Genomic DNA, 195,106 nt, shown 5'->3' with positions numbered 1-195,106 from the left:
ATTCCTGACGCAGGAAATGCATCGACTGCACCACCCTCTTCGCGAACAAGTTCGCTCCTACAAAAGCTCGCGGATAACCTGTAGGAGCGAACTTTTTCGCGAAAGCGCTATTCCTGACGCAGAAAATGCATCGACTGCACCGCCCTCTTCGCGAACAAGTTCGCTCCTACAAAAGCTCGCGGATGCCCCCTGTAGGAGCGAACTTGTTCGCGAAAGCGCTATTCCTGACGCAGGAAATGCATCGACTGCACCGCCCCCTTCGCGAACTTGTTCGCGGCTACAAGGCCATCGGAACATCAGCGTGCCTCGCCCACTGTCCACATCAGGCCGCTGGCTCTGGCGCGCTCGTCGCACAGGCCGAGCACCACGCGGCGCTCGTCGTTGCTCATGCGGCTCCAGCGGGTGATTTCGGTGACAGTTCGCTGGCAACCGGTGCAGATATCCTGCTCATCCAGTGCACAAATACTCACACACGGGGAACGGACCGGTTTTTCGATCGGGGTATCAGTGCTCATCAATCTTCCTGCACTACCAGGTCACGGGCGTAACGCTGGGCATTGTGTACGTAATGGGCTGCGCTGGCTTCCAGCATCTTCTTCTGCACATCGGTGAGCTCGCGCACCACTTTACCCGGCGATCCCATGACCAGCGAGCCATCAGGAATGACCTTGTTTTCTCCGATCAGCGAATTGGCGCCGATGATGCAGTACTTCCCGATCTTCGCCCCGTTGAGGATGACCGCATTGATGCCGATCAGGCTGTAATCGTCAACGCTGCAGCCATGCAGCATGGCGTTGTGGCCGATGGTCACGCCCTTGCCGATACTCAGCGGCGACCCCATGTCGGTGTGCATCACCGTACCGTCCTGCACATTGCTGTTTTCACCGATGTGAATCAGCTCGTTGTCGCCACGCAATACCGCGTTGAACCACACACTCGCACCCGCCTCTAGCCTGACATTGCCGATCAGCGTTGCATTGGGAGCCACCCAGCTCTGCGGATCGGTCTGAACACGGGATTCTCCCAGGCGAAATTTCATGCAGCCTCCTCGGGCGGGTCGTACTCATGGGGACGAACTATAAACAGTGACGCTTCAGATACCGGTGGCTCAGATTGTCGAACGTTCGGGCGGATGATGCAGGCTGATCCTGGTGTCGTACAGCACATTGACCAGCTCGACGATCATGATCGCGGTAAGCCCCCAGATCTTGTACTCGCCATAACGGTAACTGGGCACGTACCAGCTGCGGCCTTCGTAATCGATACGGTGCGTGTGCTCGCGCGTGTCCTGACGAAAGAATTCCAGCGGTACGCTGAAGACTGCAGCGATCTCGGCGTCGTTGGGCTGGTATTCGACGAAGTCAGGTATCACCCCTACATAAGGCGTGACCTTGATACCGTGCTTGGAGATCAGCGGACTTAACGGCCCGATCACCTCAACCAGCCCGGGAGGCAGGCCGATCTCCTCCTCGGCTTCGCGCAGCGCAGTGAAAATCAGATCAGGGTCGCCCGGGTCGCGACGGCCACCCGGAAACGCCACTTCACCGCCATGCGTCGACAGGCCACTGGCGCGCAGGGTCAGAATCAGCTCGGGTTGCTCGCTGCGGGTAATCGGCACCAGAACAGCCGCCTCGGGGAACTTTCGATCCGAGTCGAGGGTTTCTGGCGTGTGACTGACTACACGGCGAAGTAGCTCATCCAGCATGGGAAATCTCGATCTGTTGCCTGTCTGGCATCATGCACCAAAGCAACGCTGCGCCCAAGCCCTTGCAGGACAACTCCTGTCACACAGAGGGTTGCCGAGCCGCCGCACGACAGGCCAAGATAGCGACTGCGTTCACTATCGACTGATCCCATGAAATTTTGCAGCCAGTGCGGCAACCCTGTTATCCAGCGCATTCCCGAAGGCGACAGCCGTTTGCGCTATGTCTGCGAGCATTGCCACACCGTTCATTACCAGAACCCGAACATCGTGGCGGGCTGTCTGGTGACGCTGGGCGGCAAAGTGCTGCTGTGCCGCAGGGCGATAGAGCCGCGCCTGGGTTTCTGGACGTTGCCGGCCGGCTTCATGGAGAACGGCGAAACCATCGAACAGGCTGCACGGCGCGAAACCATGGAGGAAGCGTGCGCCACTCTGAGCGAACTGCATCTGTACACCTTGATCGACGTACCGCATATCAATCAGGTGCATGTGTTCTATCGTGGGGAGATGGCGAATGAGGCATTCGCCGCAGGCATCGAGAGCCTGGAAGTGCAGTTATTCGACGAAGCAGACATTCCGTGGTCGGACCTGGCTTTCATGACGGTCGGGCGTACCCTAGAATACTTCTTTGCGGATCGGCGTCGGCAGGCCTACCCGGTTCATACCAGCGCCCTTCCCCCGTCACGTCCGTTGCTGGACACCTGAACGCCAGGGTCGCACACAACATCGGCGCTTTTGTCAAAGAAGTATCTTCAGGGAAATCGTAATGCGCTGGTTGCTCGCACTCTTTTGCATGTCGTTCATGCCGCTTTCGCAGGCCGCGTTTACTCAAACCATCGTGCCCAAGGGCAGCGAACAGAAAATCATCAATAACAAGGTCATCAATACCGAGAGTATCGCCAGCAAGCCGATCGACAAGGTGCTGGTGCTCAAGTCAGCGCGCCAATTGCAGCTGATCAGCGGTGGCGAGGCTTTGAAGACCTACCGAATCTCGCTGGGCAAGAACCCCAAGGGCACCAAGCTGCAGGAAGGCGACCAACGCACGCCGGAGGGTTTCTACTGGATCGACTGGCGTAAACCCAGCAATAACTACAACCTGTCGATGCACATTTCCTACCCGAATGTTTCGGACTCGGCACGCGCACGTTCCGAGGGCGTGAAACCGGGCAGCATGATCATGCTGCATGGCACACCGGTGGATGAAGAGTATCCGGAATGGTATTTCCACACGCTGGACTGGACCAACGGCTGCATTGCGCTGAAGAACAACGACATGCGGGAAATATGGGATCTGGTGAAAGACGGGACGATGATCGAAATTCGACCTTAATGTGCGGCGTTGCGCATTCGCGAGCAAGCTCGCTCCCACGAGACTCAAGATGATTATCGTCCCCACGCTCCAGCGTGGTGACGCATTTCCGGACGCTGCGCGTCCAGCCCTGGAGGCTCCTCAGAACTCTGCCAGCCGCCATACTTCGTAAGCAGGCGTTTCGTAGGGATGGCTCTGCTTGAGCGCCATCACCACTTGCTGAATCAGCTCGTCCGCGACGACCAGCTCGACCTTCCACTCTTGCACCGACTCGACCACACCGCTCTGCCCGATAAATGGCTGACTGCCATCCAGCGGGCGGAACTGGCCCTGGCCGAGCACTTGCCACGCGCAGTGATCGTAAGCGCCGATTCGCCCTGCACCAGCAGCGAATACGGCGTTCTTGACCTCGTCCACATGGCTCGGTGGAACAAAGAAGGCGAGCTTGTACACGCGCCTTAGTTAACCCAGGCCCGCGCGTTGCGGAACATGCGCATCCACGCACCGTCCTCGTTCCAGTCCTCGGGACGCCATGAGTTCTGCACAGCACGGAATACACGCTCCGGGTGCGGCATCATGATGGTCACACGACCGTCGAGGGTGGTCATGCCGCCAATACCGCGTGGCGAGCCGTTCGGGTTGGCCGGGTAGGCTTCAGTGACCTTGCCGTGGTTGTCGACAAAGCGCAGTGCAACGGTGCCGGAAACGTCCGCTTCAAGCAGCGCATCGTCATTGCGGAACTCCGCGTGCCCTTCGCCATGCGCGATGGCGATTGGCATGCGCGAACCGGCCATACCCTGCAGGAAGATCGACGCCGACTCCTGAACCTGGACCATGGCCACGCGCGCTTCGAACTGCTCGGAACGGTTACGCACGAAATGCGGCCAGAACTCGCTGCCCGGAATCAGCTCGTGCAGGTTGGACAGCATCTGGCAACCGTTGCAGACGCCGAGCGTGAAGCTGTCGGAACGCTCGAAGAAGCCCTGGAACGCATCACGCGCGCGACTGTTGAACAATGCCGACTTGGCCCAGCCTTCACCGGCACCCAATACGTCACCGTAGGAGAAGCCACCGCAGGCGACCATACCCTTGAAGTCGTTCAGGTCGACACGACCGGCCAGGATATCGCTCATGTGCACATCGATTGCGTTGAAACCGGCACGATCAAAGGCTGCCGCCATCTCGACCTGACCGTTGACACCCTGCTCGCGCAGAACGGCAACCTGAGGACGCACGCCCGTCTTGATGTACGGCGCGGCGATATCGTCGTTGACGTCGAAGCCCAGCTTGACGGTCAGGCCCGGGTTGTCTTCTTCCAGCAGCGCATCGAATTCCTGATCCGCGCATTCGGCGTTGTCACGCAGGCGCTGGATCTGATAGCTGGTCTCGGCCCACTGGCGTTGCAGCAGACGGCGCTGGCCACTGAATACCGGCTCGCCATGGAAGCTGATCGACACTTCATCGTTGTTGATCGGCTGACCGATCACTGCCACGCAGTCTTCCAGACCGGCCGCGCTGAATTGCGCCAGCACCAGTGGAGTAGCGTCCTGACGGACCTGGATGACCGCGCCCAGCTCTTCGTTGAAGAGGATCGCGCTCAGTTCGGAGACGTTGTCCGCCACACCGTCGAGGTGCAGGTTCAGACCGCAGTGACCGGCGAAAGCCATTTCCAGCGTGCTGACCAGCAGACCACCGTCGGAACGGTCGTGATAGGAGAGGATATGACCGTCGGAATTGAGGCCCTGAATCACGGCGAAGAAGGCCTTGAGGTCTTCCGCGTCGTCGACGTCCGGAGCGACGCGGCCGAGCTTGCCGTGAGTCTGCGCAAGAATCGAGGCGCCCATGCGGTTCTGGCCACGTCCCAGATCGATCAGGATCAGGTCGGTGATGCCCTTGTCCATGCGCAGCTCGGGCGTCAGGGTCTGACGGATGTCGACCACTGGCGCAAAGCCCGTCACGATCAAAGACAGCGGCGAGGTCACGCTCTTTTCGGTGCCCTCGTCGCTCCAGCGGGTCTTCATGGACATCGAGTCCTTGCCCACTGGAATGGTGATCCCCAGTTCCGGACACAGCTCCATGCCGACCGCTTTCACGGTGTCATAAAGACGCGCGTCTTCTCCAGGGTGACCAGCCGCCGACATCCAGTTGGCCGACAGCTTGATGTCAGAAAGCTTTTCAATACGCGAGGCCGCGATGTTGGTCAGCGTTTCGCCGATTGCCATACGGCCCGACGCCGGAGCATCCAGCAGCGCCAGCGGAGTACGCTCGCCCATCGCCATGGCTTCGCCGGTGTTGACGTCGAAGCTGGTGGCGGTGACGGCGCAGTCAGCCACAGGCACCTGCCATGGACCGACCATCTGATCGCGAGCGACCAGACCGGTAATGCTGCGGTCACCGATGGTGATCAGGAAGCTTTTGCTGGCGACGGCCGGGTGGCGCAATACGCGCTGCACGCTTTCTTCGATGTCCAGTGTGCTCGGGTCGAAATCATCGCCGATCTCTTCTTCGCGTGCGACCGAACGGTGCATGCGCGGCGCCTTGCCCAGCAGGACTTCCAGCGGCATGTCCACCGGACTGTTACCGAAATGGCTGTCGGTGACGGTCAGTTGCGGCTCTGCAGTGGCTTCGCCGACAACCGCAAACGGGCAGCGCTCACGCTCGCAGATAGCCTTGAAACGCTTGAAGTCTTCAACGCCCACGGCCAGCACGTAACGTTCCTGGGATTCGTTGCTCCAGATTTCCAGCGGGGCCATGCCCGGCTCGTCATTGGGTACGTTACGCAGTTCGAAACGGCCACCGCGATCGCCATCGTTGACCAGTTCGGGGAAGGCGTTGGACAGCCCCCCGGCACCGACGTCATGGATGAAGCTGATCGGGTTACGGTCGCCCAACTGCCAGCAGCGGTCGATGACTTCCTGGCAACGACGCTCCATCTCGGGGTTTTCACGCTGAACCGACGCGAAATCCAGGTCTGCGGAGCTGGTGCCGGTCGCCATCGAGGAAGCCGCGCCGCCACCCAGGCCGATCAGCATCGCCGGGCCACCCAGTACGATCAGCTTGGAACCCACGGTGATCTCGCCCTTCTGGACGTGATCTTCGCGGATATTGCCCATACCGCCCGCGAGCATGATCGGCTTGTGGTAGCCACGAACCTCGTCACCGTGCGGCGTGGTGATGGACTGCTCGAAGGTACGGAAATAGCCGGTCAGCGCCGGGCGACCGAACTCGTTGTTGAACGCCGCGCCACCCAGCGGGCCTTCAATCATGATGTCCAGCGCCGTCACGATGCGCTCGGGCTTGCCGTACGGCACTTCCCAGGGCTGCACGAAACCGGGAATCTGCAGGTTGGAGACGGTGAAACCGGTCAGCCCGGCCTTGGGCTTGGCACCGCGACCGGTTGCACCTTCGTCGCGAATCTCGCCGCCGGAGCCGGTCGCTGCACCAGGAAACGGTGCAATGGCGGTCGGGTGGTTGTGGGTCTCGACCTTCATCAGAATGTGCACCGGCTCCTGAACCGCGCCGTACTGACGGGTTTCAGGGTCCGGGAAGAAGCGACCGGCGACGTTGCCGACGATCACCGAAGCGTTATCCTTGTAAGCGGACAGCACGCCTTCGCTGTGCATCTGGTAGGTATTCTTGATCATGCCGAACAGGCTTTTTTCCTGGCTCTGGCCGTCGATGTCCCAACTGGCGTTGAAAATCTTGTGGCGGCAGTGCTCGGAGTTCGCCTGGGCAAACATCATCAGCTCGATGTCGTGCGGGTTGCGCCCCAGACCGTTGAAGCTAGTGATCAGGTAATCGATTTCATCTTCGGCGAGGGCCAGGCCCAGCTCGACGTTGGCTTTTTCCAGGGCCGCGCGGCCGCCACCCAGAATGTCCACGGCGGTCAGCGGCTTGGGCTGAGCGTGGCTGAACAGGTTGGCAGCCTGCTCGAGGTCGCCCAGGACCAGTTGCGTCATGCGGTCGTGCAGGCTGTCGGCGATTGCCTGAGCCTCGGTCTCGCTGAACTGGCCTTCTACATAGAAGGCAATCCCGCGCTCGAGGCGCTGGATTTTGCTCAGGCCGCAATTGCGAGCGATGTCGCTGGCCTTGCTCGACCAGGGTGAAATGGTGCCAAAACGCGGCAACACCAGAAACAGACGGCCGCTCGGCTCTTGAACCGGCACGCTGGGGCCGTATTTCAAGAGACGGTCGAGAACCTGCTGTTCTTCGCTGGTCAGAACGTCGTTGACGTCAGCGAAGTGGGCGAATTCGGCGTACAAGCCACTGACAGCTGAAACTTTTTGTTTCAGTTGTTCTAGTAATTTGCTGTGGCGGAAAGCAGAAAGGGCAGGAGCACCGCGCAGGATCAACATCTTCGGGACAGCCTCGAGAAGGGGGTGTGCTTTGAGGCCGCGTATTCTAGCCTAAACCGGGCATTTGATCACCCAAAACGGCGGCATCCGCTGCGCCCGAATGTCGCCCCAGGCAAAAAAACTCCGGAAATGCCGGTAAAAGCCAGTCGCCTATCAGACGCAAGCTTCACTGTCGAGATATGGCGCCCGGTGCGCTTTGCGTATACTGCACCGATGTTCTTCAAACCAGATTTCCGCCCACGTTGCGCCAAATGGCTCATCGCAACCGGACTCTTCCTGATGCTCGGCGCCTGTGTGGAAAAACCCACCACACTGGAGCGAGTCAAGGAGGACGGCGTACTGCGGGTGATCACCCGCAACAGCCCGGCGACTTATTTCCAGGATCGCAACGGTGAAACCGGCTTCGAATACGAGCTGGTCAAGCGCTTTGCCGATGATCTGGGCGTCGAACTGAAGATAGAAACAGCTGACAATCTTGACGATCTTTTCGACCAGATGAACAAACCGGGCGGTCCGGTACTCGGTGCCGCCGGCCTGATTGAAACGCCACTGCGCAAGCAACAGGCGCGTTTCTCGCACTCTTATCTGGAAGTCACCCCTCAGGTGGTCTATCGCAACGGCCAGTCGCGACCGACCGATCCCGGCGATCTGGTGGGCAAACGCATCGTGGTGCTCAAAGGCAGCGCGCATGCCGAGCAACTGGCGGCGCTCAAGGCGCAGAATCCCGGCATTCAATATGAAGAATCGGACGCGGTCGAGGTCGTTGATCTCCTGCGCATGGTCGACGAAGGCCAGATCGACCTTACCCTGGTCGACTCCAATGAGCTGGCAATGAACCAGGTCTACTTCCCCAATGTACGCGTAGCCTTTGACCTTGGCGAAGCCCGTGCACAGCGCTGGGCCGTCGCGCCGGGTGAAGACAACAGCCTGCTCAACGAAATCAACGCCTACCTCGACAAGGTCGAAAAGAACGGCACCCTGCAACGTCTGAAGGACCGTTACTACGGCCACGTCGACGTACTCGGCTATGTCGGTGCCTATACCTTTGCCCAGCACCTTCAGGAACGCCTGCCCAAATACGAGAAGCACTTCCAGACATCGGCCAAGAAAGAACAGGTCGACTGGAGACTGCTGGCCGCCATCGGCTATCAGGAATCGATGTGGCAACCGACCGTGACCTCGAAAACCGGCGTGCGCGGCCTGATGATGCTCACCCAGAACACCGCGCAAGCCATGGGCGTGTCCAACAGGCTGGATGCGCGCCAGAGCATTCAGGGCGGGGCAAAGTACTTTGCCTACATAAAGGATCAGCTGGACGATTCGATTAAAGAGCCGGATCGCACATGGCTCGCTCTCGCTTCCTACAACATTGGCAGCGGTCACCTTGAAGATGCGCGCAAATTGGCCCAGAACGAGGGGCTGAATCCTGATAAATGGCTCGACGTAAAAAAAATGCTGCCGCGTCTGGCACAGAAGAAGTGGTACAGCAAAACGCGTTACGGCTACGCCCGAGGCGGTGAGCCGGTGCATTTCGTGGCCAACATTCGCCGTTATTACGACATTCTGACCTGGGTGACGCAGCCCCAGCTTGAAGGCAGTCAGGTCGCCGATGGCAACCTGCATGTTCCTGGCGTCGACAAGACCCAACCGCCCGTCCCGCCAGCCTCTCCCGTCCCCTCGTCCAGCAGCACGGACGAATCTCCGCTCTAAACGTTGCCCTGGCCTTTGTCAGCGTCCTTGGCTGCCCGGCGCATTCTGAAAAACTCGCTCAGCATCGTCCCGCACTCCTCGCCCAGCACCCCGCCTTCGAACAGTACGCGGTGATTGAGAAATGCCTGACTGAAAAACTGCCCCTGGCTCTGCACGATGCCCGCCTTGGGTTCGAGCGCCCCGTAGACCACACGCGCCACCCGTGAGTGCACGATCAGCCCCGCGCACATGCTGCACGGCTCCAGCGTCACGTAGAGCGTGCTGCCCGGCAGGCGATAATTGTCCAGCGCCTTGGCGGCGTCACGAATCGCGACCATTTCGGCATGCGCGCTCGGGTCGCTGCCGCTGATCGGGCAGTTGTAACCACGACCGATGATCTCGCCGTTCTGCACCACCACTGCCCCGACAGGCACCTCGCCCAGCAGTGCGCCTTGCGCGGCCAGTGCCAGCGCCTCGCGCATGAAATCCTGATCCTTGCTGCGGTCGATGATCTGCGGTTGCCGCATCATGCCACCTCGATGGCGGCCATCAGGCCGGTTTCCATGTGATCGATAACGTGGCAATGGAACATCCATACACCGGGGTTATCCGCCACCAGCGCCACTCGCGCCCGTTCGTTACGGCCCAGCAAAAAGGTGTCGGTGAAGTACGGGATGATCTTGCGCCGATTGGAGGCGATTACCTTGAAACTCATGCCGTGCAAGTGAATCGGGTGCTGATACTGAGTCATGTTCTTCAACTCGAAGATATAGCTCTTGCCCAGCTTCAACCTGGCGATAGGCCGATCGGCGCAGGTCTTGTCGGTAATGTCCCACGCTTCGCCGTTGATCTGCCACAGGCTGGGCGGTTTGCCATTGTCGGTGTTGACCGACATCGAGCCCACCCACTCGAAGTTGAAATTGATCTTTTCGGCGTTAGCCATATCAGGCTCGGCCACCGGATTGGCCGGCAGCTCGGGCGGCCACTTGCCGGGCGCGTCGTTATTGGCGACCGAGCGGAACGTCCCCAGGCGCACCGGACCGTTACGCAGCGAGATTTCCTCGCCTGCCGGCGGGGCCTTGATCGCCAGACAGATGCGCATGCCCGGCCCCAGCCAGTATTCGTCGCCGAAGGGACGCGGTTTGACCGGGTTGCCATCCAGCGCATAGATCTGCGCCTCGGCGTCCGGCAGATTGAGTCGATAGGTCACGGTATTGTCGAGATTGAGCAAGCGCACGCGAGTGATCTGCCCGGCAGGCAACTCAATCACCGCCTGCGGAATACCGTTCAGCGTTGAAAGCCGCCCCGCCGTGCCCTCCCGTGCCGCTTCACGCAACACACTGAACTCGGTAAAGGCGCCCTGCTCGTCCACGTGCCAGCTTTTCAGGCTGACCGTGCGCTCATAGGCAAAACCGGTCGGCTCGCGTTCTTCGACAATCAGCGGCCCGACCAGCCCGCGGCCCAGCTCTTCGCTGCTGCTGACGTGCGGGTGATACCAGTAGCTACCCGCGTCCGGCACACGGAATTTGTAATCGAAGTATTCACCCGGCTTGACCGGCAACTGCGACACGTACGGCACGCCATCCATCTCCAGCGGCAACCTAATGCCATGCCAATGAATGGTCGTCTCGACCGGCAACTGATTGATGAAGCGCAGCCGCAGCCACTCACCCTGCCGCACGCGCAGCTCCGTACCCGGCGCAGAACCGCCAAAGGCCCAGGCTGGCGTCTTGTGGCCCGCCACCAGTTCCACATCCAGCGGAGCGGCGATCAGCACGAAGTCCGATCCCGCTTCAGACTCGCGACGCCCCATCCAGTAACGCGAAGCACCACCCGCGCCAAGGCCGACTACGGCCAGACCGGCGATGCCTGTAAGGATTTGACGACGGGTAAAGGACATGAACGGCGCAACCTCGAAAACGACGACTGAGCGCATCTGCGAGCAAATGCGAGGGGCGAATACGATACACCTGCATTTGGGGAAAGATAAGGGTGGATACCACGAACTGAAGTCGAGGCGTAAAAAAGCCGGGCAAGGCAGTGACGCCCGCTCCGGCTTTTTGCATCGATCAACCGCTATGCCTGGCTCACCCGCTCCAGCCATTCGATATAGGCCGGCTCTACATCAGGCGGTAGATTGGCGCGGTAATCCTCCAGCTCTGCCTGCATGCCGAACACTTTCCATACCAACGGTGCAAGGCGCCATGCCGGGCTGTTTGCCCGCTCCAGTTCGCTCAGCACTTGCAGGCTTCGTTGCTTGTGCTCGACCACTGTCTCCGACTTGTAACCGAACGCCTTTCCCAGCCCGGAGATGTACATCAGTTTTGCGGTCTCCATCTCAGGCCACTGGAGCGCCATATTCAGAGGCCACTCGAGCATGGCCCGCTCACCCCACATTGATGACTTGGGCAAATGGTCGTTCGCAAGCAACGTCAGCATGAATGATTGGCCCAACTGGGTCAGATACACCGGCAGTACTTCGGCGGTGGGCTGCTGGTAAAAAACATCCAGTGGCTGCTCGCGCTTGAGTCCGATACCGACCAGCAAGCGCTGTTGAAGATCAAGTACCAGCGCACCAAGTTCTGCCTTGCCTGCACTACCGCTTTCAACGGTTTGCCGGGTGCGAGTCGCACAATTCCATAGGCTCAGTGAAATCCGCCACTGGGCCTGATCGCCCTCACCCGAACAACCCACTTCGCCCGTCACGAAATACTTCGTCGTTGGCGGGACGATATCGAACAGTGTGTTGCCGTCGACCTCAACCCCCGATACAACCGGCCCCGCACCCTCCGCGACCTGAACATAGCAATTGGCTACATAGTCATGCCAATAGTGAAGCGACTCCGCCAGGTAAAGAGGAATGGCACGCGTATAGCGCCCGACATCATCTTCGCGCTGCGATTCGGCAGGCTCTGCTTTCTCCATGATTTTGGACAGGGCGAAGAAACCGATTTCTGGCGCACCTTCCGGTTTTTGCGCGAAGAGCCAGTCAGCATTGCGCAAACCGTAGTGCCAGACCGGCTTGTTCAGCGCCAAGGTATTGATCGTCACGCTGGCAGGGTCAATCGGAATGCCTTTGTCCTCCTGCCTGCGCACGTCCTCGAAAGCATGCGCAAACTGGTCAAGGTGACTTTTGATTGGCGCAAAGCCGAGTGCATACAAGCGAGTAAGCAACGCTTCGCCTTCATCCACCCTGCCAAGCTCCTGATAGGCACGCAGCAAGTTGAGACCTGCCGTCGAATCATGTTTGTGCTCATCATAAGCAGGCCCGACAAGCTCAATGATCAGCGGGATGTGGCCATTGTTGCCCAAGTCGCCCGATATCATCTGCAAGGCACTGCGGTCGAAATGACCTCCTGCCAGTACCTCCTCATACAACACACGCGCCTGCGCGACGTTCTGCTGCTGCAGGTAATGCCGCGCCATCCACAACTGCGCACGCCAACTGCCCGGCAACGCCGCTACAGTGCGTAGAGCATCGAGATAGGCGGCCTCACCACCCCGCTCCTGCTGAATGCTCAGCCACCACAACAGGCCGTTTTCCTGATTCGGATCGGCTTCAACCGCCTGCCAAAGCGTCGCCTCTGCACCTGATTGCTCACCACGCTCGGCAAACACCTTGGCCAGATTGGTCAGGATGATTCCCGACACGCCGACTTTAGCCAGCCCTTCGCGTAGCGAGGCCTCTGCTGCATCGAGCCGCGCGTTATGCATCAGCACGATGCCATTCACCACATGGCTGCGCTCGGGATTAGCGTCGATCTCGACCAGTCGTTCGGCGGCAGACATCAGGTCAGTCGCAAATCCATCGTTCAGCCCCGAAACGATTAGGTTGTAGAGCTCGTCAGCATCACCCCACTGCTGTTTCAGATTGGGCAGGAACACCTTCTCGCGCCACTCGCTCCGAGTGATCTTTATCTCGCGTCCGTAACTGTCGTAGGCAGTGATTAACTCGCCGTCGTGAGCTTCTGGCGGCGTTGTATCAGCAGGCGAGTTATCTGTTGAAGCTTGAGATTTCTTGCCGCTGAGGGCGGACAGAATGCGTTTGAACATAAATGGAGTCGCCGCGGTTTGGGGTTAGTGGGCAAGTGGCTTCAGGTCATAACGTGTGCGGAGGGCCAGCGTGTACATGCGCAACTGGTGGTGATGTGGCGTTTGGGACGTGACATGGCCTGCCGCTTACTCGCCGAGTACGCATGACTCGGCTGCGAGTTTTCATTCACCGCCTCAAAGCGGGCGGTCAAGAAACAACAAGCGTGCCGCCAACGCTGCCATTATCCCGGCAAAGCCATAAATCCCTAAACATCTGGCAATCTTGCCGCCGCCCAGTTTCCCTCTTAGCTGCCCGGCAAATATTCCGAGTGCGGTGTGGAAAAGTAGCGCGATCAGCGCAAGCAGCGCTCCGAGAAACATCAACTGGAGGCTGACATTGCCACCAGTTACGCTGACAAACTGAGGCAGGAATACCATAAAGAACAAAAGCGCCTTGGGATTCAACAGGCTATTCAGTGTGCCTCTGGCGAATATTTTCCGGAAGGAAGCCAATTGGGGCTGCCCGCTGGCAGTCGCGGCTGGCGCTTTTAAAGCTTGCCAGGCGATCCATATCAGATAACACGCCCCTGCCAAGCGTAGTACTTCAAATGCAGGTGCCCAACTCATGACCACAGCGCCAATACCTGCACTGACCAGAGCGGTCATCAGCACGTCGGCGAAGGAGATACCGAGAGCGGCAGCGAAGCCAGCACGCCAACCGTGGGCCAACGCATGACTGGTCACAAAAGCCATGTTCGGACCCGGAACGATTAAAAGTAACGTGGCGGCGACAATGAACAGGTAGAGATTGGCTGCATCCGGCATGACTGTCACTCCGTAGTACAAGCACGACGATAAGCGGATTATTGATGGGGAGATAGTTACAGTCGGGGCTGATCTGATAGCAACAGTTGATGCTCAGGGGGACTTGTGTGGTAAGAGAGAGGTAACTGCCGAGCGCAGCCCTTAGTACCAATAGCCGATGTTCCGCCTCAGTTGTACTGATTGCAACGCAGGTTACTTTTTCAGGAGACCCTTCACAGCGCTATGCGAAGGGTCTGTGCGTGATCAGTCTCGCACGAGCTTCAGCAGTCCGCCGTCATACCAGGAAAGAGCTAACGACCCGTCCTGTGCCAGGAAAAATGCCGGAGTTTCTTTGTCAAAAGGACCCCAGCTCCCAGATTTGCATTCAACGCTATAGCGCACAGCTTTTTCGATGCCAAGCTTATGGAGTTGCGGCTCCAGTTCAGCTCCACTCATCGCCGGAAGCTTATGAAAAACAGGCCCCTTGCACACATCTTCCGTGGAGTCTGTGGACGCTTTCCATGCAAGCTGGTCGTGACTGAAACTGAGACGTCGCCCCATAAAGCTCGGATCATCATCCCCCAGTGCCTGCACGCCCGAGTCTGATACCGCTACACCTGCAACATGCCAACTGCCGTAAAGCGCGCTTTCTCCAGGCTGATCGTGCTTTGGAGCATCCATATTCGCTGCGCATCCTGTCAGCGACAACATGATCAGGAAAGATGAACTGAGAGAAAATCGGGATTTCATGAATGGGGTCCTTGGTTTTTAGGGATGCGGATATCGAATATTTTTTGCTAGGCTACCCCGGCGTTGGGGCTGGGGCTGGGGTGCCTTTGAGCGGGTTGTCCGTAACGATTTTCCTCGAACTTCAGATCAGTATCAAATGAGGTGTTTTGCGGTCGGTAAGGAGCTGAGACGCCCGTCACGAAGGCAGCCTCTTGCGTGAAAGTGCTCATTGGGACGTATCACCAGCGGGTAACGTAGCGCTGATTCCTTTGCGTTCTCGGGCCGTTTGATAGATCACATAAGCTCCAACCCTGATTGATTTCTGCCCAGCATCTAGCGTGAAGTTCGAGGTGGTGATTGGCGGAAGTGCCGTTATAGCTCACCTGTTAGAAATTGAGCGCGCCCCAGACCGAAACTCCAGTCTTCGTCACTGTTGATCACTATCGAAACCATGACGTCCTCTGCTGCGATGCCACAGTTGCGCTCCAATCCTTCTGCTATCAGGGCATAAAACCGCTTTTTCATCTCTGCTGGACGCGGCCTGCTAATGGCGGTGATGACAACGACTTTGTCGGACCGCGTAAATCCAAGACCCGTATCCTGAATGATCAGTCGATTTCTTTTGTGTTCATTCAACACCTGGTAGCGGTCACGTTCAGGAACCTGGAATGCGTTCACCATCGCGTCGTGGATCGCATCCAGCAACGTCTCGATTTCCTGATCCGAACGGCCCTCTATTACATCAATTTTCAGCAATGGCATTGATTGTCTCTCTACAGGAAGGTTGTGGATGTAGACGCTGAACGCATCTCTTCCACCAGGGTTTTGATCAATTCTGCTGCAGGGAGTGCGCGTGCGAGTGGCGCCCCTTGCCCGGCCCATTGAGCGGCAAAATCATGACAGCCTTTTAGAACAGCGGCGGCGTGCAGTGCTTTGGCCACATCATAAGCCAAGGGATATTCGGCTGGGACAGGGATCTGTTGTTCGGTGTTTTCCAGGTACAAACGATTCGCCAAGCCACGGGCAGGACGGCCGGATACATAGCTGGTTACGCGAGTTTCATGGGCTCTTGCGGAGACAAGCACTGCGCGATGCTCGGGCGTAGCTGAGGACTCGGGACACAGGATAAAGGCGGTTCCCATTTGTACACCTATGGCCCCCAATGCCAATGCCGCGTTAATGCCTACGCCGTCCATGATCCCACCGGCTGCGATCACCGGTAAGCCTACGTGTGTAGTCAACATCCGGGTCAAGGGGAACAACCCAAGCTCGTGGTCCTGGTTGGGCGTATCGTCGAATACACCACGGTGCCCTCCTGCCTCATAGCCTTGCGCGACAATGGCGTCCACGCCTGTCTTCTGAAGCATTTGTGCTTCCTTGAGCGTGGTGGCACAACCCAGCGTAACAATGCCCGCCTCTCTTAGCTCAGCTACCCAGGCCGCGTCGGGTGTGCCGAAGTGGAAGCTGACTACGGCGGGCCGCTCGGCTAATAGCACTTCAAGCATCACCCGGTCACTCAGAAAACTTTTATAAATTTCGCGTATTTCTTGAGGAGGCGCTGCATTGAATTCGGAGAACCATTTTGCGGTATAGGCCAGCCAGGCATCGTTCTGCGTATGGCTAAAACGGGCAGGTCTATGGCAGAACATGTTCACGTTGAACGGTTGGTCAGTCAGTTCGCGCGTCTGTTTTATAAGGGCTCGTGCCTGATCCGGGGTGCTGGCGCCAAGGCCGATCGATCCCAGGGCTCCTGCGTTACTAACCTCGGCAGCAAGTACTGGAGTTGAAACGCCAACCATCGGCGCCTGAATAATGGGTAGCCGAACCCCTATGCTGGACCAGAAATTCGTGGTGTTCATGTCACTACCTGTCTGTCTGGAGTGGTGAAGGAAGTCGAACGGTCAGCAGTGTCGAGAGCAGCAGGCCAACGCCTGCGGCGATCAGCGAGGTGTTAAACGAGCCGCTGTATGCGAACAGGTAGCTCGCTAATAACGGCCCAATGATTTGGCCTGTGCCATAGGCAGCAGTCATGACAGCGATAAGGTTGTGCTTAATAGTGTGTGAAACGCGTTTTGCGGCGGGCATGGCTATGGTTACGGTGCCCATGAATGTTCCGCCAACAATTAACGCGCTGCCCACGTATCCCACCTCGGTAGGTGATATAACTGGCAGAATGACGCCGAACGCTTGAAGCAGAAGGTTTGCACGGAGCGCAACGTGAGTGCCAAATCTCAGGTGAAGTGTGTGCCAGAGGTAGCAGGAGGGCGCGGCTCCAAGACCGAAAATAGCCCAGATGTGAACGGGGTTCATATCTCCAAAGGCGCTTTTCACCAGCATCGGAAGGTACGTCGCCGTAATAATGTAGCCAAAACCCGCCAACCCGTAGACCGCAATTAAAGGCCATGCGCCTAACGCCATATGACGCCCAGGAGCATCACTGGCTGATGGGGCTATTAAATGGGTGGAGCGCTTATCCAGTTTCTTTATGGCAATGCCGCTTAGTACGGCGCTGCTCGCGCCCAGCGTAAGCCACAGACTAAAACTGTTAAGTCCGACGCCTTGAGCAATGGCCAGAATTTCTGCTGACAAGAAGATTCCTATGCCCACTCCTGAAAAGAGTATGGGGGCTCCCTCATGATGCCCCTTGTGCTGCAACAACCACTGCGATGCGGCGATCATGGACAGCGCACTGAAGAGCCCTGCCACGCCTCGAATGCTGATAATTAGCCAAGGCAGCGCGGTATAGGCCAGCGCAATCAGGCACGCCACGCTGGCGAGGATAGAGACCACTATCCACCTGCGTGAATGACCGCTTGATAAGCGCGCAGCCAGTAAAGCGCCTAACAAGTATCCGGCATAATTGGCTGACGCAGCCAAAGTGCCATCATGCAGGTTCACTATGCCCTCGTGAACCATCACAGGATAGACGCCGGTATAAGCAAAACGTCCAAAGCCCATGCCAATGGCCATTACCATGGCCGCAGCGACCGCAGACCATAGCAAGTTCTGGTTTTGATTATTTCGTGCCGGTAACGCCTGGTTATGCATCACTCTGGTCTCATTTATTGTCTTTGAGCCGAATCTGCCAAAGCAAATACGAACTCTTTAGCCACTGCCCTAGGCTCTGTACGAAAAGTCGGCGAGCGAAGGTCAGGCGAGGCAAAAACAGGCGAGGAAGCGGAGTCTACGTGTTGTAAATGAGCATTCCGATTGGACTCGCATCCGAGCCTGTTTTTAACGAAGCATCACCGAGCGCAGCCACTTTTCGTACAGAGCCTAGAGTTGCCTTGCAACCTCACGCCAAGGCTTGCGCGGGACCGAAAAACTCATACCGGGCCTGTTTCTCTGGTACTCCCAGATCCTTTAAGGCCCGTTTCATGAATGCCATGAATGGTTTGGGTCCCAGGAAATAAACGTCGACATCGCGGTCAGCCGGCAGCCATTGTTCAAGGTGAGTGATTAAGGGAAAGCCAATGGCGTCTGGCGTGTAGACCTCATGATCGGCCCGCTCCGCATAGACGACACGAGCCTTGAACAGCGGGTAGCGTTGTTGCCAGCTTCGCAGGAGGTCTGAGAACGCATGCACCTGACCATTACGTGCATAGTGAATGAAGGTTACTGGTCGCTCCCCGGACTCCAGCGCTTGCTCGGCCATTGCCAACGTTGGCGTGATCCCGACGCCGCCGCTGATAAGTATCAGTGGCTTGATATGGTCGTTAAGCGTGAAATCCCCGGAAGGAGGAAACACATCGAGCGAGCTTCCCGCCTCCACATGATCGTGCAGATAGGTAGACGCGAGTCCCCCCAGCTCGCGCTTGACGCTGATTCGATATCGAACACCGTCAGCCTGCTCACTCAAAGAGTAGTTACGCCGCACTTCCTTACCATCGATCATGAGCCGTAGGCCGATGTACTGTCCGGCTTTATGCCGGATAACGGGCTGATGATCAGTGGGCGCAAGATAAAATGACGTAATTTCAGCGCTTTCGGCCACCTTTCTAAGGACTGTGAATTGACGGCCACCCCGCCAGCCGCCCGGTGCTGCAGCAATGGCGTCGTAGACACTCTGCTCACCGGCGATGAGGATATCTGCGAGCTGTTGATAGGCTGCGGCCCACGCTGCGATGACTTCATCTGTCGCGATTTCTGCGCCCAGCACCTCGCGGATAGCCTGCAAAAGGCAGGAGCCGACAATAGGGTAATGCTCGGGAAGGATCTGCAGCGCCACATGCTTGTTGATTATCTGGCTCGCCAGCCCGCCCAGGTTTTCGAGCCTGTCGATATTCCTGGCATACATCAGCACGCCGTTGGCAAGCGCGCGGGGCTGCGACCCGTTAGCTTGATGCGCCTCATTGAACAACGGACGCACTTCAGGGTGCGTGTCGAGCATGAGTTGATAAAAATAAGTGATCAGCGCTTCCCCTCCAGTTTCAAGCAGAGGCACAGTTGCTTTGATGATGTCGCGCTGGGTTGAGGTCAGCATGGTGGGCTCCAGAGGGTAGGAATCTATACCCTTGGTTAGAGCAACCGCCGTGCCAGGCATAAAAGCCTTGTAAAACAGCAAGCCGAAGGCGTATAGAGTCTTTATGACTGTGTTATTAAGACCTGATCCGTGAAAAAAGATGTCATTTCGACTCATCAACTGAATGCGTTGCATGCCCTTCTTCCGCTCTTGGGTGATTTAGCAGTAGAGCTGCCTGCAGAGCATCGTTACTACCGTGTTCTGAACGCATTGCGAGAGCTGGTCCCCTCGGATGCTGTGGCATTACTGCGCCTGGAGCAGGGCGAACTCATACCGGTTGCCGCGCATGGCTTGGCCAGTGACGCAATGGCCCGACGCTACCGCGTGGCAAGCAATCCGCGACTGGAGGCGATCATTGAAGCGCAGGGAGCCGTTCTGTTTCCACCGAACTGTGATCTTCCAGACCCCTATGACGGACTGATCGGTTCAAGCGCCTTGCCCGTACACGACTGCATGGGCTGCTCGTTGCGGATCAATGACAAAACCTGGGGGGTTCTGACACTGGACGCCCTGACCGTGGGGCAGTTCTCTGAGCAGGATCTTCAAACCGTCGAGACCTTTGCCATGTTCGCTGCGGCGACCGTCGTAGCGGCATCCCGATTTGATGATCTATTGCGCACCGTTGCCGGAGAACGGAAACGAGCAGAAGCGTACCGGCTCTCTGCACGCAGGCCCAAGCCTGAAATGATTGGGAACAGCGAAAGTTTCAGGCAACTCCTCTCTGAAATCGATCTGGTCGCTTCAAGCGACCTCACGGTTTTGATTACCGGCGAAACCGGAGTAGGTAAGGAACTGGTTGCCCAGCGGCTGCACGATCTCTCGACGCGAGCGGACAAACCATTCATAACGGTCAATTGCGCCGCCCTTCCTGAGCACCTGATTGAAAGCGAGCTTTTCGGACACGTCAAAGGCGCCTTTTCGGGAGCCATCGAAAATCGGCTGGGTAAATTTGAAGTGGCCAGCACTGGCACACTATTTCTGGATGAGCTCGGCGAGCTGCCGTTGGCCGCGCAAGCCACCCTGCTTCGCGTACTTCAGGGTGGCCAGCTTCAGCGGGTCGGTTCAGACAAGCTCCATGTCGTCGATATTCGTTTGATTGCCGCCACCAACCGAGACCTGATTGAGGAAGTGCGTGCGGGTCGCTTTCGAGCAGACTTGTATCACCGACTAAGCGTCTACCCATTACGCGTCCCCTCTTTGAAAGAACGTCGGGACGACATCATGTTGCTCGCCGGAGCATTCGCGGAAGAAAACCGCTGGAGGGTCGGCGTACCTTCATTGCGATTTTCCGACTCTGCCCGCCAAGCATTAGTCGGCTACTCGTGGCCAGGGAATATCCGGGAACTGGAACACCTGATGGCGAGGGCCGCGCTGAAGGCAAAAAAAAGAGCGGCGTCTTTGAAAAGGCAGAGTGTTTTGTCGCTGGAATTGCAGGACCTTGACCTACTGGAATCGCCCTCCGAGCGGGTTGCGGAAAAATCAGGCTCTATCCTTGCACAGCAGCTCCCGTCTCACGATTTCAAATCATCTGTCGACGGATACAAGAAAGCGATATTGGAAGAGGCTCTCAGGCTTTCAGAAGGCAATGTTTCTGCTGCAGCTAGAGGTCTTAATCTGGATCGCGCGAACCTGACTCGGCTCGCAGGTAGGCTGGGGGTGAGCATCTTGCGTGAAAAGTAATCACATCATTCTCAAAAAGAGATCGGCCAGAACCAAAAAGCCCGCAATTAAGCGGGCTCCAGGGCATTTCTTGCTAGTGGGCGCCGGGCAATGCCGGACGTCCAATCATTCCCACTCTATTATCAATTAACCCTAAAACCCTATATTTTTAGGCACAAATTCAGCCAATCTTTAAACGATACCATGAACTATACCATTCTCGGCTTTCAGGTTTATGATTTGGGTTCTTGATTTAGCTTTTGCGGATATTCGAACGGCTTACCTAACTGTCTCAAAAGTATGGCGAGCTCGGCAACATCACCATCACGACGCACACTTGCTAAAAGCTCAGCTGCATAGATTGGATGGGTGAGCAGATACTCGGCCATAGCCTCGTCATGCGACCTGTCTTTCATAGGAAGTTCTCATCCTTCAAAGGCAGCCGACCTGCCCTGCACGTGTGCATAGCTCTCGAATGTCTACGAAGCGCTTCCATCGGCGATCTGCGGTTAGACAGATTCGCTAAAGCGCTCAAACAGATCACGTTTGCCTCCATAACGGCCCTACTTCTAAATCATTGATAAATAACAATAAATCCAGAAACTGCTGTTATATCTCAGTGTTCAGCTACAGATTAAATTGCCATCCGTTTCAACGGAGAGGCATGATGGCGAAGAGTTATCATAACGCAATCAAGGATAGATCGTATGCGATTACATAAGTTGGACATTGCCGGCTTTAAACGTATCCACTCTGCCAGTGTTGATTTTGGCGAAGCCACGTTTCTTATCGGAGCAAATAATGCAGGAAAAAGTTCTGTATTAAAAGCCATAGAATGGCTACTTTCTGCACGAACTAGAATGGAGCCATCCTTATACTGCTCGGAGGTTGACGCTGAAACAGGTGAGAATAAAATCTCCTGCAAAACGATCATACTTGAAGCAGAGTTTCGCAACGTCCCCGACCAAGCTTTAGATTGGAGAGGTTTCAAGGGTAGAGTATTCAACTATGATCCTAAAGACTCTGGCGAAACCGGAAAAAGCATCTTCTATAGGAAAACATATGAACTGGGCGAGGATGTAATCACAGAACTAAAGTCATTCGCCCGAACCATCAATGAAAAATATGCAACACTTACAAAACCTTCGGAATTCGTCGAAAAAGGCATAGATGCTGCCTTAATTTCTGAACTATTTAAAGATATAGACAAAAAAATCAGCGCCGGAGATCGTAGCAAGCTAGAGCTCATCAACGACATCTGGGATTTCTCAGAACAGGAGGTCTGGGATAAAAACCCTGGAGGCATTCCAGCAGTTGTATTATCTAAGCTTCCGAACTTCCTATTAATACCAGCAGAAGCCGCAGCTCATGAGTTCGACAAAACTGGAGTTTTACATAAAACATTAAATGAGCTCTTCAAAGACGTCAGAGAAACTTCGCAGCACTTTAAACTAGCACAGGAAAGTCTAAATCTTCTTGCAAAAGAACTAGATCCTTCCGATTCAAACTCTGAGTTCGGCAAGATGATGATCGAACTTAATTCGATCCTATGCGGAGTGTTTCCTGAATCTAAAATTTTTGCATCCGCCGATCTGTCTGGACCAGAATCCTTAAATCCAACATTCGCAATTGAGATGTCCAGCAATATACGAACGTCTATTGCCAACCAAGGAACAGGGATGGTCCGAGCCGCAGTATTCGGACTATTGCGCTTCCGGCAACAGTGGTTGAAAAAAAGAGGGGGGAACGACAGTCGCGGTTTAATTATAGGCTTTGAGGAGCCCGAGATATTTCTGCATCCGAGTGCAGCTAATCAAATGCGTGATTTGATTTACGAGCTTTCTGATGGCACATCACAGATAGTCGCAACCACGCACTCACCATACTTGATAGATTTATCTCGAAAACCGAAACAGGTACTCAATCGGTTTCATTACGAAGAGGGCCATTCGACGATACATCCTTTTTCAGTCTCCGAGAAATTCCGTGAACTTCAAGGAAACGATAAAGATCAAGTTAAAATGCTAATAAAACTTGATGATCACGTATCACGAATATTTTTCACTCGAAAGGTCATAGTAGTCGAAGGTGACACCGAAGAGGTTTTGCTAAAAGAAGCCATCAGACGAATGCCTCCTGAACTGCGCGCAAGAGTGCTATCAGGCAGTGAAATAGTTAAAGCCCGAGGAAAAGCCTCAATCATCGGGCTAGCGAAGTATTTAACAGCTCTTGGTGTAAACTTTTTTGTAATACATGACAGAGATCAAGGCACCGCAGGCGCCGAGGTATTTAATCAACCTATCGCTGACGCCGTGGGTGATGCCAGCAGAGTCATAATGCTCCAGGAGTGCGTAGAAGATCTACTAGGATATCCGGCTCCTAGCTCTGAAAAACCGTTTAATGCCTATAAGAAAACCCTAGAATGGGCTGATAATTGGGACGGAGTTCCTGCTGCGTTGAAAGAGGTAATGCAAAAAGCATTTTACCCCTTTATAAAACCTTAACGATGCCAACACATCTAAAGCTTTGATTCTCACTACTACAACCAGAGGCGGCTTCTTTATGGCCGCCTCACACTTAAAAAGCATCACACCCCATAGAGTCGCGCTAAAAAACGCTCAACAATCAATGATCACCTATAGATTGTGACCTCGGCTCTGTCGATCTCAGACGCTGGCACTAATTTATAATGACGCTCTTCCACAACTTTTATTTCATCGTCATCTATAGTTAATTCAAATAACGCAATTAAATCACTTGAGAGAAACTGAGCAGAAATCGGACGACATCGTAGTCCCGGGTATTTCTCAGCACAGCAGCGCATATCTTGAGACGTCTGCACAACCGAAATTTGATCACTCCCACCTTTCGCCTGCACTGGTATTACGTAGTGACTTCCAAACTTATCAAGACCGATATACATCTCGTCAATCTCAATTTGGCCAACATTTTTTACGGAAGTTCTGAGGTGATTCTGCAATGAATACGTCGTAAGACCTAAAAATATGTCAATTAGACGATTGTAACGAACTTTTGCCAACAAGGCTTGCTCATCATCAAGCGCGTAGGCAGTGATAATCTCCGGCGTACTATCAGGAATCCGAATCGTGACCAAGTTCTGATTTGGAACAATTCGATTAGCCTTACGGAGCCGAAATTGATAGAGCGCTCGTCCGGCCAATTCTATCAGCCACTCGTAACCGTCTGGTTGCGTCCTAAGGATGGATGCTGGCATAGGAACACGAAAACGTATTGCATAAATAACATCCCCGAGATTTTCAGGCAGGACGATGTTTAAATCAGTAGCAGCACCTTTTAAATCGCTCCTCTTAAAATCAATTGATGTTGCACCTTCCTCGTAGTGATCAAAAAAAATCTTTTCAATTAATGCGTGGTATCGGTTCTGCGAAATAGTTTTCTCTACTACGCTTCGCTTACTCATACATTCGCAGCCTCTTTGCTACGCTCTTTTTTCTCGGGAACGACTGGAACTGCCTCAATTAACTCAGCGCTATCTAAAGAAGAAGGACGTGTGCGTTTTAAAATCACATCACTCGGAACACCAAACATCCGTGACGCATCTGCCATTGATATTGATAGCAAAGCCTCATCACCTAAAGCGATAGCTTCGGCTGGCTTCTCTGGCTTGACCCCTAGAGCTTTAATTAGCTGAGCAGCAACAGCACGCCCTAAATAAGGCGGAACAGAATTCCCAATTTGGCGAAACCCGTGCCACTTAGTCACATGAAACCGGAACCAGTCGGGATAAGAATGCAGCCGTGCAGCCTCGCGGACAGTAATAACGCGGGGTTGTGAAGGATGAATCGGCCTTGGAGAAGTAAATGCACCTCTATCGCTCGCCGTACCCGCACGCAGCGTATTACATACTCCGTTTGGATCAAGCTTTAAAAAGCGACTAACGGGTTCAGTTTGTCCGTTAGGTGTTGCGGCGAAACGCTGCTTCGATAAGTCAGTATGCACAGTCCAAGTGCTCGACGTTAATAAAGAAGAGTCAAAAATACGAGGATACGAATAGTCTTCTGGATCTACAACTTTCCCTCGTAACACGGCAGCATATGGAGACGGCTTGCCAAACTTTGCTTTGACCCAATCACGGCCTAGCAACTCGGGGAAATTCCCTGCTTCCGGAATATCACTAATAGCCTCATTAACAGTAACTCGATTGGTCGGACCAGGATAGGAAGGAAGGGGGATACCCTTTCGCGCTCCAATCAGAAACAACCTCTGCCGGGATTGAGGAACTCCGTAATCGGCAGCATTTAACACTTTGTAAGGCAGTTGTATCTCGTAATCACACGATTGAAAAGCCTCAACAATCTCCTGCAGGAATCGACGATGCGTACCTACCGTTAATCCCTTTACGTTTTCAAAGACGAAATATTTGGGCTTCAGCTCTTGAACCAAACGCACAAAGTGGTGAACTAGCTGATTACGTGGATCGTCCATCGCTCGTTTACCGATCAACGAAAATCCTTGGCAAGGTGCGCCACCGAATATAACGTCGATTTCCCTGCTGCCAATTCCTGCTCGCTTTCGCAGTTCCTCACCTGTCACATCCACAACACTCTTACAAATGGTTGCCGTGTGAGGGAAATTGAACTTGTGGGCAGAGGAATGGATCGGGTCAATTTCTACCGCAGCAACGATATCAAAACCTGCAGATTCAAAGCCTAGGCTCAGCCCTCCAGCACCTGCGAATAAGTCAATTCCGATAGGCCTTTGCATTTGAGCGCTTCCTCTGGTGTCGGCATGGGCCGAAAAAGCGCACAGAGTAAGCGATTACGATCGCTTTGTCGATCGTTTTTTAACGTGAAATGGGCTTAAGAGGACTCCTAGCTCATGCCGCAACGTCCAAGTATCAGCCAATCACCAACTGCGTAATTCGTTCATGCGCTGATTTCTGAACTGCATGATGAGGTTTGAGAGCTGCCGTTCACGACCAGTGCTATCGAACCATACAAGGTAGGAAATGCACCATTCTGGCAACCGCCAGAACTGAATTGGATTGCACAATCCAGAGATTTCCAGGGGTCAGCCCTCACGCTTTCGAGTAAAAACTACAGCGCTCATTTTTTCCCGAATACCGGCTTGCAACTCACGAAACTCGACCATCATCCGCTCCACCTCGACTGAACTTGCTCCCTGGCCGTTTTTCTCCGCAAGCCACAGCTTCAACAGCCCGGCGACCCGTCCGAGGTCGCCATTTACCTTGGCCAAATCGGCAACAGCGGTCAGGTCAACAACAGACCGTATCGGCGAGTTCAGGCCAAGGGCGCGAAGGTAACCAGACCGCGACATGCCCGCCTCGTTGGCGCGTTCGCTGATCATGGCTTTTTCCTCGTCAGTAACCCAAACCTCGATTGGCTTGCCGCGTCGGCGAGCCGTGGTTTTTTGTTTGGTGCCGCTTGTCATAGGTGCTCCAGGTGTTGCGGTGTTTTTGCCCTTAGACGCGGCAGCGGCTGTGCGGCTCGCAGAGCAAGATACGTTGAGCCGAAGGCGAATAAGTGGCGGTGGTGGGGGGGAGCAGGCGAAGCCTGTGGGCCCACAACACACATCTTGCCGTCTTAATCTATGCGTGTGCGTGCGTTCGAATCGATCACGATCCATCGGAGCCTCAAAACAGAGGGCTAAACGCATAAGGACGCATTGACGCGCATACCAGCGCACTTTGTGTGTGGCAAAAAAGCAAAAAGGCGCATAGAAACGCACCCAGACGCGTAACAACGCAGTTTTTAGCTAGTGCGGATTCCATCACGGCCTACCTGCTCAATGCGCAAAACAGATACAGAAGGTGCGCATGATATGAACCAAGCAAAGGACGATGGGCACCAAAGAAAAAGTGGCGAGCAAATCACTCCCCCAACCCATCCTTTACCGGAGGCCCAGGAAGTCAACCAAGACCACCCTCTGCGGCCGCGCGAAAACCGGCGAAAAATGCCCCGGATTTCAGCGGCGATCCACATTGCGGCAATCCCATCTAGCTTTTGGCTAAACCTTTTAGCTGCAAAGCCCACGTCGCTAGGTTTTATTTCTGTCCGGAAACTACCCGTTTGTGGGACACATTTTTCTTGACCTTTTTGACGAAAAAACTCCTGAAAGAACAACGACATCGGGTTGTCTCTTTTGTCCGGAATTATACGTTTGTCGGACAGTAAGATACTGATTTTGAAAGGATTAAATCCATAAATATGAGTGGAATGCTCTGGAAATATGGGGCAATAATCGAATCTTGGACTATGACAAAACGAGGTATTCGTTATGAATGCAGAATCCCTAAAACCGCCGATTTCATTAGCTCGAAAATCCAGAAGACGCACTGCATTGGTTTTAGCAATGATAAGCACAGGCGTTAGTGTGGGTCTCTACTTTGCATCGCCTCCCGCCTATGCAGTTTACTGCTCAAACTGCTCGACGTTCTATCAACAGATGTTTGAGTACGCTGAGGCAGTCAACACGGCGCTGACTACTGCCGAGCAGCTACAGACGCAGATTCAGCAGTATCAGAACATGGTCACCCAGGGCACGGGCTTGCCAAGCACCATGTTTGGCAGTATCGCGTCGGACCTTAAAAACGTGGCCAACATTTACACCCGCTCACAGTCCCTAGGCCGCAAGATCCAGAATATGGACTCGCAGTTCAACACCGCTTTTCCTGGCTTTCAGTCCTATCTAAATCAAGCTGCAAACTCGGCGGAAGTACCGGCGCGTGAGCGCTATCAGAAGTGGTCAGAGCAAAACCGCGACAGTGTAAAAGCGGCCCTTGAAGCTGCCAACCTCAATACCAGAACTTTCGAGTCTGAGGATACCCAGCTCGATCACATGGTGGCTCGCTCACAGTCGGCCGTGGGCCGGATGCAAGCCATTCAGGCAGGCAACGAGATAGCCTCTCAGAACGTGCAGCAGTTGCAAAAACTGCGCGATCTACTGGCTACGCAAATAAATATGCAAGGTAACTATATGGCTCAGCAGGGCGACCGAAAGGCTGCTAGCGAAGCCGCCGAGCAAAAGTTTGAGGCTCGTAGAAACAACTGGGGGCCCTCCGAGGATTTCTAACAATGTTCATATCCAAAAATCTGATCGCTGGGTTATGCATCGTCTCTGCTCTTAGTGGTGCTGCTCTGTCCGGATTCATTGTCTCTATCCGCACCGACTGCGTGGCTACTGAGCGTTCGATGCAATCAGACACGGATAAAAACTATGAAGCCCGGAAAAATAACTGGGGCTCGTCTGAGGATTTCTAACTATGCAACGTTCAACATTTCTAGCACTCGTCAGTGCAACACTCTTTCTTTCGGCCGGTAGCGCGATGGCAGCAGGAGATGTAACTCAAAGCAATGAAATGAACGGGCTTTTGCGGATGCTTTATCAAGCCGCAAGTGAATGGTCACCACGGCTACAAGGGTATGCACTCAAATTGCTGGCCTCTCTCGCTCTCATTCAATTGGTTTGGACGTTCATGCCTTTAGTGATGAAACAAGCTGACTTGGGCGAAGTTGTCGGCGAGCTGATCCGCTTCTTCATGGTCATTGGCTTTTTCTACGCAGTCATTGAGCATTCCGTTCCATGGGCGACAGCCGTAGTGGACAGCTTTCGAGAAGCAGCGGGCACAGCTAGCGGTCTGGGCCGTGCGCTTCAGCCCGGTGATATGTTCGCAGTGGCTGTCAACTTCTCACGCACCATCGTGGAGGGAATATCACTTTTCTCTCCGGGTAAAGCAGTCCTTATCGCTCTTGTTGGTTGCTTGGTTTTACTGTGCTTCGCCTTTATTGCGGCATTCATGTTTGTGACGCTCGTAGAGTCGTACGTCATCATCAATGCCTCCGTGCTTTTCTTCGGCTTCGGTGGTTCGCAATGGACACGCGATTTTGCAATTGCACCACTCCGCTTCGTTGTTGCCGTAGGTGCCAAGCTGTTCGTCTTAACATTGATCGTAGGAATTATTGTCACATCGGCGAAGTCCTGGTTAGCCGCTTATACCAATGACGAAGCATCGCTGATGACATTGGCAGGTTTAGCTCTGGTATGCGCCTATCTGACCAAGACTATTCCCGAACTGATTGGCGGGATGATAAGCGGCACGTCTATGGGCGGCGGTTCGGCCCTCGGCGGAATGGCTGCGGCCGGTGCTGCTGCCGCAGTCGCCACCATCGCCACGGCCGGTGCCGCTGCGCCCGCCGCCGCGGGTGCGCTTGGCGCTGCCAGTAGTAGTGCTAGTGCTGCAGGGGCTGCCGGTAGCGGAGGATTGGCTGGCGCTATCAACTCAAGCTTTGCCGGTGCGGCAAACTCCGGCACCGGTGCAGTAGCTTCAATGGGCAATGCCGCATCCTCTGGAGTGGGTGCCAGCACTGGTGACGGCGGGGCCCTCAAGGGATCTACATCAGCGGGATCGAGCGTAGGGGGCAGTACGGCTAATGCGAGGCCTAGCCTTGCCCAGCAATCTAACAGCAGCGTACAACAGGCCGCCAAGCAGGCTGGAAAGCCAATGCAAGACAACGACGACAAAGACAAACAGCAAGAGACACCAAAGAGAGGTACTGAAGGCTCTGGAAATGCCCTTTCTCAAGCGGCGAATGGAGGTGCAAAGGTGCTTGGGGTGATGGCTTCAATGGCTGTACCGGGTATGGAGAATGCGCATGGCCTGTCCTTTGGGGCTGGATCAACCCCGCCTTCAAATAGCGAGGTCAATTCGACCCCGATAAATAGCAGTGGAGATTTAGCCGGTGATTCCGAGCTGGGGGATTCCAACGTGATCCGTCCGGCCTCAGAAGCAAGCTCTGCTAATGGTCGCCTGGCCTCGCTGAGTGTGCCGGGTACGGCCTCCAACAACGAAAAAACGGAGAAATAGTCATGATGGACTTTCTGATGTTCGCTGGATTCGTAGTATTCGCCTTCACGTTCGCAGTCGGCATGTGGGCACTCGGCCGGTGGCTGCGAAGCAAAGGTTACGGGCCGCAGCTAGATAAGCTGGATCGGCAGTACACGGCGTTGCAGCTTCGCGTTAGCCCGCTCGCAATGTCTGCGTCATATCGCATGTTTGTCGGGGCAAATGCTCTGAATCGTATGCCTTTGCTGGGTAGCAAAACTAACGCTAACTTGAACCAGGAGGTTTTGACGGCCATCCAAGCCGCGCGGCAAGCACAGCTGCAGGAAAACCCTGACAATCGTTAATCACTACCCTGTCCTACAGACAACCCCGCCCGAGTGCGGGGTTTTGTTTGCATGTCGCACATCAGGAAGGCCTCTGTGCTGCGCTCAGAGCGCTTTTGACACCTTAGGCCTCCAAGGCATTACACCTTCCATGAAAAGCGGGTTCGGTGGCTCCCGCGACGCTTGAAGCAAACTCAAATGACAAGCCAGCCAGCGGCTATCCCCTTTTGGTGTCAAGCGGCCGCAGGCCAACCTGCAAGGGGAACTCGAAGAATGTGGAAAAGTCGTACGCCAAGGTCGCGCGCTCTAGTGTCGGCCGAGTGAAGTGGCTTACCATTTCCATCTGGATGGCTCGCGCAGACAGACGGCTGCGGCTTACACTGAATCGGTCAAGGTATTCGCAACCAACGTGCGGTAATGAAAGGAGCCCATCAGTAATACGCATGGACTTGTCTCACCCTCTTCTATTCGGACACCAATGCAATACGCATGGACCTTGAACACCTATCATACGAACGTTGGCAACTATTAATATTCATAGATTTTTAGCAATTCTTTGCCATAACACTTTTTAAGCGCACTGACCCTGACACTCCCTTTGGTGCCCATCCTCTTACAGGTTATTTATAGGACTTTATCTATAGGATAATCCTAGAGGTTTAGGGGGGGGCCGATTTCACGTTATTTAGGGGTCTGATTTCACGTAAGAAATGGGGTCCGATTTCACGTCGTTAAGGGGTCCGATTTCACGCATGCAACCTGCCATAGGCCAAGGCTTATGAGCGCCCATACGGATAATTTTCTTCCGTATCGCAGCGTGTGTAATTGCACCGACTTGACCACCTATTTGCATTCGGCTTGACCAACACGCTGCGTGTCTTTGACCGACAGACGTCGGCCAGAAGGGGACGTTGCGAGCGCATTTAACAAATCTGTCCCCTTTTCGAACTGCGGACGCCGTTTCCACAAAGTCGTCAGCTATCGCGCTGTGGGAATTGATGCTGCGCGATGACGTTGCGCTTCTTGCAATGCCTGGTCTGCATAACAAAGCGTTACTCCAGCAGGCTTATGCGCTATACGAAAGCCACATTATTAATGCAGACGACCTAAGCGATCTGTTGGAATCGGCAGATGCCGCGCTGGCGTTCGCAGTCGAGGCGTTGCTTGATATTAAAATTGGTGAGTAACAAGCCTTGCACGTACTGGTCACACCAATGCGCAAACGCGGTGTCGCGCTCGATCCCAAAGAGCGACGTCGGTATCCAGCTATACGGGGCAATGTAATGGTCAACTCAACCGTGTGTCCGCAGCTGGGTCGAGCTGCAAACATTGCTCGCGTTGAGGTAGGCATGCCCCTCGACCCCGATTCACTACCGCCTCTACTGGATGCCACGCTCGCCGGGATGGCCTTCACCGGCTTTGTATTGAGCGAAATCGAATACATCGACGGCTGTGCATATGCGCAATCTTGGTGGTGTCGCCAAGGTGAAACGTTACACAACCATCGGATTCCTGCTAGGACAATGATAGCCAATAGCTTCTAGTGCTAGACTCGAAAAATAAGATTTTCCGCAGCCACAAGGGAGTCGGTCATGGCGTCACATATTACTCTGAGCTTAACCCGTCTATTGGCGCAAAACGGTGGTGCTCCGTTCTTATTCGTGGGATCAGGCTTTTCACGACGATATATAGGGCTTGAACAGTGGGATGAGCTTCTTAAACGATTCTGTGATGGAATTCAGGAATTCGGGTATTACTCTTCTCAAAACAATCAAGATCTCGCAAAAGCTGCAAGTGCAATAGCGAAAGACTTTAATGAAATGTGGTGGAAGTCTGAAAAATACTCAGAATCCAGAAAAAACAACTCTGACAGCATCACAAGTGTTTCTTCAGCCTTAAAGCATGAAATGGCAAGTTACCTCACCAACATAAGCCACAACAAAATATCAGCAGACGGACTTAGTGACGAGCTAGAAGCACTTTCTCGCCTCAACGTAGATGGGATAATAACAACAAATTGGGATTTATTTATAGAAGAGCTATTCCCGGATTATAAAGTCTTCATAGGACAGGAGGAGCTTTTATTCTCCAACCCGCAATCAATAGGTGAAGTTTACAAAATTCATGGTTGCGCGAGTCAGCCTAACAGCCTAGTGCTAACGAATGAAGACTACGAAATCTTTGAGGAGAAGAACCCATACTTAGCAGCAAAACTCATCACTATATTTATTGAGCACCCGGTAATATTTATCGGGTATTCGATAAGCGATAGAAACATCCAAAAAATCATTGAGTCAATTGTAAATTGTCTTGGCCAAGACAAACTTGACTTATTCGGCAGAAATCTAATCTTCCTCCAAAGAACAAAACAAGATGAGGAGCCAAGCTTTCAATCTGCATTAATGTCAATCGGCGAAACTCGACTCAACATAACAGTAATACGAACCTCAAACTACCTTGATGTATACGAAGCCATTGAAAGCACCAAGAGAAAAATTCCTGCTCGAATTTTAAGGTACTGCAAAGAACAAATGTACGACTTGGTAAAGTCCAACGATCCGGAAACAAAGCTCGCTGTTCTCGACATAGATCAAATAGACAATAAAGATGATGTTGAGTTTGTCGTAGGCGTTGGCGTAGCCAAAAGCCATGAAGGCATTTCAAAACAAGGCTACAAAGGCATAACGATTGACGATATATTTTCAGATATCATCTCAGTAAAAAGCCAATACGACCCCGCAGAACTGCTCAGAGAGGTTTATCCACCTCTATTAAAAAGACCAAACAAATACATTCCGGGCTTTCGGTATCTTCATACACTTGGTATTACTTCGCATGACGAACTTATGAAATCTGAGTTCTCGGATATAGAGGGAATAATCTTCAAAGCCAACAGAAAAGATTATCGAATAAATCAATACAGAAAACACTATGAGTCAAACTATAAGAATCTATCCACTCGAGAAATCATTGCAGAGACCACTGCAGAAAAGGCGACCTTAATAATTCCTTTTCAAGATGATGGTGATATCGACATTGCAGCCGTAAAAGAGCTATTAGAAAACAATAAAAATAATCTCAAAACCGAGCACTCCTCCTACTCCACATACTTCCGCAAGCTTGCTTGCCTGGTAGATAGGTTGGAATTTGGATTTAGCAAACCTACGCAATCTTAAAATAGAGATAACACAATGATCGCAGACTGGAACTGGTTCTTTAGCTCTTTATCTCAATCTGCCGCAGCTATAGTGGGTATCTTCGGCGCATTCATAATCACTAAGATATTCTCTAATCAAACAGCCTTCTCAGAAAAAAATGCCAGGCTAAACAACTATCTGATTGAAGCAAAAAAAATTGCTGACGACGCCAAAAGTTACAACATGGAATGGCACAACAAACATTATAACAATAACGAATACCGGAAATTTCACGACTTCTTAGATGAACACTTTCCTGCAAACGAATCAATGGAAAAAATCACCAATCAAATACTGGAAGACTTTATTGATAAAAGCGATTTCTCTCGATACTCTGAAAAAGAGAAAATCAAAAAAGAGTTGATGTATATCGCTTCAAAAGTATGTGAGGCTAACGTGACAGCAAGGGAGGAGCAAGAAGCGTCTGACCGTGCAGACGAGATATTCAAAGACACCCCTATCTTAAAACTTCTCGGCGGTTCGGAAACTCTATCGGCAATGCGTAACTACAACGCCTTTGCAAACGGAAACAGCAGATCACTTTACTCAACATACGACCCTATTTATAAAACCAACTGGGATGAAGTTACCAAAGAGCGAGAAGGACTCGAAAGAAGCTATCTTGTAGCAAAGCACCATGCAAGATTGGTTGCTGACTTACTCCAATCGACAGAGGGAAACCCTGAATCTCCTCGTCAAATCTCTACAGCCTTAGCGTTGGTGCTATGCATCTTTTTTATTGGAGTAATTTATCCACTGAGCTTCATGCCTGCTACACACGCCCCAGAAATTAGCTTTACTCTTGAAACAGTGCTACTTCAAATTTTATCTTTCAAAGGGGCATTACTGAGCGTCATTAGCACAGCATTCACTGTCATTGTACTTATCTTTTATAGAACTCACTCCGGAATGAAATACCCTCCCAAAAAGCTTGATGAACTGACTAAATTGAAAAACGCAAAAAACTACTGTACTTATTTCAGGTACATCAATGATGATGATTTTTGATTTATCCGGTGCTTGAAGAAAAAGGGGACATATTATTCTTCTGATAATAAATCTACCTCTTTTTCTATCACTCGATTCCAAACTAAATTGTCAGCACGGTCACAGAGGGAAGCGCCGACTGAAAAAATGAATCGCCCCCAGTTTGTTAGGCGGGCTGAATCACCGCTCTTGGCCGACTTCTGCCGGTCAAGAGCACGCAGTGTGCCGGTAAAATCCTATGCAAGAATTTGGGCAAGTCGAATGCAAATAACTGGTAAGCAGCAATTCAAACAGGTGGTGAAGTGGAATGCAATCACGCTAGCAGCGTGGGTACGTAGCAAAAAAGGGGCTCAGCTGTGCGTATGAATTGGCGGTATTAAAGGGGGGTCCGATTTCGCGAGACGATTATGGGAAACACAGAAACAGCATCATTTGAGCGGGCCACCTTTATAGGGGATCGGCGGCGGCGATCCGCCGAGAAGAAAACCTCCCCTAATTTGACTAACCTTGGCTTGCGGGTATACCGCAAGCACCTTGCGTAACGCCGGAACGAATTTTTTCTTAAAGTCCTTATCCGGGTCCTTTCCAGTGTATTCCTGCGCAAACTGCTCGCGCAGGGGCTTCCAGTATAGCTTTGTCCCCCTGCCCTCGATCCGATGCAACCGGTGAGCCAGCCAAGCATATATGTCCAAGGCCAGCGCTGAGCCCTTGAGGGCAATTAGCGCTCGGTTGTCTAGAGGTACGGCGCTATCAATAAGGGAATTGAAATACCCCTCGGAAAGCACCATCGTGCCGGGCCATAGTAGCCGCTGTTTACTATTGCGGTTCGCTATCCAGGCATCAAATTGCTCAATGGGCTGGCCATTGTAGGTACGTCCCTTGAATCCGAGTTGCAAGCGGCACGCCGCTAGTGCGTGCATCTGCTTACGCAGAGTGGAGTATCGGCGCCCGTCATCGCCCATCCCCATCAGACGCAGAAACTCGGCCGCACTATCGCCTATCCTGATTTCACGCTCTTTGTTGCGCACGGCGATGGTAGACACCCAAGCTAGCGCAAGGCGGGGCATCACGCCATAAGGGATAGGCTGCAATACCGGACCGTTACCCTCGTCTAGGTAGCCAGACTGTATGGTGACCCATGCCGCGCCGCTCTGGCGCATGAAAACCTGTCCTTCTACCTTGGAGCGGGGCAAGCCAACTTGGCAAAGTACTGCATGGGTAAAGGCTATGTCTTCAGGCGGGAAAGCCGCAATGTTGGCGGCAATGTTCAATAAATCAATCGCCACAATTCAGGCCCCCATTCCGGGACGAAGCGCCGGGCCCGAATGCCTGCACGTATCAATCCAACTCTCGACCTCATCCAAATCCCAAACGACCTTCCGGCTGCTAACGGCAATACGACGAGGGAATTTCCCCTGCTTTTCGAAGTTATAAATGGTCCGCTCACACAAGGGGATCATTGCCAGCAATTGCTTTTTGCTGATGAGCACTTTGCTCGACTTCCTCGATTCTTTCTCCACACCGAACTCCTCGTTTTGTCGTATCTCGATGTTCGATTATTGCCCCATATTTCCAGAGCATTCCACTCATATTTATGGATTTAATCCTTTCAAAATCAGTATCTTACTGTCCGACAAACGTATAATTCCGGACAAAAGATACAACCCGATGTCGTTGTTCTTTCAGGAGTTTTTTTCGTCAGAAACCTCAAGAAAAATGTGTCCCACAAACGGGTAGTTTCCGGACAGAAAAAAAACCACGAATGTGGTTTTTTGATAGAGAAAAATAGATCACCTTCCGCTTATCCCCTCACGAAAAACGGAATCAACTCTCTGAACGCGTTTTTTTGCGCGTCCATTCATCAATCATATCCGCCCAATCCTGCAACATCGCCCGACGCTGATCACGGTATTCAGCCTTGTTGTAGACCGCCCGTACGCCCTTCTGCTCGTGCGCAAGGCACTTCTCAATCCAGTCGGAGTTGTAACCCGCCTCATGCAGCAGCGTGCTCGCTGTGCGCCTCAAATCATGCGGTCCGAACTTACTCAGTGGCTGCCCTTCTTTTTGCGCAAGCCGATAGCTCAGCGTCAGCACCTGATTGATCGTCGCGGTGCTCATTGGCAAATCTGAATCGTACCGGGAGGGAAAGACGTAATCTGAACCACCGGCAAACGTCTTCAACGCAATGAAGAAATCCAAAGCCTGCTGAGATAAGAACACCAAATGGGAGTTGCGGCGCTTCATCCGCTCTTTCGGAATTGTCCACAAGGCTTCGCTGAAATTGATCTCGTTCCAGGTCGCATTGGTCAACTCACTTTTGCGAACCATGGTCAGCAACAATAACTTAGCGGCCACCCTCACGGAGGAGGCAGTGCCGATGCGGTCCAGGTACTGATACATCAACGCGATTTCGTCAGGCCCCAAAGCACGGTCACGTGGCTCGAATTTAGCGATGCTTGTAGGCCGAACCAGATCAGCCGGATTCTCGACCTTCTGGCCTCGCTCTATCGCCCATCGGAACACCTGCATCACAATCTCGCGGGAGTGCACGGCCGTGGCTGGAGCTCCACGCTCCACAATTGCATTAGTCAGCGTTCGCAGATCCTCATGATTGATTTCCACCAGTTTCTGATTACCGAAGTGCGGCTTTAGCTCGCGCTCGTAAACCGATCGGCGCATGTCACGCGTCGAGTCAGCCATCTGATACCCACGCAGCCATTTCTCAGCCCACGCATCAAACGTCTCTGCCCCTTTGGTGCGTGCCTTGGCACGGGCTTTCTCTTTGGCAGGTGACTTACCCGCCGAAACCATCTTTTTAGCCTCGCCCAGGCGCTCTCTGGCTTCCGCAAGTGTGATGCCACCCACGCCATAACGACCGAACGTGATGGTCTCCTGACGGCCATTGATTGAGTAGTTGTAACGAAATGAGATGGAACCGGCAGCAGTGACGGCCACGTACAGCCCGTCGCGGTCGTTCACCTTGTAGAGTTTTTCTTGCGGTTTGAGGTTACGCAGCTTGGTATCGGTCAGCATGGCAGTTACGGATTCCATGGAAAAAATACCATGCTCAGAAAAGCACTCATGCACCACGATAAAACCCAATGAAACCGGGCTGATGATGAGATTTGATACCATGCCCTTCCCTACTAGGACGACATGGTATCGAGCACCGAACATGGCATTTGGCTCAGTCAATGCCCCGTACCATGCCATACAAACACGGTGCTTGGCGATGCACAAAGCTGCCAGAATTTGCCAGACCCAAAAAGCCAAAAGCCCGCAATTACGCGGGCTCCAGGGCATTTCTTGCTAGACATGCCGGACAATGCCGGACGTCCAATCATTCCCACTCAATCGTAGCCGGCGGCTTGCTCGACACGTCGTAAGTCACCCGCGAAATCCCTTCGATCTCGTTGATGATCCGGCCGCTCACTGTCTCCAGCAGCTCATAAGGCAGGTGAGCCCAGCGAGCGGTCATGAAGTCGATGGTTTCGACAGCGCGTAGCGCAACGACCCAGGCGTAGCGGCGGCCGTCGCCGACGACGCCGACTGATTTGACCGGCTGGAACACTACGAAGGCCTGGCTGACCTTGTGGTACCAGTCGGCCTTGCGCAGTTCTTCGATGAAGATGTGGTCGGCACGACGCAGGAGGTCGGCGTATTCCTTCTTCACTTCGCCGAGGATGCGCACGCCCAGGCCTGGGCCTGGGAATGGGTGGCGGTAGACCATGTCGTAGGGCAGGCCGAGTTCGAGGCCCAGGCGGCGGACTTCGTCCTTGAACAGCTCGCGCAGTGGCTCGACCAGCTTGAGGTTCATTTCTTCCGGCAGGCCGCCCACGTTGTGGTGCGACTTGATGACGTGGGCCTTGCCGCTTTTCGCGCCAGCCGACTCGATGACGTCCGGGTAGATGGTGCCTTGCGCCAGGTACTTGATGTTGTCCAGCTTGCAGGACTCGGCATCGAACACGTCGATGAAGGTGCGGCCGATGATCTTGCGCTTCTTCTCTGGATCGCTCTCGCCTGCCAGGTTGTTCAGGAACTGTTCTTCGGCATTGGCGCGGATCACCTTGACGCCCATGTTCTCGGCGAACATGGCCATCACCTGCTCGCCTTCGTGCAGGCGCAGCAGGCCGTTGTCGACGAATACGCAGGTCAGTTGATCGCCAATGGCCTTGTGCAGCAGCGCCGCGACCACGGAGGAGTCAACGCCGCCGGACAGGCCCAGCAACACGTTGTCAGTACCGACCTGAGCGCGAACCTGAGCGATAGCGTCTTCAGCAATCTTCGAAGGGGTCCACAGTGCTTCACAGCCGCAGATGTCGAGGATGAAGCGCGACAGGATGCGACCGCCCTGCTTGGTGTGGGTCACTTCCGGGTGGAACTGCACGCCGTAGTAACCGCGCGCGTCGTCAGCCATACCGGCAATCGGGCAGCTCGGGGTGCTGGCCAGAATGTGGAAGTCTTCCGGCAGTTTGGTGACCTTGTCACCGTGACTCATCCATACGTCGAGGCCAAACAGGCCGTCGGCATCGATATGGTCTTCGATACCATCGAGCAGACGGCTTTTGCCGACTACGTCAACGCGAGCGTAGCCGAACTCGCGCAGCTCGGAACCGGCAACCTTGCCGCCCAACTGCTCGGCCATGGTCTGCATGCCATAGCAGATACCGAAAACCGGCACACCCAGGTCAAATACCGCTTGCGGGCAGCGCGGACTGTCGGCTTCGTGTACGGACTCTGGGCCGCCGGCGAGGATCACGCCTTTTGGAGCGAATTCGCGAATCGCTTCGTCGTCCATGTCAAACGGATGCAGCTCGCAATACACGCCGATTTCGCGCACGCGGCGGGCGATCAGCTGGGTGTACTGGGAACCGAAGTCGAGGATCAGGATACGGTGGGCGTGAATGTCGAGGGCCATGGAAACTCTCTGAGCAGCTGCAAGCTATACGCTGCAAGCGGCAAGTTGTCGGAATCAATGCGGTAGTTACATGTGCGTAACTACCGCTTGTAGCTGATTGCTTGGGGCTTGAAGCTGGAGGCTTTAGCCGACGCGATAGTTCGGCGCTTCCTTGGTGATCTGCACGTCATGGACGTGGGACTCAGCCATACCGGCACCGGTGATGCGAACGAACTCGGGCTTGGTGCGCATCTGCTCGATGTCGGCACTGCCGGTGTAACCCATGGAGGAACGCAGGCCGCCCATCAACTGATGGATGATGGCCGACAACGGACCTTTATAGGCCACACGGCCTTCGATACCTTCCGGCACCAGCTTCTCGGCACCGGCGGAGGAATCCTGGAAGTAGCGATCGGAAGAGCCTTGCGCCTGGGACATCGCACCCAGCGAACCCATGCCGCGATAGGCCTTGTAGGAACGGCCCTGAAACAGTTCGATCTCGCCTGGCGCTTCTTCAGTACCGGCGAACATCGAGCCCATCATCACGCAGGAGGCGCCAGCCACGATGGCCTTGGACAGGTCACCGGAGAAGCGGATACCGCCGTCGGCGATCATCGGCACGCCAGTGCCTTCAAGGGCAGCGGAGACGTTGGCGATGGCGCTGATCTGCGGCACGCCGACACCGGCAACGATACGCGTGGTGCAGATGGAGCCCGGGCCGATACCGACCTTGACTGCATCGGCGCCTGCGGCAACCAGTGCCCTGGCCGCTTCGCCAGTGGCGATGTTGCCACCGATGACCTGCACCTGAGGGAAGTTTTCCTTGACCCAGCGGACGCGGTCGATCACGCCTTTGGAATGGCCGTGAGCGGTGTCGACGACAACAACATCAACGCCAGCCGCGACCAGTGCGGTGACGCGCTCGCCGGTGTCCTTGCCGGTACCGACTGCAGCGCCGACACGCAGGCGAGCCTGATCGTCCTTGCTGGCCAGCGGGTAAGCCTTGGCTTTCTCGATGTCCTTGACGGTCATCATGCCCTTGAGCGCGAAATTGGCATCCACGATCAGGACTTTTTCAAGACGGTGCTTGTGCAGCAGTTCGCGCACTTCGTTCTTGTCGGCGCCTTCGCGCACGGTGACCAGACGCTCTTTGGGCGTCATCACTTCGCGGACAGGGACATCAAGACGGTTTTCGAAGCGTACGTCGCGGGACGTCACGATGCCGACCAGGTCGCCATTGTGCAGGACCGGTACGCCGGAAATGTTGTGCATGCGGGTGAGTTCGAACAGATCGCGAACAGTGGCGTCGGCTTCGATCGTGATCGGGTCCTTGACGACACCGGCCTCGAACTTCTTGACCTTGCGCACTTCGGCAGCTTGCTGCTCGATGGTCATGTTCTTGTGGATGATACCGATACCGCCTTCCTGGGCCATGGCAATTGCCAGACGGGCCTCGGTGACAGTATCCATTGCAGCAGAGACCAAAGGTATATTCAGCTCGATGCCACGGGTCAAACGGGTTTTCAGACTGACTTCGTTAGGGAGTACCTCGGAATAACCGGGCACAAGGAGAATGTCGTCGAATGTAAGGGCTTCTTGACTGATACGCAGCATCGCGGGGGCTCCCGGGCGGGAAATTGGAAGCGCGCCATTATACCCACAGACCCCGCCCGGCTCAATGTAAACCTCAGCCTATTATCAAAGCTGTTTATAGAAGCACATTAACGCAGGAGACCGGGCGATCCAGACGTTCGGCGAAGTCATCCAGAAAGGTCTGCGTGAACGACGCATCCAGCCAGTTATTGAAGATGAAACCGAGGTTGGAAAACCCGCAGGCGTCGAGAAAAAGAAAGCCGTTGATGTCATCTTCATGGCGGCATTCGGGGCAGGTGAAATTATCGGTGTGACCGGGCATCCAGTCTTCCAGACTGTCGAACAGCGCCTCCCCCACTTCGCGGCGACACTCCGGGCAACCGGCCTCTTCGGCGAAGTCGTTCAGCGGGGTATAGATGCAGCGTTTGGTGACGATTTCCAGGCCGTTGACGACCTGCCCGAACGGCAACGCATCGGGATTCTTGACCACTCGCTTCGCTCCCGATGCCACCGCGTAGGCCATCTTGTTATAGGTGCGTCCGCAGGTGGTCAGCTCCGGCTCGACCACATCGAGCTTGACCAGCCAGCGCAGAATGAGCCGCGCTCTGGCCTCGTGCCCGGGAAAGGTGGAGATTTGCGAGACGATGATGCTTTGGGTGTTCATAACGGAGCGTCGCTTAAAGCTGTTCGAGGCCGCAGCTTAATGGGCTGGCCATTCAGGTCAAGAAGCAATCCTGCCTTTACCGACGAGACAGACCTGTGCGCCAGACCGGCATTGCCATTATGATGCCCGACATGATCAAAGACCCTTTCGCAAGACTCGGCCTCGACCGGGAAGTCCTTACTGTCAGCCAGCTCAACGGCCGCGCCCGCGTGCTGCTGGAAGACGTATTCAGCAGCATCTGGGTCGAAGGCGAGATCTCCAACCTCTCGCGCCCGGCCTCGGGCCATGTGTACTTCACGTTGAAGGACTCCGGCGCGCAGGTCCGCTGCGCCTTGTTCCGGCAGAGCGCGGCGCGGGTGCGTCAGGCGCTCAAGGACGGCTTGCAGGTCAAGGTGCGCGGTAAGGTATCGCTGTTTGAAGGCCGCGGCGACTATCAGTTGATTCTCGATACGGTGGAACCTGCCGGTGACGGTGCATTGCGCCTGGCGTTCGATGCGCTGAAAGCCAAGCTCAGCGACGAAGGCCTGTTCAGCGCCGAGCGCAAGGTCGCTCTGCCGCTGCACCCGCAACGTATCGGGATCATCAGCTCACCGACCGGTGCGGTGATCCGCGACATCATCAGCGTGTTCCGTCGTCGCGCGCCGCGGGTCGAGCTGACCTTGATTCCCACCGCCGTTCAGGGCCGCGAGGCGATCAACCAGATTGTCCGCGCACTGAAGCTGGCCGACAGCAGAGGCTTCGATGCGCTGATCCTGGCCCGTGGCGGCGGCTCGCTGGAGGACCTGTGGTGCTTCAACGAAGAAGCCGTCGCCCGCGCCATCGACGCGTGCGTGACGCCGATTGTCAGCGCTGTCGGGCATGAAACCGATGTGTCCATCAGCGACTTTGTCGCCGACGTGCGCGCACCGACGCCCTCCGCTGCCGCCGAACTGCTCGCCCCGGATTCCAGCGACCTGCATCGACGCGTCGACAACCTGCACCGGCGACTGGTCAGCCGCATGCAGGACCGACTGATGCGCGAGCGGCTGCGTCTCGAGGGTATTTCCCGGCGTCTGCGCCACCCTGGCGAGCGCTTGCGTCAGCAGTCGCAGCGGCTGGACGACCTGGACATGCGCCTGCGCCGCGCCCTTGAACAGAACATGCATCAACGTCAGCTGCGTCTGGCGCATATGCAGAGCCGCCTTGCTGCCCAGCATCCAGGCCGGACCCTGGCCTTTTTGCGCCAGCGTCTGGATACCCTGGCCGAGCGTCTGCCGCGAGCCATTCGCGAACAGATCAAGGCGCGCAAGCTGCAACTGCAAAGCCAGGTGCAGACCCTCAACGTGGTCAGCCCGCTCGCCACACTGGGACGCGGTTACAGCATTCTGCTCGACGAGCGCGGCCACGCGATTCGTAACGCTGCACAGACGCAAACGGGCCAACGACTTACCGCCAGGCTCGGCGAAGGCGAACTGCAAGTACGCGTCGAAGACAATCACCTCACACCTGTGACCCTCTCCCTTCTGGACTGACTGCTTGATGCTACGTTTTATCGCCCCGCTGTTCGCCCTGCTGCTCTGTCTGCCCGCCCACGCCGACAGCTTTATTGCCCGCGCACTCGACAAGCCGGTGCCCGGCGGTGTGGCGGTTATCGATCTGGGCACAGGCGCCCAGGCACCGACCGCCACCTATCAAGGCAAACCGGTGCTGGTGGTCAAGGAACAGGGCACGCGCTGGCTGGCCATCGTCGGCATTCCTTTGACCGTCAAACCCGGCACCCAGCAGGTCACCTCCGGCGGGCGCACGCTCAACTTCACCGTTGGCAGCAAGAAATACCCGGAACAGCACATCACGCTCAAGAACAAACGTCAGGTCAATCCCAACCCTGAAGACAACAAACGCATTGAGGGCGAACTGGCCGAGCAACTGCGCGCCTACCGCAGTTTCAGCCCAGGCACGCCAAGCAACCTGATTCTGGACAAGCCGGTCAATGGCCCGTTGTCGAGCAAGTTCGGCGTGCGTCGCTTCTTCAATGGCGAAGAGCGCAACCCGCATTCGGGCCTCGACTTCGCGGTGCCGGCCGGCACGCCGATCAAATCCCCGGCAGCGGGCAAGGTCATCCTGACCGGCAATTACTTCTTCAATGGCAACACGGTATTCGTCGATCACGGGCAAGGCTTCATCAGCATGTTTTGCCATATGTCGAAGATCGACGTGAAGGTCGGCGACCTCGTCCCGCGTGGCGGAGTGGTCGGCAAAGTCGGCGCCACAGGTCGCGCAACCGGGCCGCACATGCACTGGAACGTCAGCCTCAATGATGCACGCGTGGACCCGGCGATCTTCATCGGCGCGTTTCAGCCGTAAGCCTGTTGGTGAGCGAGCGCTATGGCGCTCGCTCACACGGCCCCTCACTTGCGCACATCGCTTTCGAACAACAATAACCCACACATAACGCTTCAGATGCCGCTATAAAAACTCGCCAAAGACATATTTTCGAGAATTTATTCCAATCTTTTTCAAGTGCTTGCCATCATCCATGCCAATGGTTACGGTTGGCCTCATGAAAACCTCTCAAACCCTTATTCTGTTGCGCCAACACCGGTGCCTCAGCCTGGTCAGCGCCCGACTGCCTGGCTAGCATGCTGTGCCTCGTCACTGTGTTCGCAATTCCCTGTGCTATCTATCCAGAACGGCAGGCCGCCTAACCCCGGCCCCGTGAATACAAAAGGATTTCCTGATGACCATGCTCAAAGACCCGTCGAAGAAGTACCGCGCGTTCCCGACCATTGATCTGCCTGACCGTACCTGGCCTTCGAAGACCATCGACGCAGTGCCGATCTGGTGCAGCTCCGATCTGCGCGACGGCAACCAGTCGCTGATCGAACCGATGGACGCGGCCAAGAAGCTGCGCTTCTGGAAAACCCTGGTCAGCGTCGGCGTCAAGGAAATCGAGGCATCCTTTCCATCGGCTTCGCAGACTGACTTCGACTTCGTGCGTACCCTGATCGAAGACGGTCACATCCCGGATGACACCACCATCCAGGTACTGACCCAGGCTCGCGAAGACCTGATCGCCCGCACCTTCGAATCACTGCGCGGCGCCAAGAAAGCCATCGTTCACCTGTATAACGCGACCTGCCCGTCGTTCCGCCGCATTGTCTTCAATCAGGACAAGGCCGGGGTGAAGGAGATCGCGGTCAACGCCGCCAAGCTGTTCGTCAAATACGCAGCGCAGCAGCCGGAAACCCAGTGGACCTTCCAGTACTCGCCGGAGACCTTCAGTGCGACCGAACTGGAATTCGCCAAGGAAGTCTGTGATGCGGTGATCGAGGTGTGGAATCCCACGCCAGAGAACAAGGTGATCCTCAACCTCCCGGCCACCGTGGAAGTGGCGACACCCAACATTTACGCCGACCAGATCGAATGGTTTGGCCGCAACATTACCCGCCGCGACAGCGTGCTGATCAGCCTGCACACCCACAACGACCGTGGTACGGGCGTTGCCGCGACCGAGCTGGGCCTGATGGCCGGCGCGGATCGCGTCGAGGGCTGCCTGTTCGGTAACGGCGAGCGGACCGGTAACGTCGATCTGGTCACCGTGGCGCTGAACCTCTATACCCAGGGCATCAATCCCGGGCTGGACTTCTCGGACATCGACGGCGTGCGCAAGGTCGTCGAAGAGTGCAACCAGATCCCGGTGCACCCACGTCATCCGTACGTTGGCGACCTGGTTCACACCGCGTTCTCCGGCTCGCACCAGGATGCGATCCGCAAGGGTTTCACCCAGCAGAAGGAAGGCGAGTTGTGGGAAGTGCCTTACCTGCCGATCGACCCGGCCGACATCGGTCGCAGCTACGAGGCGGTGATTCGCGTCAACAGCCAGTCAGGCAAAGGTGGCATCGCTTACCTGCTGGAACAGGAATATGGCATTTCCCTGCCACGCCGCATGCAGATCGAGTTCAGCCAAGTGGTTCAGGGTGAGACCGATCGCCTGGGCCTGGAGATGACGGCCGAGCAGATTCACTCGCTGTTGCGTCGTGAATACCTGCAAGCCAACGTTCCTTATGCGCTGATCAGCCATAAGTTGCAGGAAGAGAACGGCAACAGCTCGGTAGATGCCGAGGTGCACGTCGACGGCGAAACCCAGCACTGGCGTGGCAAGGGCAAGGGCGCCCTGGAAGCACTGGTCGCCGGTCTGCCAGTGGCCGTGGAAATCATGGACTACAACGAGCATGCGATCGGTTCGGGTACGACCGCCAAGGCGGCCGCCTACATTGAGCTGCGCGTGAATGGCGAACGCGCCGTGCATGGTGTGGGCATCGATGAAAACATCACCACGGCGAGCTTCCGCGCCCTGTTCAGCGCGCTTAATCGCTCACTCAGCCAGACTCAGGCCAAAGCTGCCTGATTTGACAGCCGGATGGCGGACGCAGGTCCGCCATCCGCAGCGCCCGCTTCCCTCCCCCGCCTCACGCTGCACCTGCCTCTTGCATTCCGCGCATGACCCTGCCTGTTTCGGCATAATCTTTTTCATTTATGCTGTGGTAGCATGCTGCCCTTACTCCAGAGTTCGCCCAATCCAACAGCAATTCATATGCTGACGATGCCTGCTCGGACTTACCTGCCAGCTGCACCTTTCCTATAAAACCAAGACGACTATTGCATTGATTTCCGGACGAAAAGAATGCTCGGGCAGACCCACCGTGCATTGAAATTACCATCGGCCTCGGTACGCTGAGCTGATCCAATCACATTTGGAGCGATTATGCCCAAGGCTTCCCATCAAGATTTGCGCCGCAGCTTCCGTGCGCTCACCTCGTCGAACGCTTGCTTTCACACAGCCTCGGTGTTCGACCCCATGTCAGCGCGAATCGCAGCGGATCTGGGCTTTGAAGTAGGCATCCTCGGCGGCTCCGTGGCTTCGCTGCAAGTCCTGGCAGCCCCTGACTTCGCCCTGATCACCCTGAGTGAATTCGTTGAACAGGCCACGCGCATCGGCCGTGTCGCACAGCTCCCGGTCATCGCGGACGCAGACCATGGTTATGGCAATGCCCTTAACGTCATGCGCACCGTTGTCGAACTGGAACGTGCCGGTATTTCTGCACTGACGATTGAAGATACCCTGCTGCCGGCGCAGTTCGGACGCAAATCCACGGACCTGATTTCCACTGCAGAAGGTGTTGGCAAGATCCGCGCAGCGCTGGAAGCACGTGTCGATCCGGAGATGTCGATCTTTGCCCGCACCAATGCGGCAATTATCCCGGTTCAGGAAGCCATCAGCCGTGTGCAGCAATACCAGGCCGCTGGAGCTGACGGCATTACCATCGTCGGCATTCGTGACTTCGATCACCTGGCGCAGATATCCGAAGGTGTGACCGTGCCGCTGATGCTGGTGACGTACGGCAACCCGGAACTGCACGACAACGCGCGCCTTGCCGAGATGGGTGTCAGGGTCTGCGTACATGGCCACGCAGCGTACTTCGCCGCGATCAAGGCCACCTACGATTGCCTGCGCGAACAGCGCCAGATACTGGGCAACGAATCGAACATGAGCGCAACCGAACTGACCCACACCTATACGCAGCCTGAAGACTACGTAGAGTGGGCCCGCAAGTTCATGAACGTGAACGAGTGACAGGCAACGCCGGACGCTGCGCCGCCTGATCGGAGGCAGACGCAGCTGAATGCCCACGCAACACTGTGAGTGGGCATGATGAGCGTCACTTCGGACGCTCATCAGGAGGGATCACGCAGTGGTGTTCACGCCACCTTCAGTCTCCAATTGCAACAACGAGGCCTGCAAGGTCTGCAGGTTGGCACTGGTGCTCGCTATCTGACCCTGAATCGCCATGGATTTCTGGGCCTTTTCTTCCGCCGTGCCTTTGCTGCTTTGTGCGGCAGCCAACTGCGCTTTCTGCTCGGCGAGTTGTTTCTGAGCGTCCTTGATCTGCTGCTTTATTTGCTCGATGGTCTGATTGAGAGACGACTCGCTGGAGCCACCCACGCTGCCGCCGCCACCCGCCGCACCGGCCTTGCCACCTTCGGTGGATGCCTGATCAGAGCTTTTCTCTGTTTCGGTAGTCGTGGTGGCGGCAGCAGCAGTGGCCTTGGCTGTTTCAGCCTCGGTAGGTTTAATCGCTAACGTCAACGAGCTCGAGTAACTGTTCAGCGTGGATGTATTGATGGTAGTCATGGCGGTCTCCAGGAATTCTGGAGAAGCTATCGGCCGACCAGAAACATTCTGAAGTACCTTTATTCAATATTAAATGAATCAGCATCCAGCCCGGCTGGAAACCGTGTGCGATAGGTATGCAAGTCTGCCGCGCTGAGCGTCGCCTTGAACACTCCGTCCGCTTCGCCCACGCTCAACAGGCTCTCGCCCTGGAAATCCAGAACCTGACTGTCACCAGTGTAAGCGAAGCCCTTGCCGTCCGATCCGACCCGGTTGACTGCGGCCACATAGCACAGGTTTTCAATGGCTCTGGCAGGCAGCAAGCGATTCCAGTGCAGACGCCGCGCACCCGGCCAGTTGGCGGTGTACAGCAACAGGTCGGTGTCCTGAGCGTCACGGCTCCAGACCGGAAAGCGCAGGTCATAGCAGATCAGCGGCCGTACACGCCAGCCGTTGAGTTCAAACATGACCTGGCGATCGCCCGGCGTGTAATGCTCGTGCTCTCCGGCCATGCGAAACAGGTGGCGCTTGTCGTAATGCAGCAGCGCACCATCCGGTCGCGCCCACAGCAAGCGGTTGCGATGACTGCCATCGGCAGCGCGGATCATGACGCTGCCGGTCACTACGGCGTCGATACGCCTGGCCTGCGCCAGTAGCCATGCCGATGTAGGCCCGGCTTCCGGTTCTGACAGCGCCTCGGACTCCATCGAGAACCCGGTGGTGAACATTTCCGGCAGGATCACCAGGTCCGCGCCGCGCGCCTGATCCAGCAATGGCTCGAAATGCTCGAGATTGGCCTCGCGATCATGCCACGCCAGCGTGGTCTGGATCAGCGCGAGGTTGAGGTTCGGCAGCCCGCTTAGATCGCGCATAGTTTCTCCGCCGCCTGACGCAACGTCTCTTCCTGTTTGGCAAAGCACAGGCGGATCAGGCGCTGCCCTGCTGGCGGGCTCTGGTAGAACACAGAAATCGGAATGCTCGCCACACCGTGTTCACGGGTCATCCACAAGGCCATGTCGACATCGTTGAGGTCGGGCCTGATCTGCGAGTAATCGACCAACTGGAAATAAGTCCCGCCCACCGGCCGGAAGCTGAAACGCGACTCGGCCAGATGACCACAGAAAAAGTCGCGCTTGGCCTGATAAAAGCCTGGCAGTTCATCGACATGCTCCGGGTGTTCGGCCATGAAGTCGGCCAACGCGTACTGCAAAGGCGTGACACCGCAGAAGCTCACATACTGATGCACCTTGCGCAACTCGGCGCTCAATGCTGGCGGCGCGACCACATAGCCGGTTTTCCAGCCAGTGACGTGATACGTCTTGCCGAACGAGCTGACGACGAAGGCGCGCTGATACAACGCTTCGTGATCAAGCACACTGACATGGCGTGCGCCGTCGAACACCAGGTGCTCATAGACTTCGTCGCTGAGCAGGTAGATGTCGCGATCGGCAATCAACGCGGCCAGCCGATCGAGCTCTGCACGATTGATCAACGCGCCGCTGGGGTTGTGCGGGCTGTTGATGACGATCATGCGGGTGCGCGGGCTCAGCGCATCGCTGAGCTTTTGCCAGTCGATGGAGAAGTCATCCAGCCCCAGTTGCACATGGACACAGCGCCCACCGGCCAGTTCGACGGCGGGCTCGTAGCTGTCATAGCAAGGGTCGAAAATGATCACTTCGTCACCAGCGCGAATAACGCTATGGATCGCGCAGAAAATCGCCTGCGTGGCACCCGGTGTGATGGTGATTTCGCTGTCCGGATTGACCATACGCCCATAGCTGCGGGCGATCTTTGCCGCGACTTGCTGACGAAGCGCAGGCAGGCCGGTCATCGGTGAGTATTGGTTATGGCCTTGAGTGACGTGTCGGCAGACTGCATCACGCAGCGCCTGCGGCCCGTCAAAATCGGGAAACCCCTGGGACAGGTTGATAGCGCCGGTTTCGGCGGCCAGCTGTGACATGACGGTGAAGATAGTGGTGCCCACGTTGGGCAACTTGCTGTCGATCATGGAACCCTTTCCCTGCAATCTCCCGGCACCGGGCGGCACGGGTCAAGCAGGATAGCCCATTAAACGGCCACAAAAAAAGGCGCCGAAGCGCCTTTTTCCCGATGCTGACTCAGCGCTTGTCGCGGCGCTTCTTGTCGGCCTTCTTGTGGTGCGACATCATCCGACGCTTCTTGTTGACCTGACGGTCAGTGAGCGTGTTCTTGTTGCCTTCATACGGGTTCTCGCCGCCCTTGAACTCGATACGGATCGGCGTACCGACCAGTTTGAGCACACGCCGGTAGGTGTTTTCCAGGTAACGGACGTAGGACTTGGGTACCTTCTCGACCTGGTTACCGTGGATTACGATCAGCGGCGGGTTGGCACCCCCCAAGTGAGCGTAGCGCAGCTTGATGCGGCGGCTGCCGACCATCGGTGGCGCATGCTCGCTGACCGCATCTTCGAGAATCTGGGTCAGGCGGCTGGTTGGCCAGCGCGTTACCGCGGACTTGAACGAGTTCTGTACCGACTGATACAGGTTGCCCACGCCCGTGCCATGCATGGCCGAGATAAAGTGGATGTCGGCGAAGTCGACAAAGAACAACCGGCGCTCCAGCTCGATCTTCACGAAATCGCGTTCGCCCGGCGTCATGCCGTCCCACTTGTTCAGCGCGATGACCAGCGCACGACCCGCTTCAAGGGCGAAGCCCAGCAGGTTCAGGTCGTGGTCGACCACACCTTCGCGGGCGTCCATCACAAAGATCACCACGTTGGCGTCCTTGATGGCCTGCAGCGTCTTGACCACCGAGAACTTTTCGACTTCCTCGTGGATCTTGCCGCGCTTGCGCACACCGGCGGTGTCGATCAGCGTGTACTTCTCTTCGTTACGCTCGAAGGGAATGTAGATACTGTCGCGCGTAGTGCCTGGCTCGTCATAGACGATAACCCGGTCTTCACCCAGCATGCGGTTGACCAGCGTCGACTTGCCGACGTTGGGACGACCGATGATGGCGATCTTGATGCCGTCTTTCTCGCTCGGGCCGGGGATGCGCTTGGCTTCCTGACCTTCGGCGACTTCTTCGACCTCAACGCCCTCTTCAGGCTCGTCCTCGTCCCTGGGGAATTCCCGCAGGGCGATTTCGAGCATCTGCGAGATGCCACGGCCATGGGCACCGGCCACCGGAATGGCATCGCCCAGACCCATCGGGCTGAACTCGGCACGCGCCAGGTTCTCGTCGATGTTGTCGATCTTGTTGGCAACCACGTAGGAACGCTTGTTGCGCTTGCGCAGGTGCTCACCAATCATCTGATCAGCAGCGGTGTAGCCCGCACGGGCGTCCACCAGAAACAGCACCACATCGGCTTCTTCAATGGCCAGCAGCGACTGCTCGGCCATCTTTTCGTCCATGCCATGCTCGTCACCGGAGATACCGCCGGTGTCGATCAGAATATAGGAGCGCCCTTGCCACTTCGCCTCTCCGTATTGGCGATCACGGGTAAGACCGGACAGATCGCCGACAATGGCGTCGCGAGTCCTGGTCAGGCGGTTGAACATGGTGGACTTGCCGACGTTCGGTCGACCCACCAGGGCGATTACGGGAACCATGCGGCTCTCCACTTCGTTATTTCAGAAAATACAAAAGCCGCTGCAGGGCAGCGGCCGGAGTTCGGGGCGATGCCACAAAGGCACCGCAGCCTTGCCGAAGCAAGGGCACCCGGGGCCATTGGCCCCGGGCATGGACACTTATTGCTTGATGGTCAGGGCTTCCAGTTTGCCGCTGTTGCCATACACGTAAATCATGTCCCCAACCACCAGCGGACGCGCACGAAGGCCGTCGCTGTCGATACGTTCGCGACCGACAAAACGACCATCCACCTGGCTCAACAGGTGCAGGTAGCCTTCCATGTCACCGACCGCTACGTAGCTGGAATACACTTCCGGCGCGCCGAGCTGGCGGCGAGCCAGTGATTCGTTGCTCCACAGTGCAGAGGACGAACGCTCGTCGATACCTTCGACAGTACCGGAGGCCAGAGTGGCATAGACGCTGCCAAAGCCCTGGGCGACACCCGAGTAGCTCGAAGCATCACGCTGCCAGAGCACACGACCGCTTTCCAGATCGAGACCGGCGACGCGCCCCTGATAGGTAGCGACGTACAGCGTACCGCCGGACAGCAACAGGCCGCCGTCGATATCGACGACACGATCCAGTTCCGAGCGGCCTTGCGGGATGGCAACACGCTGTTCCCAGATCGGCACGCCGTTGGTGATATCCAGAGCGACGACCTTGCCGGTCGACAGACCCGCTACGGCAAGACGGTTGGTTGCCAGCGGAGCACCCGTGCCGCGCAGGGTCAGCACCGCCGGCGTACTTTCGTAGATCCAGAGCTGCGAACCGGTAGAAGCGTCGAAACCGACGATGCGGTCATCCTGAGTCTGGACAACGACCACAGAACCGTTGGTGGCCGGCGGAGCCAGCACTTCACTGGTCACGTGGGCGCGCCACTTTTCCTCACCGGACGTGGCGTCCATGGCAATCACTTCACCCTTGAGGGTGCCGATCATTACCAGGCCATAGCCCACGCCGACTGCACCGGAGACGGGCAGATCGAGATCCTTCTTCCAGATCACGTCGCCAGTCAGACGATCCAGCGACACGACTTCGCCCGTGACGTCCGCCGCATAGATGCGGTCGCCGTCAATGGCTGGCACGAGCATGTTGTAAGTCTTGCCCTGGCCGTCGCCAACGGAACGGCTCCACTGCTTGTGCAGAACCACTTCTTCTTTGAAGTCGGTCAGCTCGGCCGGAGGCAATTCCTTTTTGCTGTTGCTGCTGCAACCCGCGGCCAGAATGGCCAGAGCCAGCAATGCTGCATGTTTCCAACGAATCACGTCACGCATCCCCTTTCGCCAGATCGTCGAGCTTCATTTGCAGGCCACCCACTGCTGCGTCTTCGGACAGAGCAGATTTGGCCTTTTGGTATGCAGCATACGCCTCGTCGGTACGACCCAGCTGTACCAGCAGGTCACCCTTGAGTTCTTCACGACTGGCGAGGAAAGCCTTGTCGGCATCGCCGTCGAGCAGCTTCAGCGCGTCATCGGTCTTGTTCTGCGCAGCCAGCACGCGTGCCAGACGCTGACGGGCGATCTCGCCCAGCGTGTCGTTGGCAGGCTTGTCGGCCACGGTTTTCAGCTCGGCTGCAGCATCATCCAGCTTGCCGGCATCGACCGCCACCTTGGCGACGAACAGGCTACCGAACTGTGCGTAGGTAGTGCCACCGAATTCGCTTTTCAGTTTGCCGGAGATCTCGGCGACACGTGCGGTGTCTGCCTGGCCACTGGGCGTCAGTGCGGTTTCCAGCAATTGCTGATAAAGCATCGAGGCGCCTTGCGACTGGCTGGCCTGATACCTGTGCCAGAACTGCCAACCCAGAACCACGACCAGCGCAAGCAGACCGCCGGTCAACAGAGGTTTGCCGTTGCGCTGCCACCAGTCCTTCATTACCGCCAGCTCTTCATCTTCGGTACCCGACACCCCAATACTCCTATTCGCTAAACGGCTGTTAAATCAGCTTCAACCCTGCACGACGCAGGAGGCCAGGTGCTCCGACAGAGCATCCCAGGCAATATTTTGTTGTTCACCCTGACCGCGCAGGGGTTTGACGCCAATGACCTTCGCCGCCAGTTCTTCTTCGCCGAGGATCAGCGCGTAAAGCGCACCGCTCTTGTCGGCTTTCTTGAACTGGCTTTTGAAGCTGCCGGCACCGGCGTTGACCTGCAACCGCAGAGTCGGCAGCTGATCACGCACCTTTTCGGTCAGTGCCAGCGCAGCCAGCTCGGCGGCTTCGCCAAATGCGCACAGGTAGACATCGACCTGACGGGCAATCTCTTCCGGCACCTGCTCAAGGGTTTCGAGCAGCAGCACCAGGCGCTCGATGCCCATCGCGAAACCGACGCCTGCAGTAGGCTTGCCGCCCATCTGCTCGACCAGACCGTCGTAACGACCGCCCGCACAGACCGTACCCTGGGCACCGAGCTGGTCGGTGACCCACTCGAAAACGGTCTTGCTGTAGTAATCCAGGCCACGCACCAGCTTGGGATTGATCACATAAGGAATACCGGCGGCGTCCAGACGGGCCTTCAGGCCTTCGAAGTGAACGCGGGATTCGTCATCCAGGTAGTCCGCCAGTTTCGGCGCATCGACCAGCACAGCCTGGGTTTCAGGATGCTTGGTGTCCAGCACGCGCAGCGGGTTGGTTTTCAGTCGGCGCTGGCTGTCTTCGTCCAGTTGGTCGAGACGTGCCGAGAGGTATTCGACCAGCGCCTCGCGATAACGCGCACGCGCCTCGCTGGTGCCCAGGCTGTTCAGCTCGAGCTTGACGGCGTTGCGAATGCCCAGCAGGCCCCACAGGCGCCAGGTCATGACAATCAGTTCGGCATCGATATCGGGACCGTCCAGGTTGAAGACCTCGACACCGATCTGGTGAAACTGACGATAGCGGCCTTTCTGCGGACGCTCGTGACGGAACATCGGACCGATGTACCACAGTTTCTGAACCTGGCCGCCGCCAGTGATGCCGTGCTCGAGGACCGCACGCACGCACGCGGCAGTGCCTTCAGGGCGCAGGGTCAGAGAGTCGCCGTTGCGGTCGGCGAAGGTATACATCTCTTTCTCGACGATGTCGGTCACTTCACCGATGGAGCGCTTGAACAGCTCGGTGAATTCGACGATAGGCATACGAATCTGCCGGTAACCGTAGTTATCCAGCAGACGGGCAACGGTGCCTTCGAAGTGACGCCACAGCGGCGTCTGCTCGGGCAGAATGTCGTTCATGCCACGAATGGCTTGTAGAGACTTACTCACAGAAAATCCTTAGCAATCCGGGTTAGCCGCGCACGATGACCGAGGCGTCGGCTTCGGCTTTTTCAGCCGCTTTCTCGCGAATCAAGCGTTCCAGCTCATTCACGAGATTATCATTGGTCAGTTTCTGCGCGGGTTTGCCGTCGATGTAGATCAGGTTCGGCGTGCCACCGGTCAGGCCGATGTGCGCCTCTTTGGCTTCGCCCGGACCATTGACCACACAACCGATCACCGCGACGTCGAGCGGCACCAGCAAATCCTCGAGTCGACCTTCCAGCTCGTTCATGGTCTTGACCACATCGAAGTTCTGCCGCGAGCAGCTCGGACAGGCGATGAAGTTGATTCCACGCGAACGAAGGCGCAACGATTTGAGAATGTCGTACCCGACCTTCACTTCCTCGACCGGGTCAGCCGCCAGCGAGATGCGGATAGTATCGCCAATTCCTTCGGCAAGCAGCATACCGAGACCGACAGCCGATTTCACCGTACCCGAACGCAAGCCACCGGCTTCGGTGATGCCCAGGTGCAGCGGCTGAACGATCTCCTTGGCCAGCAGCCGATAGGCCGCGACCGCCATGAACACATCGGAAGCCTTGACGCTGACCTTGAAGTCCTGAAAGTTCAGGCGTTGCAGATGCTCGACATGGCGCAGCGCAGACTCTACCAGGGCCTCTGGCGTGGGCTCGCCGTACTTCTTCTGCAGGTCTTTTTCCAGCGACCCGGCATTGACGCCGATGCGGATCGGGATGCCCCGATCACGTGCAGCATCGACCACCGCCCGCACACGGTCTTCACGACCGATATTGCCCGGGTTGATACGCAGACAGTCGACGCCCAGCTCCGCCACACGCAAGGCGATGCGGTGATCGAAGTGAATGTCAGCGACCAGCGGCACCTTGACCAGTTGCTTGATGCGGCCGAATGCTTCGGCAGCGTCCATGTCCGGCACCGAAACACGCACGATGTCGACACCCGCCGCTTCCAGACGATTGATCTGTGCCACGGTAGCGGCGACATCGTTGGTATCGCTGTTGGTCATGCTCTGCACCGCGATCGGCGCATCACCGCCGACCGGTACGGAACCGACCCATATTTTCCGGGATTCGCGACGCTTGATTGGAGATTCGCCGTGCATGACTTATTGCCCTAGCTTCAGGCGAGCAGTTTCGCCGCTGGTAAAAGGTGCTACATCCACAGGCTGACCGTTGTAGCTGACCTGCGCACCGCGCGCGTAGCCCAGACGCAGGGTCAACGGCGGCTTGCCGTTGACATCCAGACTCTCGCCCTTGCGCTTGAGACCGCTGACCAGCACCTTGCCGTTCCCGTCAGTGACCTGGGTCCAGCAGTCGGCAACGAACTGTACGGTCACCTGACCGGCACCCGCCGCGACAGGCGCTGGCTGCTCGGCAGGTGCAGTCGGCATCGACGGCACGGTCGGCGCGGCAACAGGGGCTTGAGGCGCGCTCGCCGGTGGCGTGGCAGCAGCAGGTGTCTGTGGTTGTGCGGTTGCGTGACCTGTGACGCTGGAAGCCGGGGCCGCAGGCGCAGCAGCGGGCGCCTCACTGGCAGGCGCACCGGTATTCAACGGCAAGGAAGTTTGTCCAGAGGCAGGCGTTTCGGCCACAGCAGGCTCTTCCGGCTCATCAAGCGGGTGAATCTGCGTGGTGCCGTCCGCGCTTTCGACTTCGACGTGCTCCATGTTCAACCCGGACTGATCCTTGCCGCGCAAGGTCGCCTGATCCTGCCACCAGAAGAAACCGCCGCCGACCAGAATCACCAGCAACAGCAGGCTGACGATACGCAGAATATTGTGCGACAGCCTGACCGGCTCTTCGATACGGCCCAGCGCGTGAACCGAACTGCCTTTACCGTCGGTGCCGGTGAACTGGTCGAACTGCTCGACCAGCGCCGCCTGATCAAGATCAAGCAGTTTGGCGTAGGCACGCACATAACCTCGGGCAAACGTATGCCCAGGCAGCTTTTCAAACTGGCCGTTCTCCAGATTGGTCAGGGAGGTCACGGTGAGATTCAGTCTCAAGGCCACATCTGGCAGCGACCAGCTCCTGCTCTCGCGGGCCTGGCGCAGGGTCTCTCCAGGATTCACGCGATTGGTTGCTACAACTTCGGGATGCGCCGCTTTCATCATTGCTCCGACAGGTATTGCTGATATTCCGGCGTACCGGGATAGAGTCTTTTCAACAGCAGGCCAAAGCTGGCCGCCTTGTTACGATCATCATATATCTTCGCCAGCCGCGTACCGAGCAATAGACTACGTGCATTTTGCTCGCTGAGTTGGCTAAAACGGTCGTAATAGTCACGCGCCGGCACATATTGCTTGTCTTCGTAGGACAGCTGAGCCATTTCCAGCAAGGATAACGGCAACTGACGGTCCAGGCGCAATGCCTTGGTAAAATGCTCGCGAGCCTGCTCGCGGTTGCCCAGTTTCAGCGAGGTCATGCCCAGGCTTTCAAAAACCCGTGACCGCTCAGGATACAGGTTGTCGGCAGCCGCCTGCTCAAAACGCTCGTAGGCTTCCTTGTAACGCTTTTGTTCGAACAGAAAACTGCCGTAATTGTTGACGATGCGTGTTTCGTTATTGCTGGCGGCCAACGCCTTGCGAAAGTACTGCTCTGCCAGCTCCGGCTCCATCTCTGTCTGGAACACCAGGGCCAGCGCGGCGTTGGCCTGCGCATCGGAACTGTCGAGCTCGAGCGCCTTTTTCAGCGGAACCTTGGCTCGCTCGGTCTGCCCCTGCTGAAAGTAACCCAGCCCGAGCTGCACGTAAGCCTTGCGCGCTTCCTCGCGCCCCTGGGCTGTCGTCAGCGGGTTGACGTTGCCGGTGGACACGCACGCTGTCAGCAAGACGACAACACAGAGCAGCAGCGAGGCACGCACAGGCATGGGGTCTCTCTCGGTCAGGTTCGCAGTCAGGTTCGAGTCACCGCGACAGGGGCCGCATCGGCCTCGGCGCTCAACTCACGCACGGCTATATAGCGTTCGCTACGGCGTGTGCGGTCCATCACCTGCCCGACCAACTGGCCGCATGCAGCATCGATGTCTTCACCACGCGTGGTGCGCACAGTGACGTTATAACCGGCCTGATGCAACAGGTCCTGAAAACGACGGATTGCGTTATTGCTGGGACGCTCGTAACCGGAGTGCGGAAACGGGTTGAACGGGATCAGGTTGATCTTGCAAGGCGTGTCCTTGAGCAGTTCGATCATCTCGACCGCGTGCTCTACCTTGTCGTTGATGTCCTTGAGCATGGTGTACTCGATGGTGAGCACACGCTTTTCGCCCAGACTGGACATGTAGCGACGGCAGGACTCGAGAAGCATTTTCAACGGGTATTTCTTGTTGATCGGCACCAGCTGGTTGCGCAGCGCATCGTTCGGTGCGTGCAGCGACAAGGCCAGGGACACGTCGATGTGCTTGGAAAGCTCATCGATCATCGGTACCACACCGGAAGTGGACAAGGTCACCCGGCGTTTGGAAATGCCATACCCCAGGTCATCCATCATCAGATGCATGGCGGCAATGACATTGTCGAAGTTCAGCAGCGGCTCACCCATGCCCATCATCACCACGTTGGTGATGGCACGGTCGACGGTCGCCGGGACGCTGCCAAAGGATTTGTTGGCAATCCACACCTGACCGATGACTTCGGCGGCGGTGAGGTTGCTGTTGAAGCCTTGCTTGCCCGTGGAGCAGAAACTGCAATCCAGGGCACAGCCCGCCTGGGACGAAACACACAAGGTGCCGCGCTTGCCCTGCGGAATATAGACGGTCTCGACACAGCTGCCGGACTCTACGCGCACCACCCATTTACGGGTGCCGTCGCTGGAGATGTCCTCGCTGACCACTTCAGGACCGCGAACCTCAGCACAGGCCTTGAGCTTTTCGCGCAGGGCCTTGCTGACGTTCGTCATCGCGTCGAAATCGTCGACGCCGAAGTGGTGAATCCACTTCATGACCTGACCGGCACGGAAGCGCTTCTCCCCGATAGAGTCGAAGAATTTCTCCATTTCCTGTTGAGTCAGCCCCAGCAGGTTGGTTTTACCAGTCGATGCAATCATGAATTCACCCTTCACTCGTCAGTCAAAAATAACTTAGCGAGCGGTTACTTCGGTAGCTGCGAAGAAGTACGAGATTTCGCGAGCGGCGGCTGCTTCGGAATCGGAGCCGTGAACAGCGTTGGCGTCGATGGAATCAGCGAAGTCAGCACGGATGGTGCCGGCAGCAGCTTCTTTAGGGTTGGTAGCGCCCATCAGCTCACGGTTCAGAGCGATAGCGTTTTCGCCTTCCAGAACCTGAACGACAACCGGACCGGAGATCATGAAAGCAACCAGGTCGCCGAAGAAACCGCGAGCGCTGTGCTCAGCGTAGAAACCTTCAGCTTCGGCCTTGGACAGTTGCTTCAGCTTGGAAGCGACAACGCGCAGACCGGCTTTTTCGAAACGAGTGGTGATCTCGCCGATTACGTTCTTGGCAACGGCGTCAGGCTTGATGATGGAGAAAGTACGTTGAACAGCCATGGTGAAACTCCAGAAGCAGTGATTGAAGCGAAAAATTAAACCCGCGAATTATACGCGGGTTCTGGTGTATTGCCTAACTGCGCGCGTTACTGAACGTCAATCCAGCTCTTCGATCCACAATGTCTGGATCGCTTCCAGGACCTTTTCCCCGCTGCGGTCTGGATGGTCATCGAATTCAGGCAAGGCCATGACCAGACCACGCAGCCTGGGGAAGCTCACGGTGAGCGGATTTACCTCCGGGTGGCTTTCAGCCAGCTGGATGGCGATTTCCTGAACATCAACCCATTTGAGACTCATGAGCAATCCTTGAATCAGTGCGGCGCTTCAGCGGCGTGGTTGAGCGAATACTTGGGTATTTCGACCGTCAGGTCTTCGTTGCCGACAATGGCCTGACAGGACAGACGTGACTGCCGTTCCAGCCCCCACGCCTTGTCGAGCATGTCTTCTTCCAGCTCATCGGCCTCATTCAGCGAATCGAACCCTTCGCGAATGACGCAATGACAGGTCGTGCACGCACACACGCCACCACAGGCGCTTTCAATCTCGATGTGGTGCTCGTGGGCAATGTCGAGAATAGACGTGCCGGGCTCCACTTCTACAACCAGCCCGTCCGGGCAATGCTCGGCGTGGGGCAGAAAAATCACCTGCGGCATCAGTTATTCCTCAATCTCATTCAAGTTGCGCCCGGCCAGTGCGGCTTTTACCGTCGAATCGAGGCGTCGGGCAGCAAATGCATCGGTCACCTGCGACAGACGCTTGGTCTGCTGCTCGATGGCATAACCATCGGTGCCTTGCATCAGCTCACGGAGTTCGTCCATCTGCAGGTTGATGACCAGGCGCTCTTCTTCGTCGAGAAGACGCTCGCCATCGGCATCCAGGGCACCCTGAACAGCTTCGAGCAGGCGCTCGGCATCAACCTGATGCTCACGCAGCACACGAGCGACCTTGTCGTCGCCGGCATACTCGAAGGAGTCCTTGAGCATGCGAGTGACCTCGTCATCGGTCAGCCCGTAGGACGGCTTGACCTGAATGCTCGACTCGATGCCCGAGCCCATTTCACGCGCCGAGACGCTGAGCAGACCGTCAGCATCGACCTGGAAGGTGACACGAATCTTTGCCGCACCCGCGACCATCGGCGGGATGCCACGCAGTTCGAAGCGCGCCAGCGAACGACAGTCGCTGATCAATTCACGCTCGCCCTGCAGGACATGAATCTTCATGGCCGTCTGGCCATCCTTGTATGTGGTGAATTCCTGACCACGTGCCACAGGGATGGTGGTGTTGCGCGGAATGACTTTCTCCATCAGCCCGCCCATGGTTTCCAGCCCCAGCGAGAGCGGAATCACATCGAGGAGCAGCAGTTCGCCACCGTCACGCTTGTTGCCGGCCAGGGTATCGGCCTGGATCGCAGCCCCGATGGCCACCACCTGATCCGGGTCGATCTCGGTCAGCGGCTGACGACCGAACAGCTCGGCCACCGCTTCGCGCACTCGCGGAACACGGGTCGAACCGCCGACCATGACCACCGCCTCGACTTCTTCAAGCTCGATACCAGTATCACGCACCGCACGACGACAGGCCTTGAGGCTGCGGGCAATCATAGGTTCGATCAGCGCATTGAGCGCCTCGCGCGTCAGCGTGCCACGCCACTCACCGTAGACGACCTCGACAGACTCGGCGTCAGTCAGCGCTTCCTTGGCCGAGCAGGCAGCCTGCAGCAGGCTGCGCTGCGCGGAAGGGTCAATATCGGCTGACAGACCGGCATCCGTGACAATCCAGCTGGCTATCGCATGATCGAAGTCATCGCCACCCAGAGCGGTATCGCCGCCAGTGGCCAGTACTTCAAACACACCACCGGTCAGGCGCAGGATCGAAATATCGAAGGTTCCGCCACCCAGGTCATAGATGGCAACCACGCCTTCGGCCTTTTGATCCAGGCCGTAGGCCACCGCCGCAGCCGTAGGCTCATTGAGCAGGCGCAGTACGTTGAGGCCCGCCAGTCTGGCAGCGTCCTTGGTCGCCTGACGCTGAGCGTCATCGAAGTAGGCAGGAACGGTGATCACCGCGCCTACCAGCTCGCCACCCAGTGAGGCTTCTGCGCGCTGGCGCAGGACCTTGAGGATGTCGGCAGACACTTCGACCGGGCTTTTCGGCCCCTGCACGGTGTCGATGAACGGCATGTGCGACTCACCGCCGACGAACCGGTACGGCAGTTGCTCGCCCAGTTGCTTGACGTCGGTCAGACCACGGCCCATGAGACGCTTGACCGACAGAACGGTATTGAACGGGTCCTGGGAGGCGGCGATCTTCGCTGACTGCCCTACTTCGACACGATCAGCGTGATAGCGCACGGCAGACGGCAGAATGACCTGCCCCTCTGCATCGGCCAGCGGTTCGGACAGGCCGCTGCGTACTGCAGCAACCAGAGAATTGGTAGTGCCCAGGTCGATACCCACAGCCAGACGACGCTGGTGCGGTTGAGGACTCAGGCCGGGTTCGGCGATCTGCAGTAAAGCCATGCTGTTCAGAATAATCACTGGCGCGCGACCGAAGCCGCGCGGGGTTAATCGTCGAGGCGCTCTTCTAACTGGCGCACTTCGTGAGAGAGCTTGTCGAGAAACTGCATACGCCGCATCAGCTTTTCAGCGTGCTCGCGTTGTGCAGCATCATTCCAACAGGCTGCGAAGCTCTGGTTCAGTTCGTCCTGAGCGATCTTGAGCTGACGTTTGAAGGTCGCGACGCCGGCCAGATCAGCCTCGTCCTGCAAGTCCTCGAGGTCTTCGCGCAATTGCATCTGCTGCAGAAGAAACTCGGGATCATGCACCGTGACTTCGAGCGGCACTTCGTTGCCGTTCATTGCCAGCAGATAACGCGCCCTTTTCGGCGGGCTTTTCAGGGTCTGATAGGCCTCGTTGAGACTGGCCGAGCGCTCCAGCGCCACACGCTGCTCACGCTCGGGGGCATCCGCAAAACGATCCGGATGCACGTTGCGCGCAAGCTCACGGTAGCGCGTGGCCAGCTGGTCAAGATCAAGCTGAAACTCGGGCTTGAGGTCAAACAGGGCGAAGTGACAGGGAGTACCCACAATAAAAGCCTCAGACGTTGAAGCTTTCGCCACAGCCGCACTCACCGCGCGAGTTGGGATTGTTGAACTTGAAGCCTTCGTTCAACCCTTCGCGCACGAAGTCGAGCTCGGTGCCATCCAGATAGACCAGACTTTTCGGGTCAATGATCACCTTGACGCCGTGCATTTCAAACACGGTGTCTTCGCTGGCCGCCTCATCGACGAACTCGAGCACATAGGCAAGACCTGAACAGCCTGTGGTGCGAACACCCAGACGAACGCCGTCACCCTTGCCGCGCCCCTCGAGGGAACGTCGTACGTGGTTAGCGGCAGCTTCTGTCATGCTGATAGCCATCGGAACTCCTTAGCCTGTTGCATTAGCCTGTTGCAGTTGACTCTGTTGCAAGCTTCTCTTGAAAAGCCTGCTTACAGCAGACCTTTCTTCTGCTTGTAGTCGCGAACGGCGGCCTTGATGGCGTCTTCAGCGAGTACCGAGCAGTGAATCTTCACTGGCGGCAGTGCCAGCTCTTCAGCCAGCTGAGTGTTCTTGATGGTCTCTGCTTCATCCAGAGTCTTGCCTTTCATCCACTCGGTCGCAAGGGAGCTGGACGCGATGGCCGAACCGCAGCCGTAGGTCTTGAACTTGGCGTCTTCGATAACGCCCTGCTCGTTGACCTTGATCTGCAGACGCATCACGTCGCCGCACGCAGGAGCGCCGACCATGCCGGTGCCGACGTCAGGATCTTCCGCGTTCATCTTGCCGACGTTACGTGGATTTTCGTAGTGGTCGATGACCTTTTCGCTGTAAGCCATGATTCTATTCCTCTCACATCAGGGAGTCGCTCTGCAGGTCACGCGCAATTGCGCATGACCTGTATTGGAGGCGACTTTAAATTAGTGCGCCGCCCACTCGATCTTGGAGATGTCGACGCCGTCTTTGAACATGTCCCACAGCGGCGAAAGGGTGCGCAGCCGGGTAACCGCCTCGCAAACCTTATGCGCGGCATAATCGATTTCTTCTTCGGTGCTGAACCGGCCGAAGGTGAAACGAATCGAGCTGTGTGCCAGCTCATCGTTGCGACCCAGGGCACGCAGCACGTACGAAGGCTCAAGCGAGGCCGAGGTACAGGCCGAACCGGACGATACCGCCAGATCCTTGAGCGCCATGATCAGCGACTCGCCTTCGACATAGTTGAAGCTCAGGTTCAGGTTGTGCGGTACGCGGGCAGTCAGGCTGCCGTTGACGTACAGCTCTTCCAGATTTTCGACCTGCTTGAAGAAACGATCGCTGAGTGCCTTGATGCGCACGTTTTCAGCAGCCATTTCTTCCTTGGCGATACGGAATGCTTCGCCCATGCCGACGATCTGATGGGTCGCCAGGGTGCCGGAACGCATGCCACGCTCATGACCGCCGCCGTGCATGGTCGCTTCCAGGCGAACACGTGGCTTGCGGCTGACGTAGAGCGCGCCGATGCCTTTAGGGCCGTAGGTCTTGTGCGCAGAGAACGACATCAGGTCAACCTTGAGGCTGGCCAGATCGATTTCAACCTTGCCGGTCGACTGCGCGCCATCGACGTGGAACAGCACACCGCGCGAACGGGTCAGTTCACCGATCGCGGCAATATCGTTGATCGTGCCGATCTCGTTGTTCACATGCATGATCGAAACCAGAATAGTGTCGTCGCGCAGTGCCGCTTCAATCATGGCAGGCGTGATCAGACCGTCTTCACCGGGCTCGATGTAGGTCACTTCGAAACCTTCGCGTTCCAGCTGGCGAGTGGTGTCGAGGACAGCCTTGTGTTCAACCTTGGAGGTGATCAGGTGCTTGCCTTTGCTGGCATAGAAATGCGCAACACCCTTGATAGCCAGGTTGTTGGATTCGGTAGCACCCGAGGTCCAGACGATTTCGCGCGGATCGGCGTTGACCAGATCAGCGACCTGACGACGGGCGTTCTCGACCGCTTCTTCGGCTTTCCAGCCAAAGACGTGGGAGCGCGAGGCCGGGTTGCCGAAGTTTCCTTCGACGGTCAGGCAATCGATCATTTTCTGCGCCACGCGCGGATCGACCGGGGTCGTCGCGGAGTAGTCGAGGTAAATTGGCAATTTCATTGAAGCTCTCCTATCAGGCAGGCGCACCGCTCATTCATCTGCGTTCATTCGACGGCGGACGTTTCGATCTTACCCAGTTGCGACATGTGATTATGACCACGGCGCATATCCTGGCGCTGAGCGACTTCTTGTACCTCACGGCGAGTGACAAGATCCGCCAAGCTGATACCGCTTAGAAATTCGTGAATCTGCTGGCTCAGGTCGCACCACAAGTGATGGGTCAGGCAGGTATCGCCGGCGTGGCAATCGCCCAGACCCTGACACCGCGTAGCATCGACCGATTCATTGACTGCATCGACAACCTGAGCAACCTGGATGCCTTTCATGTCGCGCGACAGCTGGTAACCACCACCCGGACCACGAACACTGGAAACCAGATTGCCGCGACGCAGCTTGGCGAACAGCTGCTCGAGGTAGGACAGGGAAATACCCTGCCGCTCGGAGATGTCGGCCAGAGACACTGGCCCGTTCTGCGCATGCAACGCCAGGTCAAGCATGGCTGTTACAGCGTATCGGCCTTTAGTAGTCAGTCGCATGGCGTATACCGCAGAGGTTCGGAATGAGAGCGAGTATGCTATTCCCGAGTAAAAGAGTCAACTATTAGACCAAGTAAAACAGTCGGGATTAGCGAAAAGTGCGGGCTGCATCATAGCAAAGGTGCGGCGTAATGGCACGCACCTTGCCCGTCGTGAGCGCTAGCCGACCTTGCCTTCCTGGCAGTCCTTGACGCAGTCGAAAACCTCGTCGCGCAACTCCGGCAGCTCCTTGGCGCGGTAATCGCTGCCAAGCCTGCCGAGCGCATCGCACATGCCTTCAAGACGGCCGTCGACAGCCTGCAAATGGTCAAGCAGCTGGCCAATGGCGCGCGCGACCGGATCAGGCATATCTGCACTGACACCGTACGCGTCGAAGCCGAGCTTCTCGGCCATGGCTTTGCGCCTGGCCTCAACCTCGTCGTCCGACTTGACGATGATCCGCCCCGGGATGCCCACTGCGGTTGCGCCCGCAGGCACAGCCTTGGTGACCACTGCGTTGGAGCCAATCTTGGCGCCGGCGCCGACAGTGAACGGCCCAAGTACCTTGGCACCCGCCCCGACCACCACACCGTCTTCCAGCGTCGGATGGCGCTTGCCGGCATTCCAACTGGTGCCGCCCAGGGTCACACCCTGATAGAGGGTGACGTCATTGCCGATCTCGGCGGTCTCGCCAATCACGATGCCCATGCCGTGGTCGATAAAAAAGCGGCGACCGATGCGCGCACCCGGATGGATCTCGATACCGGTCATCCAGCGGCCGAAGTTCGAGACTACCCGCGCTGGCCATTTCCAGCCGTTGCGCCACAGAATGTGGGCGAAGCGGTGCAGCCAGATCGCGTGCATCCCCGGATAGCAGGTCAGGACTTCAAAGGCGTTGCGCGCTGCGGGATCGCGGTGGAACACGCTTTGAATGTCTTCTCGCAGACGCTCGAACATCACTGATCCTTTCGCTTGTAGGGTTCACCGCGTGCGGCTTTCTGGGTTTCGGTGAGCACACCGCGCAGGATACTCAGCTCGGAACGTTCGACTTCGCTACGCCCGTACAGTCTGCGCAGCCGGGCCATCAGATGCCGCGGCTTTTCCGGATCAAGAAAGCCGATAGCCACAAGCGTGGCCTCAAGATGGGTGTAGAAACCTTCCATTTCGTCCATCGTCGCCAGCTCGGCATTGTGCGCCGAGGCGGGCTTGGAAGCCTCGCCCTGCTCCGCCGCAGCCAGCCAGGCCACGCGCACCTCATAACTGAGCACCTGTACGGCAGCCGCCAGATTGAGCGAACTGAACACAGGGTCAGACGGGATGTGCACATGGAAGTGGCAGCGCTGCAGCTCTTCGTTGGTCAAGCCCGCGTGCTCACGACCGAACACCAGCGCCACCTCGGCGCCCTCACCGGCCTGCTCGATGACTTTTTCACCCGAGGCGCGCGGATCCAGCATGGGCCACGGCAGGCTTCGATCCCGCGCGCTGGTGCCCAGCACCAGACGGCAGCCGACCAGCGCTTCTTCGAGGGTCGCCACCACCTGCGCGCCCTCGAGGATGTCGGTAGCGCCGGACGCACGCGCATCGGCATCGGGCGAAGGGAAGATCCGCGGATCGACCAGCACCAGACGCGAAAGCCCCATGTTTTTCATGGCGCGAGCCGCCCCGCCGATATTTCCGGGATGGGTAGTGCCGACCAGGACAACACGAATGTTCTGCAACAAAGCGAACGCTCACTGACACGAATTAGGGGGGCAAATCTTACAGAAACGGCTCGGCTAACGCTATGAAGCTGTGCGGACCGCAACCGCAGAAGCGACCGCGCCGGACGCAAAAAAACACACACGAACCCGACAACCGTAACAACGCAAGGCTGGAAATAATTCGAATCAGCCCATAGAATGCCCGGCTCTCTTTAACAACCTTAGGTGAATTATCCATGCAGCCCATGCTGAATATCGCGCTGCGCGCCGCCCGCAGCGCCAGCGAATTGATTTTCCGCTCCATCGAGCGCCTGGATACCATCAAGGTTGACGAAAAAGAAGCCAAAGACTACGTCACAGAGATCGACCGCGCTGCCGAGCAAAGCATCATCACCGCTCTGCGCAAGGCCTACCCGACTCACGGCATTCTCGGCGAAGAAAGCGGCCTGCACGAAGGCAGCGGCGAAGGCACCGACTACCTGTGGATCATCGATCCACTGGACGGCACCACCAACTTCGTTCGCGGCATCCCGCACTTTGCTGTCAGCATCGCCTGCAAATACCGCGGCCGCCTCGAGCACGCCGTGGTTCTCGATCCGGTCCGCCAGGAAGAATTCACCGCCAGCCGTGGTCGTGGCGCAGCCCTGAACGGTCGCCGCCTGCGCGTCAGCCAGCGCAAGAGCCTGGAAGGCGCCCTGCTCGGCACCGGCTTCCCGTTTCGTGACAACCAGATGGACAACATCGAGAACTACCTGGGTATGTTCCGCAGCCTGGTAGGCCAGACCGCCGGCATCCGCCGCGCAGGCGCTGCCAGCCTCGACCTGGCTTATGTTGCTGCTGGTCGCTTCGATGCGTTCTGGGAGTCAGGCCTGTCCGAGTGGGACATGGCTGCGGGCGCCCTGCTCATTCAGGAAGCAGGCGGCCTGGTCAGCGACTTCACCGGCGGTCACGACTTCCTCGAGAAAGGCCACATCGTTGCCGGCAATACCAAGTGCTTCAAGGCGGTTCTGACCGCGATCGCACCGCACCTGCCAGCTTCGCTCAAGCGTTAAGCGGCAGGCATAAAAAAACCGGCGCAAGCCGGTTTTTTTTATGTCTTGTGAAACTCAGCGACTGGCGTTATTGCGCCTGACCCAGTATCAGCTGACCGTTCTTGTCGACCGGAATCTGGCTACCCGGATCACGCTCCATACGAACCTGACCGACCTTCTCATTCAACTTGTATTTGACGTTGTAGCCCACAACCTTGTCGCTCACATCGTTGACCGTCGTGCAGCGGTTCTGCGTAGTGGTGTAGGTGTCACGCTCCTGCATGCCTTCCTGAACCTTGTTACCGGCATACCCACCGCCGAGCGCGCCCGCGACCGTGGCGATTTTCTTGCCATTACCACCGCCGACCTGATTGCCGAGCAAACCACCGGCAACCGCGCCAATCACGCTACCGACGATCTGATGCTGGTCCTTGACCGGCGCCTGACGGGTAACGGTTACGTCCTTGCAAACTTCACGGGGGGTTTTGATCTGCTGGTTGATCGGCTCTACCGCCAATACATCCGCATACTCAGGACCACCCTTGACCAAGCTATAGGTGGCAACGGCGCCGCCAGCAGTCACGACAGCAGCACCTAACACAGCACCAACAAGCATAGACTTGTTCACTTGAACCTCCTGACCAATCGAAACGCAGCATGGCTGCGCAATGCCTAGCCTTGGAGCATAAAAAAAGGCGCGAGTTCAGCACTCGCGCCTTTTTTATGATGGCCGGATCTACGGCAGGTCGTCAGCCTTCTCGACGACCACTGGAGGAATCAGGTCCTCGGTGGTCAGGTTCAGCCAGATCAGCACCACGTTGGCGATGTAGATGGACGAGTAGGTACCCGCCAGCACACCGATGAACAACGCGATGGAGAAGCCTTCCAGGCTGTCGCCGCCAAATGCCCACAATGCCACGATCGCCAGCAGGGTCGAAACCGAGGTGGCAATGGTGCGCAGCAGTGTCTGGGTGGTGGAGATGTTGATGTTCTCGATCAGCGAAGCCTTGCGCAGCAGGCGGAAGTTTTCGCGTACCCGGTCGAAGACCACGATGGTGTCGTTCAGCGAGTAACCGATGATCGCCAGCACCGCCGCCAGCACCGTCAGGTCGAAGGTGATCTGGAAGAACGACAGGATACCCATCGTCACCACCACGTCGTGGATCAGCGAGATGATCGCCCCGACGGCGAATTTCCACTGGAAGCGGAATGCCAGGTAGATCAGAACACCGCCCAGCGCCATCAGCATGCCGAGGCCGCCCTGATCGCGCAGCTCTTCACCCACCTGCGGGCCGACGAATTCGACACGCTTGACCACTGCCGGGTTATCGGCACCGGCCTTGCGCAGCGCCTCGGCAACCTGAGTGCCCAGTTGCGGGTCTTCACCCGGCATGCGCACCAGCAAGTCAGTGGTGGCGCCGAAGCTCTGTACAACGGCTTCGTGATAGCCCGCCGAAACCAGCTCCTGACGGACCTTGCCCAGGTCGGCGGGACGTTCGTAGGTCAGCTCGATGAGCGTACCGCCGGTGAAGTCCAGACCAAAGTTGAGCCCTTTATGGAACCAGCTGAACAACGCCAGTGCGGTAAGGAGCATCGTGATGGCGAACGCAACATTGCGAACGCCCATGAAGTTGATGGTACGTAACATGGCAGCCCCTTAAATCCACAACTTCTTGAAGTCACGACCGCCGTAGATCAGGTTGACCATAGCGCGGGTCACCATGATGGCCGTGAACATCGAGGTAAAGATCCCGAGCGACATGGTCACCGCAAACCCTTTGACCGGGCCGGTGCCCATTGCAAAGAGGATGCCGCCGACCAGCAGCGTCGTCAGGTTGGCGTCGAGGATCGCCGTGTAGGCACGATCGAAACCTTCGTTGATAGCACGCTGGACCGTCATGCCGTTGGCGATCTCCTCACGAATCCGCGAGAAGATCAGCACGTTGGCGTCCACCGCCATACCCATGGTCAACACGATACCGGCGATACCCGGCAGGGTCAGCGTTGCCCCCAGCAAGGACATCAAGGCCAGCAGCATGACCATGTTCAGGGCCAGTGCGACAGTCGCGATCAGACCGAAGAAACGGTAGATCGCCATGATGAAGATCGAGACGAACAGCATGCCCCACAGGGAAGCGTCGATACCCTTGGTGATGTTGTCGGCACCCAGGCTAGGACCAATGGTGCGCTCTTCGGCGAAGTACATCGGTGCCGCCAGACCACCGGCACGCAACAGCAGCGCCAGCTCGGAAGATTCACCCTGACCGTTCAGACCGGTAATCCGGAACTGACTGCCCAGTGGCGACTGGATGGTCGCCAGGCTGATGATTTTCTTGTCTTCCTTGAAGGTCTGCACCGGCACGTCTTTCTCGACACCGTCGACCATCTGCTTGGTGTAGGTGGTGGTCGGACGCTGTTCGATGAAGATCACCGCCATGCTGCGTCCCACATTGCTGCGGGTTGCACGGCTCATCAGTTCGCCACCATGACCATCGAGGTTGATGTTCACCTGTGGACGACCATGCTCGTCGAAGCTGGCCTTGGCGTCAGTCACCTGATCACCGGTAATGATCAGACCACGCTCCACCGCCGCTGCCGGACGACCGCCTTCGCGGAATTCGAACATCTCGGTGGTGCCTTTCGAATCATCCGGGCCTGCACCCAGACGGAATTCGAGGTTGGCGGTCTTGCCCAGAATACGCTTGGCTTCGGCCGTATCCTGCACACCCGGCAACTCGACCACGATGCGGTTGGCACCCTGGCGCTGAACCAACGGCTCGGCAACGCCCAGCTCGTTGACCCGGTTACGGACGGTGGTCAGGTTCTGCTTGATCGAGTATTCACGAATCTCGGCCAGCTTGGCCGGCGTCAGCGCCATGCGCAGTACAGGGATACCGTTCAGCTCGGCAGGCGTGATTTCGAAATCGGTAAAGCTCTTGCGCACCAGTGCACGAGCCTGCTCGCGCTCTGCATCGTCGGTGAAGCCCAGCTGAATCACATTGCCCAGCTGCGGCAGGCTGCGATAACGCACCTTTTCCTTGCGCAACAGGGATTTGACTTCGCCTTCGTAGACTTTCAGACGTGCATCGATCGCCTTGTCCATGTCGACTTCCAGCAGGAAGTGCACACCGCCGGACAGGTCGAGACCGAGCTTCATCGGGCTTGCACCCAGGTTACGCAACCAGGTCGGCGTGGTACGCGCCAGGTTCAGTGCAACGACATAGTCGTCACCCAACGCCTTGCGCACGACATCCTTGGCTGGCAACTGGTCTTCCTGCTTGCTCAGACGCAACAAACCGCCCTTGCCATTCTCGGCCAGAGAAGAAGCCTTGACCGAGATGCCGGCATCGGCAAGCGCCTTGGCTGCACGATCCACGTCCGCCTGATTGACTTGCAGCGCAGTGCTTGCGCCGCTGATCTGGATGGCAGAATCATCAGGGTAGAGATTGGGTGCGGAATAAATAAAACCGACCACCAGCACCGCCAGGATCAGTACGTATTTCCACAGAGGGTATTTGTTCAGCATCACGCCGCCCGCTTAAAACGCGGGGCGCCTTGCGCGCCCCGTCGATGGGTAAAAAGTTGTTGCTCAGATCGCTTTCAGGGTGCCTTTAGGCAGAGTGGCCGCGATGGCGCCTTTCTGGATTTTCAGCTCAACGGTGTCAGACACTTCGATAACCACGAAGTCATCGGTCACTTTGTTGATCTTGCCCGCGATACCGCCACTGGTGATAACTTCGTCGCCTTTCTGCAGGTTACCCAGCAGGTTTTTCTGCTCTTTGGCACGCTTGGCCTGTGGACGCCAGATCATCAGGTAGAAGATGACCAGGAAGCCGACCAGGAAAATCCACTCGAAACCACTGCCCGCAGGACCGGCAGCCGGTGCAGCAGCATCCGCAAAAGCGGGAGAGATGAAAAAGCTCATTTGTCGCTCCAGTTACATAATTAGTATAAAAAGCAGGAAAAACTCGTTCTGTTTCAGCCCAGAGGCGGCGTTGGGAGGCCGCGTTTGGCATAGAAGGCATCGACGAAGGCGGCCAATGTACCCTGTTGAATAGCCTCGCGCAAACCAGCCATAAGCAGCTGGTAGTGCCGCAAATTGTGGATTGTATTGAGCATGCTCCCCAGCATTTCCCCGCACTTGTCCAGGTGATGCAGATAAGCGCGCGAGAAGTTCTGGCAGGTGTAGCAATCGCAGGTCGGATCCAGCGGCGAATTGTCGTGACGATGGAACGCGTTACGGATTTTCAATACACCGGTATCGGTGAACAGATGGCCGTTGCGAGCGTTACGGGTCGGCATCACGCAGTCGAACATGTCGACGCCACGGCGCACACCTTCGACCAGATCTTCCGGCTTGCCTACACCCATCAGGTAACGAGGTTTGTCTGCCGGCATGAGGCCTGGCAGGTAGTCCAGCACCTTGATCATCTCGTGCTTGGGCTCGCCCACCGACAGACCGCCAATCGCCAAGCCGTCGAAACCGATTTCGTCCAGGCCTTCCAGCGAGCGCTTGCGCAGGTTCTCGTGCATGCCGCCCTGAACGATGCCGAACAGCGCGGCGGTGTTTTCGCCGTGGGCGATCTTGGAACGCTTGGCCCAGCGCAGCGACAGCTCCATCGAGACACGCGCCACATCTTCGTCGGCCGGGTACGGCGTGCATTCGTCGAAGATCATCACCACGTCCGAACCCAGATCACGCTGGACCTGCATCGACTCTTCCGGCCCCATGAACACCTTGGCACCATCGACCGGCGAGGCAAACGTCACGCCCTCTTCCTTGATCTTGCGCATGGCGCCCAGGCTGAACACCTGAAAACCGCCGGAGTCGGTCAGAATCGGCCCCTTCCACTGCATGAAATCGTGCAGGTCGCCGTGGCCCTTGATGACTTCGGTCCCCGGACGCAGCCACAGGTGAAACGTATTGCCCAGAATCATCTGCGCGCCGGTCGCCTCGATATCACGGGGCAGCATGCCCTTGACCGTGCCATAGGTGCCCACCGGCATGAACGCCGGGGTTTCCACCACACCACGCGGAAAGGTCAGCCGACCGCGACGGGCCTTGCCATCGGTGGCCAACAACTCGAAAGACATACGACAGGTGCGACTCATGCGTGATCCTCTGGTGCCGATTCCTGTGGGGCCGTCGGCGCGGGATTGCGGGTGATGAACATCGCATCACCGTAACTGAAGAAGCGGTAGCCGTGCTCGATGGCCGCCGCGTAGGCCGCCATCGTCTCGGGATAACCGGCGAACGCCGAAACCAGCATCAACAGCGTGGATTCAGGCAAATGGAAATTGGTCACCAGGGCATCGACCACGTGAAACGGCCGGCCTGGATAGATGAAGATGTCGGTATCGCCACTGAACGGCTTCAGTTCGCCATCACGCGCGGCACTCTCCAGCGAGCGCACGCTGGTGGTCCCGACGGCAATCACCCGCCCGCCCCGTGCACGGCACGCGGCGACGGCGTCGACCACGTCCTGGCCAACTTCCAGCCATTCGCTGTGCATGTGATGATCTTCGATCTGCTCGACGCGCACCGGCTGGAACGTCCCTGCGCCGACATGCAGAGTGACGAACGCGGTTTCCACGCCCTTGGCAGCAATCGCCTCGAGCAGCGGCTGATCGAAATGCAGGCCGGCAGTCGGCGCAGCCACCGCACCGGCACGCTGCGCGTAAACGGTCTGATAGCGCTCGCGATCCGCACCTTCATCCGGACGGTCTATATAAGGAGGCAACGGCATGTGGCCGACACGCTCCAGCAACGGCAGCACCTCTTCGGCGAAACGCAGCTCGAACAGCGCATCATGCCGCGCCACCATCTCGGCCTCGCCACCGCCATCGATCAGAATCGACGAGCCAGGCTTGGGCGACTTGCTCGATCGCACATGCGCCAGCACACGATGGCTGTCCAGCACGCGCTCGACCAGAATCTCCAGCTTGCCGCCGGAGGCTTTCTGCCCGAACAGGCGTGCAGGAATGACCCGGGTATTGTTGAACACCATCAAGTCGCCCGGGCGCAAATGCTCGAGCAAATCGGTGAATTGACGATGTGCCAGCGCGCCCGTCGGCCCATCGAGGGTCAACAGACGACTGCTGCGACGCTCGGCCAGTGGATGGCGAGCAATCAGGGAATCGGGGAGTTCGAAGGTAAAGTCAGCGACGCGCATGATCGGGTTCGTTTAGCAGGGCCGGGAAGTTTATCCGGTTTGACGGCATTAGTAAAAAACCTGCGTAAATCCCTGTTGACCAACAGAAAACTCATCCTTATACTTCGCCGCCATTGAGCCCTGATGGCGGAATTGGTAGACGCGGCGGATTCAAAATCCGTTTTCGAAAGAAGTGGGAGTTCGATTCTCCCTCGGGGCACCACCTTAAAAAAAGACCTTGAATTTCAAGGTCTTTTTTTTCGTCTGGTGGAAAGTGTCTTGTTGTCGTTTACCGCATGCATCTCCTGAAAAAAATCTGCCTGGCTCAATCTCTAAAAACGCCTTTCTCTGTCAGGGCAGGCTGCCTGAAACATGAAACAGATTCACGGCAAGCCTGTGTTCGAGCAAGGGACGGATACGCCTGAGAATGGCCCCTCAGATCCGTCGTCCTGGGCCCGCGACTTTTGGGATGTTCAGCAATTCATACTCATTCCAGTCTGAACGCCGGGTTGTCGGGATTGTATCCGGCGCTCTTGAAAGCATTGCGCAGCTTCTTCTCCAGTGACGACCTGCTGGTGTCTGCCAGTGCCGACTCGATTATGCTGGCGCGCGACATTCCGTGGCTTGTCCTGTCCTGCGGTGTACGCTCGGCGTAACACAGCCCCTTGCCCATGGATTGCATTCCAGCTGGCGTATGATTGATAAACGCATCGTCAGGGAGCAGTGCCTGAAGCTCTTTTACAAGTGTCTGCGCAGCGGAAAAATCTCCGCTTACATAGAAAACCGCTGCATCTGTAATCGTGCCAATCTTTGCAGGACCTGCCACTTTGGCAGTAATGATATCGTGACGCTCAGCGGTCAACCTTACCGCTGCGTCGACCATGGCCTTCTGGAATTGAGGTTTGACATTTATCGTCAGGCGCGCCTTGACAGCCTCATCCGGAAATTGCGTGCCCGAACGTTCGATCTTGTAGAACTCGTCCGCTGCTTTGGGGTTGTTCATCATGAACACTTTTGTGTCATGTTTTAGCTGCAACCCGCGCACGCCATCCAGAAACTGCGGCCAAATACTGATACCGTCCTTACCGTTCAGCTTATACATATGCGCCAGACACGCCCGGTGCTCAGTGCGTGGCAGCAGTTCTACACGCGGGAGTTCTTTTGCGTAGATCTGATAAAGAGCACTGGTACTTGTGCTGCCATTGGCTTTCGCCTTTTCGGCCCATTGCAAAATACTGCTGTTTACCAAGCGGCCATTGGGCAGCCTGCTGTTCTGGACGGACGTGGCGGCCGAACTGCCTTGCCCCTCTTCGATGTTGAATTGCATACGGCCCAGATGGGTCTGCCCCTGGCGTATAAGACGGGGAACGGAAGAGCCGCGCTTGTCATTCAGTACCTGCGCAATTTGATCGGACTGACTGCCGGAACTCCCACTTAACCCTGCTTTTTTGAAAAACTTGCTCATCGCCATCTGTTTGTCAGAACGCTGGACAGTCAGGTCGTTATTGGCAGCCGCGCGAATGTCGTAGCATTTGCCACCCACTTCTATTTGACCGTGTGCTTTGAGCTCCTGTACATCCACCTCTGAATGTCTAAGTGCTTCGACGTTAGAGAAACGCGTTTGTATCGGGTTCATGACTCATCCTCTTTCAATGCGCGTCGCGCCACGTTTTTATCCACTCTACAAGTTCAGCGATCGCCTGCTTGAGCGTCACCACACTCACATTTTCTCTGGGAATTGCCTTAAAGCCGATATACAGCTCGCTGCCTGCATGCCACCCCAACCCGGGGCCATCATTGAACAGAGGGTTAAGTGCGCCACTCAACAAACGCTGCAAGGGAAGATCGGGGGAAATGTCCATCAGTCCGATCAGCAACAGACGCTGGAATACGGGGTCCACGACCACTTTCAGCGCAATCTCTTCATCGACCAACACGTCGCAAGCGCCTGTGTCGTCGAACATCAAAGGTTGCATCGTCAAAGACGTTGATAAGTCGGCAAGAACAGTTTTGTATAATCGGTCAGTCATTAATACACCTCGGTGCCCTGAACACTGTACGAATGGACGAGGTCGATAAATCACTTCCCCAGGCGGGGTATTAATCATCGAAGTCTGCAAAACAACGCATTCTCGGAACAGGATGGAAGATAAGGCCGCCGCCCTGCTCCATTGCATCAATGCGCCCTGTCAATCCCGAACTGATCCAGCACCGGGTCAACGTTATGATCAAACGCCTTCTGCGCCTTGTGCTTTTTGACTGCGTCGATAATCGCCGAAATACCAAAACCCAACGCCATGGCGCCGTCGATGGCCCAGCCGATGACCGGGATTGCAGCGCCCAGCGCCGCGCCTGCAGCAAGTCCTGTGGCTTCGCCGGCAACCAGGCCGACAGCGCGGCCGATCATCTGTCCGCCCAGACGACCAAGGCCGGCGGACGCCTCGCGACCCATCATTTTCGCGCCGGTGTCTATGCCGCCCTTGATTGCCTCCGCGCCCAACCTGGAACTGTCGATGATGCTCTGAGCCGCGCCCAGCTTGTCGCCGCTGGCGAGTCTGTCAGACACTGACGCGAAGCCCATGACCGATTTGAATGCCTTGCCTCCGATACCTTGCTCGGCGAGCTGCGCGGCCAGCGAAGGGCCGCCCTCTTCATCGGTCTTGCCCTCCAGCAACTTGCGGCCTTTTTTGGAGTTCTGCAGCTCGGACAGGGTGCTGGCCGTGTAGCTCTCACGCTCACCATTAACGAAATCAGCGGGCAGAACACTTTCATACGCCGCTTTCTGGTTATCTGCGGTTTGCAGAGACTCACCGGCGTCAGACTTTTTCTGGCCAAGCAGTTGTTTCAGAGCGCCGCCCTCGCTGAAATTGCGAACGTAGGAGTCGGCGATCTTCGTTTGCAGTTCATCAGGCTGATTGTTGAAGACTTGCTGGGCAGTGGGCACCTGAGCATCGGGAAACAGGTCTTTTTGCAGTTGCAGTTGAACCGACAGGCCGGTGATGGCGCCGCTGTAATCGGGGTTGGGGTTGTGTTTGTCGACGGCCTTGTCCGCGGTTGCCATGTCGGTTTGCAAGGCCTTTCCGCTATTGACGTTTTGAGCCTGCTCAGTCACGGCCTTTTGCAGCGCTGAATCGCTGCGAACCAGACTGCGCTCCTGTTCAGGAATGCTTTTGTTGAGGTACTCCTGAACGTCGGGATCGGCTTGCAACTGGGCGATTCGCTCGTTAAGGCCCGCCTCGGTCTTCACGGTATTGCGCAAATCCCGCCCGGCTATCACGCTTTGCTGAGTCTGCTGCAACTTGATCATCACAGCGGCTTTCTGCGCGCCGGTGTAAGCCTTGGGCTTCTCGAACACCTGCGCGTTGAGCTTGCTGATATCGATACCGGCTACCGAATTCAACGTCGCGGCGTCGCTGAGCATGCTGGCGAACTGGCCACCATTTTTGGGGGCGCTCTTTCTGATCCACTCGCTCATATTGGACGCATCGAACACTTGGTCGGGGCTATGCGCAGCCTTCTTGCGCCCGGTCAGCCCAGCTTCATCCACCTGGCTGAGGAAGCCCGCCTGCGACCACATGTTGGACGACTGTTTGAGCGTACCTGACAACCCGGGGTTACTTTTAATCAGCGCTTTCAGACCCTCGGCGCTGACATTGCCATCGACATCGGTCTTGTCCGCCGCTCCGACTGCATGATGAGGGTCGGCAGCCGTCGCCAACGGCATATTGGCGCGCATCACCGCTGCGCTGCGCACCATTTCAAGGGACTGAGGATCGGCGCCGGGGTTATCTTCCATGTACTTGGCCACGTCCTTGTCGGCATTGCCGGCAGCCTTCTCCATGTTTTTGGCGAACGCCTTGAGGTCTTTGTTGGTGATTTTGCCATCCGCATTACCGCCGTCCTTGCCGACGTCGACCGCCGTCTTCAACGCGGGATTGGCATTGATGAACGCCATCGCCTTTTCGGCGTTGGGACCATGCTCTCTGGCCATCCAGGCTGCGGCGATGGGCCGGTTGAGTTCTTTGGCGGCCTGCTCGCGCTCTTCGGGCGGCAGGTTGGCAACCATCGGTTCCCAGCGCTTGAGCGCCTCGGGCGAAGAGTATTCGGAGTTATCGAGAAACGCTGCATCGGTAGCGCTCGGGGCATTCGCCGGATTGGAGGCCGTCGTGGGTGAAGCACTCGCGGTGGCCGAAACCGATGTCATCGGAGACACCTGATCACTGTCCTGATCGACGCTGGAGGTGCTGTCACTACTGCTGCTACGAGTCAGCAGACTCATCAGTGATGAGCCGCTTTGCTCGGTTCCCGAAAAGGAAGAGGGGCTGTCGTTGGCCTGGCCGAACTGCACAAAAGCCTGACCACCACCTGCGCTGCTCTGCGTGAGCGAGGCTTTGGCCAATGGCGTCTCAGCAGCCAGTTCGCCAGAGGTGGGTTGATTCACGATGCTGCCAAGGGCAGGACTGGGAGAACTGGATATACGCATGGTTGCCATCCAAGTGGTGGTGTGGGATGGCAACTGTGTGGTTTTGCGTGCAAGTTGGTTCCAGACAGATGAGCACTCAGGCGAACGGATCTATGTGTTGCTTGAGCTGCACCCGCGCCCGGGACAGTCGGGAGCGGACAGTGCCGATCGGAACACCGAGCGTGTTGGCGGTTTCCTGATAATTGCCGTCCATTTCCAGCGAAACTTCCAGAACCTTCTGCATGTTCGTCGGCAGGCAATCGATGGCCTCTATAACCCGTGCCAACTGCCGGTGCCCGTCTACCTGATGAGTAATATCGCCGTTCCACTCCAGATCGGTATGGACTTCGTCTTCCCAGCTTTCCTGATAGGGCTGGCGATACATTTTGCGGAAGTGATTGCGGATCAGATTCAGCGCAATGCCACATAACCAGGTTTGCGGTTTGCTGGCGTGCTGAAACTTGTGCTCATTGCGTAACGCCTCGAGAAACACGCATTGCAGGATGTCATCCACATCATCGGCGTTCTTCACCCGCTTCTGGATGAACGCCCTGAGCATCTGGACCTGATCGGCCGTCAATTGCCGGATACCGGCGGACGACGATGGTTGGCGTGGTTCGGTTGCATCAAGGATCACAAGATTCGGGAGCATGGGCTTGCCTCAATTGATGGAGTGCAAGTCCTATAGCGATAACCATGCCAGCCCAAAAATAATCATAACCACATGATTTATATAAATATTTTAAAATATGAAATTCTTTGTAATACATTTTTTTGCGCAACACGATTTTTAGCTCTGCAGCTTTTGGCACAAACGCCTGAGCCTTCGCCACCAGGGAACCGAACCGGGCCAACGACCCACTCAGCGGTCACACCAGGCCCAGAATCGTCCTATGAAAATTGTCGCCCCGCCTACATTGCCCATTCGTCCGGTAGCGCCAATCCGCGCCATCACACCGGCTGTGCGAGCGATTCCCGGCGGCGGGTTGCCTGATGAAAAAGGCACCTCGTCACTGCAGGTTTCGCGCTTCGCCGCAGCACTGGTGCAGCACAGCCGGATCCTGCGTGAGCGAGAACTGATCGCGAGCAGGAACGCGCTGCAGTCGCGGGCCGTCAAGCTGGGCGAGCTTTATCAGCTGCTGATGAGCGCCAGCGACACCGGGCTGGATAACGCCGCCAGACTGCTGCGCAAAAAACTGCTGCAGGACAACGACGCCGATCTGGAACAGGTTCTGGAGTTCGCTGACGGTGACGCTGCCAAGGCTCACGTGGTGTTGCAGGCAGCGCGTAAACAGGCAGAAGACGATGGGGCGGAAGCAGAATATGTAGCGCTGACCCAGACGCTTAAACATCTGCGCCGCCAATTCGGCCCGCGTACCCGCGCCGGAATCAATACCGCAAGAGCCTTCGGGCGCCAGAACATCGATAACAAGCGCCGCACGGCCTTGCGCAATCTGTATGGCGTAGCGGTTTCCGGACAACCCAATGTCACGGGCTTGATCGAAGCCTTGATTGGCGAGCAACAGGAACCCGGCGAGTTCGACCTGAACCTGCGCGACATGCGCATCGCCATCGCCGACGATCTTTCGGCGATTACCCCGTCGGCTTCCCATGAACAACTGCGCACGCTGATGCATGGCCTGACCACCGCGCGCCATGTCACTACGTTGCTGCGCGGCTGCGAACATCTGCTGGGGCGCATGCGCAAAAAGAATCCCAAACTGACGGTGGACCCGCCGGCCTTCCTCAAACACATGCTGACCCTGACGGCCAATGGCATGAATGTGAATCAGACCTTGCAACTGACCCAGCACATCGGGGGCAACAGGCTCGAACACCAGCTGGCCTTTCTCAATGGCCTGCGGCCGATGCTGATGCAGTTGCCGATCCTGCTCTGGCGGGACCTGAAAAGCCGCCAGGCCGCGCTGAATAATCTACTCACGCTGATGGCCGAGCTTACGCAGAAGGAACAGAAGCAACTATACGAGGGGCTTGCCTGATGAACCGGGTCATCAACTTTCTGAACATGGTCGCGCTGTCGGCCATGCGCCGCTCGGAACTGGTCGGTGCGTTTTTTGTGATCGCCATCGTGTTCATGATGATCACGCCGCTGCCAACCGGCTTGATCGACGTGCTGATCGCCGTGAACATCTGCATCTCCTGCCTGCTGATCATGCTGGCGATGCACCTGCCCAGGCCACTGGCGTTCTCGACCTTCCCTGCCGTGCTGCTGCTGACCACGATGTTTCGCCTGGCCCTGTCGGTTTCCACCACGCGGCTGATTCTGCTCAACCAGGACGCCGGGCACATCGTCGAGGCGTTCGGGCAGTTCGTGGTGGGCGGCAACCTGGCGGTGGGTCTGGTGATCTTCCTGATCCTGACGGTGGTCAACTTTCTGGTGATCACCAAAGGTTCGGAACGGGTCGCCGAAGTCGGTGCGCGTTTTACCCTGGACGCGATGCCCGGCAAGCAGATGTCCATCGACAGTGACCTGCGCGCCAACCTGATCACCGTCCACGAGGCCCGTAAACGACGCGCCGAACTGAACAAGGAAAGCCAGTTGTTCGGTGCGATGGACGGCGCCATGAAGTTCGTCAACGGCGATGCGATCGCCAGCCTGATCATTGTTGCCATCAACATGATCGGCGGCATTTCCATCGGCGTGCTGCAACACGATATGGCGGCGGGCGACGCCTTGCAGCTGTATACCGTGCTGACCATCGGTGACGGCCTGATCGCGCAGATTCCGGCGCTGCTGATCTCCGTGACCAGCGGCATGATCATCACCCGCGTGCCCAACACCGAGGCGGGTGTGGAAGCCAACATCGGCCGCGAGATCGCCGAACAGATCACCAGTCAGCCCAAGGCCTGGATCATCGCCTCGGTGGCCATGCTTGGCTTCGCTGCCCTGCCGGGAATGCCGACCGGTGTTTTCATCACCATCGCGATCATCTGCGGTGCCGGTGGACTGCTGCAGTTGCAACGGGCAAAACCCAAGGCCGATGAGCAACGTACAGCCACTGTGGCGCCAGAAATGAACGGCAAGGAAGACCTGCGTACTTTCTCGCCCAGCCGCCAGTTTGTGCTGCAATTCCACCCCGGTCAGGACAGCGCGCAGATCGAAGCGCTGGTCAGCGAAATACGCAAGCGCCGCAACCGTCTGGTGGTGCAGTACGGCCTGACCCTGCCTTCGTTCATCATCGAGCACGTCGATGACATTGCCCCGGACGAGTTTCGCTTCACCGTCTATGACGTACCGATGCTCAAGGCCACCTTTACGCAGAGCCATGTCGCCGTGGAAGCGCGCCAGCTGGAAGGTGAAAACCTTCCGGCAGCCATCCCGGGCAATACCGACCGCCAGGAAGATCAATGGGTCTGGCTGCCTGCCGAGCAGTCCGGCGAATTGAACCCGGTCAGTTCCACGACCCTGATCATCGAACGCATGGAGCGCGCATTGCAGTCCTGCGCACCGCAGTTCATCGGCTTGCAGGAAACCAAAGCCATCCTCGGCTGGCTGGAGTCCGAGCAACCGGAACTCGCTCAGGAAATGCAACGGGTCCTCACCCTGACGCGCTTCTCGGCTGTCCTGCAACGCCTGGCCTCGGAGTGTGTGCCGCTGCGGGCGATCCGGGTCATTGCCGAAACCCTGATCGAGCACTGTCAGCATGAACGCGATACCAATGTGCTGACCGACTATGTGCGCATTGCGCTCAAGTCGCAGATCTACCACCAGTACTGCGGTGCCGAAGGCCTGCAAGTGTGGCTGCTGACGCCGGAAAGCGAGGGGTTGTTGCGTGATGGCCTGCGCCAGACGCAAACCGAAACATTCTTCGCGCTGAGCAACGAGATCAGCCAGATGCTCGTGCAACAGCTGCACATTGCCTTCCCGGTACGAGCTCCCGAACAGGCGGTTCTACTGGTGGCACAGGATCTGCGCAGCCCTCTGCGTACCTTGTTGAGGGAGGAGTTCTACCATGTACCCGTACTATCTTTCGCGGAAATCAGCAACGCGGCCAAGGTCAAGGTCATGGGTCGATTCGACCTTGAAGACGATCTCGAGGCGCTGGACAACGAGCACGCTGCCTGAGCCTGCAAGGCCTGAATGCACGGAGACTTTCAGATGTTTGAATTACGCGTACTGAACGGCCAGCACCAAGGCGCGGCATTACCGCTGATCGGTGAGCAATGGTCGATTGGCTCTGCCGGGCAACACGATCTGGCGCTGGACGATGCGGGCGTGGAAAGCCTGCATTGCCGCCTGCAACGTGTCGACGACAACTGGACACTGAACGCTGAACAAGGCGCGGTCTGCGACGAACAGGGCAACGCCCGGCCGAGCATCGACCTGACGCTCAATAACGCCTTCATGCTGGGTTCGGTGTGGCTGTGCGTTTCGCCTGCAGGCGATGAGTGGCCCTCGGTGCCCGCCGTGATTCCCAAACAGCCTGAGGCCGAATCCGGGCAGGCACGCAACGACGTGCCGCTGGAGAAGGTCAAGTCCCGCTCGCAGTTTCTCAACCGCACCACGGGCATCATCGCCGGGCTGCTGGTGGGCGTCATCGGCAGCGCCTGGAGCCTGACCCGCCCGCCCGCTATTGCGATGGATCAGAGCCCGGCGCACCTGGCGGCCGCCACGACAGAGGCCTCGCCCGATACACCCAAGGCGCCAGCCAGGGCGGCAAACCCTGTGACCGACAACCGCATACGCCTGAGCAGCGCAGATGCCGTCCGCCACCAGTTGAGCACCATGCTCAGCGACCGCCTGCTGACCGACGTCAGCGTGGAAGAGACGCCCGACGGGCTGATTCTCAACGGCGATCTGAAAGAAGAATCGCTGCTGGTCTACCAGCGCATGCTTCAGCGCTTCAAGGCCCTGTACGACTCGCCGGTCACCGTTCTGGACAACGTGGGCAGCAATCGCAACACCCTGCCCTTTGTGGTGGTTCAGATCATGACCGGGCCGCATGCGCACCTGGTGACTGCCGACGGTCGACGTGTGTACGTAGGCGATGAAGTGGATGGCCTGCGCCTCACCCGTATCGACAATCAGCGTCTGCAATTCGACGGTAATCGCCATATCGAGGTGAACTGGTGAATGCAGCACTGAACCTGTGGAAAGACGCCCACGCCAGGCGTTTGAGCGAGTACTGCGCGGTGCGCGTCATTGGCCGGGTCAGCGCCGTGCGCGGGATTCTGCTGGAGTGCAAGATTCCGTCGGCCAAGGTCGGCGATCTCTGTGAAGTGAGCAAAGCCGACGGCTCGTTGCTGCTGGCCGAAATCGTCGGTTTCACCCAGGAATGCACGCTGCTCAGCGCCTTGGGGCCACCCGACGGTATTCAGGTCGGCGCGCCGATCCGCCCGCTGGGCGTGGCACACCGGATCGGTGTCGATGACAGCCTGCTCGGCTGTGTACTGGACGGTTTCGGGCGCCCGCTGATGGGCGATTGCCTCGGCGCTTTCGCGGGTCCCGAGGATCGCCGCACGACGCTGCCGGTGATCGCCGACGCCCTGCCGCCGACCCAGCGACCGCGTATCACCCGGGCGTTACCCACCGGGATACGCGCCATCGACAGTGCGATCCTGCTCGGCGAAGGCCAGCGTGTCGGGCTGTTCGCCGGTGCAGGCTGCGGCAAGACCACGTTGATGGCCGAACTGGCGCGCAACATGGATTGTGACGTCATCGTTTTCGGCCTGATCGGCGAACGGGGCCGCGAGCTGCGCGAGTTTCTCGACCATGAACTGGACGAAACCCTGCGCCGCCGCTCGGTGCTGGTCTGTGCGACATCCGATCGTTCCAGCATGGAGCGCGCCCGCGCTGCGTTCACCGCGACCGCCATTGCCGAAGCCTTTCGCGCCCGCGGCCAGAAAGTGTTGTTGCTGCTCGACTCGCTGACCCGCTTCGCCCGCGCGCAACGGGAAATCGGCATTGCCTCGGGCGAGCCGCTGGGGCGCGGCGGTCTGCCGCCCTCGGTGTACACCCTGCTGCCACGCCTGGTGGAACGCGCCGGGATGAGCGAAAACGGTTCGATCACCGCGCTTTACACGGTACTGATCGAACAGGACTCGATGAACGATCCGGTCGCCGACGAAGTGCGCTCGTTGCTCGACGGGCACATCGTACTGTCGCGCAAACTGGCTGAACGCGGGCACTACCCGGCGATCGATGTGTCGGCCAGCATCAGCCGGATCCTGAGCAACGTCACCGGTCGCGAACATCAACGGGCGAACAATCGCCTGCGTCAGTTGCTGGCCGCCTATAAACAAGTGGAAATGCTCCTGCGCCTGGGCGAATACCAGGCCGGGGCCGACCCGGTCACCGACTGTGCCGTGCAACTGAACGAGGCTATAAACGCGTTCCTGCGCCAGGACCTGCGTGAGCCCGTGCCGTTGCAGGAAACCCTCGACAGGCTGCTGCAACTCACCTCTCAACTGCCGGAGTAGCCATGGACGAACCACTGGAAGACGACCCGCAACAGGTCGCTCTGCAGCAGGTGATCGGGCTGCTCACGCCACTGCGCCAACATCGTCAGGCCAGTGCCGAGCGCGCCCATCGCCAGGCGCAGTTGGAACTGAAATCGATGCTCGACCACTTAGCAGAGACCAGGGCGTCGCTGAATCAGGAACGCGACAACCATAAGCGCCGCCGCGAGAGTCTGTCCCATGCGCATTTGCAAAAGACGCTCAGCCTGACTGATGTCGACGCCTGGCACGAAAAGGAAAGAACCATGCTCGACCGCCTGGCTTACATCCGCCAGGACGTGGAGCAACAGCAAATGCGAGTAGCTGAACAACAGGCGTTGCTTGAACAGAAACGGCTGCAAGCCAAAGCGTCTCAGCGCGCGGTCGAGAAACTCGCCTGCATGGAGGAGACGCTCAACGAAGAAGGTTAAGTGACGATGACCGCACCGATCAAAACCCCTGCCAAAGCGCCACCCGTGCCGAGTGCCCCGCCGGCCACCTCGCGCGCCCTGCCTTCGCTGCGTCAACCCGCCAGGTCCGATGACCAGCCGCCAGCCTTTGCCGGGGCGCCTCGCGGCGATGTACAGAAGGTTCGTTTCGCGCTGAACCGTTCAGTCACCGACAGCCCGATGAGCGCCGACGGCATGTTCTTCTCGCAACTGCTGATACCGCAGGTAGGTGAAGAGCCGGATCAGCAGGGCTTCGGAGGCAGCGGTGTGGCCTTCTCTGCACAATCCGAAAACGTACCGACGCAGTTGATCGACGAGCTGGCGCAGCGTTTGCCCGATCAGCCGGACGGTCCGCTGGCCTTCAGCCTGCTCATGCCCAATCTGGGGAGCGTGCGGGTCAACGCCAGCAAATCCGAAAACCGCTGGAGCATTCAACTGGGCTTTGGCCGACGTGACGTTCTCAAGCGCTTGCAGGGCCAGGTCGGCGCATGCCGGGACTCGCTGGCGCAGGCACTCGGGCAGGATGTCGAGCTGGACATGCATGAAGACTTCACAGCATGAGCGCCCTGCGTCTGCGCAAGGTCGACGCTTTGCTGGCGCAAGCCACACGCGCACTTGGCGCCGGACGACGCCTGGGCTTCAGCGCCCGCGGTCAGCACGCCGAACTGAGCCTGCTGCCGCAGCTCGAAGACGGACGGATACCGGCAGACGGTGTCTGGTTGAATACTGCGGTCGGCCCGTTGTTACTGAGCGATGCCGAAGCGTTGCTCAGCCTGCTGGGCGAAATACCTTTCACGCTTGGCGGCGAGCACCAGGCTTGGTACTGGCAGCTATTCAACCAGCGCCTGAGCCCGGTGATTGCCGACCTGCTCGCGCCTGTTGCGCCGTTTTCCGACGCCCCGACCGAGCCGGCCATCGGCTGCCGGGTTCACGTGCGGCTGGGCAGCGAACGACTGGATGCCTACCTGCACGCCGCACCCGCCACCCTGCTCAGGCTTCTGGGTTCGGCTGACTGGCAAGTCTTGAAGCGTGACGTGGACCAATCCTGGTCGGTGGCGACACCGCTGATCGTCGGCGAACTGTCACTGACCCTGGAACAAATCGCCGCGCTACGCCCCGGTGACGTGGTGCTGCCCGCCCGCTGCCGGTTCGACAGCGCCGGACAAGGGACCGTGACACTCGCTGGCCGTCAATGGGCGGCCTGCACCGACCAACAGGCACAGCATCTTTTTCTGCAGCTCAGTCATGAGGAGCACAGTCACCATGAGTACTGAAGACCTGTATCAGGACGACGTCGAGATGCTCGACGACTATGAAGAACCGGTGCCTGAACAGGCTGATCAGCAACCGCATGACGACGAACACGCCGAGCAGGCATTCGGGTATGCGGACGAACCGGAGCATGAAAAGCAGTCAGGAGACCACCATGAGTCGCCGATGCTCGACTCACTGGAGCTGGACCTGACCTTGCGCTGCGGCGAGCTCAGATTAACCCTTGCCGAACTGCGCCGACTGGACGCCGGAACCATTCTCGAAGTCAGCGGCATCGCGCCAGGCCACGCCACGCTGTGCCATGGCAAGCAGGTGGTTGCCGAAGGCGAACTGGTCGACGTCGAAGGCCGCCTCGGTTTGCAGATTACCCGGCTGGTGGCGCGCTCATGATCATGGAGGGCATCAACCCGATCATGCTGGCGCTGTTTCTCGGCTCGCTGTCGCTGATCCCGTTCCTGTTGATCGTCTGTACCGCCTTTCTGAAGATCGCCATGACGCTGCTGATCACCCGCAACGCGATCGGCGTTCAGCAAGTACCGCCGAACATGGCGTTGTATGGCATCGCCCTGGCCGCGACGATGTTCGTCATGGCCCCGGTGGCGCATGACATACAGCAGCGGGTCCATGAACACCCGCTGGAACTGAGCAACGCCGACAAACTGCAGAGCAGCCTCAAAGTCGTCATCGAGCCGCTGCAACGCTTCATGACACGCAACACCGATCCGGACGTCGTCGCCCACCTGCTGGAAAATACCCAGCGCATGTGGCCCAAGGAAATGGCCGATCAGGCCAGCAAAGACGATCTTCTGCTGGCGATCCCGGCCTTTGTGCTGTCGGAATTGCAGGCCGGTTTCGAGATCGGTTTTCTGATCTATATCCCCTTCATCGTCATTGACCTGATTGTCTCCAACCTGTTGCTGGCACTGGGCATGCAGATGGTCTCGCCGATGACACTGTCGCTGCCGCTCAAACTGCTGCTGTTCGTGCTCGTATCGGGCTGGTCGCGTCTGCTCGACAGCCTGTTCTATTCCTACATGTGAGGCGGTCATGGAAGCGTTGGCGTTGTTCAAGCAAGGCATGTTTCTGGTCGTCATCCTGACCGCCCCGCCGCTGGCCGTTGCGGTGCTGGTGGGTGTGGTCACCTCGCTGCTGCAGGCACTCATGCAGATTCAGGATCAGACATTGCCCTTCGGCATCAAACTGGGTGCCGTCGGACTGACCCTGGCCATGACCGGTCGCTGGATCGGCGTCGAGCTGATCCAGTTCATCAATATGGCCTTCGACCTGATTGCCCGCTCCGGGGTCAGTCACTAAATGCCCTTCGACGCGCACAGCGCCTTTCAATTCATGCTGGGCATGGGACTGGCAATGGCGCGGCTGATGCCCTGCATGCTGCTGGTGCCAGCCTTTTGCTTCAAATACCTGAAAGGCCCGTTGCGTTATGCCGTCGTGGCGGTGATGGCGATGATCCCGGCACCGGCCATCAGCAAGGCTCTGGAGTCCCTCGACGACAACTGGTTCGCAATCGGCGGCCTGCTGATCAAGGAAGCGGTACTCGGCACGCTACTGGGGCTGTTGCTGTATGCGCCATTCTGGATGTTCGCCTCGGTGGGCGCGCTGCTCGACAGCCAGCGCGGTGCGCTCAGCGGCGGCCAGTTGAACCCGGCGCTGGGCCCTGACGCCACGCCACTGGGCGAACTGTTTCAAGAAACCCTGATCATGCTGGTAATCCTCACCGGGGGGCTTTCGCTGATGACTCAGATCATCTGGGACAGCTACAGCGTCTGGCCTCCGACGGCCTGGATGCCGGGCATGAACGCTGGCGGCCTGGATGTCTTTCTGGAGCAGTTGAACCAGACGATGCAGCACATGCTGCTGTACGCCGCGCCCTTCATTGCGCTGCTGCTGTTGATCGAAGCGGCGTTCGCGATCATTGGTCTGTATGCGCAACAGCTGAACGTTTCGATCCTCGCCATGCCGGCCAAGAGTATGGCCGGCCTCGCTTTTCTGCTGATCTATCTGCCGACGCTGCTGGAACTGGGCACCGGTCAATTGTTGAAGCTGGTTGATCTGAAGTCGCTACTGACGCTTCTGGTGCAAGTGCCGTGAGCGAAAAAACCGAAAAGGCCACGCCCAAGCAACTGCGTGATGCGCGGGAAAAGGGTCAGGTCGGGCAGAGTCAGGACCTCGGCAAACTGCTGGTGTTGATGGCCGTCAGTGAAATTACCCTGGCCCTGGCTGATGAAAGCGTCAACCGACTGGAGGCGCTGTTGTCGCTGTCCTTTCAAGGCATCGACCGCAGCTTTGCCGCGTCGGTCGAGCTGATCGCCAGCGAAGGACTCTCGGTACTGCTCAGCTTTACCTTGTGCAGCGTCGGTATAGCGATGCTGATGCGTTTGATCAGCAGCTGGATGCAGATCGGTTTTCTGTTCGCGCCCAAGGCGCTGAAAATCGATCCCAACAAGATCAACCCGTTCTCCCACGCCAAACAGATGTTTTCCGGGCAAAACCTGCTCAACCTGCTGCTCAGTGTGCTCAAGGCTATTGCCATCGGCGCGACGCTGTATGTGCAAGTCAAACCTGTGCTGGGCACCCTGGTGTTGCTGGCCAACAGCGATCTGACGACCTACTGGCATGCCCTGGTCGAGCTGTTCAGGCATATTTTGCGAGTGATATTGGGGCTGCTGCTGGCGATCGCGATGATCGACTTCGCCATGCAGAAATACTTCCATGCGAAAAAACTGCGCATGAGCCACGAAGACATCAAGAAAGAGTACAAGCAATCGGAAGGCGACCCCCACGTCAAAGGCCATCGTCGGCAACTTGCCCAGGAGATCCTCAATCAGGAGCCCAGTGCTGCGCCCAAGCCGGTGGAAGATGCCGACATGCTGCTGGTCAACCCGACGCACTACGCGGTGGCCCTGTATTACCGACCAGGCGAAACGCCTCTGCCGCTGATTCATTGCAAAGGTGAAGACGAGGAAGCCCTGGCATTGATTGCCCGCGCCAAAAAAGCCGGCATCCCGGTGGTGCAGAGCATCTGGCTGACCCGGACGCTGTACCGCGCCAAGGTCGGAAAATATATCCCCCGCCCCACCCTGCAGGCTGTCGGCCACATCTACAAAGTGGTTCGGCAACTGGACGAAGTCACCGATGAAGTGATTCAGGTTGAAGTCGAGCTGTGATGGCTTATTGTCCACTGACGAACCAAAATGCAGCTGTACTTGTTTACGGCATGTTCGAGCATCTCTGCCATGCCACTGTCCATTAAACTATCCAGATCCATGAGCATCCCCTCGAGGAGGCCTTCATGACTGACCTCCGCGAAGAACAGGAGTCGCTGACGAATCAAGGAGAAGTGTGGCCAGGTCCATGTATCGGTAAATCGTTGTATTAGGACTAAGCCCCTCGGGAGCTGTGTATGCCATGAAAGCGCCTTGAATGATTGATAGTGGCAATCCATACCAGGTGTCGGCGGTGGGTCAGTTGACGCTTGCACAGAGACTCAACCTGGATGATAAAGCGTCGTTCTAATTGGGCTGGACGATTGGCGGATAGTAAAGGGGTCGTTTGAATACCATTGCGCGCTATGCTGAGAGGTCAGTATAGTCGGCGATGGGGCACCCGCTTGATGCATTGCAAAGGGCTTGCAGTGGAATATTGCCAAGCGTAGGCTGTTTTAAAGTAGTTGGGAAAATTTTTAAAAGGACTTATGCATGCCAGGGATAGAGTTTTACTTTTCAACCGCACTTAACATTGACAACATTGATGGCATCCATCTACTGCAAGATCACATTGGCACCTATTATTCCAAGGCCTGGGATGACTTTGGTTATATCGTCACCTTTCAGGTCTATCATGTAGAGCATGGCAGGCGCGAGTCCTTGGGGCGCACCAAGTTACTTGTGAATGGTTATGATGACTCTTCAATTTATTTTTTAACATCCCATGATAAAGTCGGAGAAAGCGTTCGAATTACGAAACTGTTGGATCATAAAAAGGTGGTCTCGCTATCATCCGACATTGATTATTATCGTAGGATCCACGCTCTCATTCCCCAGAGGGCAGAAGACTACCTGCGTCAGATTTGTGACGGGAGTTATAATCTGCATGCGTACGGAGATTTTTCAAACTGGGAGGGTTTCGAGCTGTCCCTGTTCAGAGATCGCCTTGCTAAGGCCATCTTAAAAAAAGGCTATCAGATAGCGCTAGGCAGCTATGAAGCGCAGGAACAGTTCTCGTTCAAGCTGGAGGGGCTTCCGGATAACTTTGACGCTGTCGAATTTAATTTTGACAACGCCAGGCAGTTAGGTCGTACCAATATCAACTTACTCATTGGCCGGAACGGTGTCGGAAAAAGCCACGTCCTCCGCCACTTGATAGATTTGGTTACGGGAGTGGAAAAACATGCTGAGAGCTGGCCCTTCTTCCATAAAGTCATTGTGGCAGCCTATTCACCCTTTGAGTCGTTCAAAACCGAGGTTGAGCTGTCAAATGCCTTGCCAAACCAAGCCATGGCCCAGACTGACGACAGTCACGAAAGTGATCTGACAGCTAAAGATGAGCAAGAACGACGCAGGCGACTGGTCAATGAATATGTCTACATTGGTTTCCGTGACCCTGAGGGTAAGTTTTCCCTGACGTGGCCTAAAGAAAGTAGCGCTCGAGCACTCCATCGTATCGTTCAATATGATGCAGATAACGAATGGACTGGCGGTAGCCGTTTTGAGCTGCTGTTTGATACGTTGTTCCACTCCATTGATTTTGATGCAGTTCAAGTTTTCAATTCAGATGATTCGTCGATAGTGCTTAGCCGCACCACGGAAGCGGTGCGGCTGAGTCTCGCTACGCGTAAGGATTTTAATTACGCGGCGGGTATCGAATTCCTAAAAGGAGGTAGAACGGTTCCTCTGAGTTCCGGGCAGACCATCTATTCCTACCTGCTGCCGAACTTAGTCGCCGAAGTGGACGAGGAGAGCCTGCTCATCCTTGACGAGCCAGAACTGTATCTCCACCCGTCAATGGAGGTCGGGCTTTTGGATATGCTGAAGCAGTTGCTTGCCGCGACAAAATCCAACGCGATCATTGCTACGCATTCGACGATATTAGCGCGAGAGGTGGAGCGGTCTGCGATTTCGGTGCTGCGAAAGGTGGAGGATAGGACAGATGTTTCGAGACCCAATTTTGAAACATTTGGTCAGACCGTGGAAGTCATCATGGGACTGGCGTTTGATGACTATCAGACGCGCAAGCCCTATGAAGACTCAATTGACGAAGCTGTCGCCGATTGCGCGAGTCCGGAGGAGGCCCTTGAGAAGCTCGGTCCCAAGGTAGGAGACGAGGCACTGGCGTATCTGAGCGGTAAACTTATCGCGGGTGAGAATGATGTGGAGCCGGATATTGAGCGGAGGCCGAAATGAAGGACCTCTCATACCTTCGCACTGGACCGGGTTGCTCTTGGTTTGAATTGGCTATTGGCTCAGCTAAAAAAAACACTGCCATACTTGGATTTATTAAGTATGCCGTTCGCGAGCGCTATGAAGAGTTTGACGGTTTTATTGAGGACTATCAAACAGAGCCACGAAAAAGCGGGATCTCACTTTCTGGCCACGTACTGATAGACTTTTATGAGCGCCCTCCAGCTGCGTTAAAAACACTGTTAGAGGCTCGCCGTCATGATCATACGCTGGATGAGTGCCCCTATTGTGGATTTCCTCGAGCGCCGGAAACGCTCGACCATTTCTTACCGAAAGAGCGTTGGCCGGAATATTCGATTTTTTCTGATAATCTGGTGCCTCAATGTCGTGACTGCGCCCCAATAAAAGGGGTGAAATATTTTTGTGAAAATGAAAATCAGTCGTTCTTTCTTCATCCTATCTATAGCCCTGCGTTGTCGACACTGAGGTTTAAGATTGAGGTAACGATCGTGAAGGGAAAGCTTGTTTTCTCACCGGCCTTCAGTATTCCAGAAAGCATTACAGATGTTGATGAGAAGAGAATAAGTTCTCACTTAAAAAACCTGCATATCAAGCAGCGAATCGTGGACTACTGCGATGAACAATACCGCCATTGGATTAGGATTGCCCAGAGCAAGCCCTGCGATATAAAATCTATATTTGAGTCCAGGCTCAGCGAGCGAGAATGCGATCCATACCCTAATAATTGGGCGACGGCCTTCTATCAAGGTGTTCTTAAAAACCAGGATGCTGTGCGGGAACTCCAACGGCACGTTGTGAGCAAACCGCTGAGGTCCAATGGAGCGCATCGGCTTATCTAGACCCCATTCACCTACTGGGAGCCCGTCATGGCATTTGCGCAATAGATTAGATCATGCAATGGCTGACGGGCTTACCGTCAGCCCGAAAAGATAGCCCACGTATGTTGTGGATGTTAGTACGGTAGGGAGTTGATCACTCATCTTTCAGGTCAATCAAATACTGTTCGTTAAAGCGGATATGAATCTGAAATCAGGTCTCGAACTACGTCGAGGGGTTCATACCACTTTGCAATCTTGACCTACTGACTTTAGGCTCTGTACGAAAAGTCGAGGAGCGAAGGTCAGGCAAGGCAAAAACAGGCGAGGAACGGCCGGGGTCGCGTTCGACTCTACGTGTTGTAAATGAGCATTCCGATCGGACCCGCGCTCGAGCCTGTTTTTAACGCAGCATCACCGATGCGAAGCCACTTTACGTACAGAGCCTGGTGGTTGCTTATGCACCAGCCCTCTCCCATTCCCTGCGTATTATCTCCTGCTACTGACTGCGTCCTGCAAGATGCCCCAATACTGCTTGAGGCTTGCCGCTCGCAGCTTTCAGCTGCCCCAAAAAAAGACCGCCCCATCTGCACTGGGGCGGTCTTTTTTTCACTCGGGTGTTATCTCCTAAGCCAGATGATCCAGGCCTGCCAGTATCAGTTCGTTTCGGCGGATATCATCCAGATTGGTGACGGCATGGGGGGCGTCGCTCACCGCGTGCCACACGACGAAATCACGCCGCATATCCAGGAACAGAAAGTAGTCATTGAATCGTTCGGCTTCTGAAAACCTCAGTTGCAGCGCCTCTCTGAGTTGTTCGGGACGCAGCGCTCGACCCTCGATGTGCAGCGCAATGCCCCAGTCATGGTGCTCGCGGCGGCTGACGAAGGAGACTCCGTTTGCCACCGGCCAGACCGCAGGGCTCTGTGCCGCAACGTTGTAGTAGAACGCTGTTTTCTCCTCGACCTCAATCATGTCTAGTCCCTTAACTTCACGACGGTGTAATCGCGCTCGTGGTCCTGATCGTCAAGACCGTCACGCATGTCCGGGGGCCACCAGATGACCAGTTCGCGGCTGGTGGAGTCCGGACGTTTGCAGGCAGTGCCCGAACAACCGTGTGTGGCGCACCCGGTCAGGGTAGCGAACACCACCAACACGACTGCAACGCTGCTGATCTTCATGGCTTTGCCCCCCGGAGCAGTGATGGCCGGCTCTCTTTGGCCATTTTCGATATCTGTGGCTGACGTACCGCGATATACACTTCGCTCTCCTCGCCCGGTTGCAGCCATGCGTGGGGCCAGGCGGCGACGCCGATGACCCAGCGACCACCGCAGCGACTCTCGTCGATGCGCACCGGTTTTTCGGTATTGTTACGCGCTACCACGACGGCCACACCCCAGTCCTTGCGTGCATACCATTGCGAGCGCTGGCCATCGAGGCTCAGGCCCTGGCCCGGGTCACACAGGCTGTCGGTTTCAAAGGGCAGTGTTTCGCCATCATGCATGCCCTCTGGCGCAGCGCCATCGACCATCTGCGTGAAGACTTTCTGAATGTCGCCGCGGGTAGGCAGCTCACCGCCGTCACGCCGTTCCTTGATCCTTTTCATCTGATCATCGACATCGTGAGGGTTGCCGTTCTGCACATAGCGAGCCGGGTTGACCTGGTCGCCAATCAGTCTTGGCGTCAGAATGAACAGGCGCTCGCGCTGGCTCAGTTCGCGGCTGCGGGACTGGAACAGCAGTTTGCCGATGTAGGGAATATCGCCCAGCAACGGAACCTTGTGGACCTTGTCGTTGGCTTCAAGGCCATGGAAACCGCCGATGACCAGTGAACCGTGTTCGGCTATGACGGCCTGGGTACTGACATTGCCTTTGCGCACACTTGGCTGCGTGTCATTGATGTCGGAGATGTCGATCTGACCATCCTCGATATCGACGATCAGTTGCACCTGAGGCTTGCCATCGTGGTCCAGCGAGCGCGGAGTCACCTGCAGACTGGTGCCAGCGGTGATGGGCTCGATATTGGCCACGCGTTCCGACGTCGCGGTGAGGTATTCGGTGCGACTGAAGTCGATCACGGCCGGCTGGTTTTCAAGGGTAAGAATGGACGGGTTGCCGATCACCGAGGCTGAACCGTTACCTTCCAGCGCATGCAGTTCGGCAGCGAACTTGCCGGCGTTCTGAATGAACAGGGTGGAGCTGGTGCCAGCGTCGAACATGTTGGCGCCCCCGTTGACACTCCCGGCATTGAAGTTCCAGCGGCTGGACAGTTCTGCCAGCTCGTTGCGATCGATGTCGAGGATCACGGCGTCGATTTCGATCAGGTTGCGCGAAACATCCAGCTCTTTGATGAGCTTTTCGTACATGGCCTTGCGCGAGGGCAAGTCGTAGATCAGCACGGCGTTGTTACGGACATCGGCCGTTACACGGATGTTGGCCCGACCGCCAGAGCGGCTTTTTCCAGCGCTTTTGCCGCCGCCGCCATAATGCAGCACCTGATCGAGGCCCTGCTCCAACGCATTGGTATCGAGGCCGCTGGAGCTCATCGGCAGACTCGGAGCGTCCGGGCCGCCACCGCCCGCCAGGCCGTTACCGCGACCGCCTCGCCCCAGCAGATCCATGCCATTGATCGACCCGCCACGAGAACGGGTATCCAGCAAATCCTGGAGAATACTGGCCACCCCGGCGACCACCAGTTGTTGATCGCGATAGCGAATGGTGCGGTCCGCGGCACTGGCGTACTTGAGCGGGAATACGATGATGTCCTGCTTGTCGCCCTTTTCAGGTGCTTCGACTTTCTTGCTGTAATCGCGCACCAGTTCCACATATTTTGCAGGGCCGCGAACCAGAACCACGCCTTCGTTCGGCAGTACCCCCCAACCGAAGCGCTTGTCCAGCAGCCCCACATCGGTCAAGGCAGTCTGCAGGTCATCTACCGCGTCGGATGACACTTCGATGCGTGCCGAGGTGTGCTCGCTGGAGGGGCTGACGTACAACGTGTCGTTATACACAAACCACTGGAAGTGATATTCCTGGCCCAGGCGGTCGAGAAACTCTTCCGGGCTCTGAGCGCGTATCCGGTCATCGAGGACCCCGGGAATGGGCGGCATATCCAGCGCCATGCCGAATTCCTTGGCGAAGTCGGCCAGCGCTGTCGCCAGCTCGGTCTGCCGGGCATCGTAGGCGTAAGCCGTATGTTTCCAGGCTTCGGGGGTCACCGCCCACGTGGCGGGGGACAGCCCGATCAACAATAAAGGCAACCACATCAAGGCCTTGCGCATTTCAAACTCCCGGTTGCCGGTGATTGAGGGTCGTGCGCCCGGCTAAGGCGGGCACGGAATTGACCAGAGTGGTGTGCATCAGGCTGAGCAAGGCCGCGCGCTGATTGGCCAGGCTTTCCAGACGGTTCAGCAGATCGGCAAGGCTGCAGGGGCCAGGCATCCAGCTGACCAGCACCATGCAGCGCGTTTGCGGATCGATGGCGAACGCGCCGTCACAGGCACACGCCAGGCTGGCACCGCCGTGACTGAGCAATGCTTCGATACGCTGAGGGTCGTTGGCGTCATAGGGGTCGAGTAACTCGATGCTGCAACGGACTCCGCCACCCACCATTTCCAGCCGTGCGTTGGCGTCGTCGACCCAGCAGTCGAGCGGGCTCGCCGGACGCTGATCACGCCACAGGCCGACGACCTCCTCGAACTCACTGAAATCCATCGATGACATTTTTGGTCATTTTATAACCAGCCTGCTGGCATTGATCAGCGATGTTGGAGCTGACCGCAGCCTGCTGGCTCGCCTCACTGAAGGCATCGATGTCGTCGGCGGTGAAATGCCCATTGCCCCCGTCCAGCACGTCATCCACGTCGGACAACGCGCGGGTGAGCGTGGAATCGAGGTTATTTTGCAGGGATTTGAAATTTATCATGTCCTGACACTCCAGCAGAAAGGTTCAAACCTTGAGTGGAGCAAACAGGTGGAGCGGTTCCATTTTCGCCGCAAGAGTCTGTTTCAGGCAGCCGGCTCCGCGCCTGCCAGCCCATTGCGCAGCGTTGCCCAATCGATTTCGAAAGCGCCGTTGGCGTCGCTCAGGCGCAGGCTTTCAGTGGCCAGCGTCGCATCCCGTTTGAGCGCCCAGTGCTCGGCAAAACGGCTCTCTGCCAACCATTCGGCGACCGGCTCGGCCATCTCTGGATGAACGCTGAGTGTGGCCACTGCTTCGTTGAGCTGGCTGGCTGCCAGGTTCCTGACCAGTGCCCGAGCACGCTCGGCAAGGGTCGTTTCGTCGAGTAACTGGCTCAATGCCTCAGTCAGCAGTTCCTCTACAGCAGTCATGGCCTGCTGCTGCAAGGCTTCGCGCTGGACGTGCAGCTCGTCCAGAAAGGCATTGGCGCGCTCCCAGAACTGCGCAAGCGCCTCCTGATGCCGACGATCGGCTTTAGCCTGCTCAAGTACCAGCATCTGCTCCGCCTGACGTTGCGCGTCAGTCAGAATATCGCGAGCCAGCAGGCTGTTGGCGATGTCTTCACGGCGCAATACCGGCTCGGGCAGCACCGCGTCGGCAGTCAGGGTAATACTGCGTTTGGCAAGCATGGTGCGAATTCCTGATGCAGAGGGAAGCGGATATTCAGGCCGCGGTGACACGCCATAGGACAGCCTGCCACAGCGTCTGAAGTTTATTTTCGGGGGCCGCGCAAGGCCTCTCGGCGACCTCATCGGGCGCCCAGGCCAGACGCAATCGCGGCCAATACTCAGGCCCGAGCCAGGCACCCAACAGCAAGCGCGCATCTTCATGCTCCAGCTCCAGCCAGACACCGGGGCGCAACGCCTTGGTCAGCGCCCAGCACCACTGCCCGTCATGGCCGTCGCTTTCGTTACGGGAAAAACAGATGCGCTGCGCCAGATCCAGCGCCTGATCACGCTGCGCGGGTGTCAGCGCCAGCCAGTTCAACACCGGCTCTGCAGGTATTGGCGGTTGACTTGGCATGATGCCGACACTCTGCAGAAACACGCCGTGACGGCTGACCATGAGGGCTTCACAGTCGCTAACGGTCAGTCCGCAGCGCTCGGCGAACCGGCTTTGCCAGCCCGGATGCGCCCATGGCCAGGGATTGCACCACCACTGAGTCCAATAGTCCTCGGCGGTCAGGTCCATCAGGCGCGCGCCGGTACGGTCGAGCGGCTACGGCCGGCAAGGCCGATCCGCCCAAGGACCGAGGCGCGCCAGTCACTGCGCAACAGCAGCGCGATGATCAGCAGCAACACCGCCAGGCCAACCGGCACCAGCCAAAGCATCAGATTCCAGAACGGCAGATTGGCGCTGTCCAGCTTGAACGGTCCGAAACTGACCCACTGTGTGGTTTCCTGAAACTCGGTAGCCGGTACGAACACGATGGAGAACTTTTTCGACTCTGCCGATTGCGTCGACATGCCGGGGATACTGCTGGCGACCATCTGTTGAATGCGCCCACGCACGCTGTCCGGGTCAAGCGCTGCGGAGTGTTTGATGAACACCGCAGCAGAGGCAGGTTGCACCGGTTCACCCGGTGCGATGCGTTCCGGAAGTACCACGTGCACCCTGGCCACGATGACGCCGTCTATCTGCGAAAGCGTCGCTTCGAGTTCCTGAGACAGGGCATAGATGTAGCGGGCGCGCTCTTCGAGCGGGGTCGAAATGACCCCTTCTTTCTTGAAGATATCCCCCAGACTGGCGCGAGACTGGCGTGGCAGGCCGGCAGCGTTGAGCACCCTGACAGCGCGGTTCATGTCGCTGGTCGCGACGGTGACGACAACGCCGGTTTTCTCCAGACGTTTGCGCGCGTCGATATGCTGATCGGCAAGACGGGCAACGACCTCGTTGGAGTCCTGCTCGGACAAGCCGGTGAACAGATCGGTTTCATCACTGCAGCCGCCGAGCAACACCATGCAAATCAGCAGCAGCCCTGCGCTCAGAAATTTCACGGAAACCTCTACTGCAAGTTAGTCAGCTTGTCGAGCGCCTGCGCAGTCTTGCTCACCACCTTGGTCGTGAGCGCAGTCTGCAACGAGCATTGCGACAGGGTCCTGGTCATCGCCGCGATATCCAGCGCGTCTCCCGTCCCGGAGGCTTTTTTCATCGACCGCATCGCTTGCTGAGACATTTTTTCGGTTTCGCCCAGACCGCCGGAAATTGCGCTGGCGATATGCTCGGAAAGCGGCGCTCCGCTCGAAACGCCGTCCGGCTGCGTGGCAGCGGTGAAGATGTCGACATCCGCCTGGGCCGGTTCTGAAACGAGCCCCTGTGGCACATCCTGCCCGAGTTCCGGCGAGATGCTTTTAACATTACCAAGGTGGGAAATGGTCACGTGAGTTCTCCGTCAGGCGGGTGTCGGTCAGGCCGCGGCCTGATTGCGGGTGCCTTGCAGCAGCGTACTGACCAGCAAGGTGGCGATTTGCGCAGCGCTCGACTGCACGTCGGTAGCGGTTTGTCCGGCGTCCTTTAGCGTCGCTTCAAGGCCCTTGAGCAGCAAGCCGCCCAGCAACTGGTCAAGATCCTGAGCGGACTGTCCGCCATTCGCCGCCGTGCCGGTCTGCGGGGTGTTTACGGGTGTGCCCAGTCCACCACCGGCCAATACCGATTGCAGGCCACGGTCGATAAGCTCGCCGATCAGTTGCCCCGCTTCACTACTGGTAGTGCCGCTGTCACCGGGACCGGTATTGGCGTCGATCAGCGGGTCACCCTTCACACCGGACGAGTTGCTGGAAAAACTGCTCGGAGTGCCCAGACCTCCACCCGTCCCCGCCAGACCGCCAGCGCCACTCTGCTGATTACCCAGTTGCTGGCCAATGATGTCGAGTGCCGAGCGGAATGCAGCCGTTTCGTCGCCATCAAGGAAGTTGTCTTCCTTGAGTTCGTTCACCCAGGAACCCGAGTCCGGCTTGGGAAACTGTGCGGGATTGTCATCCATGAACTGCGCGATCTTGTTCAGCATCGGCATATCGTCTTCGGAGAAGCTTGTCCCGCCATCCTGCTTGGTCAGAAGATCATCGAGCATCGACTTCGCCAGGCCATTGAGCACCTGAGTCATCAGGTCCTGCTGTCCGGTACCCGAGGCGTTGTCCGCAGACGCGCCGAAGTTGTCACCCAGCTTTTCATGGATCAGCTTGTCCAGCGCAGCGATGACATCCTCGATACCGCCGCCTGCCTTGCCATCCGCGGCCATCGACTTGGCCAGCAGTTTGCCCAATGGCGAGCTGTCGTCGAGTTGACCGTTGCGCATCAGTTCCTCGGCCAGCTTCACGACAACTTCCTGAAGCGCCTTGCTAGACGAACTGGCGCCAGTCGTCTCGGTTTCAGGACGTACCAGAACAAGGGCCATTGCCGGGGTTTGCAGCGAGCTGCTGTTAAGACTGAGACTCTGCATCACAACCTCCTCAAAGTAGCAGCCCCCTCAGGTACGAAGGGGCTTCAAGAAATCAGAACTGGACGACCGAGTTCCGGATCTTGCTTGCGACGATCTGGTTGGAAAGCGCCTCTTTCTTGTCCTCAAAGCCCGCCAGCATGCTCGATTCGCGCAGCAGGCCGTTCTCTTCGTTCGCGGTGCCGTCAAGCTCGGCACTTTTTGCATCGCCTTTGCTGATGCTGGAGCGAGTCGCGTCGATACTGTCAGTGCTGCCGGTGTTGCTCACCAGTGCAGCATTACGGTCGGCGCTGCTCTTTACGCTGTTGATGCCCTGAGCGGCACCACCGATCGTGTTGACGACACCGCGACCTGCACCCGCCAGAGAACTCATGATAGTCATAACGTCATACCCCTTCGTCTGTACCAGCGTAATTGCTTGGTACAGCTAGGTGGCATGCGTCCGCGAATCGGTTCCAGAACTTCTGCAAAAAATCAGATGCTCAATTCCTTGATGCGGCGGTAGAGCGTACGACGTGGGATATCGAGCTCCAGGCTGGCCGCGTCGATGCAATTGCGGTGGCGCTTGAGCGCTTGCTGAATCAAGGCCTTTTCGATCGCCCGCAGCTGGAACTTGAGCCCGCACGCCAGGTGCTCTTCGGTCTGCGAGTCAGCCCCAAGCAGAGGAAAGCCCAATACATGGCGCTTTGCAGCGGCCTTGAGCTCGCGGATATTGCCGGGCCAGTGATGCCCCGTCAGTACCTGCTGAAGCAACGGACATACATCGGGAATCGGGACGCTCAGTTCTTTGGCCGACGCCGCCACAAACCGGGTGAACAGCGGCAGGATACGCTCGGGCTGATCGCGCAGCGGCGGCAGTTTGAGGGTCAGCACGTTCAGGCGAAAGTACAGGTCGCGCCGAAACTTCCCCTCTTCGACGGCGTCGTCCAGACAGGCCTGGGCCGAGGCAATCACACAGATATCCAGGTTGATCGTGGAGGTCGAACCCAGACGCTCCAGTGCACGGGTTTCAAGCACCCTCAGCAGCTTGGCCTGGAGGGCGAGCGGCATGCTATCGATCTCATCCAGGTACAAGGTTCCGCCCTGCGCCGCCTCGATGTAGCCCATTCGGGAGCGGTCGGCGCCGGTATAGGCCCCACTCACCACTCCGAACAGCTCGCTCTCGGCGAGCGATTCCGGAATGGCTGCGCAGTTCATCGGGACGAAACGACCCTGGCGCCCGGACATGTTGTGAATGCGCCGGGCAATGGTGTCTTTACCGGTACCGGTCTCGCCCGACAGCAAGACATCAATGCCGAGCTGCGAAATACTTTCGGCGACGATCCCCAGATTGGGTACGCGCTCCGCATCCAGGTGATCGTCAAACTCATCGTCGAGATTCATTTCATGACTCCAATGGCATCAGCGTTGCGCGAGCGCAGCAGCGATTCAGGACTCGGCTACCAGGTCGATATGCGAAGCAACCCCCAGCTCTTTCATGCGGTGGTAGAGGGTGCGCCGGGGCAGTTCGAGCTCCTCGAGCACAGCGTCGAAATTGTGCCGATGTCGCTTCAAGGCATCCTGAATGAGCATTTTCTCGATGACGCGCATCTGCATGCGCAGCCCTGTTACCGGGTCACGCGCTTCGACCGGCTCAGCGCCCAGCAACGGCAACCCCAGGACAAAACGCTTGGCAGCCGACTTCAGTTCGCGCACGTTGCCGGGCCAGTCATGGCTCAACAGGATCTGTACACGTCGATTGTCGAGCGTTGGAACGGAGCGGCCGGATTCTGCGGCGATGTCCTGGGTGAACTGGTCGAACAATGGCAAAATCTGCTCGCGACGCTTGCGCAAGGCTGGCAACTGCAGTGTCAGCACATTGAGCCTGAAAAACAGGTCACGACGAAAAAGTCCTTGTTCCACCAGTTCATCCAGCGGACGCTGGGCCGAAGCAATCACTCGCAGATCCAGTGGTATGAAATCGGTCGAGCCGAGCCGCTCGACGCCCCTGCTTTCCAGCACCCGCAAGAGCTTGGCCTGAAGGCTCAACGGCATGCTGTCGATTTCATCCAGATAGAGGGTGCCGCCGCTGGAGGCTTCGATGTAGCCCTCGCGAGCCCGACACACGCCGGTGAACGCACCATTGACCACGCCGAACAACTGGCTCTCTGCCAACGATTCGGGGATGGCCGCACAGTTCATGCCGACAAAGGGCCCGGTCCTGCTCGACAGCTCATGAATCCGGCTGGCCAGGGTATCTTTGCCGGTGCCGGTTTCCCCGCAAAGAAGCAAGTCCATATCCAGTAGCGCGCTGTTCATTACAATTTGATGACCAGCCGATAATGCAGTTACGTTCCAACACGTTCGAACGTCGTTATCAATGTCTGTGCTCATCGATCACTCTCATGGCGGGAGGAAGGCGGGATATTAATACCACGTCTTACAAGGCACACATATAGTAATTTAGTTCCCCACAGACGGTGAAAAATTTCACAAACTCGAGAATCACTATCAAGTAGCGCCACCCCCCTAAGACCCACTCGGTATAGCGCAAGCGCTTTGAAATGACTCTGTTAATATATCCTTATTCCAAAATTATCATGGACTTACGCTAGCCAAGCGTCGCTGCAGCCCCCATGGCTGCGGGGAATCCAGACGTATGCCCGATCATGGGTCATAATGAAATCGAAAAATTTGTAACTTGCCAACCGCAGAAAAAACAGATAGCCACCCCATGAATCTGGTAGCACACTTAATAGTCGCCGCAGCACGTTAGTTCTTTACAGCAATAAAAAATGAGCAAACCAAAACAGCCATTTGTACGAACGTATTGTATTAACTTCCCATACACCCACAACTAACACACTCAAGAAAAAACCGGTTAACGTTCAACTTACTCCATACGTCCAAATAGGGAGAACCGGTTGCAAGACAGAACCCGGCAACTGGGCTGATACAAACAAGACCACAGTCGGATTTCCGAACGATGGCGCATCTCTGATCTGGTTGGATCCATAACCCTCCCATTTTTTGGGCTCATCTCGCGATAGCTTTTTGCCACCCATGCATTCGGTAATCCGAACGCGTGGCCTTTTCAGAATGCGTATTTGCAGGTTTTGAAAATGGCTAATTCGCTGAAAGGATTCACTGTAGGACAATCTGGCAATCCAGGCTTATAGCGTTATGAACGCCTCTCACCATAAGCAGCGCTGATACCTCATCATCACTGAGATTGTTTCTAGATATGTGTAAGTATTTCCTTACAATTCTTTACAAAGTTTGCATGAGCCATTGAGAAACATATTTGGTAAAGCTTGGTCCGCCCCCCTTTTTACGCCCCTATAAAGGCAAAAAAAGGAGCAGAATTTTTCATTCGCAGGTTTCGGGCACGCGCTGGTAACGCGAAAAAGCACTAAAAAAGGGCAATTTTCAGGTGCTTTAAGCGCTCAGGAGAAAAAAATCGAGAGGTTATTGGCGTGGATCGCTTGCGTACACCACGACACGAGGACCGTTCGGCAGCTCACGCGGCTCATCGCGGTACGCGATCTCGTCGCGCTTGCGTGGCGACGAACGGTCATCGATGTACAGCCTCTTTTGAATCCGGCGGTCCAGTAGCGAACGCTCGTTTGTCACCTGCGGTGGCGCCTGACGCGCGGGCTGGATGGATTCGGACACAGTCACCTGTTCGGCAGCCTGAACGGGTTGCGCTGGGCCGGGCAAAGGCTCCTGCCTGGCAACCTGGACGACTTTCGGTTGCGGTTCACGTCTGACCGGTTGTACCGATTCCGGTGCTGGCTCGCGCTCAAGCACCTGCATCAGGCCTGCCGTCTGCTCGCGCCCTGCTGCTTGCAACGGTCCAGGAACCGGAGCGCGCTCGGCCACCTGTGACGCTGGCTGACGCTCGATCACGCGCGTTGGGTGGCTTGGCGCAATGACAGCGGTTGTCGGCGACTCTCCGGTGATCCGCTCGATACCTGCCGTCAACACCTGCGTGTGGGTCTTGGGGATCAACAGTCGCCCCGGCCCATCCGGGGTCTTTTTTCGCAGGAATGCCGGGTTGAGGCGCAACAACTGTGCCTCGTCTACCCCGGTGGTGGCGGCGAGCTGAGTCAGGTCTACCGTGTGGTTGAGCTCAACCACATCGAAATACGGCATGTTGGCGACCGGCGTCAGTTGCACGCCGTAGGCGCCTGGATTGCGCACCACCAGCGAAAGTGCCAGCAGGCGCGGAACGTAGTCCTGGGTTTCCCGGGGTAAATTCAAATGCCAGTAGTCGACAGGCATGCCACGTCGACGGTTGGCGTCGATCGCTCGTGCAACCGTGCCCTCGCCTGCGTTATAGGCCGCCAGTGCCAACAGCCAGTCGTTATTGAACTGATCATGCAGGCGAGTCAGATAATCCATCGCCGCCTTGCTTGACGCGACGACATCGCGGCGGGCGTCGTAGGTAGCGCTCTGGTTCAAGTTGAACTGGCGACCGGTGGACGGGATGAACTGCCAGAGGCCCGCTGCCGCCGCCGGGGAGTTGGCCAAGGGATTGTAAGAGCTCTCGATCATGGGCAGCAGCGCCAGCTCCAATGGCATGTTGCGCTCATCGAGACGTTCGACAATGAAATGCAGGTAAGGCGTGGCGCGCTTGCTGGCCCCGGTCAGAAAACCGCGATTGTTCAGCAACCAGTCACGCTGGCGAGCGATACGTTCATTGACGCCCTGCCCGTCCACCAGCCGGCATCGCTGCGCCACCCGTTGCCAAACGTCCTCGCCGTTGTAGACGGGCAAATCGGCAACAGTCGTTGCAGCCAGGGGGTCGGCCTGCGCGTCGGCCGAGCGATACCCCAGCCCGGCGACCAGTCGCGGCAAGCGGTCCAGGCGCGACGGTGAGTCATCGACTGACTGACAGCCCACACACAGCGCCCCCAGGGCCAGAACGGCGATCTGTACCGAACGAGCCAGCAAACGAGGAGACGAAACGTGGAGGGCAACGGCGGCCATGTGCGGAATGTCCTGAACGTGTCCCCCTACGTGGCACGCCCGCCTTTCCAGTTCCCTGCAAGGCGTATTTCGCTTGCGTACGCACAAGCCTGAAACGTTTCAGCCAGCTGTTTTTCTGTGGAACCGGTGCCTTCCCCATGCCACACAGGAGCTGAAGGACTTTTCAAAAGGGTTACACAATCGCCGTCGTCGGGCGGCAAATGGAAAGGGAGATGCACCGTGCAGGCACCAACGGTCAACCGCAATACCGGAAACGTCATTGCGCCAGAAGCGACAGCAAGAGCCGACAACCCTTCAAATATCCGGCAGCAAACCGAACAGCCGACCCAGCGCTCCTCACATTCGCTGGGCAGTATGGGAAAACGGCTGCTGAAAAGCGTCGGTAAGGTGTTCCAGAAATCCAGGGCACCCCGGCAGTCGGCAGCCAGACCGCCCAGTACGCAACCCCCCTCAAGCTCACCACCGCGCTCCAGTCGCGAGGCGGGCAGAAACACCAGTCGTGACACTCGTCTGCCAGATAACCCGCCGCCGCGCAACGATCCTCCCCCCAAGTCAATTCTGCGCACCCGTGCGAACACCTCAGGAACGACGAAGCATGAAATAGAACAAGGATCGACGCGGGCAGACACTGCCCCCCGCAACAATCGCCGTGTCACGTTCAATCTTCCGCAGGATCAGCTCACACGCAGCGCCTCAGAGCAGCTAGCCGCAGAGCCCATGACTGACGAAGAGGCGGTCGCCAGCGCTATGCGCGAACGCCGTAACCCCGGTGGCCGTCTGCAAGGCCTCGATAGCACACGCCAGTCAATGCAGCCTGTAGGCCCGAACACGGCAAGCAGTTCCGGTACCCAAGCCGACGATCCTGATGGGCCGCTCGCGCGCCGCAATACCGGGCTGGAAAGTAGCACCGGCGGGAGCTCCGAGCTCAGGAGCGAGCAACTGATGCGCGATACGCGACCACAGGCCACTATCAGGCTGAGTGCCGATGGCAAGCCGGATTTCTCTTCGTTCAAGACGCCCGGCATGGCCGCGTTGCTGAACGACATACTCGCCAAGCCCGGACAAACCTATCTGGCGCAGCAGAGTGAGCAAGGCGTGCAGGGCCATCAACTGTTGCAAGCCAACGGGCATCTGCTGCATCTGGCGCAAGGTGACAGCTCGCTGGCGGTCATCCGCAGCAGCGAGCCAACACTGCCGGTGGCAGGCGGGAAACCTCCGCCGGTGAACATGCAGCGTGAAGAAAATCACATTCATCTCGACACCCTTGACGGGCGGCGCAGCCAGGAGTTGCCAGGCAAGGCCCATATCGCCCACCTCACCGACGTCCATCAGACCACCAACGGCGACCGCCTGCGCGTGCACGAAGACCGGCTGTACCAGTTCGAACCGCTCGCCGCACGCTGGAAGCCGGTGGATGAAATCGAGAACATCGCCTTCAACCGCCTGATAACCGGAGGCAACGGCTCGGTCTACGCCAAAAGTGACGATGTTGTCGTCGATCTCTCCAGCCCGTTCATGCCGCATGCCGATTTCAACAACCTGAAGTCATTTTCGGTCGCACCTGACGATACCGCGGCACTGCTCAGCGGCTCGGATGTGCAGACCGTCCTGCTCACCGACATGAGTCCGGTGATTGGTGGGCTGACCCCGAAAAAAACCAAAACCCTGGAACTCGACGGTGGTCAGGCACAGGCCGCCGAAGTCGCCCTGAGCAACGACAGGCTATTTATTGCCGACACGCAGGGCAGGCTTTACAGCACTGATCGCAGCGCCTTCGAAAGCAACGAGCCAACGTTGCGCCTGATGCCCGAACGGGCCGGCTACAGGCTGGACGATCAACCAATGGGCGGCCACAACAGCGTCAGCGGATTCATCAGCGGCGATGACGGTCGCGTGCACGCACTGATCAGGAATCGTCAGGGCGAGGTGCACTCCCATGCGCTCGACGAGCAGGGTGCGAAGCTGGAAAGTGGCTGGAATCTGACCAATGCGCTGGTTCTGGACAACACACGCGGCCTGACGGTTATGCCAGCGCCCGTCGGTGCCGACCGCCTGCACCTCGACCGTGCCGGTCTGGTCGGTTTGAGCGCCGGTCGCATCCAGCGTTGGGACGCGACGCCGCAGTGCTGGAAAGACGCAGGCATCAAGGATGTCGATCGCTTGCAGCGCGGAGCCGACAGCAACGCCTACGTGTTGAAAGGTGGCAAGCTGCTCAGGCTCGACGTGGCCCCTAAACACCCCAATGTCGCCTTCGACCACAATACGGCACTGGCCCAGATAGCGCGCTCGACCAAGGTGGCTATGGGCAAGGAAATCGCAGGGCTGGAGAATCGGGTCGTGACCGCCTTTGCCATGGTCAGCGACAAGCGCTTTGTCGCGCTCGATGATCAGAACAGACTGACGGCCCATAGCAAGGACCACAAACCCATTGATCTGGATACCTCCGCAATTGACGGAGACATCAAGGATCTGGCCCTGGACGAAAAGCATAATCTTTACGCGTTGAGCAGCACCGGTAAGCTGTATTGCATGCCCAGAGAGGCATGGCAGGCAACCCGATTCGGAGGCCAGTTGGCCGCCAAATGGACGCCGCTGGCAGCGCCCGACGGGCAACCGGTCAAAGCGCTGTACAGCAATGATGACAATCGCTTGAGCGTCCAGGTCGAGGACGCCGCCGGTCAAGGCCTGATGCAACTCAAAGAGGGTCAGTGGCAAGCGTTCGAGCAGCGTCCCGTGGAAAAAAACGGCTTGAACGACGTTTACAACCGCATCACGCGCGCGCACAAGACCTGGCGGATTCCAGGCACCGGGTTGACAGCAAAGCTGGACATCAATGCATTCGGGCGCAGCGGCATGGAGAAAAGCAATCGCCCCTCCGCCAGCGAGGCCATGCGGGCCAACGTTTACAAGAACACGCTGGAACCGCCTCGCTGGATGAAGAACGTCGGCAACAATATCCAGCATCGCTATCATGGTCGCGAGGGCCTGAAGGAGCTCTACAAGAAAGAGCTGATCGCGTTCAAACAACTTGAACTGATTCATGAAGCCGGCGGCACACCGCCGACCCCGGGCAACGATCTGAAAGCGCGAATTGCGCGCCTGCAGCTTGGCCCTGAAGGCGCTGAGCTGGCGAAAGAACTCGAAGTATTCCGCGACGAACTGGAAAAGCACGCCAGGACGGCGTTGGAGAACATTGGCAAGGATTACGGCAAGCTCAAAAACCTCAGGCAGAACGACGGTGTGCTCAACCAGCACAGCGCATTGGCAAAGTCATCGAAACGCACTCAGCTAGGCAAGAAGCTGGCTGAACTGGGGTCGATGCTCAACTTCAAAAGCTCCGGCCATGATTTCGTCAATGAGCTGGATAACGCCCTGACCCGTGTCGCCCCGTCCGCAGAAAACCCGACGGCCACAACGCTCAGGCTGCTGAAAGACAACGGTGTAAAGCTTTCTCACACCAAAACCGATATCGGTATGGGCCAACGCCGCGACGCCAATGAAGATCACGGGCTGAGCAAGGCCCGCCTGGCGCTCGATCTGGTCACCCTGAACGACCTCGGTGCGCTGATCGGCAAGGTTGAGCTGCTGGCACGCAGCAGCGACCTGCCCAGGCTGCAAGCGGAATTGACCTCGTTACGCGATGTGACCTATGGCGAGAATCCGGTCAAGCAGGTCACTGACATGGGCTTTACCGATAACGCAGCACTGGAAGGCGCGTATGACGCGGTCAAGGCGTTCTCGAACGCACTCAAGAAATCCGACCACGCGGTCAGCGTCAATATGCGCGCGGCAACCGGCAGCCAGGATCAGTCCGAACTGGCCGACACGCTCAAGGCCATGCTCAAAAACCTGGAGCATGGCGACGATGAAATCGGCGTGCAACGCAGTTACGGCCTGAACCTGACCAGCCCGTTCGCCGTCCTTGCCGACAAGTCGACAGGCCCGTGGCCGACCGCCGGCGCTACCGGCAATCGCAACTACCTCTTCAGTGCCGAACGTTGCGAAGGCGGCGTGACCCTGTACCTGATGAGAGAAGCGGCCGGCAATATCAGCGGCGGCGTGGGCGGCGGCAAGGACTACTGGCCTGGCTTTTTCGACGAAAACCACCCTGCCCGCAGCGTCGATATCGGTAACAACCGCAAGATGACGCCGAACTTCCGTCTTGGCGCAGACGTGACCGCAACCGCTGCCGCCAGCCAGCGTGCCGGGGTGATCTTCAATGTGGCGGACGACGAAATCGACGGGTTCGTCGACGACCTGTTCGAAGGCAAGCTCAACCCCTTGCAGCTGTTGAACAAGGTCAAGGACCACGAAACCTATGAAGCGCGCCGCTTCAATTTCGATATCACCACAGGCTTCAGCGCTGATATGCGCGTCGGCTTCGGCCTGTCGGAGGCCGACAGCGCGCCGCTTTCCGCGGTTGCGCGTCTGGGCGTGGCGGCGAATGTCACGGTCAACCTGCTGAGCTACACCGATTACTCCCTGACCCAGAAGAACGACAAGACAGAGCTGCGCGAAGGCGGCAAGAACCGGCCGCGCTTTTTCAACAGTCTGATCTTCGGCGGGCAGGCACGCGGGCAGATCAGTGGCACGCATAGCAACTCCACCGCGACCCCGGCCTCCGCTGCCGGGCCGACACCGGCGACTCAATCGGCGGCCAATAACCTGGGGGTCGCAGCGAACGTGACCATTGATGACAAAACCGTCAAACGGGTCAAGTTCCGCTTTAACGTAGCGACCCCGATGACCACCGAGAGCCTGGACAAACTGTCTAAAAGTCTCGGTGCAGCCTTCAAGGACAAAGCCACGACAGTCCGCCTTGCAGCGCTGCAGAATCCGCTGAACGCTCTTTACGTCGACATGAACCCTGAGCAGGCCATTCAGGCACGACTTGACGGGCTCAAAGCGCTGTTTGCCGAGAGACCGTCGCAGAACGACACGCAATACAAGGCGCTTCGGGACCTGAAACGGGCAGGCGTGCAACACGAAGCGTCGATCAACAATCACAGTGTGCTGGACAATGCCCGCTTCGAAACCAGCAAGACCAGCCTGTCCGGCCTGAGCAAGGAAAGTATCCTCACCAGAATCATGGGTTCGATACGCGAAGCCAGTGCGCCCGGCAACGCGGCCAGGGTCGCCGAGTACATGCGTCAGGACCCGACGCTCAGCGCCATGGTCAAGCAACTTGAAAACAGCCAGGGCACCCTCGCCCGGGTACGCCTTGAACCGAAAGACTCGCTGATCGACGACATAGACGAAGGCAGCCGCAGGGGGACGCTGACGCAGACCGAACTCTCCGGCCTTCTGGAAAATCGCAACAACATGAGGATCAAAAGGCTGGTGGTGTTCCATGCCCCACCGCAGACCGAGAACTTCACGTCACCTACGCCACTGATCAGCTACAACAGCGGCGCCTCGTTGAGCGTGAACAAGACCCTCGGGCGGATCAATTTCATCTATGGCGAAGACCAGGACAAACCCATCGGCTACACGTTCGACGGGGAACTGTCGCGGCCCTCGGCGTCGCTGAAAGAGGCGGCAGGCGAGTTGAAACTGTCGGGCTTCGAAGTCAAAAGCTGATAGTTGAAACACCGTAAAAAGCGCCGCATGGAAGCGGCGCGTTGGCGGGCAATCCCGTCTGTTCAGGCGTGCAGAAATGCGCGGGCTTCGCGTGCCTGAGCAATAAAGCCACGCGTCACGTCGCAAAAGGCTGGCTCATCGAGCGACACCAGCTCACGTTGCGCACACAGGCGCACATCGCCCTGATCGACGGCAAACCAGCAACCGTGCAAGCGGGCGACGTCGAAGTTCAGGCTCAACAACTGCTGCAAATCGGCAGAGCGTTCAGGGCAGCGCCCGACACGGCAATGAAAGATGACCATCTCACTGTGCTCGGGCAACTCGATGATGGCGGCTTCGTTGTCCTGGCCGTCATACAGCGCGCATACCCCGTTATGCCAGGTAAGCGAAGTGCCAAGCTGGGCACCCAGCGCAGTGATGAAACGGGAGAACTCGTGTTGCGAGGTATTCATCGTCATAGTCCTTTAGGAAAAGCCTGAGCTGACCAGGCAGTGAGTGGCTGCCTGGCGCTGCAGGTTCCACAAAAAGGGGCCGCCAGGGACACAGCCCCCGTGTGTTTATGAGCCTCGACGGCCCTCCTCCATCGAACTCAGTTCGACATCGACGGGGTCAGCGTTGTCCGCAGGCAAGGGTGTCTCTGGCGCGTTGCGTGAATTGCGCAAAGCCGAAACACCTTTCGATACGCCCTCTTCCACCCCGCGGAGTGTATCCACCACCAATTGGGTCGGTAATTGCAACGCCCCTCTGCCCATGTGATAGGCGCTTTCAACGGCTCTGGGGATACCAAGCGCAGTCTCCGGCTGGAACGTGTGTGGCAGTGAAGCTCTGTCTGGATGGCGAATAGTGTTCCAGGCGCTTTCAGTACGCGGCAGCATCGGCATTGCGCCGCCCATGCCTGCCTCTTTCAGGGCCTTGGCCTCGGCCGTGACCGACTGGTTGGCATACAGGGTCGACAGGTAAGACACCGAACCGGTTGCCGCCAGCGCCATGTTGCGCAGGATATTCCTCGCGCTGAGCGTGCCGGATGCACCTTGGGGCTGGACGGCAACCGGTGGTAGCGCACCGTTCAGCGCTGCACTTTGCACACCTGAAACAGCCTTGCTGTAGAACGCGGTGCGTACCGCCGGTTCGCGAAGGTCCAGGCCTTTGGCCAGGTCCTTGCCCAGGTCGGCATTGGCGCGGTCCGGGGTGAAGACCGGGATCTTGCGCCCGCGCGGATCGACATAGGTCGAGTTCAGCTGTGCAATGGTCTGGGTGGTGGCTGATATGGCCCCGGCGATCCCGGAGGTCACCGCTCTGGCCGACAGGGTCTGGCCATTGAGCAGATTGAAATCATTGAGCATCTGGCGTACCGCCTGCCCGCCACCAAAGGCGCCGTAGGGGATCATCTCACCCAGTGGATGGGTAGACGAAACCTGAACCTTTTTCTGATTCAAGACCGCTCGCTCGCTTTCGACGAAGGCTTTGTCCTCAGCGGCTTCCTCAGGCGTTTTTCTGACCAGTGCGCCGTTGTCGTTCTTCAACTCGAAAGGGTCGGGAATCACCGAGTCGGTATCAATCCCCTTGAGCGGCACCATATTCAGCCGCTCGTTGAGGCCGGCTTTCTGAAACCCGGCCTGCACCATCGGCTTCAACAGGTTGGTAACGCCCTCGTGAGCCACCCCGGCAGTCAGTCCTACGGCCAGGGCCCTCTTCATGCTGGCGTCGGCGCTTTTTTCGGGAACGGCATCTTTCATCGCGTCACCGGTGGCCGTGCGGATATACCCCAGGTGGAGCATGGACACCATAAACTGCGGCACCGCTGCCGCGACGATCGGACCGATCCCTTTCCAGCCGCCGACCGAGTTGCGATCGACGTTCAGCTTGTCGATCAGAGCATCCATTTGCGTGTGAGCGGCAACGGCACTCAACCGCTTGGCTTCAGGCGATTTGCAGAAGTCGGCGTGCAGGTCGCTCAGCATCGCCCTGGCCGTTTCCAGCGCCTGCCTGTCCATCAGCAAAACCGGTCTGCTGTCCTCAGTGGCGCCCTCCAACTGGCTGTCCAGCGCGGCGATGCGTTCGTCCAGCACCGCGAGACTGTGGTTCAGCCCCGCTTCGATGGATTTACTCGCCCGACCGGCGTATTCGCCAAGCGCCGCCTGACTGACCGCCAGTGTGTTGCGGTCGCGCAGCCCTCCGGGGCCGAATGCCTCAGCCGTCGCGTCATGCATGAGCTGGAAGTGCTCCAGCTGGTCTGCGAGCGACCGGGCAAAGCCCTTGATCAGTTGTTCGGTCTCGGCCTTGCCTGGCAGATGCCCTGGCTCAGCGAATCGTCCGAGCATTTGCTGTAAATCGGAGCCGTGAAACTGTTGCAACGCATAACGCTCAGGCGACAAACGGGCGGCCATGACCTCGAAGGGCAGTTTTTCAGACTGCAACAGACTGCCGATCAGCAGGGCCGCGTTAGCGCTGATAGTCGGCGTGGAAGTGCCTTGTACGGTGGGCTGTTCGGCACGAAACTTCTCCAATGTCGGCAGATGTCGCGGCGCGACTGGCAGGCGAGCGGCACCGGCCGCCGAGCTTTCCGGCGCTTGAGCGGCCGACTGGCTGGCGGTCAGCGGCGGGTTGCTGCTCGGGCTTACCGCGAGAGGATGAGCCTGGGCGACAGCGGCAGACGGCTGCGGCTGGTTCGCCTGAACGATTTCGGTACTGCCTGATCCGCCGACTCGTGTGCCAATCATTGGAACCTCCCGGAACTCGCAGGATTGTCACGCGTGGTTGCCTGAGAAGCAGGCATATTGACCGGGGCGCCCGCAGCACCCACCGGCCCCATGAAACCGTGCTCGCGCCACTCTCTGGCCAGGTCGGCAAAGGACTTCATCAGCAACAGCACGCCCTCGGCTGTCGCTCGTTCAAGGCCTATCGATCCCATCAGCAGCACTCGGCCGGTCTGGGCATTCCAGGAGAAAGCCGGGCTGTGGGCCCCCGAAAACATATGAAAGTTGATGTCCATCAGCGCCAGCAAGGCGCTGTCACGATTGCGCGCGGGCAGCGCGCCCATATCCCCGTAGATGAGAATCGCACGCCCCTCGTCGCGGTCCTGATAGTGAAGGGTGAAGTCGACGTCGCTGATTTTGAAATTGGCTGACTCGTAAAAACGTTCAGGTTCGGAGATCAGACTGAGCGCGCAAATCTCATTGATAAGCGATTGATATTCATCATTTTTGTTCATTTCACGGCCTCTGAGTGCGATGTGAGTCCACACCATTTTTTTGCTGGCGTGTGCGCACTGAGTCGGAGGGCAAGGGGTTTTGGTTCCTTGGGGCGAGGTGACCTCTCCAGAGCGGTGCATCGGGATCATCGTCCGTCAACGCACACAAACGGGAACCCATCCCCCCGTGCTGCCACTCACTTCGGGCAACGCCAAGGCAGAGTCCTCATCGACCTATAGAACCCGACAAGGACGCGGCGATCAACGCCGGTAAATCCGGAAGACGACGCTGGTTCATATGTCCATCCCATCGAGGTAAAGCACCATGAGCATCGGTATCAACTCATCCACCTCCTACCAACCCGCTTCAACCCAGCTGGACTTCTCGGCGCTGAGCGGCAAGAGTCCGCAGACCAATACGTTCAGCGATGAGAGCACTGCACAGGGCGTCGACCCGAGTGCCCTGCTGTTCGACACTGCCAGACAGAAAGACGTCAGCTTCGGACAGCCCGACAATACGGTTCAAAACCCCACCGACAGCAGCGCTGCAACTGACCCTCAATCCAACGTCGTCAAGCTGCTCAGTGCACTCGTCACATCGCTGCTGCAAATGCTCATGAACCTCAATAAAAAACAGGACACGGGTCAGGACTCCAACGAGTGGCAAGACCCGTTTCAAAACGAGGGAGGACTCGGTACGCCATCGGCCGAAGGCAGTGACGGTGGTACTCAGGAGGCTTCAGGCGGTGACGAGGGCGGCGGTACAACGGCGGCGACGGGTGGTGACGGTGGTGGCGGTACATCCCCGACCACTGAAGGTGACGGCGGCGGTACATCTCCAACCGCTGAAGGTGACGGCGGCGGTAGTTATGTGTCGACTGGCGCAGACGGCAGCGGCGCGCCTTCGACCGAGGACGGAACCGGCGGAGGCGGTGGCAGTGATGGCGTGACGCCTCAAGTCACCCCGCAACTGGCCAATCCCGGCCGCAACTCGGGCAACGGCACGGTTTCGGATACAACGGGCTCTCTTGAGCAATCCGGCGAAGTCAATGTCGTGAAAGACACCATCAAAGTCGGTGCTGGCCAGGTGTTTGACGGCCACGGTGCAACCTTTACCGCCGACAAGTCGATGGGCACCGGCGACCAGGACGAACATCAGAAGCCCCTGTTCGAACTGGCCGAAGGCGCTGTGCTGAAAAACGTGAACCTGGGCGAGAACGAAGCCGACGGCATCCACGTGAATGCCAAAAACTCGGAGCAAGTCACCATTGATAACGTGCATGCCCAGAACGTCGGTGAAGACATGATCACCGTCAAGGGTGAAGGCGGCGCAAAGGTCACCAATCTGAACATCACTAACAGCAGCGCCAACGGTGCCGATGACAAGGTCATTCAGCTCAATGCCGATACCCACCTGAAAGTCGACGGTTTCAAGGCCACCGATTTCGGTACGCTGGTCCGCACCAATGGTGGCAAGCAGTTTGATGACATGAGTGTCGAGCTCAATGGCGTGGACGCGACCCATGGCAAGTTCGCACTCGTCAAAAGCGACAGTGACGATCTGAAACTGGCCACTGGCGACATCGCCATGACCGACGTCAAGCACGCCTATGACAAGACCAAGGCGTCTACCCAGCACACCGAGCTGTGATACGACGCATACATGAGAAACAAGCAAAGGGGCGCACTCCGTGGAAGGCGCCCCTTTGCTTTACCGGCTATGGGTCGAAACGCTTATGAGCGCCCTGGCTGGAACGGCACCGCGCTCGGTGAACCCGCTGCAATGCCACCCTCTTCGATGTCCGGCTCACGAGCATTGCGACGACGTAATGTGTCAAGCAAGGATGCCCCCGTCGCAGCAATCGCCTCACCACTCGCGTCAATGCCCGCCTTGGCCAGCTTGACAGTCTGGTCAGCTACATAGCTGGTCGAACTCGACGCCGCCGATTTGACCGTATCCTGCAAGAACGACTCAGCTTTTTTCACCGCGGGATCGGTTGCGACCGCTGCGGTGGTCCAGGCCGCAAAAACGCCTGCCGAGGCGGCCATATTGGTCAGTTGGCTGACCGCCGCCTTGGTGGCCGGATCAGTGATATTTTTGGTCGCCATCTCCTGCAATTTGCCCACGCCGGCAAAGCCGCCTGCCAGGGCCAGCCCGTTTTGCGCCAGACCGGTGGCCGACACCAGGCTTCTCACCGCTTTCAGGCCGTCGGTGGCGACGTCCAGCGGCAGGCCAGCCACCCGCTTGCCGGCGTTCAGTGCAGCGCCGGAGTAGCTGGCTGACTTGATCGCATTGTAGGCCACGAGCCAGTCGGTTTCTTCACTCAAGTCTGCCTTGGGTTCCTGGTCCTTGATGCCGAGCACGAATGCACCGCCGCGCAAGTGATCACGCGCCTGCACACTGTGCATACGATTGCCGAACCCCGCGTTGGCCGCCAGGCCACCTGCCGCCGACACGCTGATGTCGACCGCACCCTGCACGGCGGGTCTGGATGCCAATGCTGGCGCCAGCACGGTACGCACCGCATTACGCGCGCTGTAAGTCTGGACGGCAATACCCAGATCCACCGCCTGACGCATGACACCCGGCGAGTGACGCTTCACGGAAGCCGCCATCGCATCATGCAGTTTCTCAGGCGGGGTACTCAGGTAGTGCAGGTTGCCCGTGGCGCGATTCATGACCGTGGTGCCGACCTGATCCATGATCCCGGACAGCGCTCCGGACACAAATGGCGTCAGGGGTTTGAGCGGCGTCGGCAGCCAGTCGCCCTTGTTGATGGCAGGCTGCATGTATTGCAGCACCGACGCAGCGGCAAACGGCGTGGCGCGCAGCGCGGTCGAAGCGGTGGTTGCCATCCTGTCGAACTTCTCCGCCTTGGCGAAGGTGTCGGCAATGGTGGCAGGCGTTTCGCCCTCGTCCAGCAAGCGTCTGGCGCGAGCATCGATGATGTTGTCGAGTTGCTCGTTGTGCGCATGAACGGCATCCTGATCGACGGCCGACTCACTCAACGGCAGTTTGTGCGCAGCGAATACATGATCTTTCAGGTAATCGGTAATGGCTTGCAGATTAGCGTGTTCGGCAGGGCTGAGCTCGCGTACGGAACTGGAGGCCAATGATTGCGATGCGGAATAAAAGCGCTCCAGCTCGATGCTGGGCTGCGAGCTGCCGGTTCGGTTGATGTGCATTGAAACTCCCTCTCTATTGCTTAAGTTGCGTAGCAACGCGCCGAGACGAGTCTGGCCGGACGACTTGCTTGCGAACAGGCAAGGCAATGAGGCGTCGGTCCGAGAGTGATAGCAATTGCAAACGTCCGGGGGCCCGTCAGCGAAGAGGACCGACAAGGCTGTGTGGTCGCAACAGTGCCGGGGGTTCCAGCTGTTGGTAGGGGTCGCCATGGTCAAGACAGGCGTGACTGTTTCGCCACCATGGAGAATTAAGCGAGCTTTAAGCCTCGGTCAGTAAGTTTGCGGCGTGGTGTGTTGATTGACCGCGCCAAACCCCTTCCAACCCAGCAAAGGAGTGCCGCAATGTCTGGTCCTTTTGAAAAAAAATGGCGGTGCATCAGCAGAACGGTCACCTACGTTGGCTGGTCATTGTTCTGGCTTCTGCTCTGGGACGTGGCCGTGACCATGGACTTCATGTTGATCCAGGGTGCGGGGATAGATCTCCCGCTGATGCCGCTTACGCTGTTGTGCTCGGCGCTTATCGTACTGATCAGCTTTCGCAATTCCAGCGCCTACAACCGCTGGTGGGAAGCGCGCACGCTATGGGGCGCGATGGTCAACAGCTCGCGCAGCTATGGCCGCCAGGTACTGACCTTGATTGAAGGCAGCGCCAATGAACGTGGCAACCCGGTGAAAGAAGTATTGTTCAATCGTCACGTGGCTTACCTGCGGGCACTGCGCGCTCATCTGAAAGGCGATGTCAGCACAGCAAAACTCGAAGGGCTGTTATCGCATTCCGAGATTCAACGCGCGCGTGAGAGCAATAACTTTCCCAATGACATTCTCAACGGCTCGGCAGCCATGATCTCCGAAGAGTTTGCCGGAGGGCGAATCGACAGCATCCGCCTGGCGCGACTGGAGTCGACCATGGTCGAACTGTCCAACTGCCAGGGCGGCATGGAGCGCATCGCCAATACGCCGCTGCCCTACCCGTACGTCTATTTTCCCAGACTGTTCAGTACCCTGTTCTGCATCATCATGCCGCTGAGCATGGTGACCACCCTGGGCTGGTTCACCCCGGCAATCTCGACGGTCGTCGGCTGCATGCTGCTGGCAATGGACCGCATCGGTACTGACCTGCAAGCCCCGTTCGGCGCCAGCCAGCACCGGATTCGCATGGAAGACCTGTGCAACACCATCGAAAAGAATCTGCGCTCGATGTTTGATGCACCGGCCAGGCAAAGTCTGGTAATTGACTCGCAAGACCAGCAGGGCAGCGCCTGGCAACCGCATCGACTGGTCGTTTGATGCCAGGCACGCTCGTCGCTATTTATAAGCGCTGAATATAACTTGCGTGCTGCAGCCGCTGACGTTTAAGACAGTGGCAAGGCGACGTTGCAACCAGCCATCGCAGTTATGCCTGAACGTACCGGGCTCAGAGGTTTTGCTGTCGGTTCCCGACAGATCGCGAGCAAGCTCGCTCCCACTGAGACAGCGTTGTTCAGGCAGATCGCGCAACGCATTGCCTGAGCTGTGGGCAGGATGATCGGAGTACCCCATGCATCTGCTGTCGCTCACTGCTCGCTTGTTCGGATGCTCTAGAGTCGCCTTTTTTGATCCAGACTCGACGTCGCCTGGTTCCCTGTCAGGGCAGTTGGGTAGAATGAAGCACACTTTGCGTCGACGCCAAAACAAGGGAATGTATGTTCAAGCAATGCCTGTTACTCGCTACGGCCATCTCACTGAGCGGCTGCTGGAGCCTGATGTATCACCTCGATGGTGAGCGTTGCGTCTATCCCGGTACACGGCACGGCTGGGCATGGGGTACTAAAGATGTGACATCGACCTGGCCCTGGTTGATAGACGTGCCGTTCTCTCTGGCGCTGGACACGCTGTTTCTGCCCTACGACCTCACCGCTTTCCTGCCGGAAAACCTTGGCGGTGATGATCGCGAGTGCCATTTCAATGATGGGCTGAATGTGCTTGGTTGACAGGCTCCCGCTGGGTATGGGCTCACCTCTGCTTACGACTGGAAAAGGACACGACTTGATGCTCGCCCCCAAACTTCACCTCCTGTGCGGCAAGATCGCATCCGGTAAATCGACACTGGCAAAATCAATCGCGACCGAGCATTCAGCGATCCTGTTGAGTGAAGATCAATGGCTCTCCCGGCTCTACCCTGACGAGATCAAATCAGTGGCGGACTACGTGCGCCTGGCCCATCGGATTCGCGACATCATCGGCCCTCTGGTCATCGACATGCTGAAGTCCGGCATGTGCGTGGTTCTGGATTTCCCTGCCAATACGCTCGCCGACCGCCAGTGGCTTCGCAGCCTGGCTGAAGACGCGCAGGTTAAGCATCGACTGCACTATCTCGACGTGGAAGATGATATTTGCCTTGCCAGACTGCATGCTCGCAACCAAAGAGCCGAGCATGACTTTGCGGCCACAGATGCGGAGTTCAGGCTGATCACACGCTACTTCCAGATTCCACACACTGACGAAGGGCTGGATATTCTGGTTCACCGCCTGTAATTCATCAGAAGGCGCGTGGTGATGTCCTTCAAACAGTCTGATATCTGATGTTCCTGCAACAGGCACCCTGCGTAACCGGTCGGCGAAAACCGGAACAAATGGATGCCTTAACGCCACTACACAACGAAGCCTGCCATATGAACCTTCGGCCGATATGGCGCTCACTTTATAGGTTGCCTTGTCTCATTGCCGAAAGGAATTCGCATGCTTTCGACCTCACCATCGACCCCTCTTGCCAGCCCTGTCGAGCGTGAGCTCAGTCTACGCGCGGTACTTACCGGGGTTGTGCTCGGTATTCTGTTGACGCCTTCCAATGTGTACGCCGGGTTGAAGATCGGCTGGTCGTTCAACATGTCGATCATTGCGCTGTTGATCGGTTATGCGATCTGGCAAGGGCTGTCGAAGCGCTCTTCCGGGCAGCTGCCGTGGACGCTGCATGAGAGCAACATCAATCAGACTGTCGCCTCCGCCGCTGCGTCGATCATTTCCGGCGGGCTGGTCGCGCCGATTCCGGCTTATACCCTGCTGACGGGTCAGCAACTGGATGCCATCCCGATGATCGCCTGGGTTTTCTCGGTGAGCTTTCTGGGGATCTGGATTGCCTGGTATTTGCGCCCGTCACTGCTCAATGACGCATCGCTAAAATTCCCCGAAGGCATGGCCACTCTGGAAACCCTCCTGCACATCTACAATCACGGCCGTGAAGCTGCGACGCGCCTGAAGGTGCTGCTCAGTACCGCGTTGCTGTCAGCGCTGGCCAAGTGGGTCGACACGTTCATATGGGCGTTCCCGCGCTGGTCGCCGAGCGCTCAGTTGGAGCGCCTGACTTTTACCGCTGACCCTTCGCTGCTGCTGGTGGGGTTTGGGGCGATTATCGGTATTCGCGTCGGCCTGACTCTGCTGATCGGTGCCTTGCTGGCCTGGGGTGGCCTGGCGCCGTGGCTGCTGGAACAGGGGCTGGTGACGTTACCGGCCGACAGCAGCGGCCCGCAGTTCGCCGCGCTGGTGGAATGGTTGCTGTGGCCGGGCGTGAGCCTGATGGTTTGTTCGACGCTGGCCTCATTGGCCATCCGTCTGTGGACACTGCACGCCTCCACCAAGGCCAGCGGCGGGACGCCCTGGTCAATGCCCAAGCCCGGGCCGGCCGCCGGGTTTGCGCTGGCGATCTTGTTGGTGGTCAGCCTGCAGGCACTGTTGTTCGGTATCAATCTGTGGATGGCCTTGCTGACCATTCCTCTGGCGATCTGCCTGGCGGCCGTTGCGGCGCGCGTGGTCGGTGCCACGGGTATTCCGCCCATCGGCGCAATCGGGCAGTTATCGCAATTGAGCTTCGGCATCGTCGCGCCCGGTCAGGTGCCGATCAACCTGATGAGCGCCAACACAGCCGGCGGTTCAGCCGGGCAATGCACCGATTTGATGAACGATTTCAAGGTAGGCCGGGCGATCGGCGCCACGCCGCGCAAGCAATTGATTGCCCAGACACTGGGGATTTTCGTCGGCAGTATCGTCGGGGTTCTGGCTTATATGGCGCTGATCCCGGACCCGCAATCGATGCTGCTCACCGAGGAGTGGCCAGCCCCGGCGGTGGCGACCTGGAAAGCCGTGGCGCAGACCCTGACGCACGGTCTGGATTCGCTGTCGGCGAGCATCCGCTGGGCGATTTTCATCGGCGGTCTGGCCGGCTTGCTGCTGGGTATCCTCGACAGCACACTGCCCGCGCATCGCGCCCGGTACCTGCCCAGCGCCGCAGCACTGGGCCTGGCCTTCGTGCTTCCCGCCTCGGTGTCGTTGATGATGGCGCTCGGTGCAGTGCTCACCTGGCTGGTGAACTGTCGCTGGCCGTCACTGACCGAACGCTTTGCCATCACCGCAGCGGCTGGCCTGATTGCCGGCGAGAGCATTACCGGCGTCGGTGCATCGCTGTGGCAGATGGTTCAGAACGGCGGGTAGTCGTGTGTCTGGCGCGACAGGCAAACTGCTATGCTTCGCGCCTGTGCAAACGGGTTGAAGAACATGAATCGTCGCAAGAAAATCCAGCAGTTGCTCAAGGCCCATGCCAAAAAGGCCAGCGCCAAACTGGCCCCGCAAAGCAAAGACAAATACATCAGCAAGGCCGACCGCTTGAAGCTGGCGGCCGAAGCGGATCAGGACTCGACCCGCCCGTCTGAAGGCTGATCCTCCATGTCAGCGCCATCGTGAGGCGCTCTGCGTCCTCTTGGCGACGCAGAGCGTCGAGAACTGCATCCCCACGCGGAGCGTGAGGAACGATCATCGCAACTATCGTGCGGCGCTCTGCGTCGTATGCCGTTCCGGACGCTCTGCGTCCTCTTGCGACGCAGAGCGTCGAGAACTGCATTCCCACGCTGGAGCGTGAGGAATGATCAGCCCGAATATCGTGCGACGCTCTGCGTCGTATGCCGTTCCGGACGCTCTGCGTCCTCTTGACGACGCAGAGCGTCGAGACCTGCACTCCCACGCGGAGCGTGCGGAACGATCATCGCAACTATCGTACGACGCTCTGCGTCGTATGCCGTTCCGGAGGCTCTGCGTCCTCTTGCGACGCAGAGCGTCGAGAACTGCATTCCCACGCGGAGCGTGAGGAACGATCATCGCAACTATCGTGCGACGCTCTGCGTCGTATGCCGTTCCGGACGCTCCGCGTCCTCTTGCGACGCAAAGCGTCGAGAACTGCATTCCCACGCTGGAGCGTGAGGAACGATCAGCCCGAATATCGTGCGGCGCAAGCGCTTCAGGCACGGCGGTTACTTGGCAAAGGAATATTCGCCGCCCTGCTCCAAAGCCTTGCGGTACGCAGGTCTGCCCTGCAGTCTTTCAACCCATGCGGTCACATTCGGGTAGGACTGCAGCATTCCCTGGGCCTTGGCGAACTCGCCAATGAAGCTCATCTGAATGTCCGCGCCGCTCAGCTCGTCGCCAAGCAGATATGGCGTCAGCCCCAAAGCCTCATTCAGATAGCCCAGATAGTTGGCCAGCTCCGACTGGATACGCGGATGCAGCGGCGCGCCCGCGTCACCCAGGCGTCCGACGTACAGGTTGAGCATCAGCGGCAGAATCGCCGAACCTTCAGCAAAATGCAGCCATTGCACGTATTCGTCGTAAGTAGCGCTGGCAGGGTCCGGCTGCAGGCGACCGTCGCCATGGCGGCGAATCAGGTAGTCGACAATGGCACCGGACTCAATGACGACGTGCGGACCATCTTCGATGACAGGTGATTTGCCCAGCGGATGCACCGCCTTGAGCTCGGGTGGCGCAAGGTTGGTTTTCGGGTCGCGCTGATAACGTTTGATTTCGTAGGGCAGGTCGAGCTCTTCGAGCAGCCACAAAATACGCTGCGAACGTGAGTTGTTCAGGTGATGGACAGTGATCATGTCGGGCTCCGCCGGGTGAGAGTGTCTAAAAAAGACTGCGCTACCACCCCGGAGTGCCCTGAAATGATTTTACGTTCGATGAACGTACCCGACTCGCTCAGGCGCCTCTGTCACTCGAAGCACCCGCTGGTTCGCCACGAAGCTCGCGTTCCACTGCCGCTTTATCAATGACCGACCAGACCCCGACGATCTTGCCATCACCAAAGACTGAGTCTCAATGACGGAAAAAGAGACAAATCCAGTCATCAGGACAAGAAAAAGTTAATCGTTTCAGCAGCCCCATGCTCAAGGCTTTCGCCAAAAATGCAATCCTGAGTGGGGTTGTAGGGAACTAGCGCGACCGACATCGCCCTAAGCGTGACATCCATGTACTGGCGCAACGCTGGTTTCAAGCCAAGGACTTCAGATTCATGTCTTCTAGTAGCACCTCAGCAGCGGCGGGTCAGCAAGGCCGGCAACGCGCTGCATCGAATCGACTCATCTTTATCTCCGTGCTTGTGGCGACCATGGGCGCGCTGGCGTTCGGGTATGACACTGGCATCATCGCCGGCGCCCTGCCGTTCATGACCCTGCCCGCCGACCAGGGCGGCCTGGGTCTGGATGCGTACAGCGAAGGGATGGTTACCGCGTCACTGATTGTCGGCGCCGCGTTCGGCTCGCTTGCCAGCGGCTATATCTCCGACCGCTTCGGACGCCGCCTCACATTACGCCTGCTGTCAGTGCTGTTCATCGCCGGCGCACTGGGCACCGCCATTGCACCGTCCATTCCGTTCATGATCGCCGCGCGCTTCGTGCTGGGTATCGCGGTGGGCGGCGGCTCTGCAACAGTGCCGGTGTTCATCGCCGAGATCGCAGGCCCGTCACGGCGTGCGCGGCTGGTCAGCCGAAACGAACTGATGATCGTCAGCGGCCAGTTGCTCGCCTATGTGCTGAGTGCGGTCATGGCCGCCTTGCTGCATACACCGGGGATCTGGCGTTACATGCTGGCAGTCGCCATGGTGCCAGGGGTGTTGCTGCTGGTAGGCACGTTCTTCGTACCCGCGTCGCCACGCTGGCTGGCCTCCAAAGGCCGTTTCGACGAAGCGCAGGACGTGCTGGAGCAACTGCGCCCCAGCAAACAGGACGCACAGCGCGAAGTCGACGAGATGAAGGCGCAGGACGAAGAAGCTCGTCATCGTCCCAAAGCAAGAGAATTGCTGCGTCAGCGCTGGGTCATCAAGTTGCTGCTGATCGGTGTAGGTCTGGGCTTTACCGCGCAGTTCACCGGGGTGAACGCGTTCATGTACTACACGCCGATCATTCTAAAGAACACCGGGATGGGCACCAACGCTGCGTTGACCGCGACGATCGGCAACGGCGTGGTGTCAGTCATCGCGACCTTGCTGGGCATCTGGGCCATCGGCCGCTATGGGCGTCGGCATTTGCTGATGACCGGTCTGGTCATCGTCATTCTGATGCAGGCAGCGCTCGGTTGCGTGTTGCAGTTCATGCCGCAGAACATGACCCAGAGCTATACCGCCCTGGCCTGCATTCTGGTGTTTCTGCTGTTCATGCAGATGTGCATCTCGCCGGTCTACTGGCTGCTGATGTCAGAACTTTTCCCGATGCAGGTGCGCGGTTTGCTGACTGGCACGGCCGTATCGATGCAGTGGTTGTTCAACGCATCGGTAGCGTTCACTTTCCCGATCGCAGTCGATACCATCGGCAACCCGACGTTCTTCATCTTCGCCGCCATCAACATTGGCTCGTTGATTTTCGTGTTCCTGTGCCTGCCGGAAACCAAGGGCAAGTCGTTGGAGCAGATCGAAAAGCATCTGAAGAAGGAGCTGTAACGGCGACCGGATGAGGCCTTCAACGGCCTCATCTACCCTCCAGGCAGATCAGCGCACCAGCATTGAAGCTGCCGCCGCTACCATGATTGCTGCCGCACCGCGAAACAGTTTTCTTTGCGCACGCTCACTCGACAGCAAATGTCGAATGCGCAAGGCGGCAAATATGAACACGGCCCCGACCGCCAGCAGTACCAGCACCGTCAGCGGCACCAGAACCAGCCCCCATGTCTGCAAAGAGACCGTTTCAAGATTGATGACCAACGGCAAAAGCGCCAGATAAAAGGCAATGGTCTTGGGGTTGCCCAAGGTAATGGTCAGTCCGGACGCGGCCGCGGACAGCAACTCTTTTTTCTTCGCTGATTTTCCGATTTCTATGGCTTGATGATCTGCGAACCAGAACTGCCAGGCCAGGTAGCACAGATAAATCGCGGCCCCCCATCGCACTACCTGAAACAACGCATTGAAGTGTTCGGCGATCATGGCAAGGCCAAATACTGCAAATGAAAGATAGGTCAGGTCACCGAGGATCAGCCCGGACAGCAGGCAAAAGCCTGACACCGCACCGCCGCTGACACTCCGTGCGACCAGCGCTGCCATACCGGGGCCAGGAATGGCGGCGGCAATACCCAACGCTGCCGAATACGTAAGAACCTGAGTCAGATCAAGCATGTTGCACTCCTTGAGACTTGACGCTGATTAATGAGCTTGCTTGAGATCCAGAAGGCAAACCCCTGTGTCGAAAAATATTACGTGTTTCCACGCGGAAAGAATCATCTGTTCTTACTAGCTGGATGGCTAAAACCGGTATAAATTTCCTGCAACATGAGGAGTAACGGTATTTATGACCCAACCGACATTAAGCCCGATAGATGTAAGGATCCTCACGGCGCTGCAGCAGGATGGCCGTATCACCAACCAGACCCTGGCCGACCAGATCGGCATGTCTGCCTCGCCCTGTTGGCGACGGGTCAGGCAGCTGGAAGAACATCGCTATATCCAGGGTTACAGAGCCGTACTGGACCGCCGCAAGATCGGGCTTGGCGTCATGGTGTTCATTCGTATCAGCATCGACAGTCATAGTGAGGCCGAGGCCAGAAAATTCGAGAAGGAAGTCATGCAGCTGGAAGATGTAGTGGCGTGCTACAGCATCGGTGGCGATGCGGACTTCCTGCTTCAGGTCGTAGCGCCCGATCTGGATTCCTTTGCTGACTTCGCCATGACCGTGGTCAGACGATTACCCGGCATCAAGGAAATGCAGAGCATGTTCGTCCTCAAGGAAATAAAACCGTTCGTCTCGTTCCCGGTAAAGCAGCCCGCATAGCATAAATGCGTGCATCGGCATCAATGACTGCACGCCCATCATTTCAAATAAAGGAATAGCCATGCCCACGACCGAGCCAGCCACCGTGACCTTCACCAGCGCCATCCCGATCCTGCGGATGTTCGATGAACGCAAAGCGCGTGAGTTCTATATCGACTTTCTCGGTTTCAGCATCGAATTCGAACACCGCTTCGAAGCGGATCTGCCGTTGTATCTGGGCGTCAGCCGTAACGGGCTGAACCTGCACCTCTCCGAGCATCACGGTGACGCCTGTCCAGGTGCGGCGGTGTTCATTCCGACGCAGAACATCGAGCAATTGCGCGATGAGCTGATCGGCAAGCAGTACGGCTATGCCCGCCCGGACATTGTTCAGCAAGGCTGGGGGAAGGTACTGGAAGTCTGCGACCCGTTCGGTAACCGGCTCAGGTTCTGCGAGAGCTGAGAAACCTGCATTGATGTCAGCCGTGCGGCGATACTATTCGCCCTGCGGCTGACACGACCCATCTTTGTGCACACAGACGCATTCAAGCGCACACATGACGCATGATTGCAGCGCAACTCCCCGCCAATAGCCAGTAATCCCGCCGTAAATCGCCCTCCGGCCGACGTTGGCCCATAACGTGCAACCGCGTCAGTTCATCTTGTATACATGAATGAACACCACCATGACCGCACTCGATATTCCTGAACTTCAGTCGGCGCTCCGCTCCGGCGAAACCACGCTGACGACGCTGGTGCATACCCTGACTGCGCATATTGATGCGGATGACCGGGCAGAGGTCTGGATTCATCGCGTTCCCTTGGCACAGCTTGTCGAGCGGGCAAAGGCGCTGGAGGGCATCGCCGAAGAAATGGGCGATGCGCTGTATGACCGGTTGCCGCTGTTCGGCGTGCCCTTTGCGGTCAAGGACAATTTCGACGTGGCGCAGATGCCGACCACGGCTGCCTGCCCGACGTTCGCCTACGTACCCGAGGACAATGCTCACGTTGTGCAACTGCTGCTCGACAGCGGCGCAATCCTGATGGGCAAGACCAATCTCGATCAATTCGCCACAGGCCTGGTGGGCGTCCGCTCGCCTTACGGCGCGGTACGCAATGCGCATGATCCGGCCTACGTCAGTGGCGGTTCGAGTTCCGGTTCGGCAGTGGCGGTGGCGCGTGGCTACGTCAGTTTTGCACTGGGCACGGACACCGCAGGTTCAGGCCGCGTGCCAGCCGGCTTCAACGGCATCGTCGGGCTCAAGCCCAGCCTTGGCCTGTTCAGCAGCCGCGGGGTCGTGCCTGCCTGCCGCACGCTGGACTGCCCATCCATCTTTGCCAACGATGTGATGCAAGCCTGGCAGGTGGCGCAGGTCATTGCAGCTTACGACCCGCTGGATGCGTCCAGTGTGGCCGTGCAGGCATTGCCGGTGCAGCGCAGGGTTCGGCGTGTCGCCGTCGCACGGCACTGCGAGTTCTTCGGTGACGAGCAGGCACAGGCGGCTTACCTCAAAACTCTGGAAGCCCTGCAAAACGACCCGCTGGTGACGGTCAGCGCTATCGAGTTCGACGTGTTCGCCGAGGCAGCTGCCCTGCTGTATCAAGGCCCGTGGGTGGCGGAACGCCGCGCTGCCATCGGCGAATTCTTCGCCAGCAACGCGGCCGACATTCATCCCGTGGTGCGCGGCATTGTGCAGAGCGCTGATTCATTCGACGCCGTGGACACGTTCAACGCGCGCTATCGCCTGGCAGAGCTGACCCGCGCTGCGCAGCAACTGCTGACCGACATCGATGTGCTGGTGGTGCCAACCGCGCCGTGCATGCCGACCATCGAAGCGGTGCTCGGCAACCCGGTCGCGCTCAACTCACAGCTCGGCTATTACACCAACTTCGTCAACCTGATGAACATGTGCGCCATCGCCATCCCGACAGATCGTCGCGCGGACGGGCTGCCTGCGGGTATCACGCTGATTGGCCCGGCCGGTGCCGATCAACGCCTGGCAGAGATCGCCGCCGCCTGGCAGCCGCTGTTCGGCCAGGCTGACCAGCGTGACGCCGTGGCAATGGCTCCCCTGCCCTATAACAGCCCGACCGTACAGGTTGCGGTCGTCGGCGCGCATCTGGTCGGCCAACCGCTCAACTGGCAACTGCTTGAAGGTGGCGCTCGCTTGCTGCGAAGCACAACCACCAGCGCGGATTACCGCCTGTATGCGCTGGCAGAAACGTCGCCGCCGAAGCCGGGACTGGTGCGCGTCGCTGAACAGGGCGCGAGCATCGAGATAGAAGTCTGGGAAATGCCGCTGAACCAGTTCGGCGCTTTCGTCGCAGCCATTCCCGCGCCACTGGGCATCGGCTCGCTGCAATTGGCCGACGGCCAGTGGGTCAAGGGTTTCATCTGTGAGCCTGGCGGCCTTGAAGGCGCGCTGGACATCACTGACTACAAAGGCTGGCGCGCCTACCGCGCCGCGCACACATCTTCCATCGCTCAATGACCCGAGGTAGCACACATGTCGAATGTTGATCGTCGCAGTTTCATCAAGTTGGCGGGCATTATCGGCCTGAGCGCAGCGCTGCCTTTCGGTCGCGCCTATTCAGCCGATGCGCCGCTGGTAGTGGGTTTTATCTACGTCGGCGCTCGCGACGACTTTGGTTACAACCAGGCCCACGCCCAGGCAGCGGCCATCATCAAGACACTGCCCAACGTCAAAGTGATCGAGGAAGAGAACGTTCCGGAAACCGTGGCCGTACAGAAGACCATGGAAGCCATGATCCGTCAGGACGGCGCCACGTTGATTTTCCCGACCTCGTTCGGCTATTTCGAACCGCATGTGGTCAAGGTCGCCAAAAAGTACCCCGACGTCCGTTTCGCACACTGCGGCGGTCTCTGGCAGAAAGGTCGCGACCCGATGAACGCGGGGAGCTTTTTCGGTTACATCGACGAGGCGCAATACCTCAACGGCGTGATCGCCGGGCACATGAGCAAGAGCAAAAAGCTCGGTTTTGTCGCCGCCAAACCAGTGCCTCAGGTGCTGCGCAACCTCAACGCCTTCGCCATGGGTGCCCGCTCGGTCGACCCGAGCATCGTCACCACGGTGATCTTCACCGGTGACTGGTCGCTACCGGTCAAGGAAGCGGAGGCCGCCAACGGCCTGATCGACCAGGGTTGTGACGTACTGACCTGCCATGTCGACGGGCCCAAGGTCATCGTCGAAACGGCTGAAAAACGCGGCGTGATGACCTGTGGCTACCACGCCAGCCAGGCTGCGCTGGCGCCCAAGGGCTACCTGACCGGGGCCGAATGGAACTGGGAGACGCCTTATCGTGCTCACGTCGCGGCAGCCCAGAGCGGCGCGCCGATGATCAACTTCCTGCGCGGCGGGCTCAAGGAAGGCTTCGTCAAAACGTCCGCTTACGGGCCTGCGGTAACAGCCGACGCCAAACAGAAAGCGGATGCCATCAAGGCGCAGATGATGGCCGGTCAGTTCGTGATTTTCAAAGGCCCGCTCAAGGACAACAAGGGCAACGTGGTGATTGCCGATGGTGTTGCCCAAGGCCAGACCGACATTGCTCTGGAGAGCATGAATTACCTGGTCGAAGGCGTGCTTGGCCAGCTCTGAGGAACATTCATGAGTTCATCGATAAGTCTGCGCCGCCTGGCCAGCGCGTTGTTGCCGGGGCTGCCTACGGTGCTGGCGGTGTTTTCCTCGTGCGTGCTGTTCGGGCTGTTTCTGGCGGTTCAGGGCAAGCCTGCCTGGCAGGCGCTGCACCTGGTCGGCGAAGGCGCGTTCGGCTCGTGGTTCGCCCTGGAAAACACCTTGCAACGCGCCGCGCCGCTGATGCTCACCGCGCTGTGCGTCGCCCTGCCCGCACGGGCCGGGCTGATCATCATCGGCGGTGAAGGCGCGCTGGTACTGGGCGGTCTGGCTGCCGCAGTGACACCCTTGTGGCTCAGCCATCTGCCAGCCGCTTTGATGCTTGCCTGCATGGCGGTCGCGGCAATGACCGTGGGCGCACTGTGGATCGGTCTGAGTGGCTGGATGCGCCAGCGTCGCGGGGTCAATGAAACGATCAGCAGCCTGCTGCTTTCGTACATCGCCCTGGCACTGTTCCGGCAGTTGGTGGAAGGGCCGCTGCGCGACCCGGCAAGCCTGAACAAGCCTTCGACGCCGCCGCTGGACGATGCCTATATGATCGGCACGATCAGCGACAGTTTCGAGGTGCACTGGGGACTGGTGGCGGGCGTTGTCGCCTGCCTGCTGGCGTATGTGCTGGTGCGCCACAGCGTCAAGGGTTTTGCCCTCGCCGTGGTCGGCGGCAACGTGCGTACCGCGCTGATGATCGGCTTGCCCGTGGACCGGCTGATCATGCTCAGTTGCCTGCTGGGCGGTGCGGCGGCGGGTCTGGCCGGTATGTTCGAGGTCACCGCGGTGCAAGGCAGCGCCAACGCCGCGCTGATCGCAGGCTATGGCACCAGCGGCATCCTCGTGGCTTTCGCCGCTCGCCATCATCCGCTGGCCATTATCGTCTGCGCCATCCTGCTCGGCGGGCTGGAAGCCAGTGGCGGACTGCTGCAACGACGGCTCGGTCTGCCGGACGCCACCACGCTGATTCTTGAAGGTCTGCTGTTCACCAATCTGCTGCTCTGGGAAGCCCTGGGTGGGCGTATCGCCGCCTGGAAGATCAGGCTGACGGCGGCGCCTGCGCCGCTCGGCAAGGGAGCACTGCAACATGGCTGATATCGACCTGACTACCTTTCTGCTCGCTCTGCTGGCCGGCGCTATCCGCGTCGGCACGCCTTTTCTGTTCGTCAGCCTGGGCGAATGCCTGACCGAGAAGAGCGGCCGGATCAACCTGGGGCTGGAGGGCATTCTGGTCGCGGGCGCCATGTCCGGCTATGCCGTCGCATGCCTCAGCGGCTCGGCGTGGCTGGGCGTCGGCGCGGCTGCCGGGGTCAGCATTCTGCTGGGCCTGCTGCATGGGCTGGCGTGCTCGTTGCCACGGGTCAACGACATCGCGTTCGGCATCGCACTGATCCTGCTCGGCACTGGCCTGGCGTTCTTTCTCGGCAAAGCCTTTATCCAGCCACAGGCGCCCATGCTGCCTTCACTGGCGCTGGGTGCCTGGAGCAGCGAAGAACGCGTGCGCTCGGCGCTGAACATCAATGTGCTGTTCTTCGTCGGTGCAGCGCTGGCGTTCGTGCTGCACTGGGGGCTGCGCACCACGCGCTGGGGGCTGATGCTGCGTCTGGTCGGCGACCATGCCGAAACCGCTCAGGCGCTGGGCTATCGACCGCTCAAGGTACGCATCGTGGCCACTGCGGTGGGCGGCGGGCTGGCCGGTATCGGCGGTGCCTATCTGTCGCTCTACTACCCCGGCAGCTGGAACGAAGGGCTGTCCAGCGGTCAGGGGCTGATGGCCGTGGCGCTGGTGATCTTTGCCCGCTGGCGCCCGTTGGCGTGTCTGTGGGCGTCGTTGCTGTTCGGCGCTGCCGGTGCCATCGGCCCGGCCCTGCAAGCGGTCGGTATCAGCACCGGCTATTACCTGTTTGCCGCAGCACCTTATGCGCTGACGCTGGTGGTGATGTACGCCACCTGTCGCCGTGGTCGCACTTTGAACGGCGCGCCGGGCGAACTCAGCCTGACGCGATGAACTGATCTTTTTTCGAGGAGACATTGCATGGCCAGTGGTCTTGGTGGTTTGAACAAGTCGCCCAATGGCGTGGTGATCGGCCTGGCGCAACTGGCGCTGCCCGATCCGCATACGCGCGAGGCGTTGTGGATGCAGACGCAGAAAGTGGTCGGCATGGTTGCCAAGGCTCGGCGCAGCAATCCGGGCATGGATCTGATCGTATTCCCCGAATACTCGCTGCACGGCCTGTCGATGAGCACGGCGCCGGAGATCATGTGCAGCCTCGACGGCCCGGAAGTCATGGCACTGCGCGAGGCGTGCAAGACGCACCGGATATGGGGCTGCTTCTCGATCATGGAAGCCAACCCGCACGGCAACCCGTTCAACAGTGGCCTGATCGTCGATGACCTTGGAGAGATCCGCCTGTACTACCGCAAGCTGCACCCGTGGGTGCCGGTCGAACCGTGGGAGCCGGGCGATCTGGGTATTCCGGTCTGCGACGGACCGCGCGGCAGCAAGCTGGCGCTGATCATCTGCCATGACGGCATGTTCCCGGAAATGGCCCGCGAGTGCGCCTACAAGGGCGCCGACATCATGCTGCGCACCGCGGGTTACACCGCACCGATCCGCCACTCGTGGAAAATCACCAATCAGAGCAACGCCTTCACCAACCTGATGCAGACCGCAAGCGTCTGCATGTGCGGCTCCGACGGCACGTTCGACTCCATGGGCGAGGCGATGTTTGTCGACTTCGACGGCACGATCATGGCCGAAGGGGGCGGCCGGCCCGACGAAATCGTCTGCTGCGAACTGCGCCCCGACCTGGTCCGCGAAGCCCGTCTGCACTGGGGCGTGGAAAACAACATCTATCAATTCGGGCATCGCGGCTATGTGGCGGTCAAGGGCGGCGCACGCGACTGTCCTTACACCTACATGCACGATCTGAGCGCAGGCCGATACCGTCTGCCGTGGGAAGACGATGTCGTGCATACCGATGGCAGCTCGTGCGGTTTTGCGGCCCCCGAGCGCGACTTCAAACCCACCCCCGGCAGCTGGAAGGAGTAACGCCATGAGCGAACGTCATATTGCATCGGCGCCCTACCCCTGGCCCTGGAACGGGCAATTGCATGCGCACAACACGGCCTTGATCGTGATCGACATGCAGACCGACTTCTGCGGCGTCGGCGGCTACGTGGACAGCATGGGTTACGATCTGGCGCTGACCCGTGCGCCCATCGAGCCGATCAAGGCGCTGCTCGCCACAATGCGCCCGCTGGGCTTCACCATCATCCATACCCGCGAAGGTCATCGCCCGGACCTCAGTGACTTGCCCGCCAACAAACGCTGGCGCTCGCAGCGCATCGGCGCGGGGATCGGCGACCCCGGTCCGTGCGGCAAGATTCTGGTGCGTGGCGAGCCGGGCTGGGAAATCATCGACGAGCTGGCACCGCTGCCCGGCGAAATCGTGCTCGACAAGCCCGGCAAAGGCTCCTTCTGCGCCACCGATCTGGAACTGATTCTGCGCACTCGCGGCATCGACAATCTGATCCTGACCGGCATCACCACCGACGTCTGCGTGCACACCACCCTGCGCGAAGCCAATGACCGTGGCTTCGAGTGCCTGCTGCTGGAAGACTGCTGCGGGGCGACCGACCCTGGCAACCATGCGGCGGCCCTGAGCATGGTCAAAATGCAGGGTGGCGTGTTCGGTGCGGTCGGCCACTCCTCGATGCTTCGCGACCTGTTGGGAGCATGATCATGCGCGCCCCGAGCCTTGAGACGATTGGTGCGAGCAAATATTTCGGCAGTTTTTGCGCGCTCGACGAGGTGTCCTTCAAGGTCCGCGCCGGCACCGTCCACGCCCTGCTCGGCGAGAACGGCGCCGGCAAGAGCACGCTGGTCAAAGGCATCATCGGCTACAGCCCGCTGCAGTCGGGCAGCATTCTGATCAACAACCGCGAACACGAGATTCGCACCCCGCGCGACTCCCATCAGTTGCAGATCGGTATGGTGTATCAGCACTTCACCGTAGCGCCGGGCCTGAGCGTGGCGGAAAACCTGGTGCTGTCGCGCGGCGATCTGCCGTGGCGTATCGACTGGGCCAGCGAGCACCAACGCCTGGAAGCGTTCATGGCAAAAATGCCTTTTCGTCTGGACATCCATCGGCCGGTCAGCAGCCTGGCGGCCGGCGAAAAGCAGAAACTGGAAATCCTCAAGCAGCTGTATCTGGAACGTCGACTGGTCATTCTCGACGAACCGACTTCGGTGCTCACGCCGCAGGAAGCCGACGAGGTGCTGGGGCTGATGCAGGCGATGGCGCATCGTGGCGAACTGACCGTCCTGATGATCACCCACAAGTTTCGCGAAGTCAGCACCTACGCCGATGACGTCACTGTGTTGCGCAAGGGTCGCTGGGTGGGCAGCGCGGCAGTGGCTGACACCACCACGCAACAGATGGCGGCGTGGATGATGGGCGACGCACAGGTACGCGGGGTGAGCAGCGAGCGCCCGGTGATGGCGGCCCGCCCGCCGCAGTTGCAGGTGACAGGCCTGGATGTGCCTGGCGACAAAGGCACGCTGGCGGTGAAAAACCTGTCTCTGGCCGTTCACCCGGGTGAAATCGTCGGGGTTGCAGGCATCTCCGGCAACGGTCAGCGTGAACTCACCGAAGCGCTGCTCGGCCAGCGCGCCTTCAGCGCCGGGCAGATAGCGGTCGACGGTCAGCCTTACCACGCACGGCGTGAACAGATGCAGCGCCTGCGCGTGTTCAGCCTGCCTGAAGAGCCCCTGCGCAACGCCTGCATCGGCACGTTCAGCGTGGCTGACAACCTGGCCCTGCGCAATTTCGACCAGCCGCCGCTGTGCCGCCAGGGCTGGCGCCTGGATCGTCGCGCAGCAGGTGTCCAGGCACGCAGCCTGATTGAGCAGTTCCAGGTGTCGCCCAACGACCCTGACCGGCCGATCGGCACCTTGTCCGGGGGTAACGTGCAGCGCGCTGTTTTGGCCCGTGAACTGACCCACGACGTCGCGGTACTGATCGTCGCCAACCCGGTATTCGGCCTGGACTTCGCCAGTGTCGCGCTCATTCACCAGCGCCTGATCGACGCTCGCAACAGCGGCACAGCGGTCCTGCTGCTCAGTGAAGACCTCGACGAGCTGCTGAGCCTGGCAGACCGTATCGTGGTCATTCACGACGGCGAACTGGTGTTTGAAACCCGTGCAGCGGACGCCGACCGTACCGAGCTGGGCCGACACATGGCCGGTGCCGAGCATCTCGCGGGGGAACCGGCATGAACAAGGTCAATGCGCGCCCTGACCGCTTCGCCTTCGACACGTCCCGTACCGCTGTGGTGATCATCGACATGCAGCGCGATTTCCTCGAACCCGGCGGCTTTGGTGCCGCACTGGGCAACGACGTCGCTCCGTTGCAGGCCATCGTACCGTCCGTGCAACGCCTGCTGTCGCTGGCGCGCGATGAAGGCATGACGGTGATCCATACCCGCGAATCACACCGCCCGGACCTTGCCGACTGCCCGCAAGCCAAACGTGACCATGGCTCGCCGGGCCTGCGCATCGGCGATCCCGGCCCCATGGGGCGCATCCTGATTCGCGGCGAACCCGGCAATCAGATTATCGACGCCCTGGCACCACTCGCTGACGAGTGGGTCATCGACAAACCCGGCAAAGGCATGTTCTTCGCCACCGACCTGCAGCAGCGGCTGAGCCAAGCCGGGATCACCCATTTGATCTTTGCAGGCGTCACCACCGAAGTCTGCGTGCAGACCAGCATGCGCGAAGCCAATGACCGGGGTTATCGCTGCCTGCTGATCGAAGACGCGACCGAAAGCTATTTTCCCGCGTTCAAACAGGCCACGCTGGAGATGATCACCGCACAAGGCGGGATTGTCGGCCGGGTTGCCTCGTTGACAGACTTGGAGCAGGCGCTACAGAAGGAGCACACATTGATGGACATCAACCTCCCCCACGTGGTCGCTGAAGTGACCCACGCCTTTCACGACTACGAACGCGCCCTGCTGGCCAATGAACTGAGCACACTGGATGCGTATTTCTGGAATTCCGAACAGACCGTTCGCTACGGCGTCGCGGAGAACCTGCATGGTGCCGACACGATTGCGCGCTATCGACGCCAGTGTCAGCCGGTGGGACCGGGCCGCACGCTGCTGCGCACCGTGGTGAGCACCTTCGGTGAAGACTTCGCCACGGTCAGTACCGAGTTTCATGATGGCGTCACCCAGCGCCTTGGTCGGCAGATGCAGACCTGGGCGCGACTGGAGGGCGGCTGGAAAGTCGTTGCCGCACATGTCAGCATTGACCTGAGCAGCCTGGAGCCACGCCCTTGAATTCCCCGAACACCACCAACGCGCTGGCTGAAGACGTCTATCGGCGGCTCAAGCAGGAGATTTTCGACTTCTACCTGCTGCCCTACGACCGCTTCACCGAAACCCAACTGGCCGACCGTTATCAGGTCTCGCGAACGCCGGTGCGTGACGCACTCTACCGCCTGCAACGCGAAGGCTACCTGGACGTCGAGTTCCGGCGTGGCTGGTCAGTCAAGCCTCTGGATTTCAACCAGATCGACCAGCTCTACGATCTGCGCATCGTGCTGGAGTGCGCGGCGGTCGAGCGCATCTGTGCCTGCGCCGAAGTGCATCCGGAACTCACTATTCTGCGCCAGCACTGGTTGATCGATCGCGATTGCTGGCAGATAGATATGCAAGTGGTCGCCGACCTCGATGAACAGTTCCACACCCAACTGGTGGCCGCTTCAGGCAACCTGGAAATGGCCCGCATCCACCAGGAAGTGACCGAGCGCATCCGTATTGTGCGCCGCCTGGACTTCTTCAAAAGCGCGCGTATCGAACATACCTACCTCGAACACGCCGCGATCCTCAATGCCCTTCAGGCGCGCAAACGTGACGAAGCCTTATTGCTGCTGCGTTCCCATGTAGAGATCAGCAAACTGGAAGTACGCAAACTGACGATCTCCATGCTCAGTGATGCGCGGCGGCGGTATGAGGCGTGAGGTTTCTACGCTTCAAATCAAAACTTCTGGGGGGCAGGTCTGATACGTGAGCGCCTGTGCGCCCTGCGGTGGGCAGTCAAGAGTTTGTACTGCGATAAAGCGCACTTCTAAGGTTCCGGATCGATAAGCCGTTCAAGCCCTTCAATGGCCACTTTGCACCACTCCGGGACTTCGTCAATTTTGTATTCGACAATCGAAGCGTCTGTGATTTCTGCTTCGAGTTCTGCAGTATCTCCAGAGTTATCAAACAAGTATGCTCGACTCGTTGCCTGGATAGCCTCCGGCAGTAACGCCAGGCATCTGTGATAACGGGCATGCACTTTCTCAGGGGTGACATTGTGCCCGCCCTCGCCAACACGAATCGCGATCCGGTTGATATTGATACTCGGGTTTTCAGTGGCAACGAAATATAAATAAGTCCGGTATCCCATCGCCTTGGCTTTTTTGATGAACTCCACTTTGGAACGGTCCGACATGACTGTCTCAAACGTGAAGCTGGCGGACTGAACAAGCAATTGATGCCTGATGAAATCAGCAACGACCGAGGCGTGGTAAGAAGTGAATGTGATGCCTTCAATCAATACTGATTGGGCGGTGATGAAGAAATGCTCAGCCTGACAAGCCAACCGTTCTCTTTCAATGAGGGGGTGCGAGGAGAAAAACGCCCGGAAAGCTTGCTGATCATCTTCAATCGAAAAAGGGGAAAGATCTATAAACCCATTATCGCCCGCCTCACGCTCAAGGTCGTCGGCATTGACGTAAATGTAAATCAGGTCAGGATCAAGTATGCGCTTGATGGTGCTCTTGCCTGAACCGTTAGGGCCGGCAAATACGCGTAGCCTAGGTACGGGCACTGGTAGCGGACCTTGGGCCGATCCTGAAGGAGCCGGTCGCTACCTTGCGTCTCGGCGTGGAGGCACAAACGACTTCTTCAGTGCCGTCCGCACATTCGGCGACGATAAATCCTCCTTTGGACAGCAACACTGTCTGCCCGGAGGATTTTGCCTTCTCATAGGCCATTCTGGTGGCAAGGGACGCTTTGGCCGGAATCTGAGCTTCCAGCTCCTGAATAGCTTCTTCGGACAGTACATCTTCTGAAGATCTAGGCATTAATCCTCCTCGTCAGCATGTTCAGCGTAACCTCAATGGCCAGATCATAGACCGAAAACGCTTTTTTCGACACCAACCGATACTCGTCAGTGTTACCAATCATGAGAAGCGCCACGGTCTGACGGATCATGATGTGGGCGAAAGTACTTAGACAAAACCGCAAGCAAGAGCCCACTGAATTGAGGCGCATCAATCAGCCCATCCGGACATCCAGCCTCCCATGCAACCTTTTGAAACCTGCCCTGTCGTAAGCATTAGCGCGTAATAGCACTTAGGCATCAGCCTGTATTTGCTGTATTAATACATGAACCTCCACTGTTTATTCGGCCGGTGACTGACAGTCTGGCTCGTTATGCAATGGGTCAGTCGTCGCCTCGACTAAACGTCTTTTAGCAATATCAAGTCTGTACGTGGTCCTGGTTGAAAAATCAGCTGAACCCATCAGACCATCTCTCCGCGCAGCTGGAAGAGGTCCACGGAACGGGTCCACGGCTTATGCGCTGCCGAACATGATCCGGGCCACACATGCAAGCCATTCAGGAATAGCGATCGATGAACCCACAGGGCTATGAGCACGACCACGTCATACCGACGAATGTTGAAGATGTTGCCAAGGTATTGCAGGCAGCTGCTCACTCCGCCTCGTGCACCGCCGCTTTGCTGATGGTATCCAGCGCTACAGGCTGGGAACAGTTGGTCAGCTGCGGCCAAAGCCTGCTCAAAGCGGATGAGGCATGGTTGAGGATGGTCTCGTCGTATGGCGACGTGGTGCTGGTCGGTCAGGACAGTCCGGCGAATGCGATCCAGACCAACAGCCCGGGGACTACCCTGATCTACGTTGCTATCCGTGGCTTCAGGCATGAGTTGCTGGGCGCGATGCTGTTGAGCAACAGCGATGGCGCAATGGTGCTGAGCGCTGCGCAACGCTATGCGCTGCAGGCCCAGGCGGTTCATATTCGTACCTACCTGCAACCGGGACGTGATCCCGAGGCCAACAATCCGCTGGTCACCTCGTTCGAACGCCTGCGCTTGCTTGAATCGGTGGTCATCAACGCCAATGACGCGATTCTTATCACCGAAGCGGAACCCATCGATCTGCCCGGCCCGCGTATCGTCTATTGCAACCCTGCGTTTCTGGCAATTACCGGCTTCACGGAAGAGGAAGTCATAGGCCGCACGCCCCGGATCCTGCAGTGTGAGGACACCAGTCGGGCAACGCTGGACATTATTCGCGAGGCTCTCAGTCACTGGCGACCGGTTGAAGTCGAATTGCTCAACACCCGCAAGGATGGCAGCCAGTTCTGGGTCGAGTTGAGCATTGTGCCGGTGGCCAACGAAAAAGGCTGGTTCACCCATTGGGTATCCGTGCAGCGCGATATCACCGAGCGCAAGGAATCTCAGCAACTGGCTCAGCGAGCTCGTCTGGAGTGGGAGGAAAAGCTTGCGTTACAGAGCCGGCTGGAGGAACGCGAGCGCATGTCCGAAGAGCTGACCTATATCGCTTTTCACGATGAGCTGACCTCACTGTTCAACCGCGCTTACCTGATGAACGAATTGACCACGGCATTTGAAACCCGTAAGTCTCGTTACGAACGGGCAACGGTACTCTTTCTGGACCTGGACGGTTTCAAGGTGGTCAACGACAGCATGGGGCACCTGGCCGGTGACCAGTTGCTCAAGGGGGTCGCGAACCGATTGCAGACCTGCGTTCGCTCGAATGATGTGTTGGCGCGAATCGGCGGCGACGAATTTGCGATCCTGCTGATGGGCAAGGATCAGCCGGAGACTGCCGTAAAAATGGCTGAACGCATCGTGAGCCAGTTGAACACGGCAATCCAGATCGAAGGCCAGGACATTTTCATCTCCTGCAGCATCGGCATCGTCAGCGCAGGCGAAAGTCATACCAAGCCCGAAGAGTTGCTGCGTGACGCAGATGTGGCCATGTACTCCGCGAAAAAACAGGGCCGAGGACGCTGGAGCATCTTCAACACCTCAATGCGCGAGGCGGCGATCGACACGCTGATGATTCAGAACGCGTTGCGCCAGGCACTGGAAGACAAGGATTTCCTGGTCTTTTATCAGCCGATCTACAGCGGCAACTGTGAACACCTGGTCGGGGTCGAAGCCCTGGTCAGATGGAACCATGCCACCATGGGCATCATTTCTCCCGATGCGTTCATCCCGATTGCCGAAGACCTGGGGATTATTCATGAGCTGGGTGCCTGGGTAATGCACAAAGCCTGCAGCGAAGTGCAGGCCTGGCGCAAGGAGTTCTCTCATCTGGACCTCAGGCTCAATGTCAACGTGTCCGGAAAAGAGTTGAGCCATCCCGGATTCGTCGATCGGGTAACACGGATCATTGCCTCCACCGGCCTGCCTGCTACACAACTGCAGATCGAGGTCACCGAGTCGGTGTTTCTCTATCAGCCTGACGCGATCGCGGAGATTCTCCGGCAGATCAGGCAGCTTGGCGTGAGAGTGGCGCTGGATGACTTCGGCACGGGTTACAGCTCGCTCGGCTACATCGACCGTTACCCGATCGATGCCGTGAAGATCGATCGGTCCTTCGTGTCCCGAATGATGACGTATGAGCGCAGCGAAGCCATTGTCAGCAGCATCCTGTCGCTGGGACGAGCGCTGAACCTGGATATCACGGCGGAAGGTGTGGAGACAGCAGAACAATACAACCTGCTGCGCAAAATGGGCTGCCCTTACTTTCAGGGTTATCTGCTGAACAGGCCGATGCGCTCAGAGGCATTGCTGCATATCATCAAGTCCGCAGCCGAATGCACTGCCTGATTTACGCCGACGTTGATGGGCCGGACTGACTCCCGGCCATTCCGCAGCATTTCACGTCAGCCAGTGCCACAACAGCAATGTCCCGACCAGCCCGACCACCGACACGATGGTCTGCAACACCGACCAGACCCAGATGGTTTGCTTGAGTTGCAGGCCGAAGTATTCGCGGACCATCCAGAAGCCTGCATCGTTGACGTGGCAGAAGAACACCGAGCCGGCACCGATCACCAGCGCCACCAGCGATGCCTGCACCGGCGCCAGCCCGGCCATCATCGGCGCAAGGATACCCGCCGTCGTCGTGGTCGCCACGGTCGCAGACCCGGTGGCCTGACGCAGTGCCACGGCAATCAGCCAGGCGAGCAGCAGATAAGGCATGTGCGCACCTTCTGCCACCTTGCTGATGGTCTGGCTGACACCGGCATCCAGCAGCGTCTGCTTCAGACCACCACCCGCGCCGATGGTCAGCAACAGCACAGCGATGGGCGCGAGGCTTTTGCGCAATGTACCGCCGACGTGCTCACGGGAAAGCCCGTTGGCCCAGCCCAGGCAAACCGTTGCCGCCAGCACCGCGATGCCTAGCGCCACCAGGGGCTCGCCTAGAAACTTCAAGGTCAGCGCGATGTTGCTTTCAGGTTCCAGCGCTATCTTGGCAAAGGTGCTGCCGAGCATGAGGATCACCGGTAAAAGGATGATCAGCAGCGAGATGCCAAACCCAGGATGCCGGCTGGTTTCAGGCTTGGCACTGAACAACTCACCCAGCTCGGCGGGCTCTTCAACGTGCATGCGCCCGGATAGCCAGTTGCCGTACAGCGGGCCGGCGAGAATCACTGCCGGCACGGCAATGCACAACCCCAGCAGCATGGTCAGCCCCAGATCGGCATGCAACGCGCTGACCGCAATCAACGGGCCGGGATGCGGGGGCATCAGGGCATGCAAGGTGGTCATGCCCGCCAGTGCCGGAATCGCGATTTTCAGCAGCGGCTGACCGGACTGACGCGCCATGACGAAGATGATCGGCACCATCAGCACCAGACCGACCTCAAAGAACAGCGGCAAGCCGATGACCATCGCCACCAGCGCCATTATCCACGGCAACGTGCGGCCCTTGCCCAGCCTGAGCAAAGTGGAAGCGATGCGATCCGCAGCCCCCGACTCGGCCATCAGCGCGCCAAGCATTGCCCCCAGCGCGATGATGATTCCGGCCTCGCCGAGAATGCTGCCCGCGCCTTTGCTGAAGGCCTTTGCGACAGCCTCGGCTGGCAAACCTGCGCCGATGCCGGCGATGAACGTGCCGACGAGAATGGAGAGAAAGGGGGGCAACCTGGTGGCGCTGATCAGCACGATGATCGTGGCGATGGCAATCAGGCAGCAGATAATCAGGCGGGTGTCGTGAAACACCCAGGCAGCAGACGACAAATCCAACGCGGACCTCCTGGCGTTCGTTTTTTCAGAGTGCTTTTCAGCACACTCCTCGAAAGAATCAGAAACAATTAGTTTCAATTGACCGAACGATACCGGAATGCGACATCGCGTCGCAGTTAATATTTGCCAAACCGGTCAGATACTTGGGCGCTGCATGGGGGCGTTATGCACCCGTTTATTCATGGAGGTATAGTGCCTGTGCAACCAGTGCTCAGTGCCTGCGGTCCAACCCACGGCATCCATCGTCCAACCGGCATTGCGTCACACATTATCTGATCAGAGCCGCGATCAATTAACGGATCACTCGACAGGAAATCAGATGACCTCATCCAGCCAGCGTCTTGCCTTGCTTGAAGCAGTTGTTGAACAGTCATTCAATGCCGTATTGATCACCGACGCCAATCTGGCCAATGGCGGCCCCTTCATTGTGTACGTCAATCCGGCATTCTGCGCCATGACCGGCTACACGGCCGAGGCATTGATCGGAGCCTCGCCACGGATCCTGCAAGGCCCGGACACCGATCCCCAAGTGATCGAGCGGATGCGCGAATGCCTGAGCGAAAGTCTTTTTTTCGAAGGGTCGACGGTCAATTACCGCGCGGACGGAAGTCCTTACATCGTCGAGTGGAAAATTTCTCCCGTGCGCGACGATGCCGGTACGGTGTGCAACTTTGTCTCTGTGCAGCAGAACATCAGCCCGCGCATCCGCGCCGAGCGTGAGCAACACCTGCTGGCGCAGGCGCTGAACGCTGCGCTTGATCCGATTATCATCACCGACTGCAATTCCACCATCGTGTTTGCCAATGAGGCCTTTCAGCAGATCACTGGCTACAGCAGCAGCGAAATCCTCGGCGAAAACCCGCGAATGCTGAGCTCTGGAAAACACGATGAGGCGTTCTATGCGCAATTCAAGGAAGCGCTGAAGAGTGGCGCCCCGCTTCGCACGACCTTCATCAACAAGCGCAAGGATGGCTCGCTGTTCTATGCGGAACACAGCATTTCTCCACTGTGTAATCTGGAGGGCGCAATCACCCATTACGTCAGCATCAGCCAGGATGTGACCACACGCCTGGGCCGTGAACAAAAGTTGCTGGAGATTGCGCACAGCGATCCGCTGACCGGGCTGGATAATCGTCGCTCGGCCGAGCATACGCTTGAGCGGCAAATACCTGCGGTGAGCATGTCGGGCAAGCCGTTCAGCCTGATCATCTGCGATATCGATCATTTCAAGGCGGTCAATGACCGGTACGGCCATCCTGCCGGCGACAGCGTAATCACCAGCGTTGCGGCCATCCTCAAACAGCGTATCCGCCTCTTGGATGTCGCCGCTCGATGGGGAGGAGAAGAGTTTCTGATCCTGGTGCCCGACAGCTCGTTGAAACAGGCTGCCGAACTCGCGGAACGCATTCGCAACAGCGTTGAAAGCCTGGTGATTCCGGAAACCGGGTCGGTGACCATTTCTCTGGGCGTTGCAGAGCTCAGCGCCGGGGAAACGGCCGCCAGCCTCATTCAGCGTGCAGACAAGGCGCTTTATCAGGCCAAGCGCCTGGGCCGCAACCGGGTGGAATGCGCTTAGACCAAGACTTGGTTTTACTCGTTGGCCGCCTCGTTTGCCTGCGCATTGAACCCGGGCCTGTCATTGCAACAGGCCCGGAAATCGTGTCAGAGCTTTGGCAGTTGTCCGATACGCCCCATCATCTCGGTGACGATCTGCAGATCCAGCAAGAACTGCCCGGTGGTCTTGAACTCGTTATCCGTATGACCGGTGTATTTGACTTCGGGTCTCGCCAGACCGAACTGCACACCGTTGGGTAATGAATGGACCGACGTCGCGCCAGCCGACGTGCCAAAGGTGTGTTCCATACCGAGATTTTCACTGGCGACAGCGAGCAGCGCCTTGACCCACTCACCCTCGGGATTGCGGTACATCGGCTCGGCAATGGAATAGTCGAACGCTGGCTTGATCGCGGTTTTCGTACTCCAGGCCGCCAGCTTTTCGGCGATTTCGGATTTGAGCACCTGTGGGGACTTGCCCTTCGGCACGCGCAGATTGACCGCAAGCTTGAATGCCTTTTCATCCATTGCGACGTACGTCAGTGATGCGGTCAGAGGCCCCATGAAGTCGTCGGAGAACCCGACGCCCAACTTGCTGCCCAGGTAATCGAGCCCCCAGTTGTCGGCGGCATAGCGAGCAGCGTCGGTGATCTGGTTATGTTTGAGCGCCACCTTGCCCTGCAGGCTGTTGATGAAATCCAGCATCCTCGCGACCGGATTGACCCCGGACTGGGGCGCCGATGAGTGTGCGGATACGCCGGTCACGGTCAGTTTGACGTCCTTGCCGTCGACCCTGGCATCGACCTCGAAGTCACCGCCATTGCTTTTCACGTACTCGGCTCCGGCCTGTTGCAGACTGGCAGCAAGCTCGGCAGGTTTGTCGGTCAGCAGAGTGGCGACCGACTTCGATGGAATCTGATTGGTGGCCATACCCCCGGTCATTGAAACGATCTCGGCACCCTCGCCTTCTGCCTGGCGTCGGGCAAAGCTGGCCATGACCGTGCCGTAACCTTTTTCTGCGATCACAACGGGATAACCGCCATCCAGCGCCAGGTTGTAGGCAGGCGTCGGGTTACGCTCAAAATAGTAAGGGATGGCGTCGCCGGCGGTTTCTTCCGTGGTATCGATCAGCAGCTTGAAGTTTCTGGCCAGCGGCAGTTTTTCTTCCTTGATGACTTTCATGGCATAGAGCGCCACCACAATACCGTTCTTGTCGTCTTCGGTACCGCGCCCGTACATGCGATCACCGATCAACGTCACCTTGAACGGGTCCAGACGAGTGCCGTCAGGCAAGACCCAGTTGTCCAGCGTGACCGGTACAACATCGGCATGCACATGAATGCCCACCACTTCATCACTGGCCCCGTCGAGCGACACTTCATACACACGGTTATCGACGTTACGAAACTTCAGATCGAAGCCTTCGGCAAGGCTCTTGATCTTGTCGGCAATCTTTATGAACGCCGGGTTTTCGTGCTGGGCAACGCCGTCGACACGAACCGTGGGAATCGCCACCAGCTCACGCAGGGTTTCAGTCGCCGCGCTGCCGTACTTCATGCGGGTATACAGACCGAGCAGGCGATGAATATCGTTTTGTTGCGCTGCGGAAAGTGGTTTGTTATCGAGAAAGGCACTGATGGCCGGGCCAAAATCGGCAGTTTTAACCACATCAGCGTTGGCCAGACTGTTCAGAAACTGCCTGAAATCCTTTACCGACGTATCACTGAACGTCTTGAGGATGACGGCGCTCTGTTGTGCAGTGACAGTGGCGTTTGCCAGACTGGCGAACGACGAGAGACTGGCCAGGATCAAGGTGGAGGCAGCCAGTTTTTTGAGTGACAGATTCATTATTGAAGGCATTCCTTGGCAAGCAAAGCGCGAATGTTCTGATCGTTTGATCAGCAAGCTTTTCAACTTACACCAAGAGCAATGATGCGAGAATCCCTGTTTTCCTCTTTCGCCTCGGACAATGCGCGGCCGTGTTGCATGACGCCGTCAATAACAGCCCGGGTTTGATCATTGGTAATCTGTGCGCCTGTAAGCCACTTCCTCATGTCATCACTTCCTTGATAACGGACTGCAGATACATGAGCAAGATAAAGGCCAACCACATGATCAACCGCAGTGAATTCTTGCCGCGCCGAACACTCCGAACAGTACCGAGCGAACGCTGCAGATCAGTCGCTCCCCACTCGAGGACATCTGAATGACCACCGCATTCAAAGTTGGCGACGCCGTACACTGGAACTCCGAGGCAGGCCAGGTGCATGGCAAAGTCACCAAAGTACATGTGCAGGACGTGGAGTTCATGGGCAAACATCGGCCCGCTTCAAAGGACGATCCGCAGTACGAAGTGAAGAGCGACAAGACCGGTCATTCGGCGATGCATCATGGGGGTGCACTCAAGCGCGCGTGATTGCTCAGCGCCGAAACAAACGGAGCACGGCGCAGCGCCCGACTTACTCAGGCGATAAAGAAAGCTTTAACCATTGGCGCGCCTGCACCCTAAACGGATGCAGGCACGCTGCATCAGATCACGCCGCAGGCAGCACGATCACCACCACCGCCCAGGGGTGCGGGGTGGTCGGAATGGTTGTCGCCGCCGGCGTGAACCATCAGCGCATGGCCTTTGATTTCCGAGAGCTTCTTCAGGCGTGGGGCAAGCACCGGATAACTCGCGGTGCCGTCAGCAGCCACGTACAGCGCAGGCAGATCGCCTAAATGGCCATCGGCGTAAGGCCCCAGATGCTTGCCGGTCTTGGCCGGGTCGAAGTGCCCGCCAGCCGCGAGGGCTGCGACCTTCTTGCCGTCCTTGGTACCCGCTTCGCAACTGCCGTTTTCATGCACATGAAAACCGTGGATGCCCGCAGGCAGCTCTTTCAGATTCGGAGTGAACAGCAAGCCGTATTGGGTTTCGCTTACCGTAACGCTGCCGACAGGTTTGGGGGCGCCGTCAGCGCTGACCAGATTGATCGGAACGTCCAGCGATGCAGCCTGAACACCGAAAGAGAAAACGCCAAGCAGACCCAGCAAAAGGTGAGGTTTCATAATTCAATGCGTCCCTGATCTGATAATCGAAGTGAACGTGGCGCCAGGCAGCGCTGACGCTGCACAGCACGAACGTCTTTCATGCCACAGAGGATGTGACCACAGACCTGCGAACTTGATGCAAGGAAATGAGCGGGGATCGCCAAGGAAAGTAATGCAAGACTTCACGACTGGCCCGCCGACACCAGGGTCGGCAGGCCAGCGCTGTTCACCTGTGCTCAGTTAACAGCACAGTGTTGCGGATCAGATATCCAGGCAGATCTTGCCGAAATGCTGATTGGTTTCCTGATAACGGAACGCTTCGACGATGTCGGTCATCGGGAAGGAACGGTCCATGACCGGACGCATGCCGTTGGCATCAATGGCACGGATCATGTCCTGTTGCTGGGTGCGACTGCCGACCAGCACGCCCTGCATGCGCAGCTGTTTGACCAGCGCCGGGACGAACTCCAGTTGACCGGCAACACCGCTCAGAATGCCGATGACCGAGATGTGCCCAGCGACCCGTGCCGCATTCATGGAATGCTGCAGGGTCGATGGACCGCCCACGTCGATGATGTGATCAACACCACGGCCGCCGGTCAGCTTGCGGGCAGTCTCGCCCCAGTTGCTGTCCTTGCGGTAGTTGATCAGGTGGTCGGCGCCCATGGCTTGCAGACGCTCCAGCTTTTCATCACTCGACGACGTCGCGATAACGGTCGCACCGACCATCTTGGCGAATTGCAGCGCGAAAATCGATACACCGCCAGTGCCCTGTACCAGAACGGTATCGCCGGCTTTCAACGCGTCATCGACCATCAGCGCACGCCATGCGGTCAGGCCAGCGGTGGTCAGCGTGGACGCTTCGGCATGGCTGTAGCCCTTTGGCGCCAGGGTGAACGAGGTAGCACGGGCAGTCACCTGCTCACGGGCATAACCGTCGACGCCATCACCCGGCACCGTGACAAAACCTTCAACCAGCGGCTCGCCGCTGATCCATTCCGGGAAGAACGTGCTGACCACGGAGTCGCCAACCGCGAACTCGCTGACGCCCTCGCCTACTGCGGTGACTACGCCTGCACCATCGGCCATGGGAATGCGTTTTTCCGTTGGTGCCCACATGCCGGTGACGACCGCAAAGTCGTGATAGTTGAGCGAGTTGGCGTGCAGACGCACAGTGATCTCACCGGCTTTCGGTGCAAGCACTTCGCTTTCGCCCACGCTGACCTGATCGTAGCCGCCGCCAGCCTGCACATAGATGGTTGTATTGCTCATGGTCAATCTCCTATCAATTCAACATTACGCAAAATGACGAAATGTATAAATAACGCTCAAAGCCTAGAGTTCTTTCTTGAGCCTGTCGGCAAACCGGTCGATGGCCTGCTCGTCACGGCGAAAATAGGTCCACTTGCCAATCCTCGTGGCCTGAACCAGCCCGGCACGTTGCAGGATGGCCAGATGCGCAGACGCGGTAGAAGCCGACAGGTTGGCCTTGGCCTGAATGTGCGACACGCACACGCCTATCGCCGGATCACCGTGGTCCTGGGGAGGGAAATGGGCTTGCGGGTTTTTCAGCCACTCCATGATCAACATGCGAGTGTCATTGCCGACCGCTTTGATTTGCTCAAGAATCATGGAGGACAACATTACGCTTTTTTACGAAATGTTCAACCCCTGATTTACGCTGCCCCGTCAACGGCATGTTTTGATTACAGCTTCACATCGGCCTGACAAATGAAGCAATCTGTCGACTTCAATAAAACCGACTGCACCGCTGCGAGTATCCAGACTCATGATGAATCTTAAATACAGCGCCCTGACCGCCTTGTTGCTGGGCATCACAGGCATGGCTCAGGCTCAGGACTACACCTCGCATCTGGACAAGGTGCTGCAGGCTGGCCAGCTGGCTGTGTGCACCACTGGCGACTACAAGCCCTACTCCCTGCTGCGCGAAGACGGCGAATACGAAGGCATTGATATCACCATGGCCCGCTCACTGGCCAAGAGCCTGGGGGTGAACGTGCAGTGGGTGCCCACGACGTGGAAAAACCTGATGCCGGACATGGTGGCCGGTAAATGCGACATCGGTATGGGTGGCATCTCGGTGAGCCTGGAACGCCAGAAAAAAGCGTTTTTCAGCAACACGCTGGACGTCGATGGCAAAATCCCGCTGGTCCGCTGCGCCGATCAGGCCCTGTATCAGACTGTCGAGCAGATCAACCAGCCCTCTGTGCGTTTGATCGAACCTGCCGGTGGCACCAATGAAGCCTTCGCTCGCGCTCATCTGCCAAAGGCGTCGCTGGCCTTTCATGACAACAAGACCATCTTTCAGGAGCTGCTGGACAAAAAAGCTGACGTGATGATCACCGATGCTTCCGAAGCGCTCTACCAGCAGAAACGCATGCCGGGCCTGTGTGCCGTCAACCCGACCCGCTACATGCAATACGGCGAAAAAGCCTATTTGTTGCCACGCGACGATGTCGCCTGGAAAGCCTATGTGGATCAGTGGCTGCACCTGAGCAAGGCCACTGGCGAGTATCAGCAGGCGCTGAGCGAGTGGCTGGCAGTACCCGCCACCCCTTGATAGACATTATTTAGCCATCACCTAAAGTCAGGATTTTCTACGCCGATACTTATTTGTTCCTCGGTATTACTGACGAGGCCATCAATAGGCTTTCACAGGGAAATCCCATGTCCCAGATTCAAACGACGGCTACCAGCGGCATGACCGTAAAAAACAGGCTGATGGCGTCTACATTTGCCATCATCGCTGCATTTATCGTGCTGTCGGTTTTCATGATCCAGACGCTCAAGACATCCACCGCGAATGTCGACGCCCTCTACAACAGAGATTTTCTGGCTACGGAAGCGGTCAACAATATCGATGGTGCGCTTACGCGGGTGGATATCAATATTTTACGCATGATCGCCATCGGCAACCCGGAGCAGACGGCAGGCTGGAAGAATGAAAACGAAGCGGCCTTCAGCAAGCTGGATGAGCTGACCGTCCAGTTGAGCAAGAACACCGCAGAAACCCTTGATGTGACCTTGACCCAACAATTGCAGCGTGGCTATGTCAAGTTGCGGGACGGCATGCGGCACCAGACCAGCGTGATCCAGACCGGTGATATCGCCGCCGCCACCAACATTAACCGCACCGAAGTCAAACCCTTTGCCGAGCAGGTGTTCAAGACCCTGCAAACGCTGCGCGAACAAGGCAAGCAACGTGCGGGCGAGCGTTTCGATGCGCAGGAATCAAGCGCCACTCAAGCCAATAATCTGTCCATCGCCGCCACGCTGACAATCGCGATACTGGGCGTGATCGTGACCCTCATGACCATACGCAGCATCCTGTCAGCCATTGGGGGCGAACCGAGCACCGTCGCGACGATCACACGCACCATCGCCCGAGGCGATTTGAGCAGCACGATCAACATCAGCGCCAATGACACTTCCAGCGTTGCTGCTGCGGTCGTTGCGATGCAGACTCAATTGCGCGACACCCTGCAGCAGATCTCCAGTTCTGCAACTCAACTGGCCGCCGCTGCCGAAGAGATGACTGCAATCACCGAAGACGGTGTGCAAGGCATCCAGCGTCAGAACAACGAAATCGACCAGGCCGCCACCGCAGTCAATGAAATGACCAGCGCAGTGGAAGAAGTCGCGCGCAATGCCGAGCATACGGCGCGCTCGTCCAGTAATGCGACCAGCGCCGCGCAAGACGGTCTGGGGCTGGTCAAAAAGACCGTGACCTCAATCAACACCATGAGCACGGATGTGCAGAAAACCGCGACCCTGATTGGCGAGCTGGCAGGTCAGTCCCGCGACATCGGCAAGGTGCTGGATGTTATTCGGGGCCTTGCGGAACAGACCAATCTGCTGGCGCTCAATGCGGCGATCGAAGCGGCTCGCGCGGGCGAGGCTGGACGCGGGTTTGCCGTGGTGGCGGATGAAGTGCGTGCTCTGGCTCACCGCACTCAGCAATCCACCAGCGAAATCGAACGTCTGGTGACCAATATTCAGAACGGCACCGAACGCGCAGTAGGCTCCATGCGCGGCAACACCGAGCTGGCCAGCGAAACGCTTGGCATTGCAGAGGGCGCGAACGAGTCTCTGACCGTCATCAGCGCTGCCGTGAGCGAGATCAATGATCTCAATCTGGTGATCGCCAGTGCGGCCCAGCAGCAGGCCCATGTCGCCCGGGAAGTGGATCGCAACCTCATGAACATCCGTGACCTTTCGGCGCAATCTTCGTCTGGCGCGCAACAGACCGCCAGTGCAAGTCGAGAGCTGTCAACGCTGGCGCTGGACCTGAACAACATCGTGGGACGCTTCCGCCTGTCCTGATTCAATTTGCACCCTTTGCACCCCTTGCGTCATAGCGCAAAGGGTGCAGCCGGGTATTTGATTTATCTCGCCCTGCCCGCCGTTTTTCACGCCATTTCACATATTTTGTTGCAAGCGCTCTACGCCTGAAATAGCGTGTTGTCCTGAATGTACAAGGACGATCCGCATGAAGCCCAGCAAGCCCATCACCCGCGCATTCTGCGTTGAACTGCAGCAAGAGCTGTCGATTGCCGCTGCCCGACGCGAATACTTTTCCCAGGAGCCACCACGTACGCGCTTCGAGTTTCTCTGCTCGAACGAAGCCTGCCGGGCGCTGGGTGCCAAAGTGACGGGCGTGCGCTACGACGTGAAGCCTCAGGACAACCCGACCTTTGTCGCCGCGCACTTCCGTGCCAATCCGCATTACGACCACTCGCCGGGCTGTGAATGGGTGGACGAGGACGAAGACGACAAGGCCGCAGACCCGATTGAAGAAACCGATGTCCAGACGCGTCTGCGCAAGGCCAAGCGCAAACTGGATGATTACATCGACGTTTTCGACCCGACGATCAAGGAGCCGGCCAAGGAGAAGTCCGGCCTGGAAAAGGCTGGCGCACCGGTGCAACGTCCACCCGCTGCCAATCCGCCAATAGAGCCTGCTACGCCGAAGGTGCCCCGTTACAGCGAGACCCGCACCAATAACCTGGAACGGTTGGTGGACAGTTATCGGCAGGCCAAGGCTGAGCTGTCACTGGAAGACTTCAAGCTGCTGAAACTGAAAATTCCGGGCCAGGACGAAGTGTCGCTGCGCTCGTATTTTCGCCATATCAAATACGCACAATCAGGCGATAACGGACGGGTGCTGTTCGGCGGCGGTCTGATCGAACAGCGATACGGGCTGGGTTTCAAGTTCAGGTTCTTCGACCGTCTCGACGGCAAACTGGTGACGCTCTACGTGTCGCCTGCGCAGATGCAGGCCTATCGCTCCAGCCGCTACATCAGTGAGCTGCTGAGCCATGCGGAGGACGTGAAGTTCTTCACGGTGTATGCGCTGGGAACCGTCACCCTGAGCCCTTCAGGCAAGAGCTATAGCCTGGAGGTCGACGACTTGCGGCATCTGGCGATTGTGCTGGGGCCGGCGAAAGAGCCGCTTGAGGAAGAAAAAACACCTGAAGCCTGAACCTGTGGTCAATGATCGTTCCAGCGTTCGACGCTGGAACGATCCGGGTCAGCTCATCACACCTTGACGATCCAGCCGGCTGGCGCCTCGATGTCACCGGACTGAACGCCGGTCAGCTCCTTGTACAGACGCTGAGTCACAGGACCGACTTCGGTCTGGCTGTAGAACACGTGCAGGTTGTCCTTGTAGGAAATCCCGCCGATCGGAGTAATGACCGCAGCCGTACCGCATGCGCCGGCTTCCTTGAACTCGCCGAGCTGGTCGATGAACACATCACCCTCTTCGACCGTCAGGCCCAGACGGGATTTCGCCAGTTCGATCAACGACAGGCGGGTGATACCCGGCAGCACCGATGGCGACTTGGGCGTCAGGAACACATCATCCTTGGTGATGGCAAAGAAGTTGGCCGAGCCCACTTCCTCGATCTTGGAATGGGTCTGCGGATCGAGATAGATGCAATCTGCAAAGCTGTGCTTCTTGGCTTCGGAACCGGGCATCAGGCTGGCGGCGTAGTTACCGCCGACCTTGGCTGCACCTGTACCGTTGGGCGCAGCGCGGTCGTAGCCGGAGATGACGAAATTGTTCGGCTTCAGGCCCCCCTTGAAATAGGCGCCCACCGGAATGCAGAAAATCGAGAAGATGAATTCAGGCGCCGTGCGCACGCCGATGTTGTCACCCACACCGATGACGAACGGGCGCAGGTACAGCGCGCCGCCAGAACCGTAAGGCGGGATGAAGCGTTCGTTGGCCTTGACCACCTGCTTGCAGGCTTCAATGAACACATCAGTCGGGACATGGGGCATCAACAGACGGGAGCAGCTGCGCTGCATGCGCTGGGCGTTCTGATCGGGACGGAACAGATTGATCGAGCCATCCTTGCAGCGGTAGGCCTTGAGGCCCTCAAAGCACTGCTGGCCATAATGCAGCGCGGTCGACCCTTCGCTGATATGCAGCGTGTTGTCCTCGGTCAGTGAGCCCTGATCCCAGGCACCGTCGCGCCAATGAGAAAGGTAGCGCTTGTCGGTCTTGATGTAGTCAAAACCCAGAGTGTCCCAGTTGATGCTTTCTTGACTCATAACGCCCTCTATCATTTTAGCGACTGCCTGGTCGAGTCAGGCCAATGCCTTATTCTGCCAGATCATTCAGGCCATGAGGCTCGAAATAAATGCAAACCGACATGGCATTTCTGAAGCAGACATGCGGGCAGACGCCTCATGAGTCCAGCGGTCACCCGACCGGTAGCGGCGGCGATGCCTGGCGCTGGCGGATATAGTCGATAAATGTGTCCATATCCGAACTGCACAATGTTCGTGCGACGGACTTGACCTCTTCGACAGGCCAGTCCCACCAGGCTGCCTGGAGCAGCAACTGGCGAATGTCCTCGTCGAATCGCCAACGGATGAATTTGCAGGGGTTGCCGCCCACCACCGAATAAGGAGCCACGTCCCGAACGACCATCGCACCTGCCGCGACAATGGCGCCATGGCCGATGGTGACACCCGACACAATGGTTGCATTGGCGCAAATCCAGCAGTCGCTGCCGATCACTACATCGCCCTTGCTTGGCGCGTAATCCTGAATATCTGCGACTTGCCCGACCATCGCCGGGAATGGGTACGTCGTAATCCAGTCAGTGCGATGCTCACCGCCCAGTAGAATTTTCACGCCCTCGGCAATGGAGGTGTAAGCCCCAACCCTGAACACCGATTCGTCACCGAAGTCGACAATATCCGGAATGCCATAAGTCCCGACGCCGACTACCGCACGCGGGTATTTCAATCTGATTTTTTCGGCGTGCCTGTCCAGTTTGTCCATCTTGCGCAACTGTTTGCGTATTTTTCTATTTTTCAACAGCTCGATGAATTTCATATCTTCAATCACATTTTTTTTGGACAGCCAGGCCGCACTTATCGATAGCTCAACAGCAAACGCTTGCAGCGCCGCAAGGTCGTTCTGTTGATCTGCCTCCATGGGATGGAAAACAACAGACTCCAGGCATATCGCTTGTCCGCAACCGCGGCGTATTTCAAGGCTTTGTTGATGGCCTGAGTTCGACCGCTCTGGTATTCGCGATGATCCCGATAAGGCTCGATGCTTTTCAGGTCAGCCTCAAGCAACACCTTGTACTTGCGTGAAAGGTTGTTCGGGTGACGTCGATAGCGCGTGACGATCTCGGGGAGCACATGAATTTCATAGCCCAGATGAGCGATTTTCAGTGTCGCCTGAAAATCCTGAACCTTTATCTGCGGGTCATAACCGTTTGCATCCTTGATGGCCTTCATGCGGTACAGAGCAACCGGCGCACCGACGACCACCGCGTCGCGCAATATGTCGTCGAACGTCAGCCGCTCGATGTAATCGCGCGACTGACGTTTTATTTCCTTGCCGTCACCATCCATGTAGCTGACCAATGCGCCGACACAGCCTACTGCGGGATGCTCATCGAGGTACTCGGCACGGATACGCACCGAAGAGGGAAGCATGATGTCATCCAGGTCCGGCGTGGAAAGGTAAACGCCTTTGGCGTAACGCAGACCATGGTTGAGGGCAGCACTGACGCCCTGATTGGCCTGGCGGTAGAGCTGGAACGGATAGCGTTGCTGCAGGGACTCGAGCATGGCGATGCTGTTGTCGGTAGAACCATCGTCGACGACGATGACCTCGAAATTCTTGTAGTCCTGAGCAAAGATGCTCTGAATCGCGACCTCAAGAAATCGCTCGGCGTTGTAGCAAGGGGCTACGATGGAAACCAAAGGGCTGGGCGAGAGGTTTTGACTTTCTGAAGACATCATGGATAGCAGCCATAATCATGATCAGCCCTGACGGGCTCGGAAACCGGATATCTGTAACGGGTCGCTTGAAAACGGCACATCATGGGGCAAGCGCTCCTGTTTTTCCATGAAAGGTCAAAAACGCCCTGCAAACAGGCGTTTACAGCCGCCAAAAAACTATCGGCATGCCATTTCCTTCAACCAGTGTAGATCGACACTCAAAAAAAACCCCGTTCTTCGCAGAACGGGGTTTATCAGGTCGCGTATCAAGTGGAATCAGAAGGCGTAAGTCACCAGCAATTCTTTTGTCACCTGAAAGTCGACCGACATCATCACGCTCAAGGCAGTAATGGTGAAGATCGAAAACACGAACAGCTTGCGAGCCCAGACAGTATCGTCAACGGCCTTGTAGCCCTTCCAGGCCATGTACAGCCAGTACATGCCCATACCCGCTGCGACAGCCAGGTAGTTGAGGCCCGCATAGCCACCGACGGTCAACATCAGGGTCGCCACGAGGAACGCCAGGATGTAGAGCATGATGTGGCGCTTGGTGACCAGAATGCCGCGCTTGACAGGCAGAACCGGGATCTTCGCAGCACGGTAATCGTTGAAGCGGAAGATGGCGATCGCATACGAATGCGGCATCTGCCACAGGCTGAACATCACCAGTAGCGTCAGGGCCGCAAAGTCGAAGCTGTTGCTCACTGCGCAGTAGCCAATCACCGGCGGCATGGCCCCCGAGAGACTGCCCACCAGCGTGCCGTGAACGGATCTGCGTTTCAGGTACAGGCTGTAAAGGCCGACGTAGATCACGAACCCGATCACTGCAAACAGTGCGGCCAAGGGATTGGCCTCGGTGTACAGCAGGCCAACGCCTGCAATACCGAGCAGGGTTGCGTAGAGCAGCGCCAGTTTCAGTGAAACCAGGCCCTGCACCAGAACCCGGTTACGGGTTCTCTCCATTCGCTGATCGATATCGCGATCGATGCAGTTATTGAACACACAACCGGACGCAACGACCAGGGAAGTACCGATGACTGCAGCGAGGAACACGCCGAAATCGATATTTCCCTTGGAAGCCAGAAAAAAGCCACCTGCCACCGAAAGCACGTTACCGAAAATGATCCCCGGCTTGGTGATTTGGATAAAGTGCTTCAGTGACATCTGGTATTCCTCAATGCGCCATCATTTCGCGGTGGACGCTGAAAATGATCCACAGCGACAAGCCGACCAGCAGGACGATAACCATCGTGGTAAAGGCGAAGGCCATCACGTTGTTACGCTGCACGCTCGTGAAGTCCAGATGCAGGAAGTAATGCAGGTGCACCAGAATCTGGATGATCGCGAAGACCAGAACGATTGCGATCGTCATGTCCTTCGGCAGTGAAGGTGACATCACCAGGGCAAACGGAATGGCGGTCAGGATGATCGACAGTACGAAACCGATGACGTACGACTTCACTGAGCCGTGACTATTGTCTTCAGCGGAGTGATGCGAATTTGACATTACAAAGCTCCCATCAGATAGACAACGGTGAACACGCCGATCCAGACAACGTCCAGGAAGTGCCAGAACAGGCTCAGGCAGCTCAGGCGCGTCTTGTTGGTGTTGGTCAGGCCCTTCTTCTGGACCTGGAACATCATGATCGCCATCCAGATCAGACCACTGGTCACGTGGGCGCCGTGCAGACCTACCAGCGCGAAGAACGCTGACAGGAAGCCGCTGCGGCTCGGACCGTAGCCCTCTTCGATCAGGTGATGGAACTCATAGATTTCCATGCCGATAAAGGCAGCACCGCACAGGAAGGTCAGTGCCAGCCAGCCCAGTACCTGGCTCTTATTGCCCTTGTACAGTGCCAGCATGGCAAAGCCGTAAGTGATACTACTGACCAACAGGAACGCGGTTTCCACTGCCACGAATGGCAGCAGGAAGATGTCCTGGCCCGACGGGCCGCCCGCGACACTGTTGACCATCACGGCGTACACCGCGAAGAACGAGGCGAACAACACGCAGTCGGTCATCAGGTACAGCCAGAAGCCGTAGACCGTCATGCCACCGCTGTCGTGGTGATCGTCATGCCCATGATCATGGTCGTGACCGTGATCGTGGGCTCCGGAGTTGATTGCAATATTTGACATTGTTTAAACCTGTTCCAGCGAGGACTTGACAGGAGTGTATGCACCGTTGGCCGCCAGGACCTTGTGATGCTCACCTTCAATACGCGCTACATCTTCAGCAGGCACCATGTAGCCCTGGTCGTCACGGACAGCGTGAGCAACGAAGACGGCAATGGTCGCGACCAGGCTTGCGCCTACCAGCCACCAGATGTGCCAGATGAATGCGAAGCCGAAGACCGTCAGCAACATACCCATGTACAGGCCGGTAGCCGTGTTGTTAGGCATGTGGATCGCCGAGTAGCGGGCAGGAACCTTGTAAGCGGTACCGGCACGTTTCGCATCGGTGAACGGATCGATGTCGTCAGCTTTTGGCAGCTCGGCAAAGTTGTAGAACGGTGGAGGCGAAGAAGTGGACCATTCCAGGGTATGGCCATTCCATGGGTCACCGGTCAGATCGCGGTTGTTGTCGCGGTCACGGATACTCACGAACAGCTGGATCAGCTGCGAAGCGATACCCATGGCAATCAGCACGGCGCCGAACAGCGCGACGTCCAGGTAGATGTTCCACTCTGGCATGTCGGTAGCGTTCAGACGACGGGTCATGCCCAGGAAGCCCAGCGCGTAAAGCGGCATGAATGCGACGAAGAAGCCGACGATCCAGAACCAGAACGCTGCCTTGCCCCACTTCTCGTTCAGGGTGAAACCGAACGCTTTAGGGAACCAGAACGCGAAGCCGGCGATGTAACCGAATACCGCACCGCCGATGATGACGTTGTGGAAGTGAGCGATTACGAACAGGCTGTTGTGCAGCACGAAGTCAGCACCCGGGATCGCCAACAGAACGCCGGTCATGCCGCCGATCGAGAAGGTGACCATGAAGCCCAGGGTCCAGAGCACCGGCGCAGTGAAGCGCAGACGGCCCTGATACATGGTGAACAGCCAGTTGAACAGCTTCACACCCGTCGGGATCGCAATCAGCATCGTCGCCAGACCGAAGAAGGCGTTGACATTGGCACCCGCCCCCATGGTGAAGAAGTGGTGCAGCCAGACCATGAAGCCCAGGATACAGATCGCACCGGAGGCGAAGATCATCGACTTGTGGCCGAACAGACGCTTGCCGGAGAACGTCGAGATGACTTCCGAGAACACGCCGAAGGCCGGCAGGATCAGGATGTACACCTCAGGGTGACCCCACGCCCAGAACAGGTTCACGTACATCATGGGGTTACCGCCCATTTCGTTCGTGAAAATGTGGAAGTCCAGGTAGCGGTCAAGGGTCAGGAACGCCAGGGTAGCGGTCAGGATCGGGAACGAAGCCACGATCAGGATGTTTGCCCAGGTGCAGGTCCAGGTGAAGATCGGCATGTCCATCAGTTTCATGCCAGGGGTACGCATCTTCAGCACGGTCACGAGGAAGTTGACCCCCGTCAGCGTCGTACCCAAGCCGGATAACTGTAGCGCCCAGATGTAGTAGTCAACCCCTACGCCAGGACTGTATTGCAACCCGGAAAGAGGCGGATACGCGACCCAGCCGGTCTTGGCGAACTCACCGACACCCAGGGAGATGTTGATCAGCAGCATACCTGCGACCAGCAGCCAGAAGCTCAGGGAGTTCAGGAACGGGAACGCCACGTCGCGAGCGCCGATCTGCAGAGGCAGAACGATGTTCATCAGACCCGTGAAGAACGGCATCGCCATGAAGATGATCATGATCACACCGTGAGCGGTGAAGATCTGGTCATAGTGTTCAGGCGGAAGGAACCCTTCGGAACCGTTCTGGGCCATCGCCAGTTGGGTACGCATCATGATCGCGTCGGCAAAACCGCGCAGCAGCATGACCATGGCAACGACGATGTACATCACGCCGATTTTCTTGTGGTCGACAGAGGTCAGCCACTCAGACCACAAGTACGTCCACTTGCGGAAATAGGTGATCAACCCGACAACCGCAATGCCGCCGAGCGCGATCATGGCAAGTGTCACCATGACTATGGGCTCGTGGAACGGCACCGCTTCCAGACTTAATTTGCCAAACATCGTTTACTCCTCTGCCCCAGCAGCTGAATTTTTGCCTTTTTCCGCACCAGCCTCACCGGCTACTTCCTTCTCACCAGCAACAACCTTCTTGCCCGGATTCATACCTTCATACTTGTCGATGACGATCTGGAACAGGTTCGGGGTGACCGAGGAAAAGAGTTCGACAGGGTTGCGTTCGCTTGGCTTGATCAACTCGGCGTATTCGGCAGTGCCAAGCTTTTTGGGCGAGCTCTTGACTTCGCTGACCCAGCTGTCGAAATCAGCCTGGCTGGTAGCGATGGCCTTGAACTTCATGCCGGTAAAGCCTGCGCCACTGTAGTTGGCCGAAATACCGTTGAATTCGTGATTCTCGTTGGCGATGAGGTGCAGCTTGGTGTGCATGCCCGCCATCGCATAGATCTGACCACCCAGACCCGGGATGAAGAACGAGTTCATCACGCTGTCCGAGGTCACCTGGAAGTTGATCGGAGTCTTGGCCGGGAACACGATCTTGTTGACTGTGGCAATGCCGTAGTCCGGGTAGATGAATACCCATTTCCAGTCAACCGAGATCGCCTGGATGGTGACCGGCTTGACGTCCGAATCAAGCGGACGGTAAGGGTCCAGCGAGTGAGTCGAGACGTAGGTGATGTACCCCAGGAAGACCAGCAACAGCATGGGTACGCCCCAGACTGCGATTTCGATCTTGGTGGAGTGAGACCAGTCCGGCGTGTACTTGGCAGCCTTGTTCGATGCGCGATACTTCCAGGCGAAGATCAGGGTCATCAGGATGACCGGAATCACGACAATCAGCATCAGCAACGTTGCGATTACGATCAGGTTCCGCTGCTCGATACCCACCTGCCCTTTTGGATCGAGCAGAGGTACGCCATCGCATCCACTGAGCAAAAGCATACAGAAAAGGGCCAAGAAGCCAAAAAACCTGGGGTACCTTTTTTTACTCATTTCACGACCTCTAAAAGCAGCTTGCGCGGTGCAGTTGGGTTTCGACCGCCAACACTTCGCCCTGCCAGTGCCGGCTAATTTTTTTGAATTGAACAAGGGCCGCCGGTACGCACAGCGGCGTATCGACAAGTCCGGGTTTAGCTATGGATTCTTGTTTTTTGAGTTGCTGGAACTGCCCAAAACTTCGGGCAGACGCTTTCGACGCGGCCATTATACGCCCTCAGAGGCAAGCGTTGCGCTGCCTGTTCAGAGTGCACAGGGGACGCTCCAAGCCTCAAAATGCTGATCGTTCGGCCAAGCTGAACGACAAGTGACGGGGATTGTAGATACGTAAATTTTTAATGACTATGCCTAATTTTGTAACAGTTATTCTCTATATGCGTAACAATCGCCCTCCAAACGCCTCATCGTACTCGAAAAAAGCCCCGTATTCACGGGGCGTTTTTAGCGAAAGCCCCTGAAGTTAGTAAGGTTTGCGGCGATTGCGAATGATGCACGCCGGTACCAGAACTGCGGTCAGGACAAAAGCCGTCAGCGCCCATTGCGCGAGTGATAATCCGAGAACCGGCGGATATGGCGTCGTGCAGAAACCGCTGACCTGAAACCCTGTAGGAAACAGTGTAGCCAATGGCAGGCCATCGACAATCGGCTGCAGCACGTCGATACCGCAGCTGTCGGACGGATGGGCAAGGATCCAGACATGCCGGCCGGCAGCGGCAATGCCGCCAAGGGCGCTGAGGGTCACCAGGGTTTCAAACGCCGTGACGCTGCGACGCCCGGGCATGGCGGCGCCAATGAACGCAAAAATGGCGATGAACAACAGTGCGTAACGCTGCAGGATGCACAGCGGGCAAGGCGCTTCGTCCAGGACGACCTGCATGTACAGGGCGCCGCCGATCAGGGCCAGGCAGATAATACCCAGCAAAACCAGAAAGCGCTTTTCGCGTCTCAGGTACAACGTGTTGTCGCTCATTCACATACCTTACTGAACTGATGAAAGGGTTGGTCAACGCCATGCAGCGTTCGCAGCCTGAACGGAGGTACGGCCCGACTGCGCCAAGACGTGCGCGATGATCATCTGTCTGATTCGGCAACTCAAGCGTTGGCCAGCCATACGGACGCATTTGCCGGTCAGGTGGTCTGCGCGGCAGCACATCCACAACCGGCAGGACGCTTTTGCAGGAACCGGGTGCAAAGCCCTTCTATATATAGAAGGGTGCGTCAGTTTGTCGCAGCTCTTCTTCTATATATAGCTGCGGTATTTTGTCGCAGGGTGCCTTTCTGTCAAAGCACTATGGCGTGCGAAACCGCGACGCAGGTCGTCGGAAGGCAGAGAGCGACAATGTGCCGCCCTCTCCCGGTTTGACGCAACCGAAGCCAGACTGCCACTATCGGCACATGGGCAGCCAGTTTGTCGGGCCCGCCGTGGTGTGGTGCAACGGCTTTCAATGGCAAGCGAACGGACGCGCTCGGCTGTCGGTTAAAAATCCTCAAGCCTGCCGGCCGCAGGTCGATAACCTGTCATAGAAAGTTGTTTGCCGCTACCAGGCGACGAAATACCTACAGCCAGAAGGTTCATATGTCCAAGAACGTCCGAGCAGATTCACTTTCGCTGCTCCTCTTCACGTTGCGCAGCGGCAAGCTGATGGCGATCAACCTGCTCAAGGTCAGCGAGATCATTCCCTGCCCGCCTCTGACCCATCTTCCCGAATCGCACCCACACGTCAAAGGTATTGCGACGCTACGTGGCTCGTCACTGTCGGTTATCGATCTGAGTCGTGCGATCGGCGAGCGTCCACTGGCCGATCCCGACGGTGGCTGCCTGATCGTCACGGATGTCAGCCGCTCGAAACAGGGCCTGCACGTTCAGGCCGTCAGCAAGATTGTGCATTGCCTGACCACCGATATCCGTCCGCCGCCCTACGGGTCTAGCAGCAAGTCGTTCATCACCGGGGTCACCCAGGTCGACGGCGTGCTGGTGCAAGTACTGGACATCGAAAAAGTGATCCACGGCATCGCCCCTGCACAGATCGTCGTGCAGTCGACGGAGCTGGCCAAAGAGGATGCGGAACTGCTGAGCAAGGCGCGGATTCTGGTCGTCGATGACAGTCAGGTTGCCCTGCAGCAGTCGATCATTACCTTGCGCAATCTCGGCCTCGAATGCCACACGGCGCGCAGTGCCAAAGAGGCTATCGACGTTCTGCTCGACCTGCAGGGTACTGCGCGACAGATCAACGTGGTGGTGTCCGATATCGAGATGTCGGAGATGGACGGCTATGCCCTCACCCGCACGCTCCGGGATACGCCGGACTTCAGTGATCTGTACATTCTGCTGCACACCTCGCTCGACAGCGCGATGAACAGCGAGAAGTCACAGATCGCCGGGGCCAATGCCGTGCTGACCAAGTTCTCGTCACCCGAGTTGACCAAATGCCTGATCGAGGCCGCACGTACGGTGGTCGCCCAAGGGCTCTGATCCCTGAGCGCACGGCGACACAACGTCCGAACCTGACCGATGCATCCGCCGCGCATTACTGGCTGATGCGTCGGGATCTTGCAGTGCCAGTGCCCATCCCGGCCTGGCCGCCTGGCATCCAGCCACATCCCTTCACGCTTGAGCGAGCCGCAGAGGTTCACCGCCTGCTGACTCTGGGTTATGGCAGCGCCGCAGGCTGTGTGGCGGATTATCCGGACTGGCTGGCTGCATTCGAACACGATCCCGAATGCGATCCGTCGCTGTGCTTTCTGGCCATGCGTGACGAAACGGTAGTCGGTGTGATCGTGTGCTGGACCAGCGCATTCATCAGGGACCTGGTTGTGCACCCTGATGTGCGACACAGCGGGATCGGCCACGCCCTGCTCAATCATTTGTTCGCCCACCTGCATACGCGCAATGAAGCAGCGGTCGACCTTCACGTCATGGAAAACAACCTGGCGGCGCGGCGGCTTTACGAAAAATCCGCAATGGCCTATCTCAAGCGTTTCGACATTCCTGCAGCCTGAACCCGCTGTTCACGGCCCGGCGACTGGCGCGCAACTTGCTTCCCGAGACACATCAAGCGAGTGAGTGACCAATTGTTGTCGCTTGCCGCCTACCTGTTGGACGGGTCATCGAGATAATGGACACCAAGTTTTCCTGCGTGGGTTGTGGCGGCTGTTGCACCGACCATCACGTACCGTTGACGCTCAACGAAGCCGCGCAGTGGGCGGCCGATGGCGGCAACGTCATCGTGCTGACCGAGGCATTTTTGAGCAATGGTTATGGGGTTTCCGAGGCGCAGCTCACCCATGCCAGCCGTCGCTCGACCGAGGTCAGCAGTGGCAGTACGACAGCCTTTGTGGCGATCACCTTCGCAGCCTACAACGTCGGGCGCTGCCGGAATCTTGACGAGAAGAACCTGTGTCGCATCTACGAGCGCCGGCCACTGGTGTGCCGGATCTATCCGATGGAGATCAATCCACACATTCCGTTGCGCCCGGAGAACAAGGGCTGCCCGCCAGAGTCCTGGGAGCAGGGTCCGGACCTTATCGTTAACGACAGGCTGGTCGATACTCAACTGATGGACCTGATCGAACGGTCGCGTCAGGCCGATCGGGATGAAATAGACACCAAACAGCTGATTTGCCAGAAGCTGGGCATTCGCACCACCGCCCTCAAGGGCAACGGTTTCGTCGCCTACCTGCCGGACATGGGCGCGTTTGCTGCCGCCATCGAAGAGGTCAAAAACCCTGCGCAGGAGGGGCAAGCCCAAGGCTCGAAGTGGGAATTTCACGTCGCCGGCCAGCACGTTCTGGACACCCTGCAACAGGAAGGTGCCGAGGTGACTGACCGGCAGCCGGTTTCCTACCTGTTCATTCCTTTGCAGGCGGCCTGACAGGATCTCTCAGGCAATCAGCGCTTGCCCATCGACCTGCGGGTGCCAGCCGGCGCGACGCCCGGGGTCTTGTGGTGGCCGTGCTTGTTGTTTTTCTGATGCCACGCCGGCTCTTTTTTGGCCCGGGCAAACTCCGAAGGCTTGAACGGAAAGCTGAAAGGCGCAATGACAGCCCTCTTTTCAGTGTCTGCGACGGAGTCGGCTGCGGCGTCTTGAACAGGAGGTTGTTCAGGCGTGGTCATGGTGTCACCAGAAAGTCGAATTGGCCGGGCAAATGCCCGCGGCCGCGCAGCATACATTAATCGCCGCACAACCGCCCGAGCCTCCTGTCGCCGTCATTTGTAGAACAGATCGACCATCACCTCGGCATTGAACGGTCCGGGCCTTGGCATGTTGGTGTTCCACAGCAGTTCGGCATTGAAGTCCGCCCTGGCTGTGTTGGTTTCGCCGAGCAATTCCGCCAGATGGAATGGCTCGTTGTAACGTAGCGGCTGACCGTTTACTGCGCTGGTAATGCGTATCCCCAATGAATCATTACCGACGGGGATCAGCAGCTCGCCAGACAGAGTGCCTGTCACCGGCCTGAAACGCGCATCAATGCTGAACGGCGAATCACAGCTGCGGCTGGTCAGCAGGGAGAATGTCTGGGTAGCAGTCACTTTGCCAATCGCCACCTGGTGTATCGCAACGTCGCCAAATTCCACGGTTTCCGGGAGCACCTGCAGATCGGCATCGCAGGCCACGAACCTCAGCCCCCGCAGGTTATTGATCACATAACTGAGGCTGCGCCCTGACAGCCGACTCGGGTCTGTCGCGCCGCCCAGTTGAAAGAACCGGTAATCCAGCAGGTCACTGGCCAAACCGGAGGGCGGTGTAGCGCCGAACTTCTGGATGAATACCGAAAACGCCAGGCTGAAACGCACCTTCGGGCAGTTTTCGAGCGTGTTCTCACCCTCGCGACACATCGGCAGGTAGCTGCCGGTACTCACTCGTCCACTGCCTTGGATGTGATCGATACCCTGTAACGTCATTCCGGCACGAATCCCCTGACCGATCGAACGATTGTCCGGATTCAGGTAGATAAAAATCTCCTGCGCTTCGGACTGCCAGCCCTCTGTGGCGCATTCGACCTGAACGTTCAGAGGTTCGGAACGCCATACCACTTCCCCGTCGGGAATCGACTCCGGGATTGCCACCGTACTGCTCAGGTCATCGTGAATTTCGGTTTCGCCCGTCCCTTGAGTGGTACAGATCAGCGCGAAGGTGGAAGCCGGATGCAGTAACAACAACACGGCAAGGGATCGCAGCCAGCCTCTGGCAGAGAGATGTTTCATATCAGCATTCGTCCTGAATGGAATTGTTTTTCGGCAGCCTGGCGGTAGTGGCCGCCTGCCCGGTGAGCTGTGCGCAATGGGTCCGTCGGCCGCCGTAGTCGGTCAGCGCCTGGTAGGAAAAACGATGTGTGGCAGAGCGCTCGACACTCGCCGGCACAACCATCGCGACCTGTGCGCCCGGCGCCAGCAACAGATGATCGCCAAGCTGCACCCCGTCGATACGCAGCGCTTGCAGGGCAGCGTGATAGGGCGTCGGGTTACTGACCGTCAGCAACAAGGCGTGAGACGGGTCATGAGTCAGTGTCCACAGCAGCCGCGCGGGAGTGTCGGCCGGATCACCGTCAAGGCCGGGGGGCCGGTAGAACACGTTGATGCGTTGGCGCACGGCGATGTTCAACTGCCCCGCACCGTCCTGGCGTCGGGGTATCTCAAGCACATACAGGTGCAGCAGCGACTCGTGTTTCTGCGGCATGCCTGTGCCCTGATAGAGCACGCGCAAGGCCTGCCTGCCGCCCACCGCCAAGCGTGAAAGCGGTGGCGTGACCACGAATGGCAGCGCCTTGCGAAGCTCACCCGGGGCGTCGTCGTCATCCGCTGCGTCACTGAGCCAAGCCTGTAAAAGTGCCTCGGACTTGCCGCGATTGCGCACCTCGAGCGTGACCTCGCGATACTGCCCGTCGAAAATCAGCCGCGTTCCGCTCAGCGAAACAGCCCCGTGCGCCGCCAGGCCGCTCGTCAACAGCACAGCCGTCAACAGCGCCTTGCATGAGCCAGCGAAAGCGCTCATCGGCATACCACCCTGATCCGCTCGTAGGCTCGCGACGGGTCTCTGGGCGGTAACGAGAATGTCGCCTGGCAACGTTGATCTGACCAGCGCACCCACAGGCTGCCGGCATCCTGCTCGCTGAGCACCAGCGCCTGACTGCCGGGATCGACCACTGCCAGCGCCCTGCCCTGCTCATCTTCGACACTGGCACCCAGCGGCACTTTGCTGCCATCGACGCGCACCAGTTCGAACTGGACCCGGCGGCCCACATTGGCCTTGAAGCGCACCACCGGTATCGCGCCCCTGCGCGGCACGATCTGGGTAATAGCGTTTTCCAGATCGACATCAGCGCCCAGTTGCCGGGTATCCAGGCTGACCCAGTTGGTGCGGTAGGCCTGCGCATAGGGCAGAACCGCATAGCCGTTGCCGGCGGTCTCGACGTTACTGAACGACTTCAAGCGGGCGCCACCGACGTCGGGCACCTGAACCAGAGCAAAGGTTTCTCCCAAGGTCTGCCCCAGGTTCACGCCACCGGCATGCGCCACCAGCGAACCTGCGGCGGACAGGCTGAATGCATCGTAGTCCTGGCCCTGGCTATAACCGGCCTCGAAACGGCCGAACGCCGTGCTGGTGCTGACCTTGCCTGCGCCGAAACTGCCGGAGCTGCTGTCACGTCCAGCCTGTACCGAATAGAACGTGTCGCGGTCGCCCGGTACCTGACCGTTGAGCCCGGCCTGCGCGTTGTACTCGCCGCGGCTGTCGCGCACCGCGTTGAAAGACAATCGCGACGAGCCGGGGCTGGAGCCGAGCGGCAGGGTCACGCTCAGGGCAACACGATTGTCGGTGCTCGCGTCACCGCTTCGCCCGAAATCCTCGTTGCGTTCGATGGACAGGCTGTAATTGAGCGAATACCAGGCCGCGTTATAGGACAGGTAAAGCTGCCGGGTCTTGCCGGACAGGTTCCAGTAGCGCTGCTCGGACGCCGTCAGGCTCAGCGACGCCGACTGGCCAGGCACTATCTGAGTGATGCTGAGTTCCAGCCGATCCCGCGCCAGCCCAGAGGCCCGCAATTGCCGCAGCGCGCCGCTGTCGCTGACGTGCTGGTTCAGGGTCCGGTATTGCTCGGTCGAATATCGATAACCGGCCACTGCCAACGTGGTGTCGGTGACATCCAGCGTATTGGCATAACGCACGCGCAGGCTCTGGCCACTGCGCGCCCGCTGAGCCACCTTGCTGACCGAGCGGGTAAGGTCCATCGACACCGCGCCCAGCCCGGTGTTGATCCCGGTGCCTATGTTCGCGGCCTGGTAATCCTCGGCCAGTTGCACCCCGGCAAACCCGGTAATCCGTTCGGAAAGACCGTAGATCAGGGCCGCACTGACAAATGCCGGAGAGGCCTGCTGATCGTCGTTGTTGTCGACCTGCCCGCCGGCCAGGCTGTAGCGCAACGAGCCTGCGGGAACCATGATCGGCAGCGACGCGTAGGCCTGAGTGAAGGTTCTTACACGCCCGTCGGCTTCGATGACAGACACCGACAAGTCGCCATTGGAGCCACTGGGATAGATATCGGCAATCTCGAACGGCCCGGGCGACACACCGCCGCTGTAGAGCAGAAAGCCGTTCTGGCGAACTTCCACGGTCGCATTGGTTTCGGCAATCCCGCGGATGACCGGGGCATAGGCCCGCTCGCTGTCAGACAGCATGCCATCGTCAGAGGCCAGCGCCGCGCCCCTGAAGCGGACACTGTCGAATACCTGCGAATCGGTGAACGTCTCGCCCAGCGTGAGCTGGCTTTTCAGGGTGGTGATGTCACGCTGCGCGAAGGTACGATTGCTGCGATAACGCCAGGGCCTGTCACTGCCGCCGACCAGAGAGGACTCGTTGCGCAAACGCCAGGCGCCGACGTTCAGCCCGTTTCGCAGCCCCACGTAGTACTGCTCCGTTTCCAGGCCCTTGTTACGCCGCCGGCTGCCATTGAAGTTGTAGTTGATAAAGCCTGCGGTCTCGCCCTGATCCCAAAGCTCCGGCGACACATAACCGCGAGCACCGCGTGACATCACCGCTTGCGGCACGCTGATTGTCAGTCGCAACGCACCGGGCTGATAGTCGACGCGAGCAAATTCGACACGCGCAGGCAGGTCGAAACAGGCTTGGGCAGATACCTCACCTGACGGTAGACGACTCAAGTCCAGACCAAAGCTCTGTAGCATCTCGAGCGACAGGCAGGGCTCGATCAGGCCTGACAGCGGATTTTTCAAAAAGCGGATGTCGCGCCTGCCGCTCAGTTTGCGATTGACGTAGATATCAACCCGGTAAGTACCGGGCAGTACGCTATTGGAGCGCAGAAACTCCTGAAGGTCAGCCGGCTGATCGCTTCCCTGGATAAACGCCGTATTGAATCTGGCTGCCCCGTCGCCACCCGACGAGGCGGCCGACGCGCTGACCGCACACATCAACGTCAATCCGAAACCGATACCCAGCGCACCGCGTCGGGGGTGAGGGAGCGCGCACTGGGCAATAACTCCCTTATTAACTTCTTTGCGCCATTCCATAGCGGTCTTCACTCTACTTCGGCTGTCGCGCGCGCCGTGCAATCCTTTTACACAGACGCAGGTCTGCCGGGCTGTCTTGTCACTGAGGCCCGACGGTTTGAATAGTGAACGCTGACAGTGGATGCGCCAGCTTATCGGGGCGACGCCTTGCCGGCGTTAACCGGTTGTTTGTTGCCAAGGGTTGCCTGATAAGGCACTTGTCCGCCGTAGTCATTGAGACTGACGAAACTCAGAACCAACGGCGCACTTGCCGGTGTGTGCTGTAACGGAATACGCAGACGCTGATGTGGCGCCAGCATCTGACTGTCCAGAAGGGCAAGTTCAGTGTCATGTTGACTTATGGAAATCCGGAGCATGGAGACATGGTAGGGGCCGGGATTTTCGACCTGCACACCGGTGTCATCGACCCGTTGCCAGTTCAGTTTTTCCGGCGCCTGCTGTGGATCACCCTGCAAACCATCAGGCCGGAAGAAGACTTTTATGCGTTGACGTACCGCGATCTGCAGCGTGTTTTCTGCTGCGCTCTGGGGTATTTCCTGAACATTGAGCCATAACACCGACTCACGATCGGTGGGCATGTCGGTACCGGAATGAATGATCCGCAATAGTTGCCTGCCACCACCGGCCATACGCGCAAGCGCGGGTGTGACAATAAACGGCAGGTTCTGCAGGCCTTCGTTATTGCTGGCCGCCGTCGTCGGAGATTCAAGCCAGGACTGCAGGAGAATCTCCCCCCCGCCACTGTTGTGCACCCCCAGACTGACCTCTTTGTCGTTGCCCTGGTAAATGACTCGCGTTGTATTCAATACGATGCCCGCCTGAACGGTGGATGCGCAGAACAACCACACAACAAACATCGTGTAGCGAAAAAAATCGGAAAACATGCTGGCGTTCGCCTTGAATTCGGTAGAGGACAGAGCGAGCACGGCCCGCCCTGTCCGACACGATTACTCGTAATCCATCACGAACGGCAGAAAGCCGTCGGCATTACCCGGATTGGTGGGCGTGCCGTTGAGCACATACACCGCGCCAAAATTGATTTCAGCGGTGGCACCGCTGGCGCCATCCTTGATGAGTGTGGTGTCGACGGTTTCGTCACCGCTCAGATCCATCAACACGCTGGAGGCATTGAGCAGGCCGATACCGACGCCATCTGCCGCACCGGTGGTGCGCAGGAGTTTCGCGTCGTTGTTGTCCAGGCCACTGCCGTTACGGGCAATAAGGCGCATCTTCACCATGTTGTATTGGTCGGCACCCGCACTGCAGTTGACCAGCAACTGGATGGGGGAAGCCGTTTCGAATCGGCTTTCGCTCGATACACCGATATCGGAGAAGGACACGTTGCCCAGGTCGATATTGATTTCGCCAGGGTTGGTCCCCGTACTGACACCCGTGCCCGGCCCCACATCGCAGGAGATATTGGTCAGTGTTCCGTTGAAGACCATTGTGCCGTTGTTCGCAGCACTGGCGGTACCTGCCATGCCAGCGCCCATTACGCCCAGAACTGCCAATGTAAGAGAAAGCTTTTTCATGCTAACGACCTTCCTTGTGTTATTTCGTGTGTGCCCGCTATCGGACGGTGAGCACTATAGAGCCAGGTCTATTTCAGTGCTGTCAGCTCGATAACTTTCACCCCGCAGACAACACAACACAACACGCAGGACAGGTCTGTAGGAATAATTATAAGTGGTGCCTTGCACACTGATAAAAACCCTTTTCAATACAGAAGCGTGCCCTTACTCAGGCACAGACTGCCGACGCCTTCACTGTGGCCGAGGTTATGTATCGTTCAAACTTTACAGGCACTGGACTGCCACTTGAAAGCGTGACAGTCCGGACGAGAAAACACGACAGACCGGTAGTTACTGATAGCTCAACGTGACCACTGCAGCACTTGCCTGCAGGGCTTCTCCGTCGATTAACACGGCGGCAGGCAGCACCTGATACTGCGTCACGAAGGGCATTGCCTGCTCACCACAGACATTGCGTTCGGTGCTCACATGAATAGTGACCCCGGGTGCAACTTCCAGCGTTCGCGAATGAACACCGGGCGCCGTCATCTCTGTACTGGAAATCATGCAACTGCTGTTGACAATACTGCCACGCAACGTAATTGCACCGTCCTTTGCCCATGACGAAGCGGGAGCAGCCAGCAGCAACGTCGACAGGATTGCGACCCACAAACGTTTATCAAGGGACCGTAACTTCACCATCACTTTTCCGTTCGATTTCTGACTGCTCATGGCGTACTCCATTCATAGACTCATACGATAATTTAAGTTGATGAGAGAATGACCTGCCAGAAACCTACTTAGGAAAATGTAGGAAAACTCCTAGGACTTTATAAACATCTGGACAACTATCTCTTCAACATAGATATCGTCCGATTCCGACTTTTCTTGACTGCACGCCACACCCGCTGGAGGCTTTCTGACAAACCTGACAGCTGAAAGTCATTCTGTTGACCGGGTTTGCAGGCTATAAGGAAGCTGTAAAAAACATCTCTCCCGTACCGACATTTGGCGTTTTCTTCATATGCGCAGAAAGACCCTGACCGTCACCGCCGTCGTCCTGGTGATCGCCTGTGCGGCGATTGCCGGCTGGAAACTGACACGCCCGGCCGCACTCCCCAAAAATGCCGCTGCCGCTGTGCCCGTCAAAGTGATCACGGTCAGCCTTGAAGACGTACCGCGTTTCGTCACAGGGATCGGATCGGTGCTGTCGCTGCAAAGCGTGGTGATCCGCCCCCAGGTGGATGGGGTGCTGACGCGTGTGTTGGTCAAGGAAGGTCAGCAGGTCAAGGCCGGGGACCTGCTGGCAACGCTGGATGACCGCTCTATCCGGGCCGCGCTGGAGCAGGCGCGTGCCCAGTTGGCGCAAAGCAAGGCGCAGCTGGACGTCGCGCAACTGGACCTCAAGCGCTATCGCCAGCTCACCCAGGACAATGGCATCTCGCGGCAGACATTCGACCAACAGCAGGCAATGGTCAGGCAACTCGAAGCCACGGCGAAAGGCAACGAAGCGAGCATCAACGCCTCACAGGTGCAGCTGTCCTACACCCAGATTCGCTCGCCGGTGACGGGACGGGTCGGTATTCGCAACGTCGATGAAGGCAACTTCCTGCGCGTCAGCGATGCTGCAGGGCTGTTTTCAGTGACCCAGATCGACCCGATTGCCGTGGAGTTTTCCCTGCCACAGCAAATGTTGCCGACCCTGCAGGGGCTGATTGCCGAACGTAACGCTGCGACCGTCAAGGCGTATCAGGGCGACGGCGCGGCCAACGGCCTGCTGCTGGGTGAAGGCACGCTTTCATTGATCGACAATCAGGTGTCGGCAAGCACCGGTACGATCCGCGCCAAGGCGCAATTCAAAAACCCCGGCGAGCAACTCTGGCCGGGGCAACTGGTGACCGTGAAGATCCAGACCGGTATCGAACTCAACTCGCTGAAAGTGCCGCCACAAGTGGTGCAGCGCGGCGTTGACCTGCACTTCGTCTATCGGCTCACTGCCGATAACAAGGTAGAAGTCGTACCCGTCAAAGTGCTCTATCAGGACAGCGAACAGACATTGATCAGCGGGCCGCGTGCTGGCGATGTACTGGTCAGCGACGGCCAGTCGCGGCTACGCCCCGGCGCAACGGTCGAAGTGATCACCGCGCCTGCTGCGGATGTCGCGAGCGCGCAAGTGGAGCCCGCACGATGAACGGCCGGGGCTCGGTATCGGCGTGGTGCATCGACCACCCGGTGGCCACCTTGTTGCTGACCTTCGCACTGGTACTGCTGGGGGTCATTGCCTTTCCACGGCTGCCGATCGCGCCGTTGCCGGAAGCGGAATTCCCGACCATCCAGGTCACCGCGCAGCTCCCCGGCGCCAGCCCCGAAACCATGGCGTCTTCGGTTGCCACGCCACTGGAAGTGCAGTTCAGTGCGATACCGGGCATGACCCAGATGACCTCCAGCAGCGCACTGGGCTCCACCAACCTGACGCTGCAATTCACGCTCAACAAAAGCATCGACACTGCGGCCCAGGAAGTCCAGGCCGCCATCAATACCGCAGCCGGACGCCTGCCTGCCGACCTGCCCAGTCTGCCGACCTGGCGCAAGGTCAACCCGGCCGACAGCCCGGTGCTGATCCTCAGCGTGAGTTCCAGCCTGATCCCCGGCACAGAACTGAGCGACGTCACCGAAACCATTCTGGCGCGCCAGCTCAGCCAGATCGAAGGCGTGGGCCAGGTCTTCATCACCGGTCAGCAACGTCCGGCGATTCGTGTTCAGGCCGCTCCCGAGAAACTGGCTGCGCTAGGGCTGACCCTGGCCGATATTCGCCTGGCGGTGCAGCAGACCAGCCTTAACCTGGCCAAGGGTGCGCTGTACGGCAAGGACAGTATTTCGACCCTGTCTTCCAACGACCAGTTGTTCAAGCCGCAGGACTACGCGCAACTGATTGTTTCCTACAAGAACGGCGCACCCGTCCAGCTCAAGGATGTGGCACGGGTTGTCGCGGGCTCGGAAAACGCCTACGTCAAGGCCTGGTCCGGCGATCAGCAAGGCGTCAACATCGCCATCTTCCGCCAGCCGGGTGCCAACATTGTCGACACCGTGGACCGTATCCAGGGTGAACTGCCACGCTTGCAGGAAATGCTCCCGGCCAGCGTCGATGTCTCGGTACTCAACGACCGCACCCGTACCATCCGTGCCTCGCTGCATGAAGTGGAAATGACCCTGATGATCGCGGTGCTGCTGGTGGTTGCGGTCATGGCGCTGTTCCTGCGCCAACTGTCAGCCACCCTGATCGTCAGTGCGGTACTCGGGGTCTCGCTGATTGCCAGCTTTGCGATGATGTACCTGTTCGGCTTCAGCCTGAACAACCTGACACTGGTGGCCATCGTGGTCGCGGTCGGTTTCGTGGTGGACGACGCCATCGTGGTGGTCGAGAACATCCACCGTCATCTCGAAGCCGGTCAGGGCATGCGCGAGGCCGCGATAAAGGGCTCAGGGGAAATCGGCTTTACCGTAGTGTCGATCAGTTTCTCACTGGTGGCGGCGTTCATTCCGCTGTTGTTCATGGGCGGCGTGGTCGGGCGACTGTTCAAGGAGTTCGCACTGACCGCAACCGCGACCATCCTTATTTCGGTGGTCGTCTCCCTGACCCTCGCGCCGACCCTGGCCGCCTTGTTCATGCGCGCGCCCACCCATCACCCGCATCAGAAACCGGGGTTCGGTGAACGCCTGCTCGCCTCCTACGAGCGTGGCTTGCGCAAGGCCCTGGCCCATCAGCGGCTGATGCTTGGCGTGTTCGGCCTGACCCTGGCGCTGGCAGTGGTCGGTTACATCCTCATCCCCAAAGGCTTCTTTCCGGTCCAGGACACCGCTTTTGCACTCGGGACCACCGAGGCAGCTGCCGACATCTCCTACCCGGACATGGTGGAAAAACACCTGGAACTGGCAAAGATCGTCGGCGCGGACCCTGCGGTGCTGGCGTTCTCGCATTCGGTCGGTGTTTCAGGCAGCAACCAGACCATCGCCAACGGCCGCTTCTGGATCTCGCTCAAGCCACGCGCCGAACGCGATGTGTCGGTCAGTGAGTTCATCGACCGCCTGCGCCCCAAACTGGCCAAGGTCCCGGGCATCGTTCTGTACCTGCGCGCCGGGCAGGACATCAACCTCAGCTCCGGCCCGAGCCGCAGTCAGTACCAGTACGTGCTCAAGAGCAACGACGGCGAACTGCTCAACACCTGGACGCAACGGCTGACTGAAAAGCTGCGCAGCAACCCGGCGTTTCGCGACATGTCCAACGACTTGCAACTGGGCGGCAGCGTCACGCACATCGACATCGACCGCAGCGCTGCCGCGCGATTCGGCCTGACCACGGCCGATGTCGACCAGGCACTGTACGACGCGTTCGGCCAGCGGCAGATCAGCGAGTATCAGACGGAAGTCAACCAGTACAAGGTGATCCTTGAACTGGACGCCCAGCAGCGCGGCAAGGCTGAAAGCCTGGCGTACTTCTACCTGCGCTCACCGCTGACCAGCGAAATGGTGCCGCTGTCGGCGCTGGCCAAAGTCAGTGCGCCGCGCATGGGACCGTTATCGATCAGCCATGACGGGATGTTTCCGGCGGCGAACCTGTCGTTCAACCTGGCACCCGGGGTCGCCTTGGGCGATGCCGTGCGCATGCTCGATCAGGCCAAGAACGAGATCGGCATGCCCGCCTCGATCATCGGCAGCTTCCAGGGTGCGGCACAGGCGTTCCAGAGCTCGCTGGCCAACCAGCCGTGGCTGATCCTAGCGGCGCTGGTGGCGGTGTATATCATTCTGGGGGTGCTCTATGAAAGCTTCGTGCACCCGCTGACCATCATCTCCACCCTGCCCTCGGCAGGTATCGGCGCACTGTTGCTGCTGTGGATGATGGGCCAGGACTTCTCGATCATGGCCCTGATCGGCGTGGTGTTGCTGATCGGTATCGTCAAAAAGAACGGTATTCTGCTGGTGGACTTTGCCCTGCAGGCCCAGCGCGAGCAGGGCCTCACGCCCCAGGAAGCCATTTATGAGGCCTGCATCACCCGCTTCCGACCGATTATCATGACCACCCTCGCCGCGCTGCTCGGCGCGCTGCCGCTGATGCTCGGTTTCGGCGTCGGTTCCGAATTGCGTCAGCCGCTGGGCATTGCCGTGGTCGGCGGCCTGCTGGTGAGCCAGATGCTCACGTTGTTCACCACGCCGGTCATTTATCTGCAACTGGAGCGGCTGTTTCATCGACGTCACCCGGCGCCCGACGCACCGGCGCTGGCCCTGCACAAGTGAGAGTCACCCGATGCGCGTGCTGATTATCGAAGACGAAGAGAAAACCGCCGACTACCTGCGTCGGGGCCTGACCGAACAGGGCTATGCCGTGGACGTGGCGCGCGACGGGATCGAAGGCCTGCACCTGGCGCTGGAGAATGACCATGCGATCGTCATTCTCGATGTGATGCTCCCGGGCCTGGATGGTTTTGGTGTGTTGCGTGCGTTGCGCGCGCGCAAACAGACACCCGTGATCATGCTGACCGCACGCGAGCAGATCGACGACCGCATTCGCGGCCTGCGCGAAGGCGCGGATGATTACCTGGGCAAACCGTTTTCCTTTCTGGAACTGGTCGCCCGTCTGCAGGCCCTGACCCGGCGCAGCGGTGGCCATGAACCGGTACAGATCACCATCGCCGACCTGTGGATAGACCTGATCAGTCGCAAGGCGACCCGTGCCGGCCTGCGCCTGGACCTGACCGCCAAGGAGTTTTCGCTGCTCAGCGTGCTGGCCCGACGTCAGGGCGACATTCTCTCCAAGACATCCATCGCCGAGATGGTCTGGGACATCAACTTCGACAGCGATACCAATGTGGTCGAAGTCGCGATCAAGCGCTTGCGGGCCAAGCTCGATGGCCCTCACGAGCACAAGCTGCTGCACACCATTCGCGGCATGGGCTACGTGCTGGAGAACCGCAGTGCGGGTTGATTCGATTGCTTTACGCCTGAGCGGGATGTTCGCGCTGGTGGCACTGGTGGTGTTCCTGCTGATCGGCTGGGCCTTGTACCTGCAGGTCGACAAGAGCCTCGACCTGCTGCCCCGCGCGGAAGTGGATGCGCGCTACAGCGTGCTGGAATCGGCGGTCAATCGTTTCGGCAACCCGGAGCACTGGGGCAAGATCAAGAACAAGCTCAGTTTGCTCAGCGAAGAGGACAAGCGCCTGCGCTTCTGGGTGGTGAGTGACAATCCGCTCTACGAGTTCGGCAATCCCGGTGCGGACATTCGTCGTTTTGCGCACGGGCCGCTGGGCATGCACGACCTGAGACTGGCAGATCATCCGTTTTCGTTCAAAGTGCTGGTCAGCGAGTTTCCCGCCAAGGAACAGCGTCCGGCACTGCGCTTTCTGACCGCCATCGACACCGAGACGTTCTGGCACACGCAACACTCGCTGCTGGTCGCCCTGATCAGCCTGGCCACGCTGGGCATTCTGCTCGCGTCGGCGCTGGGCTACTGGGTCGCGCGAATTGGCCTGCGACCGCTGACCAGCCTCTCGCAGGAAGTCCAGAAGCTCGCCCCGCCACGGCTGTCCGGACGCTTGCAGCTGTCGCCGCTGCCGCCGGAACTCGAGCAATTCGTCGCCTCATTCAACTCCACGCTTGAACGCGTCGAGCAAGCCTACTCGAGGCTGGAGTCGTTCAATGCCGATGTGGCACACGAGCTTCGTTCGCCGCTGACCAATCTGATCGGTCAGACCCAGGTAGCGCTGACCCGCGGCCGCTCTGCCGAACATTATTTCGAGGTGCTGCAGTCGAATCTCGAAGAGCTGGAGCGCCTGCGCTCGATCATCAACGACATGCTGTTTCTGGCCAGCGCCGATCAGGGCACCAGGGTCAAGGCACAGACCTGCACCTCACTGGCTGAAGAAGTCGCTACAACGCTGGATTACCTGGACTTCATTCTGGAAGACGCGCACGTGCAAGTCCGTGTCAACGGCGACGCCAGCGCGCCGATTGAAAAATCCCACTTGCGCCGAGCGCTGATCAACCTGTTGCATAACGCCGTCCAGCACACCGGCGCTGGCGAGGTCATTGAAGTCAACATCGAATCGCGCGATGCCCATGTCACTGTCAGCGTGACCAATCCGGGCGTACACATCGCTCAGGAACATTTACCCAGACTGTTCGAGCGCTTTTATCGGGTGGATGCCTCACGCAGCAACAGCGGCGCCAATCACGGCCTGGGGCTGGCCATCGTCAAGGCGATTGCCTTGATGCATGGCGGCACCGTGTTCGTGAACAGCGACAAGGGCGCCAATACTTTCGGCATCCAGCTGCCCCGCTGACACCTGAAAATACTGACTGCACTGACCGTTTTCACGGCCCTCAATGTGCGCCTGTTCGCAGCATTTTAAATACACTTGCTTTATTCACATTCCCTTCATATGAGGCTATAAGGAGCGTGTTATACACGCGTCATTAAGTTCCCCAAATAACTGATAATTTTATTAACCGATTATCAAGAATCATTCGTCTGCAGGTAGAACAACCGATGATGGTGTTTGCGTTTTCTCGGCAAGCCCGGCTCAGATGGACCCGTCCGGAGCTGATATTGATTTTCGGCAGCTCGGTTTCAATGCTCGCCATTCTGGCGATCGTGGCGTCTCTACTGGCCCGGGAGCGCGACGACGCAGCACAGACAGCAGCACGTGCAGCATCCAATATCGTGCGTTTGATTGATGCCGACGTCATGCGTAACGCAGAACTTTACGACTCTTCCCTGCAGGGTATGATCAGTGCGTGGCAGCGTCCGGACCTTCAGCAACTGTCGCCTGAACTGCGCCAACTTGTACTGTTTGATCGCGCCACTGCCGCCTCTTACAAGGGCGATCTGGTATTGCTCGATAACCGCGGCGAGATATTGGCTGATTCTTTATCTGTCATTCCTCGACAGGACAACTTTTCTGACCGCGCCTATTTCAAGGACCATGCAACCGACCGCTCTTTGACGCTACATGTCAGCGCGCCGTACAAGACGCGCTGGGGCTACAAGGACTGGTGCATCAGTTTCAGCCGTCGTATATCAGGACCCAACGGTGAGTTCATGGGCATCGTGAGTGCGGCGATGCGCCTGGTGTATTTCAAGCACCTGTTCATGAGCCAGAACCTGGGCAGTGAAAGCAGCATCAACCTGATCAATACCTCGGGCATTCTGATCGTTCGCTACCCGGAAATGGAAGGCCAGGATCTGATCGGCAAGGATTACAGCCACAGCCCCAACTTTCAGCGCATCCTTCAGGAAGGCGATGGCAGCTTTGCGGCGATGTCGACGCAGTTGAACGCTCGTCGGCTGTATACCTTCTCCCGAGTCGGCAACCTGCCGCTGATCGTCGTCATCGGGCAGTCCGAGGATGAGGTGTATGCCGTCTGGCGGCGCAATGCCTGGCTGGTCGGCTCGGCCACCAGCGTTTTGTGTCTGGGCATTCTGTGGCTGACCTGGCTGCTGTGTCGCGAGCTGCGAAGACGTCACCGTGCCGAAGATGCACTGGCCAGCCTGGCCGCGACCGATGGTCTGACCGGGCTCGATAACCGCCGTCAGCTTGACGAAGCCATGGAGATCGAATGGGCGCGAGCGCAACGCTCTGGCAAGCCGCTGTCATTGCTGATGATCGACGTAGACCATTTCAAGGCATTCAATGAGCGTCACGGCCATCAGGGCGGGGACGAGGCGCTGCGTCTGATTGCGCAGACCATCTCATACTGCATCCGCCGTCCGGGCGACCGGGTGGCGCGCTATGGCGGCGAAGAGTTCGTGGTGGTGCTGCCGGAAACAGATTTGCCGGGCGCCATGCTGATCGCGGAAAAAATTCGCAAGGCCGCAGAGTCACTGCCGCTGTTCAGGAATGCCGAGCATCCCATCACCGTGAGCATCGGGGTCGCTTCGGAGGTCGTTCGCCAGGGCGACAAACTGGAGGCATTTTTCGGGGTAGCCGACAAGGCGCTTTATCAGGCCAAGGACAATGGGCGTAACCGGGTCGAGTACCGCAGTTCGGTTGCCAGAAAGGTGACAGACCAGGTTTGACCGGCTGCCTTCGGGCATAAAAAAACGCCAGACTGGCTGGCGTTTTTCGGTTACCGCTGAGGCATCGAATTACGATGCGGCGCGGGCTGCGTCACGCAGCGCTTTTACCTTGTCGTGGTTGGCCAGAACGCCAGCCTGCTGCTTTTCGATCAAAGCAATCACGTTGGCAGGAGCGTTGTGCTTGACAGCTTTTTCCAGCGCTTCGCGATAAGCCTTCTTGGCAACGTCTTCGCCTTTTTCAACTTCTTCCAGAACGGCCTTGTCGTCGTCCGAAGTAACCATCGACTTCAGGTTGACCCATGCGCGGTGCAGTGCGCCAGATACGCTGGAAGAATCTTCAGGCTTGCCACCCAGTGCGGTCACTTCAGCTTGCAGTTCACGAACGGCTGCAGCGACTTCAGTAGAACGGTTTGCAAGGAACGATTTTACCTGGGCGCTTTTTGCGTGTTCTGCGCTGGTACGGAAACCTTCTTCACCGTCTTTGCTGGTTTCGATCAGGTCATTCAGGATAGAGATCGTTTCTTTGTTGATATCAGTCATTTGATAATTTCCTAATGGCAGGTTGATACGAAAGTGTTCGATGTATAGGTAATTGCAGACACCGTGCCAGTTTTTGAAATGAAAATAATTATTTAATATCAATGACTTACGAAATTTTCACATTTGCCCGTTCGTGACTTCTGCATGATCGGCGGTTTGGCCTGCATGCAGAATGCACGTATCGTACAAGCTGAGACAGAAACGCAGGCTTATCGCGAATGAACCCGGAAAAACTCAAGTTGCTGGTGACACAGGAAATGCCGTTCGGCAAATACAAGGGCCGGCTGATCGCTGATTTACCAGGGCATTACCTGAACTGGTTCGCCCGCGAAGGCTTTCCCAAAGGAGAGTTGGGCGGCTTGTTGGCGCTGATGCAGGAAATCGATCACAACGGCCTTGGCGCGCTATTGGACCCGTTGCGCACGCGTCCACGTCAGTCGTTCAAGGACAAGGGGTAAAAACGAAGAGAAGGTCCGGGGAGAAAAAAACGGTGCTCCGGACCAGGGAGCACCGAAAAGCCATACAACCAACAACAACTTCCTTGTCGGAATCAGCCGCAAGGGGCTGACGCCGAAATCCTGAAAATCAGTCAAACAGCGCCATGGCCTGCGCAGTCGCTTCCTGGATACGCCCCCAGTCGCCATTCTTGACCCAGGCGTTATCGATCATCCAGGTGCCGCCCACGCACATGACGTTGGGCAGGGCCATGTAGCTCTTGAGGTTCTGCTCGTTGACGCCGCCAGTGGGGCAGAAACGCACCTCGTTGAACGGCCCGCCAAGGGCTTTGATCGCTGCCACACCGCCGCTGATCTCGGCCGGAAACAGCTTGAAACGGCGATAGCCCATGGCGTAGCCGATCATGATTTCCGAGGCACTGCTGATGCCGGGTAGCAAGGGCAGCGGGCTGTCGAGCGCCGCCTGCAAGAGTTCCTGCGTGCTGCCGGGCGTCACGATGAACTGCGAACCGGCCGCTTCGGCGTCGGCCAGCATCTTGCGGTCCAGGATGGTCCCCGCGCCCACACACAACTCGGGGCGCTGTTCACGCAGGATACGAATGGCGCTCAGGCCGAACGCCGAGCGCAGGGTCACTTCCAGCGCAGTCATGCCGCCAGCGGCCAGTGCATCGGCCAGCGGCAGTACGTCCTGGTCACGGGCGATGGTAATTACCGGCAGAATCTTCGCCTTGGCGCAGAGTTCGTCGATCTGGGCAATCTTGTTCGCCATGCTGGTCAGCGGCTGATTATTTTCGTTCTGTGTCATGGCGACGGTTCCTTTGTTTGTGGGGCTTATCGGGGCTTATGGGCACCAGTAAATCTCGAGAGACGGGTTGAGAAAGGCACGCACCGGCATTTCGGCGAGGTCATCGCCTGCCAGCGCGGCGCGCAGGGTGTCGAGCTTGGCCTGACCGGACACCGACAGAATCGGTGAGCGCGCCGACGCCAGCAGTCGGCGGGTCAGGGTCAGGCGCTGGTGCGGCACGCTCGGTGCGAGCATGGGCAGGCAGCGGCGCTCGCCTTGCAGATCAAGGGCTTCGCTCAGATTCGGGCTGTTGGGGAATAGCGATGCGGTATGCCCGTCGTCGCCCATGCCCAGAATCAGTACATCAATGGGTGGCAGCTCGGCCAAGGCCTGATCGGCAGCCTGCGCGGCTTCCTCGACACTGCTCGCCACGCTGTACAGGCCGAGAAACTTCGCCTTCGCCACGGGCCCCTGCAACAAGTGGCGCTGCAACAGGCCGGCATTGCTGTCGGCGTGCTCGGTCGGCACGAAGCGCTCGTCCGCCAGACTGATGACCACCTTCGACCACTCCAGCGGTTGTGTCGCCAGACGCTGGAAGAAGGCGACCGGGCTGCGTCCACCGGACACCACCAGCGTCGCCAGACCGTTCTCGCTGATCGCCTGCTTCAGGCGCTCGGAGACATTTTCAGCCAGTGCATCGGCCAGTTGCTGCGCCGTGTCGAAATCGTGTGCTACCAGCCCTGCCGGCAGCTTGAGGTCACATGTCGCCATACCAGGATCTCCCGTCGCGAGTAATCAGGGCAATGGAGCTCATCGGCCCCCAGGTTCCGGCCGGGTAAGGCTTGGGCGCATCGCCCGCCTTCTTCCAGCCAGCGATCAATTGATCGCACCATTGCCAGGCGTACTCGATCTCATCTTTGCGGACAAACAGGTTCTGATTGCCACGCATGACTTCCAGCAACAACCGCTCATAGGCGTCGGGGACACGAGCGCTGCGGTAGGTGTCGGAAAAATTCAGTTGCAAGGGACCGCTGCGCAGCTGCATGCCCTTGTCCAGGCCCTGATCCTTGGTCATCACCTGCAAGGAGATGCCTTCGTCAGGCTGCAGGCGGATGATCAGGCGGTTGCTGATCTGCAAACGCTGTTCAGGCGCGAAGATGTAGTGCGGCGGCTCTTTGAAATGGATCACGATCTGCGACAGCTTCTGCGGCATGCGTTTGCCGGTGCGCAAATAGAACGGCGTACCCGACCAGCGCCAGTTGCGGATATCGGCACGCAACGCGACGAAGGTTTCGGTATCGCTCTGGGTATTGGAGTTTTCCTCTTCCAGATAGCCAGGCACCGCCTTGCCTTCGCTGTAGCCAGAGGTGTACTGGCCACGCACCACCTGGGTCGCCAGACGCTCCGGGGTGAAGGGTGCGAGTGCCTTGAGCACCTTGACCTTCTCGTCACGGATACTGTCGGCCGACAGGTCGCTTGGCGGGTCCATGGCAATCAGGCAGAGCAGCTGCAGCAGGTGGTTCTGAATCATGTCACGCAGCTGGCCGGCCTGATCGAAGTAGCCCCAACGGCCTTCGATGCCGACCTTCTCGGCCACCGTGATCTCTACGTGCGAAATATGGTTCTGGTTCCACTGGGTTTCGAACAGGCTGTTGGCGAAGCGCAGAGCGATGAGGTTCTGTACCGTGTCCTTGCCCAGATAGTGGTCGATACGATAAACGCGGTTTTCCGGGAAAAACTGCGCGACGGCGTCATTGACACGGCGCGAAGAGGCCAGGTCGTGGCCGATGGGTTTTTCCAGTACGGCACGCGTGCGCTCGGCCAGGTTGACCGACGCGAGGTTCTCGCAGATGGCGCCATAGACCGAGGCCGGTGTGGCGAAATAGGCGATCAGGGTTTCGGCATTGCCAACCCGCTCGGCGAGCGCAACGTAATCCTCGGCCTTGAGAAAGTCGACATGCAGATAGCTGAGACGCGCCAGAAAGCGGCTCAGGTTGTCCGGCTCCAGTTCCGTCTCGGGAATGAAGCGGCGCATGGATTTTTCGATGTACGCCAGATGCGACTCTTCGTCGCCTGGTTCACGCGCCAGGGCAAGAATTTTTGTGTCTTCATGCAGCAGTCCAGCGCGATCAAGCTGATAAAGAGCCGGGAACAGCTTGCGTACCGCAAGGTCCCCCAGGGCACCAAACAGGGCAAATGTGCACGGTTCAACCGTAATCAAGGGCATAATGTTGGTTCTTTTATCAAGTTAGGCTACAAATACCTTTTTTAAAGGCGTTACTCAAGGCCATATGTAGTAATAACCACAACATTCTGCCTGAAAGCATATTCCAGTGGTGATCAACACAGGCCCTCAGTACGATAGGCCACCTTTGCTACAGGCTAAAGGGCTAATAAAAGCCCAAGGCAAAACCGTTGGTAAATCAGCCCCGACAAGGACTTTGAATGGACCGCGTAAGAAACCTCCTGGAGCAAATCCAGGGCCGACTCGACGAGCTGAACAAGGCCGAACGCAAAGTGGCCGAGGTCATCCTGCTCAACCCGCAGATGGCCACGCGGCTGAGCATTGCAGCGCTTGCCCAGGCCGCCAAGGTCAGCGAGCCGACGGTCAATCGCTTCTGCCGTTCGTTCAGTGTCAGTGGCTATCCGGAATTGAAGCTGCAACTGGCCCAGAGCCTGGCCAGCGGCGCGGCCTATGTCAGCCGTGCGGTGGAAGCCGATGATAATCCGGAGGCCTATACCCAGAAGATTTTCGGCAGCGCCATCGCGTCACTGGACAGCGCGTGCCAGCAATTGGACCCGGCCTTGATCAGCAAGTCTGTGGACATGCTCATCCAGGCGCGGCAGATCCATTTTTTCGGGCTGGGTGCCTCCGCGCCGGTAGCCCTGGACGCGCAGCATAAATTCTTCCGCTTCAATCTGGCGGTGACGGCGCATGCCGATGTGCTGATGCAGCGGATGATTGCGTCGGTGGCTCATACCGGCGAGTTGTTCGTGATCATTTCGTATACAGGCCGTACCCGTGAGTTGGTGGAGGTGGCGCGTATCGCCCGGGCCAACGGCGCGTCGGTGCTGGGGCTGACGGCAGCCGGTTCGCCGCTGGCCCAGGCCAGTACGGTGAGTCTGAACATTCCTCTGCCGGAAGATACGGATATTTATATGCCGATGACGTCGCGGATCATTCAGTTGACTGTGCTCGATGTGCTGGCCACGGGTATGACGCTGCGCCGCGGCGTCGATTTCCAGCCGCATCTGCGCAAGATCAAGGAAAGTCTGAATGACAGCCGTTATCCGATCGAGGATCAGGGCTGACCGGGTGTCGTTGACTATCGTGCCGACGCTCCGCGTCGGCATGCAGTTCGTGACGCTCTGCGTCACACGGCGGTTTTTCTTTGTCAGGTGGATTGAGGTTCTGCTCAGGTCACCTTTGCGCCCTTACGGCGCCTTACTTTGAGGGACCAAAGTAAGCAAAGTCCTCGCTCCGTTTCCGGCCCGACTTCGTCGGGTTCCTTCGCCCTGGCACTGATCCGGGGGTCGCCGCAACGGGCCATCCATGGCCCGGTGCGGCTAGCCTGGCGTCCTGCCAGGCTACCCCCGGATCAGCGCCAGGACTCAGCCGTCACTTACGTCGCACTCTGCGTCGTCTGTGCCATCGGGGTTTGACTATCGTGCCGACGCTCTGCGTCACATGCAACTCACCCCGCCAGGCTGGCTTGCAGTTTGAGCTGCACGTGTTCTCCGGGCCGCAGGCTGAAGGTGTCGCCGGAGCCTGAGGCGGCTTCGACGCGGACAAAGCCTGTGGTTTCGCTGCCGCATACGCCGAGGAGCGGTCGGCTGCCGGGGTGCCAGACGACGGTATTGGTGCTGTCGCCGGTGTCGATGTTGAGCCTGCGCTGCCAGATCGGGTCCTGGAGCTGTACGGCGCCGGCATGTTCGAATACGCGTTGGCAGGCGCCCGCCACGCGCAGTTCGCCCTGTTGCTGACAGGCCTGGCGGCTGAGTTGGTCATAACCCTGTGCGCCGTCGAGCCCCTCCAGCGCGACCTCAGCCACATCACCGATCCGCCAATAAACATGCAGCGCATGGCTGAAGTGACACGGCTCGCTGTCCTCGTGACACGTGCTCAAACGCAGTTCCATGCTCTGCCCCAGCTCGGCATGCAGATCGACCTGCCAGTCCCACAATTGCAAGCGCCAGTGCAGGCTCACACCCTCCTCACTCTCACTGCTGTCGATCAGTTTCCAGTCCAGCAAACGTCCCCAGCCGTGCGCCGGCCAGCCGCTCTCGCCGGGATGTCGGCCATACCATGGCCAGCAGACCGGCACGCCTCCACGAATGGCGCCCACCTGGGGCCACTGCGCGGCGCACCAGAGCCAGGGTTTCTGGCCATGCGGCTGGAAGTGCAGCAATTGCGCGCCCTGACGACTGAATACGGCCTGACATTGCGGGTGGTCGATGACCAGTACCTCGCGCAGCTGATGGCGCTCCCACTCGAAAGTAGGTCTGGCCCGTCGGGATCGGAAGAAGCGTTGCAAGGGATGTTCAGGCAGTTGCGCGTCGTGAGTGGTCATCGCCAATCGCGTCCCTGAAAAATAAAAGGATCAAGCCATAAAAAAACGGGCAGCCAGGCTGCCCGCAAAGCACACACGACCCTTGATCGCGTTACGCGTCAGTCAATACTCAGAACTTCGACTGGATCTTGATGCCCGCTACCAGCGCATCATCAACCTGATCTACGCCACCAGGATGCTTGATGTACTGCAGGTTGGGACGCACGGTCAGCCAGTTGGTGACATGGAAGCCGTAGTAGATTTCAGAGTTGTACTCAGTGCTCTGAACCGGCAGGAAGCCAGGGTTGTCGTAGTCGTTGATACCGCTGATCTGGTTGGCCAGACGCACGCGATCCTGAACATCGTCGTTGACGTGGATACGGGCAAAACCGATACCGATGTCATCTTTCGGACGCGAGTTGAACGGACCTTTGTACGTGAAACCGATCTGCTGGTAGTTGTCGACGAAGTTGGTCGCCTTGTCATGCACGGTGGCGTTGGCGAAGATGCTCAGGCCGCGCGAGGCGTCGCCGTCATGAGTGGTCAGTTGTTGCTGAGCCACGACCCACCAGCCATGCTTGCTGCTGTGCGACTTGAACGCTGCGCCAGTCAAGGCCTGCGGCTGACCGTTCACGTCTTCATAGACATCGTTGGCGTTCGGCGTGCTCTTGTAGTAACCGACACGGTACTCACCAGGCAACGAGTTGAAGGACGGAGTCCAGACCAGTTCGACCGGCAGAATCATGCCTTCGGTGCCACTGCCACTGAGCTTGAAGCCGTTGCCTGTTTCCAGGTTGGACGGGTTCTGCTCGTACACGCCGACCTGGGCATAGACTTCAGGCGTGATGTTGTACTTGATGCGCAACGCCCACTGGCTGATAGGCCAGTTGTACCAGGTATTAACGTAGTTACCGACCTGCGAGCCGCAGAACGACAGGTTCTGGAAGTCGCACGGGAAGCTGTTGAAGTCTTCGCCCGGACCAAAGCGACCGGCCTTGACGTCCAGCGCGCCGTCGAAGTACTTCTGCTTGATCCACATCTGCGTCAGGCGCCAGGTCTGACCACGGCCCCAGACTTCCTGGGAGGAGCTGAGTGTACCGGCGCGAGGATCGCCGATACGGTCATTGGAGATATTGCGACCGCTACGTTCGGTGATTGCCAGCTTGAACTCCGCGTCTTGCCAGCCAAGAACCTTCTGCAAATCGACTTTCATGCCCAGCGCGAACTGGTCGCTGTAACGACCGGTGGTGTCATCGTTGTAGCCGCCCTTCAGGTTGCTGGCCATCTCGGAAACGTATTCCAGCGAGAAGTCATAACCCTTGTCCAGCAACTCGGTGCGCTTGCCACCCCAGTCACCCGTCATCCAGGGTGAATCCGCGGCAAATGGCTCGGCGGCGTGAACGCTGCCTGCCAGACCCATTGCACCCAACGCCGACAGCTTGCATACCAACTGGAGCCGGGAAAGCGATTTACCTTTGTTGATCTTCTTCATCCCATCAATCCTCGTTTTATTGTTATTAGCTTTGGTAGACATGTTGCTTCATTCACTGCCTTGTATTCGCTGATCGGCCGTGCGTTTTGGCAGCCAACGGCCAGCCAGCGGTGCTCATTGCTGAATCAATTTATCACTTGCGGCTGGACCGGTGACACATTGTTTTCCCGTTCAGCCGCCTGCCGCGCTCCCAACACCCCAAGACGCTCGCCGCTCTGGGCATCGAAAATCAGCACCCTGGCAGGATCGAACTGCAGGGTAAGGCTCTCGCCCACCTGTGGTGCGACATCCGGGGCAAGGCGACAGCAGACCTTGCTCTGGTTGAGCGTGACGAACACCAGCGTATCCGGACCGGTCGGCTCGGTCACCTGGACCTCGGCACGAATGGTCGGCAGCCCGGTCGATTCAGCGCCGGCCAGCATAATCTGTTCAGGGCGAATACCGAGAATGATTTCTCGATCTTCCAGGCCTGCATCGGACACACCCACCGGCAGTTCGCAACGCGCCTGGCCACTGTCGAGCGCAGCGATCAACTGGCCATCCTTGCGTTGCAGGCGCAGCGGGATGAAGTTCATCGGCGGCGAACCGATGAAGCTGGCGACGAACAGGTTGGCCGGATCGGTGTAGATCTGCTTGGGCGTACCGAACTGCTGGACGATACCGTCCTTCATCACCGCCACCTTGTCACCCAGCGTCATGGCCTCGATCTGATCGTGGGTCACATAGACGGTGGTGGTTTTGAGGCGTTGATGCATCAACTTCATTTCGGTACGCATCTCGACGCGTAACTTGGCGTCGAGGTTGGACAGCGGCTCATCGAACAGGTAGATCTTCGGTCGACGTGCCAGGGCACGGCCCATCGCGACACGCTGTTGCTGGCCACCGGACATCTGACCCGGCTTGCGATTGAGCAGGTGCTCGATCTGCAACAGCTTGGCAACGCGCGCCACTTCAGCGTCGATGTCGGCTTGCGGCATCTTGCGGATCTTCAGCCCGAAGGCGATGTTTTCACGCACGCTCATGGTCGGGTACAGGGCGTAGGACTGAAAGACCATGGCAATGTCGCGGTCCTTGGGGCTGGTGCCGCTGACGTCCTGGCCGTCGATCAGAATCTCGCCGCCACTGATGCTTTCCAGACCGGCAATGCAGTTCATCAGGGTGGATTTACCGCAGCCCGATGGACCGACCAGGATCAGGAACTCGCCATCCTTGATCGACAGGTCGATGTTCTTGAGTGTGTCCGGCAGGTTGCTGCCGTAGGTCTTGTTGACGTTGCGTAATTCGAGAGTCGCCATGATTACCCCTTGACCGCGCCGGCCGTGAGCCCACGCAGGAAATACTTGCCAGCCAGTACGTAGACCAGCAGTGTCGGCAGGCCGGCAATCATCGCCGCCGCCATGTCAACGTTGTATTCCTTGGCACCTGTGCTGGTGTTGACCAGATTGTTCAGGGCCACAGTGATCGGCTGAGACTCGCCGCTGGAGAACACAACGCCGAACAGGAAATCGTTCCAGATCTGGGTGAACTGCCAGATCAGGCAGACCATCACGATGGGCGTGGACATCGGCAGAATGATGCGCCCGAAGATGGTGAAGAAACCGGCACCGTCCAGTCGTGCAGCCTTGACCAGCGCGTCGGGAATGCTGACGTAGTAGTTACGGAAGAATAGCGTGGTAAATGCCAGCCCGTAGACCACATGAACAAACACCAGCCCGGTGGTCGTGTTGGCCAGGCCCATCTTGCCCAGCGTAAAGGATGCCGGCAGCAGGACGGTCTGAAACGGCAGAAAGCAACCGAACAGCAACAGACCGAAGAACAGCTGCGAGCCCTTGAAACGCCACATCGACAGCACATAGCCATTGAGCGCGCCGATTGCGGTGGAGATGATCACGGCCGGAACGGTGATTTTTATCGAGTTCCAGAAGTAGCCATCGACCAGATCCCAGGCTTTTAGCCAGCCGATTGCAGTCACTACGCTCGGCCAGCTCAACAGGTTGCCGGTGCCGATGTCCTCGGGGGTCTTGAAGCTGGTGAACAGCATCACCACCAGCGGCACCAGATAAATCAGACAGGCCAGCATCAGCACCGCGTAAATCAGAACACGACTGAAGCTGATGCCCGGTTTGCCAACATGACTAGTCATGGCGTTTGGTCCTCAGCTCGGAATACAGATACGGCACCAGAATCGCCAGGATCGCGCCGAGCATCAGAATGGCACTGGCAGAGCCCATGCCCATCTGGCCGCGGCTGAAGGTGAAGGAATACATGAACATCGCCGGCAGGTCGGATGAGTAACCGGGGCCACCGGCGGTCATCGCGGCTACCAGGTCGAAACTCTTGATCGCAATGTGCGCGAGAATCATCACGGCACTGAAGAATACCGGACGCAGGCTTGGCAGCACGACGCGCCAGTAGATCATCGGCAGACTTGCGCCATCCATCTGCGCCGCGCGAATGATCGACTGATCGACGCCACGCAGCCCCGCCAGAAACAACGCCATGACGAAGCCCGAGGACTGCCATACCGCTGCGATGACCAGGCAGTACACAACGCGGTCCTGATCAATCAGCCAGTCGAAACGGAAACCTTCCCAGCCCCAGTCGCGCAACATCTTGTCCAGGCCCAGGCCAGGGTTGAGCAACCATTTCCAGGCAGTACCGGTGACGATCATCGACAGCGCCATCGGGTACAGGTAGATAGTACGAATCATGCCCTCGCGACGAATCCGCTGGTCCAGCAGGACGGCCAGCAGGACCCCGATCACCAGGCTGATTGCAATGAACATCCCGCCAAAGACCGCGAGGTTCTTGCTTGCCACCCACCAGCGATCGTTGTCCATCAGACGCGCGTATTGCGCCAGGCCGACCCATTTATAGGAAGGCAGGAACGTCGAGTTGGTGAACGACAGTGCGAATGTCCAGAGGATGTAGCCGTAGAACCCCACCAGTACGATGAACATGCTGGGGGCCAGCACCAGTTTTGGTAGCCAGCGTTGCAGCGCATCCATTGGCGAGGCTTTGCTGTTCGCAGCGACAGAGCTCATCGGGAGTATCCCATGCGGTATATCGAATCCAGGCCGCAGCCGCAGGTGAAATCAACCAGGGATTTCAACACTGCGGACGACGGTTAAAGGCGGTTAAAAACGAATTACTGGGCAGATTTGATCGCAGTAGCCAGCTTTTTGGCGGTTGCTGCCGGATCGGCTGACGGGTCGTTGATGTAGTTGGTCACCACATCGAAGAACGCGCCCTGCACTGCCAGCGTAGTTGCCATGTTGTGCGCCATGCTTGGCTGCAGACCGCCGGTCTTGGAATCAGCCAGGAAGTCCTTCGCAGCAGTTTGCGCACACGAATCGAAACCGTACTTGCTCATGTCGGACAGCATGTCCTCACGAACCGGGATCGACCCTTTGTTGATGCTGAAGACCTTCTGGAAATCCTCACCCATGGCGACCTTGGCCAGATCCTGCTGTGCGGCAGTCGTACCCTCGTCTTTCTGCTTGAACACGGCCAGCGAGTCGATGTTATAGGTAAACGCCTTGTCGGTGCCCGGGAAGGCTACGCACTGGTAGTCCTTGCCGGCGACCTTCTTGGCCGCGGTCCATTCACTCTTGGCCCAGTCACCCATGATCTGCATGCCGGCCTTGCCATTGATGACCTTGGCAGCTTCCAGGTTCCAGTCCTGGCCCTTGCCGTCGGCATCCATGTAGGTCGCGACTTTCTTGAGTTCGGTAAGCGACTTGACCATGCCTTCACCGGTCAGCGCATCCTTGTCCAGATCGACCAGGGCTTTCTTGTAACCGTCAGCGCCCATGACCGAGAGCACAACGGCTTCGAACACGGTGCTGTCCTGCCAAGGCTGACCGCCATGCGCCAGCGGGATGAAGCCGGCTTTTTTCAGCTTGTCGCCCGCGGCGTAGAATTCTTCGAGCGTAGTGGGTGCCTTGTCGATACCGGCTTTCTTGAAGACTTCAGGGTTGATCCACAACCAGTTGACGCGGTGAATGTTCACCGGCACGGCTACGTAATCGCCCTCGTACTTCACGGTGTCGGAGACTTTCTTGTCCAGCAGGGAGTCCCACTTCTCGGACTTGGCGACCTCTTTCAGCGCCTCGGTATCGAGCAGACCGGTAGAGGCCCACTCCTGAATGTCCGGGCCTTTGATCTGGGCCACACCAGGAGGATTGCCGGCAACCGCGCGACTCTTGAGCACGGTCATGGCCGTGGAGCCGCCGCCGCCTGCAACGGCGCCGTCCTTCCAGGCGAAGCCGTCCTTTTCAACCTGAGCTTTCAGAACATCGACTGCAGCCTTTTCGCCACCCGACGTCCACCAGTGCACCACTTCAACAGTGCCTTTGGAGTCAGCGGCGTTAGCGCTCAGAGGGAACAACGAAGCGAGAGAGATGACAACAGCGAGACGTGACATGGAATTCATCGAATTGACCTTTCTTGTTGTTATGCATGAGCAAGTCTGGTGCTTGCGCTTCGTGGGAGTCTAACCAAGCCTGACGCGCCGACAGTAACGAAGGGACGCGCAATTGTCACAGGATGGTGACAATTTAAATCCGATTGCAACCATTAGCCAAAAGCCACTTCCCAACCAGTCATTCCGCAGTTCTCGGCAGGTACAACGTTACCCGCAACCCTCCGTCACGCAGGTTCTGCAGGCTGACTTCGCCGCCATGACTGTGGGCAATGTTGCGAGCGATGCCCAGGCCAAGGCCGTAGCCCTGCTGCTGATTGCCTGCCAGGCGGAAATGCGGTTCGAAAACGTGCTCAAGGCGCTGCTCGGGAACGCCAGGGCCTTCATCGTCGACATGCAGCACGAACGCGTGGGCATCGTCTTCGACCTTCAGGTGCGCGCGGTCACCGTATTTGAGCGCGTTGTCGATCAGGTTGCCGATGCAGCGCTTGAGCGCCAGCGGTTTGCCTGAATAGGCAGCCTGTGCCTCACCCTGCTGCGTGACACGTCCATTGCCATCAGCGAGCAGCCAGGGTTCGACCAGACATTCAAGCAGCGCATTGAGGTCCACCGGCTCGATGTTTTCATGGATATCGGTGTCCTTGACGCACTGCAGCGCGCCTTTGACCAGCAATTCCAGTTCGTCCAGATCGCGACTGAATTTGCGTTGCAGTTGCTCATCCTCGAGCAACTCGACCCGCAGGCGCAAACGCGTGATGGGCGTACGCAGATCATGGGAGATGGCACTGAACAACTGGCCTCGCTCGGTCAGGTAGCGGCTGATCCGCGTGCGCATGGCGTTGAATGCCCGGCTGACCTCGATGACTTCGCTGCCGCCGCCCTCGACCACAGGCTCGACATCCGCGCCCAGCGACATGTCCCGTGCGGCCCGCGCCAGGCGCTTGAGCGGACGGCTCTGCCAATGCACCAGCAACCCGATGAACAACAGCAGAAATGCGCTGGTCAGGACAATGAACGACACCTGCTGAAGGGGCAGTTCCTGCTCCTCCAGCGAGGTGTAGGGTTCAGGCAGTAGCGAGGCAATGTAGAACCACTCGCCGGGCGCCATTTCGATTTGCGTGACCAGCACCGGAGGGTTCACCGGCTCGAGTGTCAACGCGTAATGGGCCCAGGAACGCGGCAGCTCGTCGAGCTTCAGACCGCTGTTGAAGATCCTCAGATCTTCGGGCCGCGCAAACCATACGGTGATGTCCGGACCATTGCCCAGACGCTGGCGCAGCACTTCGCCCACCACGTCCAGCACCGCCTGCTTGCGAGGAGTGGGCTGCATGATCTGCATGTCCAACGGATGATCGTTGAGTGACACCACGAAGCGTGTGCCGCCCATACTGCGCAACTGGTCGAGCACCATAGGCCGGTAAGCCAGCGGCAATGAGCGAAAGTAGCTGACACTGGCCGCCATCGAGTACGCCAGGCTGCGCGCACTGGTCACCAGGCCCTCCATCTGCGTGGCACGTAGCTGTGACAGCCAGATCACACTGGACAGCGCCTGAGCCAGGAGAACCGCCAGCAAGGTCAGCAGCAACATGCGGCCCAGCAACGAGCGCGGCAGCGGCAGGCCGGTTCTCTTCGCGCCTGCCGCTGTCGGTTTAATAGCCGTTGCCCGCTTGCGAGTTGACGTTCGCGGCCAACAGGTAACCACTGCCACGAATGGTACGGATCAGACGCGGCGACTTGCCGGTGTCGCGCAGACGCTGACGCAGGCGGCTGACCGCCATGTCGACGATCCGCTCCAGCGGCATCAGCTCTCGCCCACGCGTGGCGTTGCCGATGGTGTCGCGGTCGAGAATCTGCTGGGGGTTGTCGAGAAACAGTTTGAGCAGTGCGAAGTCGGCGCCGGACAGAATCACCTCTTCGCCGTCATTGTGAAACAGCCGGTGGCTGACCATGTCCAGTCGCCACTCATCAAACAGGATCACATCGCCACCCGGACGCTCCTGACCGAACTGGGCACGTCGCAACAGCGCCTTGATGCGCGCCTGAAGCTCGCGCGGACTGAACGGCTTGCCCAGATAATCATCGGCTCCCAGCTCCAGGCCGATGACCCGGTCGGCCTCGTCAGAACTGGCAGTCAACATGATGATCGGCACATGCGGCTGACGCGGATGCTGGCGGATCCAGCGACACAGACTGAAACCGTCTTCATCGGGCAGCATGACGTCAAGGATCAGCAGGTCGCTTGGCTGGTCATTGAACGCCCGGCGGAAATCCGCGCCATCACCCACCGTGCGCACCTGGAAACCGGCGCGGCTCAGGTAGGTGTCCAGCAACTCGCGAATTTCCTGATCGTCATCCACCAACAGGATCGATTTACTGACTGGGCTCAAGTTGAAGCGTCCTTGTCTGGCTGTGAATTCTTGTTGTTATGCCATATCGCTCAGATCTGCGCACCAAACGCCTGTTGCAGGGCCACGCCCGACCCCATGAGGCCAGGGTATTCGGCCGTTACCAGCCACACCGGCAGACCTTTGAAATAGTCGCTCATGACGCCCTTCTCGGCCATGGCGCGCTTGAACCCGCTGTTGATGAAGAACTCAGTAAAGCGCGGCACCACGCCACCGACGATATAAACCCCGCCGAGGCTGCCCAGGGCCAGCACATGGTTGCCGACCACTCTGCCGAGAAACACGCAGAATTGCTCCAGCACTGCCGCGGCTACCGGGTCGCCCGAGAGCGCGGCGGTGGTGATCGCCGCAGGCGATTTGAGCACCGGCTCGATATCGTCCAGCGCGCAACTGACCTGATACAGCAACAGCAAGCCGGCACCGCTGAGCACGACCTCGGCGCTGACATGCTCGTGTTCGGCCATCAGCCGTGTCCACAGCAGCGCCTCGCGCGCAGTCCCGATGGGCAGATCGGCATGCCCGCCCTCGCCCGGCAACGCCATCCAGCTACTGCCTTCGAGTTTGATCAGCGTACCGACGCCCAGCCCGGTCCCCGGCCCCACCACCACGCGCGGCCGGTCAGGCTTGCCGACACCGTGGCAGACCGTCAGGTATTCATCGTCCTTGAGCCGGGTCATGCCCAGCGCCATGGCGGTGAAGTCGTTGATCAACAGCAGTTCATCGACCTGCAGGTCGGCGCAGAACGCCTCGCGGCTCAATTGCCAGTGGCTGTTGGTGAACTGAAAAAAATCACCGTCGACCGGTCCGGCGACCGCCAGGCATACATGACCGATATCGCCGCGCTGCAGCTCCAGGTCTTGCAGATAGACTTCGATGGCCTTCTCCGGACCCGCGTAGTCAATGGTCGGGAATACCCGGACAGAATGCAGCGTGCTGTTTTCCCAAATGGCAAAACGTGCATTGGTACCGCCTATATCACCGACCAGGGCCAACTTCACTTAAGCGTCTCCAGACTAGAGGTAAAGGCGCTGGCGCCTTGCTCTGCGGAGCTGAAGGCCATGCGCATGAATCCAAAAAGCTCGCGACCGCAGCCGACACTGTTGTCGATCTGGTTGATGGCCGGTTCTCTGGCGGCCAATTCTGACGCTTCGACCAGAACTTGTAACGTGCCTTTTACACCATCCACACGAATCACATCGCCATCACGCACGAGAGCCAATGGGCCACCATCGAACGCTTCCGGACAGACATGAATCGCCGCCGGGATCTTGCCCGAGGCGCCCGACATGCGTCCATCGGTGACCAGCGCAACCTTGAACCCGCGATCCTGAAGGACCCCCAGAAACGGCGTCATCTTGTGCAGCTCGGGCATGCCATTGCAGCGCGGCCCCTGGAAGCGCATCACCGCGACGAAATCGCACTCCAGCTCACCCGCCTTGAAGGCATCGGCCAGTTCCTTCTGATCCTGGAACACCTTGGCCGGCGCTTCGACGATCTGATGTTCCGGAGCCACGGCGGACACTTTCATCACGCCGCGCCCCAGGTTGCCTTCCATGACCCGCAGGCCACCTTCTGGCGAGAACGGACGGGCAACCGGCCGCAGGATATTTTCATCGAGGCTTTCGAGCGGCCCTTCACGCCAGACCAGTTTGCCGTCTTCCAGGAACGGCTCTTTGGTGTAACGGCTCAGGCCGTAACCGGCCACGGTGTTGACGTTTTCGTGCAGCA

General features: G+C 58.1%; 180 protein-coding genes, 1 tRNA gene and 5 pseudogenes (1 of these 186 only partly in view). 70 read left to right on the top strand and 116 right to left on the bottom strand.

Annotated features, from left to right (window positions below; all coding sequences use genetic code 11):
* Window positions 1-296: 296 nt before the first annotated feature.
* The 3 genes from KBY02_RS11950 to KBY02_RS11940 all read right to left on the bottom strand — a co-directional run bounded on the left by KBY02_RS11950 (window position 297) and on the right by KBY02_RS11940 (window position 1,705).
* The gene (locus KBY02_RS11950) at window positions 297-515 is read right to left on the bottom strand and encodes a DUF1289 domain-containing protein (RefSeq protein WP_003415455.1); all 219 of its coding nucleotides are present in this window, start codon (window positions 513-515) and stop codon (window positions 297-299) included.
* A complete protein-coding gene (locus KBY02_RS11945) occupies window positions 515-1,039 on the bottom strand; it encodes a gamma carbonic anhydrase family protein (protein WP_024642800.1) in 525 nt (174 codons plus the stop codon). Before KBY02_RS11945 ends, KBY02_RS11950 begins: the two co-directional genes overlap by 1 nt.
* 69 nt (window positions 1,040-1,108) lie before the next feature.
* Entirely contained in the window at window positions 1,109-1,705 is a 597-nt protein-coding gene (locus tag KBY02_RS11940; RefSeq protein WP_004406418.1) for a CoA pyrophosphatase, read from the bottom strand.
* Window positions 1,706-1,855: 150 nt separating this feature from the next.
* On the opposite strand from KBY02_RS11940, the gene KBY02_RS11935 reads away from it, so the two are divergent.
* A complete protein-coding gene (locus KBY02_RS11935) occupies window positions 1,856-2,407 on the top strand; it encodes an NUDIX hydrolase (protein WP_003421963.1) in 552 nt (183 codons plus the stop codon).
* 202 nt (window positions 2,408-2,609) lie between these two features.
* A pseudogene (locus tag KBY02_RS11930) lies at window positions 2,610-3,032 on the top strand (L,D-transpeptidase family protein); the annotation flags it as partial.
* A gap of 120 nt (window positions 3,033-3,152) precedes the next feature.
* Here KBY02_RS11930 and KBY02_RS11925 read toward each other — a convergent pair.
* Both KBY02_RS11925 and purL read right to left on the bottom strand, forming a co-directional pair.
* Window positions 3,153-3,464 carry a YqfO family protein gene (locus KBY02_RS11925; protein WP_024642802.1) on the bottom strand — a complete coding sequence of 104 codons (312 nt, stop codon included), beginning with the start codon at window positions 3,462-3,464 and terminating at the stop codon, window positions 3,153-3,155.
* Window positions 3,465-3,469: 5 nt separating this feature from the next.
* The gene (purL, locus tag KBY02_RS11920) at window positions 3,470-7,366 is read right to left on the bottom strand and encodes a phosphoribosylformylglycinamidine synthase (RefSeq protein WP_024659504.1); all 3,897 of its coding nucleotides are present in this window, start codon (window positions 7,364-7,366) and stop codon (window positions 3,470-3,472) included.
* A 213-nt stretch (window positions 7,367-7,579) separates the two neighbouring features.
* Between purL and mltF the strand changes: the two genes are divergently transcribed.
* Window positions 7,580-9,076, top strand: a complete 1,497-nt coding sequence (mltF, locus tag KBY02_RS11915) for a membrane-bound lytic murein transglycosylase MltF (protein ID WP_011266923.1) — start codon at window positions 7,580-7,582, stop codon at window positions 9,074-9,076.
* Here mltF and tadA read toward each other — a convergent pair.
* The 9 genes from tadA to hmpA all read right to left on the bottom strand — a co-directional run bounded on the left by tadA (window position 9,073) and on the right by hmpA (window position 19,103).
* Window positions 9,073-9,582 carry a tRNA adenosine(34) deaminase TadA gene (gene tadA, locus KBY02_RS11910; RefSeq protein WP_011266922.1) on the bottom strand — a complete coding sequence of 170 codons (510 nt, stop codon included), beginning with the start codon at window positions 9,580-9,582 and terminating at the stop codon, window positions 9,073-9,075. The two genes, mltF and tadA, sit on opposite strands and share 4 nt — an antisense overlap.
* Entirely contained in the window at window positions 9,582-10,955 is a 1,374-nt protein-coding gene (locus KBY02_RS11905) for a multicopper oxidase family protein (protein WP_058399018.1), read from the bottom strand. Before KBY02_RS11905 ends, tadA begins: the two co-directional genes overlap by 1 nt.
* A 176-nt stretch (window positions 10,956-11,131) precedes the next feature.
* Window positions 11,132-13,108: a tetratricopeptide repeat protein gene (locus tag KBY02_RS11900; RefSeq protein WP_024659501.1), complete on the bottom strand. Its 1,977-nt coding sequence runs from the start codon at window positions 13,106-13,108 to the stop codon at window positions 11,132-11,134.
* A gap of 174 nt (window positions 13,109-13,282) precedes the next feature.
* Window positions 13,283-13,912, bottom strand: coding sequence for a LysE family translocator (locus KBY02_RS11895; protein WP_024659500.1), 630 nt, complete (start codon window positions 13,910-13,912; stop codon window positions 13,283-13,285).
* 243 nt (window positions 13,913-14,155) lie between these two features.
* Complete coding sequence (locus KBY02_RS11890; RefSeq protein ID WP_004406435.1) at window positions 14,156-14,641, bottom strand: hypothetical protein; 486 nt, start codon at window positions 14,639-14,641, stop codon at window positions 14,156-14,158.
* Window positions 14,642-14,992: 351 nt separating this feature from the next.
* Window positions 14,993-15,382: a tautomerase family protein gene (locus KBY02_RS11885; protein WP_003409144.1), complete on the bottom strand. Its 390-nt coding sequence runs from the start codon at window positions 15,380-15,382 to the stop codon at window positions 14,993-14,995.
* Window positions 15,383-15,393: 11 nt separating this feature from the next.
* Complete coding sequence (locus tag KBY02_RS11880) at window positions 15,394-16,479, bottom strand: NAD(P)H-dependent flavin oxidoreductase (RefSeq protein WP_058399010.1); 1,086 nt, start codon at window positions 16,477-16,479, stop codon at window positions 15,394-15,396.
* 4 nt (window positions 16,480-16,483) lie between these two features.
* Window positions 16,484-17,668 carry a YbfB/YjiJ family MFS transporter gene (locus KBY02_RS11875; RefSeq protein WP_024659497.1) on the bottom strand — a complete coding sequence of 395 codons (1,185 nt, stop codon included), beginning with the start codon at window positions 17,666-17,668 and terminating at the stop codon, window positions 16,484-16,486.
* Window positions 17,669-17,915: 247 nt separating this feature from the next.
* The gene (gene hmpA, locus KBY02_RS11870; protein WP_024660545.1) at window positions 17,916-19,103 is read right to left on the bottom strand and encodes an NO-inducible flavohemoprotein; all 1,188 of its coding nucleotides are present in this window, start codon (window positions 19,101-19,103) and stop codon (window positions 17,916-17,918) included.
* 129 nt (window positions 19,104-19,232) lie between these two features.
* On the opposite strand from hmpA, the gene norR reads away from it, so the two are divergent.
* On the top strand, window positions 19,233-20,822 hold the full coding sequence (norR, locus tag KBY02_RS11865) for a nitric oxide reductase transcriptional regulator NorR (RefSeq protein WP_104683815.1): 1,590 nt from the start codon (window positions 19,233-19,235) through the stop codon (window positions 20,820-20,822).
* 212 nt (window positions 20,823-21,034) lie between these two features.
* Here the strand turns inward: norR and KBY02_RS11860 are convergent, their stop codons facing one another.
* Entirely contained in the window at window positions 21,035-21,217 is a 183-nt protein-coding gene (locus tag KBY02_RS11860; protein WP_044390798.1) for a hypothetical protein, read from the bottom strand.
* Between the two features lie 291 nt (window positions 21,218-21,508).
* Here KBY02_RS11860 and KBY02_RS11855 point away from each other — a divergent pair, with 291 nt between their 5' ends.
* Window positions 21,509-23,305 (top strand): AAA family ATPase, encoded by a 1,797-nt coding sequence (locus tag KBY02_RS11855; protein ID WP_225650412.1) that lies wholly within the window; start codon window positions 21,509-21,511, stop codon window positions 23,303-23,305.
* A 128-nt stretch (window positions 23,306-23,433) separates the two neighbouring features.
* Here the strand turns inward: KBY02_RS11855 and KBY02_RS11850 are convergent, their stop codons facing one another.
* The 3 genes from KBY02_RS11850 to KBY02_RS11840 all read right to left on the bottom strand — a co-directional run bounded on the left by KBY02_RS11850 (window position 23,434) and on the right by KBY02_RS11840 (window position 26,234).
* Window positions 23,434-24,243 carry an endonuclease gene (locus KBY02_RS11850; protein WP_225650410.1) on the bottom strand — a complete coding sequence of 270 codons (810 nt, stop codon included), beginning with the start codon at window positions 24,241-24,243 and terminating at the stop codon, window positions 23,434-23,436.
* Window positions 24,240-25,547: a DNA cytosine methyltransferase gene (locus tag KBY02_RS11845; protein ID WP_044394095.1), complete on the bottom strand. Its 1,308-nt coding sequence runs from the start codon at window positions 25,545-25,547 to the stop codon at window positions 24,240-24,242. Before KBY02_RS11845 ends, KBY02_RS11850 begins: the two co-directional genes overlap by 4 nt.
* A 306-nt stretch (window positions 25,548-25,853) precedes the next feature.
* Window positions 25,854-26,234, bottom strand: coding sequence for a plasmid mobilization protein (locus KBY02_RS11840; RefSeq protein WP_225650408.1), 381 nt, complete (start codon window positions 26,232-26,234; stop codon window positions 25,854-25,856).
* A gap of 846 nt (window positions 26,235-27,080) precedes the next feature.
* Between KBY02_RS11840 and trbJ the strand changes: the two genes are divergently transcribed.
* The 8 genes from trbJ (at window position 27,081) to KBY02_RS11800 (ending at window position 34,174) form a co-directional block, all read left to right on the top strand.
* On the top strand, window positions 27,081-27,875 hold the full coding sequence (trbJ, locus tag KBY02_RS11835) for a P-type conjugative transfer protein TrbJ (protein ID WP_122357991.1): 795 nt from the start codon (window positions 27,081-27,083) through the stop codon (window positions 27,873-27,875).
* Window positions 27,876-27,877: 2 nt separating this feature from the next.
* On the top strand, window positions 27,878-28,063 hold the full coding sequence (locus KBY02_RS11830) for a hypothetical protein (RefSeq protein WP_225650407.1): 186 nt from the start codon (window positions 27,878-27,880) through the stop codon (window positions 28,061-28,063).
* 2 nt (window positions 28,064-28,065) lie between these two features.
* Window positions 28,066-29,667 carry a P-type conjugative transfer protein TrbL gene (gene trbL / locus KBY02_RS11825; protein ID WP_225650405.1) on the top strand — a complete coding sequence of 534 codons (1,602 nt, stop codon included), beginning with the start codon at window positions 28,066-28,068 and terminating at the stop codon, window positions 29,665-29,667.
* Window positions 29,668-29,669: 2 nt separating this feature from the next.
* Entirely contained in the window at window positions 29,670-29,990 is a 321-nt protein-coding gene (locus KBY02_RS11820) for a hypothetical protein (protein ID WP_225650403.1), read from the top strand.
* A gap of 977 nt (window positions 29,991-30,967) precedes the next feature.
* Window positions 30,968-31,156 carry a hypothetical protein gene (locus KBY02_RS11815; protein WP_122357988.1) on the top strand — a complete coding sequence of 63 codons (189 nt, stop codon included), beginning with the start codon at window positions 30,968-30,970 and terminating at the stop codon, window positions 31,154-31,156.
* A gap of 6 nt (window positions 31,157-31,162) precedes the next feature.
* Window positions 31,163-31,513: a hypothetical protein gene (locus tag KBY02_RS11810; RefSeq protein ID WP_122357987.1), complete on the top strand. Its 351-nt coding sequence runs from the start codon at window positions 31,163-31,165 to the stop codon at window positions 31,511-31,513.
* 48 nt (window positions 31,514-31,561) lie between these two features.
* Window positions 31,562-33,145: an SIR2 family protein gene (locus tag KBY02_RS11805; RefSeq protein ID WP_122357986.1), complete on the top strand. Its 1,584-nt coding sequence runs from the start codon at window positions 31,562-31,564 to the stop codon at window positions 33,143-33,145.
* Window positions 33,146-33,160: 15 nt separating this feature from the next.
* Window positions 33,161-34,174, top strand: coding sequence for a hypothetical protein (locus KBY02_RS11800; protein WP_225650401.1), 1,014 nt, complete (start codon window positions 33,161-33,163; stop codon window positions 34,172-34,174).
* 407 nt (window positions 34,175-34,581) lie between these two features.
* Here KBY02_RS11800 and KBY02_RS11795 read toward each other — a convergent pair whose 3' ends face one another.
* The 6 genes from KBY02_RS11795 to KBY02_RS11770 form a co-directional block, all read right to left on the bottom strand.
* Window positions 34,582-35,439 (bottom strand): replication protein RepA, encoded by an 858-nt coding sequence (locus KBY02_RS11795; RefSeq protein WP_225650399.1) that lies wholly within the window; start codon window positions 35,437-35,439, stop codon window positions 34,582-34,584.
* A gap of 3 nt (window positions 35,440-35,442) precedes the next feature.
* A complete protein-coding gene (locus KBY02_RS11790) occupies window positions 35,443-35,673 on the bottom strand; it encodes a helix-turn-helix transcriptional regulator (RefSeq protein WP_122357984.1) in 231 nt (76 codons plus the stop codon).
* Between the two features lie 304 nt (window positions 35,674-35,977).
* Window positions 35,978-37,186 (bottom strand): tyrosine-type recombinase/integrase, encoded by a 1,209-nt coding sequence (locus KBY02_RS11785; protein WP_225650431.1) that lies wholly within the window; start codon window positions 37,184-37,186, stop codon window positions 35,978-35,980.
* 307 nt (window positions 37,187-37,493) lie between these two features.
* Complete coding sequence (guaA, locus tag KBY02_RS11780; protein ID WP_003433442.1) at window positions 37,494-39,071, bottom strand: glutamine-hydrolyzing GMP synthase; 1,578 nt, start codon at window positions 39,069-39,071, stop codon at window positions 37,494-37,496.
* Window positions 39,072-39,194: 123 nt separating this feature from the next.
* On the bottom strand, window positions 39,195-40,664 hold the full coding sequence (guaB, locus tag KBY02_RS11775; protein ID WP_003314194.1) for an IMP dehydrogenase: 1,470 nt from the start codon (window positions 40,662-40,664) through the stop codon (window positions 39,195-39,197).
* A 94-nt stretch (window positions 40,665-40,758) separates the two neighbouring features.
* Entirely contained in the window at window positions 40,759-41,307 is a 549-nt protein-coding gene (locus KBY02_RS11770) for a sugar ABC transporter ATPase (protein ID WP_096135867.1), read from the bottom strand.
* Window positions 41,308-41,438: 131 nt separating this feature from the next.
* Between KBY02_RS11770 and xseA the strand changes: the two genes are divergently transcribed.
* The 4 genes from xseA (at window position 41,439) to KBY02_RS11750 (ending at window position 46,921) form a co-directional block, all read left to right on the top strand.
* Window positions 41,439-42,818: an exodeoxyribonuclease VII large subunit gene (gene xseA, locus KBY02_RS11765; protein ID WP_225650392.1), complete on the top strand. Its 1,380-nt coding sequence runs from the start codon at window positions 41,439-41,441 to the stop codon at window positions 42,816-42,818.
* A gap of 7 nt (window positions 42,819-42,825) precedes the next feature.
* Window positions 42,826-43,650, top strand: a complete 825-nt coding sequence (locus KBY02_RS11760) for a M23 family metallopeptidase (RefSeq protein WP_096135868.1) — start codon at window positions 42,826-42,828, stop codon at window positions 43,648-43,650.
* A gap of 373 nt (window positions 43,651-44,023) precedes the next feature.
* The gene (leuA, locus tag KBY02_RS11755) at window positions 44,024-45,694 is read left to right on the top strand and encodes a 2-isopropylmalate synthase (RefSeq protein WP_004406457.1); all 1,671 of its coding nucleotides are present in this window, start codon (window positions 44,024-44,026) and stop codon (window positions 45,692-45,694) included.
* Between the two features lie 357 nt (window positions 45,695-46,051).
* Window positions 46,052-46,921 carry an isocitrate lyase/PEP mutase family protein gene (locus KBY02_RS11750; protein WP_004406462.1) on the top strand — a complete coding sequence of 290 codons (870 nt, stop codon included), beginning with the start codon at window positions 46,052-46,054 and terminating at the stop codon, window positions 46,919-46,921.
* Window positions 46,922-47,032: 111 nt separating this feature from the next.
* Here KBY02_RS11750 and KBY02_RS11745 read toward each other — a convergent pair whose 3' ends face one another.
* From KBY02_RS11745 to trmJ, 22 genes are all read right to left on the bottom strand, one after another.
* Window positions 47,033-47,479: a FlxA-like family protein gene (locus tag KBY02_RS11745; RefSeq protein WP_004406464.1), complete on the bottom strand. Its 447-nt coding sequence runs from the start codon at window positions 47,477-47,479 to the stop codon at window positions 47,033-47,035.
* A 59-nt stretch (window positions 47,480-47,538) separates the two neighbouring features.
* Window positions 47,539-48,330 carry an amidohydrolase gene (locus KBY02_RS11740; protein ID WP_225650390.1) on the bottom strand — a complete coding sequence of 264 codons (792 nt, stop codon included), beginning with the start codon at window positions 48,328-48,330 and terminating at the stop codon, window positions 47,539-47,541.
* Complete coding sequence (locus tag KBY02_RS11735; protein WP_024642814.1) at window positions 48,318-49,466, bottom strand: pyridoxal phosphate-dependent aminotransferase; 1,149 nt, start codon at window positions 49,464-49,466, stop codon at window positions 48,318-48,320. The genes KBY02_RS11740 and KBY02_RS11735 overlap by 13 nt, the downstream gene beginning before the upstream one ends.
* Window positions 49,467-49,575: 109 nt before the next feature.
* Complete coding sequence (gene der / locus KBY02_RS11730; RefSeq protein WP_011266911.1) at window positions 49,576-51,048, bottom strand: ribosome biogenesis GTPase Der; 1,473 nt, start codon at window positions 51,046-51,048, stop codon at window positions 49,576-49,578.
* Between the two features lie 138 nt (window positions 51,049-51,186).
* Window positions 51,187-52,341, bottom strand: coding sequence for an outer membrane protein assembly factor BamB (gene bamB / locus KBY02_RS11725; protein ID WP_024642815.1), 1,155 nt, complete (start codon window positions 52,339-52,341; stop codon window positions 51,187-51,189).
* On the bottom strand, window positions 52,334-52,975 hold the full coding sequence (locus KBY02_RS11720; RefSeq protein ID WP_002552488.1) for a YfgM family protein: 642 nt from the start codon (window positions 52,973-52,975) through the stop codon (window positions 52,334-52,336). The genes bamB and KBY02_RS11720 overlap by 8 nt, the downstream gene beginning before the upstream one ends.
* 39 nt (window positions 52,976-53,014) lie before the next feature.
* A complete protein-coding gene (hisS, locus tag KBY02_RS11715; RefSeq protein ID WP_003409119.1) occupies window positions 53,015-54,304 on the bottom strand; it encodes a histidine--tRNA ligase in 1,290 nt (429 codons plus the stop codon).
* A 22-nt stretch (window positions 54,305-54,326) separates the two neighbouring features.
* Window positions 54,327-55,436 carry a flavodoxin-dependent (E)-4-hydroxy-3-methylbut-2-enyl-diphosphate synthase gene (gene ispG / locus KBY02_RS11710; protein ID WP_004406481.1) on the bottom strand — a complete coding sequence of 370 codons (1,110 nt, stop codon included), beginning with the start codon at window positions 55,434-55,436 and terminating at the stop codon, window positions 54,327-54,329.
* 3 nt (window positions 55,437-55,439) lie between these two features.
* Complete coding sequence (locus KBY02_RS11705) at window positions 55,440-56,444, bottom strand: helix-turn-helix domain-containing protein (RefSeq protein ID WP_060406037.1); 1,005 nt, start codon at window positions 56,442-56,444, stop codon at window positions 55,440-55,442.
* Entirely contained in the window at window positions 56,444-57,202 is a 759-nt protein-coding gene (pilW, locus tag KBY02_RS11700) for a type IV pilus biogenesis/stability protein PilW (protein WP_003409116.1), read from the bottom strand. Before pilW ends, KBY02_RS11705 begins: the two co-directional genes overlap by 1 nt.
* A gap of 26 nt (window positions 57,203-57,228) precedes the next feature.
* A complete protein-coding gene (rlmN, locus tag KBY02_RS11695) occupies window positions 57,229-58,377 on the bottom strand; it encodes a 23S rRNA (adenine(2503)-C(2))-methyltransferase RlmN (protein WP_011266908.1) in 1,149 nt (382 codons plus the stop codon).
* A gap of 33 nt (window positions 58,378-58,410) precedes the next feature.
* Window positions 58,411-58,836: a nucleoside-diphosphate kinase gene (ndk, locus tag KBY02_RS11690; protein ID WP_002552482.1), complete on the bottom strand. Its 426-nt coding sequence runs from the start codon at window positions 58,834-58,836 to the stop codon at window positions 58,411-58,413.
* Window positions 58,837-58,932: 96 nt separating this feature from the next.
* Entirely contained in the window at window positions 58,933-59,133 is a 201-nt protein-coding gene (iscX, locus tag KBY02_RS11685; protein WP_003415412.1) for a Fe-S cluster assembly protein IscX, read from the bottom strand.
* Between the two features lie 14 nt (window positions 59,134-59,147).
* Window positions 59,148-59,489 (bottom strand): ISC system 2Fe-2S type ferredoxin, encoded by a 342-nt coding sequence (gene fdx, locus KBY02_RS11680; RefSeq protein WP_004406488.1) that lies wholly within the window; start codon window positions 59,487-59,489, stop codon window positions 59,148-59,150.
* A 3-nt stretch (window positions 59,490-59,492) separates the two neighbouring features.
* Complete coding sequence (hscA, locus tag KBY02_RS11675) at window positions 59,493-61,355, bottom strand: Fe-S protein assembly chaperone HscA (RefSeq protein ID WP_032656370.1); 1,863 nt, start codon at window positions 61,353-61,355, stop codon at window positions 59,493-59,495.
* A gap of 44 nt (window positions 61,356-61,399) precedes the next feature.
* Window positions 61,400-61,921 carry a co-chaperone HscB gene (gene hscB, locus KBY02_RS11670; RefSeq protein WP_003339753.1) on the bottom strand — a complete coding sequence of 174 codons (522 nt, stop codon included), beginning with the start codon at window positions 61,919-61,921 and terminating at the stop codon, window positions 61,400-61,402.
* A 10-nt stretch (window positions 61,922-61,931) separates the two neighbouring features.
* The gene (iscA, locus tag KBY02_RS11665; RefSeq protein ID WP_003365093.1) at window positions 61,932-62,255 is read right to left on the bottom strand and encodes an iron-sulfur cluster assembly protein IscA; all 324 of its coding nucleotides are present in this window, start codon (window positions 62,253-62,255) and stop codon (window positions 61,932-61,934) included.
* Window positions 62,256-62,326: 71 nt separating this feature from the next.
* Window positions 62,327-62,713 carry a Fe-S cluster assembly scaffold IscU gene (gene iscU / locus KBY02_RS11660; protein WP_002552476.1) on the bottom strand — a complete coding sequence of 129 codons (387 nt, stop codon included), beginning with the start codon at window positions 62,711-62,713 and terminating at the stop codon, window positions 62,327-62,329.
* Window positions 62,714-62,794: 81 nt separating this feature from the next.
* The gene (locus tag KBY02_RS11655; protein ID WP_058399004.1) at window positions 62,795-64,009 is read right to left on the bottom strand and encodes an IscS subfamily cysteine desulfurase; all 1,215 of its coding nucleotides are present in this window, start codon (window positions 64,007-64,009) and stop codon (window positions 62,795-62,797) included.
* Window positions 64,010-64,053: 44 nt separating this feature from the next.
* A complete protein-coding gene (gene iscR, locus KBY02_RS11650) occupies window positions 64,054-64,545 on the bottom strand; it encodes a Fe-S cluster assembly transcriptional regulator IscR (RefSeq protein ID WP_002552474.1) in 492 nt (163 codons plus the stop codon).
* A 159-nt stretch (window positions 64,546-64,704) separates the two neighbouring features.
* Window positions 64,705-65,481 carry a serine O-acetyltransferase gene (gene cysE / locus KBY02_RS11645; RefSeq protein ID WP_003365098.1) on the bottom strand — a complete coding sequence of 259 codons (777 nt, stop codon included), beginning with the start codon at window positions 65,479-65,481 and terminating at the stop codon, window positions 64,705-64,707.
* On the bottom strand, window positions 65,481-66,245 hold the full coding sequence (gene trmJ / locus KBY02_RS11640; RefSeq protein ID WP_024642821.1) for a tRNA (cytosine(32)/uridine(32)-2'-O)-methyltransferase TrmJ: 765 nt from the start codon (window positions 66,243-66,245) through the stop codon (window positions 65,481-65,483). Before trmJ ends, cysE begins: the two co-directional genes overlap by 1 nt.
* A 215-nt stretch (window positions 66,246-66,460) precedes the next feature.
* Between trmJ and suhB the strand changes: the two genes are divergently transcribed.
* A complete protein-coding gene (gene suhB / locus KBY02_RS11635; RefSeq protein WP_003314166.1) occupies window positions 66,461-67,276 on the top strand; it encodes an inositol-phosphate phosphatase in 816 nt (271 codons plus the stop codon).
* Between the two features lie 67 nt (window positions 67,277-67,343).
* On the opposite strand, the gene KBY02_RS11630 is transcribed toward suhB, so the two are convergent.
* The 6 genes from KBY02_RS11630 to queA all read right to left on the bottom strand — a co-directional run bounded on the left by KBY02_RS11630 (window position 67,344) and on the right by queA (window position 73,428).
* Complete coding sequence (locus tag KBY02_RS11630; protein ID WP_003421912.1) at window positions 67,344-67,883, bottom strand: glycine zipper 2TM domain-containing protein; 540 nt, start codon at window positions 67,881-67,883, stop codon at window positions 67,344-67,346.
* Between the two features lie 108 nt (window positions 67,884-67,991).
* On the bottom strand, window positions 67,992-68,903 hold the full coding sequence (gene secF / locus KBY02_RS11625; RefSeq protein ID WP_004666079.1) for a protein translocase subunit SecF: 912 nt from the start codon (window positions 68,901-68,903) through the stop codon (window positions 67,992-67,994).
* 9 nt (window positions 68,904-68,912) lie between these two features.
* The gene (secD, locus tag KBY02_RS11620) at window positions 68,913-70,781 is read right to left on the bottom strand and encodes a protein translocase subunit SecD (protein ID WP_225650388.1); all 1,869 of its coding nucleotides are present in this window, start codon (window positions 70,779-70,781) and stop codon (window positions 68,913-68,915) included.
* A 63-nt stretch (window positions 70,782-70,844) separates the two neighbouring features.
* Window positions 70,845-71,180, bottom strand: coding sequence for a preprotein translocase subunit YajC (gene yajC / locus KBY02_RS11615; protein ID WP_225650382.1), 336 nt, complete (start codon window positions 71,178-71,180; stop codon window positions 70,845-70,847).
* 53 nt (window positions 71,181-71,233) lie between these two features.
* Window positions 71,234-72,349, bottom strand: a complete 1,116-nt coding sequence (tgt, locus tag KBY02_RS11610) for a tRNA guanosine(34) transglycosylase Tgt (RefSeq protein WP_004406509.1) — start codon at window positions 72,347-72,349, stop codon at window positions 71,234-71,236.
* 14 nt (window positions 72,350-72,363) lie between these two features.
* The gene (gene queA, locus KBY02_RS11605) at window positions 72,364-73,428 is read right to left on the bottom strand and encodes a tRNA preQ1(34) S-adenosylmethionine ribosyltransferase-isomerase QueA (protein WP_004418793.1); all 1,065 of its coding nucleotides are present in this window, start codon (window positions 73,426-73,428) and stop codon (window positions 72,364-72,366) included.
* Window positions 73,429-73,545: 117 nt separating this feature from the next.
* On the opposite strand from queA, the gene KBY02_RS11600 reads away from it, so the two are divergent.
* Window positions 73,546-73,630, top strand: a tRNA-Leu gene (locus tag KBY02_RS11600).
* 264 nt (window positions 73,631-73,894) lie between these two features.
* Here the strand turns inward: KBY02_RS11600 and KBY02_RS11595 are convergent.
* The 5 genes from KBY02_RS11595 to KBY02_RS11575 all read right to left on the bottom strand — a co-directional run bounded on the left by KBY02_RS11595 (window position 73,895) and on the right by KBY02_RS11575 (window position 78,723).
* A complete protein-coding gene (locus KBY02_RS11595) occupies window positions 73,895-75,043 on the bottom strand; it encodes a T3SS effector HopA1 family protein (RefSeq protein WP_032656368.1) in 1,149 nt (382 codons plus the stop codon).
* A 13-nt stretch (window positions 75,044-75,056) separates the two neighbouring features.
* Window positions 75,057-75,437 carry a type III secretion system chaperone gene (locus tag KBY02_RS11590; RefSeq protein WP_032656364.1) on the bottom strand — a complete coding sequence of 127 codons (381 nt, stop codon included), beginning with the start codon at window positions 75,435-75,437 and terminating at the stop codon, window positions 75,057-75,059.
* Window positions 75,438-75,583: 146 nt separating this feature from the next.
* Window positions 75,584-77,890, bottom strand: a complete 2,307-nt coding sequence (locus KBY02_RS11585) for a type III effector HrpK domain-containing protein (protein WP_225650381.1) — start codon at window positions 77,888-77,890, stop codon at window positions 75,584-75,586.
* Window positions 77,891-77,966: 76 nt separating this feature from the next.
* Entirely contained in the window at window positions 77,967-78,521 is a 555-nt protein-coding gene (hrpL, locus tag KBY02_RS11580; RefSeq protein WP_011266895.1) for an RNA polymerase sigma factor HrpL, read from the bottom strand.
* Complete coding sequence (locus KBY02_RS11575) at window positions 78,496-78,723, bottom strand: hypothetical protein (RefSeq protein ID WP_141251160.1); 228 nt, start codon at window positions 78,721-78,723, stop codon at window positions 78,496-78,498. Before KBY02_RS11575 ends, hrpL begins: the two co-directional genes overlap by 26 nt.
* Before the next feature lie 39 nt (window positions 78,724-78,762).
* Between KBY02_RS11575 and sctW the strand changes: the two genes are divergently transcribed.
* The 14 genes from sctW to KBY02_RS11505 all read left to right on the top strand — a co-directional run bounded on the left by sctW (window position 78,763) and on the right by KBY02_RS11505 (window position 92,326).
* Window positions 78,763-79,869, top strand: coding sequence for a type III secretion system gatekeeper subunit SctW (sctW, locus tag KBY02_RS11570; RefSeq protein WP_004406523.1), 1,107 nt, complete (start codon window positions 78,763-78,765; stop codon window positions 79,867-79,869).
* Entirely contained in the window at window positions 79,869-81,956 is a 2,088-nt protein-coding gene (sctV, locus tag KBY02_RS11565; protein ID WP_225650379.1) for a type III secretion system export apparatus subunit SctV, read from the top strand. The genes sctW and sctV overlap by 1 nt, the downstream gene beginning before the upstream one ends.
* Before the next feature lie 33 nt (window positions 81,957-81,989).
* Complete coding sequence (gene sctD / locus KBY02_RS11560) at window positions 81,990-82,964, top strand: type III secretion system inner membrane ring subunit SctD (protein WP_011266892.1); 975 nt, start codon at window positions 81,990-81,992, stop codon at window positions 82,962-82,964.
* Entirely contained in the window at window positions 82,961-84,310 is a 1,350-nt protein-coding gene (gene hrcN / locus KBY02_RS11555; RefSeq protein WP_011266891.1) for a type III secretion system ATPase HrcN, read from the top strand. Before sctD ends, hrcN begins: the two co-directional genes overlap by 4 nt.
* Before the next feature lie 2 nt (window positions 84,311-84,312).
* Complete coding sequence (locus KBY02_RS11550; protein ID WP_148193193.1) at window positions 84,313-84,759, top strand: type III secretion protein; 447 nt, start codon at window positions 84,313-84,315, stop codon at window positions 84,757-84,759.
* Window positions 84,760-84,765: 6 nt separating this feature from the next.
* Complete coding sequence (gene hrpP, locus KBY02_RS11545) at window positions 84,766-85,338, top strand: type III secretion system protein HrpP (protein WP_024638520.1); 573 nt, start codon at window positions 84,766-84,768, stop codon at window positions 85,336-85,338.
* Window positions 85,335-86,051 (top strand): type III secretion system protein, encoded by a 717-nt coding sequence (locus KBY02_RS11540; RefSeq protein WP_116829209.1) that lies wholly within the window; start codon window positions 85,335-85,337, stop codon window positions 86,049-86,051. The genes hrpP and KBY02_RS11540 overlap by 4 nt, the downstream gene beginning before the upstream one ends.
* Entirely contained in the window at window positions 86,041-86,439 is a 399-nt protein-coding gene (locus tag KBY02_RS11535) for a FliM/FliN family flagellar motor switch protein (protein ID WP_225650376.1), read from the top strand. The genes KBY02_RS11540 and KBY02_RS11535 overlap by 11 nt, the downstream gene beginning before the upstream one ends.
* The gene (sctR, locus tag KBY02_RS11530; RefSeq protein WP_004406534.1) at window positions 86,436-87,089 is read left to right on the top strand and encodes a type III secretion system export apparatus subunit SctR; all 654 of its coding nucleotides are present in this window, start codon (window positions 86,436-86,438) and stop codon (window positions 87,087-87,089) included. The genes KBY02_RS11535 and sctR overlap by 4 nt, the downstream gene beginning before the upstream one ends.
* 7 nt (window positions 87,090-87,096) lie before the next feature.
* Window positions 87,097-87,363, top strand: coding sequence for a type III secretion system export apparatus subunit SctS (gene sctS, locus KBY02_RS11525; protein WP_003339811.1), 267 nt, complete (start codon window positions 87,097-87,099; stop codon window positions 87,361-87,363).
* Entirely contained in the window at window positions 87,364-88,158 is a 795-nt protein-coding gene (sctT, locus tag KBY02_RS11520; protein WP_003339813.1) for a type III secretion system export apparatus subunit SctT, read from the top strand.
* The gene (gene sctU / locus KBY02_RS11515; protein WP_024651706.1) at window positions 88,155-89,234 is read left to right on the top strand and encodes a type III secretion system export apparatus subunit SctU; all 1,080 of its coding nucleotides are present in this window, start codon (window positions 88,155-88,157) and stop codon (window positions 89,232-89,234) included. Before sctT ends, sctU begins: the two co-directional genes overlap by 4 nt.
* Before the next feature lie 531 nt (window positions 89,235-89,765).
* Window positions 89,766-91,469 (top strand): AAA family ATPase, encoded by a 1,704-nt coding sequence (locus KBY02_RS11510; RefSeq protein ID WP_225650374.1) that lies wholly within the window; start codon window positions 89,766-89,768, stop codon window positions 91,467-91,469.
* Window positions 91,466-92,326, top strand: coding sequence for an HNH endonuclease (locus KBY02_RS11505; RefSeq protein ID WP_004406544.1), 861 nt, complete (start codon window positions 91,466-91,468; stop codon window positions 92,324-92,326). The genes KBY02_RS11510 and KBY02_RS11505 overlap by 4 nt, the downstream gene beginning before the upstream one ends.
* A gap of 603 nt (window positions 92,327-92,929) precedes the next feature.
* On the opposite strand, the gene KBY02_RS11500 is transcribed toward KBY02_RS11505, so the two are convergent.
* From KBY02_RS11500 to KBY02_RS11435, 14 genes are all read right to left on the bottom strand, one after another.
* A complete protein-coding gene (locus KBY02_RS11500) occupies window positions 92,930-93,277 on the bottom strand; it encodes a negative regulator of hrp expression HrpV (RefSeq protein WP_003339817.1) in 348 nt (115 codons plus the stop codon).
* Between the two features lie 2 nt (window positions 93,278-93,279).
* Window positions 93,280-93,483, bottom strand: coding sequence for an HrpT family type III secretion system protein (gene hrpT, locus KBY02_RS11495; RefSeq protein ID WP_003314144.1), 204 nt, complete (start codon window positions 93,481-93,483; stop codon window positions 93,280-93,282).
* Window positions 93,480-95,582 (bottom strand): type III secretion system outer membrane ring subunit SctC, encoded by a 2,103-nt coding sequence (gene sctC / locus KBY02_RS11490; RefSeq protein ID WP_058398994.1) that lies wholly within the window; start codon window positions 95,580-95,582, stop codon window positions 93,480-93,482. Before sctC ends, hrpT begins: the two co-directional genes overlap by 4 nt.
* A 1-nt stretch (window position 95,583) precedes the next feature.
* Window positions 95,584-96,024 (bottom strand): type III secretion system protein HrpG, encoded by a 441-nt coding sequence (locus KBY02_RS11485; RefSeq protein WP_017277760.1) that lies wholly within the window; start codon window positions 96,022-96,024, stop codon window positions 95,584-95,586.
* Complete coding sequence (locus KBY02_RS11480) at window positions 96,002-96,226, bottom strand: type III secretion protein (RefSeq protein ID WP_003314139.1); 225 nt, start codon at window positions 96,224-96,226, stop codon at window positions 96,002-96,004. The genes KBY02_RS11485 and KBY02_RS11480 overlap by 23 nt, the downstream gene beginning before the upstream one ends.
* 83 nt (window positions 96,227-96,309) lie before the next feature.
* Entirely contained in the window at window positions 96,310-96,891 is a 582-nt protein-coding gene (gene sctL / locus KBY02_RS11475) for a type III secretion system stator protein SctL (RefSeq protein WP_060409036.1), read from the bottom strand.
* Window positions 96,892-96,925: 34 nt separating this feature from the next.
* Window positions 96,926-97,453 carry a type III secretion protein gene (locus tag KBY02_RS11470; RefSeq protein ID WP_225650366.1) on the bottom strand — a complete coding sequence of 176 codons (528 nt, stop codon included), beginning with the start codon at window positions 97,451-97,453 and terminating at the stop codon, window positions 96,926-96,928.
* On the bottom strand, window positions 97,453-98,259 hold the full coding sequence (gene sctJ, locus KBY02_RS11465) for a type III secretion system inner membrane ring lipoprotein SctJ (RefSeq protein WP_011266880.1): 807 nt from the start codon (window positions 98,257-98,259) through the stop codon (window positions 97,453-97,455). The genes KBY02_RS11470 and sctJ overlap by 1 nt, the downstream gene beginning before the upstream one ends.
* A gap of 8 nt (window positions 98,260-98,267) precedes the next feature.
* Complete coding sequence (gene sctI / locus KBY02_RS11460) at window positions 98,268-98,642, bottom strand: type III secretion system inner rod subunit SctI (protein WP_003314135.1); 375 nt, start codon at window positions 98,640-98,642, stop codon at window positions 98,268-98,270.
* A gap of 27 nt (window positions 98,643-98,669) precedes the next feature.
* Window positions 98,670-99,701 carry a type III secretion system effector HrpZ gene (gene hrpZ / locus KBY02_RS11455; protein ID WP_104683797.1) on the bottom strand — a complete coding sequence of 344 codons (1,032 nt, stop codon included), beginning with the start codon at window positions 99,699-99,701 and terminating at the stop codon, window positions 98,670-98,672.
* A 52-nt stretch (window positions 99,702-99,753) separates the two neighbouring features.
* A complete protein-coding gene (locus tag KBY02_RS11450; protein ID WP_003314134.1) occupies window positions 99,754-100,080 on the bottom strand; it encodes an Hrp pili protein HrpA in 327 nt (108 codons plus the stop codon).
* 92 nt (window positions 100,081-100,172) lie between these two features.
* Window positions 100,173-101,081 carry a transcriptional regulator HrpS gene (hrpS, locus tag KBY02_RS11445; protein WP_011266878.1) on the bottom strand — a complete coding sequence of 303 codons (909 nt, stop codon included), beginning with the start codon at window positions 101,079-101,081 and terminating at the stop codon, window positions 100,173-100,175.
* A 45-nt stretch (window positions 101,082-101,126) separates the two neighbouring features.
* Window positions 101,127-102,071: a transcriptional regulator HrpR gene (gene hrpR, locus KBY02_RS11440; RefSeq protein WP_080267145.1), complete on the bottom strand. Its 945-nt coding sequence runs from the start codon at window positions 102,069-102,071 to the stop codon at window positions 101,127-101,129.
* 1,074 nt (window positions 102,072-103,145) lie between these two features.
* Entirely contained in the window at window positions 103,146-104,669 is a 1,524-nt protein-coding gene (locus KBY02_RS11435) for a lytic transglycosylase domain-containing protein (RefSeq protein ID WP_058822529.1), read from the bottom strand.
* Between the two features lie 219 nt (window positions 104,670-104,888).
* Here KBY02_RS11435 and KBY02_RS11430 point away from each other — a divergent pair, with 219 nt between their 5' ends.
* On the top strand, window positions 104,889-110,249 hold the full coding sequence (locus tag KBY02_RS11430; protein ID WP_225650364.1) for an AvrE-family type 3 secretion system effector: 5,361 nt from the start codon (window positions 104,889-104,891) through the stop codon (window positions 110,247-110,249).
* 62 nt (window positions 110,250-110,311) lie between these two features.
* On the opposite strand, the gene KBY02_RS11425 is transcribed toward KBY02_RS11430, so the two are convergent.
* The 3 genes from KBY02_RS11425 to KBY02_RS11415 form a co-directional block, all read right to left on the bottom strand.
* On the bottom strand, window positions 110,312-110,701 hold the full coding sequence (locus KBY02_RS11425; protein ID WP_148193463.1) for a type III secretion system chaperone: 390 nt from the start codon (window positions 110,699-110,701) through the stop codon (window positions 110,312-110,314).
* Between the two features lie 105 nt (window positions 110,702-110,806).
* Complete coding sequence (locus KBY02_RS11420; protein WP_225650358.1) at window positions 110,807-112,969, bottom strand: restriction endonuclease; 2,163 nt, start codon at window positions 112,967-112,969, stop codon at window positions 110,807-110,809.
* Window positions 112,966-113,460 (bottom strand): CesT family type III secretion system chaperone, encoded by a 495-nt coding sequence (locus tag KBY02_RS11415; protein WP_104684708.1) that lies wholly within the window; start codon window positions 113,458-113,460, stop codon window positions 112,966-112,968. Before KBY02_RS11415 ends, KBY02_RS11420 begins: the two co-directional genes overlap by 4 nt.
* 304 nt (window positions 113,461-113,764) lie before the next feature.
* On the opposite strand from KBY02_RS11415, the gene KBY02_RS11410 reads away from it, so the two are divergent.
* On the top strand, window positions 113,765-115,090 hold the full coding sequence (locus KBY02_RS11410) for a pectate lyase (RefSeq protein ID WP_011266872.1): 1,326 nt from the start codon (window positions 113,765-113,767) through the stop codon (window positions 115,088-115,090).
* A gap of 83 nt (window positions 115,091-115,173) precedes the next feature.
* On the opposite strand, the gene KBY02_RS11405 is transcribed toward KBY02_RS11410, so the two are convergent.
* Window positions 115,174-116,625 carry a hypothetical protein gene (locus KBY02_RS11405; RefSeq protein WP_024642743.1) on the bottom strand — a complete coding sequence of 484 codons (1,452 nt, stop codon included), beginning with the start codon at window positions 116,623-116,625 and terminating at the stop codon, window positions 115,174-115,176.
* Between the two features lie 342 nt (window positions 116,626-116,967).
* Here KBY02_RS11405 and KBY02_RS11400 point away from each other — a divergent pair, with 342 nt between their 5' ends.
* The 5 genes from KBY02_RS11400 to KBY02_RS11380 all read left to right on the top strand — a co-directional run bounded on the left by KBY02_RS11400 (window position 116,968) and on the right by KBY02_RS11380 (window position 121,314).
* Window positions 116,968-117,912, top strand: a complete 945-nt coding sequence (locus tag KBY02_RS11400) for a bestrophin family protein (protein ID WP_024651696.1) — start codon at window positions 116,968-116,970, stop codon at window positions 117,910-117,912.
* Window positions 117,913-118,307: 395 nt separating this feature from the next.
* A complete protein-coding gene (locus KBY02_RS11395) occupies window positions 118,308-118,595 on the top strand; it encodes a YceK/YidQ family lipoprotein (protein ID WP_003314115.1) in 288 nt (95 codons plus the stop codon).
* Window positions 118,596-118,653: 58 nt separating this feature from the next.
* Window positions 118,654-119,139 carry an AAA family ATPase gene (locus tag KBY02_RS11390; RefSeq protein WP_032656345.1) on the top strand — a complete coding sequence of 162 codons (486 nt, stop codon included), beginning with the start codon at window positions 118,654-118,656 and terminating at the stop codon, window positions 119,137-119,139.
* A 204-nt stretch (window positions 119,140-119,343) separates the two neighbouring features.
* Window positions 119,344-121,089, top strand: coding sequence for an OPT family oligopeptide transporter (locus tag KBY02_RS11385; protein ID WP_104653017.1), 1,746 nt, complete (start codon window positions 119,344-119,346; stop codon window positions 121,087-121,089).
* Between the two features lie 63 nt (window positions 121,090-121,152).
* Entirely contained in the window at window positions 121,153-121,314 is a 162-nt protein-coding gene (locus KBY02_RS11380) for a DUF2986 domain-containing protein (RefSeq protein WP_011266868.1), read from the top strand.
* A gap of 587 nt (window positions 121,315-121,901) precedes the next feature.
* Here KBY02_RS11380 and KBY02_RS11375 read toward each other — a convergent pair.
* Both KBY02_RS11375 and KBY02_RS11370 read right to left on the bottom strand, forming a co-directional pair.
* Window positions 121,902-122,528 (bottom strand): glutathione S-transferase family protein, encoded by a 627-nt coding sequence (locus tag KBY02_RS11375; RefSeq protein ID WP_004406575.1) that lies wholly within the window; start codon window positions 122,526-122,528, stop codon window positions 121,902-121,904.
* A 97-nt stretch (window positions 122,529-122,625) separates the two neighbouring features.
* Window positions 122,626-122,733, bottom strand: a pseudogene (locus KBY02_RS11370) (ester cyclase); the annotation flags it as partial.
* 205 nt (window positions 122,734-122,938) lie between these two features.
* Between KBY02_RS11370 and KBY02_RS11365 the strand changes: the two are divergent.
* A complete protein-coding gene (locus KBY02_RS11365; RefSeq protein ID WP_004418871.1) occupies window positions 122,939-124,360 on the top strand; it encodes a sugar porter family MFS transporter in 1,422 nt (473 codons plus the stop codon).
* A 48-nt stretch (window positions 124,361-124,408) separates the two neighbouring features.
* Here the strand turns inward: KBY02_RS11365 and KBY02_RS11360 are convergent, their stop codons facing one another.
* A complete protein-coding gene (locus KBY02_RS11360) occupies window positions 124,409-125,029 on the bottom strand; it encodes a LysE family translocator (RefSeq protein ID WP_004406576.1) in 621 nt (206 codons plus the stop codon).
* Window positions 125,030-125,201: 172 nt separating this feature from the next.
* Here KBY02_RS11360 and KBY02_RS11355 point away from each other — a divergent pair, with 172 nt between their 5' ends.
* From KBY02_RS11355 to KBY02_RS11300, 12 genes and pseudogenes are all read left to right on the top strand, one after another.
* Window positions 125,202-125,681 (top strand): Lrp/AsnC family transcriptional regulator, encoded by a 480-nt coding sequence (locus tag KBY02_RS11355; RefSeq protein ID WP_011266867.1) that lies wholly within the window; start codon window positions 125,202-125,204, stop codon window positions 125,679-125,681.
* 61 nt (window positions 125,682-125,742) lie between these two features.
* On the top strand, window positions 125,743-126,123 hold the full coding sequence (locus tag KBY02_RS11350; RefSeq protein WP_032656341.1) for a glyoxalase superfamily protein: 381 nt from the start codon (window positions 125,743-125,745) through the stop codon (window positions 126,121-126,123).
* Between the two features lie 223 nt (window positions 126,124-126,346).
* The gene (atzF, locus tag KBY02_RS11345; RefSeq protein ID WP_024651232.1) at window positions 126,347-128,152 is read left to right on the top strand and encodes an allophanate hydrolase; all 1,806 of its coding nucleotides are present in this window, start codon (window positions 126,347-126,349) and stop codon (window positions 128,150-128,152) included.
* A 15-nt stretch (window positions 128,153-128,167) separates the two neighbouring features.
* Entirely contained in the window at window positions 128,168-129,277 is a 1,110-nt protein-coding gene (locus tag KBY02_RS11340; RefSeq protein WP_032656339.1) for a BMP family ABC transporter substrate-binding protein, read from the top strand.
* A gap of 9 nt (window positions 129,278-129,286) precedes the next feature.
* Window positions 129,287-130,396, top strand: coding sequence for an ABC transporter permease (locus KBY02_RS11335; RefSeq protein WP_032656338.1), 1,110 nt, complete (start codon window positions 129,287-129,289; stop codon window positions 130,394-130,396).
* Window positions 130,389-131,309 (top strand): ABC transporter permease, encoded by a 921-nt coding sequence (locus KBY02_RS11330; protein ID WP_225650356.1) that lies wholly within the window; start codon window positions 130,389-130,391, stop codon window positions 131,307-131,309. The genes KBY02_RS11335 and KBY02_RS11330 overlap by 8 nt, the downstream gene beginning before the upstream one ends.
* Before the next feature lie 27 nt (window positions 131,310-131,336).
* Window positions 131,337-132,353 (top strand): formamidase, encoded by a 1,017-nt coding sequence (locus KBY02_RS11325; RefSeq protein ID WP_032656334.1) that lies wholly within the window; start codon window positions 131,337-131,339, stop codon window positions 132,351-132,353.
* Between the two features lie 4 nt (window positions 132,354-132,357).
* Complete coding sequence (locus tag KBY02_RS11320) at window positions 132,358-133,044, top strand: cysteine hydrolase family protein (RefSeq protein ID WP_024639185.1); 687 nt, start codon at window positions 132,358-132,360, stop codon at window positions 133,042-133,044.
* Window positions 133,041-134,582 carry an ABC transporter ATP-binding protein gene (locus tag KBY02_RS11315; protein WP_161632405.1) on the top strand — a complete coding sequence of 514 codons (1,542 nt, stop codon included), beginning with the start codon at window positions 133,041-133,043 and terminating at the stop codon, window positions 134,580-134,582. Before KBY02_RS11320 ends, KBY02_RS11315 begins: the two co-directional genes overlap by 4 nt.
* Window positions 134,579-135,250: pseudogene (locus KBY02_RS11310) on the top strand (cysteine hydrolase family protein); the annotation flags it as partial. The gene KBY02_RS11315 and the pseudogene KBY02_RS11310, both read left to right, overlap by 4 nt.
* 3 nt (window positions 135,251-135,253) lie before the next feature.
* A complete protein-coding gene (gene hpxZ, locus KBY02_RS11305) occupies window positions 135,254-135,649 on the top strand; it encodes an oxalurate catabolism protein HpxZ (RefSeq protein WP_003341909.1) in 396 nt (131 codons plus the stop codon).
* Window positions 135,646-136,332: a GntR family transcriptional regulator gene (locus KBY02_RS11300; RefSeq protein ID WP_004406597.1), complete on the top strand. Its 687-nt coding sequence runs from the start codon at window positions 135,646-135,648 to the stop codon at window positions 136,330-136,332. Before hpxZ ends, KBY02_RS11300 begins: the two co-directional genes overlap by 4 nt.
* Window positions 136,333-136,439: 107 nt before the next feature.
* Here KBY02_RS11300 and KBY02_RS11295 read toward each other — a convergent pair whose 3' ends face one another.
* Both KBY02_RS11295 and KBY02_RS11290 read right to left on the bottom strand, forming a co-directional pair.
* Window positions 136,440-137,186 (bottom strand): zeta toxin family protein, encoded by a 747-nt coding sequence (locus KBY02_RS11295; protein ID WP_096135881.1) that lies wholly within the window; start codon window positions 137,184-137,186, stop codon window positions 136,440-136,442.
* Window positions 137,173-137,442, bottom strand: coding sequence for a hypothetical protein (locus KBY02_RS11290; protein WP_004406599.1), 270 nt, complete (start codon window positions 137,440-137,442; stop codon window positions 137,173-137,175). The genes KBY02_RS11295 and KBY02_RS11290 overlap by 14 nt, the downstream gene beginning before the upstream one ends.
* A gap of 552 nt (window positions 137,443-137,994) precedes the next feature.
* Here KBY02_RS11290 and KBY02_RS11285 point away from each other — a divergent pair.
* Window positions 137,995-140,241, top strand: a complete 2,247-nt coding sequence (locus KBY02_RS11285; protein WP_011266860.1) for a putative bifunctional diguanylate cyclase/phosphodiesterase — start codon at window positions 137,995-137,997, stop codon at window positions 140,239-140,241.
* Window positions 140,242-140,292: 51 nt separating this feature from the next.
* Here the strand turns inward: KBY02_RS11285 and KBY02_RS11280 are convergent, their stop codons facing one another.
* Window positions 140,293-141,663, bottom strand: a complete 1,371-nt coding sequence (locus tag KBY02_RS11280) for a gluconate:H+ symporter (protein ID WP_116893756.1) — start codon at window positions 141,661-141,663, stop codon at window positions 140,293-140,295.
* A 319-nt stretch (window positions 141,664-141,982) separates the two neighbouring features.
* Here KBY02_RS11280 and KBY02_RS11275 point away from each other — a divergent pair, with 319 nt between their 5' ends.
* Entirely contained in the window at window positions 141,983-143,239 is a 1,257-nt protein-coding gene (locus KBY02_RS11275; RefSeq protein ID WP_004406604.1) for a sensor domain-containing diguanylate cyclase, read from the top strand.
* Between the two features lie 86 nt (window positions 143,240-143,325).
* Here the strand turns inward: KBY02_RS11275 and KBY02_RS11270 are convergent, their stop codons facing one another.
* A complete protein-coding gene (locus KBY02_RS11270) occupies window positions 143,326-145,065 on the bottom strand; it encodes a dipeptidase (protein ID WP_011266859.1) in 1,740 nt (579 codons plus the stop codon).
* A 358-nt stretch (window positions 145,066-145,423) separates the two neighbouring features.
* Here KBY02_RS11270 and KBY02_RS11265 point away from each other — a divergent pair, with 358 nt between their 5' ends.
* A complete protein-coding gene (locus KBY02_RS11265; RefSeq protein ID WP_011266858.1) occupies window positions 145,424-145,633 on the top strand; it encodes a DUF2945 domain-containing protein in 210 nt (69 codons plus the stop codon).
* Between the two features lie 113 nt (window positions 145,634-145,746).
* Here the strand turns inward: KBY02_RS11265 and sodC are convergent, their stop codons facing one another.
* The 3 genes from sodC to KBY02_RS11250 form a co-directional block, all read right to left on the bottom strand.
* On the bottom strand, window positions 145,747-146,265 hold the full coding sequence (sodC, locus tag KBY02_RS11260) for a superoxide dismutase family protein (protein WP_011266857.1): 519 nt from the start codon (window positions 146,263-146,265) through the stop codon (window positions 145,747-145,749).
* A gap of 243 nt (window positions 146,266-146,508) precedes the next feature.
* Window positions 146,509-147,519 carry a zinc-dependent alcohol dehydrogenase family protein gene (locus KBY02_RS11255; RefSeq protein WP_003365244.1) on the bottom strand — a complete coding sequence of 337 codons (1,011 nt, stop codon included), beginning with the start codon at window positions 147,517-147,519 and terminating at the stop codon, window positions 146,509-146,511.
* Window positions 147,520-147,582: 63 nt separating this feature from the next.
* Entirely contained in the window at window positions 147,583-147,891 is a 309-nt protein-coding gene (locus KBY02_RS11250; RefSeq protein ID WP_004406609.1) for an ArsR/SmtB family transcription factor, read from the bottom strand.
* 145 nt (window positions 147,892-148,036) lie between these two features.
* Between KBY02_RS11250 and KBY02_RS11245 the strand changes: the two genes are divergently transcribed.
* The 4 genes and pseudogenes from KBY02_RS11245 (at window position 148,037) to KBY02_RS11235 (ending at window position 151,750) form a co-directional block, all read left to right on the top strand.
* The gene (locus KBY02_RS11245) at window positions 148,037-148,828 is read left to right on the top strand and encodes a transporter substrate-binding domain-containing protein (RefSeq protein ID WP_011266856.1); all 792 of its coding nucleotides are present in this window, start codon (window positions 148,037-148,039) and stop codon (window positions 148,826-148,828) included.
* A 107-nt stretch (window positions 148,829-148,935) separates the two neighbouring features.
* Window positions 148,936-149,469, top strand: a pseudogene (locus tag KBY02_RS26540) (MCP four helix bundle domain-containing protein); the annotation flags it as partial.
* Between the two features lie 456 nt (window positions 149,470-149,925).
* Window positions 149,926-150,591 (top strand): annotated as a pseudogene (locus tag KBY02_RS26535) (methyl-accepting chemotaxis protein); the annotation flags it as partial.
* Between the two features lie 166 nt (window positions 150,592-150,757).
* Window positions 150,758-151,750 carry an ATPase gene (locus KBY02_RS11235; RefSeq protein ID WP_225650354.1) on the top strand — a complete coding sequence of 331 codons (993 nt, stop codon included), beginning with the start codon at window positions 150,758-150,760 and terminating at the stop codon, window positions 151,748-151,750.
* 56 nt (window positions 151,751-151,806) lie between these two features.
* On the opposite strand, the gene KBY02_RS11230 is transcribed toward KBY02_RS11235, so the two are convergent.
* From KBY02_RS11230 to KBY02_RS11185, 10 genes are all read right to left on the bottom strand, one after another.
* A complete protein-coding gene (locus KBY02_RS11230) occupies window positions 151,807-152,826 on the bottom strand; it encodes a branched-chain amino acid aminotransferase (RefSeq protein WP_003314085.1) in 1,020 nt (339 codons plus the stop codon).
* A gap of 151 nt (window positions 152,827-152,977) precedes the next feature.
* Complete coding sequence (locus tag KBY02_RS11225) at window positions 152,978-153,619, bottom strand: CatB-related O-acetyltransferase (protein ID WP_103714763.1); 642 nt, start codon at window positions 153,617-153,619, stop codon at window positions 152,978-152,980.
* Between the two features lie 38 nt (window positions 153,620-153,657).
* On the bottom strand, window positions 153,658-154,542 hold the full coding sequence (locus tag KBY02_RS11220) for a glycosyltransferase family 2 protein (protein WP_024642501.1): 885 nt from the start codon (window positions 154,540-154,542) through the stop codon (window positions 153,658-153,660).
* Between the two features lie 255 nt (window positions 154,543-154,797).
* Window positions 154,798-155,685 (bottom strand): heme o synthase, encoded by an 888-nt coding sequence (gene cyoE / locus KBY02_RS11215; RefSeq protein WP_003314082.1) that lies wholly within the window; start codon window positions 155,683-155,685, stop codon window positions 154,798-154,800.
* Between the two features lie 10 nt (window positions 155,686-155,695).
* Window positions 155,696-156,028, bottom strand: a complete 333-nt coding sequence (gene cyoD, locus KBY02_RS11210) for a cytochrome o ubiquinol oxidase subunit IV (protein ID WP_003409003.1) — start codon at window positions 156,026-156,028, stop codon at window positions 155,696-155,698.
* Window positions 156,028-156,660 carry a cytochrome o ubiquinol oxidase subunit III gene (locus tag KBY02_RS11205; RefSeq protein ID WP_011266852.1) on the bottom strand — a complete coding sequence of 211 codons (633 nt, stop codon included), beginning with the start codon at window positions 156,658-156,660 and terminating at the stop codon, window positions 156,028-156,030. The genes cyoD and KBY02_RS11205 overlap by 1 nt, the downstream gene beginning before the upstream one ends.
* 3 nt (window positions 156,661-156,663) lie before the next feature.
* Window positions 156,664-158,676: a cytochrome o ubiquinol oxidase subunit I gene (cyoB, locus tag KBY02_RS11200; protein ID WP_011266851.1), complete on the bottom strand. Its 2,013-nt coding sequence runs from the start codon at window positions 158,674-158,676 to the stop codon at window positions 156,664-156,666.
* A gap of 3 nt (window positions 158,677-158,679) precedes the next feature.
* Window positions 158,680-159,621, bottom strand: a complete 942-nt coding sequence (gene cyoA, locus KBY02_RS11195) for a ubiquinol oxidase subunit II (RefSeq protein ID WP_011266850.1) — start codon at window positions 159,619-159,621, stop codon at window positions 158,680-158,682.
* A 10-nt stretch (window positions 159,622-159,631) separates the two neighbouring features.
* Window positions 159,632-159,832, bottom strand: coding sequence for a hypothetical protein (locus tag KBY02_RS11190; protein ID WP_024639193.1), 201 nt, complete (start codon window positions 159,830-159,832; stop codon window positions 159,632-159,634).
* Between the two features lie 252 nt (window positions 159,833-160,084).
* Window positions 160,085-160,594, bottom strand: a complete 510-nt coding sequence (locus KBY02_RS11185; RefSeq protein ID WP_004406623.1) for a disulfide bond formation protein B — start codon at window positions 160,592-160,594, stop codon at window positions 160,085-160,087.
* Window positions 160,595-161,200: 606 nt separating this feature from the next.
* On the opposite strand from KBY02_RS11185, the gene KBY02_RS11180 reads away from it, so the two are divergent.
* The 3 genes from KBY02_RS11180 to KBY02_RS11170 all read left to right on the top strand — a co-directional run bounded on the left by KBY02_RS11180 (window position 161,201) and on the right by KBY02_RS11170 (window position 163,496).
* Complete coding sequence (locus tag KBY02_RS11180; protein ID WP_003408993.1) at window positions 161,201-162,097, top strand: chemotaxis protein; 897 nt, start codon at window positions 161,201-161,203, stop codon at window positions 162,095-162,097.
* A gap of 65 nt (window positions 162,098-162,162) precedes the next feature.
* Complete coding sequence (locus KBY02_RS11175) at window positions 162,163-162,624, top strand: GNAT family N-acetyltransferase (RefSeq protein ID WP_024639194.1); 462 nt, start codon at window positions 162,163-162,165, stop codon at window positions 162,622-162,624.
* Between the two features lie 116 nt (window positions 162,625-162,740).
* Window positions 162,741-163,496: a YkgJ family cysteine cluster protein gene (locus tag KBY02_RS11170; protein ID WP_058398985.1), complete on the top strand. Its 756-nt coding sequence runs from the start codon at window positions 162,741-162,743 to the stop codon at window positions 163,494-163,496.
* Between the two features lie 17 nt (window positions 163,497-163,513).
* On the opposite strand, the gene KBY02_RS11165 is transcribed toward KBY02_RS11170, so the two are convergent.
* The 7 genes from KBY02_RS11165 to KBY02_RS11135 all read right to left on the bottom strand — a co-directional run bounded on the left by KBY02_RS11165 (window position 163,514) and on the right by KBY02_RS11135 (window position 170,391).
* Complete coding sequence (locus tag KBY02_RS11165; protein ID WP_058398984.1) at window positions 163,514-163,738, bottom strand: hypothetical protein; 225 nt, start codon at window positions 163,736-163,738, stop codon at window positions 163,514-163,516.
* 93 nt (window positions 163,739-163,831) lie between these two features.
* Window positions 163,832-164,830, bottom strand: coding sequence for a fimbrial protein (locus KBY02_RS11160; RefSeq protein ID WP_004406627.1), 999 nt, complete (start codon window positions 164,828-164,830; stop codon window positions 163,832-163,834).
* A gap of 1 nt (window position 164,831) precedes the next feature.
* On the bottom strand, window positions 164,832-165,617 hold the full coding sequence (locus KBY02_RS11155; protein WP_054091533.1) for a molecular chaperone: 786 nt from the start codon (window positions 165,615-165,617) through the stop codon (window positions 164,832-164,834).
* Window positions 165,614-168,076 carry a fimbria/pilus outer membrane usher protein gene (locus KBY02_RS11150; protein ID WP_225650425.1) on the bottom strand — a complete coding sequence of 821 codons (2,463 nt, stop codon included), beginning with the start codon at window positions 168,074-168,076 and terminating at the stop codon, window positions 165,614-165,616. The genes KBY02_RS11155 and KBY02_RS11150 overlap by 4 nt, the downstream gene beginning before the upstream one ends.
* A gap of 203 nt (window positions 168,077-168,279) precedes the next feature.
* On the bottom strand, window positions 168,280-169,032 hold the full coding sequence (locus KBY02_RS11145) for a molecular chaperone (protein ID WP_225650352.1): 753 nt from the start codon (window positions 169,030-169,032) through the stop codon (window positions 168,280-168,282).
* Between the two features lie 63 nt (window positions 169,033-169,095).
* Window positions 169,096-169,680, bottom strand: a complete 585-nt coding sequence (locus tag KBY02_RS11140) for a fimbrial protein (protein WP_011266843.1) — start codon at window positions 169,678-169,680, stop codon at window positions 169,096-169,098.
* Between the two features lie 330 nt (window positions 169,681-170,010).
* Window positions 170,011-170,391: a hypothetical protein gene (locus KBY02_RS11135; RefSeq protein ID WP_024639201.1), complete on the bottom strand. Its 381-nt coding sequence runs from the start codon at window positions 170,389-170,391 to the stop codon at window positions 170,011-170,013.
* 292 nt (window positions 170,392-170,683) lie between these two features.
* Between KBY02_RS11135 and KBY02_RS11130 the strand changes: the two genes are divergently transcribed.
* The 5 genes from KBY02_RS11130 to KBY02_RS11110 all read left to right on the top strand — a co-directional run bounded on the left by KBY02_RS11130 (window position 170,684) and on the right by KBY02_RS11110 (window position 178,729).
* Complete coding sequence (locus tag KBY02_RS11130; protein WP_004406632.1) at window positions 170,684-171,850, top strand: efflux RND transporter periplasmic adaptor subunit; 1,167 nt, start codon at window positions 170,684-170,686, stop codon at window positions 171,848-171,850.
* Window positions 171,847-174,951: a multidrug efflux RND transporter permease subunit gene (locus KBY02_RS11125; RefSeq protein WP_103714747.1), complete on the top strand. Its 3,105-nt coding sequence runs from the start codon at window positions 171,847-171,849 to the stop codon at window positions 174,949-174,951. Before KBY02_RS11130 ends, KBY02_RS11125 begins: the two co-directional genes overlap by 4 nt.
* A 10-nt stretch (window positions 174,952-174,961) precedes the next feature.
* Window positions 174,962-175,639 carry a heavy metal response regulator transcription factor gene (locus KBY02_RS11120; protein ID WP_024651218.1) on the top strand — a complete coding sequence of 226 codons (678 nt, stop codon included), beginning with the start codon at window positions 174,962-174,964 and terminating at the stop codon, window positions 175,637-175,639.
* A complete protein-coding gene (locus KBY02_RS11115; RefSeq protein ID WP_011266840.1) occupies window positions 175,629-176,993 on the top strand; it encodes a heavy metal sensor histidine kinase in 1,365 nt (454 codons plus the stop codon). Before KBY02_RS11120 ends, KBY02_RS11115 begins: the two co-directional genes overlap by 11 nt.
* A 206-nt stretch (window positions 176,994-177,199) precedes the next feature.
* A complete protein-coding gene (locus tag KBY02_RS11110) occupies window positions 177,200-178,729 on the top strand; it encodes a sensor domain-containing diguanylate cyclase (RefSeq protein ID WP_116828609.1) in 1,530 nt (509 codons plus the stop codon).
* A gap of 69 nt (window positions 178,730-178,798) precedes the next feature.
* On the opposite strand, the gene KBY02_RS11105 is transcribed toward KBY02_RS11110, so the two are convergent.
* Complete coding sequence (locus KBY02_RS11105; RefSeq protein ID WP_053275571.1) at window positions 178,799-179,269, bottom strand: PA2169 family four-helix-bundle protein; 471 nt, start codon at window positions 179,267-179,269, stop codon at window positions 178,799-178,801.
* Window positions 179,270-179,487: 218 nt separating this feature from the next.
* Between KBY02_RS11105 and KBY02_RS11100 the strand changes: the two genes are divergently transcribed.
* A complete protein-coding gene (locus KBY02_RS11100; protein WP_003341842.1) occupies window positions 179,488-179,727 on the top strand; it encodes a DUF3820 family protein in 240 nt (79 codons plus the stop codon).
* A 127-nt stretch (window positions 179,728-179,854) separates the two neighbouring features.
* Here KBY02_RS11100 and KBY02_RS11095 read toward each other — a convergent pair whose 3' ends face one another.
* From KBY02_RS11095 to zwf, 3 genes are read right to left on the bottom strand one after another with little or no spacing between them, the layout of a single operon-like run.
* Window positions 179,855-180,529, bottom strand: a complete 675-nt coding sequence (locus KBY02_RS11095) for a bifunctional 4-hydroxy-2-oxoglutarate aldolase/2-dehydro-3-deoxy-phosphogluconate aldolase (RefSeq protein WP_011266838.1) — start codon at window positions 180,527-180,529, stop codon at window positions 179,855-179,857.
* A 36-nt stretch (window positions 180,530-180,565) separates the two neighbouring features.
* On the bottom strand, window positions 180,566-181,279 hold the full coding sequence (gene pgl / locus KBY02_RS11090; RefSeq protein ID WP_104652779.1) for a 6-phosphogluconolactonase: 714 nt from the start codon (window positions 181,277-181,279) through the stop codon (window positions 180,566-180,568).
* A complete protein-coding gene (zwf, locus tag KBY02_RS11085; protein WP_011266836.1) occupies window positions 181,266-182,735 on the bottom strand; it encodes a glucose-6-phosphate dehydrogenase in 1,470 nt (489 codons plus the stop codon). The genes pgl and zwf overlap by 14 nt, the downstream gene beginning before the upstream one ends.
* 218 nt (window positions 182,736-182,953) lie before the next feature.
* Between zwf and KBY02_RS11080 the strand changes: the two genes are divergently transcribed.
* Window positions 182,954-183,820: a MurR/RpiR family transcriptional regulator gene (locus KBY02_RS11080; RefSeq protein WP_002552324.1), complete on the top strand. Its 867-nt coding sequence runs from the start codon at window positions 182,954-182,956 to the stop codon at window positions 183,818-183,820.
* Window positions 183,821-184,203: 383 nt separating this feature from the next.
* On the opposite strand, the gene KBY02_RS11075 is transcribed toward KBY02_RS11080, so the two are convergent.
* From KBY02_RS11075 to edd, 10 genes are all read right to left on the bottom strand, one after another.
* Window positions 184,204-185,079, bottom strand: a complete 876-nt coding sequence (locus KBY02_RS11075) for a D-hexose-6-phosphate mutarotase (protein ID WP_057457992.1) — start codon at window positions 185,077-185,079, stop codon at window positions 184,204-184,206.
* A gap of 109 nt (window positions 185,080-185,188) precedes the next feature.
* A complete protein-coding gene (locus tag KBY02_RS11070) occupies window positions 185,189-186,550 on the bottom strand; it encodes a carbohydrate porin (protein WP_011266835.1) in 1,362 nt (453 codons plus the stop codon).
* Window positions 186,551-186,675: 125 nt separating this feature from the next.
* Window positions 186,676-187,845 (bottom strand): ABC transporter ATP-binding protein, encoded by a 1,170-nt coding sequence (locus KBY02_RS11065; RefSeq protein WP_024652784.1) that lies wholly within the window; start codon window positions 187,843-187,845, stop codon window positions 186,676-186,678.
* Window positions 187,846-187,847: 2 nt separating this feature from the next.
* Window positions 187,848-188,693 carry a carbohydrate ABC transporter permease gene (locus tag KBY02_RS11060; protein ID WP_103714741.1) on the bottom strand — a complete coding sequence of 282 codons (846 nt, stop codon included), beginning with the start codon at window positions 188,691-188,693 and terminating at the stop codon, window positions 187,848-187,850.
* A complete protein-coding gene (locus KBY02_RS11055; RefSeq protein WP_003314048.1) occupies window positions 188,686-189,594 on the bottom strand; it encodes a carbohydrate ABC transporter permease in 909 nt (302 codons plus the stop codon). Before KBY02_RS11055 ends, KBY02_RS11060 begins: the two co-directional genes overlap by 8 nt.
* 104 nt (window positions 189,595-189,698) lie before the next feature.
* Window positions 189,699-190,985: an ABC transporter substrate-binding protein gene (locus KBY02_RS11050; protein WP_024652783.1), complete on the bottom strand. Its 1,287-nt coding sequence runs from the start codon at window positions 190,983-190,985 to the stop codon at window positions 189,699-189,701.
* Between the two features lie 169 nt (window positions 190,986-191,154).
* Window positions 191,155-192,561 (bottom strand): ATP-binding protein, encoded by a 1,407-nt coding sequence (locus tag KBY02_RS11045; protein ID WP_024660500.1) that lies wholly within the window; start codon window positions 192,559-192,561, stop codon window positions 191,155-191,157.
* 61 nt (window positions 192,562-192,622) lie between these two features.
* A complete protein-coding gene (locus KBY02_RS11040; RefSeq protein ID WP_011266831.1) occupies window positions 192,623-193,360 on the bottom strand; it encodes a response regulator in 738 nt (245 codons plus the stop codon).
* 50 nt (window positions 193,361-193,410) lie between these two features.
* On the bottom strand, window positions 193,411-194,376 hold the full coding sequence (locus KBY02_RS11035; RefSeq protein WP_111522057.1) for a glucokinase: 966 nt from the start codon (window positions 194,374-194,376) through the stop codon (window positions 193,411-193,413).
* Window positions 194,373-195,106, bottom strand: partial view of a phosphogluconate dehydratase gene (edd, locus tag KBY02_RS11030; protein WP_004406660.1) — the end only. The gene runs 1,093 nt beyond the window's last position; only the last 734 of its 1,827 coding nucleotides appear in the window; its start codon lies beyond the right edge, outside the window; the stop codon is at window positions 194,373-194,375. Before edd ends, KBY02_RS11035 begins: the two co-directional genes overlap by 4 nt.

This window comes from Pseudomonas sp. P129, assembly GCF_020312195.1.
Taxonomy (GTDB): Bacteria; Pseudomonadota; Gammaproteobacteria; order Pseudomonadales; family Pseudomonadaceae; genus Aquipseudomonas; species Aquipseudomonas fragariae.
This window is presented reverse-complemented; position numbering and strand designations above follow the sequence as displayed.

What these genes read in the sequence shown, in the direction of transcription:
- KBY02_RS11950 (WP_003415455.1), bottom strand. Translation starts at nt 515, where the DNA reads ATGAGCACTGATACCCCGATCGAAAAACCGGTCCGTTCCCCGTGTGTG.
- KBY02_RS11945 (WP_024642800.1), bottom strand. Translation starts at nt 1,039, where the DNA reads ATGAAATTTCGCCTGGGAGAATCCCGTGTTCAGACCGATCCGCAGAGC.
- KBY02_RS11940 (WP_004406418.1), bottom strand. Translation starts at nt 1,705, where the DNA reads ATGCTGGATGAGCTACTTCGCCGTGTAGTCAGTCACACGCCAGAAACC.
- KBY02_RS11935 (WP_003421963.1), top strand. Translation starts at nt 1,856, where the DNA reads ATGAAATTTTGCAGCCAGTGCGGCAACCCTGTTATCCAGCGCATTCCC.
- purL (WP_024659504.1), bottom strand. Translation starts at nt 7,366, where the DNA reads ATGTTGATCCTGCGCGGTGCTCCTGCCCTTTCTGCTTTCCGCCACAGC.
- mltF (WP_011266923.1), top strand. Translation starts at nt 7,580, where the DNA reads ATGTTCTTCAAACCAGATTTCCGCCCACGTTGCGCCAAATGGCTCATC.
- tadA (WP_011266922.1), bottom strand. Translation starts at nt 9,582, where the DNA reads ATGCGGCAACCGCAGATCATCGACCGCAGCAAGGATCAGGATTTCATG.
- KBY02_RS11905 (WP_058399018.1), bottom strand. Translation starts at nt 10,955, where the DNA reads ATGTCCTTTACCCGTCGTCAAATCCTTACAGGCATCGCCGGTCTGGCC.
- KBY02_RS11900 (WP_024659501.1), bottom strand. Translation starts at nt 13,108, where the DNA reads ATGTTCAAACGCATTCTGTCCGCCCTCAGCGGCAAGAAATCTCAAGCT.
- KBY02_RS11895 (WP_024659500.1), bottom strand. Translation starts at nt 13,912, where the DNA reads ATGCCGGATGCAGCCAATCTCTACCTGTTCATTGTCGCCGCCACGTTA.
- KBY02_RS11890 (WP_004406435.1), bottom strand. Translation starts at nt 14,641, where the DNA reads ATGAAATCCCGATTTTCTCTCAGTTCATCTTTCCTGATCATGTTGTCG.
- KBY02_RS11885 (WP_003409144.1), bottom strand. Translation starts at nt 15,382, where the DNA reads ATGCCATTGCTGAAAATTGATGTAATAGAGGGCCGTTCGGATCAGGAA.
- KBY02_RS11880 (WP_058399010.1), bottom strand. Translation starts at nt 16,479, where the DNA reads ATGAACACCACGAATTTCTGGTCCAGCATAGGGGTTCGGCTACCCATT.
- KBY02_RS11875 (WP_024659497.1), bottom strand. Translation starts at nt 17,668, where the DNA reads ATGCATAACCAGGCGTTACCGGCACGAAATAATCAAAACCAGAACTTG.
- hmpA (WP_024660545.1), bottom strand. Translation starts at nt 19,103, where the DNA reads ATGCTGACCTCAACCCAGCGCGACATCATCAAAGCAACTGTGCCTCTG.
- KBY02_RS11860 (WP_044390798.1), bottom strand. Translation starts at nt 21,217, where the DNA reads ATGAAAGACAGGTCGCATGACGAGGCTATGGCCGAGTATCTGCTCACC.
- KBY02_RS11855 (WP_225650412.1), top strand. Translation starts at nt 21,509, where the DNA reads ATGCGATTACATAAGTTGGACATTGCCGGCTTTAAACGTATCCACTCT.
- KBY02_RS11850 (WP_225650410.1), bottom strand. Translation starts at nt 24,243, where the DNA reads ATGAGTAAGCGAAGCGTAGTAGAGAAAACTATTTCGCAGAACCGATAC.
- KBY02_RS11845 (WP_044394095.1), bottom strand. Translation starts at nt 25,547, where the DNA reads ATGCAAAGGCCTATCGGAATTGACTTATTCGCAGGTGCTGGAGGGCTG.
- KBY02_RS11840 (WP_225650408.1), bottom strand. Translation starts at nt 26,234, where the DNA reads ATGACAAGCGGCACCAAACAAAAAACCACGGCTCGCCGACGCGGCAAG.
- trbJ (WP_122357991.1), top strand. Translation starts at nt 27,081, where the DNA reads ATGAATGCAGAATCCCTAAAACCGCCGATTTCATTAGCTCGAAAATCC.
- KBY02_RS11830 (WP_225650407.1), top strand. Translation starts at nt 27,878, where the DNA reads ATGTTCATATCCAAAAATCTGATCGCTGGGTTATGCATCGTCTCTGCT.
- trbL (WP_225650405.1), top strand. Translation starts at nt 28,066, where the DNA reads ATGCAACGTTCAACATTTCTAGCACTCGTCAGTGCAACACTCTTTCTT.
- KBY02_RS11820 (WP_225650403.1), top strand. Translation starts at nt 29,670, where the DNA reads ATGATGGACTTTCTGATGTTCGCTGGATTCGTAGTATTCGCCTTCACG.
- KBY02_RS11815 (WP_122357988.1), top strand. Translation starts at nt 30,968, where the DNA reads ATGCTGCGCGATGACGTTGCGCTTCTTGCAATGCCTGGTCTGCATAAC.
- KBY02_RS11805 (WP_122357986.1), top strand. Translation starts at nt 31,562, where the DNA reads ATGGCGTCACATATTACTCTGAGCTTAACCCGTCTATTGGCGCAAAAC.
- KBY02_RS11800 (WP_225650401.1), top strand. Translation starts at nt 33,161, where the DNA reads ATGATCGCAGACTGGAACTGGTTCTTTAGCTCTTTATCTCAATCTGCC.
- KBY02_RS11785 (WP_225650431.1), bottom strand. Translation starts at nt 37,186, where the DNA reads ATGCTGACCGATACCAAGCTGCGTAACCTCAAACCGCAAGAAAAACTC.
- guaA (WP_003433442.1), bottom strand. Translation starts at nt 39,071, where the DNA reads ATGGCCCTCGACATTCACGCCCACCGTATCCTGATCCTCGACTTCGGT.
- guaB (WP_003314194.1), bottom strand. Translation starts at nt 40,664, where the DNA reads ATGCTGCGTATCAGTCAAGAAGCCCTTACATTCGACGACATTCTCCTT.
- KBY02_RS11770 (WP_096135867.1), bottom strand. Translation starts at nt 41,307, where the DNA reads ATGAACACCCAAAGCATCATCGTCTCGCAAATCTCCACCTTTCCCGGG.
- xseA (WP_225650392.1), top strand. Translation starts at nt 41,439, where the DNA reads ATGATCAAAGACCCTTTCGCAAGACTCGGCCTCGACCGGGAAGTCCTT.
- KBY02_RS11760 (WP_096135868.1), top strand. Translation starts at nt 42,826, where the DNA reads ATGCTACGTTTTATCGCCCCGCTGTTCGCCCTGCTGCTCTGTCTGCCC.
- leuA (WP_004406457.1), top strand. Translation starts at nt 44,024, where the DNA reads ATGACCATGCTCAAAGACCCGTCGAAGAAGTACCGCGCGTTCCCGACC.
- KBY02_RS11750 (WP_004406462.1), top strand. Translation starts at nt 46,052, where the DNA reads ATGCCCAAGGCTTCCCATCAAGATTTGCGCCGCAGCTTCCGTGCGCTC.
- KBY02_RS11745 (WP_004406464.1), bottom strand. Translation starts at nt 47,479, where the DNA reads ATGACTACCATCAATACATCCACGCTGAACAGTTACTCGAGCTCGTTG.
- KBY02_RS11740 (WP_225650390.1), bottom strand. Translation starts at nt 48,330, where the DNA reads ATGCGCGATCTAAGCGGGCTGCCGAACCTCAACCTCGCGCTGATCCAG.
- KBY02_RS11735 (WP_024642814.1), bottom strand. Translation starts at nt 49,466, where the DNA reads ATGATCGACAGCAAGTTGCCCAACGTGGGCACCACTATCTTCACCGTC.
- der (WP_011266911.1), bottom strand. Translation starts at nt 51,048, where the DNA reads ATGGTTCCCGTAATCGCCCTGGTGGGTCGACCGAACGTCGGCAAGTCC.
- bamB (WP_024642815.1), bottom strand. Translation starts at nt 52,341, where the DNA reads ATGCGTGACGTGATTCGTTGGAAACATGCAGCATTGCTGGCTCTGGCC.
- ispG (WP_004406481.1), bottom strand. Translation starts at nt 55,436, where the DNA reads ATGCACGGCGAATCTCCAATCAAGCGTCGCGAATCCCGGAAAATATGG.
- KBY02_RS11705 (WP_060406037.1), bottom strand. Translation starts at nt 56,444, where the DNA reads ATGAAAGCGGCGCATCCCGAAGTTGTAGCAACCAATCGCGTGAATCCT.
- pilW (WP_003409116.1), bottom strand. Translation starts at nt 57,202, where the DNA reads ATGCCTGTGCGTGCCTCGCTGCTGCTCTGTGTTGTCGTCTTGCTGACA.
- rlmN (WP_011266908.1), bottom strand. Translation starts at nt 58,377, where the DNA reads ATGATTGCATCGACTGGTAAAACCAACCTGCTGGGGCTGACTCAACAG.
- ndk (WP_002552482.1), bottom strand. Translation starts at nt 58,836, where the DNA reads ATGGCTGTTCAACGTACTTTCTCCATCATCAAGCCTGACGCCGTTGCC.
- iscX (WP_003415412.1), bottom strand. Translation starts at nt 59,133, where the DNA reads ATGAGTCTCAAATGGGTTGATGTTCAGGAAATCGCCATCCAGCTGGCT.
- fdx (WP_004406488.1), bottom strand. Translation starts at nt 59,489, where the DNA reads ATGCCGCAGGTGATTTTTCTGCCCCACGCCGAGCATTGCCCGGACGGG.
- hscA (WP_032656370.1), bottom strand. Translation starts at nt 61,355, where the DNA reads ATGGCTTTACTGCAGATCGCCGAACCCGGCCTGAGTCCTCAACCGCAC.
- iscA (WP_003365093.1), bottom strand. Translation starts at nt 62,255, where the DNA reads ATGGCTATCAGCATGACAGAAGCTGCCGCTAACCACGTACGACGTTCC.
- iscU (WP_002552476.1), bottom strand. Translation starts at nt 62,713, where the DNA reads ATGGCTTACAGCGAAAAGGTCATCGACCACTACGAAAATCCACGTAAC.
- KBY02_RS11655 (WP_058399004.1), bottom strand. Translation starts at nt 64,009, where the DNA reads ATGAAATTGCCAATTTACCTCGACTACTCCGCGACGACCCCGGTCGAT.
- iscR (WP_002552474.1), bottom strand. Translation starts at nt 64,545, where the DNA reads ATGCGACTGACTACTAAAGGCCGATACGCTGTAACAGCCATGCTTGAC.
- cysE (WP_003365098.1), bottom strand. Translation starts at nt 65,481, where the DNA reads ATGTTCGAGCGTCTGCGAGAAGACATTCAAAGCGTGTTCCACCGCGAT.
- suhB (WP_003314166.1), top strand. Translation starts at nt 66,461, where the DNA reads ATGCAGCCCATGCTGAATATCGCGCTGCGCGCCGCCCGCAGCGCCAGC.
- secF (WP_004666079.1), bottom strand. Translation starts at nt 68,903, where the DNA reads ATGTTACGTACCATCAACTTCATGGGCGTTCGCAATGTTGCGTTCGCC.
- secD (WP_225650388.1), bottom strand. Translation starts at nt 70,781, where the DNA reads ATGCTGAACAAATACCCTCTGTGGAAATACGTACTGATCCTGGCGGTG.
- yajC (WP_225650382.1), bottom strand. Translation starts at nt 71,180, where the DNA reads ATGAGCTTTTTCATCTCTCCCGCTTTTGCGGATGCTGCTGCACCGGCT.
- tgt (WP_004406509.1), bottom strand. Translation starts at nt 72,349, where the DNA reads ATGTCTTTCGAGTTGTTGGCCACCGATGGCAAGGCCCGTCGCGGTCGG.
- queA (WP_004418793.1), bottom strand. Translation starts at nt 73,428, where the DNA reads ATGCGCGTCGCTGACTTTACCTTCGAACTCCCCGATTCCCTGATTGCT.
- KBY02_RS11595 (WP_032656368.1), bottom strand. Translation starts at nt 75,043, where the DNA reads ATGAACCCGATACAAACGCGTTTCTCTAACGTCGAAGCACTTAGACAT.
- KBY02_RS11590 (WP_032656364.1), bottom strand. Translation starts at nt 75,437, where the DNA reads ATGACTGACCGATTATACAAAACTGTTCTTGCCGACTTATCAACGTCT.
- KBY02_RS11585 (WP_225650381.1), bottom strand. Translation starts at nt 77,890, where the DNA reads ATGCGTATATCCAGTTCTCCCAGTCCTGCCCTTGGCAGCATCGTGAAT.
- hrpL (WP_011266895.1), bottom strand. Translation starts at nt 78,521, where the DNA reads ATGCTCCCGAATCTTGTGATCCTTGATGCAACCGAACCACGCCAACCA.
- sctW (WP_004406523.1), top strand. Translation starts at nt 78,763, where the DNA reads ATGAAAATTGTCGCCCCGCCTACATTGCCCATTCGTCCGGTAGCGCCA.
- sctV (WP_225650379.1), top strand. Translation starts at nt 79,869, where the DNA reads ATGAACCGGGTCATCAACTTTCTGAACATGGTCGCGCTGTCGGCCATG.
- sctD (WP_011266892.1), top strand. Translation starts at nt 81,990, where the DNA reads ATGTTTGAATTACGCGTACTGAACGGCCAGCACCAAGGCGCGGCATTA.
- KBY02_RS11550 (WP_148193193.1), top strand. Translation starts at nt 84,313, where the DNA reads ATGGACGAACCACTGGAAGACGACCCGCAACAGGTCGCTCTGCAGCAG.
- hrpP (WP_024638520.1), top strand. Translation starts at nt 84,766, where the DNA reads ATGACCGCACCGATCAAAACCCCTGCCAAAGCGCCACCCGTGCCGAGT.
- KBY02_RS11540 (WP_116829209.1), top strand. Translation starts at nt 85,335, where the DNA reads ATGAGCGCCCTGCGTCTGCGCAAGGTCGACGCTTTGCTGGCGCAAGCC.
- KBY02_RS11535 (WP_225650376.1), top strand. Translation starts at nt 86,041, where the DNA reads ATGAGTACTGAAGACCTGTATCAGGACGACGTCGAGATGCTCGACGAC.
- sctR (WP_004406534.1), top strand. Translation starts at nt 86,436, where the DNA reads ATGATCATGGAGGGCATCAACCCGATCATGCTGGCGCTGTTTCTCGGC.
- sctS (WP_003339811.1), top strand. Translation starts at nt 87,097, where the DNA reads ATGGAAGCGTTGGCGTTGTTCAAGCAAGGCATGTTTCTGGTCGTCATC.
- sctT (WP_003339813.1), top strand. Translation starts at nt 87,364, where the DNA reads ATGCCCTTCGACGCGCACAGCGCCTTTCAATTCATGCTGGGCATGGGA.
- KBY02_RS11510 (WP_225650374.1), top strand. Translation starts at nt 89,766, where the DNA reads ATGCCAGGGATAGAGTTTTACTTTTCAACCGCACTTAACATTGACAAC.
- KBY02_RS11505 (WP_004406544.1), top strand. Translation starts at nt 91,466, where the DNA reads ATGAAGGACCTCTCATACCTTCGCACTGGACCGGGTTGCTCTTGGTTT.
- KBY02_RS11500 (WP_003339817.1), bottom strand. Translation starts at nt 93,277, where the DNA reads ATGATTGAGGTCGAGGAGAAAACAGCGTTCTACTACAACGTTGCGGCA.
- hrpT (WP_003314144.1), bottom strand. Translation starts at nt 93,483, where the DNA reads ATGAAGATCAGCAGCGTTGCAGTCGTGTTGGTGGTGTTCGCTACCCTG.
- sctC (WP_058398994.1), bottom strand. Translation starts at nt 95,582, where the DNA reads ATGCGCAAGGCCTTGATGTGGTTGCCTTTATTGTTGATCGGGCTGTCC.
- KBY02_RS11485 (WP_017277760.1), bottom strand. Translation starts at nt 96,024, where the DNA reads ATGTCATCGATGGATTTCAGTGAGTTCGAGGAGGTCGTCGGCCTGTGG.
- KBY02_RS11480 (WP_003314139.1), bottom strand. Translation starts at nt 96,226, where the DNA reads ATGATAAATTTCAAATCCCTGCAAAATAACCTCGATTCCACGCTCACC.
- sctL (WP_060409036.1), bottom strand. Translation starts at nt 96,891, where the DNA reads ATGCTTGCCAAACGCAGTATTACCCTGACTGCCGACGCGGTGCTGCCC.
- KBY02_RS11470 (WP_225650366.1), bottom strand. Translation starts at nt 97,453, where the DNA reads ATGGACCTGACCGCCGAGGACTATTGGACTCAGTGGTGGTGCAATCCC.
- hrpZ (WP_104683797.1), bottom strand. Translation starts at nt 99,701, where the DNA reads ATGCAGAGTCTCAGTCTTAACAGCAGCTCGCTGCAAACCCCGGCAATG.
- KBY02_RS11450 (WP_003314134.1), bottom strand. Translation starts at nt 100,080, where the DNA reads ATGACTATCATGAGTTCTCTGGCGGGTGCAGGTCGCGGTGTCGTCAAC.
- hrpS (WP_011266878.1), bottom strand. Translation starts at nt 101,081, where the DNA reads ATGAATCTCGACGATGAGTTTGACGATCACCTGGATGCGGAGCGCGTA.
- hrpR (WP_080267145.1), bottom strand. Translation starts at nt 102,071, where the DNA reads ATGAGCACAGACATTGATAACGACGTTCGAACGTGTTGGAACGTAACT.
- KBY02_RS11435 (WP_058822529.1), bottom strand. Translation starts at nt 104,669, where the DNA reads ATGGCCGCCGTTGCCCTCCACGTTTCGTCTCCTCGTTTGCTGGCTCGT.
- KBY02_RS11425 (WP_148193463.1), bottom strand. Translation starts at nt 110,701, where the DNA reads ATGAATACCTCGCAACACGAGTTCTCCCGTTTCATCACTGCGCTGGGT.
- KBY02_RS11420 (WP_225650358.1), bottom strand. Translation starts at nt 112,969, where the DNA reads ATGATTGGCACACGAGTCGGCGGATCAGGCAGTACCGAAATCGTTCAG.
- KBY02_RS11415 (WP_104684708.1), bottom strand. Translation starts at nt 113,460, where the DNA reads ATGAACAAAAATGATGAATATCAATCGCTTATCAATGAGATTTGCGCG.
- KBY02_RS11410 (WP_011266872.1), top strand. Translation starts at nt 113,765, where the DNA reads ATGAGCATCGGTATCAACTCATCCACCTCCTACCAACCCGCTTCAACC.
- KBY02_RS11405 (WP_024642743.1), bottom strand. Translation starts at nt 116,625, where the DNA reads ATGCACATCAACCGAACCGGCAGCTCGCAGCCCAGCATCGAGCTGGAG.
- KBY02_RS11400 (WP_024651696.1), top strand. Translation starts at nt 116,968, where the DNA reads ATGTCTGGTCCTTTTGAAAAAAAATGGCGGTGCATCAGCAGAACGGTC.
- KBY02_RS11395 (WP_003314115.1), top strand. Translation starts at nt 118,308, where the DNA reads ATGTTCAAGCAATGCCTGTTACTCGCTACGGCCATCTCACTGAGCGGC.
- KBY02_RS11390 (WP_032656345.1), top strand. Translation starts at nt 118,654, where the DNA reads ATGCTCGCCCCCAAACTTCACCTCCTGTGCGGCAAGATCGCATCCGGT.
- KBY02_RS11385 (WP_104653017.1), top strand. Translation starts at nt 119,344, where the DNA reads ATGCTTTCGACCTCACCATCGACCCCTCTTGCCAGCCCTGTCGAGCGT.
- KBY02_RS11380 (WP_011266868.1), top strand. Translation starts at nt 121,153, where the DNA reads ATGAATCGTCGCAAGAAAATCCAGCAGTTGCTCAAGGCCCATGCCAAA.
- KBY02_RS11375 (WP_004406575.1), bottom strand. Translation starts at nt 122,528, where the DNA reads ATGATCACTGTCCATCACCTGAACAACTCACGTTCGCAGCGTATTTTG.
- KBY02_RS11365 (WP_004418871.1), top strand. Translation starts at nt 122,939, where the DNA reads ATGTCTTCTAGTAGCACCTCAGCAGCGGCGGGTCAGCAAGGCCGGCAA.
- KBY02_RS11360 (WP_004406576.1), bottom strand. Translation starts at nt 125,029, where the DNA reads ATGCTTGATCTGACTCAGGTTCTTACGTATTCGGCAGCGTTGGGTATT.
- KBY02_RS11355 (WP_011266867.1), top strand. Translation starts at nt 125,202, where the DNA reads ATGACCCAACCGACATTAAGCCCGATAGATGTAAGGATCCTCACGGCG.
- KBY02_RS11350 (WP_032656341.1), top strand. Translation starts at nt 125,743, where the DNA reads ATGCCCACGACCGAGCCAGCCACCGTGACCTTCACCAGCGCCATCCCG.
- atzF (WP_024651232.1), top strand. Translation starts at nt 126,347, where the DNA reads ATGACCGCACTCGATATTCCTGAACTTCAGTCGGCGCTCCGCTCCGGC.
- KBY02_RS11340 (WP_032656339.1), top strand. Translation starts at nt 128,168, where the DNA reads ATGTCGAATGTTGATCGTCGCAGTTTCATCAAGTTGGCGGGCATTATC.
- KBY02_RS11335 (WP_032656338.1), top strand. Translation starts at nt 129,287, where the DNA reads ATGAGTTCATCGATAAGTCTGCGCCGCCTGGCCAGCGCGTTGTTGCCG.
- KBY02_RS11330 (WP_225650356.1), top strand. Translation starts at nt 130,389, where the DNA reads ATGGCTGATATCGACCTGACTACCTTTCTGCTCGCTCTGCTGGCCGGC.
- KBY02_RS11325 (WP_032656334.1), top strand. Translation starts at nt 131,337, where the DNA reads ATGGCCAGTGGTCTTGGTGGTTTGAACAAGTCGCCCAATGGCGTGGTG.
- KBY02_RS11320 (WP_024639185.1), top strand. Translation starts at nt 132,358, where the DNA reads ATGAGCGAACGTCATATTGCATCGGCGCCCTACCCCTGGCCCTGGAAC.
- KBY02_RS11315 (WP_161632405.1), top strand. Translation starts at nt 133,041, where the DNA reads ATGATCATGCGCGCCCCGAGCCTTGAGACGATTGGTGCGAGCAAATAT.
- hpxZ (WP_003341909.1), top strand. Translation starts at nt 135,254, where the DNA reads ATGGACATCAACCTCCCCCACGTGGTCGCTGAAGTGACCCACGCCTTT.
- KBY02_RS11290 (WP_004406599.1), bottom strand. Translation starts at nt 137,442, where the DNA reads ATGCCTAGATCTTCAGAAGATGTACTGTCCGAAGAAGCTATTCAGGAG.
- KBY02_RS11285 (WP_011266860.1), top strand. Translation starts at nt 137,995, where the DNA reads ATGAACCCACAGGGCTATGAGCACGACCACGTCATACCGACGAATGTT.
- KBY02_RS11275 (WP_004406604.1), top strand. Translation starts at nt 141,983, where the DNA reads ATGACCTCATCCAGCCAGCGTCTTGCCTTGCTTGAAGCAGTTGTTGAA.
- KBY02_RS11270 (WP_011266859.1), bottom strand. Translation starts at nt 145,065, where the DNA reads ATGAATCTGTCACTCAAAAAACTGGCTGCCTCCACCTTGATCCTGGCC.
- KBY02_RS11265 (WP_011266858.1), top strand. Translation starts at nt 145,424, where the DNA reads ATGACCACCGCATTCAAAGTTGGCGACGCCGTACACTGGAACTCCGAG.
- sodC (WP_011266857.1), bottom strand. Translation starts at nt 146,265, where the DNA reads ATGAAACCTCACCTTTTGCTGGGTCTGCTTGGCGTTTTCTCTTTCGGT.
- KBY02_RS11255 (WP_003365244.1), bottom strand. Translation starts at nt 147,519, where the DNA reads ATGAGCAATACAACCATCTATGTGCAGGCTGGCGGCGGCTACGATCAG.
- KBY02_RS11250 (WP_004406609.1), bottom strand. Translation starts at nt 147,891, where the DNA reads ATGTTGTCCTCCATGATTCTTGAGCAAATCAAAGCGGTCGGCAATGAC.
- KBY02_RS11245 (WP_011266856.1), top strand. Translation starts at nt 148,037, where the DNA reads ATGATGAATCTTAAATACAGCGCCCTGACCGCCTTGTTGCTGGGCATC.
- KBY02_RS11235 (WP_225650354.1), top strand. Translation starts at nt 150,758, where the DNA reads ATGAAGCCCAGCAAGCCCATCACCCGCGCATTCTGCGTTGAACTGCAG.
- KBY02_RS11230 (WP_003314085.1), bottom strand. Translation starts at nt 152,826, where the DNA reads ATGAGTCAAGAAAGCATCAACTGGGACACTCTGGGTTTTGACTACATC.
- KBY02_RS11225 (WP_103714763.1), bottom strand. Translation starts at nt 153,619, where the DNA reads ATGAAATTCATCGAGCTGTTGAAAAATAGAAAAATACGCAAACAGTTG.
- KBY02_RS11220 (WP_024642501.1), bottom strand. Translation starts at nt 154,542, where the DNA reads ATGATGTCTTCAGAAAGTCAAAACCTCTCGCCCAGCCCTTTGGTTTCC.
- cyoE (WP_003314082.1), bottom strand. Translation starts at nt 155,685, where the DNA reads ATGTCACTGAAGCACTTTATCCAAATCACCAAGCCGGGGATCATTTTC.
- cyoD (WP_003409003.1), bottom strand. Translation starts at nt 156,028, where the DNA reads ATGTCAAATTCGCATCACTCCGCTGAAGACAATAGTCACGGCTCAGTG.
- KBY02_RS11205 (WP_011266852.1), bottom strand. Translation starts at nt 156,660, where the DNA reads ATGTCAAATATTGCAATCAACTCCGGAGCCCACGATCACGGTCACGAC.
- cyoB (WP_011266851.1), bottom strand. Translation starts at nt 158,676, where the DNA reads ATGTTTGGCAAATTAAGTCTGGAAGCGGTGCCGTTCCACGAGCCCATA.
- cyoA (WP_011266850.1), bottom strand. Translation starts at nt 159,621, where the DNA reads ATGAGTAAAAAAAGGTACCCCAGGTTTTTTGGCTTCTTGGCCCTTTTC.
- KBY02_RS11190 (WP_024639193.1), bottom strand. Translation starts at nt 159,832, where the DNA reads ATGGCCGCGTCGAAAGCGTCTGCCCGAAGTTTTGGGCAGTTCCAGCAA.
- KBY02_RS11185 (WP_004406623.1), bottom strand. Translation starts at nt 160,594, where the DNA reads ATGAGCGACAACACGTTGTACCTGAGACGCGAAAAGCGCTTTCTGGTT.
- KBY02_RS11180 (WP_003408993.1), top strand. Translation starts at nt 161,201, where the DNA reads ATGTCCAAGAACGTCCGAGCAGATTCACTTTCGCTGCTCCTCTTCACG.
- KBY02_RS11175 (WP_024639194.1), top strand. Translation starts at nt 162,163, where the DNA reads ATGCGTCGGGATCTTGCAGTGCCAGTGCCCATCCCGGCCTGGCCGCCT.
- KBY02_RS11170 (WP_058398985.1), top strand. Translation starts at nt 162,741, where the DNA reads ATGGACACCAAGTTTTCCTGCGTGGGTTGTGGCGGCTGTTGCACCGAC.
- KBY02_RS11165 (WP_058398984.1), bottom strand. Translation starts at nt 163,738, where the DNA reads ATGACCACGCCTGAACAACCTCCTGTTCAAGACGCCGCAGCCGACTCC.
- KBY02_RS11160 (WP_004406627.1), bottom strand. Translation starts at nt 164,830, where the DNA reads ATGAAACATCTCTCTGCCAGAGGCTGGCTGCGATCCCTTGCCGTGTTG.
- KBY02_RS11155 (WP_054091533.1), bottom strand. Translation starts at nt 165,617, where the DNA reads ATGAGCGCTTTCGCTGGCTCATGCAAGGCGCTGTTGACGGCTGTGCTG.
- KBY02_RS11145 (WP_225650352.1), bottom strand. Translation starts at nt 169,032, where the DNA reads ATGTTTTCCGATTTTTTTCGCTACACGATGTTTGTTGTGTGGTTGTTC.
- KBY02_RS11140 (WP_011266843.1), bottom strand. Translation starts at nt 169,680, where the DNA reads ATGAAAAAGCTTTCTCTTACATTGGCAGTTCTGGGCGTAATGGGCGCT.
- KBY02_RS11135 (WP_024639201.1), bottom strand. Translation starts at nt 170,391, where the DNA reads ATGAGCAGTCAGAAATCGAACGGAAAAGTGATGGTGAAGTTACGGTCC.
- KBY02_RS11130 (WP_004406632.1), top strand. Translation starts at nt 170,684, where the DNA reads ATGCGCAGAAAGACCCTGACCGTCACCGCCGTCGTCCTGGTGATCGCC.
- KBY02_RS11125 (WP_103714747.1), top strand. Translation starts at nt 171,847, where the DNA reads ATGAACGGCCGGGGCTCGGTATCGGCGTGGTGCATCGACCACCCGGTG.
- KBY02_RS11120 (WP_024651218.1), top strand. Translation starts at nt 174,962, where the DNA reads ATGCGCGTGCTGATTATCGAAGACGAAGAGAAAACCGCCGACTACCTG.
- KBY02_RS11110 (WP_116828609.1), top strand. Translation starts at nt 177,200, where the DNA reads ATGATGGTGTTTGCGTTTTCTCGGCAAGCCCGGCTCAGATGGACCCGT.
- KBY02_RS11105 (WP_053275571.1), bottom strand. Translation starts at nt 179,269, where the DNA reads ATGACTGATATCAACAAAGAAACGATCTCTATCCTGAATGACCTGATC.
- KBY02_RS11100 (WP_003341842.1), top strand. Translation starts at nt 179,488, where the DNA reads ATGAACCCGGAAAAACTCAAGTTGCTGGTGACACAGGAAATGCCGTTC.
- KBY02_RS11095 (WP_011266838.1), bottom strand. Translation starts at nt 180,529, where the DNA reads ATGACACAGAACGAAAATAATCAGCCGCTGACCAGCATGGCGAACAAG.
- pgl (WP_104652779.1), bottom strand. Translation starts at nt 181,279, where the DNA reads ATGGCGACATGTGACCTCAAGCTGCCGGCAGGGCTGGTAGCACACGAT.
- zwf (WP_011266836.1), bottom strand. Translation starts at nt 182,735, where the DNA reads ATGCCCTTGATTACGGTTGAACCGTGCACATTTGCCCTGTTTGGTGCC.
- KBY02_RS11080 (WP_002552324.1), top strand. Translation starts at nt 182,954, where the DNA reads ATGGACCGCGTAAGAAACCTCCTGGAGCAAATCCAGGGCCGACTCGAC.
- KBY02_RS11075 (WP_057457992.1), bottom strand. Translation starts at nt 185,079, where the DNA reads ATGACCACTCACGACGCGCAACTGCCTGAACATCCCTTGCAACGCTTC.
- KBY02_RS11070 (WP_011266835.1), bottom strand. Translation starts at nt 186,550, where the DNA reads ATGAAGAAGATCAACAAAGGTAAATCGCTTTCCCGGCTCCAGTTGGTA.
- KBY02_RS11065 (WP_024652784.1), bottom strand. Translation starts at nt 187,845, where the DNA reads ATGGCGACTCTCGAATTACGCAACGTCAACAAGACCTACGGCAGCAAC.
- KBY02_RS11060 (WP_103714741.1), bottom strand. Translation starts at nt 188,693, where the DNA reads ATGACTAGTCATGTTGGCAAACCGGGCATCAGCTTCAGTCGTGTTCTG.
- KBY02_RS11055 (WP_003314048.1), bottom strand. Translation starts at nt 189,594, where the DNA reads ATGAGCTCTGTCGCTGCGAACAGCAAAGCCTCGCCAATGGATGCGCTG.
- KBY02_RS11050 (WP_024652783.1), bottom strand. Translation starts at nt 190,985, where the DNA reads ATGAATTCCATGTCACGTCTCGCTGTTGTCATCTCTCTCGCTTCGTTG.
- KBY02_RS11045 (WP_024660500.1), bottom strand. Translation starts at nt 192,561, where the DNA reads ATGTTGCTGCTGACCTTGCTGGCGGTTCTCCTGGCTCAGGCGCTGTCC.